We start from the raw sequence: 230,686 nt of genomic DNA, 5'->3' as shown, positions 1-230,686 counted from the left end.
TCGGAAACCGATCCTGGCGCAATGTCATCGAGGATTCGGTCGGCGTCGACCGTCACTCGGTCGAAGGAGACTCGCGCCAGTGGTCGCGACTTGTCGATCGTGTCGACCGCTTCGTAGGTCACACCTTCGCTGTCTCCGTCGACGAGAGCCCAGACGACACGCGAGCCTTCACCTTCCGACACCACGCCCGCCGACACGAGGACCGATACGCCCGAGTCTCCACCCCAGGCGTAACCTCCTTCGCCATGAAGCTCGATGCCGCCGGACGCATTCGCCGTTGCCGCAACTGGACTTTCGTCCAATACGACGGCACACGGCAACGCACCGTCGGCGAGCATTTCGGACCAGCGTTTGGCAGCGGGCGACGAACTACGCCCAACCACCAGAGCTGCAAGCGCAGTCGTGAGAACAGGACCCGGCACGAGTTCGATTGCCGCCTGCTCGAGCATTGCTGCGAGATCGACGATTTCGGCTCCGGCTCCGCCTACCGATTCAGGAACGGCGACCGAAAATATCCCGAGAGACGCGAACTCGGACCATTTCTCCCGCCACGAAACTGCTGGTCCACGGCGTACCATGTCCATCGGCGTGGCCGAGCGAGCCCAGGCCTCTATCGATTCCTGGACCGCCCGCTGTTCATCGGTCGTGGCGATTGTCACAACTGGTTCCCGCCTCTCGATAAGTGACACAATTGTTTAGAACGTGTTCTAATATGACACCTGGCCAAGAGTCAAGGCGCGAAGGAATTTGTCGATGACCACAACATCCCGATCCCGCTCCAACGCGGTTGCTTCTGCAACGCTCGGGGACGACGATCTCAGCTCCAACGCGCAACGTGAACGCCGCAAGCGGATTCTCGACGCAACCCTCGCCCTGGCGTCCAAGGGTGGTTACGAGGCTGTTCAAATGCGCGCCGTGGCCGAGCGCGCCGACGTCGCAGTCGGAACGCTCTATCGCTACTTCCCATCCAAGGTTCACCTGTTGGTGTCCGCTCTGGCACGCGAATTCGAGAAGATCGATTCCAAGGGCAAGATCCCACCTGGAACCAGCCCGCTCGAGCGGATGCAGCTGATCCTCAGCCTCATCACCCGCGCGATGCAGCGCGATCCGCTCCTCACCGAAGCCATGACTCGCGCGTTCATGTTCGCCGACGCCTCCGCAGCGGCAGAGGTCGATCAGGTGGGCCAGTTGATGGACCGCCTCTTCGCACGAGCGATGACCGAAGAGGAGCCGACCGAAGAGCAGTTGGCAATCGCGCGCGTGATCTCCGATGTGTGGCTGTCCAATTTGGTGGCCTGGCTCACGCGACGTTCTTCGGCTACCGATGTCGCCAATCGACTGGAATTGACGGTTGAACTGCTGCTCGGTGATGGAACACGGAAACCCGAATAGACATCCTTTGTCGCATCTGTCATTTTTGCACTGATCTGGCAGAAACGTATCGAGCCAGGAGTCGCTGCATCACCTAGATTTGAAGAGGTGAGCGCACAAGATCTGTCCATCGAACTCCGCCGAGCGCTGTCGGGCGTGGCACGCACGCCGCGTCTGCTCGTAGCCTCCGACTACGACGGGACGATGGCACCCATCGTCGCCAACCCGGACAAGGCGTATCCCCGCGCGGAAACGGTGCGTGCGCTCCGCTCCCTCGCCAGCCTGGCGTCGACGACTGCTGCCGTGATCTCGGGCCGCGCCCTCAAGGATCTGGCGGCGCTGTCTCGGCTTCCCGCCGAAGTGCAATTGGTCGGCAGCCACGGCTCCGAGTTCGACATCGGATTCGTTCACGCGATCGACGCCGACGCCAGGAAACTGCTCGACGAGATCGTCACCGAGTTAGGCCGAATTGCCGCCGATACCCCCGGCGCAACTGTGGAGAAGAAGCCCGCCAGCGTCGCCTTGCACGTACGCAACACGAGCGCCGACGACGCCGAGAAGGCGCTCATCGCCGTTCGCACCGAATCGGCACTCTGGCCGGGTGTTCAGGTCACCGAGGGTAAGTCGGTGGTCGAGTTGGCGGTCATCGCCACCGACAAGGGCCACGCACTCGACTTGATCCGCCATCAGGACGGCGCTACCGCTGCCGTCTTCATCGGGGACGACGTGACCGACGAAAAGGCGTTCAGCAGGCTGCAGGGGCCGGACATCGGAATCAAGGTCGGCAGCGGGGACACCGTCGCCGACTATCGCGTCGACAGCACCGAGGATGTCGCTGCTGCTCTGGCGTTCCTGCTCGACGAGCGTCGTACGTGGCTTTCCGGTGCCGACGCTCCGCCCATCGAGCGACTCTCGATGCTCGCCAGTCCGCGCACCGTCGCTTTGGTGACCCCGGATGCGACGCTGACCTGGTTGTGCCACCCGGAACCGGATTCCGCGGCGGTCTTCGCGCACCTTCTCGGCGGAACCGGGGCAGGGCACTTCTCGGTCGGGCCTCGCCGCACTGCCCTTCCTCTGAGCCAGAAGTACATCGACAGCACGATGACCGTTCAGACCCGTTGGGCGAGCCTGTCCGTCACCGACTACCTCCCCCACGACGTCCCGCAGGGGCGAACCGACCTGACCCGCATCATTTCCGGTCAGGCAGACGCGATCGTCTCGTTTGCACCCCGTCCCGAGTTCGGCCAGGGTCAGGTCACGCTCGAGGTCGTCGACGAGGGCATTCGAGTCCTCGGCACCAACGAGCCGTACGTGCTCCGCTCCCCTGGTGTGCTGTGGAACATCGCAACCGACGGAAACCAGCAGACTGCCCACGCCATCGTCGAGCCGTCCAAGGGTGACGTCGTACTCGAATTGCGCTGCGGAACAGAAGAACTCGGCCCTTCCGAAGTTCCGGAACTCGAGCGTCGAGCGACCTCGGAGGCATACTGGTCCGATTGGGCCAAGACGCTCGAACTGCCGAAGCTGAAGCCGGACTTGATGAAACGCTCTGCGTTGACCTTGCGCGGGCTGGTTCATGCCGATTCCGGTTCCATCATGGCCGCCGCCACAACATCCCTGCCGGAGGAGATCGGCGGAGTCCGCAACTGGGACTACCGCTATTGCTGGTTGCGCGACGCCGCCCTCACCGCAACAGCTCTCGTGAGCGTCGGGTCCACCGACGAGGCCGAGAACTATCTGGACTGGGTCCACCGCGTGCTCGAAACGCTGCCGGGACCCGAGCGCCTGCACCCCCTCTACACGCTCTACGGGACTTCGCTACCGCCAGAGGCCGTCATCGATTCACTTCCCGGATACGCCGGCTCCAGGCCGGTCCGCGTCGGAAACGCCGCGAATCAGCAGGTTCAACTGGACGTGTTCGGCCCGATCGTCGAGCTGATCGTCGAACTGGCGAATGCACGCGAAAAGGCCGGTGCTCCCGATCCTTTGAGTGATCGCGACTGGGAACTGGTGTGCGCCATGGTCGAAGCAGTGCAGCGGCGCTGGTTCGAACCGGACCACGGCATCTGGGAAATTCGCGACAACCCGCGCCACCACGTCTATTCCAAGGTGATGGGTTGGGTCACCGTCGATCGCGCCGTCGATCTTGCTACTCGCTTTTCTCGCGAGGCTCTGCCCGAGTGGGCGGAACTGCGTGACCAGATCGCCGACGAAGTACGACACAAAGGCTGGAAGGACGACGTCCAGTCGTACACCGCGGCCTACGACGGTACCGATCTCGACGCCGCTACTCTGCACATCGGACTGTCGGGACTGATCGATCCGACGGATCCACGCTTTGCTGCAACCGTCGTAGCCACCGAGGCTGAACTACGCAGCGGCTCAACGGTATACCGATACCATCACGACGACGGCCTGCCCGGCATCGAAGGTGGATTCCACCTCTGCGCCGCCTGGCTCGTCGAGGCCTACCTACTTATCGGACAACGCCTGCAAGCAGAGGCACTGTTCGACCAGTTGGTCGCGGCAGCGGGTCCTACCGGACTACTCGCGGAGGAGTACGACCCCATCGCGGAACGCTCGTTGGGCAACCATCCCCAGGCGTACAGCCATCTGGGATTGTTGCGCTGCGCCCAACTCCTGGCGTGAGCGCTACCCCTTGATCCGACCTGATGTTCGCCCTGCCAGTAGTTCGGTGTCGAGCATCTCGACTATCGGAACGCCGGATCCAGACGGCGACATCAGGAGCGCACCGGCGCGCCGGCCCTTCTCTTCCTGGGGCTGGCGCACCGTTGTCAGTGATTCGCGCAGCGCCTCGTCGACGCCGTCGAATCCGGTGATAGAGAGTTGGCCAGGTACATCGATGCCCTGCCAGCGCGCCCAGTCCAAGGCGCCGAGAGCCAGCACGTCGGTGGTGCAGACCAGTGCGGTGATCTCGGGGTTGGTCGCGAGAGCTTCCGCCGCCGCCGAGTGCCCGGACTGCGATGTGTGGACGTACCGCTCGATCACCGTGAGTGAGAGTGGGTCCATGTCGGACGCCACCATCGCGTCGCGCACTCCTTCGATGCGCTCACGCTGGACGTGGAAGTGCGGGGACTTGAGTCGTTCCTGGCTGACCACGCCGTCCATCCGGTCGCGCCCCAGCCTCATGCAGAGCACGCCGATGTCACGGTGGCCGAGCCCGATGAGGTAATCGGCGACCTTGCGCATGGCAGCGCGGTCGTCGATGCCCACGAGGGATGCACCGGGGATCTCGCGAGGCTGGTCGCACACGACGATCGGAATGTGACGCTCGAGCACGGCAGCGAGATACGGATCGTCGTCGGCCACCGAGTAGACGACGAAGCCGTCGACGCCCGCCTGCTGGACCACGGCTGCAGCATCCACCTCGTCGCGGCCGGGCCCGGCCGGGATGAGCAGCAAGCCCTGGCCGGCGTCCTCACACGATTCCGAGAGACCGGCGAGGAAGCTCATGGCGGCCGGGTCGCGGAACGAATAACTGAGTGCTTCGGTGAGCAGGAGACCGACGGCACCGGCTTTGCGAGTTCGCAAGGAGCGGGCGACCGGATCGGGTCCGGGATATCCGCGTCGCTTGGCCGCTTGGAGCACTCGATCCCGCAGCTCGACGGAGAGCTGATCGGGTCGGTTGTACGCGTTCGAGACTGTAGTTCTCGACACATTGAGCTCGGCGGCAAGCGACGCCAAAGTGGCTTGACGGCGTGGCTGACGGGACCGGGGCATAAACGGACGTTAGCCGTAGTGCCCGCAGACGGCGCGTTGGGGCTGAACCGAAGGTGAACTACCAGCGACTATGCGCTAATGTGTAACGGTAACGGTTTCCAATAGCATTTAGCCCAGCCTTTGTTCAGGAGAAAAGCACGTGCGTTCGTCGTCGAAATTCCGCACCGCCACCGCCCTCGCGGCCGTCTCGGTCGCCGCAGCATTCGCGCTCACCGCGTGCAGCTCCAGCTCGTCGAAAGACGAAGGCATCACCGTCGTCGCATCGACGAACGTGTGGGGCGACGTCGCGCAGGCCGTCGCCGGCGACAAGCTGACGGTGACGTCGATCATCAACGAGCCGTCCGCGGACCCGCACTCGTTCGAGGCGACTCCAGCCGATGCCGCCAAGATCACCGACGCATCGCTTGTCGTCTACAACGGCGGCGGCTACGACCAGTTCATCACCGACGTCCTCGACGCGGGCAAGGGTGAGCAGAAGACGGTCAACGCCTACAACCTGCTCGACGGCGGCATCCACGCCGGCGAAACCGCGGGCGAATCGCATGACGGTCACACCCACGGCGCAGTCAACGAACACGTCTGGTTCGACATTCCGACCGTCGACGCCGTCGCACATTCGGTTGCCGATCAGCTGAGCGCTCTCGATCCGGACAACGCGGCGACCTACGAGGACAACGCGAAGGCATACAGCCAGAAGCTCGCCGGCGTCACAGCGATCGCCGATTCCATCGCCGCTGCCCACGCGGGCGCACCGGTGGCGCAGACCGAGCCGATCGCGCACTACCTCCTGGTCGCAGCTGAACTGAAGGACGCAACTCCCGAAGAGTTCACCAGTGCCATCGAAGACGGCAACGATCCTTCACCGGCCGCAATCGCCGCAACGCGCCAGCTCCTCTCGGAGAAGCAGGCCCGCGCACTGGTCTACAACATCCAGACGCAGGACAAAGTGACCCAGGACATGCGCACCACAGCCGAAACCGCCGGAGTGCCCGTCGTCGAGGTTACGGAGACTCTCCCCGAGGGCCTGGACTACATTCAGTGGCAGACGCAGACCGCGGAGTCGCTCGCAAACGCCCTCTCTGCCCAGTAATTATTTGCCCCACGATTTCCGAGAAGAACCGATCGGCTTGTGACAGAAACTTCCGCGAATACTCCTGTGCCCCCTGGTAACACCGTGCCTCCTGGTAACACCGTGCCTTCGAAGGCCTCCGTGCCCGCTGTGACGCTGAAGGACGCTCGATTGTCTTTCGGCGCCCGCACATTGTGGGACGGGCTCGATCTCGAGGTACAGCCAGGTGAGTTCATCGCCGTACTCGGGCCGAACGGGTCGGGCAAGACCTCGCTCTTGAAGATTCTGCTGGGCCAACTACAACTCAGCGGCGGTAGTGCACAGATCGTCGGCACGCCGGCACGGGCCGGGAACTCACACGTCGGGTACATCCCGCAGCAGAAATCCATCGACGACGGCCTCCCGCTCCGCGGCCGCGACCTGGTCGGCCTCGGCGTCGACGGTCACCAGTGGGGTACTGGCCTACTTCGTCGGGGTCGTCGCCGCAAGATCGTGGACGACGCCATCGCACAGGTCAGCGCCCAGTCGTTTGCCGACGCTCCCATCGGTTCCATGTCCGGCGGTGAGCAGCAGCGACTGCGGATCGCGCAGGCTTTGGTCGGCGACCCGCGGATCCTGCTGTGCGACGAGCCGCTGCTCAGCCTCGACCTCGCCAACCAGCACCTGGTCTCGACGCTGATCGACAAGCGTCGGCGCAGCCATGAAACCGCAGTGCTGTTCGTGACGCACGAGATCAATCCGATCCTGCCTTTGGTCGATCGAGTGCTCTATCTGGTGGACGGCAAATTCCGGATCGGGACGCCGGCCGAAGTGATGACGTCCGAGGTTCTCTCGGATCTGTACAACACCGACGTCGAAGTGTTGCAGGTTCGTGGCCGCCTCGTCGTGATCGGCACCGGAGACGCCATCGACGCGCTCGGCAGCGCAGGCGGACTACGGCCGGGAGAAGGCGTTCACCATTCTGATGAGGATCACCACCAGTGAGTAACAAGTTCACCGACGCGATGTCGCGGATGTTCGACGTGTCCGCCACCGTCGACCTACTGCAGTACGACTTCGTCCAACAGGCGTTGATTGCCGGTGCCATCCTCGGATTGTTGGCAGGCATTATCGGGCCGCTGATCGTGAGCCGTCAGATGTCGTTCTCGGTGCACGGAACGAGTGAGCTGTCACTGACGGGCGCATCCGCCGCACTTCTCGTCGGTGTGGGCGTCGGCTTCGGTGCCATCGTCGGATCCGTGGTCGCAGCTGTGCTGTTCGGGCTGCTCGGAGCCAAAGCGCGCGACCGAGATTCGGTGATCGGCGTGATCATGGCTTTCGGTCTCGGCTTGTCGGTGTTGTTCCTCTGGGCGTACGACGGTCGCACGGGAACCAGCTTCTCACTGTTGGTCGGACAGATCGTGGCGCCGGGAAACAGCGGTCTCGAACTTCTGCTGCTGTGCGCGGTCATCGTGATCGGCACACTCGGATTCATCTACCGCCCTTTGCTGTTCGCAAGCACCGACCCCGAAGTTGCTGCAGCTCGCGGCGTTCCGGTTCGGGCACTGTCGATCGTGTTCGCAGTGTTGGTCGGCATCACCGCAGCACTCGGCGTACAGATCGTCGGTGCGCTGCTGGTGATGTCGCTGCTGATCACCCCCGCAGCGGCCGCCGCGTACGTCACGGCAAGCCCACTCAAGGCGACAATTCTCTCCGTCGTGTTCGCCGAACTGGCAGCCGTCGGCGGCATCCTTCTCTCGCTGGCACCCGGCGTTCCCGTCTCGAGTTTCGTCACCTCGGTCTCGTTCGTGATCTACCTGATATGCCGACTCTTCGGATCCGCACGTCGCAAGAATGCGGGACGGATTCCGGCGCACGCCTGAACACCGAGAGCCCATACCTACCTAGAATCGAGGTATGGGCTACAGCGTTGATCTGAACAGCGACCTCGGCGAGGGCTTCGGAGCCTGGACTCTGGGCGACGACGACGCCATGCTCGAACTTGTCACCAGTGCGAACATCGCCTGCGGATTCCATGCCGGTGACCCGACAACGCTGTTGGCGACTTGCGAATCCGCAGCCACCCGCGGCGTGCGGATCGGCGCGCAGGTGGGTTACCGAGACCTCGCCGGTTTCGGCCGACGCTTCATCGACATGTCCCCGAAAGACCTCACCGCCGACGTCATTTATCAAATAGGGGCACTCGACGGTTTGGCTCGCGTCGCCGGATCGCGGGTCACGTACGTCAAACCCCACGGTGCGCTTTACAACGCAATAGTCCATCACCGACGGCAGGCGCGGGCCGTGGTCGCCGCCGTCGTTGCCTACGACAGTTCGCTACCTGTTCTCGGACTACCTGGTTCGGTGTTTCTGGAAGAGGCGCGCGAAGCCGGCCTCGACGTGGTCGCCGAGGCTTTTGCCGATCGCGCGTACACGGCAGAAGGCACTTTGGTCCCCCGCACCGAGTCGGGCGCCGTTCTGAACGACCCGGCGCTTGTTGCAGAACGGGTTCGGCGAATGGTCGTCGACGGCGAGTTGGATGCGGTCGACGGGAGCACCCTCAAAATCACCGCGGAGTCGGTGTGCGTACACGGTGACAGTCCGGCAGCCGTCGACATGGCCGCAGCGATCCGCGCTCTCCTCGAATCCTCCGACGTCGAGATCACGCCGTTCACATGATCACGATCCTGCCAGCCGGTGAATCCGCAGTCCTCGTCGAATACGACGAACTGCCGAGCGTGCTGGGCAACTTCAGGGCTCTCGACGCCAGTCGGATCCCCGGAGTGATCGATCTGATTCCCGCGGCGCGAACCATCCTGATCGAGTACGACAACACGATTACCGGACGCAAACTCGTGGAGAAATGGGTACGTGGGGCCGTACCCATCGAACTCACAGCAGATGAGAGCGGGCCTGCTGTCGCGATTCCGGTCCGCTACGACGGCGACGATCTCGTCGAAGTGGGCAAGCTGACCGGACTCGGGGTCGACGGTGTCATCGAGGCTCACACGTCTGCGTCGTGGACCGTCGCGTTCATCGGTTTCGCCCCCGGCTTCGCGTATCTGACCAGCAACGAGAGAAAGCTCGAAGTTCCACGTCGATCGGACCCGCGCAGGCAGGTCCCGGCCGGTGCAGTCGGGTTGGCCGGACCGTTCTCGGGCGTCTACCCGCGTAGTTCCCCGGGCGGCTGGCAGTTGATCGGAACGACGGAACTGTCGGTATGGGATGCCGAGCGCCGCCCGCCGGCGCTGCTTCTACCCGGCACCACAGTCACGTTTGTCCGTGCATGATTTCGGTGCAAGCATGATTTTGGTGTCGTCATCGCGTTGTTGCGGGACAATGGATTCATGGCCTGGCTCGAGGTAGTGCGTACCGGCCCGCTCGCCACAGTTCAGGACCGCGGGCGGAGAGGCTACGGCGCTCTCGGGGTCGGCAGATCCGGCGCCGTCGACATGATCTCGCACGACAGCGCGAACAGACTCGTAGGCAACACTTTTCGAGCAGCAACCATCGAAGTCACCACTGGGGGTTTTGCTATGCGGGCCGTCGGTTCGATGACGGTGGCAGTGACAGGCGCGCGGGTGCCGCTGGTCGTCGACGGACGGCCGGCACCTGACTACGCGAGCATCCACCTGGGCGGTGGCAGCACTATCGAATTGGGTTACAGCACAACCGGGTTGAGAACGTATATCTCTGCACGCGGTGGCGTCGACGTCCCACAGGTACTCGGCAGCAGATCCACCGACACACTCTCCGGGCTCGGGCCGCCGCCGCTCGCCGCCGGCGATCTACTCCTCCTCGGGGCAGAGGAAGGGACGTGGCCCACCGAAGAGTTGATTCCACCGCCCGCACCTGCACTCGGCGCGGTTCCGATCGAGATCACGCTCGGCCCCCGAAATTCCTGGTTCACCGCCGCATCCGTTCACGCGCTCCTTCACACCACGTGGAAAGTCACCGAACACACCAACCGAGTCGGGGTCCGGTTGCAGGGCCAAGGGCCTTTACATCGCTCACGCACCGAGGAATTGCCGAGCGAAGGCGTCGTGATGGGATCCATCCAAGTGCCGCCAGGCGGCCAGCCCGTCGTGTTTCTGGCAGACCATCCCGTGACCGGCGGATACCCGGTCATCGCCGTCGTTTCCGACGCAGGGATTGCATCGCTGGCACAGCTGCGGCCCGGCAGCACCATTACCTTGAAGGCCACTACCAGGCCGTCCTAGCGCTGATAGTCTCAGCCGCGCCAGCAATGCTGCCGGCGGCGCTCGGCCGTCGCCAGAACCTGAAGGACTTTCACACTATGAGCCCTAAGAGCAGCACACTTGCTCTCGGAATAGCGTCAATGATCACTGCTGCACTCGTCCTGTCCGGATGCAGCAGTTCGGAAAGCGGCGACGCTGTCTCCAGTGATACCAGCACCAGTGAGACCACTGCTTCCGAAAGTTCTGCATCCTCGTCGTCTGCCGCTGCCGCGACGCCGACCTTGAGGGACGGAACACCGTTCATCGGTGAGCGGACGACGATCGAAACCGGCGACGACCCCGAAGCGCCGAGCATCAGCGTCAGCCTCCCGCCGAGCTGGACTCACGGCGAGAACATCCCTGCCGGCGTTACAGATGCGTTGTCCAGCAACAGCCAGGAACCCAGCGGTTTCATGCCGAACACCACCGTGACGGTCGAAAACCAAGGCACCGCAACAAAAGACGAGGTTCTTGCCGCTGCGCGTGAAACGATCGCCACCCTCGACGGATGGACCGAGGTGAAGTACACCGAGATCGACGTCGACGGACAGCAGGGGTTCCGCCTCTCCGGAACCTGGACCGCCCCAAACCTGGACGTTCCGCTCTACGCCGTCATGACAGTCGTCGCTTACCAAGCCGACGACAACTCGCCGGTCTACCTGGTCAGCTTTGCGAATCAGTTCACCGACACGACGAACATGCAGACCTCCAACCAGGTGGAGGAAATCAACACCTCGATCGAATTCGGCTGAGCACCTCATGATTTGAGCGCTTGATCACCGACCAACCGCGGCGGGCCGAGACTACGACAGTCTCGGCCCGCCGTTTCACAATTCTCGGCTAACTCTTCCCGAACAGTCCGCTGAGGGAACCGAGGCCACCACTCAACGAGCCGAGCGATCCGGTTCCGCCACCGGTTCCGGGGCCAGTGGGATCAACCGGATCAACGGGATCGACCACATCCGCGGCGCGGACAGTGATGGACGGGCCCAAGTTGGCGAAATTCGCACTCGACTGGAATCCGTTGCCCATCACCGTGGCACCTACCGCCAATCCACTTCCGTACACGGTTCCCGGCGCACACGAAGCAGTGACCGTGTAGCTGGTCTTCATGGTCACCGGTTTGCTGCCGTTGTTGATCCAGCCGGCACTGGTCACCTCGAGCGTCGTGGCTGTCAGTTCCGGCGTTTCAGTGGTTTCGGTCATCGTCCCGCCAACGTGAAACTTCGTGACCTTCGCCGAGCCCGGGACAAAGGTCAAGCATGCGGCATGCGTCTCGGTGAACCTGCTGATATATCCGTCGATTCCGCTCTTCTTCGACACTGTCGTGTAAGTGATCGTGTCACCGACCTTCGGGGACGCATTGTCCACGGTGCGAGTAAATGTGTAGGCACCAGAAGTTGCCGTCTCGGCAGTCGCGACTCCCGCACCCAGCGCGCTTGCGCCCACAGCAAGAGCAATCACCCCCAAACCAGCTCCAACGGTGGACAGTCTACGATTCCTGGATCCAAACTTTGCCACGAACAATCTCCACTCTGTGAGGTTCCAGGACAACCGAATTCGTTGATTACTGAAACTTGTTGCAACCCGACTCTCGAAGTACGATACAGTCGACCTGGACATTCGCCCAGCTTTTCGCCGACTTGGTCGCCAATCAGTTAACAACAGGCAATCAAGGTCGAAAAAGTCCTCTCAATTCGGACTTTTCCGTAAATTCTGCCGAACTGACACATAGGCAAGCGTCCGATAGGTTTCAATGGTTACCACGGCGCAACCTTTGAAGAGTCATCCCCATCGCCGTCAGCGTGAACCCCTCGAACGGAGAATTTCATGTCACGTTTCTCAATGCGCAAAACACTCACCGGAGTAGCAATCGCTGCGCTTGCAACCAGCGGACTTCTCATCGGCACCGGAGCTGCGCACGCAGATGCCGCGCACCCGAAGACCAACACCGTGACTTCGAACCAAGTCACGATCACCAAGAGCGTCGTAGGCGACGGAGAAGTGGCGCCCGGCGGAAAATTGACCGTCCGCACCACGGTTTCGGCCAACGGCCATCCGGACTTCTTCGTCAACAAGTTCGTCGACCGTTTCCCGGCCGGATACACCTACATCAAGGACAGCGCCTCGATCGATTCATGGCACTTTCTCGGACTGACTCAGAAAACCGAGAAGGTGTCCCCCACCGTCGACAATGCGGCGCGCACCGTCACAATTCCCGATGCGGGTTGGAATGTCTCGATCACCGGCAGCAAGACAGTCACTTTCGAAGTGAGCTACTTGGTTCCGGACAACGCACAGCCGGGAACTTACGTCGAGCTCCCCAGTTCCATCGGCATCTCGCTGTGGGGCAGTGATCAGAACATCGGCGATGTCTACGCCAAGATCCGCGCCAAGAACCCCGGCGAGGCTGCCGCATCGGGCTCGGCAGATCTGGGCTTCGGCTCTTCTGACGGCGAGGGCGGAACCGGTTCGGCCGGCTCCTCCATCCTCGACAACCCGGCCGGCTTCATCTCCGACATCATCAGCGGTGTCCTGGCCAACGGCAGCTGATTCACCTGCTCCACCTGTAAACACTCCGTCGGGGAATGTGATCGAGGGTGGCATCGAGTCTTCGGACTCGGTGCCACCCTCGGCCTTTTGTCGCGACCGCACTCCGTCGTGTCCTGCGTCGAAGAACCAAATAGGAAAGCATTACCTAAGTCATTCGCGGTATGATCCACCGATGAGTTCCACAGGATTTCCGTACTGGGCTGTGCCGGCAGGCCGGTACGTTCCGCTCCCCTTCTCGATGACGACGTCCACCATCGGGCGCGATCAGAAGCGCGCGTGGCGTGAGATCCGCCATCCCGAGCACGAACTCCTGTGGGGCGCTTCCGGAGAGATGAGCGCGTACATCGACGACGTTCGTTGGCAGATCCCACCGACGGTCGGCATGTGGATTCCGGCTGGAACTCCACGGCGCATCACGCTCGGCGCATCCACCGAAGCTCGTTTCACCTATTTCCGGCCCGAGTCGTTCCCCCACCCGTGGACGAAGCCCGCGATCATCGGCATCGACGACGTGGTCAAGACGATGCTCATCCATCTGCACCAGCGAAACATGCCTACCGAGGCTCGCTTGCGGGCGGAATCCGTAGTCTTCGACACGCTCGCGCCCATCGAGGCGGCTGATGTCGCAGTGCCGATGCCCGCCGATCCCCGGGCCCTCGCCGTTGCACGCCGCTTGATCGCCGACCCCGCCGATCAACGCGGGCTTGCCGATTGGGCCTATGTGGTCGGCGGAAGCCCCCGTACCCTGAGCCGCGTGTTCTCTCAGGGAACGGGGATGTCCTTCACCGAGTGGAGGATTCAAGTTCGCGTCCGCGCCGCGATGTCCTATCTCGCTGCGGGCGTTCCTGTTTCGACGGTTAGCCGTCGCGTCGGATACGAAACCCCCAGCGCCTTCACCAGCGTGTTCCGCAAGGTCACCGGACGAACACCGAAGAACTATTACTCGGACGCGTGCGAATTGTCAGCCTAACTGGTCAGAAGCCGTTCATCTTCGAGACCAGTTCGGCGAAGGCATATTTGACGCTCAGCGACGTGGGCGAAGCCAGTGCCATCACTCGGGCCAGACCGAGCTGCTGAATCAGCCTGCCGTCCTTGACTGCCGGCAGGTCGGCAAACAACTTGTCCCCCATCAATCCGGGGAGCCCCTGACCACTCGCGTCGTTGAGCACGATCACGTCCGCGTCCAGTTCGTTGTACTGTTCGCGCGATGCAGTCACCGACCCCTGGGTGTCGCCGCACAGCTCTGCGCTTCCGGCCGACTGCTTCAGTCCGAGCTGGGACATCAGGATGACTCTGCCGTCGTCGGCGCAGTAATTGGTGAGGCCGTCGATGTTTCCCGACAGGAAGGTCAAGGTTTTCCCGTTCAGATTCGGGGACCCAGCAGCCAGGTCGGCTATGGAATCGTCAGTTTCCTCGATCAGCTCAGCCGCCCGCTTCGGTTGTCCGAGTACTGAACCGATGGTCGACATCTGCTCCTGCCACGTAGTCGCCCAGGCGGTCTCCTTGAACGGAATCGTGGGTGCGATCTGAGAAAGACGTGCGTAGTCGTCTTCGGTGATTCCCGAGACCACCGCGATGATCACGTCCGGCTCCAACGCCAGGATCTGCTCGAACGGCACACCGGAAGTGCTGTCGAGCAACGTGGGTTCGACGTCGCCCAACACTTCTTCGTCCCACGGCAGGATTCCGTTCTCCAAGCCTGCCCCGCTGAACGACTCCATGGCGACGGGCGTCTTGCCCAGTGCGAGGACCGAATCCTGGCTGTTCCAGCCGATGGTCACGATCCGCTGAGGTTCGGTCTCGATGGTGGTCGAGCCGTACGCATGGGCGATGGTCGCCGGCAGCGCGCCGGCCTCGGCCAACTGCGTCGTGTCCTCCGACGCTGTTGACTCGGTGCTGCTCTGGCAGCCTGCGAGCAGGGCAATCGCGGCCAACGCAGCCACTATTCGGGTAGTGCTTTTCATCTTCTGTCAGCTCTCTTCGCAAACGTACTTGTTTCGACCAGGCAGGTATATCGAGACCTGATCCCGGTAATGGGGTGTCGATACTCCATCTGTCCGCTGCCGCGTAGCCCTTGGCATCTGCGAGCACTTTCCACACTCGCTCCGGCTCTACCGTAGAACTGCACAACGAGTGTTCAGATCTGGGCGAGGAGTTTCACGAGTGTCAGCGCTGCCCGAAACTCGTTCCGGTCCGATGGAGATGATCAGAGTCGGATCGTTCTCCTCCGGACGCGGCCCGCGACTGGTTGCAGCCGTCACCGGCCAGGCGTCGTATCAGGTAGCTCAAGCCCTCATTCCGGTGCTGATCGGTACCGTCGTCGACCGTGCAATCGGAAAGTCCGACAGCACAGCACTTCTCATCTGGCTTGCTGTGTTGTGTGCTCTGTTCGTGGGACTTGCTCTGTCGTGGCGCATCGCGGTTCGCCTGAACACGCAGGTCTTCGTCTACGGCGAACACGACCTACGATTGAACGCTGCCAGACGGGTACTCGATGCCAGAGGCATGCAAGCTCAGCGCTCGACGGGTGAAGTTCTCACCATCTCCACCTCGGACGCCTCACACGTCTCGGGCTTCTCCTGGGTTGTCGCCGAACAGGGCTCAGCTTTTGCGGGGCTCGCCGCGGCAGTGATTTCGCTTGCCTTCGTCTCGTGGCCGCTCGCACTGATCGTCGTACTCATCACTGCTGCGCAGCTCGTATTCATTCACAAGATCAGCGGTCCACTGGACGAGCGTGTGTATGCAGAGCAGAAGAAGGCAGCCGAGGCAGGCATGCTTGCAACTGATTTCACGCTGGGCCTGCGAGTACTGAAGGGTTTCGGGGCTGAGCCCACTGCCCTGTCGCGATACGTCAAGGCGAGCCGGGCGTCGATGAAAGCAGCGATCCGGACGGTCAGAGCAATGTCCAGTCTGACCGCGCTCAATTCCGGGGTCTCCGCGTTGGTGCTGGCGTCGGTCGCACTTGGAGCCGCGTGGATGGCGCATCAAGGCACGATCACCGTGGGCAACTTCGTCACCGTTGTCGGCTTGAGCAGGGTCATTGCCGGTCCGATGGAAACTCTGGGGTTCTTCGGTGCAGAACTCGCTGCCAAGCGAGGCTCCGCACGCAGGCTGTCCGAACTCCTGGCCGAACCGCACCTGATCGAATCGCCGCCCTCCACCGCCCCGATCAGCGCTGTCAGAAGTGAAGACGCCCTGCTGATTTCGACGGACAACGGAACTGTCGTCTCAGCTCGCCGCGGCGAGGTGGTGGGCGTGCGCGCGGACGATTCCGCTCACCGACTGGCACGCCAACTCGCCTTTCAGACTCCGCTGGACCCCGACTGCTACTTCGTATTCGGCACCGATGCAACCGAACTCGGTCCGGACGGAGTTCGCGATCAGGTGTTCGTCTCCGCTCATGAAGGAACCGTGTTCACCGGCACCGTCTTCGACAATCTGGCTGCACCGAACGTCGACTCGTCGGCAATGACGTCATCTGCGCTCGACGACGTGTTGACGCATCTGCCCGACGGCCACCTCTCCGAGGTAGGTGAGCAAGGAAAGAAACTCTCCGGAGGTCAGCGGCAACGCCTTCTCCTCGCCCGCGCTTTGCATCAACCCCAGCCGATCCTGGTCCTCCACGAACCCACCACTTCCGTGGACTCTGTCACCGAACATCGAATTGCACACTCACTGAGAAACTTTCCCGACAAGGCCATTGTGGTGATCACCTCGAGTCCGACCTTGCTCCATTCGTGTGACCGTGTCGTCACGATCGACCACGCCGCTCGGGACGGAGACTCACTGTGACCGACACCCTTCCGGATGCATCTGCTGTTCCGGCTACATCTGCCTTGCCGATCGCGTCGACCACACAGACGGTCCGCGCATTGATCGCACTGCTTCGGCCACGGGGGCGAGCGCTCGCACTCACGACCGTCGTACTTCTCTCCGCTACGGCCTGCGGCCTGTCCACCCCGGCGCTGCTCGGGCTCATGGTCGATGCGGTCACGGAGGGCAAACCGTTTGTCTCACTTCTGCGTATCACCGCATTCATGCTCGGCGCAGCGGCAGCAGGAGTTGCGCTGACTTGGTGGAGCACACAGCTTCTCGCGAATGTCGCGCAGAACGTGCTGGCCGATCTTCGTGAGGACGTGTTCGCCGCCACGCTCGCGCAGCCGTCGTCGCTGGTCGAGGATGCCGGAACCGGTGATCTGATTTCCCGGGTCTCGGGTGACGTCGAAGCGGTCAACACCGTTATCGCACGGGTGCTACCCGCAACGGTGTCCGCCCTGTTCATGATTTCACTGACGCTTGTCGGTGTGGGAGTGATCGATTGGCGATTCACCGTGGCGATCGTTGCCGTTGCGCCGATTCACTATTTCGCTCTTCGTCATTTCCTCCGACGCTCCGGACCCGTCTACCGACGCTCTCGCGCTGCGCAGGCCAGGCGGGGACAGCAGCTCATCGAAACCCTGGGTGGTGCAGGTACTGTCACTGCCCTGCGTCGAACCGACGAGCACATCGGCCGAATCGCCGAGACCTCCGAGCATGCCATCAGCTTCGACATGCAGGCAGTTCGACTGCGCACCAACTTCTTCGCTCAACTCAACGGCGCCGAACTGCTCGGACTGGCCGCGGTCCTGAGCGTCGGCTACTGGCTCGTGACCACGGGGTCGGTGTCCATCGGGGCCGCTACCGCCGCTGCGCTCTACTTCCACAGTCTGTTCAGCCCCATCGCGGTATTTCTCTCGAACATCGACGAATTGCAGGATGCGGGTGCCAGCCTGGCTCGCCTGATCGGTGTCACCGCGATGCCCGGGCGTCCCGCGAGCATTCCTGCCTCGGCTCGGTCCGCACCCATCGGAGTCGACGTGGAGCGGGTTTCTTACTCGTACGACAACTCCACCCCGGTGATCGATTCGATCTCGATCTCGATCGCACCGGGGGAACGAATCGCCGTCGTCGGCAGCAGTGGTGCCGGAAAGACCACACTCGCCAAACTGATTGCCGGCATCATTCCCGTCGGGGACGGGCGAATCACCGTCGACGGCACACCGATTGACGACCTGAGTGATGCCGAACTTCGGCACAAAGTCGTCCTGGTCAGCCAGGAAGTTCACGTGTTCGTCGGGACGATCGCCGACGATCTCCGGTTGTGCGCACCAGATTCGGACGATGCGAAGATCGCCGAAGCCGTCGAAACGATGAAAGCTCAATGGATCCATGAGCTTCCGGACGGGCTCGAGACCAGGGTCGGGGCCGGCGGGTACCAGTTGACGGCGGCACAGGCACAGCACATAGCCCTCGTCCGACTGGCTCTGCTCGACCCGCCCGTCGTCATCCTCGACGAGGCGACTGCCGAAGCCGGAACCACTGCAGCAGGTCTACTCGATCAGGCAGCCGAGCTCGCAGTCACCGGCAGGACTGCCGTGGTGATCGCACACCGCCTGAGCCAAGCAGTCCGCGCCGATCGCATACTCGTCATGAGCGGTGGCCGCGTGGTCGAGAGCGGGACACATGACGAACTGATCGGCGCGGACGGTTCCTACGCTGCACTGTGGGAAGCCTGGTCGGTACGGAGCTAGAACCCCGCCAGGCTCACCTGAAAGCCGTTACAACTCAGCTGCTACGACGCCTGCGGGCGATGTCCGCCAGGACGACTCCGGCGGCAACCGAGGCGTTGAGCGACTCGACCGGACCCGCCATCGGAATCGACAGGATCGCATCGCAGTTCTCGCGGACGAGGCGCGAAAGGCCCTTGCCCTCGGAACCGACCACGATCACCACGGGACCGCTGCCGTCGAAATCGTCGAGAGTGGTGTCACCTTCGGCGTCGAGACCGACGACCTGAACACCCTTCGACGCCCAGTCCTTGAGCGTGCGGGTGAGGTTGGTTGCCCGAGCAATCGGCAGACGAGCGGCAGCACCGGCGCTGGTACGCCAAGCGACAGCACTCACGCTCGCGCTACGACGCTCCGGAATCACGACGCCGTGTCCACCGAAAGCTGCGACCGAGCGCACAACGGCACCCAGGTTGCGGGGATCGGTGATGTTGTCCAGCGCGACGAGCAGTGGCGGCTCGGCGTGCTTACGTGCCTCGGACAGAAGATCGTCCGGGTGCGCGTAGCGGTACGGCGGAACCTGCAGAGCGATGCCCTGGTGAAGACCGTTGGCGCTGAGGCGATCCAGATCCGAGCGCGGCACCTCGAGAATGGAAATACCGGCGTCGGCAGCCCGCTGAACGGATTCCTTCAACCGGTCGTCGCTCTCGGTACCGACAGCCACCCACAGCGCCGTCGCCGGAACACCCGCGCGCAGGCACTCCACCACCGGGTTGCGACCGAGCACGGTCTCGGGACCGTCGAGAACCTTGCGGCCCGGACCCGGACGGCCACCGCGGCCCTGGTTCTGCTTCTCGTCGGCCCGGGCGGCGCGCGCTGCACGCTTCGCCGCTGGGTGCTTGGTGCGTGCCTCGGCGGGAGGCGTAGCACCGCGGCCGGCGAGACCACGCTTGTGCTGGCCACCGGAACCGGCAACCTGGCCCTTCTTGGTGCCGCCCTTACGGACTGCGCCGCGCCTGCTCGAGTTTCCAGCCATTGTTACTGCCCTGCCTTAAGGGACCATTCGGGTCCGTCGGGAGTATCGGTTACTTCGATACCCGCCTTGATGAGGCGATCGCGGACCTCGTCCGCCACCGCCCAGTTCTTTTCCGTACGTGCCTGCTGCCGACGATCGAGATCGGCCCGCACCAACACGTCCAAAGCTTCCATTGCCGTCTCGGTGTCGCCACCGGACTGCGTCCAATGCTCGTCGAGTGGGTCGACGCCCAGGATCGCGAGCATGGCCCGCACCTGACCGGCAGCCACCCGAGCCGCGTCGAGATCACCGGCAGCGAGCGCGGAATTACCCTCGCTCGCCTTGCCGTGAATCTCGGCCAACGCGATCGGCACCGACAAGTCGTTGTCGAGAGCCGCCGCGAAACCTTCGGTCCACGTACCGAGTTCGACGCCGCCCGCACGCTTGTGTGTGCGCAGGACGAACGACTCGAGCCCCTGGTAGGACTTCGCGCTTTCGTCCAACGCCTCGTCCGAGTACTCGAGATTGGAACGGTAGTGCGCACTACCGAGGTAATACCGAAGTTCTTGCGGACGAACCTTCTTGAGCACGTTCGGCACCGAGAGAACATTGCCCAACGACTTGGACATCTTCTCGCCACTCATCGTGACCCAGCCGTTGTGCAACCAGTACTGAGCGAAATCGTCGCCGGCGCACTTGGCCTGCGCAATTTCGTTCTCGTGGTGTGGGAAGACGAGATCGCGTCCACCACAATGGATGTCGAATGCGGCCCCGAGGTAGAACTCCGCCATGGCCGAGCACTCGAGGTGCCAGCCCGGACGGCCAGGTCCCCACGGCGTCGGCCACGAGGGCTCACCGGGCTTGACGGCCTTCCAGAGGGTGAAGTCGCGAGGATCGCGCTTGCCCTCGGCCGCACTCTCGCCCTGATGAACGTCGTCGAGTTTGTGGCCGGACAGTGCGCCGTACTCGGGGTAGCTCTGCACGTCGAAGTAGACGTCGCCGCCCGCCGCGTACGCGTGGCCGTTCTCGATCAGGCGTTCCATCATCTCGACCATCTGCGTCACGTGACCGGTGGCCCGCGGCTCGATGGACGGCGGCAGCACACCCAGTTGGTCGTAGGCCCACGTGAACGACCGCTCGAACGTCGCCGCCCACTCCCACCAAGGTCGACCGGCGCCGGCGGCCTTGTTGAGAATCTTGTCGTCGATGTCCGTCACGTTGCGCACGAAGGCAACGTCGTTGCCGTGCGCCAACAGCCAGCGTCGCAGCACGTCGAAAGCGACGCCGCTACGAACGTGTCCGATGTGAGGATCGCCCTGAACTGTCGCCCCACACAGGTACACCGATGCATGTCCGGGGGCCAACGGAACAAAATCCCGAAGGGCCCGCGTACCGGTGTCGTATAGGCGCAGGGTCACGACCAGCGATCTTACCTGTCGTGTTCGGTTGTCATGACCAACGCGGTGGCCATGGCGGCGATCCCCTCGCCGCGACCGGTCAAGCCGAGGCCGTCCGTGGTGGTCGCGGACACCGAAACAGGCGCGCCGAGAATGTCCGAGAGCACCTTCTGTGCCTCGCCGCGTCGCGGCCCGATCTTCGGTCGGTTGCCGATGACCTGCACCGCGGCGTTGCCGACGGTGAACTGGTTCTCTTCGAGCAGTCGACGAACCTCGGCAAGCATTCGAGCGCCGCTCACGCCGTCCCATTCGGGCCTGCCGGTGCCGAAAACCGAACCGAGGTCGCCAAGACCTGCGGCGGAGAGCAACGCGTCACAGAGCGCGTGGACGGCGACGTCGCCGTCCGAATGCCCCGAGCACCCGTCTGCTTCCTCGAACAGCAACCCGGCCATCCAGCAAGGTCGGCCGACCTCGATGGGATGAACATCCGTGCCGAGACCGACGCGCATCTATTTTCCGTCCTGTGAGTCCGCGCTCAACTCTGTCTCCGAGATCAGGAGCGCCCGTGCAAGGACGAGGTCGAGCGGAGTGGTGATCTTGAAGGCGAGAGCGTCGCCGGGAATCGTCTGCACCGAAACACCGAGACGCTCCACCAGAGCGGCGTCGTCGGTCGCGGCGACATCACCGGCGTCGTACGCACTGCGCAGGACGTCGGTGGAGAAGCCTTGAGGAGTTTGAACCGCACGCAACTCCGAACGCAGCGGCGTTCCGGTGACTGCGCCGAGTACGTCGACCGACTTGATCGTGTCGGTAACCGGGAGTACCGGGATGACAGCGGAGCTGCCGGCTCGGAGAGCGTCGACGACGCGCGCGATCAACGCCGGCGGCGTCAATGCCCGCGCGGCGTCGTGCACGAGTACAAAATCTGCATCGCCGGCAGCACTGAGACCGGCTCGAACCGAATCGGTTCTTTCGGCACCACCACCGACGACGTCGACGTCCGATGCACGACCGAGGTCGGCCACGACGGATTCGACCAGTTCAGGCGGCACAATGACAACAACGCGGTCGATCGCTCCGGATTTCCGGAGTCCATCGACCGCGCGTGCAAGCATGGTGCACCCACCGAGTTCGACAAATGCCTTGGGCAATTTCTCGCCCAATCGCACTCCCCGACCTGCGGCAGGTACCAGGGCTATTACTGCCACTGTCAGCTTTGTTGTGTTGCAGTCAGGACGCGGCCGCGAGGACCTCGTCGAGAATGGTCTCTGCCTTCTCGGTGTCAGTGCCCTCGGCGAGCGCGAGCTCTCCGACGAGAATCTGACGAGCCTTGGCGAGCATGCGCTTCTCACCAGCGGAAAGCCCGCGGTCCTGCTCACGACGCCACAGGTCACGAACAACTTCTGCAACCTTGTTCACGTCACCTGAGGCAAGCTTCTCGAGATTTGCCTTGTATCGACGAGACCAGTTGGTGGGCTCCTCGGTGTGCGGTGCTCGCAGAACCTGGAAAACCTTGTCGAGGCCTTCTTGGCCGACCACGTCACGAACTCCGACGTACTCTGCGTTGTCTGCAGGAACCCGTACTGTGAGATCGCCTTGAGCGACCTTCAGAACCAGGTACTCCTTCTGCTCACCCTTGATGGTGCGGGTTTCGATAGCTTCGATCAGCGCCGCACCGTGATGGGGGTATACGACGGTGTCTCCGACCTTGAAAATCATGTGTCCCGTGCCCCTTTCGATTCCACTAGTTTAACACGTGAAAGAACCGACCACTCATCAACTGTGCAGGTCAGGGGCATCCTTGCTCGAGCGTAGGGGTTGACAGGGCTTGTTGTACGTGCATTCAACTGGTCTGGAGCACCCCTGCATAACCGACTGAAAGCCCACGCAGACAACCGTTGTGGCGACCCGACGGCCAGCCCGCGGGACCTTATCTACTACTCTGCCTAGTGGAGTGCGAACCTGACGCCGTGGAGGACAAATCGTGACTGCTATCCGTAAGCCGACTCGTCGAGTCGCTACCGCCATTGCACTGGCTGCAGGCGCAGCCATCGCGCTGTCCGCTTGCGGTTCCGGACAGGTGAGCCAGACCGCCGTCCAGCAGGCCGCCGTGAACGGCAACAGCGCCGACCTCGGTGAGATCGCACTGCGCAACGTGCACATCGCCTACCCCTCGTCCGAGGAATACAGCATCGAGCCGGGCGGCAACGCCGTGCTCGCGTTCACCGTCGTGAACGACAGCGCCGAGACCACGGACAAGCTCGTCAGCATCACCACCGATTACGCAGCACGCGTCATCGCGGGTGAAGAGGTAGGTGGCTTGACGATCAAGCCGCAGACGTCGCTGCAGGCCGGCCAGTTGCCCGCAGGCGAAGGTGCCGCGACCGAGGCAGAGACCCAGATCAAGAACAACGAAGAGAACGACGACGCACCCGCTGCGCTCACTCTCGTCGTTCTGCAGGACATCAAGGCAGGCGTTCGCCCCGGCTTGACCGTCCCGATCACCTTCAAGTTCGAGAAGGCCGGCTCGGTCACCGTCGACGTGCCGGTCGACGCAGGCCCGCAGCTCGAGCGCAACGAGTCGGACAAGTCGCCCGACGTTGCAGAAGCCGGGCACTGAGCCCCGAATCACCAAGGCGCACACTGCGCTTCGCAGAACAACTTCAGAATCACACTAGAGGCGGGGTCCATGTCGGACCCCGCCTCTAGTCTGTCCCGGTGGCCAAAGTGAAATCGAACTACCGATGCTCCGAATGCCAGTCGGTAGTGCCCAAGTGGGTCGGTAGATGTCCGGACTGCGATTCGTGGGGCTCGATGACCGAGGTCGCGGTAGTGGCACCCGTCGCCAGTCGCGCCGGCGCATCACTCGCCAAAGCGGGATCGAGCGCCGTGCTCCCTACGACGCCGGCCACGCCGCTGACACAGATCGACAGCACCTCGACGCAGGCCAAGCCCACCGGGATCGGCGAGTTGGACCGCGTCCTCGGCGGTGGCGTCGTACCTGGTTCGGTGGTGCTGCTCGCGGGCGAGCCCGGAGTCGGAAAATCGACGCTACTTCTCGAGGTCGTCTACCGCTGGGCGATGCGCAGCGCGGATGATCGAGCATTGTACGTCACGGGCGAGGAGTCCGCCGGTCAGGTTCGACTTCGGGCAGATCGCACCAACTCTGTCCACGAACGGATGTATCTGGCGGCCGAATCCGATCTCGCGACCATCCTCGGCCACATCGAGCAGGTCAAGCCGACCCTGGTCATCGTCGACTCGGTGCAGACCATGCTTGCTGCCGACGTCGACGGAGTCGTCGGCGGCGTGACTCAGGTCAAGGCCGTCACCAGCGCCTTGACCTCCCTGGCCAAGGCCAGTGGAATCCCGGTGCTTCTGATCGGCCACGTCACCAAGGACGGCGCCGTCGCCGGACCGCGCTCGCTCGAGCATCTCGTGGACGTGGTTCTGCACTTCGAGGGTGACAAGCACTCCACGCTGCGCATGGTCCGCGGCGTCAAGAACAGATTCGGTGCGGCCGACGAGGTGGGATGCTTCGAGCTGAGCGAGCAGGGCATCAACGAGATCAGCGATCCGTCCGGCCTGTTCCTGCATCACCGCGAAGAAGCTGTGGAAGGCACGGCCGTCACCGTAATGATGGACGGTAAGCGACCGCTACTCGGTGAAGTTCAGGCCCTCGTCGCCGCCACGCCTCTACCGACACCTCGTCGAGCCGTCAGTGGGCTCGACACCGCCCGCGTGGCCATGGTTCTGGCCGTGTTGGAGCGCCGCGTCGGGGTGTCGATCTCGAAGGCCGACGTCTACGCGGCGACCGTCGGCGGTATGCGGATGACCGAGCCGGGTGCCGATCTGGCTCTCGCGATAGCGGTCGCTTCCGCTGTGAAAGCCAAACCTGTCCCCAAGGGGCTCGTCATCCTCGGCGAGGTCGGACTCGCCGGAGAGGTTCGACGAGTTGCCGGCGTGAACCGACGGCTGATCGAAGCTGCCAGATTGGGATTCACCAGCGCCATCGTGCCGGTCGATTCCGGCCCGAACATTCCCGGCATGCGCGTCAACGAAGTAGCGAACCTGGCCGAGGCACTCGCCTATGCCGGATTGATGGGCGGCAAACAAGCCCCGTCTCGCCCCAAGCTCACTCCGGTGAAGTGACCGGCCTGCGGCCGACTACCGCGTCAGACCGACGAGGTGCCGAACGGGGAAGTCGGTTCGCCGTCCACGAACTCCTTGGTCTTGGCGAAGTGTTCCGACGTGATGGTCAGGAACAGTCCGCGGGACGTTCCCACCACCGTGTCCGGATCCGCTGTCGGACCTTCGACGATCACCGCTTCCGCGCTGGTGTAGACCTTGCGGCGCACAACGCCGTCGATGCGAGCCCGAAATTCGAGCACCGATCCCAACGGGATCGGTCGGGCGAAGTCGATCTCGAGGTGCCCGGTCACCACGGGCGAGCCGAGGGCCATACATGCCATGCCTTGAGCCTCGTCGAAAGCCGTCGACAAAATGCCGCCGTGAATGACCCCCGGACCGCCCTGATACTTCTTGGCGACCTCCAGACGGCCCGTCACTTCCAACCCGTCACCAGCCCTGAAACTCATCGCCATTCCCGCAGGCTGGTCGTCGCCGCAGCCGAAGCATTTCGACCAGTGCTGAGGCAACTTCTCGCCGGCGGCCGGAAAGAATTCGACCGGCTCCGGGACAGTCAGGTCATCAGGCAGGGTCCAGGTACTACTCATGGATAGGTAATCTAAACGGGGATCAGTCCGGCGCAGGCATCGGACCCGACCGAAGTGACATCGACCTCAGCAGGGAGTTTCTCAATGATCAGTGCGATGGCGGACACACAGTCGTCGTCGGCATTGCGAGAGACCATCGCCAGGTTGGCGCCGGGTACCGCTTTGCGAGACGGGCTCGAACGAATTCTGCGCGGACGTACCGGCGCGCTGATCGTCCTCGGATACGACGAGGAGATGGAAGCGCTGTGTGACGGCGGATTCAACCTCGACGTGGAGTTCGCACCGACCCGATTGCGTGAGCTCTCGAAGATGGACGGCGCGGTAGTCCTCTCGACGGACGGCACACGCATCGTGCGCGCCAACGTCCAACTGGTTCCCGATCACAAGATTCCCACCGTCGAATCCGGCACCAGGCACCGTGCCGCCGAGCGCACGGCCATTCAAACCGGCTATCCCGTGGTCTCGGTCAGTCAGTCGATGTCGATCGTCAGTGTGTACGTCGGCGGTATCCGGCACGTCATCGACGGCTCGGCCACCATACTTTCGCGCGCCAACCAGGCCGTCGCGACGCTCGAACGATACAAAGCGCGACTCGACGAAGTGACACGGCAACTGTCGGTGGTCGAGATCGAGGATTTCGTGACTCTGCGCGACGCGTTGACCGTCGTGCAGCGACTCGAAATGGTTCGCCGTGTGTCGATCGAAATCGAGCAGGATGTCCTCGAGCTCGGCACCGACGGTCGCCAGCTGGCACTGCAGCTCGAAGAACTGGTCGGCGACAACGACATTGCACGTCAACTGATCGTTCGGGATTACCTTGCCGGCCCCGAACCCATCGGCACAGCGGCGATGGACAACGTCCTCGTCGCACTCGATCGTGTCACCGACGCCGACCTACTCGATCTCACGACTCTTGCGCGTGTCCTCGGTTATCCGGGCACGATCGAAGCCCTCGACACTCCGATGACTCCTCGCGGATATCGCGTACTGATGCGTGTGCCTCGATTGCAGTTCCATCAGATCCACCGGTTGGTCGGATCCTTCGGCACTCTCCAGTCGCTGCTGGCCGCTACGGCTGCCGATCTGCAGTCGGTCGAGGGCATCGGCGGGCTGTGGGCCCGTCACATCCGTGAGGGACTTTCCCGGCTCGCGGAGACGTCGATCACCGGATCGTTCAACTAGGGGGCCTGTTCGGGCTTGCCCGCTCTCACGCGATGTTGAACGGCTCCGGGGAGCTTCGCAGTGCACCGAGCTGACCGACAACCGTGTACGCGCCTGCGCCCACCGGATTGCGCTCGGGGTTCTGCGCGGTCGCGCACTCGGGGGTCGACGTCGTGGCCGACCAGGCGACCTTGAACGCAGCTTGCTCGCCGGGAGCGAGATTGCGTACGTCGGCTGCAGGCTGGGGATAGCAGTCGACGTTGGACCACAAACGGGTCTTGCCGTCGATGCTGTAGACGAGCACCTGCTGCAGGCCGCCCGCCAGATCTCGATCACAGGGTGCCGAACCGATGTTGGTGATGACGATCGTGAAGGACGGCTCTTCACCGGGAGCGAAGGTCGCCTTGTCTGCGGTCGCCTTGACTGCCAACGACGAGTCCGCGCACTGACCAGCCGGGACCGGAGCGCCGGTGGTCGACGAGGACGATGCCGACGTCGACGATCCCGAAGCCTGCGTGCCCGAGCCACCTGATCCACCCGCAGCACCGCCACCCGAACCACCGTTACCGTCCGGCGCGTTGGAGCCGGAAGGGTTGGGGGTGAAGGAGACGTCCGTCGTCAGCGAGGAACTCGCAGCGGCCGAATTGGCCTCAGGAGTATCGCTTCCACCGCCGAAGAGGGCGGACGCTGCCCAGATGATCAACGCCAGTGCAATGACGGCGGCACCAATGGCCAGCGCCCGGCGACGCCAGTAGATCTCGGGGGGCAGTGGTCCATTCGGTTCCAACACGGACTCAACGGTAGTTGGCGCAGGGTCCACTAACCGTCAGCTGAGGCGGCGTGTCGGTACCCATTGTCTGCTACCGGGTATCACTGCCCCGGAAGATCTAACCCTCGACGGTCTCGACGCTCTCGCCGATGTCGCCGACCGCGCCCTGAACTCGCATGTGACCGTCGGACAATGTGTACGTGACGCCGACGATCGCGCACGCACCGTTGTCCACCTTGTCTGCGATGATCCGCGACCTCTGCATGATCAACGAGCCGGTCTCCACTACGTGTCGACCTTCGAGTTCGTCGACGGTGGACAAGCCTTCGTTGCGACCCATCAGGATGGAGGGAGCAACGCGCTCGACCACGCTGCGAATGAAGCCGTCGGGAACCGCACCCTTGTCCAGGGCGTCGAGCGTTGCCTTCACCGCACCGCAACCGTCGTGACCGAGGACGACGATGAGCGGCACGTTGAGCACGTGAACGGCGTACTCGATCGAACCGAGCACCGAATCGTCGAGCACGTGACCCGCCGTACGCACGACGAACATGTCGCCGAGGCCCTGATCGAAGATGATCTCGGCGGCTACGCGCGAATCACCGCAACCGAACAGCACCGCGGTGGGGTGCTGCCCATCGACGAGCTTCGCGCGATCGGCGATTCCCTGGCTGGGGTGAATGGACGCGTCGTTGACAAATCGCTCGTTGCCTTCGCGAAGGGACTTCCAAGCGGAAATGGGGCTTGATCGTGGCATTCACTCATTGTGCACCCGTCGCATTTCGGACTCTCGCCGGGAAGGTTGCGTAGACGCAAACGGAAGCTCCGCGTCCACATTCACGCCTTGTGATGGCGTGCCCGAATTGGAACTTACTTCAGAGTCAGTTTCCTGATACCGTCTCCGAACGTGACCTGGAGCACTTCGACCTTCCGAGTGTGATCGAAGAAACCCGACCAGAACGATTCGGCCGGAAAGGGGGATGGCGTGAGCACTGAAGTTGGAACAACCGGGGACGCAACGCCTGCCTCCCCCGCCAAGACGAACATGTTCTCGAACCTGCTGTCCGAGATCGGACTGCTGTTCACCTTCACCGTTCGCGTATGCGTCGCCTCTTTCACAACTCTGCGACACAAGCGCCTCGCCTGGCGTGAAGCGCTCGACCAGATGTGGTTTCTCGCCCACGTCACCTCGGTCGCTTCGGCACTGGTGATGATTCCCCTCGGCGTGGGCGTAGCTCTCCAGATCGGTTCGCTCGCAGACCAAATCGGCGCGGGTTCATACAGCGGTGCAGTCGTCGCGTTCCTCATCATCGGACAGGCCGGACCGCTGGTCTGCGCCCTGATCATCGCCGGCGTCGGCGGTTCCGCAATCTGCGCAGATTTGGGAGCGCGCACGATCCGCGAAGAGATCGATGCGCTCGAAGTACTGGGCCTGCCGGTATTGGAACGCCTGGTCGTGCCGCGGATGATCGCAATTGCCGTCGTCTGCCTACTGCTGAATTCGATAGTTCTCGTGATCGGTTTGGGCGCAAGCCTCTTCGTTCACGTCCTGATACTCGACGGCAACGCACAGAGCTTCCTGCGCAATCTCGTTCAATTCAGTCAACCGAGCGACTTCGTCGTCTCCGGTATCAAAGCCGTTGCCTTTGCTCTCATCTCGGGAATCGTGGCCTGCTACAAGGGCCTGACCGTCAAGCGCGGTGCTCAAGGCGTCGGCGACGCAGTCAACGAGACCGTCGTGCTCTCGTTTGTCCTCGTGTTCGTCGCCAACCTCGCAATTACCCAGTTCTACCCGCTGTTCGTCTCGGTGAAGGGTGCCTACTGATGCACCTGCCCATCGCAATTCGTGCCAAGCGGGCCAGTTCGCGCACCGTCGACGGTCTGAGTCGACTCGGCGATCAGTTCACGTTCCACGCCCGCGTCATCACCTCGATTCCGGCAACCCTCAAGCGATATTGGCGTGAAGTCGCCCGTCTCGTCGCCCAGGTGGCATTCGGTTCGGGCACCCTGCTCGCCGGCGGCGGCAGCGTCGTCGTGATCTTCGCGATCTCGTTCTTCGCAGGTTCCCAGATCGGACTCGAGGGCTACCGCGGACTCAACCTCGTCGGCCTCGCACCGCTGTCCGGCGTGATGTCCGCCATCGCGAATACTCGTGAGGTCGCACCACTCGTTGCCGCAATCACCTTGGCTGCCAAGGTCGGAACTGGATTCACCGCGCAGCTCGGAGCCATGCGGATCTCCGAGGAAATCGACGCACTCGAAGTCATGGCGATTCCCTCGCTGCGATACCTGGTCACCACCCGAATGATCGCGGCGCTCATCGCGGTGGTCCCGCTGTACCTGGTCGGCCTGTTTGCTTCGTACATGGCAACGGCGCTCGCGGTGATCCGGGTCAAAGGCCAGTCGGAGGGAACATACGGCTACTACTTCAGTCTTTTCCTCTCTCCCAACGACATCTGGTTGTCGTTGATCAAAGTCATGGTGTTCGCGGTCGTCGTGACCCTCGTGCACTGCTACTACGGTTATACCGCGACGGGCGGACCTGAAGGCGTCGGGCGAGCAGCCGGGCGAGCGCTGCGCACCAGCATCGTCTTCCTGGCCTTCACCGACGTCGCCATGACCATCGCGCTCTGGGGACTCAAACCTCAGGTGCCCGGGTTGACCGGATGATCGTCACGGGCGCCAGTCGAATTGCACTGGCACTGCGTGGTTTACTTGCGATAGTCCTGCTGATCGTCGCCTACGTCTTCTTGTTCAGCAGGGGCACGGACACGTTCAGTTCCACACCGCAGGTCAGTGCTGTCGTCCCTGCCAGCGCCGGTGCGCTGCGAGTCGGATCCTCGGTTCAGTACCGCGGCGTCGTCGTCGGTTCGGTCGCCGACATCGAGCCTGGCACCACCGCTTCCACCATCTCACTCGCAATCGACGAGGGTGCATTCGAGGACATACCGTCGGCAAGTCAGGTGCGGCTGATGCCCCGCAACATCTTCGGCGACTTCTTCGTGGACCTGATTCAACCTGACGGTCTCTCGCGCGGTCCTGCTCTCGCGCCGGGTACCGAGTTGGCATCAGATCAGTCCGAAGTCGCGGTCCAGCTCTACCAATCGATCTCACGGATCTACTCGCTCGTTTCTTCCCTCGACCCCGCCGACATCAACGTGGCGCTCACGGCAGTCTCGGATGCGATGAGCGGCAAGGGAAACCAGATCGGTGAGTCTCTCGATTCAGTCCACCAAGCGTTGGTCGGTGCGCAGCCCGTCATCGACGGACTCGGTGACGACCTCGACGACATAGCCACGCTCGCCGACAGTCTCTCGACGAGTGCGCCCGACATGCTCGCCGCATTCGAGAACTCCATCACCACATCCAAGACCGTCGTCGAGAAATCCGACGGATTGGCGGGGCTTCTGCGAGCAGGCACCAGCACTGGATCTGCTGCCACGAGTCTGATCGGCGACAATCGCGACCGCCTGATCACCTTGGTCGACGACGCCGATTCCCTCACCGGTGCAATCACTTCGCGTCCGGACCACATCACCACCTTCTACAACGGCCTGCGCAATCTCACGATCAAACTCCCGCCCGCATTGGCGCACGGTCCCTGGCTCAGCACTGACCTGCGCCTGTCTGTCACAGATCTGTATCCGTACGGAAAGACCGACTGCCCACAATACGACGGAACCCGCGGCCCCAACTGTCCTGCCGCCACGACCGCGTTCGGCGGAACCGTCGGCCCGGTCGGCAGCCCTGCCGAACAATCCCTGATCTCAGCTATCACCCAGGGCGGTACAGCTTTGGACACTCTCGTGGCGGGGCCGGTATTTCGCGGCACGACGGTGGTGGGCGGATGAGCGTGAAGAAATCGCTGATCAGGTTCGGACTGTTTGCCGCGCTGTCGATTCTCGCCACCGTGGTCGTGGTGAGCACTCTGATCAACCCAGTCTCCGGGTCTAGTTCGCAGTACCGGGCCGTCTTCGTCAATGCCTCCGGCCTGGTCACCGGCAGCGATGTTCAGATCGCCGGGGTGAGAGTAGGGCGCGTCGACAGCGTCGAGTTGGTGAACAACCAAGCCGTCGTCGGCTTCGAACTCGAATCTACACAACGTATTCCGACCGACGGTCGGGCTGTGGTGAGGTATGCAGATCTGCTGGGGGCACGGACGATCTCGATCGAACCCGGACAGGGCGAACTCGTAGCCGGCAACTACCTCTCCCCCGGAGCCACAATTCCCGTGGAACAGACTCAGCCGGCGATCGACCTCACCGACATCCTCGGCGGTTTCCGTCCCCTGTTCGACGCACTTGACCCCGCAGAAGTCAACGAGCTTGCCGCACAAGTCGTCCAGGTATTCCAAGGACAAGGTTCCACCATCGAAAGCCTGCTGGAGCGCACAGTTGCCGTCACCGAGAACTTGACGTCCCGAGACGCGATCTTGGACCAACTACTGACCAACCTCGACCGGGTACTCACCGTCACGACGACGAATCGACCCAACTTCGTCGAGATGATCAACACGCTCGACACGCTGGTAGGCGGTTTGGCACAGGATCGCCAACAGATCTCGGCCGCAGTTGATTCCGCAGGTGCCCTGACTTCTTCCCTTCAGGACTTGGTGACGCGCGTGGAACCGGACTTGGCTGGCGCGCTGACTTCGATCGATCAGTCGGCCAGCGTCGTCGTCGACAATCGTGAGTCGCTGGCGACCGGTATCACCGCTTTCGATCAACTGTTCACCCAATTGGGAATCGCAATGAGCTACGGCAGTTGGGCGAACATCTACATCTGTAATTTCCGGCTCAGCGCGCTGGACCAATCGGTGCCTCTCGGCGGCCCCGAGCGTTCGGCGGTGTGCCGATGAACTGGCTCACCGTCAAGAACCCGGTCCGCAACGGAATGATCTGCATTCTCGTCGGAGTCTGTGTCGTTCTGGCCGCACTCGTTGTCCCTCAATTGATCTTGAAGGTCAAGACCAACGAGTACAACGCCGTGTTTGCCAACGCCACCGGATTGACGCAGGACGATCCGGTCAACGTCGCGGGAGTCCCGAGCGGGGTGGTCACCTCGTTGGCGGTCAGCGGCAACTTCGTTGAAGTCACCTTCCGACTCGACGACGGCGTCACTCTCGGCGAAAACTCGCGCGCGGACATCAAGATCTCGACTCTGCTCGGCCGACGCTCGCTCGACATCACTCCGAACGGATCGCGCTCGTTACCCGGAGGTTCGACCATTCCCATCGAGAACACGAGTGTTCCGTTCACCCTCGACGATCTCGGACGAGGAGCACAATCCACTTCGGAAAACCTTGATCTGCAACAACTGCGAAACATGCTGACCGTGGTGTCCGACAACTCACCGGACGATCCCGAGCTCATTCGCCGCTCGCTCGAGGGAATCGACGCACTCTCCGGAGTAGTCAACGACAACGACGTTGCGCTCCGTTCCCTTCTCACCGGAGCGCAGCAGACGACCGCAACACTGATCGAGCAGAAGGACACTCTGGAAACCCTTCTGGGAAATGCGGACCTGGTGATGGCCACGATCGCCGACCGGCGAGATGTGCTGAATGCGCTTGTACAAGACCTCAATCAGTTGAGCACCACACTTGCCCAGTTCCTGGGTGACAACCAGGCATTGGTCGACTCGGTCATGGGAGACATCCACGAGGTGACGGGAGTTCTTTCCGAGAACGAACAATCACTGACCACGTTGCTCGACAACTTCGCCCCCAGCGTTCGGTACGTCACCAATGCGACCGGTAACGGCAACTGGCTCGACCTCAACTCACCCTCCACCCTCATCCCGGACAACTGGTTGTGCGTCGTCGGGCTCGTTCAGGGGTGTCGATGACCACGACCGTCAAGAAGCTCGCCGTGCTGGCAGCGATAATGATCTGCGCGATCGGTGCGGTCCTGTTCGTCACGCGTGACGAACACCAACTCACTCTCACTGCCGAATTCACCTCGACCGACGCCATCTTCACCGGCAACACGGTGACTATTCTGGGAGTTCCCAGCGGGAGGGTCGAGAGCGTCACGCCGGAAGGGTCCCGGGTACGAGTGGCGATGAGCCTGCCATCCGGAACACGCATACCGGCCGACGCTCAGGCCTGGGTCCTGTCTCCTTCGGTCATCAGCGACCGCACGATCGAACTCGGCCCCGGCTACGAGGACGGTGAGTTCCTCGCGGACGGCGCAGTGATCCCACTCGAACGAACTCACTCCCCTCTGACATGGGACCAGCTCACCGCATCGGTGAACGAACTGACGGTGGCGCTCGGCCCTGGCGCGGACGGCGGTGGGATCGGTGACCTCATCGGAGAAGGCGCCCACGCGTTGGACGGCAACGGGCAAGCATTCAACGATGCCGTTCGGTCCATCTCACAGGCTAGTTCGGTACTGGCGGGTGCAAGTCCCGACATCTCCGAACTCGTGAAGAATCTGAACACCCTCGTGCAGTTGATCGCGGACAACCAGACCAAGGTCGACTCGCTGTCGAATTCGGTGACAGTCACCGCCCGCGCGTTCAGTACCCAGCGAGATGACATCAGCGGGGCGCTCGATTCCCTGACCACGTTGCTCGGACAGGTCTCAGCGTTACTCGCCGAACACGGCGAGGCGGTCACCGCCGATCTGGGTGCGCTCGCACAGTTGGCCGGTGCAGTCGCGACCAAACAGGACCAACTGCGCGAGATCATCGAAACGGCACCAACGGGATTCGAGAACGTCGCCAACCTCGTCACCGAAGAAGGCCGAGCCAGAGCGCGATTGAACGTCGCCACCGATCTCTCACAGTTCGACACGACGCGAGAACTGTGCGAGAAGATGCCGATTCCGCTGTGCACCGGGCCTGGGATCGTCAATCCCATCGAATTTCCTTCGGCAGGCAGCTCCGACCTGGCACGCATCCTCGGTGGGGGCAACTGATGGCGTCGAACAAGTCCGTGGTGAGCGTTGTCGTGGCACTTGTCATCGCGGCGCCGTTGACCGGCTGCAGTCTCAACTTCCAGCACCTCCCCCTCGGGCGCGGTCTGCCAGGAGAGTCGTACCCGCTGAACATGGAATTCGTCGATGCGTCATTACTCCCCGTCGGCGGCGAGGTGCGGATCGGCCAGGCAGTGGTCGGCAGAGTCACGTCGATGAGCGCGGAAACATTTGCAGCCGTAGTACATACAGAAATCGAATCGGACATCGAACTACCCGTCGGCACTCGCGCTCGGATCGAGCTGTCCACCCCGATCGGCGACGCATTTGTCAACCTCGAAGTTCCGGTCGATCCAACGGGCCCCAGGCTCGAACCAGGTTCCACCATCGCGCGATCGGAGACCGTGCGCGGACCCGATGTCGCACAACTGCTCGGCGCCGTCGGAACTCTGTTGAACGGCAGTGGGTTGGCGCAGGTCAAGAACATCGTCAGTGAGGCTGATCAGATTCTCGACGGCAGGGAAGAGACGATCCGCGATCTGCTTGCGCGCCTTGACACTTTTCTCGGAACACTTGACGACCGAAAGGAATCGATCAATTCGGCACTGAATTCCCTGAACCGGCTCAGCGCTCTGATCGGTGACGAGAGCGCCACCATCGACGAAGGCTTGCGAACACTCACACCCGCATTGGGCGTGATCGCCGACCAACGACAACCGCTCCTCGATCTTCTCGACGAAACCGATCGGCTCAGTACCGCAACCAATTCCGTGCTCGACCAGTCGGCCGACCAGATTTCCGAGATCACCGGACGACTGTCACCCATCCTCGACCAGTTCTCGGCAATGGGCCCGACTCTGAGTGAGACCATGTCCAACCTGGACAACGCGAGAGTGCTCCTCGAGCGCGCCAGCCCAGGTGATTACGTGAACATCGACCTCGACCTCGACGTCGATGTCGAGGGCACCGTGACCGGGGTGCTCAACGAGATAATTCCGGGCGCCGCACCGCCACTGCCACCTCTGCCCGCCTCCGATCGGGAACTGCCGATCACGACACCCCTGCAAGGAGGAACGCGATGAAGAACCGAACCGTCTATTTCGAGATCGTCGCCTTTCTCCTCATCGCGGTGGTCAGCACGACGTATGTGCTCCGACAAGTAGGTGCCGGAGATCCCTTCACCGGAACGTTCTCGGTCACCGTCGAATTGGAGAACGCGGCCGGAATCGCTCCGGGTTCGGAAGTGGCCTATCGCGGAGTCACCGTCGGCGACGTCGAGTCGGTGGAGGTGGACTCTGCCCAGGACCTCGTCGTGATGACGTTGAGCATCGCCGCCGACCAACAGATCCCCAGCGATTCGCATGTGGCCATCAGCCAGGACACCGCCGTTCCGGTATTGAAAGTTCAGTTGTCCTCGCAGACCGACGGCGGCCCGTATCTGGTTGAAGGTTCGGTTGTTCCGACTGAGCGCACTTCGATCCCGGTCGCGTTGGGAACCGTGATTGCGAATTTCAACGCTGCTGCCGATACCGTCGATCCGGCAGACCTGCGAACCCTCTCGCACGAACTCGGTGAGGGATTGAACGGATTGGGTCCGGATCTGCAGGCGCTCGTCGACAACTTCGACGTGCTCGCGCGCACTGTCCAAGCCGATCAGCCGCGTGTCAACACACTCGTCGAGAACTCGCGCTCACTGTTCACTGCGAACGAGGAAAATGTTGACGCTCTTCCCGAAATTGCACTCACACTTCGCCAATTGACAGATCAGGTACGAAACTCCGATCCGCAACTGCGCACACTCCTCGATCGAAGCCCGAGTGTTCTCGACAATCAGATACTGCCTCTCATCGAACAGAGTCGTGAGCCGTTCAGTCTGCTGTTGGCCAATTCTCTCGTCTCCACTCAGATCGTCACCGCACGGATGCCTGCCGTCGATGCCTTGTTGGTGGTGGTGCCCAAAGGATTCGAGAAGTTCGGAAGTATCGTCAAAGACGGACGCGCACAGCTTGATCTGATCACAGCACTCGGCCCGGTCTGTATCTACGACACGCCCCGGCGATCGGTACAGGACACCTCACCGACCACGCTCGACAAGAACCAACACTGTGCGGACCAGTCGGGCCGGATCCAGAATCGCGGTTCGCAGAACGTCCCCACCGGGACTGGAACGATCGACGGGGTTGCCGAATACGATCCTGCCCTCGGCACGGTTGCGGCCGGTGACGGAACGTCAATTCGTCTGGGCCTCAACGGTGGTCAGAACACCGTTCTCGGTGACAACTCGTTTGCCGCACTACTAGTACAAGGAACGCAATGACCGAGACACCCCAACCCCAGACCCCCGACAGTCCGACACCCGAAAGTCCGACACCCACAATCGTCGAAAAGCCCAAGCGGCTTCGCAAGCAGACCTTGCTGATCGTTGCCGGCGTCCTGGTCGTGGTCGCGGCGCTCGGATGGGGCGCATTCGCGACCTGGCAGAAATCGGCCGACGAAGACGCGCGTACCAGCGCACTGGACAGCGGACGGCAATTCGCCACTGATCTTGCGACGTACAACTTCCAGAACCTCGATCAGAATCTTTCCGTGGTGCGTGACAACTCTGTCGGTGAGTTCGCCGGTCAGTACGCCCAGGTGGCAGCCAACCTGCAGAACATGATCGTGCAGTATCAGGCGACCTCGTCCGCTCAGATCATTTCAGCCGGGCTGGCGAGCAGTGATCGCGACAACGCCGAGGTGCTCGTGTTCCTCGATCAGACCATCACGAATACCAACTCCCCTGATCCGAGGATCGACCGTAACCGCATGCAACTTTCTCTGGTCCGCGAGGACGGCGAGTGGAAACTGAGCAACGTGCAGTTGTTGTGACCCGAAGGTCTGGCGTCACAGGCAGCCGTGTCGGCGACTGCCGATAAAGTGGCGTCCACAAGTCGACGTGTCCTTCGTCGACCAGGAGCACAGGTTCGAGGAGTGTGTCGGTAGCAGTGGCAGTGGAATCTTCGGTGCTACTGAAGTGGTACTCCGAGACGGCTCGTGACCTGCCGTGGCGACGCGAGGGCGTCAGTGCCTGGCAGATCCTGATGAGCGAGATCATGCTCCAGCAGACGCCGGTGGTGCGCGTTGCGCCCATCTGGGAAGAGTGGGTGGAGCGCTGGCCGGTACCGTCGGCGATGGCAGCGTCGAGTCAGGCAGAAGTGCTTCGCGCGTGGGGCAAACTCGGTTACCCGCGACGCGCGCTGCGGTTACACGAATGCGCGGGCGTCCTGGCCGCCGAGCACGGTGACGTGGTGCCGGAAGACGTCGACACCCTGCTCTCCCTACCGGGAATCGGTTCGTACACCGCCCGCGCCGTGGCGTGCTTCGCCTACGGACAGCGAGTGCCGGTGGTGGACACCAACGTACGACGCGTGGTTGCGCGAGCCGTCCACGGCAATGCGGAACCCGGCAATCCGTCCAACACGCGAGACCTCGCCGACGTCGCGGCGCTGCTGCCACGGACACGAGCGCGCGCCGCCACCTACAGCGCCGCTCTCATGGAACTCGGTGCACTGATCTGCACTGCGCGGACGCCGAACTGCGCGAACTGCCCTTTGCCGAACTGCGCGTGGGTCGCTTCGGGCAAACCGGCACACACCGGACCGCCCAAGAAGGTGCAGAAGTTCGCGGGCACCGATCGCCAAGTTCGTGGAAAATTGATGGCCGTTCTGCGCGATAGCCACCGTCCGGTCGAACGCGCGCAACTCGACATCGTCTGGCCGACCGATCCTGGTCAGCGTGACCGCGCACTACATTCCTTGTTGGTCGACGGACTGGTCGAGCAGACCGATGACGGCCTGTTTGCACTGGCTGGAGAAGGTACGCCCTAGCCCACTCGCATCGGGTCGCATGCTTCTGCTGGTTCGACGGTCTGGGGTGGTGCAACTTCAGGATCCGAACGCCGAAACGCAGCGGGAACGACGGGTACCACCGGGTCGCAAGGCGGGAGCGTCAGAATCGGTAGGGCCGCTCCGGACGGTGGCCCGCTCGTCGGGTTCGCCGGCTCGGCGCCGACGTTCGGGCGATCAGTGGACACCGCTCGCGACCCGTCCGGCGACAGAGCGATCAGCAATCCCGTCAGCATGAGCAGGAGCGGCAGCACTATTGCCGCCGCCCACCGGATTCTGTTGACGGGCTGAACAGCCGCGCCGCCAGCGGACCTGACCTCACTCCCCCGACCGGCCGCTACCAGCGCAGCGCCTATCGCCAGTTGGGCGCGCTCGCCGAGATACAGGAAGCCGAGCCCTACCGATTCGGCGGCTTCGGCGGACAACTGCCGTGACTCTTCCTTGCCGAGCATGGCGACGAGCATCTTGGGCACGGGGTTTCGTTCAGCGACGAGCAGGTCCAATGTCGCAGCAAATGTCGAGCTGTCTGTAAGCAACTCGGCGGTAGCGTAACGGTGCGCCGAGTCCACGACGCCCGCGCGCGGATCGATGGCAGCGATCACAGTCTCACTGCCGTCCGGCCAGAATGCGAGAATCGGCGAAATACCATTCAGGGCGTCGACCGTCCGCAAGTAGGCAAGGCGAGCGTCCAGACCGTTGACCAACTCGATGTTCTCGAAAGTGCTGGAGAACAATGAATCCGGGACAAATTCGCGCACGTCCGCGCGCTCGCACAGCACTCCGAGGACGGTGGGGCACAGGTTCGAGCGCAGGGCCCGACCTGTGGCGACCTCGGCAGCGGAGGCGAGCGCGCGTGCCGACGCTTGCGCAGAGGGAACAGTCCCGTTCGCGCCCCACGGATGACGGAACTCGTCGATCGAGCCCAGAAGGGGTGTGTCCGCATCTACGAGAGCTGTTGAAATGGAATTGTTTTCGAATACCACGCCCAGGCTTTCACGCACTGGATCCTCCATCGACTGTTTCCAACTGGTTCTGAACTGTTTCAGGTGTTGCTATCACTGTGGAGCTGTATCAGAACGTCAGGCCACCGACCGCCATTGCGCCTGGTTCCAACACCACGTCCACCGGCGCTCGGCCGTCGACCGTGACGCGATACGTCCCCGGCAGGAGTCCGACAAACGAGAAGCGACCCTCGAACGGTTTCACCGTCCGCGCTATCGCGTGCCCGCATTGATCGACGCCGTTGATCACCACCGCCTCCGAGGTGCCCGACGTCACCAGACCTGCGATCCGTCCACCTGCCGAGACAGCTGTCCCCTGGCTTCTCCGACCACCAACAGAATTCCCTTGTGGATCACACACTCCCGGGGTGGTCGCCACCCGCACGGTGACATCGTCCGACCGCACGCGAGCCGCCCCTCGATCTGCGGTGACCAGTGCAGCAATCGGTAGACCGTCGGCGTCTTCCCGCTTTCCCGCAGTCATCGTCGCTGTCCGGGTGAAGTACCGGTCCGCTTCCAGATTGCCTATCAGGCAATGTAACCCGAACTCGTCGACACCCGAGCCATCTTTGCAGTAGTCAGGCACGGACGGTAGAACGAAACCTCGAGGCACCGGAAGCTGCACGACCACGTCCGAGAGCGGGTTGCCCCGGACGCCGATGTCTACGACATACGTCACCGGATCACCCTCTCGGACAATACCGTTGGACGGTCCGGAATCGAGCCCTGGGCCGTCACCGGGATCGAAGGGCGGCGCACCGTCAATCGCCGTCAACTCGACGGTGAAGGGAGAAGCGGACTCTCCCTCCGCTGCCAATCGAACATCCGACTGCATCGGTAGCGCACCGAGCGCAGCTGCGCCGACAAGTAACACTCCTGTCACCACGACTACGCCTCGCACTCTTCGGGCGCACGCTCTCGGACGGAGTCGGACCGTAACCGCCTTCGACCACACCACTGACAGACGAGTTCTCACGACACTCCTTCGATGGCCGACCCTCGGGGCCCGGTCGGGCACTCTCGACCAGATTTGGCGAATCCCGAGCTACGTTCAATAGAAGTCGCTCGAGGGACTCGAAAGCCAATGGTGACGGCATGATTATGTGGGTGAACTTCTCTCACCCGGGGTGAAGTCGCGGGTGAATTGCCCGGGATGACACGCTCTGGATTCGCACCAGCTACGCTCCTCCATGTAGATAGATGGATCGAGACAATCCGCCCAAATCCGCCAATTAGCGTGGGGCGTGAAAGCAGAAAGGGTCCGCGTTGATGTTCGGGAGGGACGGCCACGACTGGGCAGCTATTCCCGAAAGGCGCACTCTCACCGAGTCGATTCCTCGGCAAGCACTGTTCGCGAAACTGGATCGACGCGCCGCTCTGACCATCGTTCGTGCACCGAACGGCCACGGGAAATCGTCGTTGATCGCATCGTGGCTGCGCGCCCATCTGGCATCCGAACGAATACTCGTCTGGGTCTCGGCCCCACAGCCCTCGTCGACACTCGAAGATTTCTGGGCCGTTGTCCTCGATCGAATCCACGCTGCCGGAATCGCACTGCCCGACGTCGACGATCTCGCCGATCCTTTCACCGCTGCCGCCAAATCCCTGAACGCCCTCAGCCGCCCCGTGCTGCTCGTGCTGATCAGGCCGGATCTGATATCGGAACCAGAGTTGGACGATCAGTTGATCGATCTCCTCACCCTCTGCCACAACCTGGACCTCGTGGTCACGCTCTCGGGATTCGGCATGTTCGCCGAGCCATACCTTCTCGACACGGATCACGAGGTCATCGGCGCCGATGAGCTGTTGTTCACGACATCCGATACCGCCCAATTGCTGGAACAGGCGGGGGTGCGCACGGCTGAGGGTGATGCAGAACAAATCACATCCCTGACGGGTGGGCTGCCCGCGTTGGTTCGCGCCGCAGTCGCCGCCGTCAGGGACTCACGTAACAGCAACCGTGAGCGAGAGATCAAAACGAACACCGCGCAAGCGATAGACGATTACGTGACTGATTCCGTTCTCGCCACCGCTGAGCGCCTAAAGCAACATGAGTTCCTACTCGCGACCGCCTTTGGTCGATCGATCACCGTCGGCGTCGCCACAATGCTGTTCGAGTCCCAGCGCCCTGACACTGCCGAAACCGTTCATGAGATCCGCTCGCGGCTGGTGACGCTGGAGACAGCCGGCTTGTTGTCGCGCGTCGAGGCCGAAGCCGACGAAACATGGGAATTGCCTCCCGCCATTCGACGATCGATACTCGCGCACCACACTCGCGTGGGAATCGATCCGTCGCAACGTCTTTCATTCCTCGCTCACAATCGACTCGACAACGGTCATCACGCGTCGGCGCTGGACTACGCGGTCGAGGCACAGAACTGGACCCTGGCAGTAGACATCGTCGAACAACATTGGGTGACGATGATCGTGCATAACCTGGACTCGGTTCGCTCCGCCCTCCAACGGATTCCGGCGGAAGCTGCCGACAAGCACTCTGCCGTTGAGGCCGGGCGCGCCTTGTTCACGATGCATCCGAGCAAGCGATCCACGGCAATCGACTTGCTACCCGAATCGCCGGCCGAACTGTGGGAACTCGGCGCCCAACCCAGCGCGAAGGACGCCTTGAGCATCGCCTGCGTTCAATCGATCATGCTCAGGATGGCCGGTGAATACGGGCTCTCGGCAGAGACCACCAGGCGGCTGTCTCACCTCAGCCGCAGTGCGCTGGAAAACAATCCGGAAGCGGTCAGCGCACAACTCCCCCTGATGCGACTTCAATGGGCGATCAATTTTCAATTGAGCGGCAGGTTCACCGAATCCACGATCAAGGCTCGAATGGCATACAACGGCGCCCTGTCTCACGGAGTCGACTTCATCGCTCGCAACTCTGCGGGTAGTGCCGCCCTGAATTGGGCTTTGGCAGGTGAGCCGCGGCAGGCCAGACACTGGTTCGAACTCGAACAGAAGCATCCTGACCCCGGGGGTTGGCTCGAACCTGTAGTCAAGATCGCCGGCTTGACGGCACGGGCTCTCGCCGCTCTCGACACACTCGACTTCGGTGACGCACGTATCGCACTGACCGACCTCGGCGTTCCGTCCGACACCGAGGAGCTATGGGCGTTCGTCGTCTATGCGCACAGCCAATTCGCCCTGACTCAGAGCAGTACATCTTCCGCTCTGCCCTTGCTCCACAACGCGATTGGAGTGCATTCCAAGCAGTACACGGCCACGTCTTTCGCGCTTCCTCTGCTGCAATCCGCAGAAATCGATCTCCTGCTCGCACTCGGCGAGGGAAACAAGGCGACGGCTCTGGCCAAGGAAATTGCCGATCCTGCAGCCAACCCGTGGACGCTCGCGTCGGTGGCGCGTTTACGTCAGCGAATCGGCCAGAACGAGGCCGCTGTGGCGCTGTGTCATCAGTTCGACTGGTCTGGCGAATCCTATCCGCGGGCACAGATGGAATCGCTTCTGGTGCAAGCGGTTGCACACTCCGAGCTGGGTGAGCCACGCCTCGCCTCTCAGGAGTGGTCCAGAGCGTGCAGTATCGCGGACCAAACCGGACTTCTGCGTCCGTTCGCGACCATCGGATCGGCGGACGTCGAGAAACTCGAATCGATGGCAGTAACAAAATCGCGTGCACTCGCCGAGTTCTCGAAAAGGGCTCCTGCGGAATCATTTCCGGGATTCGTACGTATCGTGGAGCTGACCGAACGCGAACAGAAGGTCCTCTCACTCCTGGCGCTCGGCATGGGGTCGGCCGCGATGGCCGACAAACTGTACGTGTCCGTCAACACCGTCAAGACTCAACTGCGCACTCTCTACAAGAAGCTCGACGTACACAATCGAAACGAAGCGATCACGAAGGCACGTCAATTGCGCCTGCTGTAGTCCCGGGTCGGATCTGATTCGGACTACATTCTGTAGGCATGAGCACCGATACCTGTGTCTTCTGCAAGATCGTCGCGCTGACCGAGCCGGCGATTCTCGTCCACGAGAGCGAGACGACTCTTGCATTTCTCGATGCCCGACCGGTGAGTCGCGGGCACACCCTGGTGGTCCCCAAGCGTCATGCAGAAAACCTCGATGCTCTCGAAAGCCACGAGGGCGCAGAGATGTTCCGCGTCGGCACGCTCATCGCCGGAGCTCTACGCCGCTGCGACATCGCCGCTGACGGAGTCAACTTTCTGGTCAACGACGGGCGTGCCGCGGGCCAAACCGTGTTCCACTCGCACCTCCACGTCGTCCCCCGCCATCGCGGCGACAAGGCGAAGTTCGCTGCCGGACTCCTGGCCAGGCGAGCCGTCGAACTGGAGCAGGTGGGCGCGTCGATCCGCAGTCAGCTCACCGTCTGAAGGAATTCCGTCACCACTTCGCGATAGCGCTGCGGTTGATCGTCGTGAACCAGGTGGCCTGCATCGGCAATACGTACGTACCGAGTTCCCGGCCTCTCGGCCATCTCTCGCATCTGTCCCTCGGGGGTGATGGTGAACTCTCCCTCGATCAGCAAGGTCGGCACGTCGATCGCCTTCCACTGATCCCAGAAATGCCTCGTGCCCCACTCCTCCGAGATGTCGCGGAAGGTCGACACCTCGCCGTGCAGGTACCACCCGTCGTCGCGGCGGTCGAAAGAGTCGAGAAAGTACTGGCCGGCGACGGGCCCGAAGAATTCCTTCATCGCGTCCTCGGAAGCAAACGGCTGCGGCCACGCCGAGATCATCTGAGCCCAATCCGCGGCGGTGCGTCCGCGAAAATCCGGAGCCATGTCTTCGAGGGCCAGTGCACAAACCTTTTCGGGATGCGATGCGGCGAAGCACCACGCGTGCAGAGCCCCCATCGAATGGCCGATCACGATCATCGGCTCCTCGATGGACGCAACGGCAGATGCCAGGTCGTCGACGAATGCCTCGGTGGTCAGCTCTGACGGCGCGGGCCGGCCGTGACCGGCGGCGTCGAACGTGTAGACGTGGCCGAACTCGCGGATCCACGGCACCTGGCGTCGCCACGTCCTCGAGCTGCCCATGAGGCCGTGCAACAACAGAATCGGTTGTCCTGTTCCACCTTCGTCATGCAACACGAGTGTCACGGTACGCGGTGAAGGTGCGCGGGTAATGTCGCTTGCATGGCAGTCGTGAAGATCAATGCAATCGAGGTCCCCGAGGGCGCCGGCCCCGAACTGGAGAAGCGCTTCGCAGCACGCGCTCATGCAGTCGAGAACTCCCCGGGCTTTCTCGGATTCCAACTCCTCCGCCCCACCGCAGGTGAGAGCCGCTACTTCGTGGTGACGCAGTGGGAGTCCGAGCAGGCGTTCGCCGATTGGCGTGACGGCCCTGCCCGCGAAGCCCATTCCGGCGAGCGTGCGAAGCCCGTCGCTTCGGGTGCGTCGTTGCTCGAGTTCGAAGTTGTCCTGGACGTCGCCGCAAAGAGCTGATCTAGAACGATTGTGCCCGCCTTGGCGGGCACAATCGACGGTCATCTCGGCTTACGCGTTGACACGGTGCGGGCAGTAGTGCAAAAGTTCGCATGTAAACGCGATGGTCCGACAGGAATCCGGTGAAAGCCCGGAGCGGTCGCGCCACTGTAATTCGAGGTGAAGTGCCTTTTTCGGCACGACTATTTCGACAGCCAGACACTTCGGCCATCGCATGGACCTAGGGGACGCGAAAATCCCAGGAGGCTTCGATGGCTCTCGCCTATTCTCCCGATACGTCGATCGATTCGACTCGTCTTGCTTTCCTCGCCGCTGCAGTAGTTCTGTTCGCGATGCTGGCTCTCTACCTGGTCGGATTCGACCAGGGCGCTATCTCTCGCACCGGCATGTACATGCATGAATTGATGCACGACGGTCGACACTTGATGGGCCTGCCGTGCCACTAGTCGACAATTTCACGAAGCTTCTCATTCGTGGTTTGTTGGCTGGTTTGATCGCAGGCATCCTTGCCGGCGGAGTTGCATTCGTGCTGGGTGAACCGCACGTCAATGCCGCCATTGCGATCGAAGAAGCCAACAGCGCCACCGGTGAGGTTGCCGGCGAAGCCGCTGGGCATTCGCACGGTGACGAAGAAGAACCACTGGTGAGCCGCGACGGGCAGCGCGCCGGGCTGTTCCTGGCCACAGCGCTGGCCGGACTGGCACTCGGGGCGATCTTCTCGGTCGTTGCCAATTACGCTCGACGACTCACCGGAATGTCCGGGCCGTTGTTGGCGATTACCATCGCCGTCGGTGGTTGGCTGGCCATCGAGGCCGTGCCCTTCTTCAAGTACCCGGCCAATCCGCCGGCCGTCGGAGATCCCGACACCATCAACCAGCGCACACTTCTGTGGCTGGCCGCCGTGATTCTCGGGCTACTGTCCGTCACCGCGGCAGCAGCGGCGGCAAAGGCAGTTTCCGGGCACGAGTTCCTCAGCGTGCGCATCGCTGCTCCGGTGGCTGCGTTCCTGGTGATCGCCACGATCGGTTACGTCTCTCTTCCCGGCATCAACGAGGTGGGCGAGGACTTCCCGGCAACTCTGCTGTGGGAGTTCCGACTTTCCTCGCTCGCTACGCAGGCGACGCTCTGGCTCGTACTCGGGTTGGCATTCGCCTTCCTCACCGAGCGCGCGACCAAGAACACCGAAGTAGCAAAGAAGTACGCCCTTCGCTGAACCTGCTGTGCGCCTTTATTAACTGCGGGCGGTTAATAAAGGCGCACAGCAGTTCTATTTCAGCTCAGGTGATGCACTTCCTGCAGTCCGTACACCGGCGTCGGGATGCCCTCGTAACGCGCCTTCAACTGCAACGCCAAGTACAGCGAGTAGTGGCGCGACTGGTGCAGATTGCCTCCGTGGAACCACAGCGCTTCCTGCTGCGTCGGCTTCCACATGTTGCGCTGCTCGCCTTCCCACGGTCCCGGATCCTTGGTGGTGTTCGACCCCAGGCCCCACACCTTGCCGACCTTGTCGGCGGTGTCCTGACCGATCAGATCCGCCACCCAGCCGTTCATCGAGCCGTAGCCGGTCGCGTAGACCACCACGTCGGCAGGCAATTCCGTACCGTCTTCGAGGATCACGCTGTTCTCGGTCAACTCACGAATGTTGCCGTGCGCGAGCTTGATGTCTCCATTGGCAACCAGTTCGGCCGCGCCGACGTCGATGTAGTACCCCGAACCGCGTCGTAGGTACTTCATGAACAGACCTGAACCGTCGTCACCCCAGTCGTGCTCGAAGCCCGCCTTCTCGAGGCGATCGTAGAAATCCTTGTCGCGCTCACGGATTGCGTCGTACACCGGGATCTGGAACTCGTGCATGATCCGGTACGGCAGCGAACCGAACGTGAGGTCCGCCTTGTGTGTCGTCATGCCCGCGGCCAGTGCTCGCTCCGAGTACAGATCGCCCAAGCCCAAATCCATCAGCGAATCCGACTTCACGATGTGCGTCGAGCTGCGCTGCACCATCGTGACGTCGATGCCGTTCTCCCACAGTGCGCCGCAGATGTCGTGCGAGGAGTTATTGGCCCCGATCACGACGACCTTCTTGCCCACGTACTGATCCGGGCCGGGGTGCTTGCTCGAGTGGTGCTGATCGCCGAGGAACTTGTCCTGCCCGGGGAACGTCGGAACGTTGGCCTTGCCGGACATACCCGTCGCCATCACCAACTGATTGGGACGCAACGTCAGCTTCTCGCCGTTGCGGTTGACCTCGACGGTCCATTCCTGGGTCTTCTCGTCGAACGACGCAGAGGTGCAGGTCGTGGAACTCCAGTACGGAACCTCCATGACCTTGGTGTACATCTCGAGCCAGTCGCCGATCTTGTCCTTGGGCGCGAACACCGGCCAGTTGTCGGGGAACGGCATGTATGGCAGGTGGTCGTACCAAACCGGATCGTGCAGGCACAGGGACTTGTAGCGTCCGCGCCACTGGTCGCCCGGCCGCTCGTGGCTGTCGATCACGATGGCCGGAACTCCGAGTTGGCGCATCCGGGCACCGAGGGCGATGCCTCCCTGGCCGCCGCCGACGATCACGACGTAAGGCTGTGTGGTGTAACCCAGTTCGCGATCCTCGATCTCCTTCTGCTCGGCCCACGTGATGCGGTTCGGGTCCGCTCCGTGCTTCGCTCCACGAGGCCGGCGAGTGCCCTTACCTTCTTCGTGTCCCTTCAATTCCTGCAACGACGTCAGCAGGGTCCAACCTTCATCTCCTTTCAAACGAAGGTGCCCGTGCGCGCGACCGGTTGCAGTCTCGAATTCGATCCAGGCCGACGTGACGCCGTCGGCTTCGTCGGGTGTCTCGGTGGTCCGGAATCCCGAAGGATCGGTGTCGTCGAGACGCTCGGAGAGCATGTCGGCAATCTGCTCGCGACCTTCGACGGTCTTGATGTTCCAGGTGAACGACACCAAGTCTCGCCAGAAGCTGTCGAGTGCAAATTTGCCTGCCACACGCTCGATGTCACGAGCCGCGAGGGCCGACTCGAAATCCGCCAGCCAGGCGTCGACGCGTTCCTGAGGTGTCACCGCCGTCAACTTCACCTCGGGGGTGACTGCGGAATCGATGGTTTGCGTCATCACTTCTCCTTGTTTGTGAATGTGACACACAGCACATCCCATAAGTGGCCCCGGTCACAAGCGTTGCAGTCTGTTGCAATCAGCGGGCGCGGTGCCGCCGCCCGATACCGGTTACCCGCACCGATGTGCGGGCAACCGACTCACCCCTCAGTAGGCTTGAATTTGCCGAGTCCCAGCGACTGAAATCCCACGACGTAGAACAGCGTCCACAACACGGCCCAGTCCACGAAACCCAGTGCATTGCCGTGCAATCCGTCGACAACTGCCGGCTCGTGAAGAATGTGCTCTGCCGCAAAGCGGTAATAGAACAAGAATGTGACCACCGCGAGCGCAAACGTGAGCAGCGCGCGGATCGCCAGGTTGACCCCGTCCGCAAAGCCCGTGGGCTTGTTACCGAAGGCGTTGGCCCAGAAGATCATCCAGAAGGCCCAGCACACACCGAGCTGTGCCGGGAACTGATGGACCACACCACCCAACTCGGCAACGGCATCGCTTCCCACCAACACCTTCACGACCGGAAGTGCCACGAAGTACAAGCCGGTTCCGACGGCGAAGTTACCGATCGTGGCTGCGAGCGCCGTCTTACCGCCGCCGCCGAACAGTCGCCACGGCCAGTTGTCGAGCGTCTGGCCAGTCAGGATCACGACCACCACGACGCAGTAGAACCACCCGAGTACGGTGTCGACGGTCATCAACGGATCCGTGGCGGACAGCGACACGGACGGCAGACCGAACACGAAGTACAGCGCCAGCGTCGGGACGGCGACAAACGCGATCTCACACAAACCCACCAACGGCTGCTTCATCCCTAGGGAAGTCCACGGCCAATGCTGCCAGTTCAGGACCACCATCACCCAGGTCCCGAAGCCGAAGAGCACGAACAGCGCACCCGCGAAATATCCGAGGCCGCCCTCACGATCGGCCGCGAAATCCGGGTACAAACTCCCCAAGCCGTTTGCCAGGAGCCACGTCACCACGACGGCGAAGACCGCGGTCGCGACCATGATCGCCAAGCCTTTCGCCGGCTGTGGGAGTCGATCGAAGCCGGCGAACTCGCAATTGAAGCCGATGAACACAACAAAAAGGATTGCCCAGAAAAGCGCCGCGTTGAACGGCAGAGGATAGAAACTCCAGGGACTGGTGGTCGGATCGGCCAGAAGGTACCAACTCGCCACGGCCAGCACGAGAACGATCACGAGGTTCGCGATCCCGAACCCGATCCAGCGGCGTGACGGTTGTCGGCTCGGCGTGGCCGGTTCCGTGGGTGTGTCGACTGTAGCGGTCATGTGTCCTCTCCCAGATTGTCTCGCAAGATGATTCGCGAAGTGGTGGCGCAACTATGGAACCGTCGCGCGGGGTACCGGGAGGGTTGCCGAGGGTTGCAACTGCTGTCCGATTTTCCGGAATTGCAACACGGTGCAACCCTTCCGCATTGTGGTCGCCGTCACATACAAATCACTCACCGGTTCACAACCGACTGGTTCACTGCTTACGAGGAGATCTGCATGAGCATCACGGGCAAGGTAGTACTGGTCACCGGCGCCGGCCAAGGAATCGGACGCGGAATCGCTCTCCGCCTCGCCCACGACGGCGCCGACATCGCGTTGGTCGACCTCGACCAGACCAAGCTGGATGCGGTTGCCGACGAGATCAGACAGATCGGTCGTCGTGCGACGACGTTTATCGCCGATGTCAGCGATCGCGCGCAGGTTCACGCCGCAGTCGAACACGCGCACAGTGAGTTGAGCGGATTCGACGTCATCGTCAACAACGCGGGAATCGCTCTCGTCGGCCCGATCTCCGATGCGACGCCGGAAGAGGTCTCCAAGATCTGGAGCGTCAACGTCGACGGTGTCCTGTGGGGAATTCAAGCCGCAGCGGCAAAGTTCCAGGCGCTCGGTCAGCGCGGAAAGATCATCAACGCGTCGTCCATCGCCGGTCATGACGGGTTCGCCATGTTAGGTGTTTACAGCGCAACAAAATTCGCGGTCAGGGCCCTCACTCAGGCTGCGGCCAAGGAATACGCGTCCGACGGAATCACCGTCAACGCGTACTGCCCCGGCGTCGTGGGCACCGACATGTGGGTGACGATCGACAAGAGGTTCGCCGAGTTGACCGGTGCGCCAGAGGGCGCCACCTACGAGAAGTTCGTCGGCGGAATTGCGCTGGGTCGAGCTGAAACCCCCGACGACGTAGCCGGTTTCGTCTCTTACCTCGCTGGGCCCGATTCCGACTACATGACCGGGCAGGCCGGTCTCATCGACGGCGGTCTCGTCTACCGCTGACCGAGGTGTCTTCACTGAAAGCGGCGTCTTCGCCGAAAGCGGTGTCTTCACTGAAAAAGCGGTTGCCAGAGCCTGCGATGCCGCCCGGCGAGGATCCTCGCGACTACGCGAGGACCCTCGCCGCGGTGTACGACGCGACGATGGCCGGAGACCGCGCACCGGCCCGCCCGAGGGACGTGGTTCGCCAATCGTGGCAGCGCCTGCGCGAACTCGGTATCGATCCCGAGCACAGCCGGGTCGAACCGTCGATGGACGTCGCCGAACTCGATCTCCGTCGTCGTGAGTCCGGACTGTACGACGTGCTCGACGACGTGACACGCGGACTCGAATCGGTCACCGCGAGCGGTGAGAACATCATGGTCGTCGCAGATCTTCGCGGAACTGTACTGTGGCGCAGCGGTTCCCATCGCGTACTGGACCAAGCTGCGCGTCTGGGATTTGTCGAAGGGGCGAACTGGGCGGAGGACAGCGTCGGCACCAATGCCATCGGAACGGCATTGGTGTCACGACAGGCGGTTCAGATCTTCTCGGCGGAACACTATGCGCGCAGCCATCATCCGTGGACGTGTGCAGGGGCACCCATCCGTGATCCGCGGGACGACCGTGTCATCGGCGTCGTCGACATCAGTGGTCCTGCCAAGACCGTTCATCCCACGACGCTCGCCCTGGTCGACGCCGTCGCACGCCTCGCTCAATCACACCTGCGCGACAAGCATCGGGACAATCTCGATCAACTACGTTCTGTTGCAGGGCCGATGCTTGCACGAAGCGGATCACCCGCATTGGTGATCGACACCCACGGATGGGTCGCAGCGGTCGACGCGTTACCTCATCGCTCGCGCGTGCTGCTCCCCGCAGCTTTGGCTCCCGGCAGGACATGGTTCCCGGCCTTGGGCCTGTGCGAACTGGATCCGCTTCCCGGCGGGTGGCTGGTTAGACCGATCACCACCGGCGAGAGAATCAGCGCGCCCACGGTGCATATCGATCTGCGCGATTCCGAGAACATGTCGGTGACCGTCACGTCGGGTTTCGGCGAATGGGCATACGCCCCCACCCAACGACATGCGGAGATTCTGTTCCTCCTCGGATCCGAGAGACGTGGACTGACTGCATCTCGGTTGGCGCAAGATCTGTTCGGCGACCCGGCCCGCACGGTGACCGCGCGGGCCGAGATGTCGCGTCTGCGAAAGAACCTCGCCGGAGTTGTTGCAGCGCAGCCGTACCGGTTCGTCGATGCAGCGCACGTGACGTTGTCCTGCCCCGTGAACGGCGCACATCTGTTGCCGTTTTCGAACGCCCCGGCTGTGCGTGCCGCTCGCCTTACTCAGGCCGGTTCGGAGGCCTGAGTGAGCAACTGCAGAAACACCTCTTCGGGCTGAGCGCCGGACACGGCAACCGCACGGTTGGCGACAAAGAACGGAACGCCGCTGACCTGCAGTTGGCGGGCCATGGAGAGATCTTCGCGGACAGCCTCCGCTGCGGCATCGGAGCCCAGTTGCTCGCGCACGACATCGGCGTCGAGGCCGACGCTCACGGCCAGCTCGACCAGCACCTCACGGTCGTCGATCACCTTGCCGTCGCTGAAGTGCGCTTTGAACAGCGCTTCGAGGAGTTCGTTCTGCCGCTCACCCGCGAGATGCAGCAACCTGTGCGCATCAAAGGTATTGGCGGCGATCACGGTTTCGAAGTCCAAGGTCAACCCGACCTCGGCGGCGGTCGCGCTGACGTGGGCGAACATCTGACGTACCTGATCAGGCGCCATCCCCTTCATCTCGACCAAGGCGTCGAGTTCGGTTCGGCCCTCTCCCACCGGGGTCTCCGGAGCGAGCTGGTACGAGCGCCAGATGACGTTGACGCGGTCCTTGTTCTCGAAACGATCCAGCGCCGAGAGGAACCTGGTCTTTCCGATGTAGCACCACGGACAAGCGACGTCCGACCACACTTCGATGGTCACGTCTTGGTCAATCACGATTTGATCAGTCACCGAAGGTGCAACAACGAACAGGGTCGGGATTAGTCCCGAGTCACGTCACAAGGCCACACCGGAACGCGATCAACGATGCACTCACGCGGTTGGGCACACCCAGCTTGCCGAACAGCGAAGATATATGCGTCTTGACGGTGGTCTCACCGAGGTACAGCCGCTCCGCGATGACACTGTTGGCCGCGCCTGTCGCCAGGATTGTCAGCACTTCGCGCTCGCGCTCGGTGAGCGAAGCGAGCGGAGTCTGATCGGGCGCTTGCCGACGCGGCGACGAGGCCACGATGGCGCGCAGAGAATCGCAACTGAACAACGAGTGGTCCGACGCCACTACCCGCACTGCCTGCTGGAACGCCTGCGGAGCTGCGTCCTTGCTCAGGAAACTGTGCGCGCCCGCCTCGACTGCCTGCACAACCATGTCGTCGACGTCGAAGGCGGTCATGGCAATGACCTTCGGCGGATTGCTCATGGTCATCAATTCGCGCGTGGCCTCCAAGCCGCCGACCCGTGCCATTTTCAGATCCATCAGCACCACGTGGGGACGAAAACGAGTGACCTTGGCTGCGACCTGATCGCCGTCCTCGGCCTCGGCAACCACCACGATGTCCGGCGCTGCTTCCAGGATGTCCTTCATCCCGCGCCGAACCCACGCGTCGTTGTCGACGATCAAAACTGTGATGCGCGAGTCAGCGTCCATAGTGCGCTCAGATTACCCAGAGCCCCCGACAGTTGGAGGGTGGGAGGGCTACGACGACCAGGGCACCCAGCAACTGACGAGGAAATCGTCCCCCAACGCGCCTGCCTCCACCTTGCCACCGATCTCTCGCGCCTGTTCGGCCAACCCGCGTAGGCCGGATCGAGAACCGATCGACGTCATGGGTGCAAGCTCGCTCAGCTTGTTGCGTGCGAGGATGCGGATTCCGTCGTGCGGCGACCCGGTCACGGAAATGACGAGCATCTGGTCGCTCGCGTACTTCTGGACGTTGGTCAACGATTCCTGAACGACGCGATAACAGACATGCCCCGCCAACATTCCGACATCACCCGGGAGCAACTCGGATTCGAGACGGCAGTGGATGCCTGCCGCGCGTGCACTGTTGACCAGGTCACCGATCGCGTCGATCCCCTGGTGCCCACCGTGTTCGCGGCGATCACCGCTTCCCCTGAGCACTCCGACGATTCCCTTCAATTCGTCCAAAGCCTCGTGTGCGGTGGTTCTGATCATCGCTGCGGTGTTGACGACCTTCTCGGGATTGTCTGCCGCGCTGACCTGCAACCCGCCGGCGAACAACGAGATCCGGCTCAAACTGGCCGCGATCGTGTCGTGCATGTCGCGAGCGATCCGCGTTCGTTCCTCGGTGCGAATCATCTCGTCACGCATCACATCGGTTTTCTCGGTGGCCAGATCCCGTACGTGCTCTGCCTCGACGAGTTCGGTTCTGGTCCGAATCAGGAGCGAGAGCGCCACGACAATGCCGACCATGACGGCAGCGACGAGCCACGGGATCCAGATGGCGACGTCGTATTGAACAACCACCGAACCGTCTTTGGGTTTCGCGGTGCCCATCGTGAGAACGGAGTACTCACGATTTCGAAAAGCGTCGTAGGTCAACGAAATTCCGCACACGACGAAGACAGCTGCCGCGGCTGCTGCAAGCCGAGGCCCACGCGCGATCCGAGCAACGGCGAACAACGCGATGAGCGCCGCCGTCGCATCGGTGGGGAAGAACAGCGGGCCGACCAGCGTGATCGCCAGAACCACCCAGGGATGTTGATGGCGCCAGACAAGCGATATCCCACCGGCCACGCCCAGGACGAACCCGATCCCGACCAATGCCGGTGGCATATTTCCCGACGCGCCTGCGATGCCCACCGTCATGAAGGAACAGAAAAGGCTGAACGCGACGGCGGCGGTAGTCCATACGCGTCGTCGCACAACGGTTCCTTTGGTGGTGATCACCGGGCAAGCGTATCCACCGCCACCGACGCCTCGAATCAGCCGAACGGGTGGACGAACCGTCAAGCTCCGACCGAAAGGATGAGGCTCCCCGATCTTTCGACCGAAGCGGTGAGCGGTCCCCACATCGTTGACTTGTGCCATACCAACTCTCGAAAGGCGCACATCATGCGATCACTCCGTACTCCCCTCGCCCTCCTCGCCGTCGGCGCAGCCCTGTTCGCAACCATCGCCTCGGGCGAGACCGACGAAGCGAAGAAGGTCGACGACAACGGTTCTTCCGCCGCACCCGCGGCCGCCTTCGGCATCGGTGACGTCGTCGAACTGGGCGACTGGCGCGTCCAGGTACACGGCGTTGTCGATCCCTATGTCTCGACCAATCAGTTCATCACCGCGGATCCCGGAAACCGCTACGTCGTGGTCGACACCGAGGTCACCAACAACAGCGACAAGCCGTCGACTGTGTCATCGATGATGTGCTTCGAACTGCAGGACTCGACCAACAAGTCGTACAACATCACGTTCACCGACAGCAGCACGTCGAGTGTCGACGGAGAGCTTGCGCCGGGTGCAGCCAAGCGAGGCGAATTGGCGTACGAGGTCCCCGAAGCCGCCACCGGTCTTCGCCTTCAGTTCAAGTGCGACCTGTTCTCGTCCGGCTCGGCAACCATCAACCTGTCGTGAACCGCCCGGGCGATCTGCTGCTGAGTCCGTGGGCGCTGGTCTCGGTGTCCGTCATCTTGGTCAACGACCACGTACTCAAAGGGGCATTCGGGAACACGATGACGGGCAAGCTGTCCGACGTCGCCGGCGTGTTCCTGTTTCCCTTGCTTCTGCTCTCGGTTCTCGAGGTGCTCAGACGAAAGCTGGCGGGGCGAGCAGCGATCGCCTGGTCCATCGCGGTCACGGGCATCGGCTTCGCCGCGGTGAAGACGGTCTCGCCGATCGGCGACGCGTACGAGTGGGTGATCGGGTTTTTCCGCTGGACCGCAGGAGGATTCCGCGGCGAGCTCTTGCCGATCGTGGTCTTTCGTGATCCCTCGGATCTGTGGGTGCTCCCGATATTGTTCGCAAGCTACCTGGTCGTCACACACAACCGCACTCGGGCGCCGCAGGGGGCGCCCGAGCACGAGGTGATCAGTCCAGTGCCGCATCCAACGTGATGTCGACGCCGGTCAGTGCCTTGCTGATCGGGCACGTTTCCTTGGCCGCCTGGGCAACCTTGGCAAAACCGTCGGCGTCGAGGCCGTCGACCTCGGCGCGAACGGTGAGCTTGATTCCGGTGAGCTTGAAGCCGACCGTGTCGGGGCCCAGCGACACGTCTGCGGTGATGTCGAGGCTCTGCGGGGTTCCGCCGGCCTCGGCGATCAGTGCCGACAACTGCATCGCGTAGCAGGACGAATGTGCCGCGGCGATCAGTTCTTCGGGGCTGGTGGTTCCGCCGGCTTCCTCAGCTGCGCGCTTGGGGAACGACACATCGAAGGTCGCGACACCCGAGCTGGTGAGTTCGACCTGTCCCGACCCGGCTTCGAGGGTGCCGTTCCAGGCGGTGCGTGCGGTACGAGTTGGCATTGCTGTCCCTACTTCCGTCTTCACATGATTCGGTGAACGCCTTGCGATCACGAACCTACCCGCGATACGTGAAGTCACACCTACTGTTTCGGACTGCGCTACCCCAGGAGAGTCGCGGTCAGCAATTTCTCGACGCGTGCTTGCGCGGAGTTCTCCGAGGAAAAGTGCACGATCCTGCCGATGTCGAACACCAGACCAAGCGCCGCGTGGACGAGGAACCGCGCTTGGACGATCGTCAACTCCGGCCGCGCCTCGACGCACAAGTGCGCCCACTCCTCCACGTTGAGCCGCTGGATGTTCCGCAACTCGGTCCGCGACCGGTCCGGCAAGCTGCCGATCTCGGCGAAATAGACTGCCAACAGTTCGCTTCTGCCGAACGACACCTCGACGTACATCTTGGCCAATGTCTCTACGGCCGCGAGTGGTGTCTCCGACTCCGCCAACGCCGAACCCAACGTCATCGTCAGGCGATCGGACGCCCGGTGGAAAGCCGCGGCGAGTAGATCGGCCTTGCTCGCGAAGTGCCGGTACACGCTCGACGCGTTGATACCCGCTGCGGCGCCGATCTCCTCGATACTCACGTCGTGATAGCCGCGCTGATAGAACAGCAATACGGCTTCCTGAAGCAGCACTTCACGTTTCGACGTCCGGGCAAGGCCGGGTTTGCGTTCGGGCGCCTGTTTCTTGCCGCCGCCCTTCGCACCAACGGGCAACTCGACGCCGATCACCGACCAACAAGCTGTGAGAATCAACGATTCGATCTGCTTGGCGGACAACGCCGATCGATGACCGGTGATACTGGCGATCACGCTGAGCACAGCCGGTGCGATCAACTCGACGTCGGCCGGGTCCAGTTCCGGGCGCACTGCGGCCAACGGCTCGGCAATCCGAAGATTGAGCGTGCGCATTCCCTCCCGCAATTGCTCACGATCCTCGTCGACCAGGTACCGGCCCTCCCAACGGTAGAGCCCTCCCCTACGCCGATTCTCGATCGTCGCGCGGATGACCCCCACCATGGTGGAGTTCAACTGCTCGCGTGGATCGTCGTTTCCGTGTACCGCGGGATCGCTGGCATCCAGCAACGCCTGGGTCAGGTTGTTCACGGTGTAGACGAACAGCGCGTATTTCGTGGGGAAATGACGATAGAGGGCCGGCCCGGAGATTCCGACCTTCGCTGCGATCTCGTCGATGCCGACCGCGTGGTAGCCACGTTCACTGAATGCCTCCGCGGCAGCGGCCGCGATTTGGGCCTTCCGATTCTTCGGACGCGTTCGTGGTGCAGAGCCACTGCCGCTCACGGAGACGCGTGTCTGTCCGGGCACCTGACCCTCCACTTCCGTTGCTTTCTTCCACTGCCTTCGTCCGCTGCACCGCACTTCTACGGGCGCGAGTCCGAACGGACCATGTTAACCGTCGCGAAGGTCGCAATTCGCGCCCGGTACGGCTTCACCCGAAACCCTACAACGCGGCTGTCACGGCGGACGGATTCCGGAAAAAGAGTCTTGACACCCGCTCTCACACCGGTGTTATGTTAGTGATGATTCGCACAAACTTGCACGCAGTCCGCTGGCGGGCTCGTTCCATGCAGCGCAGGATTTTTCTTCGCCTGCAATAGGGTTCGATGCCGATTGACCGATCGTAAGAAAGTAGTTGTGAGCAGATGATTCGCACTCGCTTCACCGAGATGTTCGGCGTAGACCATCCGATCGTGCAGGGCGGCATGATGTGGGTAGGACGCGCAGAACTTGTTGCGGCCACGGCCAATTCCGGCGCCCTGGGGTTCCTGACCGGCCTTACCCAACCCACTCCGGAAGATCTCGTCAAGGAAATTGCTCGGACCCGCGATCTCACCGACAAGCCTTTCGGCGTCAATCTCACGATTCTGCCGTCGATCACGCCGCCGCCGTACGCCGAATATCGCCAGGCGATCATCGAATCCGGGATCAAGATCGTCGAGACGGCCGGTTCCAATCCGATCGATCATCTTCCGCATTTCAAGGACGCGGGCGTGAAGGTGATCCACAAGTGCACTGCAGTTCGTCACGCGGTCAAGGCCGAGAGACTGGGCGTCGACGCCGTCAGCATCGACGGCTTCGAATGCGCCGGACACCCAGGTGAAGACGACATACCAGGGCTGATTCTGATTCCGGCGGCCACGCAGCAACTCACGATTCCGGTGATCGCGTCAGGCGGAATCGCAGATTCCCGCGGACTCGTCGCGGCGCTTGCGCTCGGAGCAGACGGCGTCAACATGGGAACTCGATTCATGTGCACCGTGGAATCTCCTGTAGCACAATCGGTTAAAGAGCAGATAGTCGCCAACACCGAGCGTGACACCAAGCTGATTTTCCGGACTCTGCACAACACCGCACGCGTAGCAGCGAATGCGATCAGCGCCGAAGTCGTCGACATCGAGGCGCGCGGCGACGCGCAGTTCAGCGACATCCAGCATCTGGTCGCCGGGGCACGCGGGCGCAAGGTCTTCGAAGACGGCGATCTCGATGCAGGCATCTGGTCCGCCGGGCAAAGCCAAGGGTTGATCAACGACATCCCGACCGTCGCCGACATGATCGACCGCATGGTCTCGGAGGCCGAACACCTCATCACCTCACGGCTTTCCGGATTCGTCACCGCTGTGAGCGCGGCATGACCGCCACCGCTGAGACGGGCTTTCGCTCCGAAATCACCGACGGTGTACTGCGATTGACCTTCGACCGCCCGAAGCGGATGAACGCGATCGACCTACCCACGATGACTGCTTTCGCAGCCGCCGTCAGAGAGGGCGGCGCAGACCCGAGAGTTCGTACCATCGTGATCACCGGATCCGGTCGAGCGTTCTGCACCGGAGCCGATCTTGCGGCAGCGGCCCTCAACCCCGCAGACCCGAAAGTTGTCATGGATGCGGCGACTTCTCTGATTCGCGCCATCACCAGCGCCCCGGTCCCGGTGATCGCCGCGGTCAACGGCCCGGCAGCCGGCGTCGGAGTGTCCATCGCCCTGGCCGCGGACCTGACGTACGCAGCATCGAGCGCCTATTTCCTCCTCTCGTTCGTCAACATCGGCCTGATGCCCGACGGCGGCGCCAGTGCGCTGGTGCCGGCAGCGATCGGACGTGCCAGAGCGGCCGAGATGGCATTGCTGGGCGAGCGGGTTTCCGCCGAGGACGCAGAGCGTTTCGGGCTCGTGTCCCGCACCATCGCAGACGACGCGTTCGACGCACTCGTCGACTCGGTCGTCGATCGCACGTCGAAGGCTCCCCGACGCGCACTCGAACTCACCAAGCGCGCACTCAATGCAGCGACGCTGGACCGCCTCGATGCCGCGTTGGAGCTCGAAAATACCGGTCAGGCAGAACTTCTCACCGGTGACGACTTCAAAGAAGGCGCGATGGCGATGCTGCAGAAGCGCGCACCGCACTTCAAGTAGTCGTTGCGAATTTTCGTTAACAAAACCACTGTGAGAATCGACGGCTCACTGTAGCCTGAGTCACACAATCACCCACGCATGAGAGGAACCCATCGATGGCCTCCACCGATGCAGTCTCCGAGGCGCAGCGTTCACGCCGCACCAACTGGAACAATCAGATCGCCAGGCATGCGCAGATGATTCCCGATCGCACCGCGCTGCGATTCTTGGGCGATTCCATCACCTGGAGCACCCTCGACGCACGCGTCGAGAAGCTGGCAGACGCTCTAGCCCGACGCGGCGTCAGCTTCGGCGACCGCGTGCTCATCCTGATGCTCAATCGCCCCGAATACCTCGAGATCGTGCTCGCGACCAACGCATTGGGCGCGATAGCTGTTCCGGTGAACTTCCGTCTCACGCCACCCGAGATCGCGTACCTGGTCAACGACTCCGGCTCCAAAGTCATTGTCGCCGAGGGACCATTGGCTCCACTGGCCGGAGCGGCGCGTGCCGCGTCAGAGGGTATCGACATCTCCATCACCGTAGGCGCCCCCGCCGAGGGTGACAGCCTGAACTACGAGGACCTGATCAGCGAGGCGGGCGAGCCGCACGCGTTCGTCGACATCCCGGACGACACTCCTGCACTCATCATGTACACCTCGGGAACCACCGGTCGCCCCAAGGGTTCGGTGCTCTCCCACTCCAACCTGTCTTCGCAAGCATTGACCTGTATCAGGGCCTTCCACCTGTTCAATGCCGATTCCATCGGCTTTTGCGCGTCGCCCATGTTCCACATCGCGGCCCTCGGTTCCATCGCGCCGAGCCTGCAACTCGGCACGACCACGGTGATCCATCCGGTCGGCGCATTCGACCCTGGTCAACTACTCGACATTCTCGAAGCCGAGAAGGTCACCAGCTTGTTCCTCGTGCCCGTGCAATGGCAGGCCGTGTGCGCAGTGCAGAAGGCGCAACCTCGAGCACTGTCGCTGAAGAACATCTCGTGGGGCGCCGCACCATCGTCCGATACCATCCTGCGGGCAATGGCCGAAACCTTCCCGGACGCATTCAATGTCGCAGTCTTCGGTCAGACCGAGATGTCGCCCATCACTTGCGTTCTCGACGGTGAGGATGCGATTCGCAAGCTCGGATCCGTCGGTCGGGTCATCCCGACCATTTCGGCCAGGGTCGTCGACGAGAACATGGACGACGTGGCGCCCGGTGAAATCGGTGAAATCGTCTACCGCGGGCCCACGATGATGAGCGAGTACTGGAACAACCCCACCGCCACCGCTGACGCCTTCCACGGTGGATGGTTCCACTCCGGCGATCTCGTTCGAGTCGACGACGAAGGCTTTGTCTACGTCGTCGATCGCAAGAAGGACATGATCATCTCCGGCGGAGAGAACATCTACTGCGCCGAAGTGGAAAACGTTCTCTACGAACACGAATTGATCGTCGAAGCGGCCGTCGTCGGTCGCCCCGACGCCAAGTGGGGTGAGGTGCCGGTAGCGATCGTCGCGATGGCGCCAGGTTCAGCCGTGGACCTGACCATCGAGGAACTGAGCAGCTTCCTCAATGATCGTCTCGCGCGTTACAAGCACCCGAAGGACATCGTCGTCGTGGAAGCGCTGCCGCGCAATGCAAGCGGCAAGGTCGTCAAGGGCGAACTGCGAGAGAAGGTTCGAGCGGTCGACGCAGTTTCCTGACTCCACACGCAAACGGGTGGCACCGCCAGCGGGGTGCCGCCCGTTTGAGTGTGCCCGTCAAGCGCTCTGCGAATGCAACTTCCGATGCAGTTCTCGCACCAGCGGAACCAACTCCGGCACCGGACCTTCGACCGGGACGTTCGGCGCAACCTCGTTGACGGACAGAGACTTCACCGGCGCCGGGGCCGCACCCCACTCCGCGAGCCAGTCGCCGAGTTGAGCCGAAGAGCAGATGTAGACGATACGTCCGAGGCCCACCCATGCGTGCGCAGCCGAACACATCGCGCAGTGCTCTCCCGAGGTGAATACCGTTGCCGTCGAACGCTCTTCCGGCGTCAGATACTGAGCCGCCCACCGAGCCAGCTCGAACTCGGGGTGGCGGGTGTTGTCGCCGCCCGCGATCCTGTTTCGATCTTCCGCCAGAAATGTTCCGTCGGCCGCTGCCAGGACGGAACCGAAAGGTTCGTCGCCGGCATCCAATGCTTCCGTTGCCAATTCGACGCAACGACGCAGGTGACCCAGTTCGATGTCGTTCATGTGTACGCCCTCTCCCGTGATACACGAAACGGGCGGCACCGGTGAGGTGCCGCCCGTTCGTTACTTACTCTGCTGTACTACTCTGCTGCGCTTTCGCTTTCGCCGGCCTTGGTCAGCTCGATCGGCGGTGCGTCCGGCACGTCGATCGGCTTCTTGGTGGGCGTGAACGTGAACTTCGCGTCCTCTCCCGAGCCTTCGCCGTCCCAGTTCTCGACGTCGACGAGCACGATGTGGCCGGGTCCGATCTCTCCGAAGAGGATCTTCTCGGACATCTGGTCCTCGATCTCGCGCTGGATGGTGCGACGCAGCGGTCGTGCACCCAGTACCGGATCGAATCCGCGCTTGGCCAGAAGCGACTTGGCCTTGTCGGTGACCTCCATGGCCATGTCCTTGTTCTTGAGTGCCGCCTCGACGCGAGCGAGCATCAGGTCGACCATCTGAACGATCTGCTCGTTCGTGAGCTGATGGAAGACGACGATGTCGTCGATACGGTTCAAGAACTCGGGACGGAAGTGCTTCTTCAGCTCGTCGTGCACCTTGAGCTTCATGCGCTCGTAGTTCGACTCCGTGCCCGTTCCCGAGCTGAAGCCCAGGCCGACTGCCTTGGAGATGTCCGACGTACCGAGGTTGGACGTGAAGATCAGCACCGTGTTCTTGAAGTCGACGGTACGTCCCTGACCGTCGGTGAGACGGCCGTCCTCGAGCACCTGCAGGAGGGTGTTGTAGATCTCCTGGTGTGCCTTCTCGATCTCGTCGAACAGCACAACGCTGAACGGCTTGCGGCGCACCTTCTCGGTGAGCTGGCCACCCTCTTCGTATCCGACGTACCCGGGAGGGGCACCGAACAGACGCGAAGCGGTGAAGCGGTCGTGGAACTCGCCCATGTCGATCTGGATCAGAGCGTCGTCGTCGCCGAACAGGAAGTTGGCGAGCGACTTCGCGAGCTCCGTCTTACCGACACCGGACGGGCCGGCGAAGATGAACGAGCCCGAGGGACGCTTGGGATCCTTCAGACCTGCACGCGTACGACGGATCGCCTTCGAGACGGACTTGACTGCCTCTTCCTGGCCGATGATCCGCTTGTGCAGTTCCTCTTCCATGCGGAGCAGACGAGTGGTCTCCTCCTCGGTGAGCTTGAAGACGGGGATACCGGTCCAGTTGCCCAGAACCTCGGCGATCTGCTCGTCGTCGACCTCGGCGATGACGTCCAGGTCGCCCGCACGCCACTGCTTCTCACGCTCAGCGCGCTGAGCAACGAGGGTCTTCTCCTTGTCACGCAGGTTCGCAGCCTTCTCGAAGTCCTGCGCGTCGATCGCGGACTCCTTCTCGCGACGCGCGTCGGCGATGCGATCGTCGAATTCGCGCAGGTCCGGCGGTGCAGTCATCCGACGGATGCGCATTCGCGCGCCCGCCTCGTCGATGAGGTCGATCGCCTTGTCCGGCAAGAAGCGGTCGTTGATGTAGCGGTCGGCCAGCGTCGCCGCTGCCACGAGAGCACCGTCCGTGATGGAGACACGGTGGTGAGCCTCGTAGCGGTCACGAAGACCCTTGAGGATCTCGATGGTGTGCTCGACGGTCGGCTCGCCCACCTGAACGGGCTGGAAACGACGCTCGAGAGCGGCATCCTTCTCGATGTACTTGCGGTACTCGTCGAGAGTGGTAGCACCGATGGTCTGCAGCTCACCGCGGGCAAGCTTGGGCTTGAGGATGGAGGCCGCGTCGATAGCGCCCTCGGCCGCGCCCGCACCAACGAGGGTGTGCAGCTCGTCGATGAACAGGATGATGTCTCCGCGGGTGTTGATCTCCTTGAGAACCTTCTTCAGGCGCTCTTCGAAGTCACCGCGGTAACGGCTGCCGGCCACGAGCGACCCGAGGTCGAGCGTGTACAGCTGCTTGTCCTTGAGGGTCTCGGGGACCTCACCGTTGACGATTGCCTGAGCCAGGCCCTCGACCACAGCGGTCTTACCGACACCGGGTTCACCGATGAGAACCGGGTTGTTCTTGGTACGACGCGAGAGAACCTGCATGACGCGCTCGATTTCCTTCGAGCGGCCGATGACCGGGTCCAGCTTGCCTTCGAGGGCAGCTTGCGTCAGGTTGCGACCGAACTGGTCGAGCACGAGCGAGGTGGACGGCGTGCCGGCCTCTCCGCGGGTGCCACCGGTTTCGGTGGGCTCCTTGCCCTGGTAGCCCGACAGCAGCTGGATGACCTGCTGGCGGACACGGTTGAGATCGGCACCGAGCTTGACCAGAACCTGGGCTGCTACGCCCTCACCCTCACGGATGAGACCGAGCAGAATGTGCTCCGTACCGATGTAGTTGTGTCCGAGCTGCAGCGCTTCGCGCAGACTCAGCTCGAGGACTTTCTTGGCGCGCGGTGTGAAGGGGATGTGACCGGACGGAGCCTGCTGGCCCTGGCCGATGATCTCCTCGACCTGGCTGCGGACTCCCTCGAGGGAGATACCCAACGACTCCAACGACTTGGCTGCAACACCTTCGCCCTCGTGAATGAGGCCGAGAAGGATGTGCTCCGTGCCGATGTAGTTGTGGTTGAGCATCCTGGCTTCTTCTTGAGCCAGGACAACAACGCGCCGCGCGCGATCGGTGAACCTCTCGAACATCGCTCTCCCTCACACTCTCCGGCGGGCAGGTTCGAGACCGGATGTCTCGTCCCTGGTCGCCGCGTTTCGCTCCGGCACTACAGACTGATCGCCTCGCCGGTCAGCGGACTGACGTCCACGAATCGACAAAGGTTGCACGACCCCACTTATTACTCTAGAGGGCGCGAAGTCCACCTGCTGCTCCTCCACCCGATTGGCGGCGGAAGCCGGACTGCTTACCGTTCACAACGTCGCAGCTGAGGGAATCGTTTCCCGGTTCCTGTACGCCTGAAGCGAACAGCGATTTTCGACGCCTGATCAGCCGAATATCGGGAGTACCCGAGTGCACGGCACCTCACGCGGATTCGACGGATCCAGCGCGTTGAGCGTCAGAGTCGCCGTTCGCTGCGACGCCACCAACGCGATGTGATCCGACAGGTCCTGCTCGCAACCGTCCTGAACAACTATGTTCGACGCGTTCGACGCGGCCAGTATTCCGCTGCTGTACGGAACGACTACCTGATCGAACCGAGTCACGATGTTGGTGTACTCGACGTCATCGGAGTAGACGCCCGCGTCGCGCAGTTCGGTCACGAAGGTGGCGTTGTCGAAATCCGGTCCCCCGACGCCTTCCGGCGGCCCGACCTCCGAGCCGTCCCACAACGGAGCGATGGAGACGATCTTGGAAACCTTCGCGTCGCCGCCGAGGAACTTGGCGTAGTACGCACTGACCGTCGTCCCCTGAGAGTGTCCGATCAGGTCGACCTTCGAGGCACCCGTCGCAGAAAGAACGTCATCGACGAAGTCCGACAGCTGCCCTGCGCTGTCTCCGAGTGGTGCGAGACCGCCGGCTGCGGAAATCGGCCACGGCTGGTCCGTTCGATTCCCGAAGGTGAGCGCGAAAACGCAGTATCCCTCGTTGGCCAGTACAGGTGCGAGTACACCCCAATTGGTCTGACGGTTGGCCGCCGTCCCGTGCACCAGGACGACTGGATCAGGATGAGCAGCGGAAGGCGTGCACGAGAAGTCGTTGGTGCCAGGGGCCGATCCGCCCGGGTTGGTCGCTTCGAGGGCGATTCCGCTGAAGAAACCGGACGGAACGGGAAGAGGTTCGTTCGCCGACGCAAGAGGTGTGGCGGTCGCGGCCACGGCCCCCGCCAGAGCGAGCGCACCCACGCATGTTCGAATCCCCACCGAAGGCCTCCACATATTGATCAACCCACGACGGGCAATACCGAGTTGCACGGTACCGGCCGCTGATGCGCGGGATCGAGTGCATTGAGAGCAAAAGTCGCCGCGCGCAGCGATGCCGCGATGGCGAGATGATCGGAGATGTCTTGCTCACAACCGTCCTGGACGACGATGTTGGTTGCGTTCGGCCCGGGCTCCAGCCCATTTGTATACGGCAGCACCAGTTCGTCGTAGCGCGTCGTGATGTTCGTGTAGTGAACGCCCGGCGCGTAAACGCCTCCCGCACGGAGATTTTCGATGAACTCCGAACCGGCTCCCATGTTCAGGCACGCCTTGCAGATCGGGAATCCTGCCTGTGCCGCCTCGGATACCCCGAGTTCGCGAAGGCTGCGGCCGATACTTGCCTGCTCGTTTCCGAGGGTTCCCTTCCACAGCGATGCCACCGAGACGATGTTGTCCACTTTGTCGGCACCGCCGAGGAACTTCGCGTAGTACCCGTTGATGATCGTGCCTTGCGAATGCCCGACGAGATCCACCGACGTTGCGCCCGTAGCGCCCAGAACTTGATCGACGAAATCCGACAATTGTGCTGCGCTGGAGGGAATTTCCTGCATTCCACCGATGGCCGACAACGGCCACGGCTGCTCGGGGAAGTTGCCGTACGTCAGCGCGAAGACGCAGTAGCCCTCGTTGGCGAGCAACGGCGCATAGGTGGCCCAGTTGGTCTGCCTGTTTCCACCCGTTCCGTGAACGAGAACAACCGGATTGGGATGTTCGGCAGTAGGTTTACACGAAAAGTCATTGGATCCAGGAGCTGAACCGCCAGGATTTCCCAACTCCTGAGGAACACCGGCAAGGAAGGCATTGGGCACGGGCAACGGGGCCTGAGCCGAAGCCACGGAGGTGAACCCGACAAGCATCATAGCGGCAAGAACCACGCCCCCGAACAACCTGATTCTGTGCACGACCGACTCCTCTGCGAGAGATGCGAACCGTGCAGACGCTAACAAACTAGAACGCGTTATCAATCCGTTTCGGCAAAATGCGCCCGAATCCATTCGCGATCCATTTCAGACGGCCTTTTCGTAGGCACGGCGCACCTCGGTGGAAATACGACCGCGGGCCGAAATCTCGAAGCCCGCACCCTTGGCCCATTCGCGGATGGCGGCACTCTGATCGCGGTCCGCAACGGGACGGGATTTGGTCACCGCTCCGTTGACTGATTTGGCGGAATTCGACTTTCTCGCATGAGGAATCCACTTTTTCAGTGCATCGCGCAGTTCCGCGGCGTGGGCGGCGGTCAGATCGATTTCGTAAGCAACTCCGTCGACGGAAAACTCCACAGTTTCGTCCGCGGGCGATTTTTTGTCCAGATCGTCAACCATCGTGACAACAACCTTTTTCACCACGACCATTCCTCCCCAGATCCTTCGATAAGCAGCGACAATAGCACCTGGACAAACGTCCTGTCTTGGCTCGTCCGGATGATTGGGACTGATCTCCGCCGGGTATGCCAGTCGACTTGTCTTGCGACAAAGACAGTGCCGATACATTCCTTGCGGCGCATCGGGGGATGCATCCAGACGGGGGAGAATCATGACAGACGACGACTCGAGACAAGACCTCTACCGAGCGCAATCTTCGCCTCCAAGAACGGCACTCTCGCCAGCATCGCTTACAGCGGACCCACGAATTTCACCATCTCCGGACGCCCTGCGATCCGGTACACCGCAACCGTCACAATTATCCCGGCGGACAACGAATGCGATCCGCCCTCAGCACAATTCGATGTCATGACCACACCCGGATACTCCACAGCCGAGGTCATGGTCTTCCTTGTCCAGTCGGATCAGGGACTACCTGATGCACTCAACCAGGGCACGATCGACCAAATCATCGCAACAATTCGAAAGTCCGAAACTCAGGCGACCGCATGGATGAATCCTTTGCCGCAGGCGAATGTCGTTGGGAACAAATCGAATCCCAACTACGAGCGCTCCCCGCTGAGCTGATCGAGCTGAAGAATTCACCCAGATTCATCTGGTTTTCGGCACCGCCGATAGCCGACGACGACGCCGACTGTGAACCGTATCGAATACCTTGGGAGTGCCCCAACTGAAAAAGGTTCGGCCGCAACATGTGCGGCCGAACCTTGATCGAAGTAAAGCTAGCGAGCGGACGGACGAACGATCGGGAAGAGGATCGTCTCGCGAATACCGAGACCCGTCAAAGCCATCAGCAGTCGATCGATTCCCATGCCGGTGCCGGTGGTCGGCGGCATGCCCTGTTCCATCGCGGCGAGGAACTCCTCGTCCAGCACCATCGCTTCGTCGTCGCCTGCCGACGCGAGGCGCGCCTGGTCGACAAAGCGCTCACGCTGGATGACGGGGTCGACAAGTTCGGAGTAGCCGGTCGCCAACTCGAATCCGCGGATGTACAGGTCCCACTTCTCGGTGACACCCTTCTTGCTTCGGTGATCACGGGTCAGGGGCGACGTCTCGACCGGGAAGTCACGGACGAACGTCGGCACGTACAGCTGATCGCCGCACTGGTGCTCCCACAACTCCTCGACAAGCTTGCCGTGGCCGTAGCCCTTGTCCTTGGGAACCTCGAGGCCGACCTTCTCCGCCAGAGCGAGAAGCTCGTCGACCGTCGTATCCGGCGTGACCTCGGTGCCGATGGCAGCCGACAGCGACGGGTACATCTCGAGAACCTGCCACTCGCCACTGACGTCGTACTCGGAACCGTCGGCGAGGGTGAGGACCTGCGTGCCGAATGCTTCCTGCGCAACTTCCTGGACGAGCTCACGAATCATCTTCGCGGAATCGTCGTACGTGCCGTAGGCCTCGTACGTCTCGAGCATCGCGAACTCGGGCGAGTGAGTGGAGTCGACGCCCTCGTTGCGGAAGTTGCGGTTGATCTCGAAGACCTTCTCGATACCGCCGACGACGCAACGCTTGAGGAACAGTTCCGGCGCGATACGCAGGTACAGGTCGATGTCGAGGGCGTTCGAGTGCGTGACGAACGGGCGAGCTGCCGCGCCGCCGTGCAGCGTCTGCAGCATCGGCGTCTCGACCTCGAGGAAGCCGCGGCTCTCGAGCGCATTACGCAGCGCACGGACAACAGCGACACGCTTGCGGGCGTTGTCCCGAGCCTCGGGCCGAACGATCAGGTCCGCGTAGCGCTGACGCACACGGGACTCTTCACTCATTTCCTTGTGAGCGACCGGCAGGGGACGCAGCGCCTTGGACGCGATCTGCCACGCGTCGGCCATCACGCTGAGCTCGCCGCGACGGGAGCTGATGACCTCACCGTGGATGAAGACGAAGTCGCCGAGGTCGACGTCGGACTTCCAGGCAGCCAGTGCCTCTTCGCCGACGCCGGCGAGGCTGATCATGGCCTGCAGCTGGGTACCGTCGCCTTCCTGCAGAGTCGCGAAGCACAGCTTGCCGGTGTTGCGCATGAAGATGACGCGGCCGACGACGCCGACCAGCACGCCAGTCGCCGTGTCCGGCTCGAGTTCCGGGTACTCCGCGCGGATCTGCGCGAGCGTGTGGGTGCGATCGACCGAAACCGGGTACGCCTCCTGCCCCTGCGCGAGGATCCGTTCACGCTTCTCGCGCCGGATACGGAGCTGCTCGGGGGTGTCGTCGACTGGCTGGGCTTCTACATCACTCACGGGGTACAAGACTACTGGGCCGTGTCCACCGCGTTTGTTGCTGGTAGCACCGCGGCGACCGCGAGCACGATTCCCGACAGGAGGTACAGCGCAACCCTGACGTGATTCCACACCGTCCAACCCACCTCGTACGACGCCCATGCGGCTGCATCGGCAGCGCTGACCGAGGCAAAAGCGTCGTTGCGGGGGACGTGGTAGATCGCTGTCACCGCGAAGGCCGCGAGCACCCCGACGCAACCGACAACGGCAAGGACCCAGCCGTCCGGTCTGGAGATCGCTGCCCAGATTCCGGTGGCGATCGCGGTGAGCGCCGATCCGACGAGGGGCAGCATCAAGGCGCTCCGCGGTGCTTCGACGTTGATCGCCTGCATCGACGTGATCGCGGCGTGTGCATCGACCGACCGCAGAGCGGGCATTACGAAGGACGAGAACGCGAACAACGCACCACCGGCAACGAGCGCGCCGAGCGCAGTCACGCCGACGAGCAACTCCAAGAAGATCTCGGAATTCTTCACGACCAGACCCCCGTTCGAGCAGCCTCGGCGGCAAAAGTGGTGAAATCTCGAGCGGGTCGTTCCAGGACCTCTTCGACGACGCCGGTCACACTTTGATTTCGTCCGTCGAGAACCTCGGCAAACAAGTAAGTGAGCAACTCCACGACATCACTCGGGACGCCAACTTCTGCCATGCCGTCGGAAAACTGTTGCAGTCCAATTCTTTCGAATGACACCGCACGCCCCGACGCCGCCGAAATCGCCTCAACCGCCTCCGCGAAGGTGAGCAACTCCGGACCCGTCACCTCGAGAACTCGGCCGAGGAGGTCGGTTCGAGTCAATGCGGCGACCGCCACGTCAGCGAGATCGTCGACGTCGATGAACGGCTCCCCCACTTCACCGACCGGAAGTGCCAGGTGGCCTTCCCGAATCGGATCGAGTAGATACCCCTCACTGAAGTTCTGGGCAAACCAACTGGCCCGCACCACAGCCCATTCCAGACCGGTGTCGGCCAGAACCTGCTCGGCTTTCTGCGCCGCCGGTTCACCGCGCCCGGACAGGAGCACCATGCGACGAACCCCTTCGCGGTACGCAAGCTCAGCGAGTTCCTCGATGTGGGTGCTCGATTCCGGCACTGCGAGGTCCGGCGCATACGTCACATATGCCACGTCGACGCCGGACACTGCAGGCTGCCACGTCGTCTGATCGTTCCAGTCGAAACGCGTCCCGGATGTTCTCGACGCGATTCTGGTACGGATTCCCACCGCCGTCAGCCTCTGCGCAACGCGCGCACCGGTCTTGCCGGTACCACCGATCACTACTGCCGATTGAATGTCGCTTGTTGTCGTCATGAACTCATTCGATCGCGCGGCGGCAATACGATCCATAGCTGAAGGTCGCAAAAACATACGTCAGCGTCTACCGTCGAAACATGGATGCATTGTCGATGATGCTGGCCGGATCGCGGGCGGAGGGCGCTTTTCTGCTGCGCTCGCTGCTCGATCCACCGTGGTCATTACGTATCGAAGACCACGCACCGATCACCGTGCTGGTTCTGGTTCGCGGCACCGCAGTTGTCGTGTCCGACACCGGACAGACCGAAGATCTCGAGGCCGGCGACATTGCGCTCCTGCGCGGCCCCGATCCCTATACGGTCGCCGATCACCCGGACACCCCGGTCCACGTACTCATCGACGAGGCACAAAACTGCGCCGCGGTCGACGGATCACCACTCGAGGACATGTCAGTTCTCGGCGTTCGCACCTGGGGCAACTCGACCAGCGGCCAGACCGTCATGCTCACGGGCACATACCGTTTGGACTCTTATGTCAGCCGTCAGATCCTCGACAGCCTGACACCCGTCGCGGTAGTGCGACGCAGCATCGAAACCGCGCCGATGACAAACCTTCTGGAACAACAGATCGCCGCCGACGGGCCAGGGCAGGAAGTGTTGCTGGACAGGCTCCTGGACCTGGTCCTGATCTCGGCGGCCCGTACGTGGTTCGCCGAGAACCCGAATCGATCACCGCGATGGATCAAGGCCTACGAGGATCCCGTCATCGGGCATGCCTTGCGGCTCATACACAATCGGCCGGAACACCCCTGGACGGTCGCGAGCCTGGCCCAGGAGTCCGGCAGCTCACGAGCGGCCTTCGCACGCCGGTTCACCGGTCTCATGGGGATCGGACCCGTCGGCTATCTGACCGAGTGGCGCTTGTCGGTGGCGGCAGATCTACTCGCAGACCCGGCACGAACGGTGTCCTCGATCGCGCGAGAAGTGGGCTACTCGAGCCCCTTTGCGCTCACGACGGCCTTCACCCGCCATCACGGAATGAGCCCGAAGATTTACCGCCAGACCCGCTGTGCGCCTTTATTAACCGCCCGCGGTTAATAAAGGCGCACAGCAAATACCTCAATGAGCCGAAACCGCCGCCAACTCGCGGGAGCAATGACGAACTCCGCTGAGCGCGCCGAGCAGTCCGGCGGCCTTGATCGCCTGGTACCCGCCCACGAGATCGGTGGCCTTGTGCAGACCCAACTGCTGCAACGACGCTGCGGCCAGGCTCGAGGTGTAGCCCTCGGAGCAGACGATTACCCACTCGACGTCGTGGTCGGTGGCCAACGCGAGGTGTGCGCTGCTGGTGGGGTCGAGACGCCACTCGAGAACGTTCCGCTCGATCGCGAGTGCACCGGGGAGGGTTCCCTCGATGGCGCGCTGCGCCTGCGGGCGAATGTCGACGAAGATCGCGCCGCGATGGAAGGCTTCGGTGAGCTGGAAGACGTACATACGATCGATCTGTGCGCGAGCGTCGTCGAGCATTTGGTCGATGGTCATTTGGTGCCCCCCTCGGGCAGGTCGGTCAGCTCGGTACGGGTGCGACGAAGAGTCCGGTGATCCGTCACTTCGTAGAAGGACATTGCCGTCAGCGGCGGCGAGTAAGCGTGAACACTCAGAGTCGGTGCATCAGAGCTGATTTCGATCGGAGCACCAGGAACATCCGTCGAACGCACGACATCGTGAACCCAGCCGAGCGGGAAAGAAGCCTGATCGCCGGCGTCGAGCTGGCGTTCCACCAGGGCGTCACCGGCCCAACGGAATTCGGTGAGAGAACCACTGAGGACGGTCAATGCGCCGAACGAACCTGCGTGGTCGTGCAATTCGGTGTTGCGTTCGGGTACCCAGCTGATGAGCCACACATCGACGTCGTCGTCCGCATGCAGGCGAGTGGACCAACGATCGAGCGTCGGGAAGGCGTCGGGAATGAGGTGGTCGAAACGGCCGTCGAGCACGCCGTTCGCTCCCTCGTCGGTCAGTCGCAGCAAATCGGCCGGGCGAAGGCGGGTAGGCAACGACGCACCACTCGGACGGCGTCCGGACGCCCCACGATTAGCGCTACGACCTGCGGAAACAGCACGATCAGCAGCGAGAGTAGGGGTCAAAACAGAGAGATCTGCAGAATATGTGGATAGCACGAGCTAGCTCCAAGGAATGTGAATTGGTCAAGGCAGCGGTCAGCCTCGACAACACTCCTGAGCACCCATGCAGCGATTCACGAGCACCATTGTGGCATAACTTTTGCAATCGCGAAACTGCTGGAACGAAACCATCGATCAGGCGACCGGTCGTCGACCGGATCCACGACGCGCCTGATTGCGCTCGAAGACCAACCTCAGCCCCTCGAGAGTGAGGTCCCGTTCGAGGTGATCGATAGTGTCGGATTCGGGAATGATCAGCGGTGCGCTGTCCCCGGTTGCGATCACGGAGACGTCGTCACCACCGAACTCCGGCAGTTCGTCGCGTACGCGGTTGACCAATCCGTCAACGAGGCCGGCAAAGCCGAATACCGCACCGGACTGCATGCATTCGACGGTGTTCTTGCCGACCACCGAACGCGGGCGCACCAATTCGACCTTGCGCAGCGCAGCGGACTGCGACGCCAAGGCATCGGTCGAGATCTCGAGTCCGGGCGCGATGCAGCCGCCCAGAAACTCACCCTTGGCGGAAACGACGTCGACACAGGTCGACGTACCGAAGTCCACGACAATGCACGGACCCTCGTAAAGATGGTGAGCGGCAAGACTGTTGACGATCCGGTCGGCTCCCACCTCTTTGGGGTTGTCCACCAGCAGTGGCACACCGGTGCGAATACCCGGTTCGACCACCACGTGGGGAACGTGACCCCAGTACCGCTCCAGCATCACGCGGATTTCACGCAAGACGGACGGCACTGTCGACAGCGCCGCAACGCCGGTGATCTCATCGACATGAGTACCCAGCAGCCCACGGAAGGTCAACGCCAACTCGTCGGCAGTCATCCGAGGGTCGGTTCGCATTCGCCAGTCCTGCAACAGCTTCGAATACTCACCAGTCCCGGAAAACAACCCCAGAACGATATTGGTGTTCCGCACGTCGACCGTGAGCAGCATGGATTACACCAGGCTGGATTCGCGCGAGGCCTCGAGTGTCGACAGCATGCGCGGGGTGATCAGACCCGAACCCTCCGGCGCGTGAGCCGGGTCTGAGCCGAGTTCGATCTGCTTGTTGTCGGCATCGACGAAGACGACGCGCGGGGAGTATTCCTTGACTTCCTGCTCGTTCATCACGCCATAGGCGATGAGGATTACCAGGTCGCCCGGCTTGACCAGATGCGCTGCCGCACCGTTGATTCCGATGACACCGGTTCCGCGCTCGCCGGCGATGACGTACGTCTCGAGACGCGCACCGTTGTCGATGTCGACGATGCACACCTGTTCACCCTCGAGGAGGTCTGCGGCGTCCATCAGATCCTGGTCGACGGTGACGGAGCCGACGTAATGCAGGTCGGCGTGAGTCACGGTGGCGCGGTGGATCTTCGACTTCATCATTGTGCGAAACATATCCAGGTCCTTACTCGTGAAAAGTGCTCAGTGAGACAGCAGGTCGTCGATGGCGTCGGCGGATGGGTCGGTGTCACGCTCGAGGAACCCGGTTCCCACCGCGACACCGACGTTGTCGATCAAACGGGTGGTTCCGAGCTTGGCGGCCACCAACAGTCGGCCGTCACCTCTCTCGGGCGCGGGGCCCAGATCGACGCCCCGAACCTCGAGGTAGTCGACCTCGATTTCCGGAACAGCTGCCAGAACAGCGCGTGCGGTTTCCAGAATTGCTTCCGCTCCCCCGGACGCCGCGTGTGCACCGGCGATCAGAGCAGCGGACAGCGCGACCGCTGCGGCGCGCTGGCCCTCGTCGAGGTAGCGATTGCGAGAGGACAACGCGAGGCCGTCGAACTCGCGGACCGTCGGAACTCCGATGATCTGTACATCGAAGTTGAGATCCCACACCATCTGACGGATGAGCGTCAGCTGCTGGTAGTCCTTCTCACCGAAGTACGCGTGATTGGGTGCCGCGATCTGGAGCAGCTTCGCCACAACCGTCAGCATTCCGGCGAAGTGAGTGGGGCGCGCTCCGCCTTCGAGTTCGCTACCCAACGGGCCCGGCACGATGGTGGTGCGCTGGCCCCGCGGGTACATCGTCTTGGCGCTCGGCGCGAACACCAATTCGACGCCCTCGGCGCGAAGCAGGTCGAGATCCGCATCGAGAGTGCGCGGGTACGCGTCCAGGTCTTCGCCCGCACCGAACTGGAGCGGGTTCACGAAGATGGAAACGATCACGACGGCGCCGGTGACCTTGGCCTGACGAACCAACTCGATATGGCCGGCATGCAGCGCACCCATCGTCGGAACGAGCGCCACCTGACGCCCGACACCTCGCAGTGCCCGCGAGACGCGCCGAAGCTTGTCCGGATCGTGGTGCACCGTCAGTTCGCCGCGCTTGTATCCGCCCTGCAGATCACTCACGACGGTCACCTCCCGTTTCAGTCAAGATGTCGAACAATTCGGTGGGGGCGCCCACCCGCTGGGCCGATCGCAAGGACATCGCCCGATAGCCGGCAGCGAGCTCCGGATCCAGTTCTGTCAGTACGCGCAAATGTGTGTCGACGGCAGCAGCGTCGCCGCGTGCCACCGGACCGGTCAACGCCGAGGGACCGCGTCGTAGCGCGTTGTCCAAGGCCGCCGACAGCAGCGGCTGCAGGACACGCTCGGCCACTCCACCCGGATCTCCGTCGACCAACTGTTGACCGAGCAGCTCGTCACCTTGCAACGACGCTCGCAGCGCCTCGACGGCGTCGACCACGAGCGTGACCAGGTGATTACTGCCGTGAGCCAGTGCCGCGTGGTAGAGCGCGCGGTTCTCCTCGCGCACTCGGACGGGCTCGCCGCCGATCTCGAGGACCAGTGACTGCGCGATCGCGTAACCGATGTCGTCGGCAGCAGTGATTCCGAAGCATGCCGACGACAGCCGTGCGGTGTCCTCGTCGTGACCGGTGAACGTCATCGCCGGATGGATAGCCAAGGGCAGCGCGCCGAGTTCGGTGAGCGGAGTCAGGATCGCGATGCCGTTGGCACCGGACGTGTGGGCGACGAGCGTGCCCGGCTTGACGGCGTGGGTGGCCGCGAGACCTCGCACAAGATCCGCAAGCTGGTCGTCAGGAACGGCGAGAATCAGCAGTTCGGAGCGAGCTGCGACGTCGGCAGCCGGAAGAATTTCGGTATCGGGAAGCCGCTTCACAGCGCGGGCGACCGAGGCACTGGAGACGGCGGAGCAAGCGCTGACAACATGACCGGCTCGCTCCAATGCGGCACCGACAGCTGTTCCGACCCGTCCTGCTGAGACAATTCCTACCGTCAATCGCGCAGGTGCAGGCCCATTAGTGATCCCGAAGGAAGTCACCGGATTCCTCTCGTTCGTTCCAGTCCCGCTCGGCGGGTACCAGACGTTCTGCGTCCGAGGATATCCTTCGCCCGAACCGTCATGCCATGGCCGGGCGAGTGATCTGCGACTCAGTCCTCTCGGCGACGACGTCGACCGGAGCCTTCGGACGGGTTGCTCGAACTCAGGTTCGCCATTATTTCGGCGACGGTCAATCCGTTGGAATGAGCACCGCTCGCGGCATCTTCCGGGGCAGCGCGACGACGACGGCGCGGCTCTGCGTCAGGCTCCGCAGCGGGTTCAGCCTCCGTGACAATCTCGGGAACAACCTCGCGCGCCTCTTCGACGACAGCGTCTTCGATGACGGCGTCTTCGATGTTCGGGGCCTGGGCGGGAGCCTTGACTTCAGGCTCGACGGGCGCGACCGGCTCCGGATCCTTCTCCACCGGAACGCCTTTCACCGTTCGTGCCTGTGTGGAACCCACCGGGGAACTCTTCGGTGCCTGGTTCCTGCTCTGATTCTGCGGCTTCTGCGTCTCTTGTGGCTTCTGCGTCTCTTGTGGCTTCTGCGTCTCTTGTGGCTTCTGCGTCGGTATGACGCGCGGCGCCACGAAGCTGCTGTCACGCCACGACGTCTCCGCGAACACGACGGTTGTCTCAGCAGTCACCGGATCGTCGTTGGGCGATGCCAAGCCGCCGACGTTCGGTGCCGGTTGGCTGGGTCCGTTCTGGCCGGCGCCGGGAACGTACAGCCCCGACGGTGCCGGCTGGTACGCGCCGTACGAACTACCGCCAAGTTCCGGTACTCGCGTGGAATCGGTCTTGAGCGCGGTCTGTTCGGGCAGCAGTCCACCTTCGAACAGTGCTTCGAGGTTTCGGCGCAGCGCCACCAATTCGGCGCGCAGCCCGGCCAGTTCCTCCGCGTCCGCGGTCACCTCACGTCGCACGCGACCTTCGACGCTCAGTTCGTACTCACGTCGAGCCGAAATTTCACGTTCGAGCTGCAGTTCGTACACGGTCTGCAGATCGGCAACCTTGGCTTTGTCCAGTGCCGACTCACGCCGATACTTGGTCATGGCGATAGCGCCGAGGGTGGCTGCCCACAGAGCGACGACCAGTCCCACCCGAAGAAGCTGAACGCTGTTGCTGAAGATCAGAAACAGCGAAGCAATGACAGCAAGTGCCAGAAGAGCAGCAATGATCATCTGGCTCGCGCTGCGCTTGCTTCGGCGCGCAGACTTCGATCGACCAGAATTTGTCATGGTTGCCAGGGTACTTGCCGAGACCGGGGTCGCCACGTACCTCGGTGGGTGATTTGCCGACCAGGCTGTCAGTGCGCGGGCTCGTCAGGTGTATCTTCCGGCGTCTTGCAACAATGTTCGAGCCACAGAGCTGCCGCTACCAGCGCAATTGCGGCGCCCAACCCCACCCACGCGCCCGGCGTGTCGGAGGCTGCGGCCTGCAGAACCGAGCGTTGTGGGATGAGATACACCAGCACTCCGACCCAGACACCGACGGTAGCTGAACCGACCAAAGCGGATGCTTTGGCCAATGCCAGCGCTCGGGCGGCGGTGATGGGATGAAGCTGTCTGAGCCCGTCTCCGACCTGACGATTCTTGACGCGCGAACGAATGACAAAAGCGAAGACGGCCTCGGCAACGGCCACGAAGTACAGCGACGCTCCCGCATAAACAGGGATCGGCGGCATCGAACCGTAGAACACGCGAATCAGAATCCAGGTCGCCACAGCGGCAACCGCAGCCAGAACCGCGAGTTCACTGATCCGGGTCGGCTTCAAACCCTTACCTTCTTCGGTCACCGCGCAAGCACCACATCGGTAGTGCGCACACCTTCACGCTCAGTGCGATCGAGGCCGTCGAGAATTTGTGCCACCGACAACTTCTGGCCGTCGACGATCAGCGTCGCGTCAGGCTCGACGTCCAGCCAGGGAACGAGCACGAATGCCCGTAGATGCGCTCGCGGATGCGGAAGGGTGAGCACGGGATCGGAACTGACGACGCCTTCGCAGTCGACCACGTCCACGTCCAGGCTCCGGGGTCCCCAACGCTGTTCGCGCACCCGGTCTGCAGCTTCTTCGAGAGCTTGCGACCGGCGAAGCCACTCAGCGGCGTCGGCCTCGGGATCGTCGACCACCACCACCGCGTTGTAAAAATCCTGCTGCTCGACGCCACCCCACGGCGCCGTCGAGTAGACCGGTGAGACAGCAACGACGGCGCTGCCCAACCCGTCGACAACGGACTGCAGGTGAGCCACGCTGTCGCCGATGTTGGAACCGATCGACAGAACAGCGCGCGTCATGCCGATCTGGTCCGATGTGCGACGACGGCGACGTCCGCAAAAACCAGCGGAATCGGTGCCGACGGTTTGTGGACCACGACCTCGACGCTCTCGACTCGCGAATCTTTCATGACGTCGTCGGCGATCTCAGCGGCGACGGTCTCGATGAGATCGCGCGATGGGCCGGCGACGATGGCTGCGGCGGCTTCCGCCAACTCGCCGTAGTGCAGGGTATGGGTCAGATCGTCCGACGCCGCGGCGGGAGCCAAGTCCATCCACACGGTGATGTCGATGAAGAAGTCCTGACCGTCACGCTTCTCGTGGTCGAACACTCCGTGATTGCCGCGAACCTTCAGCCCGCGCAATTCGATTCGGTCCCCCATGTCAGGCCCTTTCTCGTCCACGGTTCCAGGCGTCGACCACGGCAATGGCGTCGAGCGAGGCTTGTGCGTCGTGCACCCGAACGCCCCAGGCGCCCTCACGTGCTGCAAGGGCCGAGACCACGGCCGTCGCAGTCTCGCGGCCACCAGGCGGACGGGGATTGCCGTCGGGATCGCTGAGCAGAGACCCCAGGAACCGCTTGCGGGAAGCGCCGACCAGTATCGGGAATCGGGTCGCGTTGAACTCGGGTAGTGCTCGCAACAGGGCCCAGTTGTGGTCGGCGTTCTTCGCGAACCCGAGGCCGGGGTCGAGGATGATCGACGACGAATCGACCCCTGCTTTCAACGCCAGATCGACCTGCGACAGCAGTTCGTCACGGACGTCGCGGACCACGTCGTCGTAGTGATCGGCGCTGCCACGATGGACGTAGTCACCGGCCGAGCGCCAATGCATGAGGATCCAGGGCACTCCGGCGTCGGCCACAACGGATGCCATGTCGGGGTCTGCGCGACCGCCCGACACGTCGTTGACGATGCCTGCGCCCGCTTCGATCGCGGCGGCGGCGACGGAAGCACGCATCGTGTCGACGCTGACACGAATTCCGGCTGCCACGAGTTCTTCGATCACCGGGGCAATACGGTCCGCCTCGAGTTTCGGATCGACGCGGGTGGCTCCGGGGCGCGTCGACTCGCCGCCGACGTCGACGATGTCGACGCCTATGCGTTGCAGTTCGAGCCCGCGAGCGATCGCCGCGTCACGATCGAGAAATTGACCACCGTCGGAAAACGAATCGGCGGTGACGTTCAGAATCCCCATCACGACCATCCGGGCCGGATCGCTACCTGCAACGGGAGCCGCGGACATCTCGCTCACTTACGAAGGATGAGGTCCAGCGCTTCGGACCGTGAGGCCGCGCTGGATTGCAGGAGCCCACGAACCGCTGACGTGGTCGTGCTGGCTCCAGGCTTGCGGATACCGCGCATCGCCATGCAGAGGTGCTCGGCTTCGATGACGACGATGGCTCCACGCGGGTCGAGCTTGCGCATCAAAGCATCCGCGATCTGGCTGGTCAGGCGTTCTTGAACCTGCGGACGCTTGGCGTACAGATCGACGACGCGCGCGAGCTTCGACAAACCGGTGACCTTGCCCGACTTTCCCGGGATGTAGCCAACGTGAGCAACACCGTGGAAGGACACCAGGTGGTGCTCGCACGTCGAGAACATCGGAATGTCTCGCACGAGCACCAATTCCTGGTGACCCTCGTCGAAAGTTGTGTTCAACGCGTCGTCGGGCTCGGAGTACAGACCCGCGAAGATCTCCTTGTACGAGCGCGCAACCCTGGCCGGCGTATCGAGCAGGCCTGGGCGCTCCGGATCTTCACCGACCGCGATCAACAATTCCCGTACGGCAGCCTCTGCCCGCGCCTGATCGAACGGGCGGCCCGTTCCGAGCGACACCAGTTCACTGGCCACATCATTCACCGACAACCGAACTCTCCTCGAGAATTGTTCACAGGTCCCCCGCCGCAGAGCCTAGTGGCGCAAGGTCAGCGGGATCCGTCCGGTCCGTCCCAGCGAGCGGTGCTCGGGCCGTCGTCCTCAGCCGAATGATGCGGCGGCGGAGTCTGCGGCTGTTCCGGTGCGGGGCTCTGCCACTGGTTTTCGCCGGTCGGGTTTCCCCGGTTCGGATCGGCGAAGGGTCCACCGTCCGGGTACTGCACCGGGTAATCGGGCTGCGCGGGGTAACGGCGGCCGGGGTGCGGCTGCTCGGGGTACGCCTGCTGTCCCGGGTGCGGTTGACCGTACTGCCCCTGATCGGGCTGGGGCTGACCGTGTTGGGGCTGACCGTACTGGCCCTGCGACTGGTTCGGCGGGGTCGGATTCTGTCCACCGGTGTACCCACCCGACTGCTGTCCGGGGTACGTCGGCGACGGGTTCTCACGCGGAGGCCAACCCGGTGCCGACCATCCGGCGGGCGCTCCGTAGTCGGGTGTTCCCGGTTGCGGAGTCTGCTGCGGAGCACTCGGCTGCGGGTACGAGGGCTGTGCGTAGCCGTTCGAGGGTCCCTGGTTGCCGTTGTTGGGGAGACCACCGTTGTTGGGGACACCGCCGTTGGGTGCACCGCTGTTGGGTGCGCCGCTGCTGGGTGCGCCTGCCTTGACGAGAACAGGTGCAGCAGCGGGCTCCGGCCACGTTTCGCCGCGCTCGATCGCGAGTTCGCGAGGAGTCTTCACCGGCGGACGATCCGAAGGCGTGCGCCCACCGAAATCGTTGAAAGCCGTGATACGCGGACGCTTTTCGACGCCGGCAAGGATCTTCTCGAGGTCCTTGCGAGTCAACGTCTCACGCTCGAGCAGTTCGGTAGCGATGAGGTCGAGCGCATCGCGGTACTCGTTGAGGATGGCCCACGCTTCGGTGTGCGCCGCCTCGATGAGGTTGCGCACCTCCTCGTCGATTTCGCGGGCGATCTCGTGCGAGTAGTCGGACTGAACGCCCATCGAACGGCCGAGGAACGGATCCCCGCCCTCCTGTCCGTAGCGAACCGCGCCGAGCTTGGCACTCATGCCGTATTCGGTGACCATCGCGCGTGCGATCTTGGTCGCCATGTCGATATCGGACGACGCTCCGGTGGTGGGCTCGTGGAACACCAGCTCCTCGGCGGCGCGTCCACCCATTGCCATGACGAGACGGGCGATCATCTCGGAACGCGTCATCAAACCCTTGTCGTCTTCGGGCACGGTCATCGCGTGACCGCCGGTGCGACCGCGAGCGAGGATCGTGACCTTGTAGACCGGCTCGATGTCAGGCATTGCCCAAGCAGCCAGCGTGTGACCGCCCTCGTGGTACGCCGTGATCTTCTTCTCGTGCTCGCTGATGATGCGACTCTTACGCCGCGGTCCACCGACAACACGGTCCACCGATTCCTCGAGCGAGGCTTCGGTGATGACGGTCCCGTTTTCGCGTGCGGTGAGCAGCGCAGCCTCGTTGATGACGTTCGCAAGATCGGCGCCCGACATTCCGACGGTCCGCTTGGCGAGGCCTTCGAGATCGGCGTTGGGATCGATCGGCTTGCCCTGCGAGTGCACTCGCAGGATCGCACGGCGACCGGCGAGGTCGGGGGCGCCGACCGGAATCTGGCGATCGAAGCGTCCCGGACGCAGCAGTGCGGGGTCGAGGATGTCGGGGCGGTTGGTTGCGGCGATCAAGATGATGCCGGTGCGATCACCGAAGCCGTCCATCTCGACGAGCAGCTGGTTGAGCGTCTGCTCGCGCTCGTCGTGTCCGCCGCCCAGTCCTGCGCCGCGCTGACGACCGACTGCGTCGATCTCGTCGACGAAGATGATGCAGGGGCTGTTCTGCTTGGCCTGCTCGAACATGTCGCGAACACGCGAAGCACCGACACCGACGAACATCTCGACGAAGTCCGAACCGGAGATGGTGAAGAACGGGACGCCGGCTTCGCCTGCGACAGCGCGAGCGAGCAGCGTCTTACCGGTTCCGGGAGGGCCGTACAGCAGCACACCGCGCGGAATCTTGGCGCCGAGCGCCTGGTAGCGAGCCGGGTTCTGCAGGAAGTCCTTGATCTCGTACAGCTCTTCGACAGCCTCGTCCGCACCGGCGACGTCGGCGAACGTGGTTTTCGGCATGTCCTTGGTGAGCTGCTTGGCCTTCGACTTACCGAATCCCATGACTCCGCCGCGACCACCGCCGCCCTGCATCCGGTTCATGACGAAGAAGAAGATGCCGAACAGAATGATCATCGGCAGCACGAACAGAAGGATCGACGTCAGCCAACTCTCCTGAGTGACCGTCGTGTTGAACTTGTCCGCTCCGGCGCCTTCGACCTTGTCGAAGATCTGCTCCGACGCACTCGCGGGGTACTTCGCCAGGATCTGCGTCTTACCGTCGGTGGCGTCGTTGCCGTTCTTGAGCCACAGACGAACCTGCTGCTCACGGTCGTCGATCTGCGCCGACTCAACATTCTTGGCGTCGAGTTGGGATATCGCGACCGAGGTGTCGACGGTCTTGAAGTCGCGGGTGTCGTTGCTGAAGTAGCTGAAGGCATAGATCACCAACAGCACGACGGCTACGAGTAGCACGTTACGGAACACAGTCTTACGGTTCATACAGGTCGGCCGATGTGGCCGGTCCTTTCGAGAGTGCGGGTCTGCCAGGTCGCCTTCCGGCTGCCAACCGGACACCTGCAGGTTACCGCGATCGGCCCCATCGATGCCCGCCAGCGGCCGTGCCGCTTGGTTGGAACGGTCGTCACTGTGTTCAACGTGCGCATTGCCGATCAGGTTCCCGGGCTACGTCGCAGCACAGTTTCCTGTGAGCGAACATGCTCATAGTGGTTATCGTGCGCTTTTCCGACGCTCGTCCGTCGTTATTCGTCAGGCCGTTTCGGAGAGGATTCCCGCAACAGAGTCAGCGGCGCCCGATTGGTCACCGTCGATGATCCGGTGCGCGAGCTGATCGAGTCGCGCAGACAGTCGCGCCGAGGACTCGGGCACGTCCGCCTGCTTGGCGATGGTGTCGTCGAGATCAGCCAATAAGCCGCCACCGGCCAGGTGCCTGACGCAGCGCCATGTCTCGGCGAAGTTTCTCGCGGTCCCGTCGTCGGTCAACATCGCGACCCGAAGCGCAGCGTTGGGATTCGACGCCGCCGCCCGAGCCAGGCCGGCCATGATCGCTTCCCTGGCAGCAGTCAGTTCGTCGACGGTTCGGTCTTGCAACCGCACTCCCGAGTCTGCAGACCTACCCGCGTCGGGCGTCGGAGCTTCGCGAATCACCGCACCGTTACCGTGCTGGATTTCGACTCTGCCCCGAATCTCGAGGGCCACGAGCGCTTGAGCCAGCGACGCTCGACTCACGCCGAGTTCGGCAGCCAGGCTGCGTTCGGGAGGAAGCCGATCGCCGGGCGAAAGGCCTTGAGCCTCGATGAAATTCGAAATGTGCTCGGCCAACTGCTCATACAGACGCGGACGCTTCAATCGTCCGGGCAGGCCCGAGCGCGAGCCGGGCGATGACGTCGAATTCATGCCTCGGAGTGTACTTGACAAATGGAGCAGTGGCAGAGAGGCTAGGCCAATTCCAAGTGATGCAGACCACAAGCTGGTCGCGAACGGATTGAGAGTTCGATGGCAAATGTCATAGCCCTGTCAGTACTTGTCCTGGTGTTCGTCATATCCACCGTGAGGTCGGTGAACATGGGTGCGCTTGCCCTGGTGGCTGCCTTCGTCGTCGGAACACTGGTCTTCACTGTCGATACCAGCGAGATCCTCGACGGCTTCCCGGCCAGCCTCTTCGTCATCCTGGTCGGCGTCACCTACCTGTTCGCGCTGGCCAGAAACAACGGCACGGTCGACTGGATCATTCACGCGGCGGTCCGTGCGGTCAGAGGACGAGTGGCCCTCGTGCCGTGGGCGATGTTCGCGGTGTGCGCGGCCGTCACCGCCATGGGCGCGGTCAGTCCCGCTGCCGTCGCCATCATCGCGCCCGTGGCAATGGGCTTCGCCACCCGCTACCGGATCCACCCCATGCTGATGGGCTTCATGGTCGTCCAGGGCGCAACGGCGGGCAGCTTCTCCCCTATCGGAATCTTCGGTGTGATCACCAACGACGTCATGCGCCAGAACGGCCTCCCGTCCAGCCCGGCCTTGCTGTTCGTCTCGACCTTCGCGGCCGCAGCCGTTGTTGCCGCAATCGCGTACGTCTCGTTCGGCGGTCGCGCATTGATTGCACGCGGCGCCTCGGAGCGCGTGCTTGTCAGCGCAGTCGGCAACGCTTCGGGCGGTGGCGACACCATCACCGGTTCGGGTTCCGGCGACAGTTCGAAGGGTGGCGGCAAGTCCTCGGTTGGGACCGCTCCGCACGAGGGAGCACTCAATCTCGAGCGGCGACTCACCCTGCTCGGACTGGCGTCACTTGCACTCGGCGCCTTGGTCTTCGACCTCGACGTCGGATTCACCGCACTGACCGTCGCGGTACTTCTCACCCTGATCTTCCCGGCCTCCGCCCGCGGGGCCGTCGACAAGATCAGCTGGGGCACCGTGCTCCTCATCGGCGGAATCGTCACATACGTGGCCCTATTGCAGAACCAAAACACCGTCCAGTGGCTCGGGGATTCGGTAGCTCACGTGGGCATTCCACTTCTCGCGGCGTTCCTGATCTGTCTGATCGGCGCGATCGTGTCGGCGTTTGCATCCACCACCGGAATCCTCGGTGCACTTATCCCTTTGGCAATTCCCTTCCTCATGACCGGCCAGGTCAATGCAACCGGCCTGGTTATCGCACTGGCAATCTCGTCGTCTCTGGTCGATTGCAGTCCGTTCTCGACCAACGGCGCGCTGGTGGTGGCGAACGCCGCTCCGGAAGAACGCGACGTGGTGTTCGGGCTGACGATGCGGTGGGGCATGACCATCATGGTGGTGACGCCGATTCTCGCCTGGTTGCTGTTCGTTGTTCCCTGGTCCGTCTGAATCTTCGCTCAAAGAAAGGGAACTCGCGATGAACAGCGAATCCACACTTCTGCGCTCCCTCGACCCTCGCATCTTCGACGACCACGAGGCTGCGGTCACCTTCGGCGAAGGCGCGACCCTCTCTCGCGCCGACTTGTTGGCCGCCGCCACCGCGGTCGCCGATCGAATCCACGGTGCACAGCGAGTGGCAGTACAAGCCGCCGCCGGCCTCGAGACAGTGGTCGCCGTCGCCGGCGCGCTGATCGCCGGTGTTGCCGTGGTCCCGATCCCACCGGACTCCGGCCCGCTCGAACGTCAGCACATCATCGCCGATTCCCAGGCCGAACTGATACTCGGAGACGGACCGTCGGATTCGAGTATCCCGTTGATTCCCATCGATATTCACGCGCGATCTGCGACGTCCTATCCCGAACCGAGCGCGGCAGCTACCGCACTGATCATGTACACCTCAGGAACCACCGGAGCGCCGAAAGGCGTCGTCCTCTCGCGAGCAGCGATCGCAGCAGATCTCGACGCACTTGCCCACGTGTGGAATTGGACTCCAGAGGACACACTCGTCCACGGACTTCCCCTCTTCCACGTCCACGGGTTGATTCTCGGCGTGTTGGGCGCCTTGCGCGTCGGTTCACCGCTGATTCATACCGTCAGACCAACTCCGGATTCGTATGCCGCAGCGGGCGGCTCGTTGTACTTCGGTGTTCCGACTGTCTGGTCACGCGTGTGCGGTGGTCCCTCGGCGGCGGCAGCATTGCGATCCGCCCGCTTGCTCGTGTCCGGAAGTGCACCACTTCCGGTTCCTTTGTTCGAGCGGATGAAATCGCTGACCGGGTTGGCTCCCGTCGAGCGCTACGGAATGAGTGAAACCCTCATCACCGTCAGCACGACGCACGACGGCGAACGTCGCCCGGGTTGGGTCGGGCACGCTGTTCCCGGAGTCAGGACGAGGTTGCGCGGCGAGAACGGCGAATTGTCGGCGCACGACGGAGAGCAGCTTGGGCAACTGGAAGTTGCGGGAGCCGTGCTCTTCGACGAGTACCTCGGGAACCCCTCGAAGACAGCGGAATCCATGACCGAGGACGGCTGGTTCCGCACCGGCGACATCGCGGTGATCGACGACAGCGGATTCCACCGCATCGTCGGCCGCGAGTCGGTCGACATGATCAAGTCCGGTGGATACCGCATCGGTGCAGGCGAGGTGGAACAGGCACTTCTGGCATACCCCGGCGTTCGCGAGGCCGCCGTCGTCGGTGTGCCGGACGACGACCTCGGCCAACGCATAGTCGCCTTCATCGTCGGAGACGTAGCCGACTGCGCGGTGGTTTCGGACTTCGTCGCCGAATCGCTGTCGATCCACAAGCGCCCACGCCAGGTTTGTCTGGTGGACAGCTTGCCCCGCAACGCTATGGGCAAAGTCCAGAAGAAGCTGCTGACGCTCTGAAGGCAACTCGCTTGCGCAATCGACGCGGTGCGGTCGTGAGTTCTGCACGACCGCACCCGATACCAGCATCGAGACGGCGGTACAGCACCGATGCGCCTCAAGGTTCTCACTCGCACTCGCACAGTTTGCCGCCAGGCTGCCCCGTCACTCGCGGAAGTCTTTTCGTTTTCACGAATCGCCGAGGACCCGATCGCACCCTCTACGAGGATGGTTACCTTGCCAGCTCCCTGCGTAGGTCAAAGTCAGCCATCAACCTTGAAACCAAACGAAGCTGAGCTAGATAACTACCTACCGCCCGTGAACTCGATTGCAGCATCTCTTCGACGGTAAGCGTCCAAGGGATTCGATGCCTTACGAATCAGGGCTTCCCAAGTCCGTAGGTGAACTCTCCAGAACTCCAGTTCATCGTCGCGTGGTACTTGTATCCACTCATCATGCCGTCGCCCTTATTCTCGTTGGCTGCGAAGCACTCAAAGACCGTGGTTTTTTCAGATAGGTCATCAGTCGAACCACCCCCGACAGGGGAACAGGACACCGAAATAATCGGACCGTCCATAAACCCTTTCGTAACGTGATCCTCAGCCATTGTCTTGACGCTGCTTTCAATATTGGTCACCGCCAAGATACGTCGGGCGCGTTCGCTAGCATCCTTACTCTCCTGAGCGGATTTTTCGGCGGCAACGCGGGCAGCTTCTTCATCGGCCGCCAACTGAACCGCCGCTGCCGCTGCATCCCGCTCAGCCTTCACGTTGGAATCATGGGACAGTTTCCAGACTGTCCCGCCGACCGCCGCGAGAAGAACAATCGCCAGCGCCGCTATCAAAACCTTCTTCGGTGGCCGCTTTCGCGATGTGGGCGAGTCCTTCGAATCCGGCGCAGGCAGGGGTAGCCACTTTGTCCCATCCCAGTAACGTTGACCGCCCGCTGGATCTGGGTACCAGCCCGCGGGTATCTGGTCAGATGGCTCGGACATCGTCGTGCTCCTTCATTCCTGGATAGAACCGATCACACTGGTGGGTGTGGTTGGAAATTGCCAAAATTAGCGAATCTGTCCCATCCATAAATCTTGAATGCAACGCGTTCGGGACCGGTCCGCTGAAACGGATTTCGTTAGTTCAATCAGAATAGAGAGTGATACCGACAAACCGTCCAGTTTTGGAGATCGAGCGCCACCCTATCGGAACAAAGGACGAACCTTGGACCTACTACCTCGCCTTTTCCAGAACGAAACTCACCTAACCGCAGCACCTAGTCGGCGAGTACCCCGACTTCAGCCGTACGCCGTCGATGAACTTGCCAGCACGGCCAAAATATGAGGAGCCGTCGAAAGCGCATCGCTACGCCTACCATCGGCGATTGATCGAGAGATCAATCGCCGACGCGGAATTTGCGTGTTTTATGGGTACGTTCAAGCATCGCGGCTACTTGTCGGAGACACGTGACATCGCCATGCTTCGAGTCTGTGGCCGTAGCCGTAGCCGTGGACACGTCAGCAGGAACTTCGAGATGCCTCAACGGAAATCGCCGGAACACCATTCGCTGATCTGCGAATTGAACCACTTCACAGCAATTTGGTATGCCACGCAGGGATGCAGCTGCGTTATCCACGTCAGTTCACAACTCGGAAATCAAATCCATCCCGATCCCAACACAAAACTGGAACGAACCGCTCAGCGCCCCGACACGAAACCATTTGGAGCACGACGATGTCTTGCCCAGGGTCCGCGCCTGAGCCGCACTCCAGGCGCGAGCAGGCTCAGCCGCCGTAGACCTCAGGGTCCAGGGTGCCGATGTACGGCAGATCGCGGTACCGCTCGGCGTAGTCGAGGCCGTAACCGACGACGAACTCGTTGGGGATGTCGAAGCCCACGTCGCGGACGTCGACGTCGATCTTGACGGCGTCCGGCTTGCGGAGCAGGGTGACGACCTCGAGCGAAGCGGGATTGCGCGTCTTGAGGTTGCGCATCAACCACGACAACGTCAGGCCCGAGTCGATGATGTCCTCGACGATCAGCACGTGGCGACCGGCGATGTCCTTGTCGAGGTCCTTGAGGATGCGGACGACGCCCGAAGACGAGGTCGAGGATCCGTAGGAGCTCACGGCCATGAATTCCATCTGCGACGGGATCGGCAGGGCGCGGGCGAAGTCGGTCATGAAGAAGACCGCTCCCTTGAGGACGCCGATCAGCAGGAGATCCCCTTCGGGGGCGCCTGCCGGGTAACGCTTGGCGATTTCCTCAGCCAGTTCCGCCGTTCGTGCACGGATCTGTTCTTCGGAGATCAGTACCGATGCGATGTCGCCCTCGTACACGCGTCAAACCCTTCGTCGGTCTTCGAATCCGAGGATCAGCCTGCCACGTCGCCGGGCCGCCACCAACCTCGCCTCCGGTGTTCCGCCCCCGATCGCGACGCCGCCTTGCCCCCGCCAGTCGATCACCAGGGCGTCGACTGCCCGTAACTGTTTGTCCGTCAATGCTTTTGCGCCGCCCTGCAACAGCCAGGCCCGTAGAGCACGTCGACGGATTGCGGTGGGGGCTTCGGCAAGTGTGTCCACTTCCACTTCTTCGTCGACGACAACCCGTAGGAGTAGGGCCTCGGCGTACTCGTCGAGCGCCTCGCCGTCCTCACGTAACTGTGTCGCGGTCCGGGCCAACGCCTCGGGAACTCCCCCGCCGAGAATTTCTTCGAGTAGCGGCAACGCCTCGTGCCGCAGACGGACACGAGTGAACTCGGGATTGTTGTTGTGCGGGTCCTCCCACGGCGTGATTCTCAGGTCGACGCAGGCCGCCCTGGTCACCGATCGACGGATGCCGAGCAGCGGCCGTCCCCAGGGGGCGTCGAATGCCGCCATACCCTGAATCGATCGCCCACCGGACCCGCGGGACAGTCCGAGAAGGACGGTCTCTGCTTGATCGTCGAGCGTGTGTCCGAGCAGAACCGGGAGGTCAGTCCTGGCGTCGCGCAGGGCGTTGTACCGAGCCTCACGCGCTGCGGCCTCGAGACTCCCATCTTCGGCTACGTCGACGGTCAGCACCGTCGCGGTCCGGCAACCCAGCGCCAGCGCCTGGTCTGCGGCCGAGCGCGCGACGGCATCAGAACCAGGCTGCAGCCGATGGTCCACGATCAACGCGTCGACAGAATCGGTTTCCGCCACCGCTGCTGCGGTCAACGCCAATGAATCGGCGCCCCCGGACAGGGCGACGACCACACGGCGTCGTGGCTCGAATGCGACCGTCCATGCCCGCACGGCCTGTCGCAGCGCCAGTAGGGCAGGCGTCTCAGGCAGCAGCATCTAGCCGAGAACGCGCTTTACCCACGCGTCGGGATTGTCGATCTCGTCCAGCAACGGCAAGGTCTCGGGCCCGGTCCAGATGGTGTTGAACTGCTCCATGCCGACCTTGAGAACCACCGCGTCGACGAAGGCCTTGCCGCGTACGTACTGCGCCATCTTGGCGTCCATGCCGAGAAGCATCTTGATGATCCGCTGCACGGGGTTGGACTTGCGCTGCCGACGCTTGTCGAAGGCCGCGCGGATAGTTGCCACCGACGGCACCACGGCGGGGCCGACGGCGTCCATCACGTGGTCTGCATGCCCTTCGAGGAGGGTGCCGAGTACGAGCATCCGATCCAGCGCGTCACGCTGAGGTTCTGCCTGCGAAGCACGCAGCAGGCCGATGATCCCGCCCGCCGTCGCACCGTCACTGGAGTCGGGTTCCTTCCGCGAGCGCAGCTCTGCAGCAAGGCGCCCGACAACGTCGGTCATCGACTCGTCCACCGTCGCACCAAGCGTTTCGACGGATTCCTTCATGTACTCCGCTAGCCACGGCGAGGACGAGAACTGAACCCGGTGGGTGACCTCGTGCAGGCAGACCCACAACCGGAAGTCACTCGGGTTCAGCCGAAGGGACCGTTCGACGGAGACGATGTTCGGTGTGACCAGAAGCAGGGTGCCGTGCTCGCCGGTGAACGGGTCGTACTGCCCGAGGATCGCCGAAGACAGGTACGCCAGCATGGCGCCGGCCTGCAAGCCCGCCGGCTTTCCGACGATAAGATTGCCACTGCCGTCAGGGTCGGCGCCGGTGAGATGCGCCATCGACCGCGAGGCCGCCGTGATCCACCCGGCCCGGTCGAGCACGTCAGCGGCCGGGACCGGTAGACCGTCGGCCAAACCGGTCACTTCACGAACCGGCAGTTCTGCACGCTTGGATGCCTCGGCGAGTTCTGCGGTTGCCGTCTCGGCCGTGTAGCGAGACATCGCGGGGCCGCCGCGCGCCAGTTTTATCCCGGCTTTGGCGGCAAGACTCCAGTCGACGGCACCACCGAGCGGAGCCGAGGCTTCATCATCTTGTGGAGTCTTTTCGGCCACTATTGGCACCCGCAATTCCTCAATGCTCCGGCAATCGCGTCCAGGGCAGGACGGCTCACTTCTGGCGGCCGGTCATTGGACATCAGTGCGAAGGTGAGCACTCGCCCGTTCTGATCGACCACGAACCCTGACAACGCGCTGGCCGTCGAGAGAGTTCCCGTCTTGGCCCGTACCCAACCCGCACCGGTTCGGTTTCCGGACGCGTAGCGGTCGGACAAACTTCCTGTTCCGCCGGCCACCGGAAGGTAGTCCAGCAGGGGGCGCAGTTTCGGATCACCGTCACCGGCCGCAGCCGTCATGACGCGATCGAGTACCTGAGCGGGAATGAGATCGTCGACGGAAAGTCCGCTGGAATCGTGCAGCGAAACTCCGGTGTAGTCGAACCCGGCGGCCTGCAGGGTCTTGCCGGTCGCGTCGACGGCTCCGGTGAACGAGGCTTCGATTCCGGAGGCAATCGCGACCTCACGCCCGATGGTCTCGGCGAGCACGTTGTCGGAATGTTCCATCATCTGCAGCAGCCGGTCGCTCAGCGGCGCCGACTGCACGGTGGCGATCGGCTTGGCACCGGCAGGCGCCGCGCCGAGACTCACGTTGGCGGGATCGACACCGAGGGCCTGAGCGAGCACCTTGCCCGCGTCCAACGCGGGCGTTTCCGAACGCGGCGACTCGTCTTGAGTGCCGTCGTACCGACCACCTTCGATCATCACCGATTCGATCGGGGTGATGTAACCGGCCGCGATGTCAGCGGGGAACCACCCGGTGGCCATGTTGTCGCCCTTGAACAAACTCGAGTCCACCACGACGCTGGTCACCGGCGTACCGGCAGCCTTGATCTGGTCGACGAGATCCGCGATGTGCGCTGCGTTGGCGTAGTACCCGCTCTGCCCCTTCGGCGTCGCCGTCAGCGTCGGGTCACCGCCGCCGACCAGAACGACCTGCCCGGGGCTCGCTCCGGGGACCACCGTCGTGGCCAGCCGGTGGTCGAGCGGCAGCTTCAGCAGTGCCGCCGATGCGGTCAGCACCTTCGTCGTGGACGCAGGCGTCATCGGCGTCGACGGGTCTGCGCTCCACAGAATGTTTCCGGTGAGCGCATCAGCGACTACTCCGGTGAACTTCCCCAGATCCGGGTTGGCCACGGCCGGGCCGATCGCCGCGGCAATTCCCGACGCGCTCGGGATCGGTGCGTCCGTCGGGACGGGCACCACCTGAGGTGACGGCGTCACGAGCGCAGGCTGCGGCGACGTAGTCACGGTCGCGCTGCCGGCTGTGTCGTTCGACGTACCGAGTTTCACGACGACAACTCCGGCGACGGCCAGTACAACCACTGCACCGACCGCCAGAAGGATGCGGAAGTTACGCCGTCGACTCTCTTCCAACGAGCCGATCTTCTTCTTTCCTTGGCCCGCCAACGCCCCTCCGTCTGTGCTCTGCCTACTGGGTGGTCAGGCAACCTTATCCTTGACCCGATATCCTTCCGACGAATCATTACCGACACGACAGCGAGGAATCGGCGTGGAGTTCGACGTCACCATCGAGATCCCCAAGGGTCAGCGCAACAAGTACGAGGTCGACCACGTAACCGGTCGCGTCAAACTCGATCGCTACCTCTACACAGCTTTCGGCTACCCGGCCGACTACGGCTTCATCGAAAACACCCTGGGTGAGGACGGCGATCCGCTCGACGCCATGGTCCTGCTCCCCGAGTCGGTCTTCCCCGGCGTCATCGTCGAGGCTCGCGCAGTCGCGATGTTCAAGATGGTCGACGAGGCCGGCGGAGACGACAAGGTCCTCTGCGTTCCGGCCGGTGACCCCCGCTGGGATCACATCCAGGATCTGGGTGACATCTCACAGTTCGAGCTCGATGCGATCAAGCACTTCTTCGTCCACTACAAGGACCTCGAGCCGAACAAGCACGTCGAGGCAGCCAACTGGGTCGGCCGCGCCGAGGCAGAGGCCGAGATCGAGGCTTCGATCAAGCGTCTCGCTGCCGACGGCGGTCACTGAGCTCGAGTTCTCAGGCCTTACGAAAATCCCCGCACATCGGAAGATGTGCGGGGATTTTTGTGCTGTTTTTACTCGCCCTTGCAGTTCCTACTCACCCTGGAAGACTGGCGGGCGCTTCTGGAAGACGGCGGTGATGGCCTCGGTCAGATCCTGCGAAGGCAGGAACGCCGCGTTCCAGGCTGCGACGTAGCGAAGGCTGTCGTTCACGCTCGCGCTGCGGGTGTGATCGAGCACGTCCTTGATCCCGTGGACCACGAGCGGCGGATTGAGCGCAATCTCCTTGGCGGTCGCGCGCGCCGCTGCCAGTACCGCGTCGGCATCTTCGAAAACGTCGTTGACGAGGCCGATCTTCTCGGCGCGCGCTGCGTCGATGTCCTTGCCGGTCAGAGCCAATTCACGCAGGTGTCCGTCACCGATGATCGCGGGCAGACGCGCGAGGCTGCCCATGTCTGCGACGATCGCGACCTTGACCTCGCGGATGCTGAACTTGGCATCGGCACTTGCGTAGCGGATGTCCGCCGCCGTGATGAGGTCGACGCCGCCGCCGATGCACCAGCCCTGAACAGCTGCGACGACGGGCTTGCGGCAGTCTGCGACGGCATTGATGCCCGACTGCATGCGCTTGATCATGTCGTGGAATTTGGTGCGCGGACCTGCCTGAGCCTTGTCCGCGAGGACGGCACCGAATTCACCGCTCATCGCCGGCAGGTCCAGTCCGAACGAGAAGTGCTTGCCGGAACCGGCGATGACGATTGCACGCACCTCGGGATCGGCGTCGAGGTCGGCGAAGATTTCGGGGAGTTCATTCCAGAAATCCGGCCCCATCGCGTTGCCCTTGCTCGGCCCGATCAGCGTCACCTGGGCGATGTTGTCTTCGCGCTCGACGGTGAACGCATTCCAGCTCTTCTGTTCAGTCATTACTCAAGAGTAACTAAAGGTCGGGCTCAGCCGAAGACCGCTGCCTTCATCCGAAGATTCCTGCCTCGTCAAGTACCAGTACGACGAGGGTGACGGCCATCAGGGCGAACATGATGAGCATCGCCATCCTGGCCGCCCGCTCACTGGTCGGTGGGAAAACGCGCTGCGCCGGATGCTCGGCCACGTACTCGGACAAGGACATGGTCCTGGCACGTGAGCGTGTCGGATTCTGTACCGCTGCTGTTGTAGCCATGTCGGTGATCCTTTCAACTACGCAATCTCAGTCAGGTACCCCAAAGGTGAAGTACCCGACTGAGTTCGACTTCTCCAATGTAGACCCGCAGATCGAAGAAGTCAGCGTGAGTTTCGTGCGAATTACCTGAGAGTTAGTCCACACAGGGGATGCCGCCATTCGCGTCGGCTCGGATGGGTGATCCCTGCGCTCCCGTATCGGGAACTGTGCCGGCGGATACCGAGGAGTCCGACTGCGCCGGAGCGGCCGAGAACACGGTCTGCGCATTGTCCTCACCGATCAGTACAGACACTGATTCGGCCGCTGCCTGCTCGTTCGGCACTGCGGCCACGCCCAACTGCTCGGCCAGCGCCTCTGCGACGGCTTTGGCGCCGACTCCATAGCTGACCACCGACTTTGCCGTCGCAGCTGCGGTGCTCACCTCGCCGACTTCGACTCCCGACGCTTTCATCTCCGACGCCAACGCGGCGCCCAACCCGTCCGTCGCGGTTCCGTTGCGGATGTCCACAACTTCGTTCCCGGTCGAGATCGCGGTGTCCATCGCAGGGGCAGACGCAGAGTCGCCTCCCGCGAAGATCCTCGACACTTCACTACGCAGACGCGCCGGATCGACCGTGTTGACGTCCTGGCCGTCGACGGTCTCGTATCCCTCGATGGGCAGGGTGTAGAAGTCGATATTCCCACCCGCGAGAGCGCTTGCCTGAGAAGCGAATCGGACGGGATCCATGGCGGAATCGATCACCACGTCCTTCTTCACCACGTCGGCCAGTGCCGTCATCTTCGGAATGTTTCCGATGACGCCGGAGCTCTTCAAGTTGGCGATCACCGCGCTGATGAAAGCCTGCTGCCGGTGGGTGCGATCCAAGTCCCCGTTGTCCAAGCCGTGGCGTTGACGGACAAACGAAAGTGCCTGTGACGCATCGAGAGTCTGAACCCCCGCCGGGAAGTTGGCGCCCGAGAAGTCATCCTGCACCGGATTGTTGAGGCACACCTGAACAGTGCCGATAGCCGAGACGACGTCATAGAAGCCCATCAGGTTCACTTCGGCAAAGTGATCGATCGGAACCTTGAGCAGATTCTGCACGGTGGTCAGTGTCGACCGCCGACCGACTTCACGCGCTTGTTGTTCTCGTGCAGCAGGATCCGTCACACCGTCCGCTACGAGTTTGGCGTCCGCATCAGCCTTCGCCATTCCGTAGGCTTCCTTGATCTTGGCCATTCCATAGCCGGGTACCGCGACGTAATCGTCGCGTGGAATTGCCACCGCACTGGCCTTGCCACCATCGCCCGGAACATGGAGCAGGATAAGCGTGTTCGTGTTGTACCCACCCACATCACTGTCCCCTGCGTGCAACTTGTCGGTGACGAACTCTGCCGGCAGGTCACTGCCGTCCATCGCCTTGCGACTGTCGAGCCCGATCAACAAGATGTTGGTATCCCCGTCGAGAGAACTTCCGGCGTCGTCACCGAGGGCGGAGAGCGCATCCGACCGGTACATCCCCGACGTCAGATCCGACTGCACATACCACCCGATTCCGACGCCCACCAGAATCGTCGTCGACAGGGACGCCGCCGCCAGCTTGCGCCCTACCGAGAGCGTCGACCGCTGCGGTTGACGCCTACGCCTGTGCCTGGTTGCCGAGTGTCGAGGTCGCGGTTCCACGGCCGACACGCTATCCACCGTTCCTGAGTAGAACCTGTCGATACCGGACACAGCTGGTCATTCGCTGAAAGAACGCTGAGAATGAAGTCCGAATTGGGCAAATCTGCTCTAGGCTCCGCCCTGTGGACCGCCGACGCTTCCTCAGTGCCCTCGCAGCAGCAACTCTGACCGGAACCGCCGCAGTGACCATGGGAACCGCTTGTTCGTCACGTTCCGTCGGGACGGCCGTCGCCGCAGCCGACGAGCCAGCAGACCCCGCCGCTGTTCCGAATCTCCCGCCTGCCTTGCTGCCGCCTCCACCGCCGTCTGCCCGGGTGCCGCTGCCCGCCGGCGGATCGTTGACCGCCCTGCCCGGCGGCGGGGATCTGTTGGCCCTGACGGTTGACGACGGAGCCAGCTCCGAAGTCGTGCGCCTCTACACACAGTTCGCAAAAGACACCGGCATCCGTTTGACGTACTTCGTCAACGGGCAATACAACTCGTGGACCGAAAACGCCGGACTTCTCAGACCTCTTGTCGAGAGCGGACAAATTCAGCTCGGCAATCACACCTACTCGCACCCGGATCTGACGTCAGTGTCGAAGCAGCAGATCGCCGACGAGCTGACGAAGAACGGCACGTTCCTGCGCAACACCTACGGCGTGGATGCGGCGCCGTACTTTCGGCCGCCGTATGGAAGGCACAACGCGACAGTCGATTCCGTGGCCGCGAGCGTCGGCTACACCGTACCCACCCTCTGGTACGGGTCGCTGTCGGATTCTTCGTTGATCACCGAGGAGTACATCCTGCAGATGGCGAACCAGTACTTCAATCCGGGGGCCATAGTGATCGGACACCTCAACTATCTGCCCGTGACCCACGTGTATCCGCAACTGGTGGACATCATCCGAAGCCGGAACCTGCGGACGGTCACGCTCAACGATGTCTATCTGAAGCCGTGACGCCGTGGTGACCGCAGCCGACAACGAGGTTCCGGCCGACAACAGGGCTCCGTCTGTGAAACAACGCACCGAGGCCTGGCTGCTCGCGGACATCACCGAGGAACCCGCCGGACATCTGGGGCCACACCGGATGGCGCCGAAGAAGGAGAAGCGCCACCCGTGGTGGAAGGTGATGTGCCTGACGGGTGTCGATTACTTCTCCACTCTCGGTTACCAACCCGGTATCGCGGCACTGGCGGCCGGCACGTTGGCTCCCATCGCGACAGTCGTGTTGATTCTGCTGACGCTGTTCGGTGCGCTCCCGGTCTACCGGCGAGTGGCTCGCGAGAGTCCGCATGGCGAGGGGTCGATCGCCATGCTCGAGAAGCTGCTGCCCAAGTGGCGCGGCAAGATCTTCGTTCTCGTGCTTCTCGGATTCGCGGCCACCGATTTCCTCATCACTATGACGCTCTCGGCTGCCGATGCCACGGCGCACCTCGTCGAGAATCCTTTTGCTCCAACCTTTCTCTCCGGACACACCGTCGCCGTCACCCTTGTTCTGCTCGCGCTCCTCGCTGCGGTATTCCTCCGCGGATTCACCGAAGCGATCGGTATCGCGGTCGGATTGGTCGCCGTCTACCTCGCCTTGAACGTGGTGGTCATCTCCGTAGGTTTGTGGCACATCGCGACCGCGCCGTCGTTGGTCACCGACTGGACGCGCGCCATGACCACCGAGCACGGAAACCCGGCGATGATGATCCTGATCGCGCTGATCGTCTTCCCGAAGTTGGCTCTCGGTCTGTCCGGCTTCGAAACCGGCGTCGCGGTCATGCCGCAGATCAAGGGCGATCCGCACGACACGGAACAGAATCCACGTGGCCGAATCAAAGGCGCACGGCGCCTGCTCACCACTGCGGCGCTGATCATGAGCGGATTCCTGCTGACGTCGAGCCTGGTCACCACCATCCTGATCCCAGAAAACGAGTTCCAACCCGGAGGCGCTGCCAACGGTCGCGCGCTTGCCTTCCTCGCGCACGACTATCTGGGTGAGATCTTCGGAACCGTCTACGATCTCAGCACGATCCTCATCCTTTGGTTTGCCGGTGCGTCGGCAATGGCAGGGTTGCTCAATCTTGTTCCGAGGTATCTCCCCCGCTACGGCATGGCGCCGTCGTGGGCCCGCGCCGTGCGTCCGCTGGTCCTCGTGTTCAGCGTCATCGCCATCACCGTCACGATCTACTTCGACGCCGGTGTCGACGCTCAGAGTTCCGCGTACGCAACCGGTGTCCTCGTGCTCATCTCGTCGGCGACCGTCGCCGTTGCCCTGTCCGCTCGCAAGCACGGTCAGCGAAAACTGTTCGTGGGGTTCAGTTTTGTTGCAGTTTTGTTCGTCTACACGACGATCGCGAACATCTTCGAACGTCCAGACGGTGTGAAAGTCGCATCGTTCTTCATCGCCGCGATCATGGTGGTGTCCTTCCTTTCCCGGATCTCGCGAGCCTTCGAACTACGGGCAACCTCCGTCGAATTCGACGAGACTGCACTGCAATTCATCGCCGAGGCAGCCGAGAAGGGTTACCTCGCGATGGTGGCGCACGACGTCGATCGTCTCGACGAGGACGAGTATCGGCAGAAGGAATCGCAGCAGCGCGCCGAAAGCAACATCCCGGAGGCGGAGTCGATCATCTTCATCGAGGTCAACGTCACGGACTCCTCCGAATTCAGCACCGACCTCCTCGTCCACGGCCGACAGCGCGGTGAGCACCGGATCCTCTGGGTCGACAGCCCTGCCGTCCCCAACACCATTGCGGCGGTTCTCCTGCGGACGAGAGACATCACCGGCGTGATTCCCGACGTCTACTTCGAGTGGACCGAGGGAAACCCGATCATGTACCTGCTCCGCTTCCTGTTCATCGGTGAGGGCGAAACCGCTCCCGTGACCCGTGAGGTTCTCCGCCGAGCCGAACCCGACCAGTCCCGACGGCCACACGTCCACGTCGGTTGACGCCGCACTCCCACCGACCGCTCACGCGGGTACCGGTGCGCCGTTGCTCGCACAGCCGGCTTTGTTTATTGCTTCTGGCACAACCGACCTCGGCCACGAGGTTCGAGCATTCTGCGAGAACGCATCCGGTGAACATCTGCAGCCTCAGAAGTCGGCGAATATCAGTGACAAGCCATTGGGAGCAGGACGGGCTTACCGGGGCGGGGAGTCGTTGAACGCGATTCTTCGTTCGATCTATGGTCCGGAGGAGACACTCAGTGGACAATGCGAACATGACGACCGGCGCGCCTGCTCAAACCGTGCACTTTCATCAGAAGCATTACACGGCAGTGGTTTCTGGCGCGAAAGTTTCCACCGTCCGCTGGCGCGAAGACATACACGAAGGGCCGGCAATTTTCATCTTCGACAATCACCCGACCGCCCGCCCCCTTGCAGGACAGGTCACTGCTGTAGAAACGTACGATCTCGCTCATCTGTCGCCGCTAGCAGCCCGCCAGCCACCCGGCACCGACATGACGAATTTCGAAAGACAACTCCGGGTCAACTACTACCCCGAGATGCCTGAAGACGCAGTTGTTCAGGTGGTAGTCATAGCCACTGGTCACCACGGGGATTCGTCACTGCCCACGACGTAGTGCGACCGACCTCAGCCGTCGAAAACGTCTGTTGTATTTCCGTGTGCGTCGAGGTCTGCACTGCCGGCGCCGATCAGGTCGTTGCGGCCCATTCTGGCTGGGTTGATCGGTCCAGGCGCGCTGGCACTCGTCCGGGGTCAGCGTTGTCGTGGATCCTCTGCGACAGGACCGCCTTCGTTTTCCCACCGATCCAGTGCGCGTTTTTCCTGCTTGGCGGCGGTGTCTTTGCGCGATCCGAGTGATTTTACGGACTTGAGTAGTTCTGTGAGTCGGCCCATGACCGGACCATACTCGACTTTCCGGCGATGCTGACCCAGGGTTGGACGTATCTCCATCGGAGATGCCATAGGGACTTCGACGGCGTCGACAACCACGAAACTCTCCGCCCAGCCGTGCATTGCACTACCCGCACGAGAACGCACGATCCGAGTGCATGGCGGCGAACTGCCAGCGCGGGCCAACTCGGAGTGCGATTTCGGGACAGAAATGTTCGCGGCCAAACCGCGAGCACGACGGCGGCGACGCTTCGCACGACATCGCCGCGTCGTTCGGCGAGAACACTGGACCTAGGCCGGGAAAATCGGGTGCTTCAGCCGTCGAGATAGGGATAGGTTGTGGTGCGTGAGCGCACAAGTGATCATTCTGACCGGCCCACCAGGGGCAGGGAAGTCGACCCTCGCCGCGAAACTTGCCCGCGGCTACAGCAAAGGCGTTCATCTGCACACAGACGACTTCTGGCACTGCATCGTTTCGGGCGCGATACCTCCGTACGAGCCCACGTCCGATGCGCAGAACCAGACTGTCATGGATGTGATCGCCGGCGCCGCCTATACCTATGCTCGCGGCGACTTCACCACGGTGATCGACGGAATCATCGGGCCGTGGATGCTCCCCCACTTCCGAACACACGCGACACAGCACCCGAACTTGGCGGTCCACTACATCGTGCTCCGGCCGCAGCGCGACATCACGCTGAAGCGAGCCCAAGCCCGAACCGCGCCAAGCGCCTTGATCGACGAGGGTCCAATCCTCTCGATGTGGGATCAGTTCTCCGACCTCGGCGAGCTCGACGATCATGTACTGGACACGTCGGGCGACGAGGAAGAACAGAGTGCCCAACAAGTGGCAGCGGCCATTCGCGACGACCGTTTCCGACTCTTTGCACAGTAGCGGCTCAATCCGCCGGAAACCGTGTTGTTGCAGGACATCTCGCGGGCCATACGAGGCATACCAGCCAGGGACCCTCCAACCAGAGTGGAAAGCCCTCTTTGGTTCGCCGACTGCGGTCTCGGATTTCGCTGTCAGTCTCAGAATCGGCCGTGAACTGTTGAGACCAAGGCTGTTTCTGAGGCACCGGAGGATGAGACATGTTCCCTTATGTGACTGAGAAATAAGTGCAGATCACCAGCTAACCCTCGTCCGCCGACAGAAAACAGTTCCGGAGCGAAATCGATTTCAACAGTTGTCGAATCGACAGCGTGTCCGAGAAACCCGTCTCACCTTGTGGGGAGTTCATTAACCAGGTCTGACATTTCTGATTCGGGCATTTCATGGCCGCGGGCGACCTCGCGTGATCCGATGACCGCAGCTCAGGAACCACCGTCCATCCTCGGTGGTGTCGAATCCTTCTGTGAGGGAGCGGAATGCGATGCCTCGCCCGCTGAGTGTGTGGACGGTGCCGATGACGTGGCGGACACTGCTTCTGTTTGGGCGACGAATACCGATTCGAGTATGTTGCACCCGAACCGACCTACACACGGTCTACCGATGAATTTTGTCGAGTTGACACTATCGAAGGATGACCCTTGGTTTTCGAATCCGGCCACCCGATGATGATTGCCCTCGACATTGACGGCACCCTGCACGTCGCGGAGGACACGAATCCGCTCGCGCACGAAACGATCAGCATCGCAGTCAGATCGGCTGTGCGGGCCGCTGTTCGATCCGGAGCCCACGTCGTGCTGTGCACCGGCAGACTCGCCCCCGCCACACGACCGTTCCTACTCGAACTCGACATCATGACGGGGTTCGCGATCTGTTCCAACGGGGCCGTGCTGATCGATGCCGCAACCGGGAAAATCGCGGAGCAAGTGGTCTTCGATTTACGCACTCCCATCGCGGTACTACGCGAACAACTACCCGGCGCGATCTTCGTAGCCGAGAACCCGGGCATCGGGGTCAGAGCAACCGGCCGTGTCGACGACGCGGATATGCACCACGGCGAGGTCGAGCTGGTCGATATCGACGAACTTGCGACCACGCCGACCACTCGACTAGCGATCCACTGGCCTGGACGCAATGGGCGGGAGCTGACCGAAATCTTGTCTACTCTCGACCTCCCCGGCATTCGAAGCCTGTGCTACGAAGACGAACCACTGGCCGACTTGACCGCAGCCGGCGTAAGCAAGGCTGCGATGCTGGAAAGGCTGCGCATCGAGCTGGGCGTCGCCGCAACACGGACCCTAGCCGTCGGTGACGGCATCAACGATCTGGAAATGCTGGACTGGGCAGCTCACGGCGTGGCCATGGGTCACGCACCCGCTTCCGTGCTTGCCGCAGCCGACCAGATCTGCCCACCAGGCACCGAGGACGGTCTTGCCACCGCATTGTCGACATGGTTCCGATAGACGAAAACGCGAAATTGCCTCGCGTATTTTTCACTGTGAGGACCGATGCGGGCAGTAGGAAACTCGAACCCAGTGGCCGACTGCGTCGAACCCGGCCCGATTTGGATCAACACGCCGACACGAACCGCAAGTTCCCCACGTCCTCTGCATCGATCTCAGCCGGATGCTTGCCGCCATCGCCGAAAATATGAGACAACATTCGGGCATGGGGAGATTCTGAGACAAGCGCCGGGGGTTCGCGGCGTTGATACCAATGTGGACTGCATCTTTGCGCATTTTCTGAAGTATTGGGCTGATGGTGTTCGCCGTATTGCATGGAAGATTGCCGGTGCCTGTGCAGGCCGAAGGCTTGCTGTCGAAGGTCGAATCTGACCGCAGGGTCTCCGGTGTCCCAAGGATTGTCGCGTTCGGGTGAGTTGGTCGTAGCTGGGGCTATTCAGGCGATTCTGGCGTGCAGGTGCACGTCGTGCCATCCGTCTGCGTGCAGCATGTACCTCCGCAACGTGCCTTCCTGCTGGAAGTGAGCGTGGTGGGCGACTGCGCAAGAGGCTTGATTGTGTACCGAGTGTGTCAACCACAACCGCTGAAAATTTGCGGTGCCGAAAGCCCATTCGCTTACTGTCTCGACCGCTTGGGCAGCAAGGCCCGAGCCTCGCATTGCCGGCTGGAGCCAGTACGAGATCTGTGCGCTCGACGATGGTGAATGCACGGTTCGTAGTGAGACAGATCCGGCGACGTCCCCTCGGTCGGTGGTGATGGCCCAGCCTGCGTCGCTGTCGGCCGACCATTGTGTCCGCCATGATCGGATCCAACTTCGGGCTTCGTCGATGTCGTTCATAGCGCGCATGTTCCACCGCTGGATGTCAGGGTCGGAGTACGCATCGACTACGGAACTGGCGTCGCTGTCGACCCACGGTCGCAGGAGAATTTTGGGACCCGACAAGACGGGTTGGTTGCGGCAGCTCAACATATTCGGCGAGGAATCGGGACCGACGAGAGCGGGCATGAATAGCATCCTTTCATGCCAGCGAAGTTGGGCGGTTCTCCTGTTGCGACAAGGTGTTGACCCCGTAGGTACAGGAAAGAGCGGCTTGCCGGTGACCTCGTTGACCACTCGAGACCGCGTTTCCCCCTACAGGTGTTGTGCCGGAGACTCTTTCGCCACGCCTCCGCCAGTGTTCACGCCTGGGTTTATCCGCAATCTTCATCCAACGCGCAAAATCACGGCCCTCCGTGGGAGTCGCTCTCCCCTCCCACGTCGACTGCTGCGAGAAAACTCCACACCGCACCAAGTCATGTCCGTACGATCGGATCGTCGCCGACGACCGATCACACGCGTAAAGTTCCGCGAAAAATAGGGTCGCTGTGCCGATTGCATCACCGGACGCGTCGAGCAACCGATACGGCTCTGCTTCGGAACCGGCCGAAATCAGCCGCCCCACGTCGGGGACGACAAGCCTTGCAAAATCCTCCCGGTGCGTCTCGCTGCACATACTGAGGAAAGCATCAGCACGACCCCGACCTGCAATGATTCGATCCGCTAGTTCAGTCAATATGCCAGCGCGCCCCCGTTGGTGGATGCCCAAGTGTGGCGAGCATCGGCGGCACTGGCTTTCCGGTGGCGGCACTCGTGCCTTCTACTGTGCGCGGGTTTGTACTGGATTCGGCCGGTTTTCGGAAGTTGAGACAATACCGAGTTGAGCGAGAGCGCAGAACCGGGTGAGACTGAAGGGTGGAGCCCGGTCCCGGACGAGGGCAGGCTGGCGATGATGTTGGAGGGCGGTCAGTGGGCGTACCGATACACCAAGGGTGCTAAGCCGGTTCTGATGAAGGTGCCGGAGCGCCCTGCCCTGGCCTAGGAGTACAGCAGTGAGGCCCGGACCGAATAGGCGGATTCCAGGGATCGTCGCAACACGATGAATGTCCAAACTACTGGAGTGCGCTATGGGTAGGAGTCGATCAGTAAATGGTGCCCATTGCGGTTCGGACTTCATCGAGGGTCTGTTGGGCGATTTCGTTCGCGCGCTGGTTTCCGATGCGCAGGACGTCGGCGACATGGTAGGGGTCTTGGGCGAGGTCTTTTCTGCGTTGCCGGTGAGGGGCGAGGAAGTCGTTCACGAGCATGGTGGTGAGCTTTTTGAGAGCACCTGCGCCGGCGTCGCCGATCTGGTCGGCGAGGTCATTCTCGTCGTGACCTGAGCACAATGCTGCTGTGGTAAGCAGTGCGGATACCCCGGGGCGGTTGATCGGGTCGAAGGTGATGCGGCGTTGTGAGTCGGTCGGTGCCTTGCGGATCACCGCTGCCGTCTCATCGACGGTCATCGACAGTGTGATGGCGTTTCCGTAACTCTTGGACATCTTTCTGCCGTCGAGTCCAGGTACTTCGGGGCTCGAGGTAAGCAGCGCTTGAGGTTCGGGGAAGACCTGGCCGTAACGATCGTTGAAGCGTCGCGCGATCACACGAGTCATTTCGACGTGTGGGAGGTTGTCTTTCCCCACCGGAACGAGGTTGCCCTTGCAGAACAGTATGTCCGCAGCCTGATGGACCGGGTATGTGAGCAGAAGGCCGCTGAGGGCACGTCCGGACGCGGCGTGTTCGGCCTTGACTGTCGGATTGCGGTGCAACTCGGCCTCGGTGACCAGGCTCAGGAACGGCAACAGGAGTTGATTCAGCGCGGGTATCGCAGAGTGGGTGAAGATCGTCGCTCGTTGCGGGTCGATGCCTGAGGCAAGGTAGTCCAGCACAGCGCCGTACACGTTGTCGCGGATGTTGCCGATGGCGTCGCGGTCAGTGATGACCTGGTAATCCGCGAGGATGATGAAGGTGTCGACGCCGCGCTGTTGCAGGCGGGCTCTTTCGGCGAGGGTGCCGAAGTAGTGTCCGAGATGTAGTGGACCGGTAGGGCGTTCACCGGTGAGGACTCGATAACGGCTCGGGTTTTCGGCGATGTCGTCGCGCAGACGGTCGCTGCGTGCAGTGGTGGTTTCGAGGGAAGTCAACGTAGGGCTCCTGAATGGTCAGGGGCTGTACGGAACCTCGAGCACGGTCAGGATTGACTTGCGCGTGGGCTGCATACAGCCCACGACATGGTTAGACGGGCTGCGAGAGCAGCCGCCACCATGTCTGTCGAATCACGATCACCCGGCCAGGATAACAGTTCATCGCGATGTTGAGCGATGGTGCAACTCGGTCGCGATGGTTACGGAGACAAGCTATCGAGCAAACCGCGGAGGCGATTTTCGGGCGTACTCCAACCGAGTACTTTGCGGGGCCGGTTGTTGAGCTCGGCGGCGACTGCATCGAGATGCTCGCGACTGTGCGACGCCAAGCTCGTCCTCTTAGGAAAGTACTGCCGCAGCAAGCCGTTCATGTTCTCGTTGGAGCCGCGCTGCCACGGGCTGGCGGGGTCGCAGAAATAGACAGGAATCTGGGTGTCGAGCGTGAATCGGCGGTGCGAGGCCAGTTCAGACCCCTGGTCCCAGGTGAGTGATCGAACTAGATGTGCAGGAAAGGTTTTCATCCGTTCAGTCAACGCAAGGCGTACCGACTCTGCGCCTCGGCCGAGTGGGAGGCGAAGTAGAATCAAGTATCGAGTGCTGCGCTCGACGAGTGTGCCAATCGCGGAATTGCTGTCTTTGCCGATGATTAGATCTCCTTCCCAATGCCCGGGCACGGCTCGATCTGTCACCTCGTCGGGCCGTTCGCTGATCATGACCATTGGATACGTAAAACGCGGCCTCCGCGCGGAGGCCCTGCGATGCGGTTTTCTTGCGGTGCGGCCGGTCCTCAGTGCAGCGGAAACTTCTCGTCGAAGTGCGCCACGACCTTGAAAATAGAGAGATCGATAGATGGTTTCGTGGGCTACCTGCATCTCGTCCTGGTGCGGAAACTGCCGCCGGAGGGTCTGGCAAATCTGTTCAGGACTCCACCGCAAGCCCAATCGTTCCTGAATGAATTGCCACAGTTGCGGATTCGCGGTGATCTTACCTATCTTCGGTCTCGGCCTTCGTGCGTCTGCTCGTGTTTGTGCAGCGAAGGGGCGGTAGTCGCCGCTAATCGGATGGCGATTTCGACGGATCTCTCGACTGATCGTGGCAGGACTTCGGCCTAACTCAAACGCAATCGTGCGGATTGTCGCGTTCTCGCGCAATCGATCCGCGATGTGCACCCGATCGGACGCCACGAGGTACCGGCTGGGGCCAGCAAGAGGCACCACCGAATCGATCGGCGGCGCCGCTGCACTCACTCCGGACGCGTTGCGTCCGTTCCTCCAACGCCGGCCGGCTTTGGGATTGATTCCAACGATTCGGCAAGCTTCGTTGTTGCTCAGCCCCTGCTTCATGAGCTGCAAGTATGCCGCTCGCTCGTTCCGGAGCGGCATTCGTCCTTGCGCGCTGCTTCGATTCGTCCGGATCTCGAATTCCATCGCACCTCTTAAGCTGCGGTGTTGCGACGATCTTTAGAACCCAAGATATGTTGCGGGCCTTCTTGGTTGGTCAGCCCACTGTGTATTCATCTTGTTCGCGAGCCATTCCGCGTCCGACTGGACCATCGGTCCTCGCAGGCAGCAGCGGCCGCCGTTGCCTTGGACGGAATGGGTGAAGCACTCGTTCTCGTACCCGCCGTGTTCTCCTGTGCGGGTATCACGACAAAGCTTGTGGGAGAATCTGTTTCAATCATGGTGATACCTTCCCTCGAATCGGTTGAGTCGCTCCCCTGTCACCATGTCGAGTACTTCTGTCAACTTCGCAATGCCAAACAACCGTCCCGGGCTCAGCACCATATCGGGCGTGCTCGACTACAGTCCCCTACATGGGACGGACCTGCGGAGTCGGACATGTGGCGGCATCGTGAGTAGAAGCGATGAGTGAGGTTTCTCCGGCCGTCAATCGTTCATCATTTCGCCGCTTCCTCACGGCCGCGGTGATCAGTTCGGCCGGCTCGTCGGTGACAGCGGTGGCGATGCCCATTTTGGTAGTGCAGCTTCTAGACGCGACGCCCTTCGAAGTCGGTATGGTGAACGCGGCTCAGTTGATTCCTTATGCGGTGCTCGGGTTGTTCGCGGGGGCTTACGTCGATCGTTGGCGGCGCAAGCCAATCCTAGTGTGGGCCAGCGTCGGTCGAGCGGTAGCACTCGGCACTGTTCCGCTTCTGTGGCTCGCCGGCCTTCTGCACATCTGGGTCCTGGTCATCGCGTTGCTGTTGTTCGGCTCCTTCTCGGTGTTCGGCTTCGCTGCGATGCAGTCCTTGTTACCCCGGCTGGTTCCACGCAGCCAACTGGTGAAAGCAAACGCTCGACTCGACCAAGCCGACGCAGCAGCAACGACATTGGGGCCAACGGTCGGGGGCGCACTCGTAGGCCTGCTCGGCGCTCCCGTGGTGATTGCCGTCGACGCAATCAGCTATCTCGCTGATGCCGCACTCAATTACGGTCTCGACGTAGACGAGCCGCGACCCGCTTCTCGCTCCCGCAACCTGATGAACGAAGTGCGTGAGGGTCTGAGATTCACCTACCGCCACCGCACTCTCAACCCACTCGCAATATCGACACACGTGTGGTTCCTCGCCAACGGAGCCGCGCTGACTGCGCTGTCTCTCTTCGCCCTCCGCTCACTCGGGTTCAGCGCCTACACATACGGCTTGCTTCTGACGACGTTCGGTGTCGCAAGCCTCCTCGGAGCGTCCAGTGCACATGCGATCGGCACGCGAATCGGACCAGGACGAACGGTCATCCTCGCCCGCTCGCTGTACCCCCTCACCTGGCTTCTCGTTACCTTCGCGACCGACACACTTGTTGGCCATCTCCTGCTCTTCGCAGCTCTTGGCCTGCAGGGCTTGGCGGCAGGCGCGGAGAACGCGAACGAGATGGGCTATTGGCAAGCGCTCACTCCGGATGAGCTTCTCGGGCGCGTGAATGCCGCCCGGCGTTCCGTCAACCGCACCATGGCCGCCCTCGGCGCCGTGACAGCAGGCCTGTTGGTCGGCGCGATCGGCGAACGCCCCACCCTGATCGGCGTCACCATTGTGTTCGCCATCGCGGCAGGCACACTGGCGTTCTCGCCGCTGCGACACTCGGCGCGGGATCTCTGACCTCGACGTTCAGCGCAGGTCTACCTCCGCGGCGGCCGAGTTCTCTGACAGCGTGTAATTCCTAGGAGCGTCCGTTCCAGGTACGGGTCATGTTGACACTCGCAGATAGCATCCACGCATGCACGTCGACATCGAGGGCGCCGCCCGCATTGCCCGCCTCGCCGCAGAATTCAACTGGACCTGGGCCGTCCACGACCTCGAACCCTTCTGCGCACAAGCTGGATGGGAGCTCGTTGAATCGGATCAAACCGGCGCCTCGATTCGGACCGGCCTCCGTGTCGGTCGGCCCGAATCGATAATGTTCGGGCGGCAACACAGAATGAATTGGATCTCGATCTTCGTCACGGACGTGGCAGATGACGCTACGCCCATGACAGTGGTGCGCCCGTTGCTGGACGAAGGGTTCACGAACCTCGATGTGGCATTTACCGCACTCCTGGGGACAGCCACGAGCGCCGAACCCGAACCAAAGGCAGCTCTCCGGTGGGACCTGCCGAAAGCGGTCATTTCACTGCACCTAAGTGTCAGTGCGATCGACTTGCGTCTGACGAGTCCGGGATATCAGTCATGGATGGATGAGCCCGAACCGGAGTACGAGGACGAGGACTAGCGATCGAGGCCATCTCCTGACCAGGTTCAGTCGAATTCTGTTGCCAGGAAGAATATTTCAGCAGATCGGTCAAAGTCGGTACGTCTGGTCGCATCGCACTGTGGCTGGAATGGATCGATGCCGTCGACGGCCTCCGACCAGTCGAATTCTTCCTGAAGACCGGCGAGGTGGGGCGGTGCACACGTATGCGCGGATAGGGTGGCTGTAGCGATATTTCCGTGCTACACCTCCTCGTCGGGCTCTAATTGACGATGTACTCGTCGATTTGGTCTTCATCTGCTCGGTATTGAGGACTTGCAATGTTCACGAAGCTGTCCCGCTTTCCCCGATAGGCAGTGACCACCACGGTAGACAGGTCCCACCGCATCCTGTCCTCCCCACGACGAGTAGGTAGCCCAAGCTCAGTCGACAATCGATGAGTCAGTCCGCTGAACCGCACCCCTGACAGCCCGCTGGATTCAGCTTCCTGTGTACCCAAGCGATCCGTAACGTCGAAGTCGATCGCCTGGACGCTGCACGTGTCTAGATCCGCGGCCCCCAGGACATGCGATGTTGAGGTCTATGGTTATTGACGCGCCTCGCTCCCGATGTTAGGTGACGGTCCAACCTGCGGCGGGGGCAAGGGCCTCGACGCCATAGCTGCAACGCTCGGCTTCGGCAGATCCTCGGTCAACCGCGCACTCCTGACGGTGCTGAGAAGATGAAAAGTGGGTCGGACAAGCTCTCACGAAACGCATGATTCACCTACGGCTGGAAGAGATTCCGGACGAAGGAGAGGCTTTCGGGGAGCGCTGCCCGCATCGTCTCGATATGACCGGTCGGATATGTGCGGAATGTAACTGGCTGGCGGTTGGCGGCGAGTTCGGCCGCAAGTTTCAAAGCCAGCGGTGCCGGCACCATCTCGTCCGTCAGCCCCTGCCCGAGGAACACAGGCCGGTCGTACCCGGTCGTCGGGATCTCCAGCATGCCGCGAGCAGCAGCCAGCACCGCGGGATCGTCGAGGGGCCGGTTCACCAGATCGCCGATCGTGACGTCGCCGAGGCCCGATGCCATGTCCTGGTAGCAGTCGGTTTCGGCTCGGGCCAGGGCATCCGTGCCGCGTGGTGTCAGGTAGCGATCGATGTCGAGATCGGGTCGCGCCGCCCGGAGTCCGGCCAAGAGGTACGAGACGAACACGGTGCTGCCGGTCAGTGGCAAGCGGGGAAAGTCCGGCCCCACGAGTGGTGCAAGGTTCTCCAGATTGGACGGCGCCCCGGTCGCGACCGCGCCCCGGTAGTCCAATTCGGGTGCGTACCGTGTGGCGATCGCTGCCGTGACCATAGCGGCCTGCCCGCCCTGAGACTGTCCGAGTGCCAACCACCGCGGTGAGAGCGACGGTTCGACCGCACGCGCGGCGCGCACCATGTCGATCACGCTGTGCGCCGCCGACGGTCCGTCCAGGTACGCGTGGATTCCCGGCGTGCCGAGCCCCACGTAGTCGGTCGCGACGATCGCGTAGCCCTGCGAGAGCCAGTTCGTGAGGTACGGACTGCCGACGGTCCCGGTCACGGTGGGAGCGCACTGGTCGGAAATACCTACAGTGCCGTGAGCCCACGAGATGACCGGCCAGCCGCCTTCGGGTGGATCGCCGGGGGGCAGGAAGAGCGCGCCCGTACTCAACGCGGGCTGGTTCAGCGGTCCCGTGGACCAGTACGTGAGCTTTGATGCGTTGGCGACGCCGGGAATCCAGAAGGAGTGCGGCAGGGAAGTTGCCGCGGTCACTGTGCCCGGCGCCGTGATTGGCGCCGGTTCCTGCGCGTGGACGGGCGCGGTCGAGACGGCCGCGGAGGCGAGTGCGATCACCATCAATGCTTGGCCGAGCCGTCGTCGGATCATCGCATCGCTCCCGTGGTTCGTCGGTGTCTGCGCCGACTTCCATTCTGCGCGAACCGGAGGTGCCGGTATACCGGTTCGACCATCTTCGGGTGCCGCTCCTGCAGTCGAGGGGCCAGCGGACCGTGCGCGACGAAGAACTTAAAGCCGAGGTCAGCCGTGTGCATACCGAGAATTATTCGGTCTACGGCGCACACAAGGTGTCCCTGATCGGCAGAAGGTTCTTGAAACGAGTGCCGTGCGCTCAGGTTTAGTCTTGTCCAGCACGAAAGGCTGAGACACGGAAGCGATTACATCAGCTAGCAGCCACACTCACTTCTGAGTGAACTCTGCGCACACACCGAGACGTCGGTAACTGGGGTTTCCACAGCCAAATCACGAATTTGGAAGATTGACACTGCCTCCCTAATTGCGCGCGATTAGAGAGTCTGCCCAGATAGCCACTGGGTCGACTTCGAATCAAATCGATTTCACCAGCGGGATAAATCGCCGCCAATCGCAACCGCGAGAGCGAGTGCTGCGAGCAAAGCGCCTAGCTGGATACGGGCCGGCCAGAGAAGAAAGTCAGTCACGATCGGGTCTTTTCCCTCCAAGGGGTCCCGGTCTGGAGCCTCGCTGGTGGGGCTCCTGCGTTGTGTGGGTCAGCTCGTTACGCCGCGTTAAGAACCTGAAAACTCGGTGAGCAAACCTTCCTTTCCCAGGTGAAGCGGCGGATTATCGAATTGGCCGCGCATCCGGTTACCGCGCGGCATGTCGAGCGCGCCTGAAGGCACAACCGGCCGGGAGGTCACATGCTGCTACATCAATCGATCGGGTTGGAGCGCTTCAACGAACTACCGCGACAGAAGGCGGTTCACGCATTGTTCGAGTGCTGCTGCTCTCTGACGTGGGCCGGGTGGGTCAGCGACGGACGTCCGTTCGCCGATCACGCGGAGATCCTCTCGCGCGCCGAGGACGCGATTCTCAACCTCTCGGACGTCGACGTCGAACGCGCCCTGCAATGCCATCCACCGGTCGGCGTCCGTAGGAACAGCGTGCCGTCCCACCTCGAGCAATGCTCGATCTGGGTTCCGGACGACGCCGTCATGGCAACCATCTATCGCGCCGGCGAGGAGTACGAGCGGAACTTCGGCTTCCGGTATCTGTGGTGTTCGCACGGCCACGACGCCGACGACCTGCTCGAGAACATCGGCCAGCGCATGTCCAACGAGAGGTCCGTCGAGCGCAAGGTCTGCGTCGACGAGCTCGCCAAGATCACGCGGACGAGGATCGAGCGCATGCTGGGACCCGAGGACGGTTATCCCGAGTACTGAAAAGAAAAGCGGGTGCAGCGCTTTCGCGCCGCACCCGCTTTCATGCTCTGAATCGATCAGAGATCGAACTCGGCCGGAGAGATTCCGACTGCAAAACACATGTCGCGTACGACGCCGCGCTCGTGCTCGTCGAAGTTGCCGTCCGCGCCGCCGATGATGATGCCGATCTGGATGACCGCGCGGGCCTGATCCTGCTTCGACTTGAGCTTGGCGATGGTCGCGGTTGCCTCGACCTTGCCGAACTCGTAGTCCGAGGACAGCTTGCTGCAGTACCAGTCGAACTGCTCACGAAGCTCGTCCGGCGGGAAGACCGCGAGCGACTCGTTGCTCATGATCAGCGCGGCGGTCTTCTGACGCTCCGACGGATCGATCGAACCGTCTGCGGCGGCGATCAACGCGCACATTGCCATGCTCGCGTTCTTGAATTCCTTGTTCTGGAACTGGCTGGTCTTTGTCTTGAGCTGGCCGTTCATCTCCTGAGCCTTAGCCTTCAACTGATCCCAGAATGCCATGAGTCTCCTCGAGTATTGCCGCCACACACCGCGCGTGGTCGTACCACCACTCTGCCTGTGCGCTCGGCAATCCGCCATCGGCCACTAGGTGCGGTCGAACACTGCCAGAATTCGCGACTCGGAGATCGGGTCGAGCACGTCCGGGGTGAAGTGCCATTGCGTGCGGGTCCACGGATCGTGAACCTCCGTCTGCCCTGCTGCCGAAAGATGTTGGCACCCCTCGGACAGTGCGGCGACGGATTCTTCCGCGAAGTTCGACTCGTCCTCTCCGACAATCAGTATCGACAAACCGATTGCCGGTCCGCGTTCGGCGAGGAACATGATGGTCTGTGCGTCTTCGGCGGAGTATCCGTGCGGAAAATCGCTGAGGATCAACAGTCGTAGGGAACTCGGGCCATCTGCGACGCCACTCATTCGCGCGAGCTCGCCCATGTCGACGGCCTCGGCCAGTGCCCGCAGACGCGCCGAGATCTCGGTGTGAGTGGTGATGACCGGCCCCGCGAGCATCGGTGCCAGTCGGTCGGTCAGTGGCGTCAGCGAGCCGGTCAGATCGACGACGTCGAGTAGCGGCATCGGGCCGGCGGCCATGACGCGCACGGTGACGGCGCTGATCAGTCCGAGCGCTGCTTTGCTCGACGTGCTGTCCACCCAGATGGGCCGACGCAGTGGGAGCGGGACGCAGTAGGGAACGGTGAGCGTGCCGCGGTCCGGAGCCGACAGCTCGCCAAGACGCATACCGTCGCTGACGGCCGTGATCTGGGCCGGATCGGTTGTACCCGCCCACGACACCGACTTCCACGACGCCATCGACCGTGGGAGCACGCCGTCGATCACGCCGAGTTCGTGCGCAAGCTGAGCGCTGTCGCGGGCGTGATTGTCCCGCGCGAGTGATACGAGGTCGTCGTGACGCTTCTGTGCGGCATCGCGCGCCGCCACTCCCGCTGCCGAGTTCCGCAACGACGGATCTGCGACGGCTGCGGTCAGATCTTCGTCCAACCGAGCCAGCGCGTACTCGCTGCTGGAGACGAAGGAAGCGGCAGATCGGGAGGCGTCCTCGAAGATCATCCACGCGCGCTCGAGGCCTCGGCCCACTTCCAACGGCTCCACGGCGGAGTCCCACGCGGGCGCGGCTGTCGGAGCTGGTTGTGCCGGCTTGTCGTCGACCTCGACGCCGTGCACCGAGATCAGTTCCGCCAGACCACCCGCATAGCCCTGCCCGACGGCCCGAATCTTCCAGGCACCGGACTTTCGGTACAGCTCCCAGCAGATGACCGCTGTCTCGGTGCCTGCGGTGGGGATCGCGAATTCGGCCAGGACCGAACCGGATTGATCGCTCAGGGTGGCGGAGAGCCCGGCCGTGCGAAAGGCTCCGGCAGCCGTCGCTGCCGGATCCACGCTCACGATGCACAACACGGCTGCGGCATCGGGGTGAAGTCGATCGAGTTCCACCCGGATGCCGCTCTGGTCGAGTTGCACTCCAGCGGTGGATGGTTGGTTGTAGAACACGAAGTCCGCGGACGTCAATGCCCGCAGGTTCGCGTCCGCTACCAGCGCCGACACGTCGAACGGCGTCTGGCTCTCGGCTCGAAACGTCACCACGGGCGCCTGCAGCGGCGCGTTCTGTCCGGGAACAAAAGTCATACCCACAGCAGCGAACTATGCCATGACCGGGCTCTCTCGGTCAGCCTTGCAGGTCCGCCACCACTAGATCGGCCACTGCGGTCATCCCGGCGTCCGTGAAGTGCAAGCGCTGCGCCGTCGACTCCGAGAACAGGCCTTCGAACCAACGCTGATCTGCACTCGCGCACGCGTCGTGCCCGCCGGCGATGCTCGCCGCCGCAATGTCGACAGTGCGCACACCGTGGGCGTGGGCGACCTCGTCGAACTTCGTGTTGTAGCGAGCGAAGTAGTCCATGAACCAGGATGCGTCGGCGTCTGAGAACGGGATGTTCGGCCAGCATCCGCGAGAGGAGATCATGCCGCCCTCTCCGATCAGGTAGATGCGAGCGTTAGGCGCGCGCTGCGTGACCGCGGTCAGGATGCGATCCAATTCTCCGGCAGCCCGGTCGATTCCGGACTGGGCGACGGAATTCGCGAGCGGGTCGTACCGACATCCACGATCGGTTCCCGGTCCCGGAGCGACGCACAGGGGGCCGAGGAAGATGCTGTTGGAGTCGTTGCCGCCGATCGAAATGGTAATCAGGTCGGTGTCCGGGTGAACGGCATCGAGCTGGACGGGCCAGTAGTTCGGAATCAGCTGTGGGGTGTCGATGATGTTCTCGGCGCGTGCCGCGCTGCAAGAGACATCAGCGAACTCGGTCACGTCGAGCGCCCGCGAGATCTTGCCCGCGAAGTTCTCGTACGAACGCGAGCAGGCGTCGGGGTACATCGGTTCCAGCCTTGGACCGGAGGCGCGGGAGTCACCGAGGGCGACGTACTTGATCCCGGTCTCGGAAAAACCTGCCGGCGGTGCCGACTGGGGCACCGAAGCCTGCGCGATTCCGGTGCTCACGAGCGCCAGCACAACGCCTGCGACGGCCGCCGCCCGACCGAGAAGTTTCCCTCGAGTGATCATCTACTGTGCCAAGTCCTCTCGCGCACGGCCGCTCGACTGACGGCTCGACATGCCGCATGAGGTTAACGCACGGAGGGGACAACGATGTCCGGTTCGGCGGACGGCGATCGAAACCACCTACCGCCGAACCGGATTCATCTCGACTATGCAGTCTCGACTCAAGCAGTGAGGAAACGGCCCAGCTGCGGCGCAGCTTCTCCTGCGTGCTTGGCCTGGATACCTTCACCGATGGCCTGCAGCTTCCATTCGCCGTTCGCGCGGTACACCTTTGCCATCACCATTCCGGTGAAAGCCATGCCGCCCTGGAGCGTGTATCGAGCGAGCTCGGAGTTGGTGGTGCTGTCCACGAGACGGCAGAAAGCGTTGGAGACCTGCTCGAACGTGTGTCCGCGGTACGAGGTCACGGTGAAGATCACGGTGGTCACGTGAGCCGGGACCCGCTGCAGATCGACGAGCATGACCTCGTCGTCGCCGTCTCCGTCGCCGGTGAGGTTGTCACCCATGTGACGGACCGAGCCGTCCTTGGACGTCAGCTGACCGTAGTAGCAGACGTCGACGAGGTTGCCGTCGGCGTACAGGAGCGCCGAAGCGTCGAGGTCGACGTCGGCGGTACGGCTTCCGAACAGGCCGCTCTTCTTGATCGGATCCCAACCCAGACCCATCTGGATCATGGTGAGCGCGACGCCGCCCTCCTTGCGGAGCGTGACCTTCTGGCCCTTGGTCAGGCTGACGGGGCGTCCCTTGACCAGGCTCACCTCGGGCTGCTGCGCCGGCGGCTGGTTCTGCACGGGAGGCGCCGGGGGTGCCTGGTTGTACGTCGGCTGCTGGTTGTACGCAGGCTGCTGCGCCGGCGGGTAGGCCGGCGGCGTCGGTCCCTGGTTGTAGGCAGGCGGCTGGTTGTACGCGGGCGGGGCCGGCGGAACCGGCGGCGCGTTGTACGAAGGCTGCTGCTGCGGCGGCTGGTTGTACGCCGGCGGAGTAGGAGCGACGGACGAGGGCGGCGTGATCGGAGCCGGAGCCGCGACCGGAGTGGGCGGCGGCGGCGCGGGCGCATCGTCGACGGACACACCGTGATCGGTGACCAGCGCGGCAAATCCACCCGCGTACCCCTGGCCGACGGCGCGCACCTTCCACGCACCCTGGCGTCGGTACACCTCGAGCGCGATGACGATGGACTCGGTGGTGAGACCGTCGATCACGTACTCGTACAACACGTTCCCGGCCGCGTCGGAGACCCGAGCGGTGGGTGCAGCGCTGCGCCCGAAGTTCGACGAAGCGTCATCGAGCGTGATCACGGCGCGAACCTGCTCGATATCGGCAGGGACGCCGGCGAGCGAGACTCGGAGTGAGGCAATGCCACCCGGGTTGGGCACCAATTGCACGCCGGGTCCGGTCGGCTGGTTGAAGAAGACGAAGTCGGCGTCGGAACGAACTTTTCCGTTGCTCGTCACGAGGAGCGCAGACAGGTCAGCGGCTGCAGCCAGCTGAACCGACACAACTACATCCGAGACGTCCAGCGGGCCGTTCTGCCCTTTGGCAAGCGATACAGACAACTAAATCCCCTTCATAGAGAGCGTGTATTACCCGAGCGCGGAAGAGAACCACCGCAATATCTCCGCGCTCGCTGCGATACCGGACCTTTCTGTCACAGTAACGGTCGGCCGTTGCCAATTCAGTTCTTCCAGCTCACCGTGCCTCGGCCGGATCGCGAAATCGGAGTATTCGAGCATGTCCGCATCCAATGCGCCGTCACCTGCCGACATCACGACCGCGGATTGATCCAGATCACCCGACTCGACCAGTCTGCGGCGCACCTCTGCCAGTGCGCGTGACTTCGACACGGCGTCGGGCATCGTGTAGATCTTCCGGCCTTGACGCGAAACGTTCCAGCCCCGCGTCACGCACCAGTGATTCCATTCGGTTTCGAATTCACTCGGCATCACGACCAGATCGACGACCAGGTACGGAAACAGGTCGTCGGCAACACGAACGGAGCTGACCCAGCTCGAGTCGATCCGCGATTCCAGTTCCGCCTGAACCTGCGGCAACTCGGCGCCGGACTTGCTGGTCGAACGGTCGATCTCGTTTCGCCACTCGCGATCGGCTTCGCCGTCCACCAGGATGTTTCCGCCGTTGCTCGTAATGGCGTACTTCCACGGTCCGCCGGGAAGATCGATCCGCTGGAACTGCGCAATGGTCCTGGTGGTTGTCGGAATCACCGGAACCCGCGAGCTCAGCGCGGTCAGCAGTTCGATCGATTCGACGCTCATGTGCGAGAGCGGACCGCCGTTGTAGTACTCGACGCACAACGGGCTCGGCGCCGAATCCAGGTCGGAGCCACTGGGATCGCCGCCGATCGCGGCCTGCGAATAGATCATCGTGCGGTCCAGATCCGTAGCGATCAGGACCTGGGACGCAGCGGTGTCCGCACGGCTCACGTGATGTCCTTGATCAGGCCGACACACGAGTAGGCGAGATCCGGGACGACCTCGACCGGGACCCCACGGGCCTGTGCCAACAACCGGATGTGTGCGTGCTCCGGGGCTTCGAGTTCGCGCACCAGAACCTTCCAGGGAAGCCGGCGCAGCAGCACCCTGGTTGTTTCTCCGACACCGGGTTTGACGAAGTTGACCGTCGAGATCCCGTACTCGGCCTGCACCTTCTCCACCGACTCCCAACCGGCCCAGGTCGGCGTCCGATCGGAATCGAGCACTGCAGCAAGAGAATCCGCTGCGTCGTCGCGAACCGAATCGAACTCGGCCGAGACCACGTCGAGCAACCTGTTGGAAACGTCGACGTCGGCGAGGTCGGCGTAGAACTTGGCGCCGTGGAAATCGCCGGGCCCGATGAGGGTGTCGTTGAGGACAGTTCGTGAGACCAAGCCGGACACCGTCGAATTGAGGCACGCCGACGCGATCAGGAAGTCGTCACGGGTCCCGTACGTTCGCACGCAGTGTCCGGGGTCGGCGAGAACAGCCAGATCGGAGTCGAACTTCGCTCCGCCTGCCTCGTGGTACTCCGTCAACGCTGCGTCGAGTTCGCGGGCGATGGCGCCCTTGCCCGTCCAGCCGTCGACGAAGACGACGTTCTCCGAGTCGTGATGGTGCGCAAGATAATCGAGTGCGACGGAATCGATTCCTTTGCCACGGACGATGGACACCGCATAGTGCGGCAACGTCAACCCGCGGGTCTGCTGGGCCCAGCGCCGCATCAGAATCCCGATCGGTGTTCCGGCCCGGGCGAGTGAGACCAGCGTGATGTCACTCCCCCGCTCGGCCAAGACCAGGTCCATCACGGTCCCGACAGCGCGCGCCAACCGTGGAGCGCTCTCGGCGAGCACCGTCTCGAAAAGATCCCGGTATGCCTGATCGGGTTGGTACTCGATGGGGAGAGACTCGGCATAGTGCGCCTCACCCGACTGAATACGCTTCTCGCGCACGGATACATCCGCTTCGAGATCCACGTGCGAGAGATCCTTGAGCAGCCACTTCACTTCGCCCGGCGCGTACGAACCGAATTCGGGCCCGACCAATGGTTCGTTCATGACGAGCTCCCTGCTCTGGAATCTCGCAGCGCCGACGGATCGGCCCCGCGAACGGTGGCGACCAGGACGTCGGTGCCGGAGTTCCGCAACACCTCGACCACTCCGTCCATCGCCGTCAACCGATCGGTGTCGGCGGGCTCGTCGATGACCAGCAACGCAAGCGCGTCGACCGCCGCATCAGGCCACTGCGCGTTGTAGACGTATCGAGGGTCGTTCTCACCCAGTTCGGGCGCCGGAAAGGTGAACCCGCGACGCAGCGGGTATCCCGGCACGTCGACGACGTACGCGGGTGAGCGAGTTGTGGTCTGGTAACGAACTGCTCGCCCAGAGCTTTCCAAGCCCGCAGCGATGCGCAGTGGCAGGTACATCAACTCCTCGTGACCGATCACGATCACAGCACGCGACGCGTCGATCGACGATTTGAGAATGGACACCGCTGCCTCGACGGCTGACTCGAATGCCGCGGTGTCGCCATCGAGAAAGCCGTGCCTGCCACCGTCGGGGACATGTGCCGGCCACGGCAGATCGATCCGTGCCAGCGTGCCACGGCGGTCACCGATCGGATTGAGATCCGGAGCATCCAGCGCCGTGACGCGCTCGGTCAGGCCGTCGGGCAGGACCGTCGAACCCGAAGCGAGAGAGACGTAGTCGATTCGTACATTCAACTCTGCCGCCGCGGCTTCGCCGGCGACTCGGTGTTCCTCGGTTCTCATGTCCACCAGCGAGGCCACGACGTAGCGGCTTCGCGGGCATTGCCCGTGCAGCGCCCGGACGGCATCGATCGCGGTGGCGCCGGTGGAGATCTCGTCGTCGACGAGGACCAGAGGCAGGTCGTTCTCGAACAGTTCAGCGGACGTCGGCTGCATCAGATGGCTCGTGGCGTGCGAGTGCCCCTCCTCGAATCCGGCGAGCGTCGTAGCCCCTGGTACGTCTCGGCGCGTGGAGTGCAGGTAGCAGTGAGCGTGCAGGCGAGCTGCGACGCAGTGGCCCAAACCTGTTGCGGTTTCGGCAAACCCGAGAACGACGACGTCGACACCCTCACCGAGGGTTGTCCGAACCAGATCGCCGAGGCCGTCGGCAGCGCCGATGACCACGGACGGCTCGGTGGGCACGTGCTTTCCCAGCACGGTGGACACCAGCAGATGAGCGCGACGCGGATTCCGCCGAAGTCCCGGGATCACCAGATCGGGCACCGAATGCCCGAGTGACGAATCACCGTGAACGAGGTCCAAGCCGAATTCTGCTGTAGCCCAGGGAACGTCCTTGGACTGGACAAGCTCTGTCATCGATCGACCAACGCCGTCAGCAACTCGACGAACGTGATTCCCTTGTTGGTCACACCGAACACGTGAGCTCGGAGCGCAGTCTGATGGGCCCAATTGCGGTGCGGCTTCATCTCGTTCATCTTGTTCCGGTAGCCGGACGCCTGAACTCCCCCGGCGTCGGCACCGAGAATGTCGAGGGCATCGTGATATTCCTCGTGCGTGACCGCGGACAATGCATTGACCGCTGCGACGTGCGACGGGTGGATGACCGTCTTGCCCTGGATTCCGTTGGCTCGGTCCAGCGCGATCTCACGGAGCAGACCGTCGAGGTCGCGGCTGACGAGATGCTGACGGAACCGGACGGCGTCGTGTTCCTCGAACGGGGTGGCGCGCAGCATCGGCCGGAACATACGTTCGTGATCGGCGAAGTACTCCCACACGGGCCCGGTGATGACAAAACCCGAACCGTCCGCGCGCCCGAGATAGTTGACGATGTCGGCGATGACGTCGACCACCACGCGCACGTCGTAGATGGTCAGATCGCGGTCACGACGGATGCCGAAAGTGCTGCACATGTCGGTGGCGCCGATGCGGACGGCAAGGATGCGATCGCGGTGCTGCGCGAGAATCCCACTGATGGTGCGCAATTCGAGATCACGCGTATCGCGGTGAACCAGCGCGGGTGATTCGAGCACCGGCATCGCGTAGAGATGCTTACCCAGCAGTTCGGATGCGTCCGCGACGGCGTCGAGAAACACGGGGCCGGACTCGCTGCCGAACTTGGGGATTACGAACCCGGTGAGCGCGGCGCGCCCCTCGGTCAACGACGCGGCGACCTTGTGGATGTCCGCGACTTCACGGACCCGTACGAACAGCAGCATGCCGACGGCGTCGGTGGACGCGATCTTGTCGAGAGCTTCGACCGCGTTCGCTCGCGCCGATTCGACCTCGTGATCGGCGACGGCGTCCTCGAGATCAAGCACCATCGAGCTGACGCCCTCGGACGCACGCTTGACCACGATGTCGGCCAACCCGGCCCGGGTGGCAGGAACGTAGAGAGTTGCACCCAGAGCAATCGCGAGCAGATCCCTCTCGTCGGAATCCGCGAACGATCGAGGCGCATGTAGGAACAGTTGCTCCCGCACGTCATCCTCGAGATGTTGAAAGTGCTGCATTTCTCTTCTCTCTGTAACCGCAATCAAGTCCATGAAACGACCCCCTGTGACAACGCGTCGAGCAACTCCGATCCCCCGATCGGCCCGACCATTCAGTTTTTGCCGGCTCGCGCCCGCATCTTCTCGACAACTTCGGTGATGAACGTCGATACCGAGTCCAGCTGTAATACATACGACCAGTAGTCCGGATGAGTTCCCGACAGTGACGCACTCGCTCGCTCGATCCTTGCTAGTTGAGCATCGAGTACAGAGCCCCACTCCGCCACCAACCCTTGGTTAACAGCGAACATCTGGGCGTCTTTCAGCCGGAAACGAACCTCACGTTCCTTTTGGCTCGGATCTGCCCGGACTGCACGCAGAGTAGCGAGACGGTCCGTCACGGCGTCGGCACACGCTTCGGCGTCGGCGAGGTGCACGCGGGCTTCGGCCATCAAAGCCAGTGCATGTTCGGGGTTTCCCGCAGCCAGCGACTGCTTCGCTTCCTTGAGATCGATGTCGGCCTGATCGATATGTGCTCGGCTGCGACTGCTGTTGTCGACGAGGTCAGCAGAACTCGCGGCGTTGAACTCGCGCAGCAGTGCGGAGTACGCCGGATCCAGGCGGTCCACTCGAGTGCGCACTGCCGACAACCTGGTCGAGACCGAGGAAATCGTCATCTCGGCACGGTGCTGGGTCGACGGGGCTTCTGCCAATGCTTCCTCGAGCGCCGATACCGCTTCGCGGACACTCTCGGCCCGCGTGCGGACTGCGTCGGCGCGACCGGATGAGCGCGCATTGTCGAGCGCTGCAACCGCGTCGTCGAGGTGTTCGGAGGCCGTCACCACCGACGGGTACTCGCGATAGCGCTGATCGGTGGCAGCCAGTTTTTCCCGGACGGCGTTCGCGAGGGTTCGGGCCTGCTGGCCGAGGACGGGAATGGCGGACATCGTGACCGTCGCCTGCTCGAGGTGCGCACGATGCCCGTTGTAGAAGGCATCGACGCCCTTCGCCGCCTCGACGAGTTCGGCTACCGACTTTTCGAATGCCACCCGAGCACCGTTCGGGTTCTGGTGAAGTACCTGATCGTTGCCATAGCGCTCGGATGTGTCGAGGTAGTCCGACGCAGCCTGGAAGCACCGATCCCGAACGGGTTCCCACGCAGCGCGCAGCCCTCGCTCGGGGTACAGCTCGGCGGAAGCGTCGACTGCTGCCGACGCGATGGTCTGCCGCTTGTCCATGTCGAGGAACGCCGAAACCATGGCCGTCTGCGCCTCCCGCGCACGACTGACCGACTCCCCCACTCTTGCCCCCCGATTGAAGCGCTCCGACCATCTTCCCACCACGATTGAATCCTACGGGTCCAGCACTTCGCTTCTCGGTTCGTAATTCTGCTGTTACGGCGAACACACCGGAACTGCGGTTAGGGTGGTGGAGGTAAACACACTCCCAAGACGACTTCGCGTCGTAGTGGGCCTTGTCTCTCCTCTTGAAAGGACCCCTGAATGGGCGTCAGCTTGACCAAAGGCGGCAATGTCTCTCTCACGAAGGAGGCCCCGAACCTGACTGCAGTGGTCGTCGGCCTGGGCTGGGACGCGCGTTCCACCACCGGAGCTGCTTTCGACCTCGACGCCAGCGCAATCGGCGCAGGCTCGAACAAGAAGGTCCTCTCCGACCAGCACTTCATCTTCTTCAACAACCTCCGTTCGCCCGACGGCTCGATCGAGCACAAGGGTGACAACACGGACGGCGAAGGCGAAGGCGACGACGAGCAGATCGACGTGAACCTCGCAGCGGTTCCCGCCGAGGTCGAGAGCGTTGTCTTCCCCGTCTCGATCTACGACGCAGAAGCTCGCTCGCAGTCCTTCGGCCAGGTCCGCAACGCGTACATCCGCGTCGTCGACAAGTCGAACGGCAACGAGCTCGCTCGTTACGACCTCTCCGAGGACGCTTCCACCGAGACCGCCATGGTCTTCGGTGAGCTGTACCGCAACGGTGCAGAGTGGAAGTTCCGCGCAATCGGCCAGGGCTACGCGTCCGGCCTCGCGGGCATCGCGCGCGATTACGGCGTCAACGTCTGATCTTCGCTCTCGACGAGCTGACTCGGGGAAGGTTCCGCAGTAGTCTGTGGAACCCTCCCCGTTTTCACGTTCGGATGCGGTGAGAGACCGCTTGCAGTAACCACTCTGCATTGACCAACTAGAAAGGGCCACGCTCCGTGGTACTGCGAATATTCGGTTTATCCATCGCAATTTCGATCCTCGCGATGATCGTTGCGTTCATCTACGGCGGACCCGAGGCACTGTTCCTCGTCATCATCCTGTCGATTCTGGAAATCTCGCTTTCCTTCGACAACGCCGTCATCAACGCCACTGTTCTGCAAAGAATGAGTGAATTCTGGCAGAAGATCTTCCTCACCATCGGCGTCATCATCGCCGTCTTCGGTATGCGTCTGGTGTTCCCGCTCGTGATCGTCTGGGCTGCATCCGGTCTCGGACCCGTAGCTGCACTCGACCTCGCACTGAACCCGCCTGCGGACGACGCCGCGTACTTCGCCAACGGCGAGCCGAGCTACGAAACCATCCTCACCGACGCTCACCCGCAGATCGCTGCCTTCGGTGGCATGTTCCTGCTGATGCTCTTCCTCGGATTCATCTTCGAAGAGCGTGAGATCACCTGGCTGTCCTGGCTGGAGAAGCCGCTCGCTCGCATCGGCAAGCTCGATCAGCTCTCCGTCGTCGTGGCCGGCATCGTCCTGGTACTGAGTGGTTCGTTCCTCGCCGCTGACGACAAGGTCTCCACCGTCATGATCTCGGGCGTTCTGGGCATGATCACCTACATCGCGGTCAACGGCTTGGGTGAACTGTTCAATCTGCCGGAAGAAGGCGAAGAGGAAGAAACCGCCAAGTCCGGCGGCCCCATGCAGCTCGCGAAAGCAACCGGCAAAGCCGGCTTCTTCCTGTTCCTCTACCTCGAGGTCCTCGACGCGTCCTTCTCCTTCGACGGCGTCATCGGCGCGTTCGCCATCACGGCAGACCCGATCATCATCGCCCTCGGCCTCGGCTTCGTCGGCGCGATGTTCGTCCGTTCCATCACGGTCTTCCTGGTCCGCAAGGGCACGCTCTCCGATTACGTCTACCTCGAGCACGGTGCGCACTGGGCCATCGGCGCTCTGGCCGTCATCTTGATGGTGTCCATCGGCGTTCACATCAACGAGATCATCACCGGCCTGGTCGGTGTCTTCTTGATCGGCGCTGCTTTCATCAGCAGCCTCATTCGCAACAAGCGAATCGCGAACGCAGATCCGAAGTTGGACGAGAACACTCCGGCAACTGTCTGACGTTCTTTCTCGAAACGCCCGCGACCAATTGGTTGCGGGCGTTTTGTTTGTTATGCCTGAATTGAAACTCTCTGCATTCACAGCCGCGCGCCAATTGTTCAGCCGCGCGTCAAATTCAGCCTGCGGGTGAACAATTGCCCTGCGGGTGCGAAACCGCACAAATCTCGACCCACCCCGGCACAATCAAGAGGCGAAATCCGATTGTGCACAGTGATGAGGGGGAAAGTCGTGGAAGACCAGTTTCTGTCCAAAGGCCAGAACATCGAGCTCCCCGACGAACTCGATCAGATCGACATCGTGATCACCTGGGACAATACGGAATTCGGTGTCGATGCCTCGGCATTGCTTCTGGGTGCCGACGGAAAAGTCAGGTCCGACGCGGACTTCGTCTTCTACAACCAACAGGAATCTGCTGACGGCTCGGTTCGCTATCTCGGCCGCCGCGAAGCCGAATCCGGCCCGCACGAGCGCCTCCTCGTCCACCTCGCTGCTGTACCCGAACAGGTCGATGCGATCGCGTTGGTAGGCAGCGTCGACTCCGGCTCTTTCGGAGACCTCGGCAAACTTGCGCTCCAACTGGTCGATTCCGGCGGCTCTCCTATCGCCGAATACGTCACCGCCGACGCATCCACCGAAACCGCCTTCGTCTTCGGTCAGGTCTATCGGCGCAACGGGAAGTGGAAACTTCGCGCCATCGGCCAAGGTTGGGCTTCAGGACTCGCCGGGCTCGCCGAAGACTTCGGAGTCGACGTGAGCGAGGATGCCCCCGTCGAGGAGCCGTCGTCACCTGAGCTGGAGACACCCCAACCGATATCGGAATCCGATCCACCAGTCACCGAACCCACGACGCCACCAAAGCCCGCACGGCAGCGCGGGGTTCGTACAGCGAAGCCCGTGCCCAAGAAGGCTCCACTACCCGAATTCAAGCACGCCGAGTCCGAGACCTGGCAACCTGCACGACTCTTCTCGGTGATCGGCGTCGGAACCGGCGAGGAACAAGAACGACGCACGACGTCGGCATTGGTTTCCACGATGCAAGCGGTTCCATTGTTTGCGCGGGCGGTTTCGTCCCGCGTGGGCGCACCGGCCGGCTCGTTCGAGGGCTATGTCGAAGTTCCCTACGTCAAAGGTGAATCTCGGGTGATCCCGGATGCGGTGTGGCGCATCGCCCGCGGAAGCCGGCTCTGGACCGGCTTGCTCGAAGCAAAGACTGGAGCAGGCACCCATACCCGAGAGCAGCTCGAAAACTATCTCGACGTCGCCAAGAAGAACAAGTACGACGTCGTGATCAGCCTGTCCAACGACTTGCCTGCCGGCGCCGGCGAATTACCCGTCGAGGTGGACAAGCGCAAGCTCACCAAAGTTGCGCTGCGGCATCTCTCTTGGGCAGAAGTCATCCACGAGGCCCGGATGGTGCTCTCGCACGGCGGAATCGACAATCCTCTGCAAGGTTGGATTCTCAGCGAATTTCTCCGGTACATCGAACATCCCAAGTCAGGGGCCGAGGAGTTCGTCGACATGGGTCGTCACTGGGTATCGATACGCGATTCCGTCAGCGCCGGGACTCTACGTCCTGGAGATCCGAAGGCAGCGGCCGTCGCTCAGTCGTGGATCGCGCTCGCACGAAATCTTGCGCTGCGGTTCACCGCTGATCTCGGTGTCGTCGTCAAACATGTGTTGCCCCGCCGGGTAGTCAACGACGCGGAAGCGCGTACCGCGCTGACGGTCAACGAATTGGCGAACGACGGCACCTTCAGCGCCACCCTCCGGATCCCCGACGCAGCCGGAGAGTTACGGGTTACCGCTGATTTGAGAACCAACAAAGTGAGCTGCAGTACAACGGTTTCCGCTCCTGACGAAGGTACCGCAGGAAAACGGGTTACTTGGGCTTTGCGTCAATTGAAAAATGCACCCGAGGACTTGTTGGTCGAAGCGTTGTTCACCGGTCCTGCCGCGTCGACATGCGAGATTCTTACATCGGCCCGAGCAACACCGCGTCTACTGACGGACGGGCAAGGCGGTCAACTCACTTCATTCGTGCTGACACAGTCCTTCCCCCTCGGCAGCAAGCGTGCGGGCACTGCTGCAAGTTTCATCAGCAGCATCACAAGTTCAGCCGAGGTGTTCTATTCCGAAGTCGTTCAACCACTCCGGGAATGGGTCCCCGCCGCACCTAAAGCGTCCGATCTCCCTCGTGAAGAACAAGTCGACAACGAAGACTGAAATTGAACGAGATAGTCATAGAGCGCGCAACGGACGAGGACGCAGCGGAAATCCTTGTTCTACAACGCTGTTGCTGGGTCTCGGAAGCAATCTCGAACAACAGCATGAACATACCCCCGCTCCACGAGGACCTACCCACGGTCCGGGCATGGGTTCAGGAGTCGACTGTCTGGACCGCACGACGCGGCGGTCGGCTCGTCGGGGCCGTGCGAGGCAGCGCGGACGGAACCACATGGCAGATAGGGCGCCTCATGGTGGCACCGGACTTGGCGGGCAACGGCCTCGGCCGACGCCTCTTGCAGCACGTGGAACAGAACGCTCCGGAGCGCACCACAAGTTTCGAGCTGTTCACCGGAAGCAAGAGCGTGCGGAACATTCGCGTGTACACCCGAGCGGGCTACTCCCAATTGCCGCCGGACCCCAGCCACATCCCCGGAGTCGTCTACCTGTCCAAGCCGAACGCCATCAACTCCGAGTGAACGGCGATACTGACTTCTGTGGTGAACATTCGCGTCGCAGCGCAGACAGACTTGCCGTTCTTACGTGAGCACGACTCACACATCGCAGCCGAGGAACTCGCGTCAGTGATCCAACGCGGCCGGATACTCGTCGCCGAGGACAGCGGGAAACCAATCGGATGGCTGCGCTGGGGCTTGTTCTGGGACGAGATTCCGTTCATGAACATGCTGACCGTCCTGTTTTCGAACCGCGGCCAAGGCATCGGGCGCGCTTTGGTCACAGATTGGGAAAAACGCATGAGCCGCGCGGGACACTCGCAGGTCCTCACCTCCACACTCGCCGACGAATCAGCCCAGAACTTCTATCGCGCAATGGGATACACCGACGCGGGAGTTCTGTTACTCCCAGGCGAGCCCTCCGAAATCTTCCTACGCCGAGACCTCGAGCCTGCGCCCGATCTGACCGATCCCCACATTACCCGCGAGTAATATATGGTAGTCGTCACACCGCGATCTCAGGGTGGGGCGTGGCACACCAATGTGGAGGACGAGTATGTCGTCAAGGGTCTTATCTCGCACAGTTGTCGGAGTACTCGCGGTTGCACTGACAGGCGTAGGTGCACCGGCAGCACTCGCGCAGCCGGCTCTTGCCCAGTCCCCTGATGACAGTTTCTACAGCTACGAGGGCGCGGCGCCTCTCTCGTCGTATGCTCCAGGCGCGGTCCTCGGGACTCGCACCGTGCCGTATACCATTCTCAACATCCCGACCCCGATACAGGCAGTGCAGGTTCTCTACCGATCAACCGACGCCCTCGGTCAGCCGTCGGCCAACGTCACCTCGATCCTGCGCCCGGCCAACGGTCAACCGGACAAAGTTGTTTCGTACCAATCCTTTTACGATTCACTGAACCCCGACGACAGTCCGTCGCGGGCTATCGCGGGCAACACCCCGATCGGAGATTGGACGCCGAGTGGGCGTAATTTCAACGTCGGCGGAACCTTCACGTCCATCGAGGCAGCCTTGTTCGGGCCGCTCTTCGCCCTCGGCTACACGATCGTCGTCCCGGACACCGAAGGCCCGGATGCAAACTTCGCTGCCGGACCCGAATACGGGATGATGACGCTCGACGCTCTGCGTGCGGCCAAAGATGTCCCGGAAACCGGAATCACCGACGACGCTGAGATCGCGCTGATGGGGTACTCCGGCGGAGCGATCGCCACCAACTGGGCTTCGATCCTCGCTCCCGCGTACGCACCGGAGATCAACGACAATTTGATCGGTGCCGCGCAGGGCGGCGTGCTGGTCAATCCGGCTAACAACCTTCGCTACGCGAGCGGAAGCATCGGGTGGGGCGGCGTCGTCGGCATGGCAATCGTCGGCGTTGCGCGTTCGTACGACATCGATTTCGGAAAGTATCTCAGTGACCGTGGACGCGACGTCATGGCTCGACTCGAAGACGCGTCCATCGGCAACGTGCTGGCACAGTACCCCGGTCTGACCTGGCAGGAACTGGTCAAGCCCGAGTACGCCGATCCCAATACGGTTCCCGAGTACGTCGATGTCGTGAACAAGATCAACATGGGCACCGCTGCGACACCGACGATTCCGATGTTCATCGCTCAGGCGGCCAACGGCACCATCGAGGGCACCCAACCCGGTGGCCCCGGCGTCGGAGCGGGCGACGGCGTCATGATCACGGGCGACGTCCGTACCCTCGCACGCAAGTATTGCGACGCCGGCCTGCCGATTCAGTACGACCAGTACGACACCATCAGCCACTTCCTCGGCGCCATGCTCTGGCTCCCCGGTGCGCTCACCTGGATCGACGACCGATTCACCGGCAAGCCTGCTCCGTCCAACTGCGCGAACATTGCACCGGGGAACTCTCTTGCGCCGCAGGAACATGCGGCGCGCTAGCGAAGCGATCCCGCCAACAGATACCTTTGTCGTCCTGGTGCGCTATCGAACTCAACTGCATGGACCGCGTTATCGCAGGGCCCGTAAATCGCACTTAGAGTTCTGCGCCGACACGATATCCCTCTGCGACAGCGTGACTGATCCGACGGGGCGCGACGCAGTCACCAATGACGCTGACGGACTCTCCGGCAACGAGACCAAGATTCGACATCGGAATCCGCGGTTTGTGCCAGACGGCCAACGCGTCGTAGATCGTTATGTCACCACCGCCGAACACGGGCCGCAGAATCAGTGGCAACGCGGAATCTTCCGGAACCACGAGTGTGTGGCAAATCTTGAACTCCACGCCGCCGTCACCGAGCCGGCCGAGAAGTGGGCCTGCACTCTCGGCCGGAATCCGCGAGACCAATGCAGAAAGCGGGGTGGCAAAGGTGACGTGCCAGCCCCGGCCGGCGAGCGCTTCGGCGGCGCTGTATGCGGGCCAGAATCCGTCACCCTCGTCGAATACCACTGCGCGTCGACTTGCCACCTCCGGTACTCGACCGGACAAGACGTCGTCGACCGTGGCTGCTGCTCGACCCGACAGTTCGATCGGTAGTTCGGCCGGCCGCGATCCGGTGGCCACGATGACGTGGTCAGCTGACGAGTGGATGTCGGCAAGGTCGTCGGCGTCGATTTCGGCACCGAGGTTGACATCGACTTTGAGCCGTTTGAGTTCTCGCCCAAGGTAATCGATGATATCGACCAAGGTGGCGCGATGCGGCGCAGCCGCGGCCACGCGGACAGCGCCGCCGAGAACGGTGTCCCGCTCGAACAGTGTGACACGGTGCCCGCGCCCTGCGGCGACGCGCGCTGCCTCGAGTCCGGCCGGCCCGCCGCCGATGACAAATACTTCCTTGGCGCGCAGGGAGACGACACCGACACCCGGATGTCGACCGCGCCCGACTTCGGCGTTGACCGCGCAATGCAGATGCGGGTCGAAGGCACGGCAATCCTGATTGATGCCGAGACAGCCACGGATCTCGTCGAGGCGGCCGGTCTGCGACTTGATGGGCAAGTCAGGATCGGCGATGAGCGCCCGCGCCATCCCCACCATGTCGACGTAACCGGACTTGATCGCGTGATCGGCGGTGGCGGCGTCGCGAATACGCTGGCCAACGAGAGTGGGAATTCCGGTGGCAGCTCGCACCTTTGACGCGGACGGAATTGCGACAGCGTCCTCGTTGGTGGAGTCCTTGACATATTTCCCGCGGGTGCCGTGTGTGATGGAGAAGTAATCGACCCCGAGTTCGGACATGTTTTCCGCGATGCGCACGCAGTCGTCGATCTGCATACCGCCGGGGATTTCCTCTTCACCGCTCAATCGCACGCCGAGAACGAATCCGGTCGGCATGGCGGAGCGCATTGCTTCGATCACCAAGCGAGGAAACCGCATTCGGTTCTCGAACGATCCACCGAAGCTGTCGGTTCGCTGGTTGGTCAACGGGGACATGAATTGAGCAGGCAGATAACCGTGCGCGGCATGGATTTCCGCGCCGTCTACGCCTGCCTTGACCAAATTCGCGGTCGAGATACGCCAGCCTTCGACGATATCCTCGATCTCGGCAATTGTGAGTTCGTGAGGCGGGTACGCATCGCGCGGTGTCTTTATCGGAGACGGGGCAGACGGCGGCGCATCCGATTCGCCGCCGATGAACTCGCGACCGAGGTGACACAACTGACCGATGAACTTCGCACCATGGCGATGTATCACTTCGACTTTCGCGGCTGTGGCCGGAACGAATTCATCGATGTATGCCTCGACGAGCTTCCGTGAGCGCAGCGTCGTGGTCGGGTGAACCACGGTTGCCCCACCGATGATCAGGCCGACTCCACCGGCCGCGAGTCGCTCGAAATGATCGGTGTCCCCGTGTGTCGGCACACCGTTTTCGGCCATACTCGTACCGGCAGGCAATGCCACCAACCGATTTTTCATGGTCATTCCGCCGAGTGCGAACGGTGAAAATAGGTGGGGGAATTCGTTACCCATCAGCGCTCTCTTCTCTTGCTCGCGCCTACTGACATGGCGACCCAAGTCTTCCTATATTGAATTCAGTTTAGCTGATCGAGAGGTTGCAGAACAGTCGCGCGATCGACCATCTTGTGACCCGAGCCACATGACTATAAGCTGCCGTCGCAAGTTAAACCGAATTCAGGTCAGTTCTTACAGGATTGAATTCGCCTACTCTCTAACATTTTTCGAGATTCACCCTGAAACTCGATGAGGACCACGGGCGACAAACTCGCGCCAGAAGGGCATGTCCATGAAGATTCTCCCCCGGTCGGCCATAGCGGTGACTGCGGTCGCCACGCTGATGATGACAGCAGCGTGTGGCAGCAACGAGACTCCGACAAGCACGGTTTCCGGCAACTGGGACGACATTGTCGCTGCAGCCAATGCCGAAGGTTCCGTACGCCTTTACTCGACCCAACATCCCGCGAATCTGGAGGCACTGCGAATTGCGTTCACGGCGCAGTACCCGCAGATCACCCTGGAAGTCACCCGAGGGACGGATGTCGAGATGAACCCTCGGATCGAGACGGAGAATCGAACAGGCAAGGGCGTAGGCGACGTTCACATGTCGTCGGATCCGTCCTGGATCAAAAATGCTGCCGCCTCCGGCGCCTTCTCCTCCCCGATTGTCGGTCCGGCCTTCGACGATCCGGCGTACGAGCGCGACCGAAGTGTGATCGACGACCAGTTCTTTCTGACCAGCGCGGCGATATTCGCGCTCGGCTGGAACACCGACGCTCTGCCCCAGGGGCTTCGATCACCGGACGACCTGCTCGATCCCGCGCTGAAGGGGAAGATCGGGGTTGTGAACCCCGGCGGATTCGCGGCCGTTGTCGACCAATACCAGTTCTTCGAAAAAAATTGGGGCACTGGAAATTTCAACGAACGGCTGGCGGACCAGAATCCACGAATCTATCCCAGTTCGCTGGGTATCGCTCAAGCATTGAGTTCGGGCGAAATTGCGGCCACCCCGATGGTGCAACCGCTGGTGCGGGAAATGGCGACAGGTGCCCCGGTGGACTGGGTACTGCCGGAGCCGGCGTGGGGGACGCCGTGGTATTCCCTGGTGCTTGCCTCCGCGCCGCATCCGAATGCTGCGCAGGTACTGGCCAACTTCATGGTCACAGAGGCAGGACAGAAGGCACTCTCGTACGGATACGGTAGTGCTCTGCCGAACATCTCGGGTGCGGTCGGACGCGCGCAGGATATCCCTCTACCGGACACCACTGCGCTCACTACCGAGCTGACGGGCAAATTCCAAGAAGAATGGGAGCGGAGCTTTCAGCGTTAGCGGTGCGAGGTGGCCCGCCTCGGATCGAGGCGGGCCACCCCACTGCTTTACTACTTCAGTACTTTTCACCCCTATCGGCCTTGTCGACCAACGACTGCGGTGGTTCGAAATGACTGCCGTACTTCGACGCCAGATCCCGGGCGCGGTCGACGAAACCTGGTAGCCCGCCGTCGTACTGGTTGATGTACTGGATCACGCCGCCGGTCCAGGCTGGAAAGCCGATACCGTAGATCGAGCCGATGTTGGCGTCCGCGACCGATTCCAGCACACCTTCGTCGAAGCAGCGAACGGTCTCGAGCGCTTCAGCGAATAGCATTCGTTCCTTCATGTCCTCGAACGGAATTTCCGCGGACCCGGACTTGAACGCTTCACGCAGACCTGGCCAGATGCCGACCCGCTTGCCACTCTTGTCGTACGAGTAGAAACCGCCGCCGCCGGATCGCCCGGTGCGCTCGAGTTCACCGACCATCCGATCCATGACGGCGTTGGAACCGTGGAATGGAATTGTCTCGCCCGCGGCGAGCAGTGCCCGCTCGGTTTCCTTGCGGATCTTCTGAGGCAGTGTGAGTGTCAGTTCGTCCATGAGCTGCAGTGGCGGTGCCGGGTATCCGGCCTGTGCGCCTGCTTGCTCGATGAACGTGGGGTTCACACCCTCGCCGACGGCGGCCATCGCCTCGTCGAGGAACTTGCCGATGACGCGGGAGGTGAAGAAGCCACGACTGTCATTGACCACGATGGGCGTCTTGCGGATCTGCTGGGTGTAGTCGATGACCTTGGCCAACACCGCATCCGACGTCTTGGCACCTTTGATGATCTCGACCAGAGGCATCTTGTCCACTGGGGAGAAGAAGTGGATTCCGATGAAGTCTTCCGAGCGCGCAACTCCTTCGGCCAGGATGGTGATCGGCAGGGTGGAGGTGTTGGATCCGAGCACCGCGTCGGGTTCGACGATGTTCTCGATTTCTTGGAATACCTGGTGTTTTACCTCGACCGATTCGAATGCGGCTTCGATTACCAGGTCGACGCCCGCGAAATCGGCGGCATAGGTGGTCGGTGTGATTCGGGCGAGGAGTTGTTCGGACTTCTCCGCCGTGGTCTTGCCACGGGCGAGCGCTTTGGCCTCCAGCGCTACCGCGTACTGCTTGCCTTTCGCCGCAGCGTCGAGCGAGATGTCCTTGAGTACCACGTCGATTCCGGCCTGGGCGGAGACGTACGCGATTGCGGCACCCATCATTCCGGCTCCGATGACGCCCACCTTCTTAGCGGTGAACTTGTCGTAACCGTCAGGCCTTGACGCTCCACCGTTGATCGCCTGCAGGTCGAAGAAGAAGGCGTTGATCATGTTCTGGGCCACTTGGCCGGTCACCAACGAGACGAAGTAGCGGGTCTCGATCTCGTCGGCAGTGTCGATGTCGACGTACGCGCCTTCGATCGCGGCAGCCATGATCGCGCGTGGCGCCGGCATCGGTGCACCCTTGAGTTGCTTACGGAGGAGACTCGGGATAACCGGTAGGACCTGGGCCATCTTCGCATCCGCCGGTCCGCCGCCGGGAATCTTGAATCCTTTGGTGTCCCAAGGCTGTACTGCATCGGCATGGTCGTGAATCCAGGCCTTGGCCGCCGGCAGCAATTCCGCCACCGAACCAACGACCTGGTCGATCAGACCCAAATCCAGCGCACGCGTCGGGCTCAGACGCGGCCCCTGCAGCAGGACGTTTGCCAGCGCCGCCTGGATGCCGAGCAGCCGTACGACACGCGAGATTCCGCCACCGCCGGGCAACAGACCCAGGGTGACCTCGGGTAAGCCGAGTTGATTGCCCTTGACGTCGGCCGCGATGCGGTGGTGGGTGTGCAACACGATTTCCAGACCGCCACCGAGTGCGGCGCCATTGATGGCGGACACCACCGGCTTGCCGAGCACCTCGAGTCGCCGCAGCACCTTCTTGAGTTCGTTGAGGTGGGTGGTGACCTCGGTGACCGAAACCGGGTTCTTCGCCTGCGGTCCCCAAGCCTGCATGTCCTTGAGGTCACCCCCGGCAAAGAACGTTCGCTTTGCCGAGGTGAGCACGACGCCGACGTAGCTGTCCTTCTCGACTTCGAGTCGGTCGACGGTCGCAGCCATTGAGGACGTGTACAGGGCGTTCATCGTGTTGGCGCCCTGATTCGGGTCGTCCATCGTGAGCACGAGGACGCCATCGGTATCGAGCGCCCAGCCGATCATGTTGTCAGTCATTGATTCTGTGTGTTCTTTCTCTTCAACAGAGGGAGGAGCGGGCCGGGTGCAAGCTCAGACGCGTTCGATGACGGTGGCTATACCCATGCCGCCGCCGATGCACAGCGTGATCAGGCCGTAGCGTCCACCGGTACGCTCGAGTTCGTCGAGCACGGTGCCGACCAGCATTGCACCGGTAGCGCCGAGTGGGTGGCCCATCGCGATGGCCCCGCCGTTGACGTTGGTCTTCTCGCGCGGGATCTTCAGATCCTTCATCCACTTCATGACCACGGAGGCAAAGGCCTCGTTGAGTTCGAAGACGTCGATGTCGTCCACGGTCAGTCCGGCCCGCTTCAGAGCGAGTTCGGTGGCGGAAGTCGGTCCGGTCAGCATGATCGTCGGTTCACTACCGGTTTGGGCGGTGGCCACGACGCGGCCGCGCGGCGTCAGGCCGCCGCGCTTACCCGCGGCTTCGCTGCCGACGAGTACGAGTGCGGCACCGTCAACGATGCCCGAAGAGTTACCGCCGGTGTGGATGTGGTTGATCTTTTCTATGTTGACGTACTTCTGCAGCGCAACCTCGTCGAAACCGGTTGTAGCCGCGAGTTTTTCGAACGCCGGTGTGAGCTTGCCCAGACTCTCGACGGTGCTTCCCGGACGGCGATGCTCGTCGTGATCGAGCAGGACGACCCCGTTGAAGTCCCGCACCGGAACCACAGATTTGGAGAAATAGCCTGCATTCCAAGCATTTTCCGCGCGCCCCTGTGACTGTGCGGCGTAACCGTCGATGTCCTCGCGGGTGAATCCCTCGACCGTGGCGATGAGGTCGGCGCCGATTCCCTGTGGGGCTATGTACAGGTCGTATGCGGTCGCCGGGTCGGTGAAGATGGCGCCGCCGTCGCTACCCATCGGGACACGCGACATCGACTCGACGCCGCCGGCGATCACCAGGTTGTCCCAGCCGGACGCAACTTTCTGGGCCGCCAGGTTTGTGGCCTCGAGACCGGACGCGCAGAAACGGTTGACCTGCGTGCCTGGCACCGAATCCGGCAGTCCCGCGAGCAGAGCCGCGGTGCGCGCGATGACGGCACCCTGCTCACCCACCGGGGAGACGACACCCAGTACTACGTCGTCGATTTCTGCGGGATCCATTGCGGTAAAACGAGTTCCGAGCTCCTGAATCAGCCCGACTACAAGGTCGACGGGCTTGACACTGTTCAACGAGCCTTTTCGCAGTTTGCCTCTCGGCGTGCGAATGGCCTCGTAGATAAATGCTTGTTCACTCACAGGGATTCCTTTTGGTCATGATGGCTCAGCTATTTCGGCCGGACGAGAGGGAGGACCGCCTGCCAGAGTGGCGGCGCGCGCCTGCGATAGAGATCGCGGAGGATATACGGCGTCCCCGGGTAGCGCGGGAAGACTGTGCGGTACCCGAGGTCGGCTTGGATGGAGCTGGAATCAGGAGAAGGACAGTTCGGGGGTGCGGGCGATCAGTAGGCGCCGCACCTTGCCCTCGCTGTCGAGCTGCGCAGTGGCGTTGAACGAAGCCTCGAAATCGCCGCCTCGAGTGGTGCGCCCGAGTGACAACTCGACACCGTCGACGAATGCCCCGGCGTCGATGTGGTGGATCAGAACACTCTTCTCGCGTTGCGCCAGGTAGGCGACGAGACCGTCGCGATCGCCGACGAACTCGGCAGACTGCCCATCACCCTTCGAGAACTGAACGGACATCACGAAGTCTTTGCTGATCATCGTCAGCACACGGTCCGGATCGTCGGAATCCATGTACTCGAACCACTGGATGAGCACTGGCGTCTGGTTGGTCTCGCTCATCAGCGAACTCCTTCGGCGGACGAATCGGGGGGAATCAAACTGAACTCAGCGTCGAAGGTCACCTGATAGCGATCGACGAGACCGGCGGAATCGACGTGCATGACACCGACGAAATAGCCCGTGGTCTTGGTCCCGTTCTCAGTCACCGACCCATGCAGGAAATGCAGATCCCCTTCGGCTGCAACACGCAGGACCTTGTGTTTGCGATCCACCGGAGGGCGACCCGACAGGTAGTCGAGCATTGACGCACGACCACTCCCGTAGTTAGCCCCGGTGGGCAAGACCATGGCGAACTCCACGTTCTCGGCCAACAAGGCCACAGCATCTTCGAGTCGACCGCTGTCCACGGTCGCGTAATAGGTTTCGATCACTGAGCTCATGAGATGAACTTAGTTCGGTTCGACCCTTCTTGTCGAGGCCTTGACACGCTAGTCTCGTTCCATAACCAAACTGAACTCAAGTCAAGTGGAGTGATATGAAATCGTCTACTTCCCAGGTAGAGCCCCCCTGGCCGCTCTCCGAGCCCGCTGCTCTCAATCCCGGCCCCGAACAGTTGGAGCTTCGTGATGCGATTCGAGCGCTGCTCGGGAAACACGGCGGCGTAGAGCAGGCTCGGTCGGCTTCGCACACGGCCGATGGATACTCGCCGGACCTCTGGCAGCAATTGATCGAGAATATGTCGGTCACTTCGCTCGCTGCGCCAGAAGATCGCGGCGGGCTGGGTTACGGCATGGTCGAACTCGGCATCATTCTCGAAGAGTGCGGTCGGAGTCTGGCCTGTGAGCCCGTGTTTTCCTCGGCGGTCCTGGGCGCCCAGGCACTATTGGCGGCCACGTTTCCCGTCGACGAACTACTGGTCAACGTCCTCGAGGGATCCTCGGTGGCAAGCGTCAGTCCACTGACTGCCGCGACCGATCGACTCAGCGGTGTCGAAAGTGAATCCTCCTGGCTGCTCAGCGGTGAGGTCTCGGCCGTCGTAGGTGGTGCTGCTGCCGACATCGTCATCGCCTCAGCCGACACCGCCGCCGGACGGCAGATATTCGCAATTAAGACAGCCGGTCAGGTGCACTGGCGCGAGCGCGAAGTCGTCGACCCCACCCGCAGACAGGCCGACCTGACCGTAGCGGAAGTGCCGGCAGTTCCCGTGGTCGGTGCCGACGATTATGCCCGGGTCTGTACTCGGATTCATGATTTACGGACGCTCGCAATCGCTTTCGAGAACACCGGACTTGTCGACGCCCTGCTCGAGATGACCGTCGAATACGTGAAAACCCGACACCAATTCGGGCGCCCGATCGGCTCGTTTCAAGCCGTCAAGCACCGACTGGCCGACGTACTCGTGCTGCTCGAGCGCGCTCGATCGGCAAGCAGATATGCCGCAGCCGTATACGACGAGGCCCCGGATACTGCCCGATTGGCGATCGCGGTGGCCGGCGCCGTCTGCACCGACGCGGCCATAGACGCCGCGGCCGAGGCCGTGCAATTGCATGGCGGCGTCGGCTTCACGTGGGAACACCCGGCACACTCCTATTTCCGCCGTGCATTGGGAAACGAAGCAGTACAGGGCGATTCGCGCACTCATCGCGCACGCATCGCAGAACTGATCGGCATTTGACTATTCGGAAAATGCCGCCGATGCCGGGTATTGACGCAACGTCACCCAATCTGCATACTGAAGTGAATCCAGTTCAATTTTATATCCACACGAAAGGCTCATGATGATCGAGACCGACCACATCCTGTTGGAGAAAGACGGAGACATCGCACGGGTTTGGCTCAACCGCCCGCACAAGAAGAACGCGGTCACCGTTGAACTGCTGCACCGCCTCGACGAGATCATTGTCGAGGTCGACAACGATCCGAACCTCAAGGTTCTGGTGCTACGTGGCGTCAACAACACGTTCTGCTCAGGTTTCGACCTGGACGAGCTGCTCTCCGACTTCATCGGCAGCACCACAGCGATGGACGTCGCCGTGCTTTCGGCCAAGGTCTGCGACCGTCTCTACTCGATGAACACACCCTCGATCGCAGTCCTCGAAGGCTATGTCACCGCAGGTGGTTTCGAACTGATGATTTCGTGCGACTTCGCGATCGCATCGGATGACGCCAAGATCGGCGACTTCCACATCCGTCGTGCACTCTTCGGTGGCGCCGGCCCGATCTACCGCCTTCCCCGCATGATCGGGGTCCGTAAGACCAAGGAGCTCATGCTCACCGGCAAGCTCCTCTCGGGCACCGAGGCCGCTGCATTCGACCTGATCAATGCTTCGGCACCGGCCGATCAGCTCGATCAGACCGTGGCAGACTTCGCCGCGACTCTGACCGACAAGAGCCCGTTCATGATGAAGCTCACCAAGATGTGCATCGACAAGGGCCTCGACGCCGACATCCAGTCGCTCATGGTCATGGAGCACTTGGCCGTCGGCAACGCACTGCAGTCGGAGGACGGCAAGGAAGGCGTCACCGCATTCCTCGAGAAGCGTGATCCGGTGTGGGTCGGCCGCTGATCTGATTCACCCCGAGACCTGAAGGGATAGGCATGGCAGAGAAGACAGCAATCGTGCTCGAAGGCAGCCGGTGCACGGTGTGCGCCACGGTGGCCTTTCCGGCCGGCGTCATGTGCAGCAAGTGCGCAACGCCAACGGCAGCACCTCTCGATTTGAGTACCCGAGGTGTGCTGTGGGCGTACACGATTCAACGTTTTCCTCCGAAATCGCCGCCGTATGTACCGCCCGCCGGAGGGTTCACTCCTTTCGCGGTCGGTTACATCGAACTCCCTGAAGGAATCAAGGTCGAAGCAATCATCGACTGTGAAGACTTCGACGGACTGGATCAGGCACCGGTGACGTTGGTCGCCACCTCACCGGTGCCCCGGTTCGCCGTCGATCGTGACGCGAAGCAAGGAGCAACCAAGTGACGCAGCCTATTTCGATCGTCGGAGCCGGACTTTCGAAGTTCGGCCGGCAACCGGGAGTGAGTGGGCGTGCCATGGCCGTCACCGCGATCGGCGCCGCGCTCGATGATGCCGGACTTTCATGGCCCGACGTCCAGGTCGCCTTCGGCGGCAGTGACGGATCCGGGCTGGCCGACACCTTGGTGGCCGAACTCGGTTTCACCGGAATACCTTTCACCAACGTCAAGAACGGTTGCGCAACCGGCGGTAGCGCACTCTTCTCGGCGGTCAATGCAGTTCGCTCAGGTGCAGCCGAGATCGCACTGGCGGTCGGCTTCGACAAGCACCCACGGGGGGCATTCGATCCCCGACCGGAAGAATGGGGCCTGCCGGACGGATACGGCGAAGCCGGTCTGATGGTCACCACACAATTCTTCGGAGCCAAGATCTCGCGCTATATGCGCCAGCACAACATCTCGGCCGACACCCTGGCCCGCGTGGCCGAGAAGGCTTACCGAAACGGCGTTCTCAATCCGAACGCCTGGCGCCGGGAGGCGATGTCCGCCGAGACCATCGCGACAGCCGACATGGTCAATGACCCGCTCACCCGTTACATGTTCTGCTCACCCGGAGAAGGCGCCGCCGCAATCGTGGTTGCCAGCGAGAGCGCAACCAAAGCGCTCGCCGCTCGAGCGGTCACACTTCGGGCAATCACCCATCGCACCCGAAGGTTCGGCTCCTTCGAGGTTTTCAGCCCGGCCGTGCAAGGTAACGGTGAACCGACCAGTGTCAGTGCGGATGCCGCGCGAGCAGCCTTCGAGCAGGCAGGCATCTCCCCCGGCCAAGTCGACGTGGCTCAGCTGCAGGACACCGAGAGCGGTGCCGAAATTATGCACATGGCCGAGTGCGGCTTCTGTGAACCCGGCGAACAGGAATCGATGATTGCGGCCGGCGAGACAGAGATTGGCGGCCGCATTCCGATCAACACCGACGGTGGATGCATCGCCAACGGTGAGCCGATCGGCGCATCGGGCCTTCGCCAGGTGCACGAGATAGTCACCCAGCTTCGTGGTGAGGCGGGTGCCCGTCAGGTTCCTGGCACTCCCCGAATCGGGTTCACCCACGTGTACGGCGCACCGGGCATCAGTGCCTGCACCGTATTGTCCGTTTGAGTTTGCGAAGACGACTGAGGGCAGATCAGTGACACCACAAACGATTCCCGGTCTCGACGCGTTCACCGAGGAAGCCATCGCCTGGTTGCGTGGCGTCGCCGCACCTCGCACCGAATCGGTGTGGGGTGTTGGTTCGGATTCGGTGGCGGTATTCGAGAATTGGACCGCCGAGCAAGAGCGCGAGCACACCGACGAAATCTCGCGCTACGAACAGGCGAAGTTCGATGCCGGCTGGGGAGCACTGAGTTGGCCGCCCGAACGCGGCGGTCGCAGCCTGCCGCTGTCATACGTGTTAGCTTTCCGCCGGGCTGAGGAATCGTTCGACGTGCCGCGGCGGACCGAGATGTTCTCGGTGACACAGCAATTGATCGCGCCGACCATCGAGCAGTGGGGCACGGACGAGCAGAAGGAACGCTACGTGCGCGCGATGCTTCGCACGGACATCATTGCCTGCCAACTGTTCTCCGAGACCGAGGCCGGATCGGACCTGGCTGCCGTCCGCACCAAGGCGGTGCGCAGCGAAGCCGGCACGTGGACTCTCGACGGGCACAAGGTATGGACCTCCGGCGCGCTGGTGGCGGACTACGGAGTTGCGGTGTGCCGTACCGACGCCACCGTCGCGAAACATGCCGGGCTCACCATGTTCCTGGTCCCGATGAACGCACCTGGCGTGACCATACGCCCGATCCGGCAGATGACCGGCGGCAGCTCGTTCAACGAGGTGTACCTCGACGGCGTCGAACTCGAAGACACGTATCGACTCGGTCCGGTCGGCAAGGGTTGGCAGGTTGCTCTCACCGTGCTGGCGGCCGAACGTCTGGACGGCGGAAATCTCGGTCTGGCCAACGCAGATCAGGCAATTGCACTCGCACAGAACCTCGAACGCGAGCTGACCGAGATCGAGAAGGACAAGGTGGCCGACCTGGTCGCCAGGAGCTATCTACAGCGCGTGAGCAATATGCGGGTGGCCGGGGCGATGCTTGCCGGCAACGAGCCGGGTCCTGAAGCCTCACTCGGAAAGTTGTTGGCTACCGACACCATGGCCAGAACGTCGGAAGTTGCCCGTTTGCTGCTCGGCCGTGAACTTACCGCCGATTCCGGTCGATGGGGAACGTTCGCGTGGTCCGAACACGCACTCGGCGCCCCCGGATACCGAATTGCGGGCGGCACCGACGAGATTCAGCACAACATCATCTCCGAGCGCGTGCTCGGTCTACCAAGGGAGCCGCGACCGTGACCAGTTCGTCTCTGCAAGAACGGGTCGCCGCCAAACTACTGGCGGACTGCGGCGCGACGTTAACCGACTTCCAGCCGCTACTCGGTGGACACTCCGGACTGACGTACCGCGCCACCACCTCGACCGGTGACGTGGTGATCAAGGCGGTGCCGGAAGGCCAGCGATCCATCGGCAGGCACGACATGCTGCGACAGGCGCATATTCTGCAGGCGCTGGCCGGCACCGAAGTTCCGGTGCCGCGCGTAGTTGTCGTCGACGAGATCGAGCCCGCGTGGTTTGCCATGGAATTTGTTGCAGGCGAGTCACTCGAGCCCGTGCTCGACGACCCGGCCGTCGATCCGGTGCTCGCTGCCAATCGAATGCGTCGTGCCGCTGCAGTCCTACCGCGACTGCATGAGGTGGACCTGGCCACCATTGCAGGGCTCGCAGATCCCCTGACACCGGCAGACGAGCTCGAGCGCTGGGCCAAGACGCTGGGCGCAGTGCCACCGGAATTGGTTGTCGGCGCCGATCGTCTGTTGGAACTGTTGCGCTCCGACATTCCCGAACCTATCGAACCCACACTGGTGCACGGTGATTACCGTCTCGGCAACATCATCTCCGACGGACTGGAGCCAGTTGCACTCATCGACTGGGAAATCTGGTCTGCCGGAGATCCACGAGTCGAATTGGGCTGGTTTCTGGTATTCGCCGACGGTTCGAACTTCCCCGGTGTCGGTCGGGAAGTCACCGGACTGCCGAGCGCCGAAGAGTTGGTCGCGCTGTACACCGGAGCGGGTCCCGCACTCCCCGAACTCAACTGGTTCGACGCACTCGGCCGGTTGAAGATGGCGGCGATCATGGGCCACAACCTGCGTCGGCACCGCGAGGGTCGCCATCATGATCCGGACCAGGAGAAGCTGCCCGACACCATCAACCGGTTGATCGAGACCGGTACCGCTCTCCTGCGTCCCTAGATCTTCTAGGCCGCTGGTCTTTTGCGTCGCTGATAATCACCTAAGGAGACCTACCGTGGATTTCGCCTATTCCCCGCGGACCGAGGAACTGCTCGGCAAGCTCGAATCTTTCATGGCCGATTACGTCTATCCGGCGGAATCGGTGTACGACGCCCAGGTCGCTGCCAACGACAACCCGCACGAACAGCCCCAGATCATGCGCGATCTGCAGGCGAAGGCACGCGAATTGGGTCTGTGGAATCTGTTCATGACGCACGACGGACTCGGTGCCGGGCTCACCAATCTCGAATACGCTCCGCTGGCTGAGATCGTCGGCCGCTCCATCATCGGTAACGAGACGATCAACTGCTCGGCTCCCGATACCGGAAACATGGAGATCCTCGCCATGTTCGGCACCGACGAACAGAAGGCGCAGTGGTTGAAGCCGTTGCTGGACTGCAGTATTCGTTCGGCTTTTGCGATGACCGAACCGGCCGTGGCAAGTTCGGATGCGACAAATATTCGATCGACTATCCAACGTGACGGTGACGAATACGTGCTCAACGGCCGTAAGTGGTACACCTCCGGCATCCTCGATCCTGACTGCAAGCTCATGATCTTCATGGGCAAGTCGGATCCCGAAGGCCCGACCTACCGACAGCAGAGCATGATCCTGGTACCGGCCGACGCGCCCGGCGTTGAGGTCATTCGGGACCTGCCGATGTTCGGCTTCCAAGACCGACTCGGCCACGGCGAAGTTCAATTCACCGATGTTCGGGTACCGGCTGCAAACATGCTCGGCGCCGAGGGCGACGGATTCGCCATCGCACAGGGACGCCTGGGCCCCGGCCGGATGCACTACGCGATGCGCGCAGTCGGTATGGCAGAACGGGCACTGGACATGATGTGTAAGCGCGCGCTCGAAAGGGAAGCGTTCGGAGGCCCCCTTGCCGACCGCGGCGTAGTGCGTGAATGGATTGCCCGCAGCCGCATCGAGATCGACCAAATCAGGTTGCTCGTACTCAAGTCGGCTTGGTTGATGGATACCCAGGGCAACGCGTCTGCGCGCTCGGAAGTGGCCGCCATCAAGGTGGCAGCAATGGAAGTTGCGCACAAGGTTGTCGACCGCGCGGTGCAGACCTACGGCGCCGCCGGAGTCAGCAACGACACGATCCTGGCTCGGCTGTATGCGATTACCCGCGCCCTGCAGATTGCAGACGGACCCAGCGAGGTTCATCTGCGCACCATTGCCCGCCTCGAGGTGAAGAAGCACAAATGAGTACACCAGAATTGACCGGTAAGGTCGCGCTCGTGACCGGCGCGAGTCGCGGTTTGGGACTGGCCATCGCGCGCGGACTCCGGGACGCGGGCGCGACCGTGATCGTGTCCAGCCGAAAGCTCGAGTCCTGCCGCGAAGCGGTGGCGTCGCTCGGTGACACCGGCCCGGGAACCGCTCACCCGTTCGCTCTGCACGTCGGGCACTGGGACAGTATCGAGCCCGCGGTCGACCAGATCATTGCCGAATTCGGCAGCCTCGACATCGTGGTCAACAATGCCGGCATCGCACCGCTGGCCGACAACTTACTCTCCGTCTCGGAAGGACTGTGGGACAAGACCATCGAGGTCAACGTCAAGGGACCTTTCCGGCTGATGGCCGTGGCGGGAGACCGGATGCGGGCGGCCGGCGGCGGCTCGATCATCAACATCTCCAGTATCGGTGCGGAGCGCCCGAGCCCGCCGGAAGCGATGTACGCTGCGGCCAAGAACGGCCTCAATGCGCTCACCCGGGCGTTTGCTCAGGAGTATGCACCGACGGTGCGGGTCAACTGTGTGATGCCAGGTGGTTTCGCCACCGACATGGCCGAGAACTGGGACGACGAGTTCATCGGAAAGATCGTGGACCGTCTGCCTGCCGGGCGACTGGGCCGGCCGGAGGAGATCGCCGGTCTGGTGACGCACCTGGCCTCGGATGCCGCCGGCTACACGACCGGCGCGCTCATCCCGGTCGACGGCGGCCGAACCGCCGTGTACTGACGCTGCGATGTCCTGATATCGCAGTAAAGCCATGACAGACAACGGATTCGAAGGTGGACAGATGCTGACCGAGATGTTCGGACTGGCCGGACGGGTAGCGATCGTGACGGGTGCGTCGTCTGGTCTCGGAATGGGGTTTGCGCGCACACTGGCCAGTGCCGGGGCCACAGTGTACGCCGCGGCCCGCCGGCTCGACCGCCTGCAGGACTTGGCAGCCGAGGTACCGGGAATTGTTCCGGTTCGTTGCGACATCACTGACGACGCTGATCGGCGCGCCCTGATCGACGGGTGTTACGAACAGTCCGGACGGCTGGACGTACTCGTCAACAATGCCGGCATGCCCGGACCGCCGAACGCCGAGGACGAAACCATCGCGGGATTCAATTCGGTACTCGAGCTCAATCTGGTATCCGGATTTCACCTGGCGACCTACGCCTCGACCCGACTTCCGGAGAACGAACGCGCGTCGTACATCAACATCTCCTCGGTGATCGGGCTGGTGTCCACAGCCCCGATCGGTGGCGCGAGCTATGCGGCCTCCAAGGCCGGAGCACTCGGCTTGACCCGGGAATTGGCCGGTCAATGGGGACGCAGGGGGATCCGCGTGAACTCCGTCGTGCCTGGGTGGTTCGATACGGAGATGACCGACGGACTGTTCAGCAATGACAAATCGGCGGGGTGGGTGCGTAAGAACACCATGCTCGGCCGCGGCGGGGTCGAAGGTGAGATAAACGGCGCAGTGCTGTTCCTGGCCTCGGATGCCTCCTCGTACATGACCGGCCAGGCGCTGGTTGTCGACGGTGGTTGGACGGCGCGCTGATGTTGGCAGTCCAGCTGACGGCGTGGGGTCAGCCTCCGCAGGTGCGTGAGATCCCCGTACCCGAGCCCGCTGAGGGGCAACTGTTGATCAAAGTCGGCGCCGCTGGTCTGTGCCGCTCGGATCTGCACGTCATGGATTCGCCCGCCGGACGTTTCGATTACCCGTTGCCGCTCACACTCGGCCATGAGGTTGCCGGTACCGTCGTCGGTGCGGGACCGCTGGCCGATCACGCGTGGATCGGTGAAAATGTTGTCATTCATGGTGTTTGGCCATGTGGCCGGTGCCGCAATTGCCGGCGGGATCGCGAGAACTACTGCTTGGAGAAAGTCCCGCGTGGGGACGGCCGACTCAGCCCGATCGGAAACGGGTTGGGCCATCCGGGCGGGCTGGCAGAATACCTGCTGGTGCCCTCGGAAGCTGTTCTCGTTCGCGTCGGTTCGCTGAGCCCCGAGCAGGCCGCTCCGCTCGCCGACGCCGGCCTGACCGCATATCATGCGATCCGGACCAACAGCGACCTCATCGACTCGGACACTGTGGCTTTGGTGATAGGAATCGGCGGTCTCGGCCATCTGGCGGTGCAGATCCTGCGCTCTTTCGGCGTCACAGACATCATCGCCGTCGAGACAAGAACCCAGACACACGCTCTCGCGCTCGAATCGGGAGCACGCGCGTGTTTTGCGACGCTCGCAGAAGCGGCAGAGGCTGTGGCGAGCCTCGGCGGTGCCGACGTGGTCTTCGACTTTGTCGGGGCTCAGGCGACGGTCGAACCCGCTCCGGCGCTTCTCGCTCCCGGCGGCCGAGTTGTCGTCGTGGGAAGTGCGGGCGGGCAACTGACCGTCGGCAAAAGCCTTGGTTTGGTCAACGGCTGGCAAGTTCGGGCGCCGTTCTGGGGCACCATCGAGGACCTGCGTCAGGTGGTCGAACTCGCCAGTGCAGGAAAGCTGCATGCCGAGGTGACCACGTTCCCGTTCGACAGCGCACTGAAGGCATACGATCGCCTGCGTTCAGGCGATCTGTCCGGCCGCGCCGTACTGGTTCCCACAGCCCCTTCATCGCTGTAAACATCCAACACACAATCGAACTCGAAGACGGAAGAGGGACGCCGCAGTGAAGTTGCTGGCACAGGAGATGCTCGCCCGGGCGGAAGGCAATCCGGCCGAGATTGCGGTGATCGACGAGTTAGGTTCTCACACAATCGGTTCGATCGTGGAGGCGGCTCGCTTGCTGGCCGATACCATCGCTTCGCTCGACGGCGGGGCACCGACTGCGCTCATTCAGGCCGACAATACGTGGCAGACGGTGGCTACCGCCCTCGCGATCGGACTTCGCGGCGGCGTAGTGGCGGTCTTCAGTCCACACGCCACCGAATCCGAGTTCGAGATGGCGATCGACGACATCGACCCGGATCTCGTGGTGGCCGATGCCGACGCACTGACCCGCTGGGGCATCAAGGACGACCAGTTTGCCGGTTCGGTAGCCGCTTTCGGAACGCGAGTGCTCCGGTCTCGGCAGGGGGCTTTCGCCTCGGTCGAGCGCTGGCGCGGCGGCACCGCGATCGCGATGACCTCCGGTTCGACCGGTCGCCCGAAGTGTGTCGTCCAGTCCGAGGAGGCAATCCGCTACGCGTGCCGGAGCACCATCGATACTGTCGGATTGCAACAGGGTGAGGCGGTCGGCGCTTTTGTGCCGCTGTCGTCCGTCGCAGCTTTCTGTTTCGGGATGTATCTGCCTGCTTTCCTTGGTGGACAAATGGTTTCGATCGCCAAGTGGTCGCCTGCGGTAGCACTGGAGGCAATGGCGCAGCACCGGGTCGCCTGGACGATGCTGGTACCGACCATGGCCCTGCAGCTCTCGGTTACCGAAAGGGCTGACGGTAAGCTCTCGGCGATGCGCGCCCTGACGGTTGGTGGCGGTCCGATGAACGAGCGCACACTCGGGAACGCCGAAACCGTCCTGGGTACCACCTTTCTTCGAGTATTCGGCATGTCCGAATGCCTGGGCCACACGACCCCACGTCTGGACGATCCGCCGGCCGTCCGACTGGGGCGGGACGGACGTCCGTTCCCCGGCACCGTCGTTCGAGCGGTCGACACCGCCGGGGCGCTGCTCACCGCAGGCGAGATCGGTGACGCCCAGGTGAAGGGACCGTCGCTGTTCGTCGGGTATGCGCGCGGCGGTGCTCCGGTACTGCCCGAGCTCACCGCGGACGGCTTCCTGCCGACGGGCGATCTGGTCGAAGTCGGTGAAGACGGATCGATCTGCGTCATGGGACGCCAGAAGCAAATCATCATCCGCGGCGGCCGCAATATCGACATCAACGAAATGGAATCTGCGATCGCGTCGTTGCCCGCAGTGGTTCAGGTCTGCGTCGTTCCCGTCCCAGATGACCTTCTGGGCGAGCGTGCGGCAGCCCTCGTCGTCACTGGTGGTGCGCCGCTGACGCTGGCGGAGGCGACCACCCAGCTTGCCGCGAGGGGCTTTCCAAAGTTCAAGTGGCCGGAGTTTCTCTTCTCCGTCGAAGATCTTCCTCAGAACCGAGTCGGCAAACTTTCCAGGGCCGATGCGGTGGCGCTCGCCTCAGGCCTGGCCTCTGAAATTGACACGAGTTCATCTCAAAAAGGGGTAAGGTCGAACTAATCATCCACGCACCTCCGGGGGAGCCACATGACAGCAGAGACCGCGTTGCGCCGGGAGAGTCCGCGCTCCAAACGAACTCTCATTCTTGCCACGGCGATCGACCAGTTCGGCAAATTGGGTTACGAGCACACCAAGTGGGCGTCGATTGCCGACGAGGTCGGTATAGGACAGACGGCGCTCTATCACTATTTCGAATCGAAAGCGCATTGCCTCCTGACAATCATGCGGCTGGAATTGGCCGATTCGTTGGAGCGAGTCACTGTCGCAACCGAGGGCGACTCGGATCCCACAAAGGCACTCAGGGCGGCAATCGTCGTATCACTCAAGGCTTCACCGAGGGATGCTCTGCAGCGCCGCATTCTTCAGAGCCACATGGATCTTCTTGCCGCGGAGCGACAGTCGGAAAAAGAGGAGTCCGAACGACTGAAGTCCCGTGAACTCGTCCAAGCGATCGAAGAAAAGTGGACCGCGCTGATTGCGAGCGGAATCAAGGAAGGCGTCTTCGCTGATTCCGATCCTCGCTTGATGGGCCGACTCGTCTTGGCCCTCGTGATCAGTGTTTGGCGCTGGTACCGGCCGGACGGCAAACTCAGCCTGACAGAGATCGCCGAACGAGTGACCGATGCGGCCCTGCGGATGGTGTGCGCGTAGATCACTCCGCGCACGGCGAGTATCAGTTTGGACTGCCCATCGAAACTAAAGTGAATTCAATTAGGAGTTGATATGTACAATCTCGTTCTCGTCGCATCCCGACCCACCGACTGGACCTATCAGCAGTTCATCACTTGGTGGCGCGGCGAACACGCGGAAGTCACCTATCCCCTTCCCGGCCTTCTGCGATGGCAGCACACCGAATTGCTCGAAGCTTTCGGCAGCAAGTCGGAGGGGTGGGATGGCTTGTCCGTCTTGAGTTTCGAATCGCGGGAGGCACTCGAAGCCGCGCTGGCGAGTCCGCAGTGGCAGGCCGCCGTTGATCACGTCGGAACCATGGGTGGCCGCCGGATGATGTGGTACGGCGACGAAAAGACCATGGTGCCGCTCGCCGACAGCGGAAAATGACCGACTCTTGGGATCGGCCCGGTTGCTATCGCGTCGCCGACGGCGTTTTCCGGATCCCATTGCAGATGCCGCAGGACGGCCTGCGTGCAATCAACGTCTACGCGCTCGAGACCACGGACGGACTGGCGCTGGTCGACGGCGGTTGGCATCGCAACAGCACGCACGCCGAACTGTCCGACGCCCTAGCGCTGATCGGTCGTAACCCGGCGGAGATTCACGACATCTATGTCACGCATGTCCACCGTGACCACTACACGTTTGCCGTTGAACTGCGTCGACGGCATGGTTCTCGAATCCACCTCGGCGCAGCCGAATCTCCCGGTATCGCCGCAATCGCCAAGCTGGGCAACAATGTTCCGGAGAGCTCAATTCTTCAGCTGCACCGATCCGGCGCAGCGACAATCGCCGAGCAGGTCTATCGAGACTCGATCGACGAACCCTTCGAGCCCTCGGACTGGGAGGCTCCCGATCACTGGCTCTCCCCCGGCGCTCTCGATATTCCAGGCCATCGTTTGTCCGCGGTACACACTCCCGGACACACCAAGGGGCACATGGTTTTTCATGACCTCGAACGCGACGTCTCTTTCACCGGAGACCATGTGTTGCCGACGATCACGCCATCGATCGGATTCGAACTCGGCGATTGGGAGCTGCCACTCGGAGCGTACCTCCGCTCGCTGGAGATGATGCTCGACGACCGGGACCGGATCATGATGCCGGCGCACGGCGGCACAGGCGCGGGTCTGCACGCGCGATGCCGGGAGTTGTTGGCGCACCACGATCACCGTCTAGGTCAGACTGCTTCTGCGGTAGCCGAATTGGGCGAGGTCTCAGGGCTGCAAGTGGCGCAGGTGTTGACCTGGACCCGGCGCGAACGCGGCTTCGATTCTCTCGATACCTTCAACCAGATGGTGGCCACCTGCGAGACGCTTGCCCACCTCGACGTGCTTGTCGAACGTGGGCAGTTGTCCGTGAAAAACAGGAACGGGGTGGATCACTTCAGTTCGAACTGAAGAGATCCACCCCGTTTACCGACCCCCTCAGGCGCAGGTCCATCCGCCGTCGACATAGAGTTCGATACCGGTGACGAACGTCGAGTCATCGCCAGCCAGAAAAGCCACGGCGGCAGCAACTTCTGAAGCCGTGCCAAGTCGGCCCATCGGCGTATTCGCAATCATCGCCCGGTGCCGCTCACTACCCTCGTAACGCCGCAGCAGTTGCTGGGTCTCGATAAATCCCGGATGCACCGAATTCACGCGCACACCCTTCGTGGCCCAGTGCAATGCGGCGTTCTTTGTCATCGTGCGGACCGCACCCTTGGCGGCCGCGTAGGCGAAGCTGTTACCCAATCCGCCGACCGTGCCGAGGATCGAGCAGATGTTGACGACCGAACCGCCGCCAGTGCTTTCGATATAGGCCCCGGCGTGTTTCATGCCGAGCCACGTTCCGGTCTGACTGACCTCGATGACTTTGTTGTACCGATCGATGTCTTCGTCGACGACGGAAGCCAAACTACCGATCGCACCGTTGTTCACCACAGCGTCGAGTCGGGAATACCGCTCGGTGACAGCCTCTATGACCCTCTGCCATTGCTCTTCGCGAGCGATGTCGAGTGCGAGAGCCTGATGGCGGTCGGGCTGATCCTGCTTCGCGACCACTTCGGCGCACGCGTCACCACTGATATCGGTCACGATCACCGAAGCACCCTCGGATGCAAGGCGGCCGACGATTTCGACGCCGATACCGCCGGTGGCTCCGGTAACCAGTACCACTTTCTCACGCAAACGAGTATTGCCCACCGACATCGTTTCAGCCTCACTTTCTGTCACAGCTTGCTCAGGACGTTACGCCCGCCGACCAGCATGGCGATGGCAACGCCGATCGTGGTCACCGCGGTCATCAGCAGCGCCATGGCGGCCACCATCGGATACGAACCGTTCTGCCACATGTCGAATAGCAGCGTTCCCATCACCTGAGTTGTGGAAGCGCGTACCAGGAGCGACGCGGCGAACTCGTGCGTGAGCAAGATGAACATCAGCGCGACGGCACTGAGAACCGTCGGACGCATGAGCGGCAACATGATTCGCAGCGTCGTGACGAAGGGGGATGCACCGCTGGTGGCCGAGGCCTCGTTGTATGTGTTTCCGAGTGCAAGCATGGCTGTCATCTGCATCCGTGTGGCGAACGGCAACATCAGAACGATGTAGACGAGGATGATGACCGTGCGGGTGCCGTACAGGATGAACGGCGGTTCGGTGTAGGTCAGCAGGAAGCCGACGCCGAAGATCACTGCGGGGATGCCGAGCGGCAGGGCGGTCATCAGATCGGCCAGCAGCGCCAGGATCTTGAAGCGCCGCCCGCGGACCAGGAGGTTGGCCAGCGCGTACCCGATCGGAATGCAGATGATCACCGCTCCCAGAGAGGTAAGTACGCTGGTGACAACGGATTCGGTGATCGCACTAGTCGACCAGAGCTCCCGGAAGTTGTCCAGGGTCAGTAAACCCCACGACAGTGATCCGGACCAATACGGCGTCAGCGAGACGATGATCAGCCCGATCAGCGGAATGACCAGTGCGAACATCGAGAAGATCACCACGGTGGCCGTCGCCCAGGTAGCCCGGCCGGTGGACGAGGCAAATGCCTTGCCTCCGTGCGTGACAAACCGAGTCTGGTTGCCCAGCAGCACCTTCTGCACCAGGACGAGCACCAAACCGAAGATCACCAGTGGTGAACCGGCAGCTGCCGCGGCCGCGAAATCCGAAGGGGACTCGGACACTCGGCGGTACATCTCCGTGGTCAGGACCTTGACGCCCGAATTCTGGCCCAGCAGTAGCGGACCGGTGAACTGTCCCAGACCGAGTAGCAATGCGATTCCGCCGCCGTAGATGAGTGAAGGCCGCAGCAAGGGCAGCACGATCTTGAAGAAGATTCCGACCGTTGACGATCCGCTCACCTGAGCGGCTTCGAGGTGTTCCGAACTGATGTTCTGCATGCCGGAGCTGACGAACAAGTAGACGAACGACGTGAGGCCGAAACCTGTGAGGATCACGATCCACGGGATGGTGTACACGTCGATGGGTCCGGTGTCGGTCCCGCTCCACCAGGGGAGCTTGCGCAGGAGCACGTTGAGGTAGCCGGGACCGGGCGAGAGCAGGAATGCCCAGCCGACGATGTTTGCGACGGCGGGCATGACGATCGGGAGGATGGGGACGATGCGAAGCCATCCCAGTTTCTCCGGGAGTCGGCTGGCGGCGAACGCAAGTACGGTACCGAGGACCATCGCGATCACGAGCGAGCCGAGTGCCAGGGCGATCGTCGTCCAGATCGCCTCGGCCACATCGTAGCGGCCGTACTGCGTACGGTAACCCGCGCCGCCGTCCTCGAACGCCAGCATCTGCAGCCGAATCATCGGCAGCACTACGAGATACGCAAGAACGGCGATCAGAATCGCGTAGCCGATGCGGGCCTGCCACTGCCGTGAAATCGAGAACGACTTGACGGATCCGCCGGCCGTTGCGGTTGCGGTTGCGGTTGCGGTTGCCATCAGGATCGGTCTCCTACACCCGGTGCGACCAGTTCGGGGACGGTCACCGCAGCGGCGTCCGGATCGGCGTATACCCGCAGACTGGACGGAGAGAAGCTGATCACCATGGGCGTACCCGGATCACTGGCGCGCAGTGTGGCACTGTGTTCGGCGGCACTGGCACGCAATGCCAGTTGTTCGGTACCTGTCTTGACCAATACGTCGAAGTGTCGTCCGGCGTACTCGTATGTCACCAGTTCGGCGTGCAGTGCAACGTTTCCGGCCGGAACGTCGTCCATCGAGGCATGCATCTGCACGTCGTCCGGTCGGAACCGCGCCACCGCGGCGGTGCCCTCGTCAGCGCGGTCCCGCACGCTGGCGTTGCTGAGATCGATGACGTCGTTCGCGCTCGTGTTCCAACCGTCGTGGGCGCGGCGCAGCTCCAGTCGATTGCCCATGCCGATGAAAGCGGCGACATACTCGGACACCGGATTCTCGAACACGTGCTCCGGCGCGTCGTACTGTTCGATTCTGCCGGACTTCATGATTGCGATCCGGTCGGCAAGAGCGAAAGCCTCGGCCTGATCGTGCGTGACGAAAACTGCGGTAAAGCCCAGGCTTTGATGCAGCTGATGGATCTGGGAGCGCACCTGGTCGCGGAGCCGTGCATCCAAGTTGCTCAGGGGTTCGTCGAACAAGACCAGATCCGGTTGCGCAACGAGTCCACGGGCCACCGCAACTCGCTGTTGCTGCCCACCACTGAGCTGCGACGGGTACCGATCGAGCAGTGCGCCGCAATCGACCATCTCGGCAGCCTTCTCCACCGCACCGTCTGCGATGGCCTGTTTGAGCTTGCGGACCTTGAGCGGGTATCGGATGTTGTCCCGGACCGTCATGTGCGGCCAGAGCGCATACGACTGGAACACCATGCCGATGTTCCGCTTGTGTGCGGGGACATCGGTTTTGGTGGAGGCATCGAAAACGTGCCTACCGCCGAACGAGATCGAGCCGCCCTGAGGTGTTTCCAATCCCGCCAGGCACCGCAGCGTTGTGGTCTTGCCGCAACCGCTCGGACCGAGCAGGACAAGGAACTCACCCTGCTCGATTTCGAGATCGAGTTGATCGACCACCACGTTCGATCCGTAAGTCTTCGTGAGACCTGAAACTGCGAATTGTGATGCCATTTCTATACTTTCTCGTTCGAGATTTTGGGGGTACGAACACCGGCGGCCTGGCCACCGTCGACGAGGATGTCGGTTCCGGTTACGTAGCTGCTGTCGTCAGTGGCCAGGAAACGAATGACCCTCGCGACCTCGCTCGGCGCGCCACGGCGTTGCATCGGAATGCTGCGCACATACGCTTCGACGTCGTCGTTGGAGAAGTCCGATACCGACGTGATTTCGGTTTCGATGCTGCCGGGGCAGACGGAATTGACTCGGATACCGCGGTCGGCAAGCTCGAGTGCGGCCACCTTGGTCAGGGCTCGGACCCCGAATTTCGCTGCGCCGTAAGCACCCAACTCGGCGGTCGCGAGCACGCCACGCAATGATGCGAGATTGATGACGCACCCACCATCTGCCATTGACGCGGCTGCGGCCTTCAGCCCCAGGAATGTGCCAACAAGATTCAGGTCGATCATCCGACGAAACTGGTCGAGTGACGTATCTGCCAGAGTCGCCTTCATCGCAGCTCCGGCACTGTTGACCAGCACCGTCATGTCGTGGCCGGCCGCCGCCATCGCCGCTGTTGCGTCGGCCCAGTCAGTCTCGCTCGTCACGTCGAGATGGCGGTAATACGCGTTTGCGCCCAACGTCGCAGTGAACGCGCTTCCGGCGTCGTCGTTGACATCGGTAAGGTAAACGGTTGCGCCGTGCGCGGCGAACAGTTCGGCGCAGGCCCCGCCAATACCGCCGGATGCTCCCGTGACAAGAACATTCGTTCCCCGCATCGAATCCGTGAGGTGGTTCAAGGTCAGCCTTCCACTTGTTGATTGGCGCTTATGTTCTGCGGAGCCATGTTTCGGTGTTACTGGAAGAGCTTTTGCCACTGCTGGGAGTACTGCTCGACCCTTTCCGGTGTCAAGTCTTCGGGATTGGGCAGCGCGATGTCCTGAGCCCGGGCGACAGCCCCAGGAATATTCGGGAGTGCAGCAGCGTATCCGTCGTTGAGGGCGGTCTGACCTGCGACAGTTACCAGGAAGTTGGCCAACACCTGGGCGGCGTTCGGATGCGGCGCCGTGTTCAAAACGTGGGAGTACCAAGGGGTTCCCCACGGCTGCTGCGGCAGCACCCAGTCGACAGGCGCGCCTGAGTTCACTTCGGTCACCAGCGGCTGCACCGAGGGGCTGACGACGATCTCGCCGGACGTCAGGGCCTGGGCCACACCGAGCGCGCTCGGGTAGATGCGGGGTTGCAGCTCCGCAAGCTTGTTCCAGTAGTCCTCCCCGTATGTGTTCGCGAAGTGCCGGTACATGTCGACGTACGAAGCGATCCCCACAGGGTTGACGATGCCGATCTTGCCGCGGTAGGCCGGATTGAGGATGTCCTGCGGCGTCTTCAGTCCGTTCGGTACCGCATCGGTATTCCAGCCGAGCGCAAAGACGGCCGCGCTGGTGAGGAAGAACCGGTTGTCGAGCACGCTCGCCGCTGGATCGAATTCGGGGGCTTCGAGTGCGGGCCCGACCAATTCGGCGGAATAGGTACCGGACTTGGCGGCGTTCTGGATCCATGCCGAGTCGGTGAGCATGTGGACGTCGGCGGTACCCTTACCGATCTTGTGTTCGGTCTCGACCCGGGGATTGATATCCGGATCGGTACCGCGAACGTATTCCAATTCGATTTGCGGGTACTCAGCGTGGAATGCGACCTTGAGCGCATCGAGGTTGGCCGGCTTCTGGCTCGAATAGAGCATCACCTTGCCCTCTTCGTTCGCTGCAGCGACCACATCTTCCCAGCTGCCGTCGACGGCAGCAGACGCGGGTTCACTACTGCCACATCCCGAGATGCCGACCATGGCTGCGGCGGCGCTCAACGCCACCAGGGTGCGGACGAATGACTTCATGGCTTCCTTTCGGGCATGCCGTCGGACGTCGATGTATCGACATGTCGTGGGCACTCCAGTGAGAGATGTTCTCGCGTCGGCATTTCTGAAGCTGACCCTGCGCGGTGTGTCATCGCGCCTGGTCTCGGGCGGAGGCTGCCGAATCGAGAGCCACCCGCTTAAACTGAACTGATGTCAGTTCGAAGGTAGTGCCCGTAGCTTGTGATGTCAATCACGAAGTTCACGGACGTGGAAATTGCTTCGAAGAAACAGGGCGATGGCTCGACACCGCCAACGGAACAAGTCAGCCGACGGCAGCGGAGGCTGCGGACAGACCGAACACCAGAGCCGAGGCGAGGCCACCGGCGTACGCCCGGTTCCACAATCCGCCGGTGTCGGAGCCTGCTGCAAACAGTCCGGGGATGGGCAGTCCGGCGGCGTCCAGAACTCGGGCTTGCGTGTCGATCCGAATCCCGTGAAACGGGAAGGTGACCGCGGGAACCGTTTCGATCACGTAGTAGGGCCCCTCGAGTAAGGGAGCGCGATCGAGTCTACGGCCTGGAACCAGTTCTGCACCCTGGGAGGCCGCCTCGTTGAACTTCCTGATCGCCGCAGCGATCGCCGCTCCGTCGTATCCCCATTCCTCCGGCAAAAATTCGAGTTCCTCGAGGTCCTCGGCGAGGCCGACCCTGCCACCACGCCTGCTGGCAAGTTCGAATTTGTCAACGGCCACAGCACCTTCGACATACGACGCGACCATCCAGTCGCGGTGCACGCGCGCGTCGGCAATCAGCAGGCCTCGGCCCTGCGGCTGTTCGAGAAGAGCCATCGTGGTGAGGTGATCGCCGAGCGTTTCGTCGACGAACCGTTCGTTGTCGAGACTGAAGAGAAGCGCATGCTCGCTGTAGTACAGCGACATGTCGACGAAGTCTGCGGGATCGGCAAGTTCAACACCGCTCGGAATCAGATGCCCGTAGAAGCCGGCATCCTCGACGCCGGTCGACGCGCCGACCTCGATCGCGAGGCGGTAACCTTCGCCGCAACTGTGTGGGTTCGAACGCAAGGCCATCCGGCCTGCGTCCGGGTGGACGTGCTGAGCGAGCAATTCCTTGTTGCCTTGGAATCCGCCGGTTGCCAGGAGGATCTGGCCGGCCCGAATCTCGCGCGCGGGCTCGGCACCCGTACGTACCACGGCGCCGCGGACGGCACCGTCCTCGAACAGGAGCCCTTCGGTCGCGGTATCGAGCACGACCGATCCGCCGGCGTCAAGAACGATTCGCTTGCAGGTGTCGACGTAGTGATTGGTGTCGAATCTGTGCCCGCGACCGAAGCTCAGAATGGGCTGCGCCGCGTCGACGTCAATGCCAATCGAGCGGATCCACTCGACACCGACATCAAAGCTGTCGACGAGGTGGCGCTTGAGAGCTTCGTCGCCCCTCGGGTTCTGTTCGGCCATGACGTCGTGATTCGGTGCGCTCCAGGCGTATCCAGCGAATCGCGCCGAACCTCCGACGTCGGCGCTGATCTCGATCAAGCACACTCGCCTGCCTGCTGCGGAAGCTTTTGCCCCAGCAGTCAATCCGGCCATTCCAGCCCCGATTACCAGCAGATCGTATTCATTGCTACTCAAATTGACTCCAATTGTCCGGCGCCGGTGAGCGCCTCCCATTCAAATTGAACTGACCTCAATTTGATTACAGTAGAAGCGCAGCGAGGAGAGAGTCAATCGATGTCACTCCCGACATGACGGTTGCATTGTGGGCTGAGTCACTCTAATATGAACTGAATTAGGTTTGATTTTGTTTCGGCAGGTACCAGAAACGGAGCAGCTCGCATGATCCCTCAGGTTTTCAGAACCACCGTGGCACTCGCCGCGGTGGCGCTCGCGTTGACGGCGTGTAGCAACGCTCCCGCTGCCCCGTCAGAGCCGGTTTCAGGTTCGTGGGACGACGTCGTTGCTGCGGCCAACAACGAGGGAAAGGTCACGATTTACTCGACCCAGGCGGCGCCCCGACTCGCAGCCCTGGAAACTGCCTTCGAAAAGGCCTACCCCGCAATCGATCTCGAGGTCGTCCGCGGAGTCGATTCGGATCTGCTTTCCAAGATCGATGCCGAAAGCAAGTCCGGCAAGGGAATCGGAGACCTCGCGGTGATCACCGACGTGTCGTGGATGAATACTGTCAAGGATACAGGCAAGGCGACCAAGCCGATCGGGCCGAGTTTCGACAACCCGGACTATCGCCGGGATACAAGCATCGTCTCGGACAAGTACTTCCTCGAAGGGGCAGTGATCCTGGGATTCGGCTGGAACACCGACCAGCTGCCCGGCGGTGTCTCTTCCCCGGCAGATCTTCTCGCTCCTGTGCTCAAGGGCAAGGTCGGAATCGTCAGTCCGTCAACGTCACCGACATACCTGGACTTCTACTCCCACATCGAGAAGTACTACGGCGGCAGGGAGTATCTGGAGAAGCTTGCCGACCAGAACCCACGCATCTATCCGAGCAATCAGCCGCTCGCTCAGGCACTCGCTTCCGGTGAGATCGCCGCCGGCTTGATGGCCGATCCGATGTTGGCATCCAAGGACTCCGGGGCACCGGTTGAATGGTCTGCCGGAGAACATATCTGGGGAGCGCGTTGGTACGGTCTGACTCTCGGCTCGTCACCGCATCCCAATGCCGCGCAGGTATTGGCCGACTTCATGGTCACCCGACCCGGCCAGGAGGCCACGTCGGTCGGTTACAGCTCGGTGTTGCCCGACATCGAAGGTTCGATCGCGAATGCTCAAGAGGTTCCTGATCAGAACACCGAGGTGACCACGGGTGACGGCGCCGCGCGTTACCGCGACGACCTCGAAGCCCTGTTCAACTGAACTGCTTGACAACCGTTCCACGTGCACGTGTTCTACTCGTAATACCCGCGGCCGCCAAGCGAGCGGATCGACGGGACTGAAAGGTGTATTCGATGTCTGATCGGCAGTTCGAGGGCCAGGTCGCAGTGGTAACCGGAGCAGGTTCCGGAATCGGCGCTGCCACAGCGCGTCTGCTCGCTGACCGGGGCGCCGTGGCGGTGTATCTGTGCGACGTCAACGAAGCTGCGGTAACCGAGGTAGCAGCGTCTGTGGTCGGTGGCCAGGCCATCGGTTTGGATGTCGGCAATTCGGCGCAGGTGACCCAGGCTTTCACGAGAGTGATCGCCGAGCAGGGGCGGGTTGACATCGTCGTCCATGCCGCCGGCGTCGACGACCCGAAGAGTAAACAGCGCATCTACGAGGCAGCTGAGCGTAATGAACCGGTTGACGTTCTCACTCACCTCGAGGACGAAGATTGGCGACGGGTCATGTCGATCAACCTCGACGGTACGTTCTTCATACTCCGCGAAGCAGTCCGGGCGATGAAACCAGCCCGCAGCGGCGCCATCGTGACGGTCGGCTCGTCCTCGGCGTTCGACACGCTTGTTGGCTACCCACACTACTCAGCTTCGAAGGCCGGAGTTCATGCGGTAAGCCAGGCTGTAGCTAAAGAGGTTGCGCCCTTTGGCATCCGGGTTAACACGATCGCTCCGGGACCAGTCGACACAGGAATGGCCAGTCGCACTCCGACCAACCTTCGCGCTGCGATGACACAGGACGGATTCCGCGGTTACGCAACCGCCGAGGAATTGGCAGATAACATCCTGTACCTGGCGTCGCCGGGTGCCGCCAACGTCGTCGGGGCCGTACTACTGAGCAACGGTGGTAGATTCACCGTCTGATCGGGGTCAGTTCCGTAGAAATGCCCGGTTTTGCACGTCTTCCGAAGACGTGCAAAACCGGGCATCGTGCTTTGTCAAAATAGCTTCGGCTCGACAAGTAATCGGGTTTGCGGCGCTAAGACAAGATATTCGGCCAATTTCGTCCGCACCCGATTCTCCGGAACGGTCAGTCGCTCGGTCTCCTGAGCGAGGTACTCAGACCAATCACGGAACGTGCAGTGTTCAACGTAGATGTCGGGCTCGTTTGCCGATCGCGACACGCTCCAGCGCAGTGCACCAAGACGCCGCCGGGAGAGTTTGAGTTCGTGCACGTTGTCGAGAAATTCTTCCGTGCGGCCCGGGAGCACGTGATAGGTGGTCTCGACGATCACGCGCAGACCGGAGTATTCGGCATTAGGGGCCAAGGGATCCGGTGCCCCGGTCAGTTCGGGGGCAATCGCCTCACTCGGCATGATCCCGCGGCGAAGTGTCTCGAACACCGAGACGAACATCAACAGTGCGGCCAGTAGCACGGCGGGAACGAGGCCGAGCGAGTCGGCAAGGACGCCCCACAACAGGGCGCCGATCGCCTGGCTCCCCTGAAACATCAACATGACGAAGGCGATAACACGCGCCTTGATCCATCGGGGAACCACGGCATGAGCGGCGATCATCCAGGTGCTCTGAACCCCGACCCACCCGGCGCCAACCACTACAAGAACGGCAAACATCGCGCTGAACCACGGGATCACGACCAAACCGATCAGGACAAGCGCATATGCACCCGAGCCTAGCGCCACGAAGTGATTCCAACTCATCCGCGCGCGCAGCGGCATCAGCAGGATCGTACCGAGCACGGCGCCGATTCCGATTGCGCCGGAGAGGATTCCGAAGCCGAACGTACTCACCTGCAACCGATCATGCGCGACCAGCGGCAGAAGCCCCCACAGACAACTCGCCGGGATCCCGAACATGGTCAGTCGCAGCAGCAATCGCCTGGTCCAGCGGGAATGGCGAATGAAGCGCACGCTTCCTGCCACCGCCTGGCCTATCGAATTGCGCACTTCGACCCGCCCGGTCGATGCGGGTACCGTCCGTGCCGAGACGAAGACGCAGACGGCGAACAGAGCGGCAGTCAAGGCGAAAGCCGAAGTCGATCCCCAGCCGGCGAGAACGGCACCACCGATAACCGGCCCGACTGCGCGAGCGCCATTGAAGACGGCGCCGTCGATCGCAGGAACCACCGCCATCATCTCGCGGCTGACTATGTTGGGCAGCAACGCCTGCCAGACGATAGCGACGGACGCCAGACCTGCGCCGGCGACGAAGACCGCGAGCATCAAAATCGGAGTTTTCGCCAAGCCCAACTGCTGCAGTACCGCCAGCAGGATCGTCGACCCAGTCAACACCATTGCGGTTCCGACGAGCAGTAGGCGATGGCTGACGAACTCGGCCATCGCGCCGATCGGCAACGCCAACAGGAAGAACGGCAAGCTGGCGGCGAACTGAACCATCGACACCGTCGTCGCAGACTCCCCGGTTTCGGTGAATGTCCACTGCACTGCAAGTACCAGAATCCATACTCCGACGCTTGCGCACAGTTGGAAGCCAAGCATCATGCGGAGTCGCCTGATGCGCAGTGGCGCAAAGATGCTCACTGGCCGATCGCTATCCATAGCGTTCCTCTCGATCAACAAATGCTAGACTGAACTTAATTCAGTTTAGAATCAACTGGGAAAGTTTTCGCAATATTTGCCTTGCACTGCGTTCCCTTGCCGGTCCGTACAAGATCCCAGCGATCCGGAAAGGATCATCGCCATTCACAATCGAGTTGTGTGCCTGACCACACGTCCGTCCGGCCCTCTAGCGCCGGAACATTTCACGATCGTCGATGCCGACGTGCCTACCTTGTCGCGGGGTGAGGTTCTGATCCGAAACACTTGGCTTTCGATAGATCCGTCGATCCGACTGCGGCTCAGCGCCACAACGCCTTCGGGGTATCTACGACCCCTGGCTCCCGGAGATCCACTGGTCGGCCTGGCTATCGGCACTGTCGTCGAATCTCGAAGTCCGGGATTCAGTGCTGGCGAGATGGTCTCTCACATGTTCGGATATCGCAGTTACGCGGTGGTTACCGCAGACGGTGAAACGCTCGGTGGTACAGGCGGGCTAACGAAGATTACTCCGGGCAACTTTCCCCCTCAGTGGTACCTTGGGCCACTAGGCAGTGCCGGCTTGACCGCCTACGTAGGGCTTTTCGAGGTCCTCGAGCTCAAAAACGATGATGTACTTTGGGTTTCAGCAGCAGCCGGCGCCGTCGGAAGCATTGCGGTGCAATTGGCAGTGCTGCGAGGCAACACGGTTGTCGCATCCGCAGGCGGCCCGGAGAAGGTCGAATACCTCCGGCGTGTATTAGGCGTCTCCCATGCAATCGATTACCGTGCCGGCGATTTGAAGACGCAACTGACCAAAGCCGTCCCGGGCGGTATCGACGCCTACTTCGACAACGTCGGTGGCGATCATCTGGGCGCAGCCCTCGATCACCTCCGGCCAGGCGGCCGCATCGCGATGTGTGGGGCCGTCTCGACCTACGACACATCTTCCCCCGCGCCCGGGCCAACGAATCTCTTCCAGATCACCGCAAAGAGCCTGCAAGTGAGAGGGTTTCGCGCAGGGGCATATGACGAGTTGTATGCGGACGTACGTTCGGAGGTCGGCGGTTACCTCGCCAAAGGCATGATGACGTACCAGGAGACAGTATTCGATGGGCTCGACCTAGCACCCACCGCGCTCGTCGGAATGCTCAATGGCAACAACACCGGAAAGACTCTGTGCCGACTGTAGGGAGCTCTGCTCCCACATTGGCATAGTACGCCGGTGCCGGTACGAGTCCTCCGCAATTCTGGATTTGAGAGTCTGGCCTCCGAAACTACTTCGACGGTTCCACCTCCCACCGGACGTGAGTCACCAACGGTTCCAAGCTCAGCCGGCTGACGGCGGATTCCAGGAGTCCGTCGTCACGCTCCGCTGCGGCCAATTCCGCGACCACTCGTACGCGGTCGCTGTCCGGGATGTCGAAGGACTGCACTGACCGGAGCTGGAACTCCGGCCTCGAAATGGACTGCACGGTAAGCCCTCTGATGTGAGCTTCGGCGTCACCGTGGCAGGTCACCTCGAAGGTGTAGTCAGCCGGCGGTTCCTCGCGTCCGGTGCGGGCAGGCTGGTGATCCATCATCCGGCCCAACGGCCTCAACAACGTATTCGCCAACATGATTGCACCGGCACCGAACACCGCCACCCAGTACATTCCGCCGCCCGCCAGCGCGCCGACGGCGGCCGTGGCCCACAAGGTTGCGGCGGTGTTCAGGCCGGTGACGGAGGCTCCCTGCTTCATGATCACCCCGGCACCGAGGAAGCCGATCCCCGAGACGATCTGCGCTGCGACGCGCGTCGGATCAGCGTCCGGCCCCTGAAACCCGTACGCGCCCATGATGACGAAGAGCGTCGCACCCAAGCTCACCAACGCGTTGGTTCGCAAACCCGCCATCCTTGCGCGCCATTGCCTTTCGATCCCGACGGCAGCGCCGAGGACGAGTCCGAGCGCTATCCGCACAAGGATGACGTGGATTTCCACGGTGAACTCCTAGAGCCAAGTCGCGAATCGACGGATGAACATTCCCTTGGCCACCTGCGTGACGACGCAGTAAGCCGCGAGAGTGAGGACCAGCCACGGGAAGTAGTTCCACGGCAGTGAAACCAACCCGAGGGAATGGCCCCAGGACGTGAACGGGAACACCAGCGCGAAGACGCAGGCGGCGCCCGTGCTGAGCAGTACCGGAAGCGAAGCACGCGACTGGATGAATGGGATCTTGCGGGTGCGGATCATGTGAACGATCAGCGTCTGCGAGATCAATGACTCGATGAACCAACCCGATTGGAACAGCGCTGCATGCTCGGGAGAGTTGGCAGCGAACACGAACCACATCAGCGCGAAGGTCGAGATGTCGAAGATCGAACTGATCGGGCCGATGAACACCATGAACCGGCGAAGGCTCTTGGTCTCCCACTTGCGGGGCTTCGCGAGGAAGTCGTCGTCGACGCGGTCCCACGGGATCGTGAGCATCGAGAGATCGTAGATCAGGTTCTGCAACAACAGAACTACGGGAATCATGGGGATGAACGGCAGCAAGGCACTGGCGACGAGCACCGAGAAGACGTTCCCGAAGTTCGACGACGCAGTCATCTTGATGTACTTCTGGATGTTTCCGAAGGTACGACGCCCTTCGATGACTCCTTGTTCGAGTACGCCGAGGTCCTTCTCCAGCAAGATGATGTCCGCGGATTCGCGGGCGATGTCCGCCGCTGTGTCGACGGAGATGCCGACGTCCGCCGCCCGAAGTGCGGGTGCGTCGTTGACACCGTCACCAAGGAAACCAACCGTGTGGCCGACCCGGCGCAGCGATTCGACAATGCGTGCCTTCTGCATCGGATCCGTCTTCGCGAAGACGGTTGTCCGCTGCACCAACTCGTCGAGGGCGTCGTCGTTCAACGCTTCGATCTCGGCGCCGGAGACCACGGTCCCGACATCGATACCGACTTTGCCGCAGACGGTTTCGGCGACCAATTCGTTGTCACCCGTCACTACCTTGACCGCGACTCCGTGGCTCGCGAGGGCTTCGATCGCCCCGGCCGCAGATTCCTTCGGCGGGTCGAGGAAGGCCAGCAGTCCGACCAGGGTCATGCCCTCTTCGTCGGCCGTCGAGTACTCGCGGCGCTGCTCTTCGACGACTGTCTTGGTTGCCACCGCAAGCACTCGCTTGCCCTGACCGTTCAGTTCCGCGACCAGACGGTCGACTCGGGCCAGCCATCCCGGCGTCAATTGGTGGGTCACCCCGTCCAGTTCCACCGATTCACAGACCGAAAGGAGCTCTTCCACTGCACCTTTGGTGACGATCAGATCGGCGTCGCCGTGGTCGACCACCACGGAGAGTCGACGGCGCTTGAAGTCGAAGGGAATCTCGTCCACCAACCCGTGCCGACGCGAGATCTCCTCGACCACTTCGGGACCGGCGGCCTCGATCACCGCGTCGTCGAGAAGACTGCGCAATCCGGTCTGATTCACGGAATTGACTGCCGCGAGACGCAATACGTCCTCGGACTTACGTCCGGCAGTATCGAGATGCTCACCGAGAACGATGCGGTCCTCGGTGAGAGTTCCGGTCTTGTCCGTGCACAGAACGTCCATGGCACCGAAGTTCTGAATCGCGTTGATCTGCTTGACGATCACCTTCTTGCGCGACATGTGGAGCGCACCCTTGGCCAGGTTCGCAGTCACGATGAGCGGCAACATTTCGGGGGTCAACCCCACCGCGGTGGCGACGCCGAAGAGTAGTGCTTGGCTCCAGTCCTTGGTCAGTCCGTTGATGATGAACACCGCGGGAACCATGATCAGCATGAACTTGATCAGCAGGTAGCTGACACTGCGCACCCCGACGTCGAAGCTGGTTTCGGGTCGCTTGGACGCCAATTGTGCTGTCATGGCACCGAAGTAAGTCCGCTTGCCGGTGTGCACCGCGACGGCGGTGCCGCTGCCCGACACGACGGAAGTACCCATGAACCCGATGTTCTCGGCCTCGAGCAGCCGATCGACGTCGATCCCCGTCGACGGTTCCGCCGACTTCTCGGCCGGCATCGACTCACCGCTGAGCATTGACTGATTGACCTGTAGATCCTTGGCCCGGATGATGCGGACATCGGCCGGGATCATGTCGCCTGCGGCAAGCTGGACTACATCACCTGGCAGTAGCTGCTCGATCGGAATCTCAGCCGTGACCACGGTGTTGTTGATCTTGCGGGTGGCCGCGACAGTTGTCGTGACCATGGCCTTGAGTGCCTCGGCAGCCCGAGTCGAACGGTATTCCTGCCAGAACCTCAGGGACACACTGACAAAGATCATCAGCCCGAGGGTGATGATGCCCTCGTAGGAGGGACCGTCTTCCGGGTCTGCCCACACCACGTCGGTCCCGACCATGATCAGGGCGAGGAACACCAGGATCAAGATGAACGGATTCTTGAAAGCTTGCGCGAACTGCACGATCGCCGGCGCCGGGCGGTCGTGGCGGACATCGTTGCGCCCGTATCGCCGACGAAGATCGTCGATCTGATCGTCACGAAGGCCGTTGGCCGTCGTGGTCAGATCTGCGAGAACGGTGCGCGTGTCCGAGGCCGAGTAGTCGACCAATTCCTGTGCGCTTTCTTTTGCCAGGACCGTTGAAGGTGTTTGTTGTGCACTGTTTCTCGTGGGCCGTGGCCGCAATGCGAGAACGGAAAATGACATGACGAATCTCCTCGACTGCCAGCGTGCACGGGACAGTGCCAGTGCATGAGGGCAGCAGAATGCGCTGAACGACAACGGAAGTCGTCAGCGGACGCGACAAAGCCGCGCAGATGAAACCGAGGGTGCGAAGGTCAGAGACTGACGAGCAAAATGCCGGGGTGAGCACCGTCGGTAAGAACAGAAGGATGGGTCGAATATCGACTCGGCGGGTCGTCCACGATGGTCACCTCCTGAAAGTTCGGGGCGTCCGATGACGCCACACAAAGTACATGCGCACAGCACACGCCAGGAGAACCGAATATCGACGTACTCTCGCCTTCACCGGAAGAAACCGGCATCAAGCTGCGAAAACACCTCCACGTCCGAGTTTTGGCACTGCACGACGTGTCCCGATCAAGACCGGGAAGCCACTTTGGATCACCCCTTAAGCCGGGGAGATCTGTCCTAACCTTGGGCGTCTCTCGACGTCGTGAGATCAGTGGCCTGTGTTCGTGCAGAAGCCTCACCTAACGAGGTACTGCACCCAGAGGGTAGTTCTCAAATCTGTTGCCTGTCAACCGAGCAACTCAGACGGCGGGCAATCCTGCCCGTGCGACGGCGCCGGCGAAGAGTGCCGTCACGGCGGCACCCATGACGCTCTGATCAACTTCTTCCGGATCCACCGAGTGCTCGAGAACGAGCCCGGATATCAAGGCCATCAACGAGATTGCAGTGGTCCGCACATCGAAGGAATCGTCCACTCCCCATTCGCGGGCACGTTCACCGATCAACTCCACGAGTTGAACGCGCAAGTGGCGACGCTCACGTAAGTACGCCTGAGCGATCTGCGGATCACGTCCGGCGAGCACTCCGAATTCGAGGACGAGCAGTGACCACCCCGGGTCGTCGACCATCCACGTTGCAATGGCCTCGCCACCTTTGCCCGCCGCGTCGGCCGGGTTCATCCCGGCGATCTCGGCAAGCACACGGCCGGCCAGTTCGAGAGACCGTTGCGCGAACAGTTCGGCGAACAGATCCTGTTTCGACTCGAAGTTGGAGTAGACAGCCCCCTTGGTGAAGCCCGCTCGGCGAGCAACTTCAGTGAGACGTGCAGCACTGAATCCGCGCTCCGCAAACTCTTCCGCCGCAGCGTCGAGCAATCTTTGTCGCACCACGTCACGTCCGGGGCGGGTTACCGGCGTCCAGTCCGGTTGACGAGATTCAGTCACGATACCTAGAGTATTCAATACCTCGGGTATTGACAAGCTCTTTACTTTCGACAAGATCAGGACTCTTTCGTGACCACTACGCATCCGGCACACGCCGCACCAGACAACAGCTCCACCCACGACGAACACCACCACGACAATCTGCTGGTGAAATACGGCGCACCCAAGGTGATGGCCGCGCTGTTCGTCGGCGTGCTCCTGCTGCAGATGGGCTTCATCCTCAGCTACGTCGCCGCCTTCCATCAGCCGACTCCGCGAGACATCGAAATCGCGGTCATCGCCGATCAGGGCACACCGGACGGCATGGATCAGCAGATCGCCGACAAACTCAACGCCATCGACGGCAGCCCGCTCGACGCTCAGGTGGTCGACAGCACGGCGACCGCTCGCCGCATGATCAACGACCGCGAGATCCAGGGCGCGTTTGTCATCAACCCGGCCGGACCGGACACCCTGATCACCGCGAGCGCGGGAGGCAGCTCCATCGCGACGTCGCTCGAAGCGGTGTTCACGAAGGTCGAGGCGACGCAGGACCGACAGTTCGTCGTCCGCGACGAGATCCCCGTCGGAGCACACGACAACCGCGGACTCTCCGGCTTCTACCTCTCGGTCGGCTGGGTCGTCGGCGGCTATCTCCTTGCGGCAGCCATCGGACTGTTCATCGGTGCGCCGAAGACCCTCCGCCAGGCAAGCGCGCACACGGGCGTGATCGCGATCTACTCGATCATCTCGGGAGCCCTCGGCGCACTCATCACCTCACACGTCCTGGGAACTTTCGCGGGCCACTGGTTCCCACTCTGGATCCTGGGAACAGCCGTGGTGTTCGGCACCGCCATGTTCACACTCGGATTGCGCGCTGCCATCGGCGTTCTGGCAGTCCCGCTGGCTATCGCCGTCTTCGTGATTCTCGGCAATCCCAGTGCGGGAGGCGCATTCGGCTCCAACGTGATTCCCTCGTTCTATGCCGCCATCGGCCGATGGATCACACCCGGCGCCGGCACCGAAGGCGTGCGGAGCATCGTCTACTTCAACAACGTCGGCGTCGGCCAGCCTGCTCTGACGCTTTTCCTGTACGCGCTGATCGGTGCGGTCATGCTGTTCGGCTTCACGATCCGTCGTAACCGAAAGTCCACCGACACGACGCCGACTCCAGCTGTGGCGAACGCCGACTAGTCCTAGTCTGAACTCATGACGAGCCTCCTCCACCCCAACGCCTCGCACGTCGCCGAAACACTGATCTCACGGGGTCACCACGGCGTCATCGTCACGCAGCCCGAAGCCACGCACACCGCGGCCGAGGCAGCGGCGGCCGTCGGGGTGGAGGTAGGCGCGATCACCAAGTCGCTCGTGTTCCTTCTCGACGACGACCCGGTCCTACTGCTGGTCTCCGGCGCACATCAGGTCAATCTGAAAGCCACCGGCGAACGCCTCGAAGGCAAGCTCACGCGGGCGCCGCTGGAAATGGCGAAGTCGGCAACGGGCCAGCCGATCGGTGGGGTCGCTCCGCTCGGGCATCCCACCAACCTGCCCACCTACATCGATACCGCCCTCGAGCAGTACCCCGAATTGTGGGCTGCTGCCGGGCACCCGAACACGGTCTTTCGCACGACGTACTCCGAACTCCTTCGAATCACGGCCGGCCTCGCCGTCGACATGGACTGACGCACTTCAGCCAACCCGGTCCGAACCCACTCAGACGTGCGTCCACCTATAGTTGGACGCACCATGTGCACTGCAACCAGGACCCCGGCCGGTAACCACTGGCGTCGACGACACGTAGATCTGTGCCGCACCGACGCATGTCTGTGTATGCCGAGCGCAGTCACCTCGACCACACCGCACACCTCGAGTTCCAGCCGGAGAGTTCCCGTTGTCTGACAAGCCGAATGCCGTTTCCAGCCACACCACCCCCGACGTCCCCGAAGTAGCAGCGACGCCCGAGTTGTCCACCGGCATCTGCGCCGGTGACTACCGTGCAGCGCTTCGCCGCCACCCCGCAGGTGTCACCGTCGTGACCCTCGATTCGGGTACCGGCCCGGTGGGTTTCACCGCCACCTCGTTCTCGTCCGTCTCCCTCGAGCCGCCGCTCGTCTCGTTCAACATCGCGGAGACGTCGTCGAGCATCAATGCGCTCAAGGCAGCCGAGTCCTTGGTGATCCACCTTCTCGGCGAACATCAGCAACATCTGGCCCAGCGCTTTGCGCGTAGCGCCGATCAGCGTTTTGCAGACGAGTCACTGTGGGCAGTGCTCGACACCGGGGAGCCGGTTCTGCACGGCACCCCCAGCTGGATGCGCGTCAAGGTCGACCAGTTGATCCCTGTCGGCGACCACACGCTGGTCATCGGACTCGTCACGCGGGTTCACGCCGAAGAGGACGACGAATCCGCTGCCGCACCGCTGCTCTACCACGAGGGCAAGTACTACCGCCCCACTCCGTTAGGTCAATAGACAACTGTGCGCCTTTATTAACCGCCCGCGGTTAATAAAGGCGCACAGCAAGTTACAGCGCTACGTACTTGGTATCGAGATACTCGTCGATACCCTCGGTTCCGCCTTCACGGCCGAAGCCCGATTCCTTCACGCCACCGAACGGCGCCGCAGCATCGGAGATCGCGCCGCGATTGACGCCGACCATGCCGGTGTCCAGCTTGGCCGAGACGCGCATCGCCCGGTCGATGTCGCGGGTGTAGAAGTACGCCACGAGGCCGTACTCGGTGTTGTTCGCAGCCGCGATCGCTTCGTCTTCGGTGTCGAAACCGACCACTGCCGCAACGGGTCCGAAGATCTCTTCCTTCAGCAGGCGCGCATCGGCGGGCACCTGATCCAGAACGGTCGGGGTGAAGAAGAAGCCGGCTCCTTCGGGCGCCGATCCACCGGTGCGAACGCGAGCGCCCTTGGACACGGCGTCGTCGACGAGTCCGGTGACGGTTGCGAGCTGCTTGGTGTTGATCAGCGGTCCGATGTTGGTGCCCTCGGCGTCACCGGCGCCCACCTTCAAGGCCGCAACCTTGGCGGTGAACTTGTCGGTGAACTCCTCGCGCACCGAGTTGGCGACGTAGATGCGGTTGGCCGCGGTGCAGGCCTCGCCGCCGTTACGCATCTTCGCGAGCATTGCGCCGTCGACAGCTGCGTCGATGTCGGCGTCGTCGAAGACGATGAACGGTGCATTGCCACCGAGTTCCATCGACGTACGGAGCAGCTTGTCAGCAGCGTTGCGCACCAACAACTTTCCGACGCCAGTGGAGCCGGTGAAGGTGACCTTGCGCAGACGCGCATCTTCCATCAGCGGTCCACTGATGGAGGCCGCGTCGGACGTCGGGAGGATCGAGAGCACACCGTCGGGCAGACCGGCATCGGCGAACACCTGACCGAGGAGCTGCATGGTCAGCGGCGTGTCCTCGGCGGGCTTGACGATGATGGTGCAACCGGCAGCCAGCGCCGGTCCGATCTTGCGTGTGCCCATGGCGAGCGGGAAGTTCCACGGGGTGATCGCAAGGACCGGTCCGACGGCTTCCTTGGTGACCAGGATGCGACCGTTGCCGGCCGGAGCCTGCGTGAAACGTCCGCCGATGCGTACTGCTTCCTCGCTGAACCAGCGCAGGAATTCGCCGCCGTAGTTGACCTCACCGCGGCTCTCTGCCAACGACTTACCCATTTCCAGGGTCATCATCAGCGCGAAGTCCTCGGCGCGGGCGTGCAGCAATTCGAAGGCGGTGCGCAGGATCTCGCCGCGTACACGTGCCGGCGTGGCCGCCCAGTCTTCCTGCGCCGCAGCGGCGAGGTCGAGCGCACGGATACCGTCGGCAGCGGTGGCGTCGGCTACCTGGGCGAGTTCCTCACCCGTTGCCGGGTTGTAGACCGCAAAGGTCTTCTCGGCCGGGACGAGCTTGCCGCCGAGCCAGAGACCCTTGGGTACCGAGTCGAGAAGATCCGAGACGTTGGACATGTCAGTTCCCCTGTGCTGCAGTGCGAATAGCGGTCTCGAGGACGGTCAACGCGTCGTCGAGCAGCTCTTCGGAGATGACCAGCGGCGGGAGCAGACGGATGACGTTGCCGTAGGTACCGCAGGTGAGGATCACGACGCCGGCAGCGAGGCATTCGGCGGCGATCTTCTTGGTGATATCGGCGTCCGGCTCCTGCCCACCGGGCTTGACCAGCTCGATGGCGAGCATGGCGCCGCGACCGCGAACGTCACCGATGACGTCGAGTTCCTTTGCCAGTGCGTTCATTCGGCCGACGACGGTCGACTCGATGGTGCGTGCGCGGCCACAGAGGTCGAGCTCGCGCATCTGGTCGATGGACGCCAATGCAGCGGCGCAGGCGACGGGGTTACCGCCGTAGGTGCCACCGAGGCCGCCGGGGTGGACGGCGTCGATGAGCTCGGCGCGGCCCGTGACAGCGGCGAGCGGCATGCCGCCTGCGATGCCCTTGGCGAGAGTGACCAGGTCGGGGACGATGCCCTCGTGATCGCTGGCGAACCAGGCGCCGGTACGAGCGAAGCCTGCCTGAACCTCGTCGGCGATGAAGACGACGCCGTTCTCCTTGGCCCACGCGACGAGCGTCGGGAGGAATCCTTCTGCGGGAACGATGAATCCGCCCTCGCCCTGAATGGGCTCGATGAGGATGGCGGCCGTGTTGGCAGCACCGACCTGCTTCTCGATCATCGTGATGGCGCGCTGTGCGGCCTGCTCACCCGTGATCTTGGAGCCGTCGACGTTGAGGCCCTCGCGGTACGGGTAGGACATCGGGACGCGGTAGACCTCGGGGGCGAACGGACCGAAGCCGCTCTTGTACGGCATGGACTTCGATGTCAGTGCCATCGTGAGGTTGGTGCGGCCGTGGTACGCGTGGTCGAAGACGACGACTGCGTCGCGACCGGTTGCGTGACGGGCGATCTTGACGGCGTTCTCGACGGCTTCTGCGCCGGAGTTGAACAGCACGGAACGCTTCTCGTGGTCACCGGGGGTGAGCTCGGCGAGACGCTCGGCGACCTCGACGTAGCCCTCGTACGGAGCGACCATGAAACAGGTGTGAGTGAAGTGCGCGACCTGATCCTGAACTGCGGACACGACGGCCGGGTTGGAAGCACCGACGCTGGTCACCGCGATACCGGCACCGAGGTCGATCAGCGAGTTGCCGTCGACGTCGACGATGACTCCGCCGTCTGCGTCGGCGACGTAGACCGGGAGGGTGGATGCGACGCCGGCGCCGACGACCTTCTTACGGCGTTCGGCGAGCGCAGCCGAGCGCGGGCCCGGGAACTCCGTGACGATGCGACGCTCCTGCGGAAGCCGGTATTCGATTGCACTCATGTGACCACCCTCTCGGTTGTGTATTGCATTCGAGTATGCGACGCGCGAAGCATCGCAAGCACTGCCGAAATGGATACCCGAAGCTTCAGGGCTACTCCATATCGGCAACGACAGCTAGCCTTGATCAGGTGACGGTTCCGATCTCGTGGCTCTTGCGCCAGAAACACCTCTCGCTGGCTCTGCTCACCGACCGAGCAGCCGCCACCCACCCCGTCACGTTTGCGCAGGCCACAGAGCTGACGGACCCCACCCCGTGGCTTTCCGGCGGCGAATTGGTGCTCACCACCGGGCTGGCACTGGTGGGCGCGGACGCCACCGACTACAGCGAGTACATCGACCGTCTGGCCGCCGCAGAAGTATCGGCTCTGGGTTTCGGGACCGGCCTTTCCCACGAGAGTGTGCCCGCAGACCTGATTGCCGCCGCCCGCAGTCGCGGGCTCCCCCTGCTGGAAGTGCCGTTCACGACCCCGTTCGCGGCGGTCACGCGCGCGGTGATGACCCGTCTGAGCCAGCAGGAATACGAATCGGTACTCCGCGCGGCAGAAGTACAGACACGCATCACCCGCGTTGCGCTGCGCGGAGGCGTGTCTGCCATCGTGCGTGAACTGGCCACGGCCACAAAAACTTCGGTGGCGTTTGTCGGTGATCGGATCACCGCGGTGCATCCGGCAAACCAGAAGTCGTTGATCACCGAGGTTCGCGCGGTCGCGGCGACCACCCGCGATCCCAACGCTCCGGCGTCGATCTCGCAGAGCACACCCGAACGGACGCTGACACTGTCCCCCGTCGGCGTCACCGACAGCTGGCACGGCTACCTCGCAATGGCGGGCGCCGGGCCCCTGAGCAATATCGACAGAGTGTTGCTCGGGCATGCGGTCTCGCTGCTCACTCTCGAACTCGAGAAACCGGTTCGACTACGGGCCGAGCGAACTCGACTCAACGCCATGGCTTTCGGGCTCTTACTCGACGGCCGAATCCCCGAGGACGGTGTGCCGTCGTACTTGGACGAAGCGAGCGATACGCACGGCAACGTCCGTGTCGTCCACGTTCGCGGATCCGGACTCGGCCCCGTTCTTCGCGAACTCGACAACGCTCTCGCGCGAGCAGGCCGGCCGTTGTTCGCGCAATCCGAGGACGGTTCGCTGACCGTCCTCCTTCGCGGAACCGACACAATCGACACTGCCAAAACACTACTGGCGCAGCTCTCCCCCACCGAGGCGAAGACGGTGCGGGCCGGAATCAGCACCCCTCACCGTCTTCTGGACGCACCGCGCGCACTCGTCCAGGCCCGCGCCGCGGCCAATCTCACGACGGCCACTGCCCGCATTCTCGAGTTCGACGCTCTGAGTGGTTCGACGATTCTGGCATCCGAGCCTGCCCGTGAGGCACTGATCGCAATGGCTGCGGACACCATCCCGGTGCTGACCGAACACGACCAGGCACACGGGACCGCACTGGTCGCGTCTTTGCGCGCCTATCTCGAGGCGAACGGCCAATGGGAATCGGCCGCAGCCGAACTCGGTGTTCATCGGCACACCCTCCGAGGTCGCATCGCACGCATCGAGGAACTGCTGCAATGCGACCTCGGACAGGCCAGGGTCAGAGCCGAACTGCTGCTATCGCTACTCGCCTGGGAGGGTCGCTGAACGCTCCGCGGCGTGCACCGAAGCGAAACCGGACGCACCGCGAACGAGTAGTTCGAGTTCGGCGTCGACCGTGCAGAGACGGGCGGTGTCCAGCGCTCCACTGCGGCTCACACTCGACATCAAAGCCGTGAACCGGCGCACCGCTTGCGGATTGGCGGCGGTCCACAACTCGACGACCTCCGGAATACCTTCTCCGAGCGCTCCGGACACGAGGTCCGCGAAACGCGCCGTCAACCTGGCGTGGACGGCAGCGCTGCCCATGACCTCCCAATGCGAGGCAGCGACGGCAACGTCGACGCCCCCGAGAACGTCGCCCAGATCGAGGGTGTCGGAGAGTTCCCGGTAGATCGCAGCCGCGGCCTGAACCGTCGTATTCTCCTGCAACGCAATGTCAGCCAGGGCGAGCGCCCCGAAAGACGCCTCGATGCGGTCGCTGGCCGACAGCCCTTCGGTGAGAGCCCGCACCGGCGCTGCCCATCGATCGATGTCGGCTCGCGGGTTCACGGTGAACCGGCCGGCTGCTCCCGGACGACGCAACACCCAGCTCATCTCGGATTCCAACAACTGCTGCAAGCGATCGAGAGCCTGCAACTGCTCGGTGGCGCGAAGCTCCGAGTTCAAGATCTCGCGCCGAAGGTCCTCGGTGCCGAGCACTTCGCTGACCACTGCGTAGGCCAGAGCCGCTTCCGGACTGTGGACTCCGAGGTGTTCCTCCAGCCGGAACAGCACGCCGGGTCCGACGCGGTTGACCAGTTCGTCGACCACCGAGGTGATGATGATGTCGCGGCCCAACCGATGTGCGCGGACCGCGTCCGGTGCTGCCTCGACGACGGAGAGCGGGAAGTACTGCGGGAGACGATCGGCGAAGATCTGATTGTCCGGGACGGTCGACGCCCCCAATTCCGCCGTCAGCACGTTCTTCGACTGCGCCACCAGCACAGCAAGTTCCGGACGGAGTAGGCCCTGCCCGGCTCGCGCCCTGACCGCCAGCGCCTTGGCGTCCGGCAATGATTCTTCGAGGCGCTTCATCGCGCCCGCCGAGACCAGGTTCTCGATCAACCGTTCGTGCTGATCGAGTAGGGCGGGAGCGCGGTGCTCGGCCAGGCTGATCGCGAGGGTCTGATCTTCGCTGGCCTCGAGTACCGATGCGGCTACCTCGTCCTGGGCCGCCGCAAGTAGTTCATTGCGCGAGGTCGCGTCCAACTCTGCGAGTGCGATCTTGATGTTGACCTCACGGTCCGAGGTAGCCACGCCGGCCGCGTTGTCGATGAAGTCGGCGTTGATTCGTCCTCCGCCAGCGGCATATTCGATGCGGGCACGCTGGGTGAAACCCAGGTTGCCGCCCTCACCCACCACGGTTGCACGCAACTCGTCAGCGCTGACGCGAACTGCGTCGTTGGACGGATCGGCCGCGTCGACGTTGCTTTCGGTCGACGCCTTCACGTAGGTACCGACGCCGCCATTCCACAACAGGTCCACCGGAGCGCACAGGATCGCTCGGATCAGTTCCTGCGGAGTCAGCTTCTCCTCGGCGATACCGAGCACCTGACGCGCCTCGAGCGGAAGGCGGATCGACTTAGCGCTACGCGGCCAGACCCCACCGCCAGGCGACATCACGGTGCGGTCGAAGTCGTCCCAGGACGAGCGCGGCACGGTGAAGAGGCGAGCGCGTTCGGCAAACGTCGTCTCGGTGTCGGGGTTCGGGTCGATGAAGATGTGGCGGTGATCGAATGCCGCGACCAGACGGATCTTGTGCGAGAGCAACATTCCGTTACCGAACACATCGCCGGACATGTCACCGATGCCCGCGACGGTGAACGGATCGGTGTCGACATCGAGGTCGCGCTCGGCGAAGTGGCGTCGAACCGCTACCCAGGCGCCGCGAGCGGTGATGCCCATCGCCTTGTGGTCGTAGCCGGCCGAACCGCCGGAAGCAAAAGCGTCGCCGAGCCAGAAACCACGTTCGACGGCGATGCCGTTCGCGACGTCGGAGAACCGTGCGGTCCCCTTGTCCGCCGCCACGACGAGGTAGGAGTCTTCACCGTCGTACTCGACTACTTCTGCCGGGTGCACCGCTGCGCCGTCGACGATGTTGTCCACCACGTCCAGCAAGCCGCGGATGAAGGTGCTGTACGACTCCTGCACCTGCGCCGGGGTCGGTGACGACGTGCCCCGAACCACGAACGCACCCTTGGCTCCCGAGGGAACGATCGGCGAATTCTTCACGCTCTGGGTCTTCATCAGACTCAGAGCCTCGGTGCGGAAGTCCTCGTATCGATCCGACCAACGCAGGCCACCACGGGCGACGGAGGAGCTACGCAGATGCACGCCTTCGACATTGGGTGCGCTGACGTAGATCTCGCGGAAAGGAACTGTCTTCTGCGGGGTGGAGAGCAACTGCGAGTCGATCTTGAACGACGCGTACGGCAGCGGTTCGCCGGCCTCACCGCGCAGGTACCAGTTGGTGCGCAGAGTCGCCTGCAAGAATGAACGCACACCGCGCAAGACGCGATCCTCGTCGAGAGTGTCTGCACCGTCGACTGATTCGTCGATGGCCGCCGCCGCGGTGGCCACGGCCGTCTCACGCGAACCTGCTACTGCGGGATTGAAACGCGCGGTGAAGAGTTCGATTGCCTGCCGTACGAAGAGCGGCTTCGCTGCCAACACTCCGACGATGTAGCTCTCGGACAACCCGATACGAGCCTGAGCGAGGAAACGGCACGCAGCGCGCAGCAACTCTGCGTCGCGCCACGTGATGTCTGCTCGTCCGATCAGACTGGAGAATGCGTCCATACGGGTCTGTCCGGCGATGACGGCTTCGAAGGCGTCCGCCATCTTCTCCAGCGCACTGCCGCCGAAAGTGCTCGGCTCGAAGGTGAAGTAGTGTGCCGAACCCAGAACGGTCGGAAGCGGGCGGTGCGTCGAAACTCGGAGTCCGAGGGACTCGAAGTTCTCGCACAGATCGGAGAGGGAGGGCTCTCCGGACGGCCACAGCACCACACAGGTCAGATCGTCACTGTTCAGGGCACCGCTGTTCAAGTCGTCGCTGTTCAAGTCGTCGCCCTGACGGAAGACGAGTCGCTGGCCCGCTGCTGCCAATTCGGCGACCAGTTCGAGCGCCGGGTCACCGGATCGATCACCGCCCGCGGGTCTCGATTCTGCAGCTGCGGTCTTGGTCGCCGATGATGTGCTCGCCATTGAACACCCTCCTGGAAATTATTGGATCCGAACACTTTCCAGTGTTGCGTGGATCACCGGAAAGAGGTCGTGCCCGATAGGAGTACCAACCCCTATCGGGCACGACATTTCGGCAGTTGCGGTGAGCTCAGTCGCCCAACCTGATCGGAGCGAGCTCCTCGAACACGTCGCCGGGTCCGGGATTCTCGGTAGGCGCAGCGCCGCCGAGATGGTTGACGACGCCCCATACCGCGTTGATCGCGGTCTGGATCGCGCCCTCGGCCCAGCCGGCAGTCCACGACACGTCGTCACCGGCGAGGAAGATTCCCCGATGACGCGGTTCGAGATCATTCTGCACGAAGTGAGAGAACAGGCGCTCCTGGTACCGGTAGTGCCCCGGAAGGTTCGCCTTGAACGCACCCATGAAGTCGCGCTCGGTTTCCCACGACAGCGTCACCGGGCTCGAGATGATGTGGCTGCGGAAGTCCACGCCTGGGTAGATCTCTTCGAGAGAGCGCAGCATGATGTTCATGCGCTCGGTGGCGTCGAGCGCCAGCAGCTTCAGCGAATCGTCCGACCAGGTGTACGACAAGCAGATCAGGCCTGGCTTGCCCTCGCCTTGATCGAGCAGGTAGGTGCCGCGACTCATACGGTCGGTCAGTGTCATCGACACCGAATCACGGCCGGTCACGGGATCCTTGTCCTTCCAGAACGGGCGGTCGACGAGAACGAACACCTTGGTCGAACCCATGTAGTGAGTTCGCTCGATCGCAGTCCAGTGGTCGATCGGGAACAGATCGTCGTCACACCTGATGTTGTTCAGCAGCATCCAACTCTGCACTGTCACAACGGCACTCGCATACGTGCGAATGAAACCTTCGGAGTCCGTGACCGTGATGTTGCCGGGCTCGGTACGCCGGAGTTCGGTGACGCGGGGACGCGTCTCGCCGTCGTTGAGCGAAGCGACCGTCGTACCGGCAGGCCAATGCGCCATGTGCTCCGGGGCGCGGTTCCACAACCGCATCGGCAGCTGCTGCGATCCACCGACGATGCCGCGGTGGTCGTCGTCGGCGGCCGTGATGACCACACGAAGGATTTCGAGGATCGAGTTGGGGTAGTCGGTATCCCAACCACCCGTACCGAATCCGACCTGCCCGAACACTTCCCGCATATGGAAGGACTTGAAGTGCTTCGACGCGGCGAGGAAACCGTAGAACGTCTGGTCGTCGTAGCGCACCACGAGGTCGTTCCAGATCCGCTTGATTTCTGCGGTGTCGCGGTCACGAATGGCCTGCTGCAACGGAATCAGATCGGCGTGCTCTTCGAGAGTGCGCTGCCAGGCTTGCGCCACCTCGGTGTAGATCGGCGGCAGATCCTCGAGAGTGTGCGCGTAGTGGCTCTCACCCTTGAGATCGATGACCGTGCTCGGCGTGACCTCGGCAAGGGGATTGGGGAACTCTTCGGTCTGCAGACCCAGTTCGTTCAGATAGTGGAACAACGTCGTCGACGACGGTGGGAAACGCATTGCGCCCATCTCGGCGACAACCCCGGGGTGCCCGTCGAACTCGACCGACCGCATCCGGCCACCGATCTGATCAGCTTCGTAGACAATCGGTTTGAGACCGACCTTGAGCAACTCGTAGGCCGCGATCATGCCGGAGAGTCCACCACCGATCACGGCAACTTCTGTACCCAGTGCCAGATCGGGCACCGAGCCGAGTCCCGCCGGACTGGAAACGTAGTCGTCGTACGGGAACGGAAAATCCGGCCCGAACATCGTGAGGGGCGGCTGCTTGCCGGGTTCCGAGGAACTGTCCGGAGCTACTGGGATGGTCATCTACGGTTCTCCTTGGAGACAGTCGTGACAGAAAGGTCTGGATACAGATCGAGGCGTCGATCGTCGAGATGCGTGTTGAGGGTGCGCGATTGCGAGACGGTGGCGGCGGCGATATCCGCGAAGAGCAATTCCTGGCCGCCCCCGGCCCGCGCCAACTCGGCACCGTCGGGTGCGATGGCGCACGAGAGACCGCAGTAGGTCAGCTCGGTTTCGGCGCCGCAGCGATTGACGTAGGTGACAAACATCTGACTCTCGTATGCGCGGGCCGGAACCACTTGCTGCGCAATGTGTTCGTACGGAGTCATCAACCCCGTCGGCACGATGAGCCATTCGGTACCGGCGTCGGCATGGGCCCGAACCGCTTCGGGAAATTCCACGTCGTAGCAGATCAACAATCCGCAGCGGATGCCCTCGAAGTCGAACCCGACCACCAGGGTCTCACCTGGCCGGAAATGTTCGCGGTCGAGCGTGCCGAACAGGTGTGTCTTGCGGTAGTGCGCAAGCGAAGTGCCATCGCGGTCCACCACCTGCACGCTGTTGTAGACGTCTCCCCCGTCGAGTTCGGGGTAGCCGTAGACGACGGCGATGCCTGCACTTCGAGCAATCTCGGCGACGGAATCGAAGATAGGGCCGTCGGCCGGTTCCGCGCGCAGCGACACCAGTTCGCCGATGTCGTAGCCGGTTGCGGACATCTCCGGCGTCAGCAGGATCTTCGCACCGGATGCCGCAGCCTCGCGGGCAGCGGTGTCGATTGCAGCGAGGTTGAACTCCACCGACGCAAAGGTGTCCGGGGTGGTGAGCGGACCTTGGAACAGGCCAACTCGAACTGAATCGACATGCATGGTGCGCTCCTTCAGGAGTTCCGTGACGCCAATTTTCGACGGTGCGTGTGACGGGGACAACTACCAGCGTGACGGGTGCCGCCAATCATGTCAACTCTTGTTTCCTAAGAATCAACATTCACGGATTCAAGTCTCACGAAGGCGACGCGCGTGGCCCTTCCGGCAATGCCGGATTCAAGACCCACAGAACCTTCGCCAGAACCGAGCCCTCGGCCTGAAAACTATGGTTGTGCGTCGGCGTGAATGTGAAGGAATCGCCCGCCGCAAGCACGACGTCCTCGGCATCGACGGCCTCACCGTTCGGATCCGTCCGACCGCCCTCGAACGAGACCCGCAAGCCGCCCTCCAGCACGTGCACGAAGTTCACGTCGATCGGCAGACTGTAGAACTCCTGACCACTTCCGCCGCCTGGTTCCAGCTCGCCGAGCAGCACCTGAATTCGACGCTCGTTGGTAGGCGTGAGCAGGTACTCCGTCATCTTTTCGCCACCGAAGCTGATTTGCGGCATGGCGTCGGCGCGGACTACTTCACCGGCGGACGCATTCTCGAACAGGGATCCGACGGGGATCTCGAGCACCGCGCACACCTTGATCAGGGTCGCCACCGACGCGTTGACGTGATCGCGCTCGAGTTTCGAGAGATACCCCTTCGTCACACCACAGGCCTCGGCCAGGTCGTCGAGGGTCAACCGCTTCGATTGACGTGCCGCCTTGAGCCTCGCCCCGATGCGCGGTCCGACCGGCTCGACCGCTTCCTTCGCCTTGGCCACTGAACCCACTCCTTCACGACCGCCGTGTCCCTTTCAGGAAACAGGGGTTGACAACCGAGCCTCTTGAAGAAACCATACTTGCTCAGAGAGCTACATCACTGAAGGGCGCCCGGTGTGCGCCGAATCGAGAGCAGGGACCTCTGCACATGGCTACCAACAACCCCGGATCGTTCATCGGACCCGTCGACGCCACGCGCGTCCCCCGCTACGCCGAGCCGACCACTTTTGCGCGTCTGCCGCGCCTCGATGAGGTCTCGCGCGCCGACGTGACAATCCTCGGCATCCCCTTCGATTCGGGTGTCAGCTACCGACCCGGCGCTCGGTTCGGTCCGGGGCACATCCGCGCTGCGTCGAAGCTGCTGCGTCCGTACAACCCCGCGCTCAAGGTCTCCCCCTTCGCCAACCAGCAGGTAGCCGATTTCGGCGACATCGGAGTCAACCCCTTCGACATTCAGGAAGCTCTCACGACGGTTCAGTCCGCCGTCACCGACCTGCGCGCCGACGGTTCCTCTGTGCTCACGCTCGGCGGCGACCACACCATCGCACTTCCGATCCTGCGTTCACTGGCCCGCGATCACGGCCCGATCGCCGTCCTGCACTTCGACGCTCACCTCGACACCTGGGACACCTACTTCGGTCAGCCTTTCACCCACGGCACCCCCTTCCGCCGCGCCAGCGAAGAAGGCCTGATCGACATGGAGCGTTCGCAGCACATCGGCATCCGTGGACCGCTCTACAGCGAGAAAGACCTCGAAGACGACCGCGTCCTCGGCTTCCAGGTGATCCGCAGTGACGACTACGAGGTCGACGGCGTCGCCAGCATCGTCGAGCGCATGCGTAAGCGCCTCGACGGTGGCCCGGTGTACGTCTCCGTCGACATCGACGTGCTCGATCCCGCCCACGCTCCGGGTACCGGAACACCCGAAGCGGGCGGCATGACCTCTCGCGAATTGTTGAACACACTGCGCGGGTTGGTGGGACTCAACGTGGTCGGCGCCGACATCGTCGAGGTAGCGCCGGCGTACGACCACGCCGAGATCACCGGTATCGCAGCGGCTCACGTCGCTTACGAGTTGCTGTCGGTGCTCGCACTCAATCGCTGAAGCAGCACAACGGTATCCGTGGTGTGATGCATCTCGGGGTTCGCGGGAAGATCACGTTCCCGCGACTCCGAGACCAACACCTTCCAACCATCGGTGAACAGCGACTCCACATATTCCGGGGTATGCAGCATTGCCCGATGATGTTCGGTGGGCGACTCGTGGGGCGAGTGGCCCACGATCAGCAAATGCCCGCCGGGCGCGACCAGATCTCCGAGAGCACGGAACAATTCCCCGCGCGCGGGTTCGAGCATGTGGAAGAACTGCGCGGACACCAGATCGAACGAGCGCCCCTGCGGATCCCACTTCGTCAGGTCGGCTTCCAGCCATTCGATGTCGACGCCCTCGCCCTCGACGTGAGCCTGGGCGCGGCTGAGCGCAACCGACGATATGTCGGTGCCGGTGACCTTCCACCCGCGACGTGCCAACCACAAAGCGTCGGCGCCTTCGCCGCAACCGACGTCGAGTGCAGTGCCCGGTTCGAGGTCGGAGGCTTCGGCAATCAACTGTGGGTTGGGATTTCCGCTCCAGCGCGCGGGACGTTCCTCGTACAGCGAGTTCCAGAACTGTGCGTCCGCCTTGGCGTACGGATTCTCGGTGGTTTCAGAGTTTTCGTGGTGATTGTGGTGTTCGTGGCTCATGCACCCAGGATGAACGACCTTCCACAACTCACGCAACCATCTTTGCCGAAACAGCAACTTCTCCATTTCGACGCTCTGCTAACGTCACGCTTCGTGGCAGGTGGATTTCCCGTGTTTCGTCTCTACTGCAACTCAGAGGGCTCACACGTTTTGTGTTGTGCGCATTTCCCCGAGTTCAGCGGTTCGAACGCGGACGAAGAGTTCACCACTCAGCAGAGTTTCGACCGCGCAGTCGAGAAGATGCTGCGCGAGGCGTCCTTCGAACCGACAACCCTGACGTTGGTGGGCGAGCAACAGGGATATCCAGTCGGAGACCACCTGTTCGATGCGACGGTTCCGCGAACCGGCAGAGTCTCCTTTGCCTTTCAAGAAGCCGGACCGCCGTGGATCGTTCTCGGCCTCGATGTTTCTTCTGAAAAATTCTGGTCCGAGATCGACGAAGACGAAGATCTCCTCGCCCTCGGCCCGATCTCTCCGTTGACGTCGGTCCCTGCCGTTGTACTCACTGCAACCGGGTGGCCACGGCAAAATGACCTCGACTCACCGTGACCTGAACTGGTTCATCACCCCGGTTCTCGTGAGATCGAACAAAAATCGGCATGATTTTCGTGAAGATCGACCGAGATGCCCGTCACGTCCTACGCCAAGATTTAGCGGTCACACTCGACCGCGCCCTCTCGAATTTCGCTCGGGCCCTGGCTCCTTCACGGAGGCACAATGAAACACCGCTCTTATCCGGCACTTGCAACGGCCGCGGGGCTCGCACTCGTGTTGTCGGCTTGCAGCTCGGGAGACACGTCCTCGGGCTCCGACGGCGGTGAACCTCTGACAGACGGAACCTTCCGTTATGCGTTGCAAGCCGATCCGGGTGCACTCAACCCGATCATGTCCGGCTCCGCGGCAACCGCTGACATCTCGAGGCTGGCCTACGACTCCCTGGTCTACCAGGATCCGGACACCAGTGAATTCAAACCGTGGTTGGCAGAGAAATGGGAAGAGACGCCGACCTCCGCATCCTTCACCATCCGCGAGGGAGTGACCTGTACCGACGGGTCGACGCTGAACGCGCAGACCGTCGCGAACAACATCAACTTCGTGGCTGATCCGGCCAACGGTTCACAACAACGCGGCACCACGGTCCCCGTAGGCGCTTCGGCCACTGCCGATCCCGCGACCCGCACCATCACGGTCACCACTCCGGCGCCGAGCCCCTTCCTCCTCCTCACGGTCAGTCGCCTCCCGATCATGTGCGACGCCGGACTCGCGGACCCGACCGCCTCGAACAAGAAGTCTCTCGGTTCCGGGATGTTCGAAGTCACCGAAGTCGCCGCCAACGACCACTACACGTTCGAGCGTCGTGACGGCTACAACTGGGGCCCCGACGACACCACCTCCGACACACCAGGTGTCCCCAAGACCGTCATCGCTGTCATGGCACCCAATGTCAGCACCGCCGCAAACCAGCTTCTCTCCGGCGAACTCAACGCATCTCCGATCGCCGGTCCGGACAAGGACCGGATCGAAGCCGCCAATTTCGCCTCGATCAATCGCCCGATGCCGTCCGGTCAGATGTACTTCAACCAGATCGCGAACAATCCCACCAGCGATCCCGCCGTTCGCAAAGCACTCATCCAGGGAGTCAATCTCGACGATCTGGCAGAAGTTATCACGGCCGGCCAGGGCACCCGCGCAACAAGTCTCGTCGGTGTAGAGCCCCGCGCCTGCGTGTACGACTCCGTCACCGGCAACATTCCGGACTACGACGTCAGCGCAGCGAAGGCAACCTTGGACGCGGCCGGCTGGACCGCCGGGTCGGACGGAAAACGAAGCAAAGACGGAAACCCGTTGACACTCCGCCTCTTCTACGCAGGAGGCGAAGAGGCTCGCAGCGCAGCAGCCGAACTCGCTCAATCTGCATGGTCGGATCTCGGCGCAAACGTCGAGGTAACGGGAGCCGACCAGACCAAAGTTGTCGACGTCATGCTCAGCGGTAAAGACAACAATCAGTGGGACATCGCATGGATCCAGATCAACAATTCGATTCCCAGCGGGTTCACCCCGTTCTTCACCGGACCTGCTCCGGCAGCCGGTAAGAATTTCTCTTCGATCAACAACCCCGCCTACGAAGCAGCGGTGGCCAAGGCTTCCGCGTTGACCGGCGACGCAGCGTGCGCAGAGTGGGCAGACGCCGAGTCGCAGATCACCAAGACGGTGTCCGCGGTGCCGTTCGCGAATACGAACATGAGCTTCTACTTCAACAAGGCCGGGCTCGCATTCGGTAAGTCCTTCATCGGGTCTGCACTGCGTCTCTACCAGTAGTCCGATCGATCGAAACCCCTGTGGCAACGAGATATGTCAGATCAGTGCGATCTGACGTATCTCGTTGCCACACCTATCGTCTCGTTGTCCAGCTCGACGTAGGTCAGCTGAGGAATCGTGGACGCAAGTTCCGTGAAAGACCACTTCGCAACGTTCTCGAATGACGGACGGAAATCGAAAATCTCCGGCCAGACACCGCTCGCCAATCGCTCGGCGCACCGATCGACGGACTCGTCGAGAGCGTCCGTGTCGACAAACCATCCACGTTCGCCGAGTTGGTCGTCCTCGAACGAGAACCCGACTCGCATCGTCACGCGAAATCCCTCGGCAGGCATCAGCGGCGGCAAATTCTTTGCGTCCCGCACGGGTGCCGGAAGCCGCCGGAAACCCTTGCCTCACAGCGAATGTACGACGGATCTCGATGCTGAACATGACGACCACGGTATCAATGTTCGTCGAGCACAGTTCTACGAGCGAACGAGCCTCGCAATCGCGTCGGTCGCTTCCTTCACCTTTGCCTCCGCCTCGGGACCACCGTCAACGGCAGCTTTGACGACGCAGTGGCTGATGTGGTCCTCGAGCAGCCCCATGGCCACCGCGTGGAGAGCCTTGGTCATCGCCGAAACCTGCGTGAGAATGTCGATGCAGTACTTGTCCTCGTCGACCATGCGCTGCAGGCCGCGGGCTTGACCCTCGATGCGACGCAGGCGCCCTAGGTAGTCGTCCTTGGCGGTGATGTAGCCGTGGGAATCACCCGTGCAGCACACATCGCCGGTCGTATCATTGCCCGGGGCACTGCTTGGAGCGTTGCCCACTTCTGTCGCTTCCGACATTCGATGTCCTCCTGTTCGTCAACGCGTGACTTCGCAACAATTCTCGTTACCGGGGCGATGTGCGGTTACTCTTCGACTTCCGTTGTCTTGCAGAGCAATCACTGCGCACATCGCCACGCATTTCGCTACTGCACGAACAGATGGGTGCATGGTGATCGCCCATGCCCGTTTTCCCGTTGCTGCGAAACTCATTCGGTCTCAGTGCCCGTGGTGCGAGTGGCTCGAGTGTTCGGCCCCAGGCGTGGTCGCATTGTCGGCAGTCAGAGTGAATTCCGCCGTACGCACCACTTCGCCATGTTTGAAGTCCAGGAACAACCGGTAGTCCTCAGCGCTCGGCATGTTGGCGTAGAAGGTGATTGCCGGTCCAGCCGGCGTGACACCGTCACCCGGATGACCATCCGGATGCACATGGAGATAGGCGAGGTCGGAGGCACGCAACGCGACCAGATGCCCGTACGCGGCAAGGTAGGGCTGCAAGTCTGTGACTGGGATTCCGTCACGACTGACCGAGAGCGTGAGCTTCGATGTCTGGCCGGCATGGGCCGCGCCTTCGAGAGAGACGGTATAGCCGTCGACCGTCGTGACGGCAGCAGCGGCGGGCAACGGCCGAGGATCATAGGACCCGGCGACGCGTACATCCGCACTCAGCGTCATTCCGTCACCCCCGTCCGGGGTGAAGTCAGCGAAGACTCGGTAGTCTCCCGCGTGATCGAAATCGACTGACACACGCCAGTTTCCGTTCTCGTCCAATTCGGGATGCACGTGTTGGAATCCGGTCAGGTCCAGACCGACCACGATCAGATGCAACTGCTTGTCGTGGGTGTCGGTGTACCTGGTCAACGGAGTTCCAACCGAATCCAGGATCCGGAACTGCAAGGGGACATGGTTGCCGACAGCCGCCTCCGACGTTGCCAATTCCAGTGTGTAGCCGTTGTCGCTGAACATCTTGCCCTCCAAAGTTTGGGTCGGCAGCACTTCCGTTGCCGTCTGCGTCGGGTTCGACACTCCTTGAATTCGAACCTGTTGCAATTTGTACCATACCCCCCTAGGGTATGCAACGAACTACTCGAACACCCTGAATTCACTCGAAGGAGATCCGATGCGCATCTACGCAGAGCGCCGGCCGAATGAGTTCCAAGAACAGCATTTCCCCGCGCACTTCAACGAAGCGCTGCGCCGATGTCGCCCAGGCTCGCTTTCGACACCCCCTGACCACACGAGCATCACCTATACCCCGTACAGGTAAGGAACTCAGAATGTCCACACAACCGAAATCCACCCGTAAGTGGTGGGCGTTGGCGTTGATCGCCGCCGCTCAGTTCATGGTCATCATGGACACCTCGATCATCGGTGTCGCTCTCCCCCAGATGCAGAGCGATCTCGGCTTTTCCCAGGAAGGCCTGACCTGGGTCTTCAATGCGTACGTCATCGCATTCGGCGGGCTACTCCTCCTCGGCGGCCGCCTGTCCGACCTGTTCGGCGCCCGCAGAGTGTTCTCCGCTGGTTGGCTGATCCTGCTGATCGGTTCCGTTGTCGCCGGTGCCGCCGGTAACGTTGCCGTCGAACTTGCGGGCCGCGCCGTTCAGGGTGCCGGTGCCGCACTCATCGCGCCATCGGCGCTCACCTTGCTGATGATGCTGTTCGGCAGCACGCAGAAAGAGATGACCAAGGCGCTGTCCATCTACGGCGCTGCCGCCCCGGCAGGCGGTACGGCCGGAGTGTTCCTCGGCGGCGTCATCACCGAATACACCAGCTGGCCTTGGGTGTTTTACCTCAACATTCCCATCGCCGTCATCGCGCTGATCGCTACTCCCCTCCTGATGCCGAACGCACCGGCACGTACCGGGTCGATCGACTTCCTCGGCGCACTCGCTGTCACCGCAGGTCTTGCTGTCGGAGTCTTCGGCATCGTCAGAGCACCTGATGTCGGATGGGGATCCGGGCAGACGTGGCTGGCGCTCGCCGTTTCGGCCGCTCTGTTGGGTGCATTCGTGTTGATCCAGTCCAAGCGTCGGGAACCTCTGGTGCGTCTGGGAATCTTCAAGGCGCCCAACCTCGGTGCCGCGAACATCGCTCAGCTCGTCCTCGGCGCTGCCTGGATACCGATGTGGTTCTTCCTGAACCTGTACCTGCAGCAAGTGCTCGGATACAGCGCCTTCCCGGCCGGTGCGGCGCTGCTGCCGATGACGATCTTCGTCATGCTCGGCATGGTCGTCGTGGCACCACGGGCCATGGCACGCTTCGGTGCAAAAGCGATGATCGTGACCGGATTGCTGGTACTGGGAATCGGTTTGGGTTGGATGTCGTTGATCCGGCCCACCGGCAACTTCTGGGTCGACGTACTGCCGGCGTCGCTCGTGGCTGCGGCAGGTATGACGCTGGCGTTCATTCCCTCACTCGGTACGGCGATTTCGGCTGCACGCCCGGAAGAGGGCGGATTGGCTTCCGGCATCGTCAACGTCAGCTACCAGGTCGGCTCGGCTGTCGGCCTCGCGGTGATGACCGCGATCGCAGCAGTGTTCGGCGCTGATCAACTCGGTGACCTGACGGAGTTGACGAACGGTTTCTCCGCCGTGTTCCTGGGAGCAGCCGCCATCGCAGTGGTGGGCGCAGCAATCACCGCGGTCGTGATGCGGTCGACCAAGGTCGACGATCCTCGAACCGTTCAATCCACCGTCAATTCTTGACCAACTCCGGTGGTGGGTTCGGCCGGCTGTCACCAGCCGAACCCACCACCGGCGGAACCACTTAGGACTCGTTATGTCGCGCCTTGCATCTCTCACACCCGCCACCGCTGTCGGTGCATCTAAAGACCTTCTCGCCGAACTCGTCAACCGTCATGGACAGGTCGGTGACATGGTCGCGGCGATGGCTCATTCGCCCGCCGTACTGGGTGGCTATCTGCAACTCAGCCGGGCAATGAAGCGAGCGAAACTGAGCCGCAAGATCACCGAGCGAATCTCGATCGCCGTGCAGGTCCAGCAAGGTTGCGCTGTTTGCCTCGAAGCCCACGTTGCCGCCGCGCACGCCAACGGCGTCGAGGCGGACGAGATCGAGCGTGCCCGCGCGGGCACGTCCGCCGATCCCGCCATCGCGGCAATGATCGACCTCGGACTTCGCGTCTATCGGGAGCCTGCCTCGATTTCAGACGAACACATCGCGGGCCTTCGAGCGCACGGCTACGGTGATCGCGAGATCGCCGACGTAGTCGGAATCGTCGCCCTCAATGTCCTGACCGGAGCTTTCAATCTTGTCGCGGGAGTGAAACCAGATGAACCGGACCGCTAGGACCGCACCGGAACGGAACAGCATGCGTCTGTTCTTGATTCGCGACTATCGCCTGCTCTTCAGCGCCCAGATCATCGCGCTGTTCGGCACCGGATTGGCGACGGTTGCGCTGGGTCTACTCGCCTACGAACTCGCTGGGCCGAGCGCCGGAGCTGTGCTGGCCACCGCGCTGACGATCAAGATGTCCCTGTACGTCGTGATCGCTCCACTCGCGGCGGCGTACGTCGACCGGTTGCCGAGACGTGCTTTCCTCGTTGCCCTCGACGCCCTTCGTGCAGCGGTCGTGATCGCATTGCCCTTCGTCAGCGAGATCTGGCACATCTACGTGCTGGTAGGCGTTATCCAAGCTGCGTCGGCAGCGTTCACTCCCACGTTCCAAGCGGTCATCCCTGACATCGTGACCGACGAGGCCGATTTCACCCGCGCACTGTCTGCATCGCAGGTCGCTTACACTATGGAAAGCCTGCTCAGCCCTGTTCTTGCCGCAGTCGCACTGTCCTTCATGACATTCAACCTGTTGTTCGTCGCCACCTCCGTGGGCTTTGCGGTCTCGGCACTGCTCGTGCTGGCCACCCGAATGCCCAACGCTCGCCGGAGTACTCACCGCAAGGCGTGGGATCGGATCGCGTCGGGGGTGCGAATCTTCGTGACCACACCGCGACTGCGCGGCATCATGGCACTCAATCTCGTGGTGGCAGCAGCCGGTTCGATCGTCGTGGTCAACACCGTCAACTACGTCCGCGACGAGCTCGGTGGAACCCAATCCGACGTGGCGTGGATGCTTGCCGCGTCAGGCACCGGCACGTTGGTGACCGCGCTGCTTCTTCCACGCGTTCTCGACAGAACCGCTGAACGCACTGTGATGACAGCAGGTTCCGTTGTCCTGGTCGTCAGTGCCAGCGCGGCAGCAGCCCTCGCCGTGGCCGGTGTATTCACGTGGATGCTCACTGCCGCAGTGTGGGCACTCGTCGGCGCCGGGATGGCCATGATCGTCACGCCGACCGGAAAAGTACTTCGGCGCTCCGTCGAGCCCGCAGGTATACCGGAGGTATTCGCAGCCCAGTTCTCCCTGTCACACCTCGCCTGGCTTGTCACCTATCCGATCGCCGGATGGGTTGGTTCGAGCGCGGGATTTGCGGTCACCTGGAGCATCCTTGCAGCGCTTGCCGCAGTGGGAGCCGTTGCAGGATTTGCACTTTGGCCTCGGGAGACAGTTGCTGAATTGCCCGGACAAGCGACGTACGAAACCACGCGAGGCGAATGCACCTTGGCGGCCACCCAGTGCGCGTGCGCTCGCACCGTCTGATGTCGACGGTCTGCCCGAACCCCGATTGGGCCTCAACGAAAGTGGTGGTGCAGCCATCGCCTGCACCACCACTTTTCGCTCAGCTCACGTCAGCGTACTTCCGCGGATTTGCGTCGAATCGAGGACCACAACCCTTGCAGCAAAACCAGTACCGATTACCTTCGTAGTCACGGAACAGGCCTTCCGCTTCGGCACGCGCCTTTTCGATCACACTGCCGGGCATGACCCGACATTCGACGAGTTCACTACTGCCAGAGTTGAGTAGGTCTTTCCCACCGGTCGGCATCGCCGTACCGACAGTGCCTACAGCGCCAATGGCGTCGGCCTTCGGGGTATTTCCACAGCCACAACTACTCATTGGGATTCCTGTTCTTTTGCTGGACGGATGTGGCCCGGAAAGCGAGCCCGACACAACCACCAATGTACCCCCTATAGGTATATTGGAGATAACTTGAAGGTCTGCGCGTACAGCACCTCGACACATAAACCATTGCAGGAGAACGAATAATGCGTCCCCAGTCTCGGATCACCTACAGCATCATGACACAAGAAGCATTATACCTACTGGGGGTATAGGGTAGGTCTGGCATCGGCCATCCATGTCCGCGAGGTCGTCGACGAAGAGGCGCAATGAAGAACTGGAAAGCCATCGGCAGCAGCCGATTCGCCGTAGTTGGAGCTTTGCTGTTGGTCGGCGCGCTCTGGGGAAGCTCGTTCCCCCTCGTTGCTGTGGCAGCACCAACACTCGGCGCCGTCGGCACGACGCACGGCCGCTTCATTGTTGCAGCGTTGGTTCTCGCACTGATAACGGCTTCCAGCAGATCGACCTGGCGCGCGGTCGGTCACCGGTTTCCTACATTCCTACTGCTGGCAGCCCTCAACGTCGCTGGGCCCCTGACGCTTGTCGCAACTGCGATCGTCGGCCTCAACTCGTCGACGGCGTCGATCCTGAATGCCACGACGCCGATGTTCACCGTATTCGTCGCCGCTTTCTGGCTTCGACAAAAGATCACCTGGCGAAAACTCTCGGGGGTCGCGATCGGCATCGTCGGCGTCTCGGTGCTCGTCGGTGGAATTCCGTCAGCGATCGACAGTCACGCAATGCTGGCCATTGGCGCATCTTTGACCGCGGCGCTGCTGTACGCAGTCGGAGGTGTTTACGCACGAAAGTCGTTCCAGGACACTCCACCGATGACACTGGCCCTCGGACAACAACTTGCCGCGGTTGCCCTATTGGTTCCCGTGTCCGCCGTCGCTCCCCCACCGGGGCCCATAACCGTCGGTCCACTCATCGCCGTGGCAGCCCTGGGGCTGGGGGCTACCGCCGGTGGCTACCTGGTCTACTTCTGGATAATTCGTCAGGCGGGTCCAGTCGCGGCATCGGCCGTCACTCTTCTCGTTCCGATTTCGGCATCAGCCATCGGAGTGCTGTGGTTGAACGAGCCTGTTACCTTCGCGCTCGTTGGCGGTCTTGTCATCATTCTTGCCGGAGTCGGCTTGCTCCTGGATCTTCCGCCGACGCGAGATCCGTTGCGCAGGGTTGCCCCGGGCCGGGCGGCTAGCGCGGACAAACGGCCGGTCAGCGGCTGATCGGAGCCGTCCAAAGTCCGACCAGCGCGTCGACGAGGTCGGTCGTGAAGTCCTCCCATGACGTGACCGCGTCCGGCCCCTCTTCGGCAAGCGTGCGCTCACGTTCGGCGAACATGTGCACGATCGCATTGCGTCCGATGTCCGCGCGGGCGCGTCGAACACTCATCGGCATGTCGGCCAGACAGTCAGAGAGTCCCCGAAGCGTCTCCTGCAGGGTGGGCGAGGCCAGTACCTCGTCGTAGACGATTTTCCGCAGGACCGGGTCGGTGAGAATCTGTGCACTGAACCGCGCGTACCAAGTCGGGCCACCCATTTCGGCGTAGTGATCGGTCGACGCCCGAACCAGACACGAAATCCAGTCACGAACGTTTGTGGACCCTTCGATCTCACGCAGCAGTTCGCCACGCTTCTTCTCGACCTGCTGGGAATGCTTGTTCACGATCGCGCGGACCAGATCGGTCTTGGTCCCGAAGTGGTATCCGACGGCTGCATTGTTGCCCTGACCTGCCGCTTCACTCACCTGGCGGTTCGAAACCGCGAAGACTCCGTGCTCGGCGAACAGCTGCTCGGCGACGGCGAGAATGCGGTCTCGGGTTGCAGCAGAGCGCGCGGAATTTGCGGCGCCGCCGACGTCGGCCGACGCGTCCTCAGTCCTCGTAGTCATGGACACCATCATCCTCGACCATCCGAAGCTGCTCGGCACCGGAGATATTCGTCACGATCGGAGGCGCACCCTTCCGTTAAGTCAGTCACTTGATTTAACTTTAGTTCAATCAACTGACTTAAACCATTATTCGTTCTTCCTCCGATGGAGTTACCGCAATGTCGTCAACCACTTCTCCACCACCGACAACGCCGCCACAGACAACGAAGTCGCCAGCCACCACCGCAGTGGTGGCTGTTCTGGCGTTTTCCGGCATCGTCGTCTCGCTCATGCAGACGCTGGTCATCCCGATCATCCCGCATCTGCCCGAGTACCTGAACGCGCCGGCGTCCGATACCGCGTGGGCTGTGACCGCCACGTTGCTCGCCGCCGCCGTCGCCGTCCCGACCATGGGCCGCTTGGGCGACATGTTCGGCAAACGCCGTCTGCTCCTGATCAGCATGGCGCTGTTGGTAACCGGTTCCGTGGTCGGAGCCCTCAGTTCAAGCGTTATCCCCCTCGTTGCCGGCCGAATCCTGCAAGGCCTTGCTGCCGGTGTCATTCCGCTGGGTATCAGTGTGATGCGCGACGTGCTTCCACCCAAGAAGCTCGCCGGCGCTGTTGCGATGATGAGCGCTTCGCTGGGAGTCGGTGGCGCTCTGGGGCTTCCGATCGCGGCTTTGATCGCCGAGTACGCCGACTGGCACGTCCTGTTCTGGGCGTCAGCCGTGCTCGGCGCGCTTGCGGCCGTTCTTGTTGTCGTCCTGGTCCCCGAATCGGCGGTTCGCACAGGAGGCACGTTCGATTTCGGCGGAGCAATCTCACTCTCAGCCGCCCTCATCGCTCTTCTACTCGCAATTTCCAAGGGTGGCGACTGGGGTTGGACGAGCACGCTCACGCTTTCCCTGTTCGGCGCCGCGATCCTGATATTCGGATTCTGGGCATGGTGGGAACTACGCACCCCCAAGCCGCTGGTGGATCTACGCGTATCCATCCGCCGCCAGGTGCTCTTCACCAACCTCGCATCCATCGTGTTCGGATTCGCGATGTTCGCCGCCAGCATGGTCTTTCCCCAGGTAGTCCAGCTGCCTGAAATCACTGGTTACGGCCTCGGCGGTTCGATGCTCACCGCAGGTCTGGTCATGGCTCCCTCCGGCATCATCATGATGCTGATCTCTCCGCTGTCCTCACGCATCACCAATTCGCACGGCCCCAAGGTGACGCTCATGCTCGGCGCCATTGTGGTCGCAATCGGTTACGGCATCGGCATTTTCGCCATGCACTCGATTTGGGAACTGATCGTGATCGCAGTAATCATCGGCGCCGGTACCGGTATGGCTTACGGCGCAATGCCCGCTCTCATCATGGGGGCTGTTCCTCCGTCCGAGACCGGAGCGGCCAACAGCTTCAACACTCTGATGCGCTCCCTCGGTACATCATTCGCCAGCGCCATCGCGGGTGTCGTCATCGCCCAGATGACCATGTCCGTCGGTGGGGCAACGCTGCCGTCGGAGAACGCTTTCCGCGTCGTCATGGCCCTCGCTGCCGGATCCGCCGTCATCGCACTCGTCCTGGCCGGTTTCCTCCCTCGGTTCCACGGCTCGAACTCCCGCAAGGAGATTGGTAGCCAGCACACCGATACGTCCCCGACCACGTCGAAGGAATCCGTCCCGACGCACTGAGCAAGTGCGCAACACACACAGCACGGCCCCGGCGGAGTCCAACTCCGCCGGGGCCGACGCGTTTCACACATTTTGCGGTTGATACACCTGCAGACGACCGTTTCGTGACATGCTCCGTTGAGATGGGTGCTCGTTCGATACTCGGGGAAAGGATGCCGCGATCGCCGCTCCTCGTGCTGACGTCGCCCTTGCCGTCGCCGCTGCTGCCGTCCTGGGCATAGGCGTCGGTGTTCTTCTTGCCGATGTCGTCGCCGGCCTGGCTGCAGGTGCCGGTGCTGCAGTGGTATTTCGGTTTGCACTTCGGATGATCAATACCCGAAAGTGAGCGTTTGCCGGGGGTCCTACTTCAGGACACGGATCGCCGAGCCCGGAAGGATTCCGCTCGACGGCGGGTAGATCGACGTTGCGCCGTTGAAGAACATATGAGCGGGAGTCGTGGATACCGGCAGCAGGTCGATGTCGTTGAACAATGCGCGCTCACTTTCCTCCCAGACCTTGCAGGACTCGTCACCGGGAAGAAGCGAAGCCTCAGTGGACAATTCGATGTACTTCTTGTTGTCGAGGGAAGCGAAGTTCACTCCTTCAGGTTTGGGCGGGCCGGTGAAGTACTTGGCAAAGATGCTCGGCGTATCACTCCCCAGCGTCAAACCGATGGAAACTTCCCACGACGACAGGTCGGTGGTGCTGAATGTGTTGGCAATGACGAAACTGTAGTCGCCGCCGGTCAGTTTCACCTTCGCGCCCAGTCGTTCCCACTGTGTTGCTACGTATTCCGCGGCGGCAGAGTTTGTATCGCGTGAGTTGTTGAAAATTACGTTGAGGGCAAGCGGTCGACCGTCCTTCGTCAGGAGGCCGTCGGGACCCGCCTTCCAACCTGCGTCGGACAGCGTTTTCTTTGCTGCATCGACGTCGAAATCGGGGATCGTCCCTTCGACACTGTTGTAGTCGCAGGCAAGGGGTTCCGAAACCGCGAGGGCGCGTGCACGGGTTCCTTTACCGCCGGTAGTGATCTCGGTGTAGTCGTCCAGGTCTACTGCCTGCACGAGGGCCTGCCGTACAGCACGGTCTGCCGTGGGTAGGGCCGCGAAATGATTGAAGATGAACTCGCCGGACAACGTGGTGTAGGTCTTCGAATCCAGACCCGCTGCCAAGACTCGTTCCTCGTCCGAACCGGTCACCGCCGCGGCATTCACTCCACCGGTGAGAACAAGATTCGCCGTCGTACTCGGATCGGTGACAATCTTGATCGTCACTGTCTTCGGCACCCCGAGAGTGTCGGAAGTGGTCTCACCGTTCGGACTCCAGGTGTAACCGTCGCGGCGTTCCATCGTGATGTGATCGTTGGGAACAACTTCGGTGACCTTGAACAGACCCGTTCCGTTACTACTCGAACGGATACTGGCCGGGTCTTCGAGCGTCGCAGCGCACGGAAGCCGCATCGAGCCTATTCGGGAGAGCAAAAAGGGTGCCGGTTCGGCTGTAGTGACCGTCAGTTCGTCACCGTTCGCGGACGCGACCGTCGACGACGGCACGGTGGATCCTCGTAGCGGTGAAGCGTTTTCAGGGTCCATGACCCAGTTGATGTCATCGGCTGCGGTCTGCGCGGTGAAGGAAGTGCCGTCGGCACAAGTGACGCCCTTCTTGAGCACGAACTTCAGCGTGTTTCCTTCTTCACGCCAACTCTCCGCCAGATACGGACGCACCGTGCGGGTTTGCGCATCGATGTCGATCAACGAATCGTACGAGTACGCGTTCACGATCTGAGTCGACGTAAGGTTTGTGATCAGAGGGTGCAGATTTCCGGGATCGGCGTTGATGACAGTCGTGAAACTGCCGTCCTTTGCATACTCACCGACCGAACCTTCGGGACTGGATGCGCCGCCACACCCGGCCAGAGTGAATACGCCAACGCTGATAACTGCTGTCACGGAGACAGAACGGGCTTTCATACGAGCCGCCATCTACTAGGAGTTGCCATGGCGACAATCGTGCGGGACTGACGTGGTCTGTATCTCGTTGAAGTTCCCCATACAGTCGGCCGTACTCTGTTCGATTGTCACTATCGACCGGGCAATCGCAGACGCTAAGTACGACGCCATCGTTGACGACTAAGTACGACGCTGCCGTTGACGGTGATTCGCGACGTTGATTCGGTTGCCGCACAACGCGGGCATGCAGTAGCGGCGTCGCCCTCCCCGGCTCGTATCGACAAACACCCCGTTGCACGTCGGCGACGCGCATGGGCGGAATCGTTCGTACCCCAATGTGCGCAGAGTCCCCAGCAACGAGTAGCCGATCAACAACGCAAGCTCACCCGTGAGATCGATTCTTCTGTCCGGTACCGCATTCCATCGATAGTCGTACTGGGCATCAGGCACGAGTCGAACGTGATGCGGGACAGTCTGCAGGAGTCGATCAGTGCGATCAACGAGTTCGTCGGAGGTCGGAGCATCGAGAATCGAACGAATCGCCTCTCTGAGTGCCTGCACGTCGGCAAGTTCACCGCTGGTAAGCCGACGCCCGTTGCGGAGCGCATCCGGCGAGAGTCCATGTTCATCCAGTAGATCGTGAAGCGCCTGAGGATCACGCAACGCGTCGCCTGCCTCCACCCACACGCGGGGCGAGGTGTTGACCAGGTCGGTCGCGAACGACGCACCGACGACGTAATCGTCTAAAACTACTTGCATCCCTTACCGCCCTGCCTTACCGTAATTGAATAACCCAACTTTACACCTTACGGAGGCAGCGGGATGGAACATTGCGCAGACCACAGACTGCCCGAGATACTCCGAGACACTCATCACCGATTGCGCCGCGCCGGCACCGTGGCATCGGAGACGCCTGTCGTCGCTGCCGATCTCTACTGGTCGATCGGTGCACTCGCCCAGTGCCTGACAGCGATGGACGAGGTCATTTCACAACTTGGAATCAATGCCCGAAAGCAGTTGCGAGCTGGAAAGTTCGACGTCCAGAGCGGACCGTTCGAAGGAGAGCCCGACGCCGCCTTACTCACCGCAGTTCTTGCGCTCGCCAGAGCATCGAGTAGTTGCGAACCGGTTCAGGCGGCAATCGGCAACGCTCAGATCGCGGTGAGCGATCTCGTCGTCGCGAGGACTACCAGCGCCTGAGACTCGGGCGGGCCACCCGCTCCCAGTAGAGACTGTATGGTTGGTTTTCGGCATCCGCCGAGAGCGTCGAACAGCAGGGACCGGGTTTTCACTGTGAGTACAGGGACATCAACGATCTACGAGGACAGGACCGTCCGAATCGACGATCAGGGCGTCACGATCCGCCACTATTACTTCCCGTTTGTCAGCAAGTTCGTTCCGTACTCACAGATCGAATCCGTCGACCTCGGAGTCATGTCATGGCTGAGTGGACGCTTACGAATTTGGGGAACAACAGATTTCAGCTCGTGGTACAGCCTGGATCTTTCACGCCCGTGGAAGGAGACCGCGGTGGTACTCACCCTCGCCGGCCGCGGAGCGCCTTCATTCAGCCCCAAGGACGCAGATCGCGTCGAGACCGAAATCCGCAGTCGCATCGGATCGCACGCCGCGAACTGACTAGCGAAACTCGGATTCGACGGTAACGATGTCACGCCAGTCGGTTCGACCGAACAACCGCGCCAGTGCAGTGAACAGAACGTCCGGGTCGATGACACTCTCGGCTGAGTGCACACCGACCCGATCCCGAATCGTTCCGTCGGCCAGCCGGGACACCACCTGAGCAAGGCCGAGCGCCAAGGGGATTCCGGTTGCACCGGCCATGTCCGACAGTAACTCCGATACCGGTGAATCGTCAGCGATCCGTGCCACGACGCGCATCTCTCGACCTTCGCGCACCCCGGTCGCCGAGGCGAAAAACAACGGCAAGGATCCATGACCGGCACGCGTGAGCATTCGAGGCGCAGCACGGATCATCCGCCGGAGCGAGGGCTTGCCCAATTCTTCAGCAGCCGAGTCGAGATCGATTCTCCCCTTGTCGATATCGGAGCGGAGAACGTCGAGGAACGCCACGGTTTCCGGTGTGATCACCATCAGATTTGCCGAATGCCCTGCAGGATTGATGGTCCGATGAAACATCACCGGCTCCGGATGCCCGACCACGTAAGCGTTCCCCCGACGTCCGCCGGGCAGTTCGAGTGCGATGGAACGCAACGGTTCTTCGTTGACGATTCGCCCCGCACGAACCACTGGAACCGTGCCGCTGATCTGCTGCATCCAGTGAACGGCCGCTGCACTCAATGTGTCCACCGACTCGTCCTCGCCCTCGACATCAACCGGCCAGGCTGTATACAGATCGTCGACCACGTCCAATCGCGAGACTGCCATCGCGGCCAGGAGGTTACTCATCCCGGGACTTGCGCCCATGCCGACTACCGCACAGATTCCGGCTCCCCTCGCGGCACAGTCCAATTCCAGCATGTCGACGGCCGGCTCCCAGTCGTCGCAGATGTCGAGATAGTGAGTCCCGGTCTCGATCGCTGCCTGGAGAATGCCGACGCCGAAACGGAAGAACGGTCCGACCGTATTGACGACCACGTCTGCGCCATCCAACAATTCACGTAGCGTGCGACCGTCCGTGACGTCGATGCTGCGCGCCTCGACTTGCGCTGACGCCTGAGCCAGTTCAACTGAAAGACGCTTCGCAGCATCGATATCGCGATCCGCGACTACTACCTTGCCGATTCCCGGCAATGTTGCAGCAAGACGAACTGCTGCCGAGCCCATGGCACCGGCACCGCCCAGTGCGACAACCGTGATTCCGTCAGCCATGAATTCCCTCCAAAAATGCAGTCTGATCCGCTAGATAACCGGGAGCGAAGATAGAACGGGGAGCAAGGACGGCCACCAGAGCCGACATCACTTCCGAGTCTTCGAGGTCCTTCTCCACAATCGAGTGAGTGGCGTCGGGATACTTCTTGACCACCAGTTGCCCTGGCGAGTCAAGTAATTCGCGGTACACCCTTTCGGTATCGGCCACGTCGACGTTGACGTCTTGTCCGCCGATGATCAAGAGCACCGGAACCCTCACGGATTCGAGATCGGCTCGCGCATCCGATCGGTAGTTCTTTCGAATGAAGTTCCACCGGTCTTCGGTGAGACCGTCGGCCTCGCCGGAGGCCACGAGATCGTCGTACGATGCATCACGGGCCAACTGATCCAAGTTCTTCGCACGATCGACCCGCGCTTTCTCGAACTCGTCGGCCGACGCATTTCTCTCGGAAAGTTCGGCTAGGGTATTGAATTCGCCTTGTTGGAGCCAGTTGATCGCGGGACCCACGGCAATGACGAACGCTACGTCCGGGTCGAGGTTCACCACCTTGGGCATCACCCACCCTGCCTGGCTTGCACCCCACAGACCGATACGAGACGGATCGATATCCGAACGTCCCCGCGCCCACTCGATTGCCGCTTCCGTTTCTGCCGCGCGATCGTCCATGCTCTGGTCGAGCCAATTGCCCGGTGCCCCATTCACCCCCGGCTTGTCCCAGGAGAGTGACGCGTACCCCGCCTTTGCGAACGCCTCCCACACCGGTCGATAGAACGTCTCATGTGTTGCATCGACCGGGCCGTCTCCGTGGACGAAAACCACGAGCCCGAAGGGACCGTCACCGTGTTCGGGCAGTGCAAGGACTCCCTGGAGCGGCACCGATCCCCCGGTGATCGTCACTTTTTCCTCACGGATGTCATAGGTGTTCTGGTACAGCGTCCAGCCCACCAGAGTCGCGATCAGAACAACGACCACCGCCAGGGAAGTAACCATCCACCTGCGTAAACGAGGCTTACTCTTGCCCTCGCTCATCGATTCCGCTGCCATCTTCCCGCCCTAACGTACGAATTTGAAACGATCGTATTGCATTCGATAGTACAGTTGTGGGCGAAGATGTCGAGAAGCGAGGAAAGGACATGGCGATGACCGACAGGGACGTCGATGTACCCACGAGGATCTTGATCGAGGGACTACTGCGCACGGACGGAACTGTCGACGGACGCACCCTTTATGCCACCGCCGACGCCCTCGACAAAACTGATCAACAGGTTCGGCTGTGCATCAAGCGGTTGGTCACCGAGGGGAAGTTCACTCAGGAAGGTCGCGGTCGGCAGGCCACGCTACGAGCAACGCCGAAAGCCGTGCGCGAGATGGAACCCGACGTCGAATTCGTTCGGCTGGCCTATCAACAAGACCGCGACACTGTGACGCCGTGGGACGGGTATTGGCACCTGGCCGGGTTCGCAATTCCGGAGTCGTCACGGAAAGCGCGAGATGCGCTGCGCACCAGGGTCGTTTACCTCGGCGGCGCGCTCGTCCAGGGCGGTCTGTACGTCTCGCCGCACGCCTGGGAACCGTATATTCGCGATGCGGCCGCCGAACTCGACGTCGAACAGCACCTGTCTTCTCTCACCACTCGAGATCTGAAAGTGGGCATGCTCGTAGACCCCGTGAAGATTGCCGCGCAATTGTGGCCACTGGACCAGATCGCTGACGGATACGAACGGCTGCTCGACGTAGCGACCGCACGCCTGCACAAACTGCAGAACGGTTCCGGTACCGATGCTGTCACGATGACCATCGAGCTCGCGGCGGAATTCACGCGAGCCATGGAACCGGATCCGCTGTTGCCGCCGGAACTACTGCCCACCAACTGGATCGGCACGAGGGCTCGGTCGATCACTGCGCAATGCTGGACGCTTCTGGCACAGGTGGACGGTGCCGACGAATTACCGTCGCTGTTCCACCTGTACGCAGATGCAATCGGTGACGATCAGGACGCAAGCGTGCGCTGACGGGGCGGCAGTCCGAAACGCCCGAGAACCTCGTCGACTGCGGTGGACGGTGTGACAAGTCCGCGATCCTGAAGCCACGGAATGGTGCTGTCCACCAGATGCTCGAGCGTGCGAGGCAATGCGAGAGGCAGCAACGTAACGCCGTCGGCGACCTCGGCAGCTCGGATATCGGCGATCAAACTGCCGAGACCGGAAGGCGTTCCGACGTAGTGAAGCGAAACGGGAACCCGCGGCGCCGTCAACGCGCTGTCCAACTGTGCAAGCTCTTTACGGGCGGAGCGAGCCTCCGGCGCGATCAGAATCTCGAGATCGACCAGTACTGCGACGCTGTCGGGATCGCGTCCTTCTTCGGCGACAGCAGCGCGTATCCGTGCACGTTCGAGCTGTGCCTCACGCAGGTCCGCAGCGCGAATCCGAACCACATTGGTAGGGAATGAAGCTAAATCGAGAGCCTTTTCGCCCTCGGTGAGGTCCACCCAGTAGTCGCCGCCGATGATGGGCAGGTTGCCGGGTGCGCCCTCAGCTGCCGGATGGTGACCGGATCCGGTCAACTCGACCGCTACGTGCAGAGAATGCGAAGCGCGTGAAGACATGTGAGACCTCCGAAAATCAGAAAAGTATGGGATGAGCGAGACGAATCGTCAGCTCGAACACATTCCTGACGAGGTGCGGCACAGATCGACATGGCGACGGCACCACTGACCGAGAGTGATGCTCACTCTCGAAGGGGTGGCGGGGAAATCCGCTGGTGCCATGGCTGCCATGCTAGTTGTCCGTTCGAGTTTTCGGGGACCGAGCTCAGCTCAGACGCACTCGGCTGCGCCGGCGTTGTCGTCTGCGGCTCCGAGGAAGGGGCGGGTCTCGGGCACGGGGTTCCACGCACCGGCAGTCTTGGCGTAGTTCCAATCACGCTGATTCGAAACCAGGATGTTCACGGCGTCTACCAACCGCGTCACGTCGTCCGAGCTGCTACCGAGGCCGAGGCTGGCGCGAACTGCACCGCCGGAGAGGCCGAGGCGTGCGAGAACCGGGTGTGCGCAGAAGCGACCGTCGCGAACTCCGATGCCGTGCTCGGCGGAGAGGAATGCGGCGATTTCGCCGGCTTCGAATCCGTCGACGGTGAAGGTGACGATTCCGACGGCGTCCGGTGCGTCATTCCACAGTCGCACGAGCGAGACGCCCTCGATGGCGGACAATCCGTCGGTGAGCTGGGCCGTGAGTGCCTTCTCGTGCTCGGCGATGACGTCGAAGTCCAGCGCGTGCAGGGTTTCGCATGCGGTCGCGATGGCTGCCGCACCGAGAACGTTGGGGGAACCTGCCTCGTGGCGGGCAGGCGCGCAGGCCCACTCCGTGGACTCGATGGTCACCTCACGCACGGCGCCGCCGCCGGCGAGGTACGGCTGAGCCTCGTCGAGCCAGTCACGGCGTCCGACCAGAACACCCGCGCCGAAGGGCGCATAGAGCTTGTGACCGGAGAAAGCGATGTAGTCGACGCCGCATTCCTGCAGGTCGATGCGACGGTGGGGAGCCAGCTGAGCTGCGTCGACGAGGATACGTGCGCCGCAACGATGAGCGATGTCAGCCAAGCGTGCAATCGGCAGGATCTCGCCGGTCACGTTGGAGGCACCGGTGATTGCGAGCAGCGCTGCAGGCTTGGTGCACAGTTCACCGATCAGACGCTCGATCGTCTCTTCGATGGTGTCTGCAGCGGTGACGATACGAGCGTCGTTCCACGGCAACAGGTTTGCGTGATGCTCGACATCGAGGACGACGGTGCTGCCGGGGACGCACTGCGCAAGCAGGTTCAGCGAATCGGTGGTGTTCCGGGTGAAGACGACAACCTGATCGTGGGCACAATTCACGAAACGAGCAACGGATTCACGAGCGTTCTCGTAGGTGAGCGTGGAGATCCGAGACGCGTAGCCGGCACCGCGGTGGACGCTGGCGTATGTCGGCAGCAACTCGGCGATACGGTCAGTGACCTGGGCCAATGCCGGCGCACTCGCGGCGTAGTCGAAGTTGGCGTAGGAGCATTCGCCACCCTGAACCAATGGAACCTGCAGGTCAGCACCCGAAACCTTGGCAATCGCGGTGGTGCGGCAGGTGTCGGCACTCAATACAGCAGTCATCGAAGACAATCCTCACGTTCAAGGACTCGTTCGTCGGGTGATGGCCCCGGAAGAGTCCGCGCTTGCCGCATTCGTTTTCGAACGCAGCCGGGTCGTCACCCGGAGCACCCCACCGCGGAGGAGGGTTGCCGACCAGCAAGCCGGGGCTGAACACTGGTACTCGTGACCTGGCAACGAGGATGGCAGGAACCTCCCGTGCTTGTCAAGACGAAGCCGCGAAGATCTCCGTCAGGGCGCGATGGTCCGGCAAGCAAGGTGGAGCGCGAGTCTCGTTTCCGGATCTGCGAGATCCACCGAGAGAAGGCGCTGAATTCTATCGATCCGACTCGATACGGTGTTGCGGTGCAAGCCCATTCGGGTTGCGGTGTGAGCCAGAGACGATTCTTCGTCGAGGTACGTCGACAGAGTCTCGAGCAACTCTCCATTCGAATCGCGTAGCGGCGCGAGCAGCGCCGCGGCTGCGGGCTGAAACGTGTCGGTTCGCGTCCACGCCAGCAGCAACTGCGCCAGACCCAGGCGGTCCACGTGCAGGAAGCGGCCTGTGTGCGACCTCGAACCCGCGAGCCGAGCGGCATCCCCGGCCTCAGACAGGGACGCACCGATTCCAGCCGGACCGTCGTGTGCGCGTCCCACACCGACCCAGGTCTCCATCGTGGGTTCCAACCTCGCCTGAGCTGCACGGATACTCTCGGCGATCCTGGTGATCGACTCCGGTCGCGGCTCGCCCGGCAGAGTGGTCCACGCTGCCCAGCCGTCAGCCTGTTCCACGACATTGGCGTCGATTCCCTCGGCGGCGAGGGCGTCTGCGACCTCACTGCGCCTGGCCACCAGGTCGACCTCACCGACCGCCAGGACTTTGATGCCGATATGCCATCCGTCCAGTGCCCAACCCGCGTCGAGTGCGCGCCGGAGCAGTCCGGGTGTGGCGTCTGCTGACGTGTCGATCAGTTCACCGAGTAACGCGCTACGCCGGCGCGCTTCACGCTCGTCGACCATGCGTGCAACGGCCAGTCGGTGCCCGGCAGCCAACGAGGCCACGTCGAGAACCACTGAGAGAGAAGCCTCTTCGACGCTTTGACGCACCGGGAGCAGCACCGCCAGCCAGGGCTCTCGGGCTGCGCCGGACATCACCGGGCACGCAATCAGGACCCCGCCGGAGTCCAATTCAACAGTGGTGGGCGCCCCGCGGCCCGACAACATACCGGCGGCTGCTCGATCAGCATCGGACAACAAATCGGCGCCGGTCAGCGGGCGTCCGGACGCGTCCAGGAGGATGAACGAACGCTGAAATGTGTTCAGCAGCACCGACAGAAGATTCTCGACGCTTCCGCCGGCCCGCTGGCCCGCGTGTGTCGCCCGCAGTACCGCGTCGGCCATCACCGCCCGCGAATTCGAGAGAAGATCACGAAGATCCACGCTGAACTGCCACGGGTCGGATACTCCGAGCACCACCAGTCCGAGGCGATCGGCAAGCAACGAGAGATTCGCATCCTCCGCCGCAGTGCTGTGTACCGCGAGCACCCGGCAGCCGGTCGCCGCCGTGCGTCGAAGGAGAGCGTCGAATCTCCACTCCCCGAGGTCGATTCGATCGAGAATCACCAGAACTGATCCTGCACCCGCCGCACCCGACACGGCCTCGGCTGACTGTGCCGATTCCCCGGTGAGCGCTCCCACTGTCGTCACGACGGGATCACCTTCGCCGGCAAGTCGATACAACCCGACAAAGATCGGGTTGTTCAGCAACGCCGACACACTCGCGCTCATTGCGCCTCCATCAGCACTGCGTCATGGTCGATCCCGAAGGCCCGCGGGCCGACAACTTTCAACCTGCTCACATCTTCCGCCCACCACTGAGGGCCGGGCAGAACCAACACGGCCACATCTTGCCCCTGGTGCACTGATTCGCACGAGACGAAGGCACCGGTCCGGACGTCGAGCAACGTCACGATGTCCGGACATGTCGCAATCATCTCGCCGTCCGACGCGACGGTCAGGAACTCACTTTCGAATTCGACTCGTATCACCGCAGAATCGTGTTCGAGAATCACGTTGCCCCGACGATCGCCGGCGTTCGGGCGACTACGACGCACCGCACGCACCCGGCCTGTCCCCATTACTCGCCCCCCGGAGCTTTCGGCGATCTCCCGCCAACTGCCGAGGGTCCCGACGTGCTGACCCAGTTCATATGCTCGGGACAGAGTTCCCGGAATGCACGCCTCCTGCACAGTCCGCGCATCGATCGACGCGATCGCCAGAGCGCCCCAACCGCTGGTTCTCCCGATCAACGACCGCACTGCTACCTCGGCGCCCAGCACATCCACTCCGTCGACGACGGTAATGAGGCCGCCGGGCTGGGCGAGAGTGACCGGGCACAATTCCAACCCGGCTGCGGCGAGAGAGAAGTGATCGAGCCGAGGCATCGCTCGACCGAGCAGGTCCGCGTCGACCACGGGAATCCCCAACGCCAACGCCGCCGCAATGCCGGAGAGAGCGTTGAGTCCACCGCCTTCGAAAGTCATCACCGCGGTCGGACGTTTACCAGTCCACCGCGTCAAAGCTGCTGCAGTGTCGGCAAACTCATGCCCGGAGGGCAGTTGCTCTTCCAAAGCCAGGGCCGATCCGACGATTCCCACCGGCATGATCATCGCCCCGGACGGCAACTGGTCCGGCGCGATGACTTCTACCGACGTTGACGTCATCAGTGGACGCAGCATTTCCACGAACAGGCGTGGATCGCCGCCCCCACCGCAGCCCAAGACCACCGCCCCCGCTGCGATCGCGTCGAGGTCGGCCTCCCGGACCGCGTGCAGCCTGCTCACGGCTCGCTATTCTGCCAGTACAGGTTGCTCGAGTGTCTCCACCGGCAGGAACGGGCGATCGAGTCCGAAGCTTGCCGGGCCGAAGACCGCCAGTGCCTCCGGTGTTCTCATGATCGGCGGAGTCGCGATCCCGATGACCGCAACTCGCTGCCCGTACCGCAATCCCTCGGTGGTGATGGGCTCGGCAGTGTCGGCCTCGACGATGCAGATAAGGTCTGGCACGATCGCCACCATTACTCCGGATTGCACGGCGATCAGATTTTCGTTCTGGAATTGAACTTCCAGCTCTTCGTCTCCGACGCCGGCGATCCGCACCGAACCTCGAGCGAACCCCTCATCGGTTCGCCGGTCGACATCGATCACCTTGCCGTGAAAGAGAACTCGCCCGTATCCGTAAAGCGTGTCGGAGAGACCGTCCACCAGCGCCTGAACCGGGTCCACCCGCTGCTCACGTGAAAGCCTGATGGACCGACCGATGACCAAGGCCAACGACAGAGTCCGTGGGATCGCCGTCCGCTTCACATCTGCACCCGTCATCGAGTACTGCGCGATATGCGCCATCCCACCGAACCTCGACGTCACCCCGCGAGCGAGGCCCTCCAATCTGCTGTTGTCGCTGCCGGTGTCGAAGATCGCCACCTCGTCGTGCTCGTTCGCCATGGCGAGCGGACTCGCCGAAATCCCGTACACCGAGAAGGTTTCCATCTCGAGCTGAGGAAAGGCTCGTCCCATCCCGTCGGCGTCGACAACCGGCAGTCCGCGCCGCGCTGCCACCAGCAACGGAATCATCGAATTGATCCCGCCGCACTCCATCGGCATCGTGGCATCTGCAGTTCGCCCCGTGTGCTTCTCCAACGTGATCAGCGCCAGCTCGGGTTCGGTTCCGCGCGGCATCTTCTCGACCACGACGGTCGGTGCACCCATCTGCGCGACGGGGATCACCCACGCGTCGTCGTCGAGCTCCGCCGGATCCAGAATCGTGATTTCACCGGCTTCCCCGAGCGCCTGCGTGACCAACATCTTGCCGACGAACGGATCTCCCCCGCCGCCGGTCCCCAACAAAGCTGCGCCCCTGGCGAGGTCGTCGAGGTCTGCCGTTCGTAGTGTCCAACTCATCGTGAGCCTTCCTGACCGGTGGAGACCAGACCACTGTGCAGTGCCAAGTCACCGACTGCCTTCACTCGAATACGTGTTGCGTTGCCCGGCAGATACGGAATCGGGACCTCGTCGAACTCCACGATCTGCACCGACTCGGGCCGTGCGCCTGCTGCGACTGCCCGATCGATCGCCTCCTGGCGAGCGTCGTCGGCAAGAATCTGCCTGCGCCCGTCCCGTACCGCTTCGACTCGATCTACCTCACCACTGACCTGCGCGATCGCAGCGCCGATCGCATTGGCAACGTCGAAGCGCTCAGGACGAATCACCGTTCCCAGGCCGGGAAGTTCGTGCTCCAGCAAAACCGATCCCCCGCCAACCGCCACAACGGGAAGTGGATCCGACGTGGTCCGCATCTGTTCCACGGCGTCGGCGACCCGGCGCGAGATCCGGTCGAGTGCCGTCGACACCAGACCGCGGTCGAGGTGCGCCACCGCACTGCGATCTCCGACGTCGGCCAAGCCTGCCGCGACGGCTATGTCAGTGGCCGTCAACGTGTCACCGCCGAATACGAGTGCCCGTGAACCCAATTCGTATCCCACAGATTCGGGTCCGACTGTGAGTCCGTCCGCATCCACCAGCGAACCACCACCGATACCGATCGAGAAGACGTCCGGCATACGGAAATTGGTCCGTACCCCGGCGACCGTCACCTCCGTGGTGGCTTCTCTGGGGAAACCGTTGGTCAGTACGCCCACGTCGGTAGTGGTGCCCCCGATGTCGATCACCGCACAGCTGGCCAGACCGGACAGAACAGCGGCGCCTCGCATGGAGTTGGTCGGTCCCGACGCGAAAGTCGCCACCGGATAACGCCTTGCGTACTCGATGTCCATCAAGGTTCCGTCGTTCTGGCTCAGATACAGCGGTGCGGCGATGCCGTGCTCGACCAAAGAACTGGCAAGACCGTCGACGATGTGATCGGCAAGCTCGCGCAGCGCAGCGTTGATGATGGTCGCGTTCTCCCGCTGGAGTAGACCCACTCGACCGATCTCGTGAGAGAGCGAAATTGCGACGCCCGGACCGAGTTCCTCACGCACGATCTCCGCTGCCGCCGCTTCGCATTCGAGATTGACCGGAGAGAACACCGACGATATTGCGACCGAACGAGTACCGCTGCGAGCCATGTCGGCGGCATGGCGACGAATCTCGTCGGGATCCAGCGGTGAGATACGACGACCGTCGAACTCGTGCCCACCGTGAGCGAGGTAGTGCCTTCCTTGCACAGCGGAGACCAGGTCTCGCGGCCACCCCACCATCGGCGGAAGCGCTGCGGTCGCCGGAAGCCCCAATCGCAGAGCCGCTGTTGGTGCAAGTCCTCGCTGCTCGATGAGAGCGTTGAGAAAGTGCGTCGTGCCGATCATCACTGCTTGAACAGCGCTGGGAGAGAACGAGTACTGCTGCTGCAGCGCCGTCAGAGCTCCGCCGATTCCGCCGGTGATGTCCTTGCTGGTCGAGTGTTTGACATGCCCGATGACGGTGGTCCCGTCCATCAGGACCGCATCGGTGTTTGTACCACCGACGTCGATTCCGATTCGCATCGCGAACTCCCTTCTACAGTGTTTGCAGTGCTAGTGCGTGAGCGCAGATGTTCCCGAAGGCTCTTGCGGCGCTTCGGTTGTGGTGCGTCCGACCCCGCGAATCAGGCCGAGTCGACCCGCGACGACGTAGAGAACGAATGCCGAGGCCACGGCGTTGATGGACGGCAAACCGAAGGTGCTGTAATGCCCGATCAGCGCCGAGACGATCCAGATCACCAACGTGGCCGGCACCCAAGTGGGCGCCGAGTTCGGGAGGGTACCCGCGGCTCGACTCTCTTCCAGGTCCTTGCGCCAGGTCTTGACGATGAAGTACTCCGCCACCATGATTCCGGCGATCGGCGGGAATCCGACGCCTAACAGGATCAGGAAGTCGGTGAACGAGTTCAGGATTCCGGCAGCCGCGAGGATCGAACCGGTCACGCCGACCACAGCGGTGACGACGGCGCGATTGATGCGTCGCCCGAACACGACGTCGATGAAGTTCACGATGCCGAGCCCCGAGCTGTACAGATTCCAGTCGTTGATCTTGAAAGTTCCGAGAACAATGATGAGAACGCCGACCCAGCCGACCGACGACAGGATGATCGTGGCGATATCGGAACTGCGAACGGCATGCGCAAGAAGTACACCGGTCAATCCGATCACGTATTCGCCCAATGTGATTCCGACGAGTGTCTGCTTCACGACGTCACCCGCCGTGCGGTTGAATCGCGTCATGTCGGGTGTGATCACTGCTCCGGCAATGAAACCGCCTGCGACGATGGTGGTTCCGGCGAGGAAGCTGAGCTCCGGCCCGGCTGGAGCAGATGCCATCAGATCTGACAGCGAGTGATTACGCAGTTCGGAGATGACGGCCCAACCCACCAGAAGCAGGAACAGGGGAACGGTGATGTTGGCGATCAGCTGCATCGAGCCGAATCCGCGAAGGACTATCGCGGTGATCAGAAGGCCGAAGACCAGGGCCCACGCCCACTGCGGCAGAAACGGCATGATTCCGTGCAAACCTGATGCAGAGACAGCAGATTGGATGCCGAACCAACCGATCAGGCTGACTCCGATCACCAGGCCGATCACCGCGGAACCCGCGTGCCCGAATCCACACCAGCGTGCGACCACCGACGTGTTGAGCCCTTCACGAACCCCGATGATGCCGATGAAAATACAGACAACCTCGAGAATCACCGCCCCGACTGTCAATGCCCAGAAGGCATTCCAGAACGTCATGCCGTAGCCGAGCGTCGCACCGAGCAGGAACTGTGCGAGTGCCGATACCTGACCGAATCGCTGTACTGCCACCGAGAACCACGAATACCGTGCTTCGTCGGGAACGCGGGTGAGCGCGTAGTCGTCACCGTCGGACACTTCACCGCCGGCTGCGGTCGTTGATGTGTTTTTCATGACGGACTCCTCGAATAGTTGGGAAGTGTTCTCGGAGAAGACGGTACGAATGTGGTCGGGGTCACGCCTATGGGCGAATTGGCGTTTCTTCGTGTTACGACAATGCATTTCGCACAGTCGTCATTTCACACAGTCGTCAAATGGCACGGTCTAGCGCAACGCGTACCCGCCGTCGGGGTACAGCGTGGAACCCGTTGTGTACGTGTTGGTGAAGAGATAGAACACCGCTTGTGCGATCTCGTCTTCGTTCCCGACGCGGCCGAGCACGTTGTTCTCCGCACTCCAGGTGAACGCCGCCTCCCGAACCTCCGCCGGACGCTGAGCCCAAAGATGCCCGTCGATGGTTCCGGGAGCAACGGTGTTGACGCGAATCGGCGACAGCTCGACCGCCAGCCCCCGTCCGAGCCCCTCGATTGCCGCATTGGCCGCCACGTATGCCGCAGCAGCCGCGGGTGGCCGCACACTGGCAGCACCGGACATGAGGACCACCGATGCGGTGGGTGTCAGCTTGTCGAGCGCAGCGTGCACGACGCGGTACTGCCCCCAGAACTTGGAGGTGAACGGCGACGCCGCTTCCTCGACGCTCTGTTCGCGGAACGAGCCGACCTGGTAATCGGCAGCCGTGGTGAAGAGAGCGTCGACGCTGGGGATGTTGGTGAAGAACGCTTTCACCGAGTCGTCGTCGGAGGTGTCGACTGTGAACCAGTGCGCCGCCTCACCCAGCTGCGTGGCCGCTGCTTCCAGCTTGGATGTGGTTCGGCCACCGAGAACTACCTGCGCGCCGGCGTCGACGGCAAGCTGCGCCACCCGCAGCCCGATGCCTGTTCCGCCACCGATCAGTACGACGGTCTTGCCTGAGAGAGGAGAAGGTGTCGTTGTCATTTAGCGACTGTAAGGCTCACCGAATTGTCCCGACATGTGCAGAATGCACAGATTTCACTACGCCACGGTGCTAAGTATCCAGAATAAGCCGGTAGAGACTGCCGCCCCCAAGGATCTCACTTGACTGAGTTTGCTGCGTCGAAACTGCCGTCACATGCACTCCTCCTTCGAGTTCGCTTGTAACAAAACAACTCCCACGACCGAAAATGTCGGTGAACCACAACCGCGAAGGGAAGTAACGAATATGGGATCAGCAGATGTCATGGCCTGGCTCGCCGAGGGTTACCTCGTCGGCGACCCGATTCGCTATCCGCTCTACGTCGGATCGATGTTCCTCGCGATGCCGTTCCAGTTGATCGGCGTAATTCTGGGTCACCCCTTCTGAGTCGCCCCTATTGAGTCACCCCTTCCGAATCGTCACATCAGGCCAGGGCGGTCGACGTAGAACGGCCAGGGTTGCGATCACCGCGGCCGCCAACCCGATGAACTCCCCCATCAAAGCCGCCCTGGTGTGATCGACGGCCGGTGACCACGACGGCTCACCCTCGTGGATCGAGAACACCCCCACTGGCACCGGTATCGGGTCGCCCCGCCACCGCCGGTGTAGACGCGAAACCGTGATGATCGTCGATCCGTCGCTGGTCTGGTGCGGTTCACCGAAGATCATCGAGGTCCCGGAATCCGCTCGAAGTCGCTCCACCGCATCACGAATCTCCATGATCACCATGTTCGCACCGAAACAGCAGCCCCGTGCGAGTATCGATCGATGGCCGAGTGGTGGGTACCGAGCAGGCGCGTCGAGCGATGGGGCCAGACGATTGGCCTCGTCCTGCTCGTAGTCGTAATCGGTCCGAGCACCATCCATACAGTGGCCACGGAACCGACAACCGGTAATTGGGTTCGCCTGGCAATCTGGCTTTTCGCGACGGTCGGATTTGCCTACGGCACCGTCCAAGCCTGGCGAACCAGGAACAATCCTCAACCGGCGTGGGGGGAAGGGACAACTGCCCCCACCGAAATCCCTGCCGACGACGTCCGTAGTGCACTCGCGTCGACTGACGACCGTATTCCGGCAATCAAGGCACTGCGCGAACTGCATCCGGGCTTGGGTCTGAAGGATGCGATGGATCTGATCGACGCTCAGCGGGGCGAACAGGGCCCGCATCACTGATAGTTGCGACCATCACAATCACAGTTAGGTATCGACACCTGACCGCCACGATCGGGCAAGCACGCCAGGAGTTAACCACCTGACAGACAGGCTGTTTCGCCGAGTTTGACAAATGTGGTCAATCGGTGAGCGTCGACTCGACCGATTCAACTCACCGTACCAATCGAATTCGCCGTTCAGCATTCCACTCCTGACCCAATGCCACTATTACCCAACGATTTACAACCGGAACTACGGCATCCAGTGAGAACTTTCGCGACAGTGCAGCATCTTTCGTCCAGTTGAGTTGACCGAAACTTGACGTTACGTTGAATTTCAAAGCAATAGCCCGGTCTTGACCTGCGATGGTGTGAGCGAAACGCCCACCTACGCGTGACACGTGGCCGCCCTGATGGGCGCTGTGAATGCCTGAACGTTCGAGGAGTGGAATGACTGCGGTCAAAACTGCGTGGCGTGAACTACGGAAACCCGTGTTCATCCCCGCGTCGATAGTGATCTTTGCCCTGATCGCCTTTGCCGTGATCTACGCGGGAACCGCCGCGGATGCTTTCGAAACACTCAACAACGTGATCAGCGACGGCGTCGGCTGGTGGTACATCCTCTCGGCCACCGGTTTCGTGATCTTCGCGCTGTACTGCGGAATCAGCCGCATCGGCAACATCCGATTGGGACGTGACGACGAGCAGCCCGAGTTCGGGATGCTCTCGTGGTTCGCGATGCTCTTCAGCGCCGGCATGGGCATCGGGCTCGTGTTCTACGGAGTAGCCGAACCACTTTCGCACTACGTGACCCCACCCGTCGCCGGGCAGATCGCCGGATCCACGGACGCCGCAGCCAATCAAGCCATGGAACTGACGCTGTTCCACTGGGGCTTGCATGCATGGGCGATCTACGTCGTCGTCGGCCTTGGTCTGGCGTACATGACCTACCGAAAGGGTCGCCCGCTGTCGATCCGTTGGCTGCTCGAGCCGCTCCTCGGACGGGCTCGCATCGAAGGAAAGATCGGCCACGCCATCGACGTCGTCGCCATCGTCGGCACGCTGTTCGGTGTCGCGACGTCGCTGGGCTTCGGTGTCCAGCAGATCTCGGCCGGCCTCGACTACCTCGGCTGGGTGGAGACCGACAACTGGTTGGTCATCACCATCATCGTCATCGTGACGGGCATGGCGACCTTCTCGGTCGTCTCCGGTGTCACGAAGGGCCTCAAGTGGCTCTCCAACATCAACATGATGCTCGCTGCCGCGCTGGCACTGTTCGTCCTGATTCTGGGACCGACGCTGTTCCTCATGCAGTCGTGGGTGCAGAACCTCGGCGGATACGTCCAGGCCTTGCCCGAACTGATGCTGCGCACGTCCCCGTTCGCCGAAGACGGCTGGCAGGGCGCATGGACCATCTTCTACTGGGGTTGGTGGATGAGCTGGGCACCGTTCGTCGGCATGTTCATCGCGCGCATCTCACGCGGCCGCACCATCCGCGAATTCGTCTTCGGTGTGCTGCTGGCCCCGACGCTGGTTGGTTCGTTGTGGTTCACGATCTTCGGTAACTCCGGCATTCTGCGTCAGCGCAACGAGGGCACGATGCTCGACGCATCCGGCGCAGTGGACACCAACACGTCGCTGTTCACGCTTCTCGACGGACTTCCGCTCGGAACGATTTCGAGTGTTCTCGCGATCGTCGTGATCGTGTTCTTCTTCGTCACGTCCGCGGACTCCGGCTCGATCGTCATCGACATCCTCGCGACCGGTGGCAGCTTGGAGACCTCCAAGATCACGCGTGTCTACTGGACGTTCCTCTCCGGTGCCGCGGCCGCAGTTCTCCTCATCGTGGGTGGCAGTGGATCGCTCACGGCGCTGCAAACCGTTGCCATCGCCACGGCGGTACCGTTCTCGGTCATCATGGTGCTTGCATGTCTGTCGATGCTGAAGGCGTTCCGATACGAGGTCGCGTCGGCACCACGCTACCTGCGGGTTTCTACAAATGCCTCGGCATCGACCGACGTTCCGCAACCCACCGAAAAGCGGCTCCGCGATCTGAAGATCTCGTCGACCTTCGCCGGGCTCACCCCGTCACAAAGCGGAATCATGACGGATCCCTCCGACGCCCACATGCTCGTCGCGGTCCACGAAGTTCCCGCCCATGCGGTCAACATCGACCCGGATACCGGCGCCGTCGACTTCTCCGAGGAATCGAAGGTCGTCGATCCGCTGGGCGGAGAGGTGTTCGACACACCCGAGTTCGCCGACTCGGCAGAAGGCCACGCGCAAGCTGCCAGTACGGACTGACCGGCACGTTCGGCATGTTGCATTAGGCATATCTGTTCACCAACTCGCAAACTTGTCATGAGACTTTCAACTCGACAGTTCGCAGGACTCTAAGTTTCGTGAGTAGAACAGGACCAACGGGTTTGCCACTCCAGTCGCAGTCGGAGACGGAACAATCTTTCGGGATTCCGTCCGTATTCCTACGGTCGGCGCATGCACCTGCGCCGCGCACGCTCATCGACATCGTGCGGGCCTCAGCCGAGGCCAACCCGGAAGCACCTGCCATCGACGACGGCGACACCACACTGTCGTACTCGGAGTTGCTCGACGAGATCGCGCTCGGTGCGCGCTGGCTCGGTGATGCCGGCGTCGGCGCAGGTGACCGCGTCGGAATCAGGATGCCGTCAGGTTCGCGTTCGCTGTACGTGGCGATCCTGTCGATCCTCGCGGCGGGCGCCGCCTACGTTCCCGTCGACGCCGACGATCCGGAAGAGCGCGCCGAGTTGGTGTTCGGCGAGGCGCAGGTAGCGGCGATCATCACCGGCGACGGAATCCAGCCGGGGACGGCGCCGAAGCGGCTCGAACATCCACCGGTTCGCGAACCCGAACCCGAGGACGACGCCTGGATCATCTTCACCTCAGGATCCACGGGCACGCCCAAGGGCGTCGCGGTCACTCACCTCAATGCCGCAGCCTTCGTCGACGCCGAGGCGCGCATGTTCCTCCAGGACGAGCCCATCGGGCCTGGTGACCGCGTCCTCGCGGGACTCTCCGTGGCATTCGACGCGTCCTGCGAGGAGATGTGGCTCGCGTGGCGCCACGGCGCCTGCCTCGTCCCGGCTCCTCGTTCGCTGGTTCGCAGCGGCATGGACCTCGGCCCGTGGCTGGTCTCGCGTGACGTCAGCATCGTCTCCACTGTGCCGACGCTTGCGTCTCTGTGGCCGGCCGAGGCCCTCGAAGCCGTTCGACTCCTGATCTTCGGCGGCGAAGCCTGCCCACCCGAACTGGCAGAGCGCCTGGCCGTCGAGGGCCGCGAGGTCTGGAACACTTACGGCCCCACCGAGGCAACCGTCGTCGCCTGCGGCGCACTGATGGACGGCAAGAGCCCCGTCAGCATCGGCCTCCCCCTCGACGGCTGGGACCTTGCCGTCGTCGACGCCCAGAGCAATCCCGTCGCGGTCGGCGAGGTGGGCGAGCTGGTGATCGGCGGCGTCGGCCTCGCCCGTTACCTCGATCCCGCGAAGGACGCCGAGAAGTACGCGTCGATGCCCTCGCTCGGGTGGGAACGCGCCTACCGAAGCGGCGACCTGGTCCGGCTCGAGACCACCGGCCTGATGTTCCAGGGCCGCGCGGACGATCAGGTCAAGCTCGGCGGCAGGCGCATCGAACTCGGTGAGGTCGACAACGCCTTGCAGAACCTGCCGGGTGTGAGCGGCGCTGCCGCAGCCGTGAAGAAGACGGCAGCCGGCAACCAGCTCCTCGTCGGATACATCGCCAGCACGGATCCCGACTTCGATCTCAAGGCCGCTCATGCACTGCTCAGCGAGCAGCTCCCAGCAGCCCTCGTGCCGCGTCTGGCGTTGATGGACGAACTTCCGACGCGTACGTCAGGCAAGGTCGACCGCAATGCGCTGCCGTGGCCGTTGCCCGGCGCCGGTGAAGATGCCGGGGCCGCGTTGGGCCTCGACGGCACCGCCGCCTGGGTTGCCGGTCTGTGGGGATCGATCCTGGGAGCCCAGATCACCGGACTCGACGACGACTTCTTCGAAGTGGGCGGCGGATCCCTTTCTGCTGCTCAGTTGGTGACCGCCCTGCGCGAGCGGTTCCCCGAAGTGACCGTCGCACAGCTCTACGACCATCCACGGTTGGGATCGCTCGCCGAATATCTCGACGAATTGGCACCCACCGAAACTGTGGAGCCGCGCATCGTCGCTCCAACACCCTTGAAAACTCAGCTGGCGCAGATCGCCGTCACCGTTCCACTCACGACGCTCACCGGACTGCAGTGGGTGACGTGGCTGGCGATCGCGAACAACGTCCTCGGCTGGTTCGTCGACGTCAGCTGGGCGCCCACGGTCTCGTGGTGGTGGATCCTGTTGGCGTTCATCGTGTTCATCACGCCGATCGGCCGTATGACCATCGCCGTCGTCGGGGCGCGCCTGCTCCTACGCAAGTTGGAACCAGGAACGTACCCGCGAGGTGGTAGTGAACACCTGCGTCTGTGGATAGCGCTGCGACTCACCGAAGCCAGTGGCGCAGCCAATCTTTCGGGCGCACCGTGGATGCTCTATTACGCCCGCGCCCTCGGCGCCGACATCGGCAGCGGCGTCGATCTCCACACACTTCCTCCCATCACCGGCATGCTCGAACTCGGTGACGGTTGCTCCGTCGAACCCGAAGTCGACCTCTCCGGCCACTGGATCGACGGCGACGTCATTCACATCGGCGAGATCAAGATCGGTGACGGCGCCTCCGTCGGTTCACGCTCGACGCTTCTGCCCGGCGCGCGTATCGGTCGGGACGCCGTCGTCGAACCCGGATCTGCGGTGTTCGGCCGAGTGAAGGCAAACCAGCAGTGGGCCGGATCCCCCGCCACCAAGGTCGGGAAAGCGAATCATCCTTGGCCGGCCGAACATCCGAAGCGCGCACCCGGCTGGGTGCCGGTATACGGCGTCACCTCGGTCTTCCTGGCCGGTATGCCGATCTTCGCTCTGATGGCCGGAATCGCCTTGATCGGTTGGTGGATCCGCGACACCGACACGCTCGCGAGTGCAGTGCTCCAATCGCTGATCATGCTTCCCGTCGCGACCATCCTGAGTTTGCTCGTCTTCGCAGTCGTCACACTGGTGGCCGTTCGTCTTCTCTCGATCGGGCTGACCCCCGGCTACCACCCTGTCCGCAGCCGCATCGGCTGGCAGGTGTGGGCGACCGAACGCCTGCTCGACTCGGCCAGAACCTTCCTCTTCCCGCTCTACGCGAGCCTGCTGACGCCGGGATGGCTCCGCCTCCTCGGCGCCAAGATCGGCAAGAACGTCGAAGCATCCACCGTGCTCCTCCTTCCCAAGTTCACGACGGTCGCCGACGGCGCATTCCTCGCCGACGACACCATGGTTGCGAGCTACGGCCTCGGCGGCGGCTGGATGCACATCGAACAGGCGAAGATCGGCAAGCGTGCGTTCCTCGGCAACTCCGGTATGACCGCACCCGGTCGACGCGTCCCCAAGAACGGTCTCGTGGCGGTTCTGTCGGCCACCCCGTCCAAGGCCAAGTCCGGATCATCGTGGCTGGGTAGTCCACCGGTACGTCTGAGAAGGGCTGCCGGGGACACCGACGCCGCCCGCACGTTCAATCCGCCGATGCGCCTCAAGATCGCCCGCGGAGTGGTCGAAACCTGCCGACTGATCCCCGTGATGGTCACGTTCGGCATCGGTCTCGGTGTTCTGTTTGCACTCGAAGCACTGGTCGGCGCCGTCGGATTCTGGTTCGCGGCTCTGTTGAGCGGCGTAATTCTGCTCGTCGCCGGAGCAGTGGCTGGCGCGATCACCATCGCCGCCAAGTGGATCGTCGTCGGACGCATCGCAAAGGTCGAGCATCCGCTGTGGAGTTCGTTCGTCTGGCGCAACGAGGTAGCCGACGCGTTCGTCGAAACCGTCGCGGCGCCGTGGTTCGCTCGCGCAGCGACTGGTACTGCCGTACTCAACATCTTCTTGCGTGGGCTCGGGGCCAAGATCGGCAAGGGCGTTTGGTGTGAGTCGTACTGGCTACCCGAGGCAGATCTTGTGACTTTGGGCGACGGAGCGACAGTGGAACGGGGGTGCGTCGTGCAAACTCATCTCTTCCATGATCGGATCATGTCCATGGACACCGTCACCTTGGGAGCAGGAGCAACGCTGGGACCGCATTGTGTCGCGCTACCCGCAGCCGGCATCGGCGCGGGAGCGACGGTAGGGCCTGCATCTCTGGTGATGCGAGGTGACACCGTTCCGCCCTCCACCCGCTGGCAGGGCAATCCGATTGCACCGTGGGTGGCGTCGTGAAGCCGAACAGAATGCTCGAAGAGCCGCTCGATCCGTACCTGCCACACAACGGCAACCGCGGTTACCGCGTGTCTCGGTACGAACTGGAACTGACGTACAAGGTCTTCAGTAACCGTCTCGCCGGCAAGGCAGTCATCACCGCTGTCACCACCGAGAGCCGATCCAAGTTCAGCTTCGACCTCGCGCAGAACCTGCAGGTGTCCAAGGTGTCCGTCAACGGTGCCCGCGGCACCAAGTACGCGCACTTGAACAACAAGCTGATCCTCACGCCGTCTACCAAGATCCCCGCGGGCGGTGCCCTGTCGGTCACCATCGCGTACAGCGGCAACCCCGAGCCGATCAAGAGCCTGTGGGGCGAAGTCGGCTGGGAGGAACTCGACGAAGGAACTTTGGTCGCAAGTCAGCCCAACGGCGCGGCGTCCTGGTTCCCGTGCGACGACCATCCGATTTCCAAAGCGTCGTACCGCATCTCGATCACCACCGATTCCCCGTTCTATGCCCTCGCCAACGGCAAGCTGATCCGCAAGCAGACCCGTGCGAGTCAGACGACGTGGGTCTACGAGCAGACCGAACCGATGGCAACCTACCTGGCGACGATTCAGATCGGTCAGTACGAGCACCGACAGGTGAGCGCCGGGCCGGTACCGGTCTTCGCCGTTCACCCACCTCGGCTGCGCGCAGCGTTCGACGTCGACTTCGGGCGCCAACCCCAGATGCTGGAGGTCTTCGGAAAGCTGTTCGGCCCGTATCCCTTTGCCGACTACACCGCTGTGGTCACCGACGACGAACTCGAAATCCCCATCGAAGCGCAGGGACTCTCGATCTTCGGAGCCAACCACTGCACGGGTAGGCGCGGTTCCGAACGTCTTGTCGCACACGAGCTTGCCCATCAATGGTTCGGCAACAGCCTCACTCTCGGGCAGTGGTGCGATATCTGGCTACACGAGGGCTTTGCCTGTTACGCGGAGTGGATCTGGTCCGAGAATTCCGGTGGCCCATCCTCGAACCAACTCGCGACCAACGCCTATCAAGGGCTCGGGCGTAAATCTCAGGACTTGATCGTCGCCAATCCCGGGCCTGCCCTGATGTTCGACGATCGAATCTACAAGCGGGGCGCGTTGACTCTGCACGCCCTGCGCGGCGTTCTCGGAGACGAGAAGTTCTTCGAACTGATTCGCCAGTGGACTACGAAGCATCGGCACAGCACGGTCAGCACCGAGCAATTCACCGATCTCGCTTCACGTTTCACCGACACCCCACTTCGCCCTCTCTGGGATGCATGGCTGAATCAACGCCCGCTACCTCGGCTTTGACGCTTTCCCCCAGCCGTAGCACCACGCCGAAACATTCCGAATGCGCCGATTAGCTTTGTCTTACCTTTACTATAGAGGTGGGCCGAGGGACGACCCCGACAACACAATTCTCAGGGCACGCTTCCTCGACAGGTAGATCGGGGGATCGATGTTTGTTGTATTCACAATATGTTTCGTGATTGGGGTCGTCGCCCTGATCGGAGCCTTTGCCGTCGGCGAGGTTGCAGATCTGGGCGGCGGCCACGCAGACGGGCTGCCATTTCTGAGCCTGACAACTTTGGCCACAGCACTTTTCGGCTTCGGCGCCGGCGGCGTAGCTGCCACTCTCGCGGACGCTCCGACGCTGGTAGCGGTGATTGCAGCACTCGCACTCGCCGCCGTTCTCGTTGTCGTCACGCGCGGCCTTCTTCTCCCCTATATCCTTAAGCAACAAGATAATTCGCACATCGGGCGCGCTTCATACCACGGATTGTTGGGCACGGTCACCCTCACCATCGCAGCCGAAGGTTGGGGAGAAGTCTCGTTCGTCGACGCCGAAGGCAATCGCGTCCAGGCCAAGGCCGTCAGTGCACAGCCGATGGCGCTCACCACCGGCACCACCGTCTACATCGCCGATGTAGACGATCAATACCTTCACGTCGTCACGGTTGACGACGCGATCTAAGGACTCGATACATGCTGCCAATCATCATCATTGCGGTTGTAGTCGCAGTAATCATCTTCATCGTTCTCCCCGCGATCTACGTGAAGAACTACGTCAAGGTCCCGCCGAACGAAGTGGCGGTCTTCACCGGACGAGGCAAGCCGAAAGTCGTCCGCGGCGGAGCCCGATTCAAGATTCCCGGAATCGAACGCGTCGACATCATGTCGCTCGAGCCGTTCAACGTCAGCATCAATCTCAAGAATGCGCTCTCCAACGACGGTGTTCCGGTCAACGTCGAGGCAGTCGGCCTGGTGCGAATCGGTTCCGCCGACGAAGCGGTTCAGACAGCGGTGCAACGATTCCTGACTTCCGACCTGGACGAACTCCAGCAGCAGATCAACGAAATCCTCGCAGGCAGCCTGCGCGGAATCACCGCGACCATGACGGTCGAGGATCTGAACTCCAATCGCGATTCGCTTGCGCGCAGTGTGGTCGAGGAGGCAGGCGGCGACCTCGCCCGCATCGGCATGGAAGTCGATGTCATCAAGATCGCGGGAATCTCCGACTTCAACGGCTATCTCGAATCGCTCGGTCAGCGCCGCATCGCCGAGGTCAAACGTGATGCCGCGATCGGAACTGCTGAAGCAGAGCGTGATTCGCAGATCCAGTCAGCAAAGGCGCGACAGGCAGGTTCGGTCGCACAGGCCGAGGCCGACACCGCGATCGCGAGTGCAAATCAGAAACGCGACGTCGAACTCGCTCGCCTGCGAGCACAGACCGAAGCCGAGAACGCAGAAGCCGACCAGGCCGGACCTCTCGCGCAGGCAACAGCCGAGAAGGCCGTCGGCATCGCACGGGAGCAGGCCGAGGCGGCCCGCGTCGAAGCTCGCACCGAGGTCGAGCGTCGTCGCGCCCAGCAATCGGAAGCGGCATTGCAGGCAGATGTCATTGCACCGGCCGAGGCCGAACGCCAAGCCTCCATCGCACGCGCAGAGGGTGAGCGACAGGCCGCGATCCTCCGCGCCCAGGCACAGGCCGAGTCAGCAAGGCAGGCCGGCGGCGCTCAGGCCGATGCACGAAAGCTCGTCGCCGACGCCGTTCGCTCTGAGCAGCAGGCTGATGCCGACGGCCTTCGAGCACGTCTGGAAGCCGAAGCCGACGGCCGCAAGGTAGCGGCCGACGCCGTCCGTGCCGAGCAACAAGCCGAGGCGGATGGTTTGCGCGCCAAGCTCGAAGCCGAAGCTGCCGGTAAGCGTCAGATCGCCGAGGCGCTCAATTCCTACACCCCGCAGGCCGCGCAGTTGCTCACTCTGCCTGATGTTCTGGCAGCATTGGTCGACGCCACCGCAGCAGCGGCGAAGCCGGTCGGCGACATCGACCGCATCTCCATCGTCGGCGGCAGTGATGGGGCCCAGGGTTCGATCGGCTCGATCCTGGGCATCAGCCCCCAGGTGATCGCCGGAGTCATCGAAACTCTCGAAAGCTCAGGCGTCGATATCACCGGATTGCTCAACGGCCTGAACAAGACCGCATCGGTTCCGGTTGGTTCGGTACACAATTCGGTCCACAATTCGGAAAACGTTTCCGCAACTGTGGACGCGTGATTTCGCCCCGGTCCGCCGACTCTCGCAGGGGTCGGCGGATCGGACGGCATCACGCGCTCGGAAGATGTGAACGCGACTTGAAGAGAATCAGAATCAAGCAGGCAGCGGCGGCGGCTGATCCGAACAGAAGAGTCACCGTGTAGCTCAGCGCCGGAATGCTTTCCGACAGCATCGCCAGCAACGCAGGCACAGCAAAACCGATGTAGGTGATCGAGTAGAACACCGCGGTCAGTCCTGCCAGATCGTCCGGCCCCGCGATTCGCTGGATCTCCAGCAACCCGGAAACCAATGCCATGCCGTACCCGCAACCGAGGATCGCTGCAGCCACGATCGCGATCGCCACGGTCAGCGTCGACGCAACCAGAGCAGCGCCGGCCATACCAACCACCAGAAACACCAGAGCCACAACTGCGCCGCGCGCGCTGCGGTCGGTATCGATCTTTCGCCCCAACGACTGAATCGCGAATCCGCATGTCAGCGCGACCATGCACAGTAGAGCCGAAAAGGCCACGGGCGCATCGCCACTGTGCCCGGTCATGAGCGCCGGAATAACTGCATACGCGACACTGGCAGCACCGAACACCCACGGCGCCAACGGAACAACGACGTAGAGGAATCTACGATGACCTGCCGAAGGGATCTTGAGGTCGTCGATCAACCTGCGACGGTCGGATTTCGCCTGTGCCGGTCGTGTTTCGGGAGCACGCCACAGCGCCATGGCGGCGAGGACGGTGATCGCGATGTGCAGGACGTACGCCAACACACTCGGCATGGGCGCCCACTGCGCCAAGATTCCCGCGGCACCCGCCCCCAAGGCGAAGCCAGCGGTCAGACTCATCGCCGCTCGCCGAGCACCTGCGCCTTCCGACGCCGCCGAATCCCAAGGTTGCGTGGACAACTCCTTGACCCAGGAGCCGCCGACGGCCATACCGATCCCCAAGGCGATGCCGCAGAGGATTCTTCCCAGAATGAGAGCGGCAGCGGAGTCGGCCCCGAAAGCGAGCAGCGTCGAACCGGCGATCGCGATTATCGGCGCGGGGAGCATGATCGGGCGTCGACCCAATCGATCGGACAGCGGGCCGCCGAGCAGCAGGGCCGGCACAATTCCGAGGACGTAGGCGAAGAGGAAGAAGTCGACCATCACCGGCGAATAGCCGTGGTCGAGTCGGTACATCACCAGCAGTGGCGTGAATTCGTTTCCGCCCCAGGCCGCGGCGAACATGCTGGCGGCAACGGTCAGCCACAGCCATTTTCCGCCGGTGCCACGTTCACTGCCTGGACGACGTTCGGCTGCGGTCCCAGCGTCTATTGTTTGGGTGCTCATCACAGAGTTCCTTCGAAGCCGAGGCCGTGCACCTGGCGCATGTGTGTGAGGACGGCAGTGTTGTATCCGTCTGCATCGCCTGTTTCGACGAGGTCGGTAAGCGCGGTGTGGTCGGCAAGGATGCGAGACAGTTGGCCGGGGTCGCGTGAGATCGACCGCGCTGTCATCCGTCGTTGCCTGTCGCGCAGACTCGCGTAGAACGAGTCGAGCAAAGGATTCCCACCGGCGGCAACGATCATCTTGTGAAAGTCGGCATCGATTGCGCTGAACGCGGCAACGTCCCCGCGATCAGCAATCTCACGTTGCTCGATCAGATTCGCGCGCAACGCTGCGACAAGCGTTTCACGCGCGTGCGGTCGGACCGACACCACTCGAACGCTCTGAGTCTCGACGAGTTGTCTGGCACTGACTACGTGTTCCGCTTCCCCATCCGCGACCGGGACGATCAGCGCCCCCTTCTTCGGGTAGAGGCGCATCCAACCTTCCGACTCGAGACGCAGAAACGCCTCACGCACCGGCGTTCGGCTCACATTGGTCCGAGCGGCGATGTCACCCTCGCTGATCAGCTCCCCGCCGGCGAGTTCGCCGGAAAGGATCAGCTCCTTGACTTCGCGGAAGACGTTTTCCGAAGCGGAATACAACATAGACACAAGATGTATTTATACTCCACGCTGGCGGAACCCAGACATTCGGGTCGCCGATCCGAACATCTCGGTCCAACACGGCATCGATCCAGCTAGCATTGCAAGGTGCCAGACAGAAGAGGAGTCAGTTCACGATGAACGGCGCACGCTCCCGCCATCGCAGACTGATGCACTCATGACGTCGCAGATGAAGTCCATGAGGACCCTGACCCGCGAGTGGCTGGCCCTCCCCGATCAATACGACCGATTCACTCGCTATCTCCGCGACAACGGCCTCACGACCGCCACCCGGCTATTACTTGGCATCATTGTCATCGGACTGGGCGTGTGCGCACTACTCAACAGATTCAGTCCGGCCGGTCCGACAAGCACGATTGCGCTGTTCTTCAACACTGTTGTCGTGATCTCGTGCTTCATGGTCGGAGTCTCATGGTGGGTCTTCGGCCCGACAAAGCGCCGCTCGTTCGGTTTCGTAGTCTTCTGCGACATCGCAGTCACGATTTCCGTACTTGGAGATTCCTCGCAGCTTGCGCGATTACTCACCTGTGTCATCTACGCGTTGATCGGTATCTACATCGCCTATTTTCACAATCCGAAGTTGCAGATCGCACACCTGACCTTCTCGGTTGTGATGATCGTGGTGGCTGCGCAGCCGATCCTCTTCGGGCCGGAGCGAGATCCTGCGCTCGGTGTTTCGAAAGTGCTGGTTGTCGTCACCGCACTCGTGGTCTGTGCGTTCATCTCGCAGATCGTGCTGACGATGCTCAGCATGGACGCGTCCAGCTCCGACCTCGATCCCCTCACCGGGCTCCTGAACCGTCGTGGCCTCGACCGCCACGTCGAGAAGGTACTCGCGGAGTTCCAGCGTCAGGAATCGGCGGCACTACTCGTGATCGCCATCGACATCGACCGGTTCAAGACGATCAATGACGTACACGGTCACGACGTGGGCGACCGCATAATTCTCCGGGTTTCACAGCGGTTGTCCGCCTGGGCACATGCCGATGCTGTTGTCGCACGGGTCGGCGGCGACGAATTCATCCTCGCTCAAAGACTTTCCGTGCCGGCCATCGGCCCGATGCTCGACTCGATCGGACCGGCAATGCACTCGAATACCGACGAGATACCGTCGACATCGAGCATCGGAATCGCCGTGCGTACCCACAAATTCGTCGCCGGAGAAGAGCGTGCAACAGCGTTCACCGACATGCAGAAAGTCGCCGATTCGGCGATGTACGAAAGCAAGAGACTCGGCGGCGGACGTGTTCACACGATCGTCACCACCGCGAGCAGGTAGCAGTACGTGAGTTCTCAGTAATAGACCGGCCCCGGCACTCCTCCACCCGCTGCCACCGCGTCACCGGTGATCGCGATGCTTCGCGGCGATGCCAGGAAGGTCACGACGTCAGCCACCTCTTCGGCGTCGATGATCCGGTGTATCGAATTCGTCGCGATACCCCGCTCCACCTCCGCCTGCGAGCGGCCGGATTCTTCCGACTCGCGCGTAATCCGCGCGGTCAACCTCTCGGTCCGCGTCACGCCCGGATGGACGACTGTGACGTTGATTCCCTTGGGGCCCAGCTCGTCTGCAAGATTTTTGGTCAGCGCAGACACACTGACGTTGCGGATCGTGTGGGCGATCGAGGTTGCCTGTCTGGCACCCAAACCGCTGATGTTGATGATCCGACCCCAACCCTGATCGATCAGATACGGCGCTACAGCACGCGCAGTGCGCAGGTAGCCGAGCACTTTCACTTCGACTTCGTCGCGCACGACGTCGTCGGTGGTCGCCTCGAAATCCGTCGGCTTTCCGGCGCTGAATGGAGTCGCTGCGGAGTTGACCAGAATGTCGACGCCGCCGAACTCCTCTACTACTTGCCGCACCGACGCTTGAACTGCGTCGTCGTCTCGTGTGTCCGTCACGACTCCGGTCGCACGAATTCCGAACTCCGAAGCCAAATCTCGGGCAACATCCACGACCGTTTGCTCAGTGCGCGCGAGTATCGCGATGTCGACCCCTTCTGCGGCCAGACCTCTGGCGATTGCCAGACCGATCCCCTTGCTACCACCGGCAACGATCGCACGCTTTCCAGACAGGTGAAGATCCATACCTGCGACACTATCCAACAGGCGATCCCCGATCTCTACGAAGAGGGATCGGGGACCGACTGGATTGTTTCTGTGTCTCAGACCATCAGATCCGCGTACAGGTAGACGTTGTCGGCGTAGTTACCCACACCGTCCTCGAATTGCAGTTCGCCGCCGCAGGTTACGACTGCCAACTTTCGAGGGCCATCCGGGCCGGCCAGCACGCTTTCCTCCACGCCATCGGCCTTCGGACGCGTCGTCACCGCAGTCACCTTCCACGACGTGCTCTTGCCCGTCGCGTCGGATGTACGGATCACTTCACCCGGTTCGATCGTGCCCAGGTCGAACAGTGCACCGTTACCCTGGCCGGTCAAATTGACATGTCCGGCAATCAAAGTCGTGCCGGTGACCGAGTCGAGCGAGGCGCCGTCGAGCCAGATTCCGACGTTCTTGACGTTCTCCGGCGGAGTGAGAACTCCTTCCGGCACGGTGGCGTCCACGATCGGCGCCTGAACACCGACCGGGTCGAGCGAAAGGGTGTTGGGAGTCATCAACTCATCCGAAGGCGCTGCCGGATTCGCAGAGTGCGACATGACAACTCCCGGACTCGGCGGGATCGCAGCATCGTCATCGGAGGATCGCAGGCCGACGAAGGCCATGGAAGCACCGGCGACAAGCACCGCGACGAGGGCCAGGATGAACGCGACTCGACGCCCCTTGCCGATGTTCGCGGGCTGATCGTGGTTGGGATCGTCGTATGGATTGGATGGATTGGGATCCGACTCGTGCATGGTCATCGAACTGTCTCCTGCGGGATGAGGCACCCCCGGCGCCTCTTGCGAATTGACGCCCCCTGCGTCTGATCTGTGTCGGCACCGATCACACGAATCTGATCGGTGCCGACGTCTACTACATCTGCCTGGCGTCAGGAACGCTTGCGGCGGAGAGCAACTGCTCCGGCAGCAGCCATTCCGACAAGCCCGAGGCCCGTCACTGCGACGGCGACGTTGCGGCCTGAATTCTGTTCAGCGGCACCACCGTCGATGGCAACCGGGCGAGGTCCGGTGGCCTGCTTCGGAGCGGACGGCGCCGGAGCAGCGGGAGTTGCAACCGGCTGCGACGGAACAGGCGCACCCGGAACTACGGGCACGACCGGCACAATCGGCACGATCGGAACAATCGGCACGATGGGCACAATCGGAACGACCGGAGTTGCAGGCGTCGTGGTTGCCGGTGTCGTTGTTGCCGGTGTCGTCGTTGCGGGTGTCGTCGTGGGCGCTGCTGCATATCCGACGCTGGCAGACGCATTCATCAACGCCGGCCGAACGGTGTCGAACGACGCGAAGATCTGGCACTGTGCGCCTGCCGTGTTCCAGTGCAGGTTCTCGACCGAATCCGGAATGACGCTTGCGGTCACGGAGTAGTCACCGCTGTCCGCAGTGGTGAGGCACAGATCCACGGCAGTCGGTGCGTCGCCGCGGCCGTCGACCGTCAATTGGTTTGCACTCAACGTTGCCTTGGCGTTGTCGCCACAGACGGTGAGTTCGGTGCCCGCCGAGGACTGAACATTGATCGGCTTCCGGTACATATTCGTGTTCAGGGTGAATACGGCAGTCTCGCCTGCCTTCAAAGTTCCCGTCGCGGGCGTCTTGCGAACGAGGTCGAGCGTCTGCGTGACGTTCATGATCTCGACGATGCGAGCTCGCTCGTCGTCGCCGATGTTCCTGTCGCACAGGCTTTTGAAATCGGCCATCAGCGGATTGTCGTAGTCCGAAACGCACCACACCAGCGTCTGCCGCGCCGAACGTGCATCCTCACTGCCATTTCCCGAAACGACGCCGTCGAGCTTGGCGGGATTCTGCAGCAACCAACTGATGACAGCGAGATCGTCGGCTGACAGATCGGGATTGCCCGATGACGGAACCGTCGCACCCATCTCGTCGTTGTGCTTGTCCACGGGCAAACCGTTTTCGTCGACGCCGGCACATGGATCGAGATCGAAGTCCGTGCAGTACATCCATTCCGACTTCGCAATTCCGTCGACGTCGCGGACACCGCAGACCGGAGCATCCACCGCGGCCGATGTACCCCGATCGGTGGTGCCGTACATCGGCACGATGTTGCCGTCGTTGAAGTGATCCAGCCGAATGCCGGAGATGTCGAGCATCTGCTCTGAGGGCGTGTACTCGGTGCCCTCACACAACCCGGCGGTGAACGCCGGAGCAGCCGCGGTTCGCACCGGCATCGGCGCGGACACAGCTGGTGAAGCAAAAGCAACGCTACTACCGGCCACCGTTGCGGCAATAGCTGCAGTTAGCGAGACCCGGAGAACAAGCGGCCTACGCCGTGAACCAGACACAGTCATCAAAGCTTCCCTTTCAAGACATTTCGGTAGCGGGAAGGTTGCTTGGATTCCCAAGGCCACGCCACCCAGCGCTCACTTCCGAGAGGATCGGCTGATCGCTTTTGGCAACCAGCCAGTTACTAGATGGCAATGTAGTGCATGTTTCAAGAAAGTCCACCCGATCGTCGAGCCCCCGTACGCAGCTTGAACCTCCGGACGACGAGTTAGCCAATAAGATGACTGCACCCTTGTCCAACCGCACAACTATCGCGATCAACTCAAAATCGGCTCACGTAACCGGGGCGTTTCCGGCATTCCTCCGACGCTAGCCGGTCGGTAACTCGGACATTCTGGGGAAACTCACAGGAAGGGGCGTTTTCAGCGCGCACACAAAAGAAGGGGCCCGCAATGCGGACCCCTTCACCGGAACTTCCAACCGAGACTGCTTTGTCTGGATTCAGACAACTTGCAGATACTCGGAACAATCCACCGATTCACAAAATGTGATTTGCCTCACATTTAGAGAATCTGTTGGTTTTGTTCACAGTCTTAACCAATCTTTTGGTCCTCTTTGTGTCGATTACCCAGATCTTCGACGGCGGCAATCTGCCCCCGATAGAGAGCGGAGTACGAGCCTCGGATCAGTCTCGGACCGGAGGCGCCTTCCTTGTGGTAACCGCAATGCGATTCCACGCATTGATCGTGAAGATGACGCTGATGAGCTGGGCCAGTTCCTCGTCCGAGAATTCGCCGGCCGCCTCGCTGTACACCTCGTCCGGAACGAAACCGTCGGTAAGGACTGTCACGGCCTCGGTCAAGGCGAGTGCGGCGCGTTCGCGATCGGAGTACATCCCTCGCGCTTCTTCCCACGCGTTCAGTAGGTAGAGCTTCTGCTCCGTCACGCCGACCTTTCGGGCGTCGCGAGTGTGCATGTCCAAGCACCACGCGCAATGATTCAGCTGTGACGCACGCGTGAGGACCAGCTCGACGAGCGTCGGCTCCAGCCCCTTGCGCGCAGCGGCATCCAACGCAATCATCGCCTTGTAGACCTCGGGCGCCAGCTTTGCGATATCCAGTCGTTGTCCTGTTGCTGTAGTCATACTCAAACCGTAGTCCCGGAAAGACCCCGAAACATGGTTCAATCCGGTGATGAATTCATGGGCCAATCTTGGGTTCGATCTGCATATCGAGCTGCCACAGGGAATCGGGGTTCGCGCTGCGCTGCTTCAGACGCTTCGCGACGCGATCGACAGTGGACTGTTGAAGCCCGGCACCAGACTCCCACCTTCCCGCACCCTCGCACTCGACCTCGGAGTTGCCCGAAACACCGTTGCGGACTGCTATGCCGAGCTCGCCGCCGCTGGATGGCTTGTCACGCGGCCGGGTTCCGGGACGGTGGTCGCCACGCTCGCCAGCACACACAGTCGCGAGGTCGATCCATCAACATCACCGACCCGACGGCGCTTGACCTACAGCCTTCTCCCCGGATCACCGGACGCGTCGGCGTTTCCCCGGACTGCATGGATTTCGTCCGCCAGACGTGCTTTGACCACCGCGCCGACCGACGCTTTCGCGACCACTGATCCCAGAGGCCGAGTCGAACTCCGAAACGCCCTCACCACATACCTGAGCCGCACCAGAGGCGTTCGCGTCGATCCGAGCCGCATTGTGATCAGTGCCAGCTCGGGTCACGGGATCTCCCTCCTCGCCCGTGCACTCGGAGGAACGATTGCGGTCGATGCTTTCTGCCTTCACCTGCACCGACAGTTGCTCGTCGACGAAGGACTGCTGACAATTCCCATTTCGGTCGACGGATCAGGCACTTGCACAGACGAATTGGCGTCAACACCTGCTGAGAGTGTTCTGCTGACGCCGACGCATCAGTTTCCCCTCGGAGGTCCCCTCACACCGGCGAGGCGCGCGACCGCTCTCGAATGGGCCTCGACTACCGGTGGCGTCATCATCGAGGACGACTACGACGGCGAATTCCGTTACGACAGAAAGCCTGTCGGCGCACTCCAAGGAATCGCGCCGCAGCACGTTGCGTACCTCGGCACTGTCAGCAAGACACTGTCGCCGGCCATACGCATCGGATGGATGGTGTTGCCGGACAGGCTGATCGAACCCGTCCTCGCGACAAAGGGACCCTACGAACGCTGGGTCAGTTCAACGGATCAATTGACCTTGGCAGACTTCATCGCATCCGGAAGATTCGACAGCCATATTCGAAAGATGCGTACCTCGTATCGACGACGACGCGATCAACTGGTTGCGACCCTTGCACAGCAAGTACCCCAGGTCAGGGTCGAGGGGATCTCCGCGGGTCTTCACGCTGTGATCCGCCTTCCCTCCGGCACCGAACAATCTGTTCTTGCGGCGGCGCAGGCGCGCGATCTCGGGCTCGAAGGGTTGTCCGTCTTCCGACATCCCGACGCATCGTCAGTCGGCGGTGACGGCATCGTCGTCGGTTACAGCACGCCGACGCAGTCGCAGTACTCCAGAACGCTGGATGTGCTCTGCGAGGTGCTGCAGGAGGCTCTGCGATAACGCCTGTCGGATCTGCCCATCCGCTCACCTGCCCTGCCCTGCCCTGCCCTGCCCTGCCCTGCCCTGCCCTGATGGAGTGAACGTACCGTTCCCCTCGTCTAGGAGGGTGAGAGTGTCGTTCACTCGGTCCCGGACGGGGTGGTGAGCCCGCCGTGCTTCCGCTCGTGATGGTGTGAACGGTACGTTGGGTCGATCTGAGGCGACGGACGTACCGTTCGCTCGAAGTCGGGGGTGCCGGTGGGGGTGCCGGCGACGGGATGTTTCGGGGTGTTTTGGGTACGAGAAAGCCCCCCAACCAGTACTGGTTGGGGGGCTTCTCTACATTGTGTTCGGCGGTGTCCTACTCTCCCACACCCTGTCGAGTGCAGTACCATCGGCGCTGAAGGGCTTAGCTTCCGGGTTCGGAATGGGACCGGGCGTTTCCCCTTCGCTATGACCGCCGTAACTCTATGAAACTGTCACAGTAACCAACTTCTGATCACCTGGTTTCACCGTGCACCAACCCGAACCCGTTACCGGGTGGATGGATGACGGAGAAAACAGAGTTTCTCATCAGTATCTGTGTG

At 62.3% G+C, this 230,686-nt stretch carries 211 protein-coding genes, 1 rRNA gene, 1 pseudogene and 3 riboswitches (1 of these 216 cut by a window edge); of the genes and pseudogenes, 101 read left to right on the top strand and 112 right to left on the bottom strand.

The genetic code is table 11. The features are described from left to right. Positions 1-659 carry the start of an acyl-CoA dehydrogenase gene (locus FEZ59_RS03520; protein WP_070385795.1) on the bottom strand. Its footprint begins 1,504 nt before the window's first position, so only the first 659 of its 2,163 coding nucleotides appear in the window; it begins with the start codon at positions 657-659; its stop codon lies beyond the left edge, outside the window. A gap of 94 nt (positions 660-753) precedes the next feature. On the opposite strand from FEZ59_RS03520, the gene kstR reads away from it, so the two are divergent. Together kstR and otsB are read left to right on the top strand one after the other, a co-directional pair. Next, entirely contained in the window at positions 754-1,392 is a 639-nt protein-coding gene (gene kstR, locus FEZ59_RS03515) for a cholesterol catabolism transcriptional regulator KstR (RefSeq protein ID WP_003945752.1), read from the top strand. A gap of 87 nt (positions 1,393-1,479) precedes the next feature. After that, positions 1,480-4,020, top strand: a complete 2,541-nt coding sequence (gene otsB / locus FEZ59_RS03510) for a trehalose-phosphatase (RefSeq protein WP_019746851.1) — start codon at positions 1,480-1,482, stop codon at positions 4,018-4,020. A gap of 3 nt (positions 4,021-4,023) precedes the next feature. Here the strand turns inward: otsB and FEZ59_RS03505 are convergent, their stop codons facing one another. Further along, on the bottom strand, positions 4,024-5,112 hold the full coding sequence (locus FEZ59_RS03505) for a LacI family DNA-binding transcriptional regulator (protein ID WP_007733995.1): 1,089 nt from the start codon (positions 5,110-5,112) through the stop codon (positions 4,024-4,026). Positions 5,113-5,251: 139 nt separating this feature from the next. Here FEZ59_RS03505 and FEZ59_RS03500 point away from each other — a divergent pair, with 139 nt between their 5' ends. From FEZ59_RS03500 to FEZ59_RS03470, 7 genes are all read left to right on the top strand, one after another. Then, positions 5,252-6,202 carry a zinc ABC transporter substrate-binding protein gene (locus tag FEZ59_RS03500; RefSeq protein WP_172932253.1) on the top strand — a complete coding sequence of 317 codons (951 nt, stop codon included), beginning with the start codon at positions 5,252-5,254 and terminating at the stop codon, positions 6,200-6,202. A 102-nt stretch (positions 6,203-6,304) separates the two neighbouring features. Beyond that, entirely contained in the window at positions 6,305-7,165 is an 861-nt protein-coding gene (locus FEZ59_RS03495; RefSeq protein WP_256063853.1) for a metal ABC transporter ATP-binding protein, read from the top strand. Beyond that, on the top strand, positions 7,162-8,043 hold the full coding sequence (locus FEZ59_RS03490) for a metal ABC transporter permease (RefSeq protein WP_003945811.1): 882 nt from the start codon (positions 7,162-7,164) through the stop codon (positions 8,041-8,043). The genes FEZ59_RS03495 and FEZ59_RS03490 overlap by 4 nt, the downstream gene beginning before the upstream one ends. 34 nt (positions 8,044-8,077) lie before the next feature. Next, positions 8,078-8,839 carry a 5-oxoprolinase subunit PxpA gene (locus FEZ59_RS03485; RefSeq protein WP_153213487.1) on the top strand — a complete coding sequence of 254 codons (762 nt, stop codon included), beginning with the start codon at positions 8,078-8,080 and terminating at the stop codon, positions 8,837-8,839. Beyond that, on the top strand, positions 8,836-9,450 hold the full coding sequence (gene pxpB, locus FEZ59_RS03480; protein WP_020968396.1) for a 5-oxoprolinase subunit PxpB: 615 nt from the start codon (positions 8,836-8,838) through the stop codon (positions 9,448-9,450). The genes FEZ59_RS03485 and pxpB overlap by 4 nt, the downstream gene beginning before the upstream one ends. A 57-nt stretch (positions 9,451-9,507) precedes the next feature. Further along, entirely contained in the window at positions 9,508-10,380 is an 873-nt protein-coding gene (locus FEZ59_RS03475) for a biotin-dependent carboxyltransferase family protein (RefSeq protein ID WP_172932251.1), read from the top strand. A 77-nt stretch (positions 10,381-10,457) separates the two neighbouring features. Next, a complete protein-coding gene (locus FEZ59_RS03470) occupies positions 10,458-11,150 on the top strand; it encodes an LpqN/LpqT family lipoprotein (RefSeq protein ID WP_020968394.1) in 693 nt (230 codons plus the stop codon). An 88-nt stretch (positions 11,151-11,238) separates the two neighbouring features. On the opposite strand, the gene FEZ59_RS03465 is transcribed toward FEZ59_RS03470, so the two are convergent. Continuing rightward, positions 11,239-11,862: a hypothetical protein gene (locus FEZ59_RS03465; RefSeq protein ID WP_172932250.1), complete on the bottom strand. Its 624-nt coding sequence runs from the start codon at positions 11,860-11,862 to the stop codon at positions 11,239-11,241. Positions 11,863-12,228: 366 nt separating this feature from the next. On the opposite strand from FEZ59_RS03465, the gene FEZ59_RS03460 reads away from it, so the two are divergent. Continuing rightward, positions 12,229-12,951 (top strand): hypothetical protein, encoded by a 723-nt coding sequence (locus tag FEZ59_RS03460; protein WP_225989632.1) that lies wholly within the window; start codon positions 12,229-12,231, stop codon positions 12,949-12,951. Between the two features lie 172 nt (positions 12,952-13,123). After that, the gene (locus tag FEZ59_RS03455; protein WP_031332820.1) at positions 13,124-13,921 is read left to right on the top strand and encodes an AraC family transcriptional regulator; all 798 of its coding nucleotides are present in this window, start codon (positions 13,124-13,126) and stop codon (positions 13,919-13,921) included. A 4-nt stretch (positions 13,922-13,925) separates the two neighbouring features. Here the strand turns inward: FEZ59_RS03455 and FEZ59_RS03450 are convergent, their stop codons facing one another. Then, a complete protein-coding gene (locus FEZ59_RS03450; protein WP_202022448.1) occupies positions 13,926-14,915 on the bottom strand; it encodes an iron-siderophore ABC transporter substrate-binding protein in 990 nt (329 codons plus the stop codon). Positions 14,916-15,114: 199 nt separating this feature from the next. Between FEZ59_RS03450 and FEZ59_RS03445 the strand changes: the two genes are divergently transcribed. Next, on the top strand, positions 15,115-16,743 hold the full coding sequence (locus tag FEZ59_RS03445; protein WP_172932249.1) for an ABC transporter ATP-binding protein: 1,629 nt from the start codon (positions 15,115-15,117) through the stop codon (positions 16,741-16,743). Continuing rightward, positions 16,740-18,521 carry an ABC transporter ATP-binding protein gene (locus FEZ59_RS03440; RefSeq protein ID WP_060939427.1) on the top strand — a complete coding sequence of 594 codons (1,782 nt, stop codon included), beginning with the start codon at positions 16,740-16,742 and terminating at the stop codon, positions 18,519-18,521. Before FEZ59_RS03445 ends, FEZ59_RS03440 begins: the two co-directional genes overlap by 4 nt. A 34-nt stretch (positions 18,522-18,555) precedes the next feature. On the opposite strand, the gene rlmB is transcribed toward FEZ59_RS03440, so the two are convergent. Genes rlmB through carD form a run of 5 tightly spaced genes read right to left on the bottom strand, consistent with a single transcriptional unit; the run spans position 18,556 to position 22,628 of the window. Further along, complete coding sequence (gene rlmB / locus FEZ59_RS03435) at positions 18,556-19,533, bottom strand: 23S rRNA (guanosine(2251)-2'-O)-methyltransferase RlmB (RefSeq protein ID WP_020906105.1); 978 nt, start codon at positions 19,531-19,533, stop codon at positions 18,556-18,558. Positions 19,534-19,535: 2 nt separating this feature from the next. Next, positions 19,536-20,930 (bottom strand): cysteine--tRNA ligase, encoded by a 1,395-nt coding sequence (gene cysS, locus FEZ59_RS03430; RefSeq protein WP_003945830.1) that lies wholly within the window; start codon positions 20,928-20,930, stop codon positions 19,536-19,538. Between the two features lie 11 nt (positions 20,931-20,941). Further along, positions 20,942-21,418, bottom strand: a complete 477-nt coding sequence (gene ispF, locus FEZ59_RS03425) for a 2-C-methyl-D-erythritol 2,4-cyclodiphosphate synthase (RefSeq protein WP_019746837.1) — start codon at positions 21,416-21,418, stop codon at positions 20,942-20,944. Further along, complete coding sequence (ispD, locus tag FEZ59_RS03420) at positions 21,419-22,117, bottom strand: 2-C-methyl-D-erythritol 4-phosphate cytidylyltransferase (RefSeq protein WP_172932248.1); 699 nt, start codon at positions 22,115-22,117, stop codon at positions 21,419-21,421. It abuts the gene before it with no gap. A 22-nt stretch (positions 22,118-22,139) separates the two neighbouring features. After that, a complete protein-coding gene (gene carD / locus FEZ59_RS03415) occupies positions 22,140-22,628 on the bottom strand; it encodes an RNA polymerase-binding transcription factor CarD (RefSeq protein ID WP_003945666.1) in 489 nt (162 codons plus the stop codon). Between the two features lie 265 nt (positions 22,629-22,893). Between carD and FEZ59_RS03410 the strand changes: the two genes are divergently transcribed. Both FEZ59_RS03410 and radA read left to right on the top strand, forming a co-directional pair. Next, positions 22,894-23,529, top strand: coding sequence for a copper chaperone PCu(A)C (locus FEZ59_RS03410; protein WP_003945942.1), 636 nt, complete (start codon positions 22,894-22,896; stop codon positions 23,527-23,529). Positions 23,530-23,627: 98 nt separating this feature from the next. Further along, positions 23,628-25,061: a DNA repair protein RadA gene (gene radA, locus FEZ59_RS03405; protein ID WP_003945739.1), complete on the top strand. Its 1,434-nt coding sequence runs from the start codon at positions 23,628-23,630 to the stop codon at positions 25,059-25,061. Between the two features lie 23 nt (positions 25,062-25,084). On the opposite strand, the gene FEZ59_RS03400 is transcribed toward radA, so the two are convergent. Further along, complete coding sequence (locus tag FEZ59_RS03400) at positions 25,085-25,645, bottom strand: PaaI family thioesterase (RefSeq protein WP_019746834.1); 561 nt, start codon at positions 25,643-25,645, stop codon at positions 25,085-25,087. A gap of 96 nt (positions 25,646-25,741) precedes the next feature. Here FEZ59_RS03400 and disA point away from each other — a divergent pair, with 96 nt between their 5' ends. After that, positions 25,742-26,827, top strand: coding sequence for a DNA integrity scanning diadenylate cyclase DisA (disA, locus tag FEZ59_RS03395; protein WP_024487741.1), 1,086 nt, complete (start codon positions 25,742-25,744; stop codon positions 26,825-26,827). A gap of 25 nt (positions 26,828-26,852) precedes the next feature. On the opposite strand, the gene FEZ59_RS03390 is transcribed toward disA, so the two are convergent. Together FEZ59_RS03390 and FEZ59_RS03385 are read right to left on the bottom strand one after the other, a co-directional pair. Further along, the gene (locus FEZ59_RS03390; protein ID WP_019746833.1) at positions 26,853-27,596 is read right to left on the bottom strand and encodes a DUF4232 domain-containing protein; all 744 of its coding nucleotides are present in this window, start codon (positions 27,594-27,596) and stop codon (positions 26,853-26,855) included. A 97-nt stretch (positions 27,597-27,693) separates the two neighbouring features. Next, positions 27,694-28,332 carry a carbonic anhydrase gene (locus FEZ59_RS03385; protein WP_019746832.1) on the bottom strand — a complete coding sequence of 213 codons (639 nt, stop codon included), beginning with the start codon at positions 28,330-28,332 and terminating at the stop codon, positions 27,694-27,696. Between the two features lie 228 nt (positions 28,333-28,560). On the opposite strand from FEZ59_RS03385, the gene FEZ59_RS03380 reads away from it, so the two are divergent. The 10 genes from FEZ59_RS03380 (at position 28,561) to FEZ59_RS03335 (ending at position 38,361) form a co-directional block, all read left to right on the top strand. Beyond that, positions 28,561-29,400, top strand: a complete 840-nt coding sequence (locus FEZ59_RS03380) for an ABC transporter permease (RefSeq protein ID WP_346343215.1) — start codon at positions 28,561-28,563, stop codon at positions 29,398-29,400. Then, positions 29,400-30,245 (top strand): ABC transporter permease, encoded by an 846-nt coding sequence (locus tag FEZ59_RS03375; RefSeq protein ID WP_020906104.1) that lies wholly within the window; start codon positions 29,400-29,402, stop codon positions 30,243-30,245. The genes FEZ59_RS03380 and FEZ59_RS03375 overlap by 1 nt, the downstream gene beginning before the upstream one ends. Continuing rightward, positions 30,242-31,426 carry an MCE family protein gene (locus FEZ59_RS03370; RefSeq protein WP_172932247.1) on the top strand — a complete coding sequence of 395 codons (1,185 nt, stop codon included), beginning with the start codon at positions 30,242-30,244 and terminating at the stop codon, positions 31,424-31,426. The genes FEZ59_RS03375 and FEZ59_RS03370 overlap by 4 nt, the downstream gene beginning before the upstream one ends. Beyond that, positions 31,423-32,433 (top strand): MlaD family protein, encoded by a 1,011-nt coding sequence (locus FEZ59_RS03365; RefSeq protein WP_172932246.1) that lies wholly within the window; start codon positions 31,423-31,425, stop codon positions 32,431-32,433. Before FEZ59_RS03370 ends, FEZ59_RS03365 begins: the two co-directional genes overlap by 4 nt. Then, positions 32,430-33,422, top strand: a complete 993-nt coding sequence (locus FEZ59_RS03360) for an MCE family protein (protein WP_202022446.1) — start codon at positions 32,430-32,432, stop codon at positions 33,420-33,422. The genes FEZ59_RS03365 and FEZ59_RS03360 overlap by 4 nt, the downstream gene beginning before the upstream one ends. After that, positions 33,419-34,498 carry an MCE family protein gene (locus tag FEZ59_RS03355; RefSeq protein WP_052740911.1) on the top strand — a complete coding sequence of 360 codons (1,080 nt, stop codon included), beginning with the start codon at positions 33,419-33,421 and terminating at the stop codon, positions 34,496-34,498. Before FEZ59_RS03360 ends, FEZ59_RS03355 begins: the two co-directional genes overlap by 4 nt. Further along, positions 34,498-35,577, top strand: a complete 1,080-nt coding sequence (locus FEZ59_RS03350; RefSeq protein WP_172932244.1) for an MCE family protein — start codon at positions 34,498-34,500, stop codon at positions 35,575-35,577. Before FEZ59_RS03355 ends, FEZ59_RS03350 begins: the two co-directional genes overlap by 1 nt. Continuing rightward, positions 35,574-36,812, top strand: coding sequence for an MlaD family protein (locus FEZ59_RS03345; protein WP_172932243.1), 1,239 nt, complete (start codon positions 35,574-35,576; stop codon positions 36,810-36,812). The genes FEZ59_RS03350 and FEZ59_RS03345 overlap by 4 nt, the downstream gene beginning before the upstream one ends. Beyond that, positions 36,809-37,363, top strand: a complete 555-nt coding sequence (locus FEZ59_RS03340) for a hypothetical protein (RefSeq protein WP_172932242.1) — start codon at positions 36,809-36,811, stop codon at positions 37,361-37,363. Before FEZ59_RS03345 ends, FEZ59_RS03340 begins: the two co-directional genes overlap by 4 nt. A gap of 116 nt (positions 37,364-37,479) precedes the next feature. After that, positions 37,480-38,361 carry an A/G-specific adenine glycosylase gene (locus FEZ59_RS03335; protein WP_069146926.1) on the top strand — a complete coding sequence of 294 codons (882 nt, stop codon included), beginning with the start codon at positions 37,480-37,482 and terminating at the stop codon, positions 38,359-38,361. Here FEZ59_RS03335 and FEZ59_RS03330 read toward each other — a convergent pair. Next, positions 38,358-39,380, bottom strand: a complete 1,023-nt coding sequence (locus tag FEZ59_RS03330) for a hypothetical protein (protein ID WP_269586550.1) — start codon at positions 39,378-39,380, stop codon at positions 38,358-38,360. The two genes, FEZ59_RS03335 and FEZ59_RS03330, sit on opposite strands and share 4 nt — an antisense overlap. Positions 39,381-39,450: 70 nt before the next feature. After that, positions 39,451-40,266, bottom strand: a complete 816-nt coding sequence (locus FEZ59_RS03325) for a hypothetical protein (protein WP_346343214.1) — start codon at positions 40,264-40,266, stop codon at positions 39,451-39,453. Positions 40,267-40,649: 383 nt separating this feature from the next. On the opposite strand from FEZ59_RS03325, the gene FEZ59_RS03320 reads away from it, so the two are divergent. Next, entirely contained in the window at positions 40,650-43,268 is a 2,619-nt protein-coding gene (locus tag FEZ59_RS03320; protein ID WP_172932239.1) for a LuxR C-terminal-related transcriptional regulator, read from the top strand. Between the two features lie 38 nt (positions 43,269-43,306). Continuing rightward, positions 43,307-43,732, top strand: a complete 426-nt coding sequence (locus FEZ59_RS03315) for an HIT domain-containing protein (RefSeq protein ID WP_019746817.1) — start codon at positions 43,307-43,309, stop codon at positions 43,730-43,732. Here the strand turns inward: FEZ59_RS03315 and FEZ59_RS03310 are convergent. After that, positions 43,717-44,454 (bottom strand): alpha/beta hydrolase, encoded by a 738-nt coding sequence (locus tag FEZ59_RS03310; protein WP_092765473.1) that lies wholly within the window; start codon positions 44,452-44,454, stop codon positions 43,717-43,719. The two genes, FEZ59_RS03315 and FEZ59_RS03310, sit on opposite strands and share 16 nt — an antisense overlap. Positions 44,455-44,499: 45 nt before the next feature. Here FEZ59_RS03310 and mhuD point away from each other — a divergent pair, with 45 nt between their 5' ends. From mhuD to FEZ59_RS03295, 3 genes are all read left to right on the top strand, one after another. Continuing rightward, positions 44,500-44,808, top strand: a complete 309-nt coding sequence (mhuD, locus tag FEZ59_RS03305; protein ID WP_007726927.1) for a mycobilin-forming heme oxygenase MhuD — start codon at positions 44,500-44,502, stop codon at positions 44,806-44,808. Positions 44,809-44,895: 87 nt separating this feature from the next. Further along, positions 44,896-45,035: riboswitch (cobalamin riboswitch) on the top strand. A gap of 24 nt (positions 45,036-45,059) precedes the next feature. Then, positions 45,060-45,254: a CbtB domain-containing protein gene (locus tag FEZ59_RS03300; protein WP_003945915.1), complete on the top strand. Its 195-nt coding sequence runs from the start codon at positions 45,060-45,062 to the stop codon at positions 45,252-45,254. After that, positions 45,245-46,021: a CbtA family protein gene (locus FEZ59_RS03295; RefSeq protein WP_019746815.1), complete on the top strand. Its 777-nt coding sequence runs from the start codon at positions 45,245-45,247 to the stop codon at positions 46,019-46,021. Before FEZ59_RS03300 ends, FEZ59_RS03295 begins: the two co-directional genes overlap by 10 nt. Before the next feature lie 59 nt (positions 46,022-46,080). Here FEZ59_RS03295 and FEZ59_RS03290 read toward each other — a convergent pair whose 3' ends face one another. Both FEZ59_RS03290 and FEZ59_RS03285 read right to left on the bottom strand, forming a co-directional pair. Continuing rightward, the gene (locus FEZ59_RS03290) at positions 46,081-47,916 is read right to left on the bottom strand and encodes an NAD(P)/FAD-dependent oxidoreductase (RefSeq protein ID WP_172932238.1); all 1,836 of its coding nucleotides are present in this window, start codon (positions 47,914-47,916) and stop codon (positions 46,081-46,083) included. Between the two features lie 140 nt (positions 47,917-48,056). Continuing rightward, positions 48,057-49,202 (bottom strand): hypothetical protein, encoded by a 1,146-nt coding sequence (locus FEZ59_RS03285; protein WP_172932237.1) that lies wholly within the window; start codon positions 49,200-49,202, stop codon positions 48,057-48,059. 219 nt (positions 49,203-49,421) lie between these two features. Here FEZ59_RS03285 and FEZ59_RS03280 point away from each other — a divergent pair, with 219 nt between their 5' ends. Then, entirely contained in the window at positions 49,422-50,201 is a 780-nt protein-coding gene (locus FEZ59_RS03280) for an acetoin reductase (RefSeq protein WP_020906092.1), read from the top strand. 77 nt (positions 50,202-50,278) lie between these two features. Next, positions 50,279-51,547 carry a GAF domain-containing protein gene (locus FEZ59_RS03275; protein WP_021342794.1) on the top strand — a complete coding sequence of 423 codons (1,269 nt, stop codon included), beginning with the start codon at positions 50,279-50,281 and terminating at the stop codon, positions 51,545-51,547. Here FEZ59_RS03275 and FEZ59_RS03270 read toward each other — a convergent pair. From FEZ59_RS03270 to FEZ59_RS03260, 3 genes are read right to left on the bottom strand one after another with little or no spacing between them, the layout of a single operon-like run. Continuing rightward, positions 51,526-52,170, bottom strand: coding sequence for a DsbA family oxidoreductase (locus FEZ59_RS03270; RefSeq protein ID WP_232816808.1), 645 nt, complete (start codon positions 52,168-52,170; stop codon positions 51,526-51,528). The two genes, FEZ59_RS03275 and FEZ59_RS03270, sit on opposite strands and share 22 nt — an antisense overlap. A gap of 55 nt (positions 52,171-52,225) precedes the next feature. Next, entirely contained in the window at positions 52,226-52,879 is a 654-nt protein-coding gene (locus FEZ59_RS03265; protein ID WP_021342792.1) for a response regulator transcription factor, read from the bottom strand. 48 nt (positions 52,880-52,927) lie between these two features. Further along, positions 52,928-54,283, bottom strand: coding sequence for a histidine kinase (locus FEZ59_RS03260; RefSeq protein ID WP_069146920.1), 1,356 nt, complete (start codon positions 54,281-54,283; stop codon positions 52,928-52,930). 24 nt (positions 54,284-54,307) lie between these two features. Between FEZ59_RS03260 and FEZ59_RS03255 the strand changes: the two genes are divergently transcribed. Further along, the gene (locus FEZ59_RS03255; RefSeq protein ID WP_019746807.1) at positions 54,308-54,823 is read left to right on the top strand and encodes a DUF4352 domain-containing protein; all 516 of its coding nucleotides are present in this window, start codon (positions 54,308-54,310) and stop codon (positions 54,821-54,823) included. Beyond that, positions 54,820-55,302: a hypothetical protein gene (locus FEZ59_RS03250; protein WP_019746806.1), complete on the top strand. Its 483-nt coding sequence runs from the start codon at positions 54,820-54,822 to the stop codon at positions 55,300-55,302. The genes FEZ59_RS03255 and FEZ59_RS03250 overlap by 4 nt, the downstream gene beginning before the upstream one ends. On the opposite strand, the gene FEZ59_RS03245 is transcribed toward FEZ59_RS03250, so the two are convergent. Together FEZ59_RS03245 and FEZ59_RS03240 are read right to left on the bottom strand one after the other, a co-directional pair. Beyond that, positions 55,277-55,711: an OsmC family protein gene (locus FEZ59_RS03245; RefSeq protein ID WP_003945839.1), complete on the bottom strand. Its 435-nt coding sequence runs from the start codon at positions 55,709-55,711 to the stop codon at positions 55,277-55,279. The genes FEZ59_RS03250 and FEZ59_RS03245 overlap by 26 nt on opposite strands. 98 nt (positions 55,712-55,809) lie before the next feature. Next, entirely contained in the window at positions 55,810-57,033 is a 1,224-nt protein-coding gene (locus tag FEZ59_RS03240; RefSeq protein WP_172932236.1) for a TetR/AcrR family transcriptional regulator, read from the bottom strand. A gap of 338 nt (positions 57,034-57,371) precedes the next feature. On the opposite strand from FEZ59_RS03240, the gene FEZ59_RS03235 reads away from it, so the two are divergent. From FEZ59_RS03235 to fadD5, 3 genes are all read left to right on the top strand, one after another. Beyond that, on the top strand, positions 57,372-58,361 hold the full coding sequence (locus FEZ59_RS03235; RefSeq protein ID WP_019746804.1) for a nitronate monooxygenase family protein: 990 nt from the start codon (positions 57,372-57,374) through the stop codon (positions 58,359-58,361). Next, positions 58,358-59,137, top strand: coding sequence for an enoyl-CoA hydratase (locus FEZ59_RS03230; RefSeq protein ID WP_133727742.1), 780 nt, complete (start codon positions 58,358-58,360; stop codon positions 59,135-59,137). Before FEZ59_RS03235 ends, FEZ59_RS03230 begins: the two co-directional genes overlap by 4 nt. A gap of 95 nt (positions 59,138-59,232) precedes the next feature. After that, positions 59,233-60,822 (top strand): fatty-acid--CoA ligase FadD5, encoded by a 1,590-nt coding sequence (gene fadD5 / locus FEZ59_RS03225; RefSeq protein ID WP_030534800.1) that lies wholly within the window; start codon positions 59,233-59,235, stop codon positions 60,820-60,822. 57 nt (positions 60,823-60,879) lie between these two features. On the opposite strand, the gene FEZ59_RS03220 is transcribed toward fadD5, so the two are convergent. From FEZ59_RS03220 to FEZ59_RS03200, 5 genes are all read right to left on the bottom strand, one after another. Then, positions 60,880-61,359 (bottom strand): nucleoside deaminase, encoded by a 480-nt coding sequence (locus FEZ59_RS03220; RefSeq protein ID WP_019746801.1) that lies wholly within the window; start codon positions 61,357-61,359, stop codon positions 60,880-60,882. 77 nt (positions 61,360-61,436) lie between these two features. Next, positions 61,437-63,980 (bottom strand): ATP-dependent Clp protease ATP-binding subunit, encoded by a 2,544-nt coding sequence (locus tag FEZ59_RS03215; RefSeq protein ID WP_003945604.1) that lies wholly within the window; start codon positions 63,978-63,980, stop codon positions 61,437-61,439. Between the two features lie 297 nt (positions 63,981-64,277). Continuing rightward, positions 64,278-65,135 carry an alpha/beta fold hydrolase gene (locus tag FEZ59_RS03210; RefSeq protein WP_030534801.1) on the bottom strand — a complete coding sequence of 286 codons (858 nt, stop codon included), beginning with the start codon at positions 65,133-65,135 and terminating at the stop codon, positions 64,278-64,280. A 38-nt stretch (positions 65,136-65,173) separates the two neighbouring features. Further along, complete coding sequence (locus FEZ59_RS03205; RefSeq protein WP_172932365.1) at positions 65,174-66,073, bottom strand: alpha/beta fold hydrolase; 900 nt, start codon at positions 66,071-66,073, stop codon at positions 65,174-65,176. Between the two features lie 147 nt (positions 66,074-66,220). Then, a complete protein-coding gene (locus FEZ59_RS03200) occupies positions 66,221-66,748 on the bottom strand; it encodes an Lsr2 family protein (protein ID WP_306674829.1) in 528 nt (175 codons plus the stop codon). Positions 66,749-66,943: 195 nt separating this feature from the next. Here FEZ59_RS03200 and FEZ59_RS03195 point away from each other — a divergent pair, with 195 nt between their 5' ends. Then, positions 66,944-67,162: a hypothetical protein gene (locus FEZ59_RS03195; protein ID WP_172932235.1), complete on the top strand. Its 219-nt coding sequence runs from the start codon at positions 66,944-66,946 to the stop codon at positions 67,160-67,162. 155 nt (positions 67,163-67,317) lie between these two features. Here FEZ59_RS03195 and lysS read toward each other — a convergent pair whose 3' ends face one another. Genes lysS through FEZ59_RS03180 form a run of 3 tightly spaced genes read right to left on the bottom strand, consistent with a single transcriptional unit; the run spans position 67,318 to position 70,174 of the window. Continuing rightward, entirely contained in the window at positions 67,318-68,829 is a 1,512-nt protein-coding gene (gene lysS / locus FEZ59_RS03190) for a lysine--tRNA ligase (RefSeq protein ID WP_029254413.1), read from the bottom strand. An 11-nt stretch (positions 68,830-68,840) separates the two neighbouring features. Further along, a complete protein-coding gene (locus FEZ59_RS03185) occupies positions 68,841-69,344 on the bottom strand; it encodes an anthrone oxygenase family protein (protein ID WP_172932234.1) in 504 nt (167 codons plus the stop codon). Further along, a complete protein-coding gene (locus tag FEZ59_RS03180) occupies positions 69,341-70,174 on the bottom strand; it encodes an NAD(P)H-binding protein (RefSeq protein WP_069147010.1) in 834 nt (277 codons plus the stop codon). The genes FEZ59_RS03185 and FEZ59_RS03180 overlap by 4 nt, the downstream gene beginning before the upstream one ends. An 80-nt stretch (positions 70,175-70,254) precedes the next feature. On the opposite strand from FEZ59_RS03180, the gene FEZ59_RS03175 reads away from it, so the two are divergent. Then, positions 70,255-71,214, top strand: a complete 960-nt coding sequence (locus FEZ59_RS03175) for an AraC family transcriptional regulator (RefSeq protein WP_172932233.1) — start codon at positions 70,255-70,257, stop codon at positions 71,212-71,214. A gap of 21 nt (positions 71,215-71,235) precedes the next feature. Here the strand turns inward: FEZ59_RS03175 and FEZ59_RS03170 are convergent, their stop codons facing one another. The 14 genes from FEZ59_RS03170 to FEZ59_RS03105 all read right to left on the bottom strand — a co-directional run bounded on the left by FEZ59_RS03170 (position 71,236) and on the right by FEZ59_RS03105 (position 83,293). Further along, positions 71,236-71,658, bottom strand: coding sequence for a rhodanese-like domain-containing protein (locus FEZ59_RS03170; RefSeq protein WP_003945445.1), 423 nt, complete (start codon positions 71,656-71,658; stop codon positions 71,236-71,238). After that, positions 71,655-72,173, bottom strand: a complete 519-nt coding sequence (locus FEZ59_RS03165) for a cysteine dioxygenase family protein (RefSeq protein WP_019746792.1) — start codon at positions 72,171-72,173, stop codon at positions 71,655-71,657. Before FEZ59_RS03165 ends, FEZ59_RS03170 begins: the two co-directional genes overlap by 4 nt. A gap of 261 nt (positions 72,174-72,434) precedes the next feature. Further along, complete coding sequence (locus FEZ59_RS03160; RefSeq protein WP_019746791.1) at positions 72,435-73,250, bottom strand: type III pantothenate kinase; 816 nt, start codon at positions 73,248-73,250, stop codon at positions 72,435-72,437. A 3-nt stretch (positions 73,251-73,253) separates the two neighbouring features. After that, positions 73,254-73,700 carry an aspartate 1-decarboxylase gene (gene panD / locus FEZ59_RS03155; RefSeq protein WP_003945761.1) on the bottom strand — a complete coding sequence of 149 codons (447 nt, stop codon included), beginning with the start codon at positions 73,698-73,700 and terminating at the stop codon, positions 73,254-73,256. A gap of 27 nt (positions 73,701-73,727) precedes the next feature. After that, positions 73,728-74,660, bottom strand: a complete 933-nt coding sequence (gene panC / locus FEZ59_RS03150; RefSeq protein ID WP_170320391.1) for a pantoate--beta-alanine ligase — start codon at positions 74,658-74,660, stop codon at positions 73,728-73,730. Continuing rightward, positions 74,653-75,594: a DUF2520 domain-containing protein gene (locus FEZ59_RS03145; RefSeq protein WP_172932232.1), complete on the bottom strand. Its 942-nt coding sequence runs from the start codon at positions 75,592-75,594 to the stop codon at positions 74,653-74,655. The genes panC and FEZ59_RS03145 overlap by 8 nt, the downstream gene beginning before the upstream one ends. 110 nt (positions 75,595-75,704) lie before the next feature. After that, the gene (locus tag FEZ59_RS03140; protein ID WP_202022441.1) at positions 75,705-76,835 is read right to left on the bottom strand and encodes a DUF6779 domain-containing protein; all 1,131 of its coding nucleotides are present in this window, start codon (positions 76,833-76,835) and stop codon (positions 75,705-75,707) included. A gap of 68 nt (positions 76,836-76,903) precedes the next feature. Next, positions 76,904-77,371, bottom strand: coding sequence for a DUF3180 domain-containing protein (locus tag FEZ59_RS03135; protein WP_153213529.1), 468 nt, complete (start codon positions 77,369-77,371; stop codon positions 76,904-76,906). 17 nt (positions 77,372-77,388) lie between these two features. Beyond that, positions 77,389-77,892 (bottom strand): 2-amino-4-hydroxy-6-hydroxymethyldihydropteridine diphosphokinase, encoded by a 504-nt coding sequence (gene folK, locus FEZ59_RS03130; protein WP_019746786.1) that lies wholly within the window; start codon positions 77,890-77,892, stop codon positions 77,389-77,391. Further along, positions 77,889-78,254 carry a dihydroneopterin aldolase gene (gene folB, locus FEZ59_RS03125; protein ID WP_019746785.1) on the bottom strand — a complete coding sequence of 122 codons (366 nt, stop codon included), beginning with the start codon at positions 78,252-78,254 and terminating at the stop codon, positions 77,889-77,891. Before folB ends, folK begins: the two co-directional genes overlap by 4 nt. A 1-nt stretch (position 78,255) precedes the next feature. Further along, the gene (folP, locus tag FEZ59_RS03120; protein WP_172932363.1) at positions 78,256-79,116 is read right to left on the bottom strand and encodes a dihydropteroate synthase; all 861 of its coding nucleotides are present in this window, start codon (positions 79,114-79,116) and stop codon (positions 78,256-78,258) included. 5 nt (positions 79,117-79,121) lie between these two features. Beyond that, positions 79,122-79,739, bottom strand: coding sequence for a GTP cyclohydrolase I FolE (gene folE / locus FEZ59_RS03115; RefSeq protein WP_019746783.1), 618 nt, complete (start codon positions 79,737-79,739; stop codon positions 79,122-79,124). Between the two features lie 59 nt (positions 79,740-79,798). Continuing rightward, positions 79,799-82,378 carry an ATP-dependent zinc metalloprotease FtsH gene (gene ftsH, locus FEZ59_RS03110; protein WP_134998458.1) on the bottom strand — a complete coding sequence of 860 codons (2,580 nt, stop codon included), beginning with the start codon at positions 82,376-82,378 and terminating at the stop codon, positions 79,799-79,801. 267 nt (positions 82,379-82,645) lie between these two features. Continuing rightward, entirely contained in the window at positions 82,646-83,293 is a 648-nt protein-coding gene (locus FEZ59_RS03105; protein WP_172932231.1) for a GntR family transcriptional regulator, read from the bottom strand. 99 nt (positions 83,294-83,392) lie between these two features. Here FEZ59_RS03105 and FEZ59_RS03100 point away from each other — a divergent pair, with 99 nt between their 5' ends. Then, positions 83,393-84,733, top strand: coding sequence for an SLC13 family permease (locus tag FEZ59_RS03100; protein WP_070796406.1), 1,341 nt, complete (start codon positions 83,393-83,395; stop codon positions 84,731-84,733). A gap of 28 nt (positions 84,734-84,761) precedes the next feature. Beyond that, positions 84,762-86,171, top strand: a complete 1,410-nt coding sequence (locus FEZ59_RS03095; RefSeq protein ID WP_172932230.1) for an acyl-CoA synthetase — start codon at positions 84,762-84,764, stop codon at positions 86,169-86,171. Positions 86,172-86,529: 358 nt separating this feature from the next. Here the strand turns inward: FEZ59_RS03095 and FEZ59_RS03090 are convergent, their stop codons facing one another. From FEZ59_RS03090 to dacB, 5 genes are all read right to left on the bottom strand, one after another. Further along, entirely contained in the window at positions 86,530-87,144 is a 615-nt protein-coding gene (locus FEZ59_RS03090; protein WP_029537491.1) for a DUF2510 domain-containing protein, read from the bottom strand. Between the two features lie 783 nt (positions 87,145-87,927). Continuing rightward, positions 87,928-88,482, bottom strand: a complete 555-nt coding sequence (gene hpt / locus FEZ59_RS03085; protein ID WP_019746778.1) for a hypoxanthine phosphoribosyltransferase — start codon at positions 88,480-88,482, stop codon at positions 87,928-87,930. A 3-nt stretch (positions 88,483-88,485) separates the two neighbouring features. After that, on the bottom strand, positions 88,486-89,463 hold the full coding sequence (gene tilS, locus FEZ59_RS03080) for a tRNA lysidine(34) synthetase TilS (RefSeq protein WP_172932229.1): 978 nt from the start codon (positions 89,461-89,463) through the stop codon (positions 88,486-88,488). Beyond that, entirely contained in the window at positions 89,464-90,537 is a 1,074-nt protein-coding gene (locus FEZ59_RS03075) for a zinc-dependent metalloprotease (RefSeq protein WP_019746776.1), read from the bottom strand. It lies immediately after the preceding gene. Further along, entirely contained in the window at positions 90,537-91,946 is a 1,410-nt protein-coding gene (dacB, locus tag FEZ59_RS03070) for a D-alanyl-D-alanine carboxypeptidase/D-alanyl-D-alanine-endopeptidase (protein ID WP_029254401.1), read from the bottom strand. The genes FEZ59_RS03075 and dacB overlap by 1 nt, the downstream gene beginning before the upstream one ends. 103 nt (positions 91,947-92,049) lie before the next feature. On the opposite strand from dacB, the gene FEZ59_RS03065 reads away from it, so the two are divergent. Next, the gene (locus tag FEZ59_RS03065; protein ID WP_020968339.1) at positions 92,050-92,541 is read left to right on the top strand and encodes an inorganic diphosphatase; all 492 of its coding nucleotides are present in this window, start codon (positions 92,050-92,052) and stop codon (positions 92,539-92,541) included. Between the two features lie 87 nt (positions 92,542-92,628). Here the strand turns inward: FEZ59_RS03065 and FEZ59_RS03060 are convergent, their stop codons facing one another. The 3 genes from FEZ59_RS03060 to FEZ59_RS03050 form a co-directional block, all read right to left on the bottom strand. Further along, positions 92,629-93,459 carry a crotonase/enoyl-CoA hydratase family protein gene (locus tag FEZ59_RS03060; protein WP_021333819.1) on the bottom strand — a complete coding sequence of 277 codons (831 nt, stop codon included), beginning with the start codon at positions 93,457-93,459 and terminating at the stop codon, positions 92,629-92,631. A gap of 46 nt (positions 93,460-93,505) precedes the next feature. Continuing rightward, a complete protein-coding gene (locus FEZ59_RS03055) occupies positions 93,506-93,712 on the bottom strand; it encodes a hypothetical protein (RefSeq protein ID WP_124568973.1) in 207 nt (68 codons plus the stop codon). A gap of 133 nt (positions 93,713-93,845) precedes the next feature. Beyond that, on the bottom strand, positions 93,846-95,375 hold the full coding sequence (locus FEZ59_RS03050) for an LCP family protein (RefSeq protein ID WP_346343213.1): 1,530 nt from the start codon (positions 95,373-95,375) through the stop codon (positions 93,846-93,848). Between the two features lie 122 nt (positions 95,376-95,497). On the opposite strand from FEZ59_RS03050, the gene FEZ59_RS03045 reads away from it, so the two are divergent. The 5 genes from FEZ59_RS03045 (at position 95,498) to FEZ59_RS03025 (ending at position 101,562) form a co-directional block, all read left to right on the top strand. After that, positions 95,498-96,316 (top strand): polysaccharide deacetylase family protein, encoded by an 819-nt coding sequence (locus FEZ59_RS03045; protein WP_020968335.1) that lies wholly within the window; start codon positions 95,498-95,500, stop codon positions 96,314-96,316. A gap of 4 nt (positions 96,317-96,320) precedes the next feature. Then, on the top strand, positions 96,321-98,300 hold the full coding sequence (locus tag FEZ59_RS03040) for an amino acid permease (protein ID WP_020968334.1): 1,980 nt from the start codon (positions 96,321-96,323) through the stop codon (positions 98,298-98,300). Between the two features lie 257 nt (positions 98,301-98,557). After that, entirely contained in the window at positions 98,558-98,935 is a 378-nt protein-coding gene (locus tag FEZ59_RS03035) for an ASCH domain-containing protein (protein ID WP_172932227.1), read from the top strand. A gap of 621 nt (positions 98,936-99,556) precedes the next feature. Then, positions 99,557-100,105, top strand: a complete 549-nt coding sequence (locus FEZ59_RS03030; RefSeq protein ID WP_021333803.1) for an AAA family ATPase — start codon at positions 99,557-99,559, stop codon at positions 100,103-100,105. Positions 100,106-100,740: 635 nt separating this feature from the next. Next, on the top strand, positions 100,741-101,562 hold the full coding sequence (locus FEZ59_RS03025; protein ID WP_172932226.1) for an HAD-IIB family hydrolase: 822 nt from the start codon (positions 100,741-100,743) through the stop codon (positions 101,560-101,562). Between the two features lie 436 nt (positions 101,563-101,998). Here FEZ59_RS03025 and FEZ59_RS03020 read toward each other — a convergent pair whose 3' ends face one another. Then, positions 101,999-102,568, bottom strand: coding sequence for a GNAT family N-acetyltransferase (locus tag FEZ59_RS03020; RefSeq protein ID WP_172932225.1), 570 nt, complete (start codon positions 102,566-102,568; stop codon positions 101,999-102,001). A 691-nt stretch (positions 102,569-103,259) separates the two neighbouring features. Here FEZ59_RS03020 and FEZ59_RS03015 point away from each other — a divergent pair. Further along, a complete protein-coding gene (locus tag FEZ59_RS03015) occupies positions 103,260-103,421 on the top strand; it encodes a hypothetical protein (RefSeq protein WP_172932224.1) in 162 nt (53 codons plus the stop codon). A 100-nt stretch (positions 103,422-103,521) separates the two neighbouring features. Here the strand turns inward: FEZ59_RS03015 and trpS are convergent, their stop codons facing one another. Next, positions 103,522-104,562: a tryptophan--tRNA ligase gene (gene trpS / locus FEZ59_RS03010; protein ID WP_172932223.1), complete on the bottom strand. Its 1,041-nt coding sequence runs from the start codon at positions 104,560-104,562 to the stop codon at positions 103,522-103,524. Between the two features lie 200 nt (positions 104,563-104,762). After that, entirely contained in the window at positions 104,763-105,944 is a 1,182-nt protein-coding gene (locus tag FEZ59_RS03005) for an IS30 family transposase (RefSeq protein WP_346343219.1), read from the bottom strand. Between the two features lie 482 nt (positions 105,945-106,426). Here FEZ59_RS03005 and FEZ59_RS03000 point away from each other — a divergent pair, with 482 nt between their 5' ends. Next, positions 106,427-107,653, top strand: coding sequence for an MFS transporter (locus tag FEZ59_RS03000; RefSeq protein WP_172932222.1), 1,227 nt, complete (start codon positions 106,427-106,429; stop codon positions 107,651-107,653). Positions 107,654-107,771: 118 nt separating this feature from the next. Then, positions 107,772-108,263 carry a DUF6301 family protein gene (locus FEZ59_RS02995; RefSeq protein WP_172932221.1) on the top strand — a complete coding sequence of 164 codons (492 nt, stop codon included), beginning with the start codon at positions 107,772-107,774 and terminating at the stop codon, positions 108,261-108,263. 744 nt (positions 108,264-109,007) lie between these two features. Here the strand turns inward: FEZ59_RS02995 and FEZ59_RS02990 are convergent. After that, positions 109,008-110,138, bottom strand: coding sequence for a lipase family protein (locus tag FEZ59_RS02990; protein ID WP_172932220.1), 1,131 nt, complete (start codon positions 110,136-110,138; stop codon positions 109,008-109,010). Between the two features lie 788 nt (positions 110,139-110,926). Here FEZ59_RS02990 and FEZ59_RS02985 point away from each other — a divergent pair. Continuing rightward, positions 110,927-111,448: a 2-oxo-4-hydroxy-4-carboxy-5-ureidoimidazoline decarboxylase gene (locus FEZ59_RS02985; protein ID WP_003941084.1), complete on the top strand. Its 522-nt coding sequence runs from the start codon at positions 110,927-110,929 to the stop codon at positions 111,446-111,448. A 56-nt stretch (positions 111,449-111,504) separates the two neighbouring features. Here the strand turns inward: FEZ59_RS02985 and FEZ59_RS02980 are convergent, their stop codons facing one another. The 9 genes from FEZ59_RS02980 to FEZ59_RS02940 all read right to left on the bottom strand — a co-directional run bounded on the left by FEZ59_RS02980 (position 111,505) and on the right by FEZ59_RS02940 (position 121,757). Further along, on the bottom strand, positions 111,505-111,960 hold the full coding sequence (locus FEZ59_RS02980; protein WP_003941110.1) for a TerB family tellurite resistance protein: 456 nt from the start codon (positions 111,958-111,960) through the stop codon (positions 111,505-111,507). 84 nt (positions 111,961-112,044) lie between these two features. Further along, complete coding sequence (locus FEZ59_RS02975; RefSeq protein ID WP_172932219.1) at positions 112,045-113,601, bottom strand: TerD family protein; 1,557 nt, start codon at positions 113,599-113,601, stop codon at positions 112,045-112,047. Between the two features lie 40 nt (positions 113,602-113,641). Continuing rightward, complete coding sequence (locus FEZ59_RS02970) at positions 113,642-114,535, bottom strand: SGNH/GDSL hydrolase family protein (protein WP_029254393.1); 894 nt, start codon at positions 114,533-114,535, stop codon at positions 113,642-113,644. A 158-nt stretch (positions 114,536-114,693) separates the two neighbouring features. Beyond that, the gene (locus tag FEZ59_RS02965; protein ID WP_019746739.1) at positions 114,694-116,088 is read right to left on the bottom strand and encodes a TerD family protein; all 1,395 of its coding nucleotides are present in this window, start codon (positions 116,086-116,088) and stop codon (positions 114,694-114,696) included. Between the two features lie 27 nt (positions 116,089-116,115). Next, positions 116,116-116,973, bottom strand: a complete 858-nt coding sequence (locus FEZ59_RS02960; RefSeq protein WP_346343212.1) for an HAD family hydrolase — start codon at positions 116,971-116,973, stop codon at positions 116,116-116,118. Further along, a complete protein-coding gene (locus FEZ59_RS02955) occupies positions 116,970-118,079 on the bottom strand; it encodes a cysteine protease StiP family protein (protein ID WP_172932218.1) in 1,110 nt (369 codons plus the stop codon). The genes FEZ59_RS02960 and FEZ59_RS02955 overlap by 4 nt, the downstream gene beginning before the upstream one ends. Further along, on the bottom strand, positions 118,076-119,365 hold the full coding sequence (locus FEZ59_RS02950; RefSeq protein WP_172932217.1) for a phosphoribosyltransferase family protein: 1,290 nt from the start codon (positions 119,363-119,365) through the stop codon (positions 118,076-118,078). The genes FEZ59_RS02955 and FEZ59_RS02950 overlap by 4 nt, the downstream gene beginning before the upstream one ends. Beyond that, on the bottom strand, positions 119,362-120,519 hold the full coding sequence (locus FEZ59_RS02945) for an HpcH/HpaI aldolase/citrate lyase family protein (protein ID WP_242459685.1): 1,158 nt from the start codon (positions 120,517-120,519) through the stop codon (positions 119,362-119,364). The genes FEZ59_RS02950 and FEZ59_RS02945 overlap by 4 nt, the downstream gene beginning before the upstream one ends. A gap of 92 nt (positions 120,520-120,611) precedes the next feature. After that, on the bottom strand, positions 120,612-121,757 hold the full coding sequence (locus tag FEZ59_RS02940; protein ID WP_064233754.1) for a hypothetical protein: 1,146 nt from the start codon (positions 121,755-121,757) through the stop codon (positions 120,612-120,614). Positions 121,758-122,000: 243 nt separating this feature from the next. Between FEZ59_RS02940 and FEZ59_RS02935 the strand changes: the two genes are divergently transcribed. The 6 genes from FEZ59_RS02935 (at position 122,001) to FEZ59_RS02910 (ending at position 128,434) form a co-directional block, all read left to right on the top strand. Continuing rightward, complete coding sequence (locus tag FEZ59_RS02935; RefSeq protein ID WP_003941199.1) at positions 122,001-122,576, top strand: TerD family protein; 576 nt, start codon at positions 122,001-122,003, stop codon at positions 122,574-122,576. A gap of 137 nt (positions 122,577-122,713) precedes the next feature. Continuing rightward, entirely contained in the window at positions 122,714-123,835 is a 1,122-nt protein-coding gene (locus tag FEZ59_RS02930; protein WP_172932215.1) for a DUF475 domain-containing protein, read from the top strand. 228 nt (positions 123,836-124,063) lie between these two features. Further along, on the top strand, positions 124,064-126,058 hold the full coding sequence (locus FEZ59_RS02925; RefSeq protein ID WP_172932214.1) for a TerD family protein: 1,995 nt from the start codon (positions 124,064-124,066) through the stop codon (positions 126,056-126,058). A 104-nt stretch (positions 126,059-126,162) separates the two neighbouring features. Further along, the gene (locus FEZ59_RS02920; RefSeq protein WP_242459684.1) at positions 126,163-126,537 is read left to right on the top strand and encodes a GNAT family N-acetyltransferase; all 375 of its coding nucleotides are present in this window, start codon (positions 126,163-126,165) and stop codon (positions 126,535-126,537) included. Between the two features lie 18 nt (positions 126,538-126,555). After that, positions 126,556-127,005 carry a GNAT family N-acetyltransferase gene (locus FEZ59_RS02915; RefSeq protein WP_172932212.1) on the top strand — a complete coding sequence of 150 codons (450 nt, stop codon included), beginning with the start codon at positions 126,556-126,558 and terminating at the stop codon, positions 127,003-127,005. 64 nt (positions 127,006-127,069) lie between these two features. After that, positions 127,070-128,434 carry a lipase family protein gene (locus FEZ59_RS02910; protein WP_172932211.1) on the top strand — a complete coding sequence of 455 codons (1,365 nt, stop codon included), beginning with the start codon at positions 127,070-127,072 and terminating at the stop codon, positions 128,432-128,434. 94 nt (positions 128,435-128,528) lie between these two features. Here FEZ59_RS02910 and FEZ59_RS02905 read toward each other — a convergent pair whose 3' ends face one another. Next, positions 128,529-130,463 carry an FAD-dependent oxidoreductase gene (locus tag FEZ59_RS02905; RefSeq protein ID WP_172932210.1) on the bottom strand — a complete coding sequence of 645 codons (1,935 nt, stop codon included), beginning with the start codon at positions 130,461-130,463 and terminating at the stop codon, positions 128,529-128,531. Positions 130,464-130,737: 274 nt separating this feature from the next. Between FEZ59_RS02905 and FEZ59_RS02900 the strand changes: the two genes are divergently transcribed. Next, positions 130,738-131,778 (top strand): extracellular solute-binding protein, encoded by a 1,041-nt coding sequence (locus FEZ59_RS02900; protein ID WP_172932209.1) that lies wholly within the window; start codon positions 130,738-130,740, stop codon positions 131,776-131,778. Positions 131,779-131,833: 55 nt separating this feature from the next. Here FEZ59_RS02900 and FEZ59_RS02895 read toward each other — a convergent pair whose 3' ends face one another. From FEZ59_RS02895 to FEZ59_RS02880, 4 genes are all read right to left on the bottom strand, one after another. After that, positions 131,834-134,011 carry a 3-hydroxyacyl-CoA dehydrogenase NAD-binding domain-containing protein gene (locus tag FEZ59_RS02895; RefSeq protein ID WP_172932208.1) on the bottom strand — a complete coding sequence of 726 codons (2,178 nt, stop codon included), beginning with the start codon at positions 134,009-134,011 and terminating at the stop codon, positions 131,834-131,836. Positions 134,012-134,065: 54 nt separating this feature from the next. Then, positions 134,066-135,277, bottom strand: a complete 1,212-nt coding sequence (locus tag FEZ59_RS02890; RefSeq protein ID WP_172932207.1) for an acetyl-CoA C-acetyltransferase — start codon at positions 135,275-135,277, stop codon at positions 134,066-134,068. 171 nt (positions 135,278-135,448) lie between these two features. Then, positions 135,449-135,823, bottom strand: a complete 375-nt coding sequence (locus FEZ59_RS02885) for a hypothetical protein (protein ID WP_021333780.1) — start codon at positions 135,821-135,823, stop codon at positions 135,449-135,451. Then, positions 135,823-136,203, bottom strand: coding sequence for a nuclear transport factor 2 family protein (locus FEZ59_RS02880; protein WP_045064290.1), 381 nt, complete (start codon positions 136,201-136,203; stop codon positions 135,823-135,825). Before FEZ59_RS02880 ends, FEZ59_RS02885 begins: the two co-directional genes overlap by 1 nt. A gap of 95 nt (positions 136,204-136,298) precedes the next feature. Here FEZ59_RS02880 and FEZ59_RS02875 point away from each other — a divergent pair, with 95 nt between their 5' ends. The 14 genes from FEZ59_RS02875 (at position 136,299) to FEZ59_RS02810 (ending at position 149,623) form a co-directional block, all read left to right on the top strand. Continuing rightward, a complete protein-coding gene (locus tag FEZ59_RS02875; RefSeq protein ID WP_172932206.1) occupies positions 136,299-137,438 on the top strand; it encodes an acyl-CoA dehydrogenase family protein in 1,140 nt (379 codons plus the stop codon). Between the two features lie 103 nt (positions 137,439-137,541). Continuing rightward, positions 137,542-138,330 (top strand): enoyl-CoA hydratase/isomerase family protein, encoded by a 789-nt coding sequence (locus FEZ59_RS02870; protein ID WP_031331690.1) that lies wholly within the window; start codon positions 137,542-137,544, stop codon positions 138,328-138,330. Positions 138,331-138,362: 32 nt separating this feature from the next. Continuing rightward, a complete protein-coding gene (locus FEZ59_RS02865) occupies positions 138,363-138,740 on the top strand; it encodes an OB-fold domain-containing protein (protein ID WP_045064295.1) in 378 nt (125 codons plus the stop codon). Beyond that, entirely contained in the window at positions 138,737-139,888 is a 1,152-nt protein-coding gene (locus tag FEZ59_RS02860) for a thiolase family protein (protein WP_021333775.1), read from the top strand. The genes FEZ59_RS02865 and FEZ59_RS02860 overlap by 4 nt, the downstream gene beginning before the upstream one ends. Positions 139,889-139,916: 28 nt before the next feature. Beyond that, entirely contained in the window at positions 139,917-141,125 is a 1,209-nt protein-coding gene (locus FEZ59_RS02855; RefSeq protein ID WP_021333774.1) for an acyl-CoA dehydrogenase family protein, read from the top strand. Between the two features lie 11 nt (positions 141,126-141,136). Beyond that, positions 141,137-142,081 carry a phosphotransferase family protein gene (locus tag FEZ59_RS02850; RefSeq protein WP_202022486.1) on the top strand — a complete coding sequence of 315 codons (945 nt, stop codon included), beginning with the start codon at positions 141,137-141,139 and terminating at the stop codon, positions 142,079-142,081. Between the two features lie 55 nt (positions 142,082-142,136). Further along, the gene (locus tag FEZ59_RS02845) at positions 142,137-143,339 is read left to right on the top strand and encodes an acyl-CoA dehydrogenase family protein (protein WP_021333772.1); all 1,203 of its coding nucleotides are present in this window, start codon (positions 142,137-142,139) and stop codon (positions 143,337-143,339) included. Further along, a complete protein-coding gene (locus tag FEZ59_RS02840) occupies positions 143,336-144,094 on the top strand; it encodes a glucose 1-dehydrogenase (protein ID WP_070387101.1) in 759 nt (252 codons plus the stop codon). Before FEZ59_RS02845 ends, FEZ59_RS02840 begins: the two co-directional genes overlap by 4 nt. A gap of 31 nt (positions 144,095-144,125) precedes the next feature. Continuing rightward, complete coding sequence (locus tag FEZ59_RS02835; protein WP_021333770.1) at positions 144,126-144,914, top strand: SDR family oxidoreductase; 789 nt, start codon at positions 144,126-144,128, stop codon at positions 144,912-144,914. Next, a complete protein-coding gene (locus FEZ59_RS02830; RefSeq protein ID WP_070387100.1) occupies positions 144,914-145,975 on the top strand; it encodes an NAD(P)-dependent alcohol dehydrogenase in 1,062 nt (353 codons plus the stop codon). The genes FEZ59_RS02835 and FEZ59_RS02830 overlap by 1 nt, the downstream gene beginning before the upstream one ends. 46 nt (positions 145,976-146,021) lie before the next feature. Further along, a complete protein-coding gene (locus FEZ59_RS02825) occupies positions 146,022-147,551 on the top strand; it encodes a class I adenylate-forming enzyme family protein (RefSeq protein WP_141752491.1) in 1,530 nt (509 codons plus the stop codon). A gap of 27 nt (positions 147,552-147,578) precedes the next feature. Continuing rightward, on the top strand, positions 147,579-148,202 hold the full coding sequence (locus tag FEZ59_RS02820; RefSeq protein ID WP_063315091.1) for a TetR family transcriptional regulator: 624 nt from the start codon (positions 147,579-147,581) through the stop codon (positions 148,200-148,202). Positions 148,203-148,274: 72 nt separating this feature from the next. Beyond that, the gene (locus tag FEZ59_RS02815; protein WP_021333766.1) at positions 148,275-148,610 is read left to right on the top strand and encodes an EthD family reductase; all 336 of its coding nucleotides are present in this window, start codon (positions 148,275-148,277) and stop codon (positions 148,608-148,610) included. Then, complete coding sequence (locus FEZ59_RS02810) at positions 148,607-149,623, top strand: MBL fold metallo-hydrolase (RefSeq protein ID WP_021333765.1); 1,017 nt, start codon at positions 148,607-148,609, stop codon at positions 149,621-149,623. The genes FEZ59_RS02815 and FEZ59_RS02810 overlap by 4 nt, the downstream gene beginning before the upstream one ends. Positions 149,624-149,650: 27 nt before the next feature. Here the strand turns inward: FEZ59_RS02810 and FEZ59_RS02805 are convergent, their stop codons facing one another. The 6 genes from FEZ59_RS02805 to FEZ59_RS02780 all read right to left on the bottom strand — a co-directional run bounded on the left by FEZ59_RS02805 (position 149,651) and on the right by FEZ59_RS02780 (position 156,802). Next, positions 149,651-150,415: an SDR family oxidoreductase gene (locus FEZ59_RS02805; protein ID WP_031331685.1), complete on the bottom strand. Its 765-nt coding sequence runs from the start codon at positions 150,413-150,415 to the stop codon at positions 149,651-149,653. Between the two features lie 20 nt (positions 150,416-150,435). Then, entirely contained in the window at positions 150,436-152,154 is a 1,719-nt protein-coding gene (locus tag FEZ59_RS02800) for an iron ABC transporter permease (protein ID WP_063315092.1), read from the bottom strand. Beyond that, the gene (locus FEZ59_RS02795; protein ID WP_021333762.1) at positions 152,154-153,317 is read right to left on the bottom strand and encodes an ABC transporter ATP-binding protein; all 1,164 of its coding nucleotides are present in this window, start codon (positions 153,315-153,317) and stop codon (positions 152,154-152,156) included. Before FEZ59_RS02795 ends, FEZ59_RS02800 begins: the two co-directional genes overlap by 1 nt. A 2-nt stretch (positions 153,318-153,319) precedes the next feature. After that, entirely contained in the window at positions 153,320-154,081 is a 762-nt protein-coding gene (locus FEZ59_RS02790; RefSeq protein WP_021333761.1) for an SDR family NAD(P)-dependent oxidoreductase, read from the bottom strand. Between the two features lie 77 nt (positions 154,082-154,158). Beyond that, entirely contained in the window at positions 154,159-155,193 is a 1,035-nt protein-coding gene (locus FEZ59_RS02785; RefSeq protein WP_172932205.1) for a substrate-binding domain-containing protein, read from the bottom strand. 283 nt (positions 155,194-155,476) lie between these two features. Then, a complete protein-coding gene (locus FEZ59_RS02780) occupies positions 155,477-156,802 on the bottom strand; it encodes an FAD-binding protein (RefSeq protein ID WP_172403421.1) in 1,326 nt (441 codons plus the stop codon). Positions 156,803-157,006: 204 nt separating this feature from the next. On the opposite strand from FEZ59_RS02780, the gene FEZ59_RS02775 reads away from it, so the two are divergent. Both FEZ59_RS02775 and FEZ59_RS02770 read left to right on the top strand, forming a co-directional pair. Further along, positions 157,007-158,041, top strand: coding sequence for an extracellular solute-binding protein (locus tag FEZ59_RS02775; RefSeq protein ID WP_063315093.1), 1,035 nt, complete (start codon positions 157,007-157,009; stop codon positions 158,039-158,041). Positions 158,042-158,133: 92 nt separating this feature from the next. Further along, complete coding sequence (locus tag FEZ59_RS02770) at positions 158,134-158,922, top strand: SDR family NAD(P)-dependent oxidoreductase (RefSeq protein WP_021333757.1); 789 nt, start codon at positions 158,134-158,136, stop codon at positions 158,920-158,922. Between the two features lie 74 nt (positions 158,923-158,996). On the opposite strand, the gene FEZ59_RS02765 is transcribed toward FEZ59_RS02770, so the two are convergent. Then, positions 158,997-160,559 carry an MFS transporter gene (locus FEZ59_RS02765; RefSeq protein WP_172932204.1) on the bottom strand — a complete coding sequence of 521 codons (1,563 nt, stop codon included), beginning with the start codon at positions 160,557-160,559 and terminating at the stop codon, positions 158,997-158,999. Between the two features lie 175 nt (positions 160,560-160,734). Here FEZ59_RS02765 and FEZ59_RS29910 point away from each other — a divergent pair. Together FEZ59_RS29910 and FEZ59_RS29905 are read left to right on the top strand one after the other, a co-directional pair. After that, positions 160,735-161,034, top strand: a pseudogene (locus FEZ59_RS29910) (NADP-dependent oxidoreductase); the annotation flags it as partial. A gap of 102 nt (positions 161,035-161,136) precedes the next feature. Continuing rightward, entirely contained in the window at positions 161,137-161,745 is a 609-nt protein-coding gene (locus FEZ59_RS29905) for an NADP-dependent oxidoreductase (protein WP_242459698.1), read from the top strand. 85 nt (positions 161,746-161,830) lie between these two features. Here the strand turns inward: FEZ59_RS29905 and FEZ59_RS02755 are convergent, their stop codons facing one another. The 3 genes from FEZ59_RS02755 to FEZ59_RS02745 form a co-directional block, all read right to left on the bottom strand. Further along, positions 161,831-162,535, bottom strand: coding sequence for an MgtC/SapB family protein (locus FEZ59_RS02755; protein ID WP_003941187.1), 705 nt, complete (start codon positions 162,533-162,535; stop codon positions 161,831-161,833). A gap of 9 nt (positions 162,536-162,544) precedes the next feature. Next, the gene (gene mgtA / locus FEZ59_RS02750) at positions 162,545-165,238 is read right to left on the bottom strand and encodes a magnesium-translocating P-type ATPase (RefSeq protein WP_080908868.1); all 2,694 of its coding nucleotides are present in this window, start codon (positions 165,236-165,238) and stop codon (positions 162,545-162,547) included. 347 nt (positions 165,239-165,585) lie between these two features. Then, positions 165,586-165,759: riboswitch (M-box (ykoK) riboswitch) on the bottom strand. A gap of 45 nt (positions 165,760-165,804) precedes the next feature. Further along, positions 165,805-166,389: a TetR family transcriptional regulator gene (locus tag FEZ59_RS02745; protein ID WP_172932360.1), complete on the bottom strand. Its 585-nt coding sequence runs from the start codon at positions 166,387-166,389 to the stop codon at positions 165,805-165,807. Positions 166,390-166,515: 126 nt separating this feature from the next. Here FEZ59_RS02745 and FEZ59_RS02740 point away from each other — a divergent pair, with 126 nt between their 5' ends. The 3 genes from FEZ59_RS02740 to dszD all read left to right on the top strand — a co-directional run bounded on the left by FEZ59_RS02740 (position 166,516) and on the right by dszD (position 168,895). Beyond that, on the top strand, positions 166,516-167,619 hold the full coding sequence (locus FEZ59_RS02740) for a membrane protein (RefSeq protein ID WP_003941129.1): 1,104 nt from the start codon (positions 166,516-166,518) through the stop codon (positions 167,617-167,619). A 15-nt stretch (positions 167,620-167,634) separates the two neighbouring features. Beyond that, complete coding sequence (locus FEZ59_RS02735) at positions 167,635-168,108, top strand: YbaK/EbsC family protein (protein ID WP_019746727.1); 474 nt, start codon at positions 167,635-167,637, stop codon at positions 168,106-168,108. A 208-nt stretch (positions 168,109-168,316) separates the two neighbouring features. Beyond that, positions 168,317-168,895, top strand: coding sequence for an NADH:FMN oxidoreductase DszD (gene dszD / locus FEZ59_RS02730; RefSeq protein WP_003941189.1), 579 nt, complete (start codon positions 168,317-168,319; stop codon positions 168,893-168,895). A gap of 52 nt (positions 168,896-168,947) precedes the next feature. On the opposite strand, the gene FEZ59_RS02725 is transcribed toward dszD, so the two are convergent. Then, entirely contained in the window at positions 168,948-170,393 is a 1,446-nt protein-coding gene (locus tag FEZ59_RS02725; RefSeq protein WP_020968315.1) for an NAD-dependent succinate-semialdehyde dehydrogenase, read from the bottom strand. 1 nt (position 170,394) lies between these two features. Next, entirely contained in the window at positions 170,395-171,759 is a 1,365-nt protein-coding gene (gene gabT / locus FEZ59_RS02720) for a 4-aminobutyrate--2-oxoglutarate transaminase (RefSeq protein WP_007727077.1), read from the bottom strand. Positions 171,760-171,887: 128 nt separating this feature from the next. On the opposite strand from gabT, the gene FEZ59_RS02715 reads away from it, so the two are divergent. After that, a complete protein-coding gene (locus FEZ59_RS02715) occupies positions 171,888-173,405 on the top strand; it encodes a PucR family transcriptional regulator (RefSeq protein ID WP_019746725.1) in 1,518 nt (505 codons plus the stop codon). On the opposite strand, the gene FEZ59_RS02710 is transcribed toward FEZ59_RS02715, so the two are convergent. The 4 genes from FEZ59_RS02710 to FEZ59_RS02695 form a co-directional block, all read right to left on the bottom strand. Continuing rightward, the gene (locus tag FEZ59_RS02710; RefSeq protein ID WP_172932203.1) at positions 173,382-176,603 is read right to left on the bottom strand and encodes an NAD-glutamate dehydrogenase domain-containing protein; all 3,222 of its coding nucleotides are present in this window, start codon (positions 176,601-176,603) and stop codon (positions 173,382-173,384) included. The two genes, FEZ59_RS02715 and FEZ59_RS02710, sit on opposite strands and share 24 nt — an antisense overlap. 127 nt (positions 176,604-176,730) lie before the next feature. After that, positions 176,731-178,419, bottom strand: coding sequence for an NAD(P)/FAD-dependent oxidoreductase (locus tag FEZ59_RS02705; RefSeq protein WP_020906039.1), 1,689 nt, complete (start codon positions 178,417-178,419; stop codon positions 176,731-176,733). Then, positions 178,416-179,261: a carbon-nitrogen hydrolase family protein gene (locus tag FEZ59_RS02700; protein WP_021342734.1), complete on the bottom strand. Its 846-nt coding sequence runs from the start codon at positions 179,259-179,261 to the stop codon at positions 178,416-178,418. Before FEZ59_RS02700 ends, FEZ59_RS02705 begins: the two co-directional genes overlap by 4 nt. A 133-nt stretch (positions 179,262-179,394) precedes the next feature. Continuing rightward, positions 179,395-180,030 (bottom strand): helix-turn-helix domain-containing protein, encoded by a 636-nt coding sequence (locus FEZ59_RS02695; RefSeq protein ID WP_020968310.1) that lies wholly within the window; start codon positions 180,028-180,030, stop codon positions 179,395-179,397. 146 nt (positions 180,031-180,176) lie between these two features. On the opposite strand from FEZ59_RS02695, the gene speB reads away from it, so the two are divergent. Further along, the gene (gene speB, locus FEZ59_RS02690; RefSeq protein ID WP_003941134.1) at positions 180,177-181,133 is read left to right on the top strand and encodes an agmatinase; all 957 of its coding nucleotides are present in this window, start codon (positions 180,177-180,179) and stop codon (positions 181,131-181,133) included. On the opposite strand, the gene FEZ59_RS02685 is transcribed toward speB, so the two are convergent. Continuing rightward, positions 181,097-181,771 (bottom strand): class I SAM-dependent methyltransferase, encoded by a 675-nt coding sequence (locus FEZ59_RS02685; RefSeq protein ID WP_020968309.1) that lies wholly within the window; start codon positions 181,769-181,771, stop codon positions 181,097-181,099. The genes speB and FEZ59_RS02685 overlap by 37 nt on opposite strands. A 111-nt stretch (positions 181,772-181,882) precedes the next feature. Here FEZ59_RS02685 and FEZ59_RS02680 point away from each other — a divergent pair, with 111 nt between their 5' ends. Both FEZ59_RS02680 and FEZ59_RS02675 read left to right on the top strand, forming a co-directional pair. Then, positions 181,883-182,320: a hypothetical protein gene (locus FEZ59_RS02680; protein ID WP_030534842.1), complete on the top strand. Its 438-nt coding sequence runs from the start codon at positions 181,883-181,885 to the stop codon at positions 182,318-182,320. Positions 182,321-182,488: 168 nt separating this feature from the next. After that, complete coding sequence (locus FEZ59_RS02675) at positions 182,489-184,090, top strand: ABC transporter substrate-binding protein (protein ID WP_060939639.1); 1,602 nt, start codon at positions 182,489-182,491, stop codon at positions 184,088-184,090. Between the two features lie 41 nt (positions 184,091-184,131). Here the strand turns inward: FEZ59_RS02675 and FEZ59_RS02670 are convergent, their stop codons facing one another. The 3 genes from FEZ59_RS02670 to FEZ59_RS02660 all read right to left on the bottom strand — a co-directional run bounded on the left by FEZ59_RS02670 (position 184,132) and on the right by FEZ59_RS02660 (position 185,928). Beyond that, positions 184,132-184,398, bottom strand: coding sequence for a 6-carboxytetrahydropterin synthase (locus tag FEZ59_RS02670; RefSeq protein ID WP_223257977.1), 267 nt, complete (start codon positions 184,396-184,398; stop codon positions 184,132-184,134). A gap of 159 nt (positions 184,399-184,557) precedes the next feature. After that, the gene (locus FEZ59_RS02665; protein ID WP_020968305.1) at positions 184,558-184,923 is read right to left on the bottom strand and encodes a metal-sensitive transcriptional regulator; all 366 of its coding nucleotides are present in this window, start codon (positions 184,921-184,923) and stop codon (positions 184,558-184,560) included. A gap of 198 nt (positions 184,924-185,121) precedes the next feature. Next, on the bottom strand, positions 185,122-185,928 hold the full coding sequence (locus tag FEZ59_RS02660) for a hypothetical protein (protein ID WP_172932202.1): 807 nt from the start codon (positions 185,926-185,928) through the stop codon (positions 185,122-185,124). Between the two features lie 251 nt (positions 185,929-186,179). Between FEZ59_RS02660 and FEZ59_RS02655 the strand changes: the two genes are divergently transcribed. The 3 genes from FEZ59_RS02655 (at position 186,180) to FEZ59_RS02645 (ending at position 189,517) form a co-directional block, all read left to right on the top strand. Continuing rightward, entirely contained in the window at positions 186,180-187,610 is a 1,431-nt protein-coding gene (locus tag FEZ59_RS02655) for an MFS transporter (protein WP_020968303.1), read from the top strand. A gap of 73 nt (positions 187,611-187,683) precedes the next feature. After that, positions 187,684-188,211, top strand: a complete 528-nt coding sequence (locus tag FEZ59_RS02650; RefSeq protein ID WP_021333740.1) for a carboxymuconolactone decarboxylase family protein — start codon at positions 187,684-187,686, stop codon at positions 188,209-188,211. Next, positions 188,195-189,517 carry an MFS transporter gene (locus FEZ59_RS02645; protein ID WP_202022426.1) on the top strand — a complete coding sequence of 441 codons (1,323 nt, stop codon included), beginning with the start codon at positions 188,195-188,197 and terminating at the stop codon, positions 189,515-189,517. Before FEZ59_RS02650 ends, FEZ59_RS02645 begins: the two co-directional genes overlap by 17 nt. A gap of 79 nt (positions 189,518-189,596) precedes the next feature. Here FEZ59_RS02645 and FEZ59_RS30365 read toward each other — a convergent pair whose 3' ends face one another. Continuing rightward, on the bottom strand, positions 189,597-189,740 hold the full coding sequence (locus tag FEZ59_RS30365) for a YHS domain-containing protein (RefSeq protein ID WP_021342727.1): 144 nt from the start codon (positions 189,738-189,740) through the stop codon (positions 189,597-189,599). Between the two features lie 407 nt (positions 189,741-190,147). Between FEZ59_RS30365 and FEZ59_RS02635 the strand changes: the two genes are divergently transcribed. Continuing rightward, a complete protein-coding gene (locus tag FEZ59_RS02635) occupies positions 190,148-191,107 on the top strand; it encodes a DMT family transporter (protein WP_172932199.1) in 960 nt (319 codons plus the stop codon). Here FEZ59_RS02635 and FEZ59_RS02630 read toward each other — a convergent pair. Beyond that, complete coding sequence (locus tag FEZ59_RS02630; RefSeq protein ID WP_080909042.1) at positions 191,097-191,771, bottom strand: TetR/AcrR family transcriptional regulator; 675 nt, start codon at positions 191,769-191,771, stop codon at positions 191,097-191,099. The two genes, FEZ59_RS02635 and FEZ59_RS02630, sit on opposite strands and share 11 nt — an antisense overlap. A gap of 158 nt (positions 191,772-191,929) precedes the next feature. Here FEZ59_RS02630 and FEZ59_RS02625 point away from each other — a divergent pair, with 158 nt between their 5' ends. Then, complete coding sequence (locus FEZ59_RS02625; protein WP_172932198.1) at positions 191,930-193,432, top strand: MFS transporter; 1,503 nt, start codon at positions 191,930-191,932, stop codon at positions 193,430-193,432. A 341-nt stretch (positions 193,433-193,773) separates the two neighbouring features. Here FEZ59_RS02625 and FEZ59_RS02620 read toward each other — a convergent pair whose 3' ends face one another. Both FEZ59_RS02620 and FEZ59_RS02615 read right to left on the bottom strand, forming a co-directional pair. Beyond that, complete coding sequence (locus FEZ59_RS02620) at positions 193,774-195,381, bottom strand: ABC transporter substrate-binding protein (protein WP_172932197.1); 1,608 nt, start codon at positions 195,379-195,381, stop codon at positions 193,774-193,776. Between the two features lie 159 nt (positions 195,382-195,540). Then, the gene (locus FEZ59_RS02615) at positions 195,541-196,119 is read right to left on the bottom strand and encodes a CGNR zinc finger domain-containing protein (protein WP_021333732.1); all 579 of its coding nucleotides are present in this window, start codon (positions 196,117-196,119) and stop codon (positions 195,541-195,543) included. A gap of 63 nt (positions 196,120-196,182) precedes the next feature. Between FEZ59_RS02615 and FEZ59_RS02610 the strand changes: the two genes are divergently transcribed. Both FEZ59_RS02610 and FEZ59_RS02605 read left to right on the top strand, forming a co-directional pair. Beyond that, positions 196,183-196,560: a hypothetical protein gene (locus FEZ59_RS02610; RefSeq protein ID WP_003941183.1), complete on the top strand. Its 378-nt coding sequence runs from the start codon at positions 196,183-196,185 to the stop codon at positions 196,558-196,560. Positions 196,561-196,653: 93 nt separating this feature from the next. Then, the gene (locus FEZ59_RS02605; protein ID WP_019746690.1) at positions 196,654-196,998 is read left to right on the top strand and encodes a hypothetical protein; all 345 of its coding nucleotides are present in this window, start codon (positions 196,654-196,656) and stop codon (positions 196,996-196,998) included. Here the strand turns inward: FEZ59_RS02605 and FEZ59_RS02600 are convergent, their stop codons facing one another. Then, on the bottom strand, positions 196,999-198,210 hold the full coding sequence (locus FEZ59_RS02600; RefSeq protein WP_172932196.1) for a saccharopine dehydrogenase NADP-binding domain-containing protein: 1,212 nt from the start codon (positions 198,208-198,210) through the stop codon (positions 196,999-197,001). Continuing rightward, positions 198,203-199,201: an alpha/beta hydrolase gene (locus FEZ59_RS02595; RefSeq protein WP_030534853.1), complete on the bottom strand. Its 999-nt coding sequence runs from the start codon at positions 199,199-199,201 to the stop codon at positions 198,203-198,205. Before FEZ59_RS02595 ends, FEZ59_RS02600 begins: the two co-directional genes overlap by 8 nt. Positions 199,202-199,344: 143 nt before the next feature. On the opposite strand from FEZ59_RS02595, the gene FEZ59_RS02590 reads away from it, so the two are divergent. Next, positions 199,345-200,223 carry a DNA-binding transcriptional regulator gene (locus tag FEZ59_RS02590; RefSeq protein WP_030534854.1) on the top strand — a complete coding sequence of 293 codons (879 nt, stop codon included), beginning with the start codon at positions 199,345-199,347 and terminating at the stop codon, positions 200,221-200,223. On the opposite strand, the gene FEZ59_RS02585 is transcribed toward FEZ59_RS02590, so the two are convergent. The 8 genes from FEZ59_RS02585 to FEZ59_RS02550 form a co-directional block, all read right to left on the bottom strand. Next, positions 200,202-200,816: a hypothetical protein gene (locus FEZ59_RS02585; RefSeq protein ID WP_020906017.1), complete on the bottom strand. Its 615-nt coding sequence runs from the start codon at positions 200,814-200,816 to the stop codon at positions 200,202-200,204. The genes FEZ59_RS02590 and FEZ59_RS02585 overlap by 22 nt on opposite strands. A gap of 210 nt (positions 200,817-201,026) precedes the next feature. Continuing rightward, complete coding sequence (locus FEZ59_RS02580) at positions 201,027-202,352, bottom strand: aminotransferase class V-fold PLP-dependent enzyme (protein ID WP_172932195.1); 1,326 nt, start codon at positions 202,350-202,352, stop codon at positions 201,027-201,029. Positions 202,353-202,405: 53 nt separating this feature from the next. Further along, positions 202,406-202,520: riboswitch (SAM riboswitch) on the bottom strand. 60 nt (positions 202,521-202,580) lie between these two features. Beyond that, positions 202,581-204,116: a helix-turn-helix domain-containing protein gene (locus tag FEZ59_RS02575; RefSeq protein WP_172932194.1), complete on the bottom strand. Its 1,536-nt coding sequence runs from the start codon at positions 204,114-204,116 to the stop codon at positions 202,581-202,583. Further along, complete coding sequence (locus FEZ59_RS02570; RefSeq protein WP_020906014.1) at positions 204,113-205,171, bottom strand: DUF917 domain-containing protein; 1,059 nt, start codon at positions 205,169-205,171, stop codon at positions 204,113-204,115. The genes FEZ59_RS02575 and FEZ59_RS02570 overlap by 4 nt, the downstream gene beginning before the upstream one ends. 6 nt (positions 205,172-205,177) lie before the next feature. Beyond that, the gene (locus tag FEZ59_RS02565; protein WP_172932193.1) at positions 205,178-206,287 is read right to left on the bottom strand and encodes a DUF917 domain-containing protein; all 1,110 of its coding nucleotides are present in this window, start codon (positions 206,285-206,287) and stop codon (positions 205,178-205,180) included. Further along, positions 206,284-207,864 (bottom strand): hydantoinase/oxoprolinase family protein, encoded by a 1,581-nt coding sequence (locus FEZ59_RS02560; RefSeq protein WP_019746681.1) that lies wholly within the window; start codon positions 207,862-207,864, stop codon positions 206,284-206,286. Before FEZ59_RS02560 ends, FEZ59_RS02565 begins: the two co-directional genes overlap by 4 nt. Before the next feature lie 30 nt (positions 207,865-207,894). Further along, complete coding sequence (locus FEZ59_RS02555; RefSeq protein ID WP_020906011.1) at positions 207,895-209,262, bottom strand: cytosine permease; 1,368 nt, start codon at positions 209,260-209,262, stop codon at positions 207,895-207,897. A 150-nt stretch (positions 209,263-209,412) separates the two neighbouring features. Then, a complete protein-coding gene (locus FEZ59_RS02550) occupies positions 209,413-210,144 on the bottom strand; it encodes an SDR family oxidoreductase (RefSeq protein ID WP_021333722.1) in 732 nt (243 codons plus the stop codon). A 244-nt stretch (positions 210,145-210,388) separates the two neighbouring features. Here FEZ59_RS02550 and FEZ59_RS02545 point away from each other — a divergent pair, with 244 nt between their 5' ends. Continuing rightward, positions 210,389-210,529 carry a hypothetical protein gene (locus FEZ59_RS02545; protein ID WP_172932192.1) on the top strand — a complete coding sequence of 47 codons (141 nt, stop codon included), beginning with the start codon at positions 210,389-210,391 and terminating at the stop codon, positions 210,527-210,529. 15 nt (positions 210,530-210,544) lie between these two features. On the opposite strand, the gene FEZ59_RS02540 is transcribed toward FEZ59_RS02545, so the two are convergent. Further along, the gene (locus FEZ59_RS02540) at positions 210,545-210,871 is read right to left on the bottom strand and encodes a hypothetical protein (protein WP_019746678.1); all 327 of its coding nucleotides are present in this window, start codon (positions 210,869-210,871) and stop codon (positions 210,545-210,547) included. A 141-nt stretch (positions 210,872-211,012) separates the two neighbouring features. Here FEZ59_RS02540 and FEZ59_RS02535 point away from each other — a divergent pair, with 141 nt between their 5' ends. From FEZ59_RS02535 to FEZ59_RS02510, 6 genes are all read left to right on the top strand, one after another. After that, positions 211,013-211,315, top strand: coding sequence for a ribosomal protein L7/L12 (locus FEZ59_RS02535; protein ID WP_228117932.1), 303 nt, complete (start codon positions 211,013-211,015; stop codon positions 211,313-211,315). A 428-nt stretch (positions 211,316-211,743) separates the two neighbouring features. Next, on the top strand, positions 211,744-213,597 hold the full coding sequence (locus tag FEZ59_RS02530) for a BCCT family transporter (RefSeq protein WP_007727149.1): 1,854 nt from the start codon (positions 211,744-211,746) through the stop codon (positions 213,595-213,597). Positions 213,598-213,719: 122 nt separating this feature from the next. Then, entirely contained in the window at positions 213,720-217,613 is a 3,894-nt protein-coding gene (locus tag FEZ59_RS02525) for a Pls/PosA family non-ribosomal peptide synthetase (protein ID WP_003941141.1), read from the top strand. 11 nt (positions 217,614-217,624) lie between these two features. Beyond that, positions 217,625-218,926, top strand: a complete 1,302-nt coding sequence (locus FEZ59_RS02520; RefSeq protein WP_044480251.1) for a M1 family metallopeptidase — start codon at positions 217,625-217,627, stop codon at positions 218,924-218,926. Between the two features lie 148 nt (positions 218,927-219,074). After that, positions 219,075-219,590 carry a hypothetical protein gene (locus tag FEZ59_RS02515; protein ID WP_172932191.1) on the top strand — a complete coding sequence of 172 codons (516 nt, stop codon included), beginning with the start codon at positions 219,075-219,077 and terminating at the stop codon, positions 219,588-219,590. 11 nt (positions 219,591-219,601) lie between these two features. Beyond that, on the top strand, positions 219,602-221,173 hold the full coding sequence (locus tag FEZ59_RS02510) for a flotillin family protein (RefSeq protein WP_134998485.1): 1,572 nt from the start codon (positions 219,602-219,604) through the stop codon (positions 221,171-221,173). A 49-nt stretch (positions 221,174-221,222) separates the two neighbouring features. Here FEZ59_RS02510 and FEZ59_RS02505 read toward each other — a convergent pair whose 3' ends face one another. Continuing rightward, positions 221,223-222,497, bottom strand: a complete 1,275-nt coding sequence (locus FEZ59_RS02505; RefSeq protein ID WP_134998486.1) for an MFS transporter — start codon at positions 222,495-222,497, stop codon at positions 221,223-221,225. After that, positions 222,497-223,141: a GntR family transcriptional regulator gene (locus tag FEZ59_RS02500; RefSeq protein ID WP_020968281.1), complete on the bottom strand. Its 645-nt coding sequence runs from the start codon at positions 223,139-223,141 to the stop codon at positions 222,497-222,499. The genes FEZ59_RS02505 and FEZ59_RS02500 overlap by 1 nt, the downstream gene beginning before the upstream one ends. 175 nt (positions 223,142-223,316) lie before the next feature. Between FEZ59_RS02500 and FEZ59_RS02495 the strand changes: the two genes are divergently transcribed. After that, positions 223,317-224,438: a GGDEF domain-containing protein gene (locus tag FEZ59_RS02495; RefSeq protein WP_019746669.1), complete on the top strand. Its 1,122-nt coding sequence runs from the start codon at positions 223,317-223,319 to the stop codon at positions 224,436-224,438. Positions 224,439-224,452: 14 nt separating this feature from the next. Here the strand turns inward: FEZ59_RS02495 and FEZ59_RS02490 are convergent, their stop codons facing one another. The 4 genes from FEZ59_RS02490 to FEZ59_RS02475 all read right to left on the bottom strand — a co-directional run bounded on the left by FEZ59_RS02490 (position 224,453) and on the right by FEZ59_RS02475 (position 228,673). Continuing rightward, the gene (locus tag FEZ59_RS02490; protein ID WP_172932190.1) at positions 224,453-225,250 is read right to left on the bottom strand and encodes an SDR family oxidoreductase; all 798 of its coding nucleotides are present in this window, start codon (positions 225,248-225,250) and stop codon (positions 224,453-224,455) included. Positions 225,251-225,327: 77 nt separating this feature from the next. Then, positions 225,328-226,026 carry a class F sortase gene (locus FEZ59_RS02485; RefSeq protein WP_134998487.1) on the bottom strand — a complete coding sequence of 233 codons (699 nt, stop codon included), beginning with the start codon at positions 226,024-226,026 and terminating at the stop codon, positions 225,328-225,330. A gap of 128 nt (positions 226,027-226,154) precedes the next feature. Beyond that, on the bottom strand, positions 226,155-227,594 hold the full coding sequence (locus FEZ59_RS02480; RefSeq protein WP_242459682.1) for a hypothetical protein: 1,440 nt from the start codon (positions 227,592-227,594) through the stop codon (positions 226,155-226,157). A 620-nt stretch (positions 227,595-228,214) separates the two neighbouring features. Continuing rightward, positions 228,215-228,673, bottom strand: coding sequence for a carboxymuconolactone decarboxylase family protein (locus FEZ59_RS02475; RefSeq protein ID WP_113682033.1), 459 nt, complete (start codon positions 228,671-228,673; stop codon positions 228,215-228,217). A gap of 49 nt (positions 228,674-228,722) precedes the next feature. Between FEZ59_RS02475 and FEZ59_RS02470 the strand changes: the two genes are divergently transcribed. Then, on the top strand, positions 228,723-230,120 hold the full coding sequence (locus FEZ59_RS02470) for a PLP-dependent aminotransferase family protein (protein WP_172932189.1): 1,398 nt from the start codon (positions 228,723-228,725) through the stop codon (positions 230,118-230,120). Between the two features lie 327 nt (positions 230,121-230,447). On the opposite strand, the gene rrf is transcribed toward FEZ59_RS02470, so the two are convergent. After that, positions 230,448-230,564 (bottom strand): 5S ribosomal RNA (gene rrf, locus FEZ59_RS02465). Between the last annotated feature and the right edge of the window lie 122 nt (positions 230,565-230,686).

The organism is Rhodococcus sp. MS13, assembly GCF_013277835.1.
Lineage (GTDB): Bacteria > Actinomycetota > Actinomycetes > Mycobacteriales > Mycobacteriaceae > Rhodococcus_F > Rhodococcus_F erythropolis.
This window is presented reverse-complemented; position numbering and strand designations above follow the sequence as displayed.

Excerpts from the sequence above, each read along its gene's own strand:
- FEZ59_RS02635 (WP_172932199.1), top strand. The coding sequence starts at position 190,148 with ATGAAGAACTGGAAAGCCATCGGCAGCAGCCGATTCGCCGTAGTTGGA.
- FEZ59_RS03245 (WP_003945839.1), bottom strand. The coding sequence starts at position 55,711 with ATGCCAACTCGTACCGCACGCACCGCCTGGAACGGCACCCTCGAAGCC.
- FEZ59_RS03485 (WP_153213487.1), top strand. The coding sequence starts at position 8,078 with ATGGGCTACAGCGTTGATCTGAACAGCGACCTCGGCGAGGGCTTCGGA.
- FEZ59_RS02615 (WP_021333732.1), bottom strand. The coding sequence starts at position 196,119 with ATGCAAGTAGTTTTAGACGATTACGTCGTCGGTGCGTCGTTCGCGACC.
- FEZ59_RS02990 (WP_172932220.1), bottom strand. The coding sequence starts at position 110,138 with ATGATCCGACGACGGCTCGGCCAAGCATTGATGGTGATCGCACTCGCC.
- tilS (WP_172932229.1), bottom strand. The coding sequence starts at position 89,463 with ATGCTGCTGCCTGAGACGCCTGCCCTACTGGCGCTGCGACAGGCCGTG.
- FEZ59_RS02920 (WP_242459684.1), top strand. The coding sequence starts at position 126,163 with ATGAACATACCCCCGCTCCACGAGGACCTACCCACGGTCCGGGCATGG.
- FEZ59_RS02600 (WP_172932196.1), bottom strand. The coding sequence starts at position 198,210 with ATGGCTGACGGAATCACGGTTGTCGCACTGGGCGGTGCCGGTGCCATG.
- FEZ59_RS02550 (WP_021333722.1), bottom strand. The coding sequence starts at position 210,144 with ATGACAACGACACCTTCTCCTCTCTCAGGCAAGACCGTCGTACTGATC.
- FEZ59_RS02940 (WP_064233754.1), bottom strand. The coding sequence starts at position 121,757 with ATGGTTTCGGCGTTCCTCGACATGGACAAGCGGCAGACCATCGCGTCG.
- FEZ59_RS02565 (WP_172932193.1), bottom strand. The coding sequence starts at position 206,287 with ATGAGTTGGACACTACGAACGGCAGACCTCGACGACCTCGCCAGGGGC.
- FEZ59_RS02655 (WP_020968303.1), top strand. The coding sequence starts at position 186,180 with ATGTCCACACAACCGAAATCCACCCGTAAGTGGTGGGCGTTGGCGTTG.
- folB (WP_019746785.1), bottom strand. The coding sequence starts at position 78,254 with ATGGGGGACCGAATCGAATTGCGCGGGCTGAAGGTTCGCGGCAATCAC.
- FEZ59_RS02735 (WP_019746727.1), top strand. The coding sequence starts at position 167,635 with ATGACGAGCCTCCTCCACCCCAACGCCTCGCACGTCGCCGAAACACTG.
- FEZ59_RS02470 (WP_172932189.1), top strand. The coding sequence starts at position 228,723 with ATGAATTCATGGGCCAATCTTGGGTTCGATCTGCATATCGAGCTGCCA.
- FEZ59_RS03220 (WP_019746801.1), bottom strand. The coding sequence starts at position 61,359 with ATGAACGACATCGAACTGGGTCACCTGCGTCGTTGCGTCGAATTGGCA.
- FEZ59_RS02560 (WP_019746681.1), bottom strand. The coding sequence starts at position 207,864 with ATGCGAATCGGAATCGACGTCGGTGGTACAAACACCGATGCGGTCCTG.
- FEZ59_RS03475 (WP_172932251.1), top strand. The coding sequence starts at position 9,508 with ATGGCCTGGCTCGAGGTAGTGCGTACCGGCCCGCTCGCCACAGTTCAG.
- FEZ59_RS03365 (WP_172932246.1), top strand. The coding sequence starts at position 31,423 with ATGAGCGTGAAGAAATCGCTGATCAGGTTCGGACTGTTTGCCGCGCTG.
- FEZ59_RS02815 (WP_021333766.1), top strand. The coding sequence starts at position 148,275 with ATGTACAATCTCGTTCTCGTCGCATCCCGACCCACCGACTGGACCTAT.
- FEZ59_RS02590 (WP_030534854.1), top strand. The coding sequence starts at position 199,345 with ATGGCGATGACCGACAGGGACGTCGATGTACCCACGAGGATCTTGATC.
- FEZ59_RS02995 (WP_172932221.1), top strand. The coding sequence starts at position 107,772 with ATGCACGTCGACATCGAGGGCGCCGCCCGCATTGCCCGCCTCGCCGCA.
- FEZ59_RS02905 (WP_172932210.1), bottom strand. The coding sequence starts at position 130,463 with ATGGGTAACGAATTCCCCCACCTATTTTCACCGTTCGCACTCGGCGGA.
- FEZ59_RS03385 (WP_019746832.1), bottom strand. The coding sequence starts at position 28,332 with ATGCCACGATCAAGCCCCATTTCCGCTTGGAAGTCCCTTCGCGAAGGC.
- carD (WP_003945666.1), bottom strand. The coding sequence starts at position 22,628 with ATGATTTTCAAGGTCGGAGACACCGTCGTATACCCCCATCACGGTGCG.
- FEZ59_RS02700 (WP_021342734.1), bottom strand. The coding sequence starts at position 179,261 with ATGCATGTCGATTCAGTTCGAGTTGGCCTGTTCCAAGGTCCGCTCACC.
- FEZ59_RS02865 (WP_045064295.1), top strand. The coding sequence starts at position 138,363 with ATGGCAGAGAAGACAGCAATCGTGCTCGAAGGCAGCCGGTGCACGGTG.
- FEZ59_RS03095 (WP_172932230.1), top strand. The coding sequence starts at position 84,762 with ATGAACAGCGAATCCACACTTCTGCGCTCCCTCGACCCTCGCATCTTC.
- FEZ59_RS02630 (WP_080909042.1), bottom strand. The coding sequence starts at position 191,771 with ATGACTACGAGGACTGAGGACGCGTCGGCCGACGTCGGCGGCGCCGCA.
- FEZ59_RS02645 (WP_202022426.1), top strand. The coding sequence starts at position 188,195 with ATGAACCGGACCGCTAGGACCGCACCGGAACGGAACAGCATGCGTCTG.
- FEZ59_RS02910 (WP_172932211.1), top strand. The coding sequence starts at position 127,070 with ATGTCGTCAAGGGTCTTATCTCGCACAGTTGTCGGAGTACTCGCGGTT.
- FEZ59_RS02595 (WP_030534853.1), bottom strand. The coding sequence starts at position 199,201 with ATGGTTACTTCCCTGGCGGTGGTCGTTGTTCTGATCGCGACTCTGGTG.
- FEZ59_RS03340 (WP_172932242.1), top strand. The coding sequence starts at position 36,809 with ATGACCGAGACACCCCAACCCCAGACCCCCGACAGTCCGACACCCGAA.
- FEZ59_RS02705 (WP_020906039.1), bottom strand. The coding sequence starts at position 178,419 with ATGACCATCCCAGTAGCTCCGGACAGTTCCTCGGAACCCGGCAAGCAG.
- FEZ59_RS02900 (WP_172932209.1), top strand. The coding sequence starts at position 130,738 with ATGAAGATTCTCCCCCGGTCGGCCATAGCGGTGACTGCGGTCGCCACG.
- FEZ59_RS02670 (WP_223257977.1), bottom strand. The coding sequence starts at position 184,398 with ATGCGAGTCGGGTTCTCGTTCGAGGACGACCAACTCGGCGAACGTGGA.
- FEZ59_RS02610 (WP_003941183.1), top strand. The coding sequence starts at position 196,183 with ATGGAACATTGCGCAGACCACAGACTGCCCGAGATACTCCGAGACACT.
- FEZ59_RS03280 (WP_020906092.1), top strand. The coding sequence starts at position 49,422 with ATGAGCATCACGGGCAAGGTAGTACTGGTCACCGGCGCCGGCCAAGGA.
- FEZ59_RS03300 (WP_003945915.1), top strand. The coding sequence starts at position 45,060 with ATGGCTCTCGCCTATTCTCCCGATACGTCGATCGATTCGACTCGTCTT.
- pxpB (WP_020968396.1), top strand. The coding sequence starts at position 8,836 with ATGATCACGATCCTGCCAGCCGGTGAATCCGCAGTCCTCGTCGAATAC.
- FEZ59_RS03200 (WP_306674829.1), bottom strand. The coding sequence starts at position 66,748 with ATGATTCTCCCCCGTCTGGATGCATCCCCCGATGCGCCGCAAGGAATG.
- FEZ59_RS03290 (WP_172932238.1), bottom strand. The coding sequence starts at position 47,916 with ATGACGCAAACCATCGATTCCGCAGTCACCCCCGAGGTGAAGTTGACG.
- FEZ59_RS02945 (WP_242459685.1), bottom strand. The coding sequence starts at position 120,519 with ATGCAGCACTTTCAACATCTCGAGGATGACGTGCGGGAGCAACTGTTC.
- FEZ59_RS03180 (WP_069147010.1), bottom strand. The coding sequence starts at position 70,174 with ATGACGACAACAAGCGACATTCAATCGGCAGTAGTGATCGGTGGTACC.
- FEZ59_RS03370 (WP_172932247.1), top strand. The coding sequence starts at position 30,242 with ATGATCGTCACGGGCGCCAGTCGAATTGCACTGGCACTGCGTGGTTTA.
- FEZ59_RS02480 (WP_242459682.1), bottom strand. The coding sequence starts at position 227,594 with ATGACTGTGTCTGGTTCACGGCGTAGGCCGCTTGTTCTCCGGGTCTCG.
- FEZ59_RS03205 (WP_172932365.1), bottom strand. The coding sequence starts at position 66,073 with ATGATGCTTGTCGGGTTCACCTCCGTGGCTTCGGCTCAGGCCCCGTTG.
- FEZ59_RS03400 (WP_019746834.1), bottom strand. The coding sequence starts at position 25,645 with ATGAGTAGTACCTGGACCCTGCCTGATGACCTGACTGTCCCGGAGCCG.
- FEZ59_RS03170 (WP_003945445.1), bottom strand. The coding sequence starts at position 71,658 with ATGACCATCGACCAAATGCTCGACGACGCTCGCGCACAGATCGATCGT.
- FEZ59_RS02985 (WP_003941084.1), top strand. The coding sequence starts at position 110,927 with ATGCTGCTACATCAATCGATCGGGTTGGAGCGCTTCAACGAACTACCG.
- FEZ59_RS02950 (WP_172932217.1), bottom strand. The coding sequence starts at position 119,365 with ATGACAGAGCTTGTCCAGTCCAAGGACGTTCCCTGGGCTACAGCAGAA.
- FEZ59_RS02885 (WP_021333780.1), bottom strand. The coding sequence starts at position 135,823 with ATGAGCGAGACCAACCAGACGCCAGTGCTCATCCAGTGGTTCGAGTAC.
- FEZ59_RS03160 (WP_019746791.1), bottom strand. The coding sequence starts at position 73,250 with ATGCTGCTCACGGTCGACGTGCGGAACACCAATATCGTTCTGGGGTTG.
- FEZ59_RS03060 (WP_021333819.1), bottom strand. The coding sequence starts at position 93,459 with ATGACTGAACAGAAGAGCTGGAATGCGTTCACCGTCGAGCGCGAAGAC.
- FEZ59_RS02805 (WP_031331685.1), bottom strand. The coding sequence starts at position 150,415 with ATGTCGGTGGGCAATACTCGTTTGCGTGAGAAAGTGGTACTGGTTACC.
- FEZ59_RS02495 (WP_019746669.1), top strand. The coding sequence starts at position 223,317 with ATGACGTCGCAGATGAAGTCCATGAGGACCCTGACCCGCGAGTGGCTG.
- FEZ59_RS03505 (WP_007733995.1), bottom strand. The coding sequence starts at position 5,112 with ATGCCCCGGTCCCGTCAGCCACGCCGTCAAGCCACTTTGGCGTCGCTT.
- FEZ59_RS02880 (WP_045064290.1), bottom strand. The coding sequence starts at position 136,203 with ATGAGCTCAGTGATCGAAACCTATTACGCGACCGTGGACAGCGGTCGA.
- FEZ59_RS03350 (WP_172932244.1), top strand. The coding sequence starts at position 34,498 with ATGGCGTCGAACAAGTCCGTGGTGAGCGTTGTCGTGGCACTTGTCATC.
- FEZ59_RS02515 (WP_172932191.1), top strand. The coding sequence starts at position 219,075 with ATGTTTGTTGTATTCACAATATGTTTCGTGATTGGGGTCGTCGCCCTG.
- FEZ59_RS02775 (WP_063315093.1), top strand. The coding sequence starts at position 157,007 with ATGATCCCTCAGGTTTTCAGAACCACCGTGGCACTCGCCGCGGTGGCG.
- FEZ59_RS02485 (WP_134998487.1), bottom strand. The coding sequence starts at position 226,026 with ATGACCATGCACGAGTCGGATCCCAATCCATCCAATCCATACGACGAT.
- ftsH (WP_134998458.1), bottom strand. The coding sequence starts at position 82,378 with ATGAACCGTAAGACTGTGTTCCGTAACGTGCTACTCGTAGCCGTCGTG.
- FEZ59_RS02810 (WP_021333765.1), top strand. The coding sequence starts at position 148,607 with ATGACCGACTCTTGGGATCGGCCCGGTTGCTATCGCGTCGCCGACGGC.
- FEZ59_RS02830 (WP_070387100.1), top strand. The coding sequence starts at position 144,914 with ATGTTGGCAGTCCAGCTGACGGCGTGGGGTCAGCCTCCGCAGGTGCGT.
- FEZ59_RS02955 (WP_172932218.1), bottom strand. The coding sequence starts at position 118,079 with ATGAACGAACCATTGGTCGGGCCCGAATTCGGTTCGTACGCGCCGGGC.
- FEZ59_RS03055 (WP_124568973.1), bottom strand. The coding sequence starts at position 93,712 with ATGGCTACAACAGCAGCGGTACAGAATCCGACACGCTCACGTGCCAGG.
- FEZ59_RS03090 (WP_029537491.1), bottom strand. The coding sequence starts at position 87,144 with ATGTCCGAGCCATCTGACCAGATACCCGCGGGCTGGTACCCAGATCCA.
- FEZ59_RS02935 (WP_003941199.1), top strand. The coding sequence starts at position 122,001 with ATGGGCGTCAGCTTGACCAAAGGCGGCAATGTCTCTCTCACGAAGGAG.
- rlmB (WP_020906105.1), bottom strand. The coding sequence starts at position 19,533 with ATGGCTGGAAACTCGAGCAGGCGCGGCGCAGTCCGTAAGGGCGGCACC.
- FEZ59_RS03140 (WP_202022441.1), bottom strand. The coding sequence starts at position 76,835 with ATGACAAATTCTGGTCGATCGAAGTCTGCGCGCCGAAGCAAGCGCAGC.
- FEZ59_RS02785 (WP_172932205.1), bottom strand. The coding sequence starts at position 155,193 with ATGAAGTCATTCGTCCGCACCCTGGTGGCGTTGAGCGCCGCCGCAGCC.
- folP (WP_172932363.1), bottom strand. The coding sequence starts at position 79,116 with ATGTCCGCGGCTCCCGTTGCAGGTAGCGATCCGGCCCGGATGGTCGTG.
- FEZ59_RS03235 (WP_019746804.1), top strand. The coding sequence starts at position 57,372 with ATGATTCGCACTCGCTTCACCGAGATGTTCGGCGTAGACCATCCGATC.
- FEZ59_RS02800 (WP_063315092.1), bottom strand. The coding sequence starts at position 152,154 with ATGGCAACCGCAACCGCAACCGCAACCGCAACGGCCGGCGGATCCGTC.
- FEZ59_RS02790 (WP_021333761.1), bottom strand. The coding sequence starts at position 154,081 with ATGCGGGGAACGAATGTTCTTGTCACGGGAGCATCCGGCGGTATTGGC.
- FEZ59_RS03470 (WP_020968394.1), top strand. The coding sequence starts at position 10,458 with ATGAGCCCTAAGAGCAGCACACTTGCTCTCGGAATAGCGTCAATGATC.
- folK (WP_019746786.1), bottom strand. The coding sequence starts at position 77,892 with ATGACGCGCGCTGTTCTGTCGATCGGTTCCAACATCGGCGACAGCGTG.
- FEZ59_RS03285 (WP_172932237.1), bottom strand. The coding sequence starts at position 49,202 with ATGACCGCTACAGTCGACACACCCACGGAACCGGCCACGCCGAGCCGA.
- FEZ59_RS02770 (WP_021333757.1), top strand. The coding sequence starts at position 158,134 with ATGTCTGATCGGCAGTTCGAGGGCCAGGTCGCAGTGGTAACCGGAGCA.
- FEZ59_RS02685 (WP_020968309.1), bottom strand. The coding sequence starts at position 181,771 with ATGAGCCACGAACACCACAATCACCACGAAAACTCTGAAACCACCGAG.
- FEZ59_RS02820 (WP_063315091.1), top strand. The coding sequence starts at position 147,579 with ATGACAGCAGAGACCGCGTTGCGCCGGGAGAGTCCGCGCTCCAAACGA.
- FEZ59_RS03455 (WP_031332820.1), top strand. The coding sequence starts at position 13,124 with ATGAGTTCCACAGGATTTCCGTACTGGGCTGTGCCGGCAGGCCGGTAC.
- FEZ59_RS02625 (WP_172932198.1), top strand. The coding sequence starts at position 191,930 with ATGTCGTCAACCACTTCTCCACCACCGACAACGCCGCCACAGACAACG.
- mhuD (WP_007726927.1), top strand. The coding sequence starts at position 44,500 with ATGGCAGTCGTGAAGATCAATGCAATCGAGGTCCCCGAGGGCGCCGGC.
- FEZ59_RS03175 (WP_172932233.1), top strand. The coding sequence starts at position 70,255 with ATGGATGCATTGTCGATGATGCTGGCCGGATCGCGGGCGGAGGGCGCT.
- FEZ59_RS03255 (WP_019746807.1), top strand. The coding sequence starts at position 54,308 with ATGCGATCACTCCGTACTCCCCTCGCCCTCCTCGCCGTCGGCGCAGCC.
- FEZ59_RS03260 (WP_069146920.1), bottom strand. The coding sequence starts at position 54,283 with ATGGCACAAGTCAACGATGTGGGGACCGCTCACCGCTTCGGTCGAAAG.
- panD (WP_003945761.1), bottom strand. The coding sequence starts at position 73,700 with ATGTTTCGCACAATGATGAAGTCGAAGATCCACCGCGCCACCGTGACT.
- FEZ59_RS02795 (WP_021333762.1), bottom strand. The coding sequence starts at position 153,317 with ATGGCATCACAATTCGCAGTTTCAGGTCTCACGAAGACTTACGGATCG.
- FEZ59_RS03345 (WP_172932243.1), top strand. The coding sequence starts at position 35,574 with ATGAAGAACCGAACCGTCTATTTCGAGATCGTCGCCTTTCTCCTCATC.
- FEZ59_RS03265 (WP_021342792.1), bottom strand. The coding sequence starts at position 52,879 with ATGGACGCTGACTCGCGCATCACAGTTTTGATCGTCGACAACGACGCG.
- FEZ59_RS03375 (WP_020906104.1), top strand. The coding sequence starts at position 29,400 with ATGCACCTGCCCATCGCAATTCGTGCCAAGCGGGCCAGTTCGCGCACC.
- FEZ59_RS02895 (WP_172932208.1), bottom strand. The coding sequence starts at position 134,011 with ATGACTGACAACATGATCGGCTGGGCGCTCGATACCGATGGCGTCCTC.
- FEZ59_RS02510 (WP_134998485.1), top strand. The coding sequence starts at position 219,602 with ATGCTGCCAATCATCATCATTGCGGTTGTAGTCGCAGTAATCATCTTC.
- FEZ59_RS02585 (WP_020906017.1), bottom strand. The coding sequence starts at position 200,816 with ATGTCTTCACGCGCTTCGCATTCTCTGCACGTAGCGGTCGAGTTGACC.
- FEZ59_RS30365 (WP_021342727.1), bottom strand. The coding sequence starts at position 189,740 with ATGCCCGGCAGTGTGATCGAAAAGGCGCGTGCCGAAGCGGAAGGCCTG.
- FEZ59_RS03460 (WP_225989632.1), top strand. The coding sequence starts at position 12,229 with ATGTCACGTTTCTCAATGCGCAAAACACTCACCGGAGTAGCAATCGCT.
- FEZ59_RS02980 (WP_003941110.1), bottom strand. The coding sequence starts at position 111,960 with ATGGCATTCTGGGATCAGTTGAAGGCTAAGGCTCAGGAGATGAACGGC.
- FEZ59_RS03355 (WP_052740911.1), top strand. The coding sequence starts at position 33,419 with ATGACCACGACCGTCAAGAAGCTCGCCGTGCTGGCAGCGATAATGATC.
- FEZ59_RS03000 (WP_172932222.1), top strand. The coding sequence starts at position 106,427 with ATGAGTGAGGTTTCTCCGGCCGTCAATCGTTCATCATTTCGCCGCTTC.
- FEZ59_RS03360 (WP_202022446.1), top strand. The coding sequence starts at position 32,430 with ATGAACTGGCTCACCGTCAAGAACCCGGTCCGCAACGGAATGATCTGC.
- FEZ59_RS02530 (WP_007727149.1), top strand. The coding sequence starts at position 211,744 with ATGACTGCGGTCAAAACTGCGTGGCGTGAACTACGGAAACCCGTGTTC.
- FEZ59_RS02555 (WP_020906011.1), bottom strand. The coding sequence starts at position 209,262 with ATGAAAAACACATCAACGACCGCAGCCGGCGGTGAAGTGTCCGACGGT.
- FEZ59_RS02675 (WP_060939639.1), top strand. The coding sequence starts at position 182,489 with ATGAAACACCGCTCTTATCCGGCACTTGCAACGGCCGCGGGGCTCGCA.
- FEZ59_RS03215 (WP_003945604.1), bottom strand. The coding sequence starts at position 63,980 with ATGTTCGAGAGGTTCACCGATCGCGCGCGGCGCGTTGTTGTCCTGGCT.
- disA (WP_024487741.1), top strand. The coding sequence starts at position 25,742 with ATGGCGGACACACAGTCGTCGTCGGCATTGCGAGAGACCATCGCCAGG.
- FEZ59_RS02835 (WP_021333770.1), top strand. The coding sequence starts at position 144,126 with ATGACAGACAACGGATTCGAAGGTGGACAGATGCTGACCGAGATGTTC.
- FEZ59_RS02620 (WP_172932197.1), bottom strand. The coding sequence starts at position 195,381 with ATGAAAGCCCGTTCTGTCTCCGTGACAGCAGTTATCAGCGTTGGCGTA.
- mgtA (WP_080908868.1), bottom strand. The coding sequence starts at position 165,238 with ATGTCATTTTCCGTTCTCGCATTGCGGCCACGGCCCACGAGAAACAGT.
- ispF (WP_019746837.1), bottom strand. The coding sequence starts at position 21,418 with ATGCGCGTCGGTCTCGGCACGGATGTTCATCCCATCGAGGTCGGCCGA.
- FEZ59_RS03275 (WP_021342794.1), top strand. The coding sequence starts at position 50,279 with ATGCCGCCCGGCGAGGATCCTCGCGACTACGCGAGGACCCTCGCCGCG.
- FEZ59_RS03315 (WP_019746817.1), top strand. The coding sequence starts at position 43,307 with ATGAGCACCGATACCTGTGTCTTCTGCAAGATCGTCGCGCTGACCGAG.
- FEZ59_RS02490 (WP_172932190.1), bottom strand. The coding sequence starts at position 225,250 with ATGGATCTTCACCTGTCTGGAAAGCGTGCGATCGTTGCCGGTGGTAGC.
- FEZ59_RS03020 (WP_172932225.1), bottom strand. The coding sequence starts at position 102,568 with ATGCCCGCTCTCGTCGGTCCCGATTCCTCGCCGAATATGTTGAGCTGC.
- FEZ59_RS03230 (WP_133727742.1), top strand. The coding sequence starts at position 58,358 with ATGACCGCCACCGCTGAGACGGGCTTTCGCTCCGAAATCACCGACGGT.
- FEZ59_RS02575 (WP_172932194.1), bottom strand. The coding sequence starts at position 204,116 with ATGAGCGCGAGTGTGTCGGCGTTGCTGAACAACCCGATCTTTGTCGGG.
- FEZ59_RS02870 (WP_031331690.1), top strand. The coding sequence starts at position 137,542 with ATGATCGAGACCGACCACATCCTGTTGGAGAAAGACGGAGACATCGCA.
- FEZ59_RS03105 (WP_172932231.1), bottom strand. The coding sequence starts at position 83,293 with ATGAATTCGACGTCATCGCCCGGCTCGCGCTCGGGCCTGCCCGGACGA.
- FEZ59_RS02475 (WP_113682033.1), bottom strand. The coding sequence starts at position 228,673 with ATGACTACAGCAACAGGACAACGACTGGATATCGCAAAGCTGGCGCCC.
- FEZ59_RS03005 (WP_346343219.1), bottom strand. The coding sequence starts at position 105,944 with ATGCCGCTCCGGAACGAGCGAGCGGCATACTTGCAGCTCATGAAGCAG.
- FEZ59_RS02545 (WP_172932192.1), top strand. The coding sequence starts at position 210,389 with ATGGGATCAGCAGATGTCATGGCCTGGCTCGCCGAGGGTTACCTCGTC.
- FEZ59_RS03100 (WP_070796406.1), top strand. The coding sequence starts at position 83,393 with ATGGCAAATGTCATAGCCCTGTCAGTACTTGTCCTGGTGTTCGTCATA.
- FEZ59_RS02875 (WP_172932206.1), top strand. The coding sequence starts at position 136,299 with ATGAAATCGTCTACTTCCCAGGTAGAGCCCCCCTGGCCGCTCTCCGAG.
- speB (WP_003941134.1), top strand. The coding sequence starts at position 180,177 with ATGGCTACCAACAACCCCGGATCGTTCATCGGACCCGTCGACGCCACG.
- FEZ59_RS02505 (WP_134998486.1), bottom strand. The coding sequence starts at position 222,497 with ATGAGCACCCAAACAATAGACGCTGGGACCGCAGCCGAACGTCGTCCA.
- FEZ59_RS02970 (WP_029254393.1), bottom strand. The coding sequence starts at position 114,535 with ATGATCACTCGAGGGAAACTTCTCGGTCGGGCGGCGGCCGTCGCAGGC.
- FEZ59_RS03320 (WP_172932239.1), top strand. The coding sequence starts at position 40,650 with ATGTTCGGGAGGGACGGCCACGACTGGGCAGCTATTCCCGAAAGGCGC.
- FEZ59_RS02840 (WP_070387101.1), top strand. The coding sequence starts at position 143,336 with ATGAGTACACCAGAATTGACCGGTAAGGTCGCGCTCGTGACCGGCGCG.
- FEZ59_RS03450 (WP_202022448.1), bottom strand. The coding sequence starts at position 14,915 with ATGAAAAGCACTACCCGAATAGTGGCTGCGTTGGCCGCGATTGCCCTG.
- FEZ59_RS02580 (WP_172932195.1), bottom strand. The coding sequence starts at position 202,352 with ATGACTGCTGTATTGAGTGCCGACACCTGCCGCACCACCGCGATTGCC.
- FEZ59_RS02710 (WP_172932203.1), bottom strand. The coding sequence starts at position 176,603 with ATGGCGAGCACATCATCGGCGACCAAGACCGCAGCTGCAGAATCGAGA.
- FEZ59_RS02520 (WP_044480251.1), top strand. The coding sequence starts at position 217,625 with ATGCTCGAAGAGCCGCTCGATCCGTACCTGCCACACAACGGCAACCGC.
- gabT (WP_007727077.1), bottom strand. The coding sequence starts at position 171,759 with ATGAGTGCAATCGAATACCGGCTTCCGCAGGAGCGTCGCATCGTCACG.
- FEZ59_RS02540 (WP_019746678.1), bottom strand. The coding sequence starts at position 210,871 with ATGGTGATCATGGAGATTCGTGATGCGGTGGAGCGACTTCGAGCGGAT.
- FEZ59_RS02975 (WP_172932219.1), bottom strand. The coding sequence starts at position 113,601 with ATGACTTTTGTTCCCGGACAGAACGCGCCGCTGCAGGCGCCCGTGGTG.
- FEZ59_RS02500 (WP_020968281.1), bottom strand. The coding sequence starts at position 223,141 with ATGTTGTATTCCGCTTCGGAAAACGTCTTCCGCGAAGTCAAGGAGCTG.
- kstR (WP_003945752.1), top strand. The coding sequence starts at position 754 with ATGACCACAACATCCCGATCCCGCTCCAACGCGGTTGCTTCTGCAACG.
- FEZ59_RS02665 (WP_020968305.1), bottom strand. The coding sequence starts at position 184,923 with ATGTCGGAAGCGACAGAAGTGGGCAACGCTCCAAGCAGTGCCCCGGGC.
- FEZ59_RS03195 (WP_172932235.1), top strand. The coding sequence starts at position 66,944 with ATGACCACACCCGGATACTCCACAGCCGAGGTCATGGTCTTCCTTGTC.
- FEZ59_RS02650 (WP_021333740.1), top strand. The coding sequence starts at position 187,684 with ATGTCGCGCCTTGCATCTCTCACACCCGCCACCGCTGTCGGTGCATCT.
- fadD5 (WP_030534800.1), top strand. The coding sequence starts at position 59,233 with ATGGCCTCCACCGATGCAGTCTCCGAGGCGCAGCGTTCACGCCGCACC.
- FEZ59_RS02725 (WP_020968315.1), bottom strand. The coding sequence starts at position 170,393 with ATGTCCAACGTCTCGGATCTTCTCGACTCGGTACCCAAGGGTCTCTGG.